The sequence below is a fragment of the Paraburkholderia sp. SIMBA_054 genome, from assembly GCF_046534875.1.
Lineage (GTDB): Bacteria > Pseudomonadota > Gammaproteobacteria > Burkholderiales > Burkholderiaceae > Paraburkholderia > Paraburkholderia hospita.
The window spans coordinates 1-229,614 of sequence record NZ_JAWRXV010000006.1; the positions used below are offsets into that span (position 1 = coordinate 1).

Consider the following 229,614-nt stretch of genomic DNA (forward strand, 5'->3'; position numbering starts at 1 on the left):
CTACCGCATCGCTGGGCACCTGCCGCGACTTGATTGACGGCAATTTACGCCCAGGGATGCCTTTGCCGGGCGCTTACATTGCTCCCACTTTGCCATCCGCAGTTCGCCCGGTCGAACGAACAGTAGAGGCGCCAGACGCAATGCACACTGAACGACGAACGTACCTTGAAAAGCATCGAGCGCGCGCAAAAGACTGGCAACCTCTGCAGGCTCTGTCACCGACGCGAAATGAGTATGCCGAGCAGGTGGGAGGGCGCCGCGCAAATCCGCGCTGACATCGCGCTCCGCACGGCCGGTCGCGATGGCGTATCGAAAGACTTGGCCACAGTTCTGATGAACGCGATGGGCTGTATCAAGCGCACCACGAGCTTCGACGCGTCGGAGCACCGACAATACTTCCGGGGCTCTGATATCAGCGATAGCTCGGCTACCAAGCCACGGGAACACGTCCTTTTCCAAGCGCCCCATGATCTTGTCGGAGTGACTAGTGGCCCAACTCGGCGCTTGTCGAGCAAACCACTCACGCGCTACCGCCTCGAAGCTGTTGGCAGTTCGCTCGAAGGTAGCCGCCTTTTGGACTTTGCGGTCAATGCCGGGATCGACACCGTTCGCAAGAAGCTTTCGGGCCTCGTCTCGACGCCCTCGCGCCGCTTTCGCACCGACCTCAGGGTAGACGCCCAGCGCCAGTCGCTTCTCCTTCCCACCGAATCGGTATTTCAGCCGCCAGTATTTCCCGCCTGTGGTGGACACTTCCAGATACATTCCCAAACCGTCCGATAAGCGATAAACCTTGTCGCGTGGGCGCGCGTTGCGGATTTCGGCATCGGTCAGGGGCATTTTGGTCTCCTTGGGGGCATCAGCATATGCGATGTTCAATAGTGCCCCCTAAAATGCCCCCTCATGCCCCCGGATGTCAATGGATACTTCCGGATCAACCCAGATACAAAAAACCCCGCGGTCCTTTACAGGAGCGGGGCTCTAGCATTTTCTCGGACAACCTTGGATATGTTCTTGGTGGAGCGGAGGAGGATCGAACTCCCGACCTTCGCATTGCGAACGCGACGCTCTCCCAGCTGAGCTACCGCCCCACGACTCACCGATTCTAGCACGACGAAAAATTACTGTGCCAGAGCACAAAACCCCATTACTTCGACGGCGCCCCAGCCAGCACCCAATCGACCACAGTGCGAATATCGGCATCGTTCATCGCGGGATGAGCGGGCATGGGAATCGCGCCCCAGACTCCGGAACCGCCATCCTTAACCTTCTTCGAAAGTAAAGCCCCAGCCCCAGCATTCCCCTTGTACTTCTCAGCCACCTGCTGAAACGAAGGCCCGACCAGCTTCCGATCAACTGCATGGCATCCCATACAAGCATTAGCCCGAGCGATCGCGAGCCCACGCGACGGCGCATCGGCAGCATGGGCGACGTTAACAAACCCAGCCACAACCAAACCACTCATCACCGCCCGAAGACCAAGACCACAAAAACCCAACCTCATTGCCCCGCCTTCGGAGTCCCCGGATGCACCTGCGTCGAGTTACTCACCGGCGCCGGAGCCTGCTGCTCCAACGGCTTCGAAGTAACCGACGAATCCGGCACAGCCCCCGACGTCACCTCAGCATCAGGCTGCGCCGCAGCCGGCGCACCCGAAGCCGCCGACGCAGCCGCCGCCGACGCCGCAACTGCCTCTTGCGGCTGAATATACTGAAACACCTTCACAACCTGCGTAACCCCGGGCACCCGGCTAGCCACATCCGCCCCGCGATTCCCCTCATCAACGGTAACGAGCCCCATCAGATAGATAGAACCACGCTCACAAACCACCTTATAGTTATTCGACGAAATATCCTTCTCGGCGATCAGCGCCGTCTTCACGCGCCCTTCCAGATAGGTATCGTTACTACGCGAAGAGAAAGAACTCGCCGGCGCAACCGTCAACTCATTAATGATCGCATTCACGTTATTGAGGCTACGCAAAACCGATTCAGCCCGAGCCTTCGAAACCTCGCCCGCCACTTCCCCAGTCAGCAACACCCGCCGATTAAACACCGTCACATTAACGTGAGCCGAGTCCGGCAAATTCTGGCTAATCAGCGACATCGCCTTCACCTGAATCTCGCGGTCTTCCGTCTGCGCGCCAAGCGTGCGCCGATCGGTCGCGACCAGCGCGCTGCCGCCCGCCGCCGCGCCGACAGCCAGCACGCAGCCCTGCAACGTCGCAGCCAGCCCGGCGACGAGACCAACCACCAGCGTGGTCCTCACAAACGTACTCTTCACGCGATATGCGCTCATCAACTCGCTCTCCTTCGGAATCATTCTTCGCCGAGCAACATCGCATCGATGCCGTCGCACAGACTATGGATCGTCAACAGATGCACTTCCTGCACGCGCGCCGTGCGATCGGACGGTGCGCAAATATGGATATCGGTATCGTGCAGCACTTCGTTCATCTTGCCGCCGCCCTTGCCCGACAGCGCGATCACGATCATCTCGCGGTCGTGCGCGTCTTCGACGGCAGCGAGGATATTGGCCGGATTGCCCGACGTCGAGATAGCGAGCAGCACGTCGCCAGGCTGGCCGAGCGCGCGAATCTGCGTCGCGAAAATCTGGTCGAGCGATGCATCGTTGGCGATGCCCGTGATGATCGACGAATCCGTCGTCAGTGCGATGGCCGCCAACGCCGGACGCTCGCGCTCGAAGCCGCCGATCAGTTCGGCAGCGAAGTATTGCGCATCGGCAGCGGACCCGCCGTTGCCGCACGCCAGAATCTTGTTACCGTTTGCAAGCGCGGCAAACATCGTGTCGACGGCCGCCGCGATCGGCATCGACAAAGCGTCCAGTGCTGCGAGTGTGACTGCCGCGCTATCGCGGAAGTGTTGTTGAATGCGTTCGACTGACATCGACTCTCTATCGTGTACTGCTTGCGCTGCCCGCTTGGCAGCGCAGGTTCAATTGGACGTGTTGCCCTTCCCCGCGCGATGGTCCGCAGCGCTCCGATCGGCGCGTCATGCGAGGCCGCTTCGCGGTTCCGTTCTGCAGCGCCTGCGTGCAAAGCGTTCGGCGCGTATTCACACACCACGCGCCGCCCTTTTCGCGTCCGCAAGTTTATCGTACTCACGCGGCGAAACCGCCTGCTCAACAGTCGTCCGCACGAAAAGCGTCGCGCAGCCACACCAGACGTCCGCGCTCGAACGCGATCACGTCGAAGCGGCACGCGGGCATCGCGCCATGATGCGCCAACAAAAAGTGCTGCGCGGCGCGCACGATACGCTGCTGCTTCTGCCACACGACACTCGCCGCCGCGCCGCCATATCCGCCGTGCGCTCGCGCGCGCACTTCGACGAACACGAGCGCGCCGTCCGGCTCGCGCATCACGAGATCGATCTCGCCGCCGCGACACACGACGTTACGCGCGACAAGCCGCAAACGCCGCCGCTGAAGAAACGTCAACGCGTGGGCTTCGAACGCTGCCCCGACGCTTTTGGACCGTGCGCCATCGGAAAAGTTGTGCGAGCGCGGCGCGGCATCTGGTGCGTGATCTCGCGCGCGCTCGGCTGCGTGGCACAATGTCGGCCTCGTTTCGTCTGTCTGCGTCTTCCGTGTCATGACTCCTCTTTCCGAACTCGCGCAGGGACAGCAGTACCCCGCTTCCGCGCTTTACGTCGTGGCCACGCCGATCGGCAACATCGCCGACATCACGTTGCGTGCGCTGCATGTGCTCGGCCTCGTGGATCGGATCGCCGCCGAAGACACACGCAACACAGGACAACTGCTGTCGCGCTACGGCATCTCGAAGCCGCTCGTCGCCGTGCATCAGCACAACGAACGCGAATCCGCGAAGCGCATCGTCGAGTATCTGCAGGCGGGCGAGCGCATCGCGTACGTTTCCGACGCGGGCACGCCAGGCATCTCGGACCCAGGCGCGAAACTCGTCGATGCCGTGCGCGAAGCCGGCTTCCCCGTCGTACCGCTGCCGGGCGCAAGCGCGCTCGCCACGGCGCTCAGCGTCGCGGGCGACTGGGTGTCGACGTTTTCTTTCGTCGGCTTCCTGCCGCCCAAAGCGAAGCAGCGCGCCGCCGCACTCGCGCCGCTCACGAAGCATCCGTACGCGATGGTGTTCTACGAGGCGCCGCATCGCATCGTCGAAACCGTGCAGGCGCTCGCCGACGCGTTCGGCGGCGAGCGGCGTCTGTTGATTGGCCGTGAGTTGACGAAATTACACGAGGCGTTGCATAGATGCACCCTGGCCGAAGGGCCTAAGTGGCTCGCCGAAGATGCCAACCGGCAACGCGGCGAATTCGTGCTGGTCGTCGAAGGCGCGCCTGTCGATGCCGAAGGCGAACACGATCACGACGCGCTGCTCGGCATGCTGCTGGAGGAGTTGTCGGTGAGCAGCGCGACGAAGATCGCGGCAGCGCTCACGGGCGCTTCGCGCAACGCCCTGTACACGCGCGCGCTGGCCCTGAAAAAGGACGAGTGAAAACAAAAAGGGCTGCATAACGCAGCCCTTTCTTCCGAGGACATCGCATGTCCGCGGCCAACCTTCAAAGACGATCTTACTTCTCGTTCGAATCGCTCTGATTCGACGCCAGAATTTCCTTCATCTCGGCCTTCGCCTCACGCTGCGACAAACCTTCGATCTTCACGCGTGCCGTACCGATATACGCCAGATGCAAAATTTTCGCAGCCGCGTAAGAAAGATCGATCACACGACCGCGCGCGTACGGACCTCGGTCGTTGATCTTCACGACGACGGTATCGTTCGTCGCCGGATTGGTCACCCGCACGTACGAGCCGAGCGGCAGCGTACGGTGTGCAGCCGTCAGCGCATGCATGTCGAAGCGCTCGCCGTTGGCGGTCTTGCGTCCGTGGAAGCCGCGTCCATACCACGACGCGCGGCCCAGCTGATGGAAATCACCGATATTCGGGCCGTCGGTCAACGGCTCTGCGTCAGCGAGCTTGCCCTTCTGGTCTGCCGCATCAGGCGGATTGTTCAGGCCAGAGCCATACGACTGCGGGGCGACCGCAGTGTGCGCATCCTTGGTCGTTGCGGACACACCGCTGACCTGGGTGCTCGCGCCCGGAGGCACCGCGCAACCGGCGAGTGCCAAAAAGGCAAAAACGCTCCCAACACGTCGGGGTAGCCGAGTTTTCATAAGACAATTTGTTACCAATGCGAGCCGCATCACGCGAAAAACAGCGTTTATGCATGCGACTCAGGCGGCAATGAGCGAGCGCGCACCGCGCAACGCTGGCGCAGGACGACGGAAGCCCGGACGCGGCACACTCAGCCGCTACCGCACGGTTAGTTTTCACGTCTGACTGAACTGTCCCCGCAGTTTTGGCCAGACCCCACAAGCCGCCATCGAACGTGAAACACGCTCATGCACCGGAAACTCACGGCGCTCAGGAAGGCGGCGTAGGCCCCATCCAGCGTTACGGCAGCGAGGCCGTAGCAGGTGCGTGGCACCTGGCTAGACAGGACGTGCGCATCGAAAAAGCGATCGATGCTGGATTTGTCATCGGATTCACCCGACGACACTTGCTTGATGGTGAAGCAGCAGCGCCCGTTCCTGTTTCATAGGACGAATTGCTTTTTCACCCAAAAGACAGTGCGGTTTCCCACACCCATTGCGTGCATTATAGCAAAAACACAATTCTGTGTTGCCCGGCTGTCCATCCGCTCGATGAATTCTCACTATTACTGCAAAAATGCGCATGCGCCAGTCGGCTTTCTGGCCGATGGCACGTGACCCGGCGGCCGGTACAATCGAGCTTTCCAAGCTTTGCGCGCCCGCCATGAAAGTCACACTAATGCCCGTCACGCCGTTCCAGCAGAACAGTTCCCTGCTTGTTTGCGAGAACACGGGGCGCGCGGCCATCGTCGATCCGGGCGGTGATCTCGACATCATCAAGGGCGAGGTGGAGCGCCAGAACGTATCGGTCGAAAAGGTGCTGCTGACGCACGGCCACATCGATCATTGCGCCGGCGCGAAGACGCTCGCGGAGCACTACGGCGTGCCGATCGAAGGTCCGCATGTCGATGAGCGTTTCTGGCTCGACAAGCTGCCCGAACAGAGCGTGCGCTTTGGCTTCCCTGCGGCTGAGGCATTCGAGCCGACCCGCTGGCTCGACGACAACGACACCGTGACGTTCGGCGACGAAACACTCGAGGTCTATCACTGCCCCGGCCACACGCCCGGCCACGTAATCTTCTTCAGCCGCGAGCATCGGCTCGCGCTGGTCGGTGACGTGCTGTTCGCCGGCTCGATCGGTCGCACGGACTTTCCGCGCGGCAACCACGGCGACCTGATCCGCTCGATCCGCGCCAAGCTCTGGCCGCTCGGCGACGACGTCACGTTCGTTCCCGGCCACGGGCCCACCTCGACGTTCGGCGACGAACGCCGCACGAATCCGTATGTCGCGGACGGAGTCGGCGCATGAGCGCAGAAATCTATGTGAGCACCGACGTCGAAGCGGACGGCCCGATTCCCGGCCCGCATTCGATGCTGAGTTTCGCGTCGGCCGCTTATACGGCCGACAAGCAGCTGATCGGCACGTTCTCGGCGAATCTCGAACTGCTCGAAGGCGCGGCGCCGCATCCCGTGCAGGAGGCGTGGTGGAAGACGCAGCCCGAAGCGTGGGCGGCGTGCCGCAAGGACTTGCAGCAACCGGCGGCGGCGCTCGTCGCGTATGTCGAATGGGTCGAAGCGTTGCCGGGCAAGCCCGTGTTTGTCGCGATGCCCGCGGGCTTCGATTTCACGTTCATGTTCTGGTACATGATGCGCTTTACCGGCCGCTGTCCGTTCTCGTGGTCGGCGCTCGACATCAAAACGCTCGCGTTCGCGATGACGGGGCTGCCGTATCGCAAGTGCATCAAGCCGCGTTTCCCCAAGCACTGGTTCGACGATCATCCGCACACGCACGTCGCGCTCGACGACGCCATCGAGCAAGGCGCACTCTTCTGCAACATGCTCGCGGAGCTGCGGGCGAGCCAGAGCGCCGTGGCGGCCGGCGCTGACGGGGACGACTCAGGACAAAAACCCGCCGAGTAAGCGCCAAATTAGGGAATCTCCCTCAGTACAGGCGGTTTGCATTGCGTTTCGTTTCCGCGACCTCTACCATTGACGAAAAGGCGACGCGACAACGGAGGCGCAGTTGACACTCGATACGTTCTCTCAAAAAATCCTGCGTCTTTTGCAGCTGGACGCGCGCCGTTCGGTGCAGGAAATCTCCGATCAGGTCGGACTGTCCAGCACGCCGTGCTGGCGACGCATCAAGGACATGGAGCAATCGGGCATCATCCAGCGCTACACGGCGTTGCTCGATCGCGAAAAGCTCGGCCTGCATGTGTGCGCGCTCGCCCATATTCACCTGACACGGCACACGGAAGGCGGCGTCGAGCAGTTCGAACGGGAAATCGCCACCTGCCCCGAAGTGACCGAGTGTTACAGCACGACGGGTGAATCGGACTACATCCTCAAGATCGTTGCGCCCGATATCAAGGCGTACGACGCCTTCCTCCACGACCGCATTTTCAAGATTCCCGCCGTGGCGCAGGTGCGCACGAGCGTCGTGCTGCGCGAGATCAAGTTCGATACACAGCTGCCGCTTTAACCGGCTCGCTCAGACGCCGGAAATCGCTCAGCCGTCGCCGCGCGGCTCGCGCACCAGCTCCGCGCCAGCCGTCGACACATCCACTGCGTGTGTCACGTTCAAGCGGCGCGCGCCCAGCTTGCGCTTGAGCGCTTCCACATCGACCCGGGCGAGTTGATGCACTTCGCTTTCCAGCGCGTCGAGCCTCGACGGTTGCAACGTCACCTCGACGTCGAGCCCCGTGCTCAGATAATGCAGATTCACGCTGGCCGCCTCGAGTCCTTGCGCGGCAAGCGCCGATTCCACTTCAGCGGCGATCTTTGCGCGCGGCGGCAGGTTGACGGGCGGCCGCGCAATCGCATCGTTTTCCGGATCGACGTGAATCAGCGCGTCGAGCACGCGGTTGTCCGACAGCACGCGCGCACGCGCCGTCTCGGCAATGTAGTGACCTTCGGAAACGGAGATCATCGGATCTACGAGAATGTGTGCGTCGACGAGCGCGAAGTCGCCCATCTTCCGCGTGCGCAGTTCGTGGACATCGCGCACGCCGGGCGTCGATAAAATCCGCGCGCGCAGATCGGCGGTATCGGATTCGTCGAGCGCGCGATCGGACAAATCCTGAAGCGCGTCCCAACCAAACGTCCAGCCCATGCGCGCAACCATGAAGCCGACGACGGCCGCCGCAACCGGATCGAGCAGCCGCACGCCGGCAATGCTCCCGACGATACCCAACGCAACCACCAGCGACGACGCCGCATCCGAGCGCGCATGCCATGCGTTCGCGATCAGCATCGCCGAACGCACACGCTGTGCCTCGCGAAGCATGTAGCGGAACAGCGCTTCCTTCGACAGCAGCACGACGACCGCAACCACGAGCGCGCTCAAATGAACGGCAGGAATGTTGTCCAGATCGGTGAGCCGCTCGCCGGCGCGCCACAACATGCCGCCGCCAACCGCGATCAGCAAGCCGCCCAGAAATAGCGACGCGACGGTTTCGTAACGGCTATGTCCGTAGTTGTGATCGGCGTCCGGTTCGGCTCCGCTATGGCGATTGGCGACCAGCACGACAAAATCGGAAATGAGATCGGCGAGCGAATGCACGCCGTCCGCGACGAGCGCCTGGGAATGCGCAATCACGCCCACGACAATCTGCACCGACATCAACACCGTATTGAGTCCGATGCTGACGTAAGTGGTTTTGCGGGCTACGCGCCGTTTCTCCGCGGATTGGGCGGTCGAGTTGGAAGGCATCTGAAGGCAAAGGGTTTGGTTACTATTTATTCTACCCGCCGCTTTGTGAAATCGCTGTTAAGCGAACAAAAAATACCTTTTAAATCATGTGCTTATCATAACGCGACTCATTTGCATCGAAGCACGCACCGCACCGCCCACCGTTCTTCCTAAGAATTGAAAAGAAGCGGCTCAATAAAAAACCGCACTTCCAAATGGAGCGCGGTTTCTCTTAAATCTATTGCTTGCGGTGCAAGCATTAAGTCATATTATTTCTCGATGAGAAATTTTTCGCGATCTTGACCGGCAATCCAGCGCGGCGGCTTACCGCGGCCCGACCAGGTGCTCCCGCTTGCGGGGTCACGATATTTAGGCGCGACGCCGGCGCGGGGACGGCCCGCTGCCTTTACGGCTTTCGCACGTCCGCCAGCGCCGAGTTCAGCCAGCGTAATACCGTAATCAGACATTTTCTGCTTGATCTCGTTTAACACTTCCGCATACTCGCGCGCTTTCGCCTCTTCGATCTGTTTCTCGAGCTTTTCGCGCTGCGCGAGTAGTTCCCTGTAGGAGGACATAGTTTCCTTGTGGTTCGATAAATGGACGGACGGTCTATGCCGATTAGTCCGGAAAGTGATCATGCCTCGGAATTTGCTGGCGAGATTAACACAAAATAGAAACTTCGGAAAAGACACCGGCGAAAATTAATTAATCTCAATTTCATAAACTTTCAAGAGACTGGCAATCAACCGGGCTCAGAAGCCCAATTATTCTCCCGCTGAATAACGCTCATCTGACGAGTAAATTCATATTTAACTAGCAAAGCATGAAAAGCAATGGTTAATTTATTCCGAAACATTTCATGCCATGCGAGTTTTAACCGGCAAAATGTAAAACGCCGGCCCGATTCCGCGGTAAAAACCGCCGCGTATTACCCGTCACGCATTAGCGTGCCGCGCGATGCAATCTTCAAGGGCAGCGTGAAAGCATTCCGCATCGGGCGCAGGCGTGTCGAACACCACGCGGCTGCGGGCGCCCGAAATATTCAGATCCGCGCCATACCGGTCTATGCCCATCAATTGCACTTGCGCTGGCCGTCGCGGGTGACGTTCGAAGAATTCGACGAGCGCGTTTTCCTCGTCGAATGAAACCGGGTCGAGCGGATCGAGTTCTGCCTGCGTCAACCATCCCATCGCGCCAAACCCGCCTATGTAACGCATCCGCTCAACCGACATCACCCAGAACGAGAAATCCCCCAGCACCAGATAGCGCTCAGCTTCCGGGTGGTAGCGCAGATACCGCTGGGTCACGGGCGGCGTCGGCTCGACATGCTCGAACGTGCCGACCAGCGTGACGCGCTGCCCGTTGAGCACGTCGCCGTCCGGCGCGTGGACGATCAGGAAGCCGGCGCGCGGATCGGAATGCAGGTTGCGCGTGTGCTCGGCGAGCCGGCTCACGAGTATCGTCGGGCGATGATGCGAATCCGGCGCGAACGGCAGCACCGTCGGATACGGAAACCCTTGCGGCTGGCGCGCATGCGTGGCGAGTGTGCCGATGGCGGCCTGATGCAACAGATGCAGCGGAGCGTGAGCGGGAATGTTCAAGTGCGCGTCCTCGTCGGGTGATTGATGCGTCGCGCGATGCCGTTAAACGCGACGCGCCTGGAAAGGAGATATTAGTTCAGGGACTTGCCCGCATGAGCCATCATGCTTCGTTAGAATGTGGAAGCGCTTTCATCGCGCTTTCTTGCCGCGTTTCCTCTTCATCTTCGTTTTCAATCACCGAGCTTTCCGTGTCCGATCGTCCGTCCGAGTCCGCATCCTTGCCCGCCGCGCATCGCAATCTGTCGGCGAGCGCGCGCAACCGCGCCCGTTACGCGACGATGGCGCTCTTCTTCATCGCGGGGATGATGTATGCGTCATGGGGCGTGCACGTGCCGACCGTCCGCGACCGGTTCCAGCTGAATCCGGCCATGCTGTCGCTCGCGCTGTTCGCGGTGGCAGGCGGTTCGATCGGCGCGATGGTGACGAATGCCCCGTGGATCGCGCGCGTCGGCACGCGGCGCGCGTGTCTCGCGGGCGGGCTCGTGATGTCGGCGGCCGGCGCACTGATTCTCGTCGTGCCGTACTACTGGATGCTGCTCGTCTTGCTCGCGCTCTTCGGCGCGGGCATGGCGACGCTCGACGTCGCGATGAACGCGGAATCCAGCACCGTCGAAGAGACGCTCGGCCGGCCGATCATGTCGGCGCTGCACGGCATGTTCAGCGTCGGCGGGATGGCGGGCGCGGCGGTCGGCGGCGCGGCGCTCGCGCACGGCATGGCGCCTGCCGTGCATCTGCTGCTCGCCTCGCTGATCAGCGCGGCCGTGTTGCTGGCCGCGTGCCCATCCGTCCTGCCGCACGTTCCGCATTCCGAGCATCCGGACGCGCACACGCCGCGCGGCAACCGCTGGCGCTCGCCCGCGTTGTGGGCGCTCGGCGCCATCGCGCTGATCGCGTTGATCGCGGAAGGCGCGATGTACGACTGGGCGACTGTCTATATGCGCGATGTCGTCGCGTCGACGCCAGCCGTCGCGAGCGCGGCCTACGCGGCGTTCTCGGGCGGCATGGCGGCCGCGCGTTTTGCCGGTGACGCGGTGCGCGCGCGATTCGGCGCGCCGCAACTGATTGCCGCGAGCGCATCGCTGGCTTGCGCGGGCATGATCGGCGCGCTGCTGCTGCCGCATCCCATCGCGGCGCTGACGGGCTTCACGCTGATGGGCCTCGGTCTCGCCAACATGATGCCCGTGCTGTTCGCGGCAGCGGCGCGCGTGAAAGGCATACACGCGGCCGAGGGCCTCGCGCACGTGGCCGGGCTCGCCTACTTCGGCCTGCTGCTCGGGCCGGTAATCATCGGCGGCGTGGCGCAAGTGACGAATCTTCCCATCGGGCTGTCCGTCGTCGCGCTGTGCGCGGCGCTCGTTGCGTTCATCGGGCCCAAGGTTTTGCGCCGGCTCGGCATCTGAACGCGTGCCTTTAACGCTGTGGTCACGACGCTCGCGTTACGTTACGCGAGCCGCATATGTCCGCATGTTCCGCGACACGTCATCCTCCAGTGAATTTCCGTCCTTTCGACACGCTGCGCCGAAGCGCTTGATTCTGTTTGGGTTTCGCGCGACGCGTCGCCACGCGATCGCAACGGCATAACCCTTGCGATTCACTCCCGTACGGAACTAACCGACACGTTCGACGCGATAGCCCAATACATCGCACAGAAAAACTAACGACGGCAACCGATGCGTCAGGGACGACGGCGGACCAGAGCATCGGTCCGCCGTTTTTTTATCGCGGCAGCGCTCAAAGTTCGCGATACGTGCTGTACGTGCTGCCGAAATCATTACGCTCGATAAAGTTCGTGTAGGTCATCGTGGCGGAAACGTCGAGCGCTTCGACGTAATGCCACCATCCGATCGGCAGAAACAGCAGTTCGCCGGGTTCGAGCGTGCACTCGATCACCTGCGCATGTTCGAAAGACGGAAACCGCCCGACATCGATCGCGCCGCCGTCGAGCCGCGAATAACAATGCTGATGGTTGTACATGTGGGCGGTGTCGGTGAACGGCACGAGCAGAACACGCTTGCGGCCGATCACCTGCGCCATCAGATTGTTGGTCAGGTCGTGATGAAACGGCGTCTTCGTACCGGCCGGACCGAACCAGAAATAGCCCGCGTCGGCGGGCGCCGCATCCAGATACTCGCCGATCGCGGGCGCATCGGCCCAAAGCGTCGCGAGCGCCGCGCGGTTGCGCGACGCGTTGTTCGCCGTCATGTAGAAGTCATTCGTCACGCCCGCGCTTTCGACGAGATCGACGTAATCGCCAAAGCGCATCGTGCGCTTCAACGCCGGCTGATTGATCTCGTAGCTCGCATCCGCATCACGCCCAAACTGCACTTCGACTTCGGCAAGGCCGCAGCGCGCGCGAAAGTAATCGAAATTCCACAGCTTGCGCGCCGGCCACGAGTCGAACATGCCCGTGATGATCACAGGCCGGTTCTGAAAATAGAACTGCTCGTAAAACGCATCGCGCGACAGGCGCACGCGGCGCTCGACACACGCCGCACCCGAACGCATGCGATTCAGCTCACCGTACACGGAAAGCATCCATTCGCGCTTACGCAAACGATTGCGCAAGCGCGAACCCGCTTGAAAATAAGGGCTTTGCAACGTGCTATCGATCTCGCATAGCGCGTGTTCGCGTTCGAACCCATGCTCGACGAGCACGGCATGCACGGCCTCCGGCGAGGCTTCGAGCAACAGGTTCTCGGCAATCCAGCGCCGCCATTCGTCATCGATCATCCGTGTCACGACCGCGTCCCCCGCGTGTTGTAGCCGATACGACAATATCGTCCGCACCGTATCCGGTGCGCAAAAAGAAATGCGCAGACAGGCACGCGCAAAAGAAACAGGCAAAACAAAAGGCACGCGGGTCGAAACCCGCGTGCCTCCTAAGCCCTTTCGGGCTGGCTTGCGCAGGGCGGAACGCGGCGAACCGCGTTTCCGCCAACTACGCCAAGCGCTCTTACATCTTCACGACGTCGAGCAGCGTCTTCTTGCCCGACTTGTAGTTGTACAGCGAGATCACGCCGTGCTTCAGGTCGCCCTTCGCGTCGAACGTGGTTTCGCCGATCACACCCTTGTAGTCGGTGTTCGGCATCACTGCCAGGATCTTCGCCGGATCGGTCGAGCCAGCGCGCTTCATTGCGTCGACGATGATGTACACAGCGTCATACGTGAACGGAGCGTAGATCTGGATCGGCTGGCCGAAACGCTTCTGATACTTTGCCTGGAACGCTGCGCCGCCTTCCATCTTCTCGAGCGCCATACCGGCTTCCGAGCAGACGATGTTGTCGGTTGCGTCGCCAGCCAGGTCAGACAGCTTGTCGGTACACACGCCGTCGCCAGCCAGCACCTTCGCGCGCAGGCCGAGCTGCTTGGCTTGCTTTGCGAACGGGCCGCCCGTGGCGTCCATGCCGCCGTACATGATCGCGTCCGGGTTTTCGCCCTTGATCTTCGTCAGAATCGCGCGGAAGTCGACAGCCTTGTCGTTCGTCGCGTCATGCGACATCACGTTCAGGCCCAGCGACTTCGCCATCTTCTCGAATTCGTTGGCGAGACCCTGGCCGTATGCCGTCGAGTCGTCGACGATCGCGACGCTCTTCACCTTCATGCCCTTCGCTGCGTAGTTCGCCAGTGCCGGACCTTGCTGCGCGTCCGTCGCGACGACGCGGTACGTCGTCTTGAAGCCCTGTTGCGTGTACGCCGGGTTCGTTGCCGACGGCGAGATCTGCACGATGCCTGCATCGCTATAGATCTTCGAAGCCGGGATCGACGTGCCCGAGTTCAAGTGGCCAACCACTGCGACGACCTTGTCGTCGACCAGCTTCTGCGCAACCTGCGTAGCCGTACGCGGGTCAGCTGCGTCGTCCTGTGCATCCAGTTGCAGCGTGATCTTCTGGCCGCCGATCGTCAGACCCTTGGCATTGATCTCTTCAACTGCGAGACGTGCGCCATTTTCGTTGTCCTTGCCCAGGTGAGCGATGCCACCCGTCAAAGGCGCAACGTGGCCAATCTTGACAGTTTCGTCGGCCATAGCCGTCGTCGCCAACGTTGCAAACAGCATCGCCGCAGCGCTGATCGGCAACAGCTTTTGGATTTTGATGTTCATGTAAGTCTCCGATTTCGGTCCCGAAAAACAACGGTATCGCCCTTGTGCCCCGCTTCCTTCACGTGTCGCTCAATTCCCGTGGACGACTCCGCCGGATGCATCGTTCATGCACTTGGCAAGCACGCGTTCCAGCCTGTTTGTGGCAGGTGGCGCCCCGCGCTTGCGCGCAAGTGTAGGCTATCAAATTAATTTGTGGGGGTTTTTTGAGGAAGTGGGATCACTACCAATAGCGTTTATCCCACTTAGTCATGAAAGGCAGGCGGGACGTGGCCGGAAAGCGACGGCTGGCGCGGGTTTCGGGGAAACGAGGGAGGCTTCTATAGTGCGAGTCTAAAGCTTTGCCGGGATCGTCCGTTAATGCGCCGGATATGCGTCGAACGCGTCATCACGGGTAAACACAGTGGTGATAGCGCGCCGTTGAGATCGTGCTCAAACACGCTTAAGCGATGTGCTCTATATAGAGTGCGAGTGCCGTTTTTTTGGCCGCTGCAACCGGGCCGCGCAGCCCGCCGAAACGGGGAGTCGTTTCAATCCGCTTACGAGAAGGCCGCCGCACGGGCCTCTCGCTGCAATTGCCTTCTTTTGATGGCACACTGAGCGCCCGCTGCGGGCGAGACGCCCGCAAACGATTGCCCGCCCGATAGCGGCTTCACCGTTTATGCAAGGAGAAACAACGTGAGCGTGACTTCCCGATGGATCGACATTCAAACCGGCAATGATTCGTTTGGCGCGTACATGTCGACGCCGAAAAGCGGCAAGGGTCCGGCCGTCATCATCATCCAGGAAATCTTCGGCGTGAACGGCCACATTCGCGACGTCGTCGATCAATATGCGCAGGACGGCTATGTCGCGATCGCACCGGATATTTTCTGGCGCACGCAGCCGCGCGTCGAACTCACCTACGCCGGCGCGGATCGCGACAAGGGCATCGAAATCCTGCAGAAGACGAATGTCGATCTCGCCGTCGCGGACATCGGCGCCACGGCTGCCGCGCTGCGCGCGATGCCGGAAGTGACGGGCAAGATCGCAGGCGTCGGCTACTGCTTTGGCGGCCGTCTCGCGTACCTGGCCGCGGCCGAAGGGCTGCTCGATATCGCCGTGTCGTACTACGGCGGCGGCATCCAGAACCAGCTCGACAAGGCAGCGCAAATCAAGGTGCCGATGCAGTTCCACTACGGCGAACTGGACCACGGCATTCCGCTGTCGGCAGTCGGTGAAGTGAAGGAGCGCTTCGCGGGCCGCGACGAAGTCGAGCTGTATATCTACCCGAATGCCGATCACGGCTTCAACTGCACCGAGCGCGCGAGCTATCACCAGCATTCGGCGGCGCTCGCGCATGGCCGCACGCTGACTTTCCTCGGCACCCACGCGTAAGTTACGCTAGAGGCGCGACGTGGCTGCGTCGTGCCCCGCGCTTCCATTCTGGGCACGTCGCCCCGCGCGTGCCGTCATCACCATTCCTGTCCGCGGGGGTCGTCGTCGTGCAATCCGATTATCTCGATCATGACGCGATCGGCCTCGCCGATCTCGTGCGCAAGCGCAAAGTGAGCGCGCGCGAATTGCTGGAAACAGCAATCGCGCGCGCCGAAGCCGCCAATCCCGCGATCAATGCGATCGTTCTGAAGGACTATGACGCCGCCCGTCAGCGCGCGTCGCGAGAGCATGCGAATGGCGAGGATGACGTGATTGGCGACGGAGCGCTCGCCGGCGTCCCGTATCTGGTCAAGGATCTCGGGCTGCCGGTCAAAGGGCTGCGCATGTCGATGGGCAGCCGCCACTACCGCCACTTCGTTCCCGACGAAGACGCGCCGCTCGTCACGGCCACGCGCGCCGCCGGACTCAACATCTTCGGCAAGACGAGTACGTCGGAAATGGGCCAGATGCCTTATACGGAGCCCGAACTGTTTGGGCCGTGCCGCAACCCGTGGAGTCTCGACCACACGCCGGGTGGCTCCAGCGGCGGCTCGGCTGCCGCCGTCGCGGCGGGCATCGTGCCGCTCGCGCATGCGTCGGACGGTGGCGGCTCGATCCGCATTCCCGCGTCGTGCTGCGGCCTGTTCGGGCTCAAGCCGTCGCGCGGACGGCAGCCGTCGAATGCGGTGCCCGCGCCCGGCGACCTCGGCATCGATCACGCCGTCTCGCGCAGCGTGCGCGACAGCGCACTGCTGCTCGATCTCACGTCAGGCAACGCCGACCGTCCGATGGGCGCACCCGGCACCTTCCTCGCCGCCGCCAGCGAGCCGTGCAAGCCGCTCCACATCGCGTTCGTCACGGACCCGATGCTCGCGCCCGCGCTATCCGCCGACGCCCGCGCCGCGCTCGACGACGCCGCACAACTCGCCGCGTCGCTCGGGCATCACATCGAACCCGTATCGCTTGGCATCGACTTCGCGAGCCTGCGCGAAGCGTTTTTGATGATCTGGTCGGTGAGCGCCGAAAATCTCGTGCTGCGGGCCGATCAGATCACGGGGCGCAAGCCCAATCGTGAGGAATTCGAAATCGCCACGTGGACGATGGGACATATCGGCCGAAAATTCGGCGAGCGCGAATTGCCCGCCGCGCTGGAGGCGCAGCGTCAGGTGAGCGCGAAGCTCGCGGATCTGATGACGCGCTACGACGTGATCTTGTGCGCGACGCTCGCTTCTGCGCCGATCAAGATCGGTGAAATGCAGCCCACCGCCGTCGAGAAAATGCAGATGCGCGCCGTCACCACCGTTCCCGTCGAGCCGCTGATGCGCAAGCTGCTGACGGAAGTGTCGAACAAGGCGTTCGCGTGGGCGGGCTGCACGGAGTTGTTCAATCTGACGGGACAACCGGCGATGTCGGTGCCGCTCTACTGGAACGCGCGCGGACTGCCCATCGGCGTGCAGTTCGCCACCCGCGACGGCGGCGAAGCGATGTTGCTGCGGCTCGCCGCGCAACTGGAAACGGCGCGTCCGTGGTTCGGCAGGCGGCCGCCGCTGATGCCTGCGCGAAGCTAGCGCCGCTCCAGCGCATCGACGGGCTTGCGCATCGCGTCGAGATCGGCATGACGTTTTGCCGGCATGCACGCAACGGCGATCATAGAAAGCGTGATCCCGAACATCACGTAGTACGTCGGCGCGAGCGGCGAGCCCGTCGTCTTGATCAGCCATGTGACGATGAACTGACCGAAGCCGCCGAACAACATCACCGCGAAGTTGTACGCGAGCGAAAGGCCGGTCGAGCGCACGTTCGCCGGAAAGAGTTCGGCCATCAGTGCGCCGAACGGTCCGTAATAGCCGGATAGCGTGATCGACAGCACTGCCTGCACGAGAATCAGCTTCGACACGCTCGGCGCCTCTTCTAGCCACGCGAAGAGCGGATAGATCACCACCAGCGTGAGACCCAGCGACCACAGCGACAAACCTTTACGCCCGATGCGATCGGACCACGCGCCCGTCAGCGGCGACAACACCATGATCAGCAGATTGCCGACGATCACGGCCGTGAACGAATCCGAATAAGGCAGCTTCAGTTGCTTGACCGCGAAGGTCGGCAGATAGCTGATCAGCACGTAGATCGTGACCGTCAGCGCGATCACCGAGCCCAGACCGCAGAGCACGTCGCGGGTATGGTGCGCGAAAAGCTCCCCGAGCGTCGCGCGGCGCGCGGTCTGCTTGGCGTGCAGAAATGCTTCGGAATCCGCGAGATTGCGGCGAATGTAGAAACCGATCGGTCCGATCACGAGACCGATGATGAACGGCACGCGCCAGCCCCAGGACTTGAGCGCTTCCGGCGACAGGCCGCGCGTCACCAGCGCGCCGACGATCGCGCCGAGCAGCAGTGCCGCCGCCTGGCTTGCCATCTGCCAGCTGCCGTATAAACCGCGTTTCGAGAACGGCGCCGCTTCGATCAGCAGCGCGGTCGAGCTGCCGAACTCACCGCCCGCGGAAAAGCCCTGCAGCAGACGCCCGACCACGATGATGATCGGTGCGCCGATGCCAATCGCCGAATACGGCGGTGCGATGGCGAGCAGCAGAATGCCCAGCGTCATCAATGCGATGACCAGCGAGAGCGCCGCCTTGCGTCCCGCGCGATCCGCGTACAGGCCGAGCACGATGCCGCCGATGGGCCGCATGAAGAACGCGACGCCGAAGCTCGCCGTGGTGAGAAGAATCGACGCGTAGTCGCTGCTGGAAGGAAAGAAGAGTTCGGCGATGACGACGGTGAGAAAACCAAAGACGGTGAAGTCATACCACTCGAGTGCATTACCGATGACGGCCGCTGTGACCGCACGGGTATTGAGGCTCCTCGCTGCTTGTGACATCGATGTCTCCGCCCTTCGTCGAGGCGTCGGGGTGCGTAGGTTTGAAGTGATTCGAATGGGCCGTCGTGAAGGCCGCGCGCGCAAGCCATGCGAGTGTAAAAGAGCACGACATCGGATTTCAAGCATCTTTCATACGACAAAGAGCGCGACGCCGCGTTGCACGGCGCGCGCTCTATCCGTTACTGCGAGGCGCACGCGCGGCGATGCTGCATTGCATCGTCCGACACGCGCCTATGCCGACTGGATTTCGCTGTATCAGGCCTTCTTGTTATATGCGCTGCACCAACCCTTGCTTGCGACCTGCTTGCCCGCGAACATCGGGCAGCCCGCGTAGGCATCGGTGGCTTTGCCCTGATAGAAACTGCAATTGCCGCAGTCCTGGCCTGCTGCGTACTTCGCGTATTTGGCCTTGTCGACTTTGGACGCGTCTTCCTTGTAGCCGAGCGCCTGCGCGGTCGGATCGGATTCCGCGACCTTCGGGGCATCGGCGAACGCCTGGCGCGACAGCGCGAGCGTCGATGCCACACCGATACTCGTGATCAGAAACGTACGACGTGAACTTTTCATGGGGAGTCACTCCATTGGTACTGTGGGGGTCTACGCCGTTCTAATGACAGCGGTCCCCAAGCATATCAATGAAGCCGACGCGCGTGATGCGTCAAATCCCCGTCATAAGCGAATCGTTAGTGCGTGTGTGCGCCTGCGCATTCAGGCGCGTCCGCTGACTTCGCACACGCGCTGCGCAATTGCCAGCGACGCCGTCAAACCCGGCGACTCGATACCGAACAGATTCACCAGACCACGCACGCCATGCGCGGCGGGACCTTGAATCAGGAAGTCGGCGGCCGGCTCGCCGGGACCCGACAGCTTCGGACGAATGCCCGCGTACGCCGGCTGCAGCGCATGATCGGGCAGCGCCGGCCAATACGCGCGGATCGCCGCATAGAATGATTCGGCCCGTTGCGGATCGACGTCGTAGTTGATCGTATCGACCCATTCGACGTCTGGGCCGAAACGCGCCTGGCCGCCGAGATCGATCGTCAGATGAACGCCAAGTCCTGCTTCGTTCGGCATCGGATAGATCAGGCGGTTGAACGGCGCGCGCCCCGAGATGCTGAAGTAGTTGCCGCGCGCGAGATAGAGCGGCGGCACATGGCGCGCGTCGAGCCCGCGAATCTTGCGCGCGATCGCGTTTGCATGCAGTCCCGCGCTGTTGATGACGCACGCGGTGCCGATCGTCGTCGGCGAGTTGCCGCCTACCTTTACGATGAAGCGTCCGTTGATCGCTTCGATCGCTTCGACGGGCGCATGGAACGCGCAGACGGCGCCATCGCGTTCCGCGTCGCCTTGCAGCGCGAGCATCAGCTGATGGCTGTCGACAATACCCGTCTGCGGCGAGAACACGGCTTCGACACATTGCAGCGCCGGTTCCAGCGCCTGCGCTTCTTCGCCGCTGATACGCATCAGATCGAGCACGCCGTTTTCCTTGCCGCGCGCCATGATGCTTTCGAGCTGGGGAATCTGGTTGCGCGCAGTCGCGACGAGCAATTTGCCGCAGCGCTGGTGCGGCACGCCGCGTTCGGCGCAGTAGTCGTACAGCATCTCGCGGCCACGCACGCACAGCGCCGCCTTGAGCGAGCCGCGCGGATAGTAGATGCCCGCGTGTATCACTTCGCTGTTGCGGGAACTCGTGCCGACGCCGATGGCTTCCGCCGCTTCCAGCACGATCACTTCACGTCCGCGCGCAGCCAGCGCGCGCGCGACGGCAAGACCGACGACACCAGCGCCGATCACCACACATTCGATCTGATCCATGTCCGTTGGACGCGGCTCGATGCGCCGCGTTCTACCTCGTCATCCACCAGGATTTCGATAGCGTGCGGTGTCGTCGAAACCGTGACCGCGTGCTGTCGAACGCTTCACATGCACAATGCGAAATGACGCGACGCGCTACAGACACAAATGCCCGCAGCCTTGTGCGGCTGCGGGCATCAATATGTGGGAACGCGTCGAGCGTTTGAGTCAGTGTACGCCCACGACGCTCATTCCAGGTGAATTTGGCGGACCCGTTCCGCCTGAGCCACAACAGGCTTGATCAATCCTGCGCAGTTGTGCGTTTGAACAGATGGCGCAGGTCGACGTGTGCGATGGGCACCGTGTAACCGCCCGTTGCAAATTGCTGAGGATAAGCAGGTGCGTTCGGATTCAGGCTGAGTTCACCGTTCGCGCGGGCTTGCACCAGATCGGCCTTCACCTCGGCGCGCGTCTTCGGTCCATTGACGCTGGACGGCGATTGCGTCGGAGCCGGGCTGTAGCCGCTTGCGAAAGCGGGCGCGGCGACGACTGCGGAAATCAGCAAAGCGGCAAGCGAAAGCTTTTTCATGATCGGTTCCTGAGGTGAAGTGCAGTTCGAACGAAACGCTGTTTGCATTTCAGTGAGCGGAGTCTAGTCCTCGCCTATCGGATTGCCGACCCTCATTAGCGGAATTGACTGTTGCTTGAATACGTTCAAATCGGGTGCGAATCGCCCTGTTTGCGCTATGGAATAGTCGCAACATTGGAACAATGAACAGGTCGCGCGGGCGCGGCCTGTTCGCATAAATGACATGAATGACGCTAGAAACCGATCGGTTTGCGGCGCGAATTGTAGTCAAGGCGAATGTCGTCGGCGCCGATATGGTCGCGGCTCGCAATGCGCGCCGAGCCGAAACCGTTCAGGATCGCGCGCCGCATTTCACGCGGCGACGCATGCGCCAGCGCGTCGAGCGCCGCGCCGCCGAGTTGCGCCGGAAACCGTTGGCCCCAGCCGTGCGCCGAGCGGATTTCGTTGTAGATCGACTGCGCGATGCGCCGCGAGCCGTCGCGGTCCGGCGGCGGAATCTCGTAGACGTTCATCCGGTTCAGAATCGGCTCGGGAATCGCGCGTTCGTCGTTCGCAGTCGCGATCCAGATCACATGGCCCGCGTTGATCGGAATCTCCGCGAACTCGTCGATAAACGTCTGCGCGGTATCGTGTTCGAGCAGCGCGTAGAGCGCGCCGAGCGGATCGTATTGCGAGTCGCCCGTCGCCTTGTCGATTTCATCGACGGCGATCACGGGGTTTGCATAGCTGCCGTGCACCAGCGCATCGAACACCTTGCCCGGCTTCGCATTCTTCCATTGCGACGACGCGCCCGACAGAATCCAGCCCGCCGTCAACGAACTCATCGCGACATAGTGATACGCGGTGCCGAGCATCCGCGACAGCTGCTTCGCGAAGTGCGTTTTGCCGATGCCGGGATCGCCGAGCAGCAGGATCGGCATCAGTTCGAGGCGGTCGTCCGTTTCGAGGCACAGCGCGACCTGCTTGCGGATGTCGTCGAGCGGCTCGGTGAAGTTGGGCAGCGAGCCGATCAGATCGTCGATGGACGGCATCCGGTTCGGCTTCACGCAAAAGCGCAGATTGCCGACCTTCAGCATCTTTTCGTATGTGGAACGCAGTGCGTCGCTGGCGCCTTCGCTGAGTTCGTTCAGCGCCGTCTCGACCTGATCGAGGTCATAGACCTTGCTGAACGATGCAACTGCGATTTCCTGTTTCACCATGGCCGTTGTCATCGCTTCACCCCGTCGTGCTTGCACGGCAGCGTCCCCGACGCCGCTTCAATTTCAGTGTAACGACGCCGAAATGGCATGCAAGCCAGCAGTCATGCGGGTCTGCTGCTAACCGCACATGTCGGGCGAGGCAATTGCTTGAATCGTCACATCCGCGCCCCTATCTGCAATGCAATGTAACCGCCGCGCGCTGAACCTTGGTTCCAGATCGGGTGTCAGAAAACCGTTATCCCGATAAAGCGTAAGATGGTCGGCGGTCGCAGAAAGAACGCGCGGATGCCGCACGCTTTAGCGAAACGCAGCGATTCCGGAGACTCTTTGTTCATGTGGAAAACCAGCCTCGTTGCCGCCGTGTTCGGCACCACGTTGATGGCGCAGGGCACGATGGCCCAGACGCAGCCGCGCAGCGCGCCGTCCGTCGTCAAGTGGGAACTGCAGGTGATGCGCGACGGCCAGCAGATCGATTCGTTCGACGGCAACACGACCGTCGGCCAGGCACGCACGGATACGCATCATCATGTGGTGCAAAACAGCGTCGGTTGCAAGGACGTGCCGGCGGGCAGCATCGATCTCGCGCGCACGTTGACCATTTCGCCGACCCAGGCGGATGCGAGCGGCGTCACGTTCCTGATCGACACGCAGGAAACGCTCGAAGAACCGTCCACGCGTACCACGAGCACCGGCTGCAAGCTTCCGCCACAGCCGCGTCAGGTGAGCGCGAGCCATCCTGGGCTGAAAGTGCCACCCGGCGACTGGACGTCATGGACGATCGTCGACAAGGACCCGAATCTCGTATATCGATTGCGTGCAAGCGTCGCAAACAACCCGTGAACTTAACGAAAGACGTGGATAACGCGGCATGCGAAACCCCGAAGAACTGATACGCGAAAACCTCGACAGGAAAGATTTCATCGCCGTGAGCTGGAACCTGCACAAGGGCCGCTCGCCCCTCGGCTTCCAGGCATGGCAGGCGATGCAGCGCTGGGTGCAATCCGTTCATGCCGACGCGTATTTCCTGCAGGAAGCGATGGCGCGGCGGATGCCGGGCCCCGTGCTGGCCAGCTCATTTGGCGCGCGCCTGGGCGACATCGACGACGACGTATGGCATTGCCAGGCCACCGAAATCGCCGACGCGCTGCAGTTGCAGATCGCCCTGGGACCGAACGTATTCAAACCGTCGTGGCGGCATGGCAATGCAATTCTGTCGCCGCATCCGCTCGATCTCGGCGGACGCTGGGACATTTCCGCGCACCGCTTCGAGCGCCGCGGCCTGCTCGTTGCACGTGCGACGTTCGGCGGTCACGCGGTGACGCTGCTGTGCGCGCATCTCGCGCTCACGCGCCAGGCGCGGCTACGTCAGATGAACTGGATTGCGCACTGGATTTCGAAGGAAGCACCTGAAGGCCCGCTCGTGCTCGCCGGCGACTTCAATGACTGGCGCAACGATTCCGTGCCGCTCTTTCGTGAGCATGGCCTCGAAGAAGTCGCGACGCTGCTCGGCGAGCCGGGACGCACCTTCCCCGCGTTCTCGCCCGCGCTTGCGCTCGACAAGATGTTCGTGCGCGGAATGAAGCCCGTCGAATGGATCCAGCCGGCGCAAGAGACGGCGTGGTTGTCGGATCACCTGCCGTATATGGCGCGACTGCGCGTCGACTGAACGCGCGTTGACGCGTCAGTCGCGCTGCGGCTTCCAGTTGAGCCCGGCGCTGATCGCTTCGCCGGGCTGGAGCACGCGGTAGCCTGAACGCTCGCGTGCGCCATCGTCTTCGTTAGCGTTGAAGCAGTCGGTCGTATTCGTGACGGGCTCGACGCACAATTGCACATCGTCCGCGGGCGCGAACACCACCAGATGATCGAACGGCGCATCGGCGGTCATCGTCACGCTGCGCGCTTCGTCCGGCCATGCAATCGTCGCGCTGCGCGTCCAGCCGCTGAAGTTGTTGTCGAGATCGAACGCGTCGGCGCTCATGCCGCGCATGAGCGCATCGACAGCGCCATGTGGGCCGAGATGCGTCGGCAACACATGCGTGTCGGCGTGCCACATTTCATCCACATGCGCGGTAATCACCGTGTTCGACGTGCGCGGATAGTACGGATGATGGCCCATGCCGAACGGCATCGTGCCTTCCGACAGGTTCTGCGCAGCGAGCGTCACGTGTAACGCATCGCCCAGCAATTCGATACGCTGGCTCGCGCGATAGTGAAACGGCCAATCGCCGCGCTTTTCGCTATCAGGCACATGCTCGAAATGCAGTTCGACGGATGAAGCCGTGCGCGTGCCGACGCGCCACGGCCTGCGCCACGCGTGACCATGCAGCGCATGCGCATAGCCGTTTCCGTCGCCGCCGAGATCGATCGTGCGGCCGTCGAACTCGAAGCGCGCATCGCGGATGCGGTTGCAATACGGAAAGAGCGGGAAGCTCGCCATCCGCAGCGGATCGCAAGCGGCGAGCGCCGCGCGCGTCGCCGGACGCAACCAGTGCAGCACGCGCTGCGACGTGTGCTCGCGCACCACGTCGAAATAAGCGGCAATCGATCCGCCGACCTCCGGCGCGACCACGAGCGTCGTATCGCCGCTGGACAACACGACGAGCGACGGGTCGTCGATACGTAGATCGGTGGCGGGATCGGCTGCGGACGGATGGATTGAAGCTTTGCGCATAGTCGTTTGAATGGGCGTGGGCGGTTGCGACGTCGTCGGGCGCGCGTGTTCAATGCCATGCACCGAAGCGGCCCGCGCGAGCGAGAATCGCACGGCTGAATTCTCCGGTCAATATTATTAGTAATAATACCGACGAAAAACCGTCACCAGAGGCCATCGTGGCCCAGTAAAAAAGCGGGGTTTGCGTGTGTTGTCCAGCGCATATTATTAGTGGTACCGTCAGTGCAACGATGCCTGCGGCATTCACCGTCAACGAGCCGCCGTTGCGCGGCCAGATCAATGAAAAAATCGACTCAGCGCCGCCCGACGATGACCGATATCGCCAAGCTCACCGGCGTGTCGCAATCGACTGTTTCTCTCGTCCTGAACAACGCGACCGGCGCCAAATTTTCCGAAGCGACCCGCAACAAGGTGCTGAAAACTGCGCAGGATCTCGGCTATCGCCTCACCCCGCGTGAACCGCTGCCGCCGTCGTCCGGCGAGCGCAATCTGATCATCTATCTCGCCGACGAAATCTCGACGAGTCCGCACCCCGTCGTGAACATCGACGGCGCGCGCGACGCCGCCTACGCGAACGGCAAGCTGCTCGCCGTCTACTCGACGCACGGCAACGCCGACATCGAGCAACAGGTGCTCGACGCGGCTCTCGCGAGCCCGACCGTGTTCGGCGTGGTCTATGCGACTGTCTACACCCGCAAGGTCACGCTACCCGCCGCACTCGCGCGCGTGCCAACCGTGCTGCTGAACTGCTACACGAGCGAGGGCGGCCAGTCGTCGATCGTTCCCGCTGAAGTCGCGGGCGGCCACGTCGCAACCGAATACCTGCTGCGCGCCGGACACCGGCGGATCGGCTACATCAACGGCGAACACTGGCAGGACGCGGCGAAAGACCGCCTGAAGGGCTACCGCACCGCGCTCGCCACCGCCGACCTGCCGTTCGCGCCCGAGATGGTCCGCGACGGCGACTGGAGTTCGGGCACGGGCTTCGAGCACACGCTGTCGCTGATGCGCGAGCCTAATCCGCCGACCGCGATCTTCTGCGCGAACGACCTGATGGCGCTCGGCGCGATCGAGGCGCTCAAGCAGCTCGGCTACCGCGTGCCCGACGACGTCTCGGTGCTCGGTTACGACGATCAGGAAATCGCGCGCCACACGCATCCGCCGCTGTCGACCGTCGTGCTGCCGAACTACGAACTGGGGCGCTGGGCCGTCGATACGCTGCTTCAGGAAGTGCACAACCAGGCAGCAGGCGCGCCCGTGCGTCACCGGATGGTGAAACTCGACGGGCCGTTGATCGAACGTGGGTCAGTCAGGGAAATTACCGAGGCAAAACGCGCTGTAATTAATATTATTAGTGATTGACCAATAATAATTCGCGATGGAATAATCGGCACGTCCGGTCACCACCGACGTGCCGGCGGCAGTTGAAGCACAAAAGCAAAACACACCAACTGGTACTGGAGGAAGACATGGCGTCGCACAATCGGGATTCGCGCGGGCAACGGCTTCAGCCGCTTGCCGCAGCATTGCTGGCAATCACTTTGGGATTTAGCATGGCATCGGCGCAGGCTGACGATCTGCCGAAAATCCCCACCAAGAAACCGCTGAAAGTGGGCTTCGCGCAAACGGAGAGCAACAACCCGTGGCGTCTCGCCGAAACTCAGAGCTTCAAGGACATCGCCGCCAAGTGTGGCTGGCAGATGGTGATGACGGATGCCAACGGTTCCAACTCGAAGCAGGTCTCCGACATCCAGAGCATGATCGCGCAGCACGTCGATCTGCTCGTGTTCCCGCCGCGTGAAGAGAAGCCGCTCGCGCCCGTCGTGTTGCAGGCGAAGAAGGCGGGTATTCCCGTGATTCTCGTCGACCGCAACGTCGATCAATCGGTGGCGAAAGCGGGCCGCGACTACATCACGTTCATCGGTTCGGACTTCATCGACCAGGGCCACCGCGCAGCCGACTGGCTCATCAAGGCGACGGGCGGCAAGGCGAAGATCATCGAACTCGAAGGCACGACGGGCGCTTCCGCCGCGAACGACCGCAAGAAGGGCTTTGACGAAGTGATCGCGAAGAATCCGGGCATGTCGATCATCGCGTCGCAAAGCGGCGACTTCGCGCGCGACAAGGGCCGTCAGGTGATGGAAACGCTGCTGCAGGCGCATCCCGACGTCACGGCCGTCTACGCGCACAACGACGAAATGGCGCTCGGCGCGATCGCCGCGATCAAGGCGGCAGGCAAGCAGCCAGGCAAGGATATCCAGATCGTCACGATCGACGGCACGAAGGGCGGCCTCGATGCGATTGCTGCTGGCGAGCTTGGCGCGAGCGTGCAGTCGAGCCCGTTCTTTGGCCCGCTCGCATGCGACGTTGCGCAGAAGTTCGCGAAGGGCGAGAAGGTGCCGACGTGGGTCAAGGTGTCGGACCGCTTCTACGACAAGGGCAACGTGCAGGAAAGCATGCAGTACGGTTATTGAGCGTTCGTTGATGTAACCCGGCCGGCGCGTCTCGGTTTTCGCGCAGCGAGGCGCGCGCAGCACGGCCGACAAGCTGGGCTTCACCGGGCATTCGTGCCCGGCTGACGGGAAGGGTTCGAGGCGACGTGTCTGTGGCGCGCGCGTTCGCGTTCCACGGGACGTCGCTTCGCTTTGTCGGGCGTACCATCGACTTCGCGAATTGATCGACAGTATGTAATTCTCGCGCCGGCCGTTGCGATAGCCACGGGCCGCGCTGCATCGCAAGCGATGCAGCATGGGACCAGCCGTAGGGCGCTAAAGCGCCAAACGCTTTGCATGGGGCCGGACTAAGCGCTAAAGCGCCAACGCTGGTCGACCGCGCTGCATGGGACCATGCGTAAGCGCTAAAACGCTAACGCTGGTCGACCGCGCTGCATGGGACCATGCGTAAGCGCTAAAACGCTAACGCTGGTCGACCGCGCTGCATGGGACCAGCGTAAGCGCTAAAGCGCTAACGCTGGTCGACCGCGTTGCATGGGACCAGCGTAAGCGCTAAAGCGCTAACGCTGGTCGACAAAGGAGACACACGTGACGCAATCCCACGCGCCTTCCGACGCGGCCCCCGGCGCTCATCCGCCGCCGTCGTCCTCGCGCGCGCCCCTGCTCGACATGCAGGGCATCGACATCTCGTTCGGCGGCGTGCCCGCGTTGCGCGGCGCGAATCTCAGCGTCGCCGCGGGCGAAGTGCACGCGTTGATCGGCCAGAACGGCGCGGGCAAATCGACGATGATCAAGATCCTCACGGGCGCCTATCGGCGCTCGGGTGGCAGCGTGCGCTTCGAAGGCCGCGAGATCGATTTCCGCACGCCGAAGGAAGCGCGCGAAGCAGGCATCAGCACGATCTACCAGGAGATCAACCTGGTGCCGTTCCGCTCGGTGGCTGAGAACATTTTCCTTGGCCGCGAGCCGCGCCGCTTCGGTCTGATCGACTGGCGCGAAGTGCAGCGGCGCGCGTCCGCGCTGCTCGAATCGTTCGGTTTGCAGATCGACGTGAAGAAGCCGGCGGGCAGCTATTCGACGGCGATTCAGCAGATGGTTGCGCTCGCGCGCGCCGTGTCGTCGGACGCGAAGATGGTCATCATGGACGAATCGACTTCATCGCTCGACGAACGCGAAGTCGAACTGCTGTTTACCGTCGTGCGCAAGCTGCGCGATGACGGGCGTGCGGTGATCTTCGTGTCGCACCGGCTCGACGAACTGTATGCGCTGTGCGACCGCGTGACGGTGATGCGCGACGGCCAGACCGTCGCACAAAGCGCAATGAAGGATATCGACAAGCGCCAGCTCGTCACGACGATGCTCGGCCGCACGCTCGCCGCCGTCGTGCAGGATGACAGCGCCGCGCGCGAGGCGAATCTCGCGCGACGCGGCAGCGTGGCTATCTCGGCGCGCAATCTGTCCGCGCATCCAAAGGTGAGCGACGTGTCGCTCGATGTGCACGCGGGCGAAGCCGTCGGCCTCGCGGGCCTGCTCGGCTCGGGCCGCACGGAAACGATGCGCCTGCTGTTCGGCGCCGACCCCGCCGAGCGCGGCACGCTGTCGATCAACGGCAAGGACGTCGCGCTGACGTCGCCGCAGGATGCGATCGCGCGCGGCCTCGCGTATCTCACGGAAGACCGCAAGGCCGAAGGCATCGTGCCGGACCTGTCGGTGCGCGACAACCTCACCCTCGTCTGTCTGCGCACGCTGTCGAAGCACGGCATCGTCGATGTGAAGCAGCAGCAGGCGATCGTCGATCGGTTTATCGCGTCGCTCGGCATCAAGCTGCGTTCGCCCGATCAGCCGATCCGCGAACTGTCGGGTGGCAATCAGCAGAAGGTGCTGCTCGCGCGCTGGCTCGCCGCGCAGCCGTCGCTGCTATTACTCGACGAACCGACGCGCGGCATCGACGTCGGCGCCAAAGCCGATGTCGCGAAGATCGTGCGCGAGCTGCGCGACGAAGGCATGGCGGTGCTGTTGTCCGCTTCCGAACTCGAAGAATTGACGGCCGTGGCCGATCGCGCCGTGGTGATCCGCGACGGCCGCACGGTCGCCGAACTGGATGGCGCGCAAATGAGCGAATCCGCGATTATGGACGCGATTGCCTACGGCAGCGCGGGCACCTCGCAACTGGTGGAAGCGGCGCAGTCCGCGCATATCGACGATGCACTGGAGGGCGACCGTCATGGCTCATGAGTCGCTGCGCAACGACGGTGCGCCGCTCGCTTCGGCGAAACCCGCGCCCGATGCGTCGACGGTGAAGAAGAAACGCCGCATCACGATCCAGCGCGAGATCGTCGTACTGCTCGCGATGCTCGTCTTCAACCTGCTTTTCACGCAGCACTTCTGGTCGCTGCAAACCTTCAACGTCAATCTCACGCAGGTCGTGACGATCGTGATCGTCGGGATCGGCATGACGCTGGTCGTCGCGACGGGCGGCATTGATTTGTCGGTGGGCGCGTCGATGGCGACTGCGGGCGCGCTCGCGCCGATGCTGTTCATGCACATTGCCGGGCCGCTCGGCATCGCGCTCGCGTTCGTGCTGCCCGTTCTCGCCGCCGCCGTGTGCGGCGTGTTCAACGGCTTTCTCGTGACGAGGCTCGCCGTCCAGCCGATTGTCGCGACGCTCGTGCTGTTCATCGCCGGGCGCGGCATCGCGCAGGTCGTCACCGACGGCAGCCTGCAGGCGTTCAACAATCCCGCGTTCCAGTGGATCGCGCTCGGCAAGGTGGCGGGCGTTCCGTTCCAGGTGCTGCTGATGTTCGCGCTCGTCGCGTTCTTCGCTTGGGTCGTGAAGAAGACGCTGTTCGGCCAGTATCTGCTCGTGACGGGCGGCAACGAAAAGTCCGCGTATTTGAGCGGCGTGCCGACCGCGCGCGTGAAGATGATCGCGTACACGCTGTGCGCGGCGCTATCTGGCCTCGCGGGGTTGATTTCGATTTCGGTGAATTCATCGTCGGATGCGAACGTCGTCGGGCTCGGCATCGAGCTCGATGCGATTGCCGCCGTCGCCGTCGGCGGCACGGCGTTGACGGGCGGCAAGGCGTATATCGGCGGCACGCTGATCGGCGCGCTGATCATCCAGTTGCTGCGCTACACGCTGCTCGCGCACGGCATTCCCGATGCGGCCGCGCTCGTCGTCAAGGCGGGCATCATCATTGCGGCTGTGTACGTGCAGCGGCGTTCGCGCTAAACGCTTTGCAAAAGACGATCCGATGAAAAAGAACCTGCCCATCCTGATCGCGCTCGGCGCGCTGATCGTGCTCGGACTCGTGCGCTACGAGCATTTCGCGTCCGAGTACAACATCACGTCCTTCTGGCGCTACAACTCGATGTTTGCGCTGATCTCCGTCGGCATGGCGTTCGTCATCATCACGGGCGGCATTGACCTGTCCGTCGGCACGGTCGCGGCGATGTCGAGCGTGGTGGCGGCGCTGGCGAGTCCGTACGGCGGCTGGGTCGCCGTGTTCGCGGGCGCGGGCGCGGGCCTGCTGGTCGGCGTGCTCAACGGCATCATCATCACGCGGCTGAAAATCCTGCCGTTCATCACGACGCTCGCCACGAGCCTCGGCGCGCACGGCCTCGGGCTGCTGCTCGGCAGAAACGACGCCGTGTCGATTTCGTCCGATACGAACTTCGCGAACTTCGGTCAGGGCGATCTGTTCGGCCTGCCGATTCCCGGCCTCGTCGCGCTCGTCGCCGCCGTCGCGGGCTGGCTCGCGCTGCGCAGCACGCGCTTCGGCCGGCATTCGCTGGCGATCGGCGGCAGCGAGGAAGCGGCGCGTCTGATGGGGCTGAACGTCAACCGCACGCTGGTCGCCGTGTATGCCGTGAGCGGATTGCTCGCGGGGCTGGCGGGTGTGATCCTCGCCGCGCAGTTCGGCGCGGGGCAGCCGAACGAAGGCGTCGGCTGGGAGTTGTTCGCTATTTCGGCCGTCGTGCTCGGCGGCACGCTGCTGACGGGCGGCGAAGGATCGATCGCGATGACGATCGCAGGCGTGCTGCTGCTCGGGCTCGTGTTCAATCTGCTGAACTTCGAGAACGGGCTTGGGTTCATCAGTCTGTCGGCGTACTGGCAGTCGGTGATACGTGGCGTGTTCCTGCTGCTCGTGATCGTGCTGCAGGCGCGCGTGCTCAAGCAGCGGGCACATAAGCCCGCGACGCCTGACGCGGCGACAGGTGCCGGACATACGGCGGGATGAGGCTTTTTGCTTTTGCTGACATTCGATTTGCCCCCGTGCTTCACGCGTCGCCCCTGTGCGGGCGGTACCCGCTTTGGGTTGTCTGCGACGCTGGGTGGTTTGCTTGCGTCTGCGCTGGCATCCGCGATGCGTTATCTAGCTTCACGCGTTGCCCCTGTGCGGGGCGGCACCTACTTTTCTTTGCCGCCGCAAAGAAAAGTAGGCAAAAGAAAGCGGCTAACACCGCCAATGCTAATTCTTGCCTGAGGGCCCCCATCGGGTCTTACGCTTCACCCGGCAATCACGTGACCCATGCTCGTTGATAGCGCTTTGAATAAGCGCCTCACCAACTTCACGCACCCGCAATCCGGCATGTCTTGTCAGCAGTCCACCGCCGCCCAGGTGGCAAACTGTGTGTTGGCCTTTGCGCCATACGCGCATCACTCCGGACCAATTGCGCATGCGTCCCACCCTGTAGGAGCGCTACCCTGTACGCCGCGACACCCTACACACAGTTTGCCACCTAGGCGGCACATACCATTCGCTGCCGCTTGCACGAGTACGGGTATTTGAAGTGGGTGAGGCGCACATTCGAAGCGTTGGCAACGAGCACGTACGAGTGGGCTGCCTTGTGAAGTATGGGGACGTTGGGGGCCCGTGGGTAAGCGTCAAGCGTTGGCGGTGTTAGCCGCTTTCTTTTGCCTACTTTTCTTTGCGGCGGCAAAGAAAAGTAGGTGCCGCCGCGCACAGGGGCAACGCCTGAAACACGCTAACGCAAACGCGGATGCCAGCAAAAAACACAAGCAAACCATCCAGCAACGCAGGCCATGTCGCGCAGTTGCCTGACTGGCGCTCGACCCGGCGCGAGCCGGAGTAAGATCGCGATTTCGCCCTGTTCCTATCCAGTGCCCCGCCGCCAAGCGCGGCAAATCGCCGCCACGCAAACCATGCATCATTACCTGCCGATCCTGCTGCAAATCACCCTCGTCTATCTGATCGCGCTGGTCAGCCCCGGTCCCAACTTCTTCATGATCACGCAACTGTCGCTGGCCGGACGGCGCGGGCTGGGCGCGGCGTCGGCGCTGGGCGTCGGCACAGGATCGACAATCTGGGCCTCGCTCGCGATGCTCGGCTTCGCGACCGTGCTGCAACGCATCGACTGGCTGTACAACGGCATTCGTATCGCGGGCGCGATCTATCTGGTGTGGTTCGGCATCAAGCTCGTGCGTTCGAGCACGAAACGCGGCGAGGCCATCGTCGTGAACGTCGAAACGCCGCCCGCCAACGATCGCGGCGCGCATTTCCGCGCATGGCGCACGGGCATGCTCACGTGTCTGACGAACCCGAAATCCTGCGCGTTCTGGACCAGTATCTTCGCGACACTGTTTCCGGCGCACCCGCCGCTATGGTTCTACGGCGTGGCGCTCGCGATGATCGGGATGATGTCGGTGGGCTGGTACGGCAGCGTCGCGCTGATGTTCGCGACGGAGCGCACGCAACGCGGCTATCGACGCCTGCGCCGGCCGATCGACGGCGTGTGCGGCGCGCTGCTCGTCGGCCTGGGCGCCAAACTCGCCGCCGAAAGCTGAGCGCGGGCGCGGTCTCCAGCTGGCATTTTCCAGCTTCGCGAGAAGGGTCAATGCTGCAGCGCGCGATAGGTTTCCGGTATTATCCCGAAATAGCGCTTACCAGCGCCTGTTTTCGTTGAACGGCTGCCATCACCCGATGATTGACGGGCGAAAGCCGGTCAAGCGGCAACGGCCCGACGCCCGTCGCGAACGGGCAAGACCCAACGGGCGACACCCGTACGGGGTCCCCGTTCGGGTCGACCGGGCACAGACCCAGCGCCGCACACCCCAGCAGTACACCCATGCCGCGCCGCAGTTAGCCGTTCCGGCGAAACCGGACGACAGCCGCGCCGGCGCTTGATAACCAGCTTGACAGACCACATTCACCGCCCAACCCGCTGCGGCAATGCCCGGCGCGGAACGCGGTAAAATAGCGGATTGCGCATCATTCCCGGGTCGCTTCCGGCGCGGGACGGTGCATTGCCTTTGCCGTGCCGGCCCCGCTTTTATGTGGCCGACCTTGATTTCGCACCATCGAAGAAGCCATGAGCAACCTGAATCCACAAACCGTCCTGAGCGTCCACCACTGGACCGATACGCTTTTCAGCTTCACCTGCACGCGCGATGCGTCGTTCCGCTTCGAAAATGGCCAGTTCACGATGGTCGGCCTCGAAGTCGACGGCAAGCCGCTGATCCGTGCGTACAGCATGGCTAGCGCCAACTACGAAGAGAACCTCGAATTCCTGAGCATCAAGGTGCAGGACGGCCCGCTGACGTCGCGCCTCCAGCATCTGAAGGTTGGCGACCAGGTCCTGATCGGCAAGAAGCCGACGGGCACGCTGATGGCCGACAACCTGCTGCCCGGCAAGACGCTGTGGCTGCTGTCCACTGGCACGGGCCTCGCGCCCTTCATGTCGATCATCAAGGACCCGGACGTCTATGACCGCTACGAGCGCGTCGTGCTGACGCACACGTGCCGTTTCGTCGACGAACTGGCATACAAGGAATACATCACGGACCACCTGCCGGCGCACGAGCACATCGGCGAGTTGATCCAGGAAAAGCTGGTGTATTACCCGACCGTCACGCGCGAGCAGTTCGCGAACCGCGGCCGTATCACGGACCTGATCGAAACGAAGAAACTCTTCGACGATCTCGACCTGCCGCACTTCTCGCTCGAAAACGACCGCGTGATGCTCTGCGGCAGCCCGCACATGCTGCGCGACACGCGTGAACTGCTCGACAGCCTGGGCTTCCAGGAAGGCAGCAACAACAATCCTGGCCACTACGTCGTCGAAAAGGCGTTCGTCGGCTAAGACTCGCCACACAAACGCTGGTGCCGCGTCCACGACGCGCGCGCGAGCCGCAGCACCCGAAAACCGGAGCCTTCGCGCTCCGGTTTTTCTTTTGGCGCGCCGGGCTGCGTAGAACGGTTGGCGGATCATGGCTAAGCGTGCACATATTCAGTCAGACATCAGGTTACAAAGTCGATGGTTAACGAATAACCTTCCATGTAGGAATTTGTCCGACATAAGCTGTGGCGTTTACTTCGACTATTGCGTGAACTTTGCGCTGCAAGCCAAGATGGACGGGCATTTTTTCTTTTTTTGAGATATGATCGCAGCGCAGCAGCATTTGACAGACTATTAACAATACTGTCTTTTATTTGTTACAGAATGTAAATTTCGTTACGTCCCGACGTAGCGTTTTTCCGTCGAGATAGTTCCTGCGACGGACATATCTGGGGGTCAGGGTTCGCATGCGTTCTTCCGTCTATATGCTGCCGATGCGTCGCTGTGGCGCCGGCCGATCCGTTTCGTGAGCGGGACCATGGATTCGTCGATCGTGGTGTCGATGCATGTGCACGGCGCGGCTGGCCGCGCGAGCGATGCCACGCGCGCATCCAATGCGTCTGCTCGCCGCCGTTCCAGCAAAGCCGCGATGGCAAATGGCGCCACTGCGGATGCCGCAGCGCGACCGGCATCCAGCGACGAACTCGCGCGTCTGCAGGCGCGGGTACGCGAGCTGGCATTCGAGCTGATGCGCACCCAGGAAACCACGCGCCGCCATGTCGCGCAGGAACTGCACGACAGCCTTGGCGCCGAACTGACGGCCGCGCGCTTCGCGCTCGCTGGCGTCGAGACCTGGCTGCCCGCCGACGCCCCGCCCCAATGCACCACCGCCCTCGCCACCGCGCAGCGTTCGCTCGACGCCGTTACTGAAGCGGCGCAACAGGCTGTCGGCGATCTGCACTCACCGACGCTCGACAAGGGCATCGTCTGCGCGCTGTCGCACTGGACCAACAGCTTCGCCGCGCGCACCGGCCTGCGCATGAGCTTCGTGTGCGCCGCCGACGCCCGCCTCACGCGCCTGTCCGCCGATGCATCGCTGGCTGTGTTCCGCGTCGCCCAAGAGGCGCTGAACAACGTCGCCAAGCACGCGCGCGCATCGGGCGCCGACATGCGCATCGAAACCACCGCTCAGCATCTGAGCATCGTCGTCAGCGACGACGGCGTCGGTATTCCTGCGCACGCGGGACAGGACGAGCGCCAGTTCGGGCTGGCGGGCATGCGCGCGCGCTGCAACGCGTTCGACGGCGAATTGCGCGTCGCTGCATCCGCCGGTCAGGCGCGCGGCACGACCGTGCAAGCGCGCTTCGAGTGGAAAGCCTTAATGGGCAATGCGCCGCGCGCGCGACGCACCGCCATCCGCTTGTGAACCGCTCGTGGCCCGCTTGTAACCTGCTGTTTGTGAACACTGACTTCCCGTTATGAGCCTGCGCATTCTGATTGCCGAGGACCACGCCATCGTTCGACAGGGCGTGCGGCAGCTGCTGATCGACCGCGGCGTCGCCGACGACGTCGCCGAGGCGCAGACGGGTACCGAGGTGCTCATGGAAGCGTCGAAGCATGTGTACGACGTGATCCTGCTCGACATCTCGCTGCCGGACATGAACGGCGTCGAGGTGCTCAAGCGTTTGAAGCGCAAGCTGCCGCGCGTTCCCGTGCTGATGTTTTCGATGTATCGCGAGGACCAGTACGCGGTGCGTGCGCTGAAGGCCGGCGCGGCCGGCTATCTGTCGAAGACCGTCGACGCCACGCAGATGATCGCCGCGATCCAGCAGGTCGCAGCGGGCCGCAAGTACGTGAGCCCGGCGATGGCGGAAGCGCTCGCCGACTACGTTTCGTTTGACGGCGAGCAGTTGCCGCACGAGAAGCTCTCCGATCGCGAGTACCAGACGCTGTGCATGCTCGCGTCGGGCAAGCGGCTGACGGATATCGCGAACGCGCTGTCGCTGTCGGTGAAGACGGTGAGCGTCTACCGCACGCGGCTGCTCGAGAAAATGAAGCTACGCAACAACGCCGAGCTGACCTTCTACGTGATGAGCAACCGCCTCGTCGACCTGAATCCGGTGATGGCGGCCTGAGGCTTGAGGCCGCCCGCCGCGCTCGCGGCGCACTCCATTTGTGCACCATGAAGGGTTATCCGGCCCGATTCCGCTAAAATTGCGGGTTTTCCCGACATTGGGCGCGCCCATACGCGTGCTTCACAGGAGACCCCGCCAAATGTCCCTCTTTCGCAAAAAGAACGTCGAGCACATGATCGCCGGCGCGCAGGCTGCCGGCCTGAAGAAAGCGCTCGGCGCGCTCGATCTCACCTTTCTCGGCGTCGGCGCCATCATCGGCACCGGCATCTTCGTGCTGACGGGCACGGGCGCGGTGCAAGCCGGCCCGGCGCTGATGCTGGCGTTCCTGATCGCCGCCGTCGCGTGCGGCTTCGCGGCGCTCGCGTATGCGGAATTCGCCTCGACGATCCCCGTCGCCGGTTCGATCTACACGTATTCGTACGCGACGCTCGGGGAGCTGGCCGCGTGGATCATCGGCTGGGATTTGATGCTCGAATATGGGCTTGCCACTTCGGCGGTGTCGGTCGGCTGGTCGGGGTATCTGCAATCGCTGCTGTCGGGCTTCGGCGTTGCGCTGCCTGTCGCGCTGACGGCTGCGCCCGGCGCGCTGCCCGGCCACGAGACACTGTTCAACTTGCCCGCGTTTCTCGTGATGATGGCGATTACGACGCTGCTGTCTGTGGGCGTGCGCGAATCGACGCGCGTGAACAATCTGATGGTTGCGATCAAGGTGACCGTGGTGTTGCTGGTGATTGCCGTCGGTGTGTTTCATGTGAAGCCGGAGAACTGGCATCCGTTCATGCCGAATGGCATCAGCGGGGTGTTCGGCGCGGCGGCTGTGATGTTCTTTGCCTTTATCGGGTTCGATTCGGTGTCGTCGGCGGCCGAAGAAGTGAAGGACCCGAAGCGCGATCTGCCGATTGGGATTATTGCGTCGCTCGGCGTTTGTGCGGTGCTGTATGTCGCGGTGGCCGCCGTCGTGACGGGGATCGTGCCGTCGGCGCAGTTCGCGAATATTTCGCATCCGGTTTCGTATGCGTTGCAGGTTGCTGGGCAGAACTGGGTTGCCGGTTTTATCGATCTCGGTGCGGTGCTTGGGATGCTGACCGTGATTCTTGTGATGGCCTACGGGCAGACTCGGGTGATCTTTGCGATGTCGCGGGATGGGTTGTTGCCTGCGGCGCTGTCGAAGGTGCATCCGCGGTTTGCTACGCCGTTTGCTACCACCTGGCTCGTTGGGATTGTGTTTGGGCTGATTGGCGCGCTTGTGCCGCTTAATGTGCTCGCTGAGCTGATTAATATCGGGACGCTGGCGGCGTTTTCGATGGTGTCTATCGCTGTGCTCGTGCTGCGGCGCACGCATCCTGATTTGCCAAGGGCTTTCCGCTGCCCGGGCGTGCCGGTTGTGCCTGTGCTTGCTGTCGCTTCCTGTCTGTTTTTGATGCTGAATCTCAGCAAGGTTACGTGGATTGCGTTTGTGATTTGGCTTCTGGTTGGGATGGTTGTTTATTTTGGGTACTCGCGGAGGCATTCCAAACTCGCGCATGGTGGGCGTTAAGTCTTGTCTCGCGGCGCGGCTGGGTTTTGTTTGGTTCGCTGCGCCTTTCGCTGGCATCCGCGATTTGCCTTCGTGCTTCATGCGTTGCCCCTGTGCGGGGCGGCACCTACTTTTCTTTGCCGCCGCAAAGAAAAGTAGGCAAAAGAAAGCGGCTAACACCGCTAATTCTTCTTCCTGCCTGAGGGCCCTCAACGGTTCTTACGCTTCACACGGCAATCACGTGACCCACGTTCGTTGCCAGCGCTCTAAATGAGCGCCTCACCCGCTTCACTTACCCGCGCTGCAGCATGCCGCGCCAGATATTCCACCGCCGCCCAGGTGGCAAACTGTGCGTAGGCCCTAGGTGCTCCCCACGCCTCACTTCGGACCAATAGCGCACGCGTTCCACCCTGCAAGAGCGCTAACCTGTACGCCGCGACAACCTACACACAGTTTGCCACCTGGGCGGCAGTAGCCGTTCGCTGGCGCGAGCCCATGTACGGGTGTTTGAAGTGGGTGAGGCGTTTAAACGATGCGTTGGCAACGAACCTGTGCAAGCGCGCTACCGTGCGAAGCGTGGGGACGTTGGGGCCCGTGGGCAAACGTCAAGCGCTGGCGGTGTGAGCCGCTTTCTTTTGCCTACTTTTCTTTGCGGCGGCAAAGAAAAGTAGGTGCCGCCCCGCACAGGGGCGACGTTTGAAGCACGAAGGCATAACGCGGATGCCAGCGCAAAGACAAACACACCGAACTGGCAGCGCAGCAGAAAACGAAAGCCAAAACCAAACCAAAAACCGCCGGAGGCACAGTTCCCCAATAGCCGCCTCCCGCTTTTTGTGTTTTACTTTTCGTCACAAACAACAAAAACAAAGCAAAAAAGCACCCCAACCGTACCGGACCCTCCAGCAGGCAGGCGGTAGCAAGTGAACAACGGGCCCGTGCCGGTCTCACCCCACCCGGGGCTCAATACAAGAGCGTCCCCTAGGAGACAGTTCATGGCGATCAGCATCAGTCTGACGGTGAACGGTTCACCCGTTACCGCGAACGTCGAGCCGCACACCCTGCTTGTCCAGTTTCTACGAGAACAATTACGGCTGACAGGAACGCACGTCGGCTGCGATACCGCGCAATGCGGCGCGTGCACGGTTCATCTGAACGGCCGCGCGATCAAATCCTGCAACATGCTCGCCGTGCAGGCAGAAGACCAGGAAATCACCACGATCGAAGGGCTGTCGAAAAACGGCGAACTGCATCCGATGCAGGCCGCTTTCCGCGAGTGCCACGGCCTGCAGTGCGGCTTCTGCACGCCAGGCATGGTGATGAGCGCGACCGCGCTGGTTGCTACCAATCCGAACCTCACGGAAGACGAAGTGCGCCTGCAGCTCGACGGCAACCTGTGCCGCTGTACGGGCTACCACAACATCGTCAAGGCCGTCGTTCAGGGCGCAGCCGGCATGCAAGCCGACGCGTCTTCGAAAGCCGCCACGACCGCCTGAGGAGCCCGCCATGAACGCACCCGATTCGCACCGCATGGTGGGCATGCCCGTCAGGCGCAAGGAAGACTATCGCTTCCTCACCGGCAACGGCCAGTACACCGACGACATCGTCCTGCCCGGTCAGACCTACGCCGTATTCCTGCGCTCGCCCCACGCGCACGCACGCATCACACGTATCGACACCACCGCCGCGAAGCAGTCGCCCGGCGTCGTCGCGATTTTTACCGGCGCGGATCTCACCGCTGAAAACGTCGGCGGGCTGCCGTGCGGCTGGCTGATCCACAGCATCGACGGCAAACCGATGCACGAGCCGCCGCATCCCGTGATTGCGCATACGAAAGTGCGCCACGTCGGCGACCAGGTCGCGCTCGTGATCGCCGATTCGGTGAAAGCCGCAAAAGATGCCGCCGAACTGATCGAAGTCGATTACGCCGAACTGCCCGCCGTGATCGACACCACGCACGCGTCCGATGCCGGCCAGCCCGCCGTCCACGACGAAGTGCCCGACAACACCTGCTACACATGGGGCCACGGCGACAAGGCGGCCACGGATGCCGCGTTCGCCAAGGCGCATCACGTGACGACGCTCGATATCGTCAACAACCGCCTCATCCCGAACGCGATCGAGCCGCGCGCCGTCAACGCCAGCTACGCACCGCAGGACGACAGCTACACCGTGTATGTGGCCAATCAGAATCCGCACGTCGAACGGCTGTTGATGGCGGCGTTCGTGCTGTCGCTGCCGGAATCGAAAGTGCGCGTGATCGCGCCGGATGTCGGCGGCGGCTTCGGCTCGAAGATTTTCCTGTACGCGGAAGACGTCGCGCTGACGTGGGCATCGAAGAAAATCCGCCGCCCTGTGAAGTGGACGGCCGAACGTTCCGAGGCGTTTCTATCGGACGCGCATGGCCGCGATCACGTGACGAAAGCCGAACTGGCGATGGACGCCGACGGCAAGTTCCTCGCGATGCGCGTGCACACGATCGCGAACATGGGCGCGTATCTGTCGACCTTCGCCTCCAGCGTGCCGACCATCCTGTACGCGACGCTGCTCGCGGGCCAGTACGCAACGCCCGCGATCTATGCGGAAGTGAAAGCGGTGTTCACGAACACGGTACCTGTCGATGCGTATCGCGGCGCAGGCCGTCCCGAGGCGACGTACGTCGTCGAGCGCCTCGTCGAAACGGCGGCGCGCGACATGAACATAGACCCCGCTGAAATCCGCCGCCGCAACTTCATCCGCTCGTTCCCGTACGCGACGCCCGTCGGCCTCACGTACGACACGGGCGACTACGAACCCTGTCTCGACCGCGCGATGGAACTCGCGGACGTCAAAGGCTTCGCCGCTCGCAGACAGGAATCGGAGAAGAACGGCAAGCGCCGCGGCCTCGGCTACTCGTGCTACATCGAAGCGTGCGGTCTCGCGCCGTCGAACATCGCGGGCGCGCTCGGTGCGCGCGCGGGCCTGTTCGAAGCGGGCGAAGTGCGCGTGCATCCGACCGGCTCGGTCACCGTCTTCACCGGCTCGCACAGTCACGGCCAGGGCCACGAGACGACGTTCGCGCAGGTCGTGTCCGACCGCCTTGGCGTGCCGATCGACAACATCGATATCGTGCATGGCGACACCGGGCGCATTCCGTTCGGCATGGGCACGTATGGCTCGCGTTCAATCGCAGTCGGCGGCTCGGCGATCATGAAGGCGCTCGACAAGATCGAATCGAAAGCGAAGAAAATCGCGGCGCATCTGCTCGAAGCATCGGCGGATGACATCGAGTTCAAGGACGGCACGTTCCGCGTCGCCGGCACCGACCGCACAAAGACCTTCGCCGACGTGTCGCTCGCCGCCTACGTGCCGCACAACTATCCGCTCGACAAGCTCGAGCCGGGTCTCGACGAAAGCGCGTTCTACGATCCGACCAACTTCACCTATCCGGCGGGCGCGTATATCTGCGAAGTCGAAGTGGACGTCGATACGGGCGAGACGCGCATCCAGCGCTTTACCGCCGTCGACGACTTCGGCAACGTGATCAATCCGATGATCGTCGAAGGACAGGTGCACGGCGGTCTTGGTCAGGGTATAGGCCAGGCAATGCTGGAGCGCTGCGTGTACGACAAGGACACCGGCCAGCTGCTGTCCGGTTCGTACATGGACTACGCGATGCCGCACGCGTCCGATCTGCCGTCGTTCACCGTCGAAACCGCGAAAGGCACGCCGTGCACGCACAATCCGCTCGGCGTGAAGGGCTGCGGCGAAGCGGGCGCGATCGGTTCGCCGCCTGCCGTGATCAACGCGATCATCGACGCGCTCGCGCCGCTCGGCGTCACGGACCTGCAGATGCCCGCCACGCCGCATCGCGTGTGGTCCGCGATTCACGCTGCACAAAACTCACGTCCCTGAGCGGAGGCCGACATGTATTCATTCGACTATCAACGTGCAGCCGATCCGAAGAGCGCCGTGTCCGGCCTGAGCGCCGACAGCGAGGCAAAGTATCTGGCGGGCGGACAAAGCCTGTTGCCGACGATGCGCCTGCGTCTCGCGCAGCCATCGAAGCTGATCGACATCACGCGCATTCCGCAGTTGAAGGAGATTCGCGTCGAGCCGACCAAAGTGACGGTCGGCGCGGCCGTCTGCCATGCGGACGTGGCGAGTCACGCGGATGTGCAGCGCGTGTTGCCGGTGCTCGCGTTTCTCGCGGGGCATATCGGCGACCGGCAAGTGCGCTCGCTCGGCACGATCGGCGGATCGATCGCGAACAACGATCCCGCGGCGGATTATCCTGCCGCCGTGCTCGGCCTCGATGGAACCGTCGTCACCGACCGGCGACGCATTTCAGCGACGGATTTCTTCGTCGGCATGTATGAAACCGCGTTGCAGCCCGACGAACTGATCGTCGCCGTCGAGTTTCCGGTGCCGGAGAAAGCAGCGTACGAGAAGTTCAAGAATCCGGCGTCGCACTTTGCGTTGACGGGCGTGTTCGTCGCGAAGACTGCCAACGGTGTGCGCGTCGCGATCACGGGCGCGGCGTCGTCGGTGTTTCGCGCGACGGACATGGAGAACGCGCTCGCCGCGAACTTCACGGAAGCTGCCGCGCGCGGCGTGACGATCGCACCGGACGATCTCAACACCGACATGCACGCCAGCGCCGAATATCGCGCTCACCTGATACCCGTGCTGACGGCGCGCGCGGTGCGAGCCGCAAACGGCTAGCGGACGCGGCGTGCGACGCGGTTGAGCACCCGAGGCCCGGCGCGTCCGGGCCATTTCGTTTATCGGGTTTGTCCAGCTTCTTCAGTGTTCGAGCGATGCAAGCCGAAGTGCCAGGGAGGACCATGCAGCCCGCTTCAATCGACGACACCCTCGCCCAGCTCAGCGCGCAAGGCTACTTCGCGAGCCGCGAGCTGGCGACCGCGCTCTTTCTCGCGCTGCGCATGGAACGGCCGCTGTTCGTCGAAGGCGAGCCGGGTGTCGGCAAGACGGAATTGGCCAAGGCAGCGGCGGGCATGCTCGGCACGTCGATGCTGCGGCTGCAATGCTATGAAGGGCTCGATACGGCGAGCGCGCTGTACGAGTGGGACTATCCGCGGCAGATCATGGCGCTGCGGCTCGCCGAAGCGGCCGGCGAGAAGCCCGACAGCAGCACGCTGTATCGCAGCGAATTCCTGTTGAAGCGCCCGCTGCTGCAGGCACTCATGCCAGATGAGCATCATCCCGGCGCGCGGCGCGTGCTGCTGATCGATGAGATCGACCGCGCCGACGAGCCGTTCGAGGCGTTCCTGCTCGAACTGCTGTCGGATTTTCAGGTGTCCATTCCCGAATACGGCACGGTGCGCGCCGAGCATCCACCACTCGTCGTGATGACGTCGAATCGCACGCGCGAAGTGCACGACGCGTTGAAGCGCCGCTGTTTGTATCAGTGGATCGGTTACCCCGACCGCGAACGCGAGCTGGCGATCGTCGCGGCGCGCGCGCCCGAAACGGGCGAAGCGCTGCAACGCCGCGCCGTCGATTTCGTGCATCGGCTGCGCGGCATGGATCTGTTCAAGGCGCCGGGTATCGCGGAAACGATCGACTGGTGCCGCGCGCTCGCTGCGCTCACCGTCACCGAACTCGATCCGCAATCGGTCCACGACACGCTCGGCGTGCTGCTCAAGTATCAGGACGACCTCGCGCGATTCGACGCCGAACAGATTCGCCAATGTCTTGCGGCGGCGGAGTAGCGTCGATGATGCCCGTCAGCGATCCCAACACCGCGACGCTCGCACGCAACGTCGTGCACTTCGTGCGGTTGTTGCGCGGCGCGGGCTTGCCGATGTCGCCCGCACAGGCCGTCGATGCGCTAGAAGCATTGCGCTGGATCGATCTCGACCGGCGCGACGACGTGCGCGCGGCGCTCGCCGCGTTGCTGTTGTGCGCGCCCGACGAGCGCGACCTCTTCAACGCCGCGTTCGATCTCTTCTGGCGCGATCCCGATTGGGAAGGCAAGCTGCGCGCGCTGCTTCTGCCGAAGGTGACGAGCGGCATCCCGCCGCCCAAGCGCAACAACCGGCTCGCCGACGCGCTCGCCGCGCACCACGCGAAGCAGCGCAAGCAAACCGAGCAAGCCGCCGACAAAGACCGCCACGAACTGCACGCGCACGTGACGTTCAGCGCCGAAGAGCGTCTGCGTCATCGCGATTTCGACACGCTTACCGCAGACGAATGGCGCACGCTGCGTCACCTGATTCGCGCGCAGCGCCTGCCCCTCGCGATGGAGCCGACGCGCCGGCTGAAAGCGGCGTCGCGCGGCACACATGCGGATCTGCGCGCGAGCGCGCGACATGCCGTGCGCGCGGGCGGCGACTGGACCGTGTGGAAGTATCGCGCGGTGGTCGCGCGCAAGCCGCCGCTCGTGCTGCTGCTCGATATTTCCGGGTCGATGAGCAGCTATTCGCGTGCCGTGCTGTACTTCTGCCATGCGCTGCTGCAATCGCGCGAACGCCTGCAGGTGTTTCTGTTCGGCACGCGCCTCACCAATGCGACGCGTGCGCTAAAAGAACGCGATCCCGATGTCGCGATTGCTGCGCTCGCGGATCAGGTGGTCGACTGGTCGGGCGGCACCCGCATCGGCGCGGCGCTCGCCGAATTCAACCGCCGTTGGGCACGCCGAGTGCTGACAGGCAGGGCGACCGTGCTGCTCGTCACCGATGGCCTCGATCACGAAGCCATCGACGTGCTCGAAACCGAAATGGCCCGCCTGCGCCGCTTCGCGCATCGCATCGTGTGGCTCAATCCGTTGTTGCGTTACCGCGAGTTCTCGCCGAAGGCGCGCGGCGTACAGGCGATGCTGCCGTTCGTCGATGCGCACAAGCCAGTTCACAATCTCGACAGCCTGGCTGCGTTCGGCCGCGATCTCGCGCAATTGACGCGCGTGTCCCGCGATGCCGCGCGCGCCGCGATATCTGAAGGAGCGACGTCATGGAGCTGACCGAAACCTACACGCTACTCGTGCCGCAGCAGCGCGCATGGGAAGCGCTCAACGACATGGAGATTCTGCGCGCGTCCATTCCCGGCTGCGACAGCATCGAACCGGATGGCGAGAACGCGTACGCCGTCGCGTTGAGCGCGGCCGTCGGACCGGTGAAGGCGCGCTTCAAGGGCCGCATGGAACTCACCAATATCGACGCGCCTCACACGTATACGATCGTGTTCGAAGGCCAGGGCGGCGCGGCTGGCTTCGGTAAAGGGCAAACGCATGTGACGCTCGAACCCGACGGCGACGAAGCGACGACGCTCACCTACACGGCGACTGCGCAAGTTGGCGGCAAGCTCGCGCAGATCGGCTCGCGGCTCGTCGACGGCGCGGCGCGCAAGCTCGCGGGTGAGTTTTTCAGGCGCTTCGGCGAGCAATTGACGGGCGGCAGTGGCGACGTGCAGGCAGAATCGGGCGATTCAGGCGACACTGCTAGTCCTGTCGATGACGGCGAAGGCGCCGCCGACGGCAGTGGCGAAGAACCGAAGAGGAAGAAATCATGGACAGCGTGGATCTCGAAGTCCTGAAGTCCAGCGCGCGCTGGCTCGAACAGGGACATCGCGCGCTACTCGTGACGGTCGTGAAGACGTGGGGCTCGTCGCCGCGTCCCGAGGGCGCGATGCTCGTCGTGCGCGAAGATGGCGCGGTGGTGGGTTCGGTGTCGGGCGGCTGTATCGAAGACGATCTGATCGATCGCGTGCGTCAGCGCGGAATCGAGCAGACTAAGCCTGAAGCGGTGAAGTACGGCATTTCGGCCGAAGAGGCGCATCGCTTTGGTTTGCCGTGCGGCGGGACCATTCAGCTTGTGCTGGAGCCTTTGACGGAGGCGAGCGGCATCGCTGAACTGTGCGATGCCGTTGAAGACGGACGGCTCGTCGCGCGCACGCTCGATATGGAAACGGGTGTCGCGCGTTTGGGTCCCGCGCAAGCAACGGATGGCGTGGACTTCAACGACACGCGTCTGCTGACGATACATGGCCCGCGTTATCGGATGCTGGTGATCGGGGCTGGGCAACTGTCGCGTTATCTGTGCAATATCGCGGTCGGGCTCGACTATCAAGTGACAGTGTGCGATCCGCGCGAAGAGTACACGGATGAATGGGACGTGCCGGGCACCAAGGTCGTTCGTACGATGCCCGACGATACCGTGCTCGATATGAAGCTCGATGAGCGCTGCGCTGTGATCGCGCTCACACACGATCCGAAGCTCGACGATCTTGCGCTGATGGAAGCGTTGAAAACGCCTGCGTTTTATGTCGGCGCGTTGGGTTCGCGGCGCAATAACGCGGCGCGGCGCGAAAGGCTCAAGGAGTTCGATCTCACCGAGACGGAACTCGCGCGGCTGCATGGGCCGGTTGGGATTTATATCGGCAGCAGAACGCCGCCTGAGATCGCTGTGTCGATTCTTGCGGAAGTGACGGCGGCCAAGAATGGCGTGTCGCTGCCAACGCTGCTGCAGGTCGAAGGCGCCAAGGCGGCGCGTGAAATTGCTGCTAGTGGGGGAGCTGCTTGTAGTATTCCGGATTAAATTCTCTCAGACCGCGAACGGTGTCTGTTCGCGGTCGATTTCTCTCGCCCGGCTTTAGCCATTCGGCTGACTGTCGCCGGGCTCTTCTGATCCCTAGCATCGAATTTTTGCGGACGGCCACGCGACTTTACCCGTCACGTCGTGGCTCGTCCGTAGTCGCCATTATTCCCTTGACGGAATATTCCATGGAGGCTATATTTTCGATGACTTGGGACGTTGAGTACACCGATGCATTTCAAGCTTGGTGGGAAGGGTTGCGGAAGGCGGAGAGAGAGTCGATCGCGTCGACGATCCTCTTGCTCAGGGATCAAGGTCCCCAGTTGCCGTTCCCGTACTCCAGCAAGATCATGGGTTCGACAATAGGAAATCTGCGGGAACTACGGGTTCAGCATCGCGGAAAGCCGTATCGAGTGTTGTATGTGTTCGATCCGCGACGCACTGCTGTACTGCTGCTCGGCGGCGACAAGACTGGCCACGAACGCTGGTATCAACAGAACGTACCGCGAGCTGAAATCATCTATCGTGTGCACTTGCTGCGCACCGCGCACGGAGGAGCCAAAGATGGCGAAAAAATTTGAAGAGCTCTGGCTGAAAATGCCGCCGGAATCACGGGCCCGTTCGGAAGCGATGGCGGAGAAACTTCGCGCCGAAATGCCTCTGCACGGCTTGCGTCAAGCGCGCGGCCTCTCTCAGGAAGCGCTCGCTAAGCGCCTCAACGTCAGGCAACCCAGCATCGCGAAACTCGAACAGCGCACGGACATGTATATCTCGACGTTGCGCGATCACATCCGCGCACTCGGCGGCGAGCTTGAAGTCATCGCGCGCTTTCCGGAAGGCGAGGTGAAGATCACCAACTTTGCGCAAATCGAAGACCCGATCCGCGAAGAAGCGCAAGACGACTGACGGAGCACCAAACGCTCACATCAACCCACAAACCACCGCCGCCACGATCGACCCGCCGATCAGCACGACACCCACGGTCCGCCGCTTATTGAGTTCCGTCCACAGCAGCACACCCGTCAGCGACAGCAGAATCAGACTGCCCGCGATCGTATCGATCAACAGCACCCAGCCGACGCTCAACCCAACGCCCTTATGCAGGTTGTTCATCGTGCCGAGAAACGAGTTTTGCGTGCGCTTCACCGACACGAAGCCGTTGCCCACCCAATACTCGGCCTGCACGTTCTGCCCCGGCGCGGCGATCGCAAGCTGCCAGAACTCCGGCTGCACGGCGCTTTGATCGCCCCACGCGACGGGGTGCGCGAGCTCGCGGCGCGCCCTGCCCGGCTTGCCATCGATATGCAGTTCGTCCTTCAGCCAGTGCGCCATGTCGCCGGGCGACTTGAAGCCCTTCTGCGGCAACGCGATCTGCAACTGCTCGACCTGCGGCTCGCCTGACGACACCTTCAGCGGTCCCGCGCGGTGATTCAGCAGAAAGCCCGTCACGCCGAACAGCAGCCCGAGCACGGCGCCCCATAGCCCCACCCAGCCATGCACCTTGCGCAGCCACTTGATGAAGTTCGCGCGCCGCGAGCGCTGACGCCGCGCGGCCAGCTCGTCCGCGTCCAGCTGCTGGACGGCAGCGGGCATCACGCCCGCGCGGGCAGCAGGCTTCAGTTCGATCGATTCGGGCGCGTTCATCGTGTTCCTGGCAAAACGGGTCGTGCGTCGCCGGCGTGCGGCAACGTTGGAATGGAAACTGGAAATGTCGTTCCGGAGCGGAAAGACGGATGCCCGAAGCGCGCTCGCCACGTGACGGATGGCAGCTATGGCATTCCGGGCAAAAACAGAATGGTCATCGAAGAGCTGGCTGGCTGACTCGTCTCAGCAAGTTCCTTGCATGGGACCAGAGTAAGGCGCTAAAGCGCCACTCTGGTCGACAGAGGAGAAAGATGACGATTAGCTGGCGACGCCCTTCAGATGAGAATAACTATCATTACACAGAATGTAATTTCTTTCAATCCCGAAGGCTTAGGCCGGCTTCCGGAAAATGTTGCCGTTGTGTGCGGTTTGCCCGCTTGACACAAACGTCGTGTGATTTTGAAGTGTGAGGTGCGACAGAACTAGACCAATTCCTTCGGACGCCTGATTCCCCATGCGCCTTTTCACGATCTTCCGTATCGCGATGGCTGCTTGCGCCTTTTGCACAGGCGCGGCCCGCGCTGCCGACCAGGCGGCTAACAACGCAGGCCTGACCACACTGAACGCCGCAACGGCCGCGCCCATCGAGCCATACACGAACGAACGCGAAACACAGACCTTCACGGTGAACGCCGACGGCTCCTATACAAAGATCGACGAAATGACGCTACGCGTGAATAACGAGGCGGGCGTCGCGCGAGTCGCGCAGTACTACATCTGGTTCAACCGCAACATGGCGAGCGTCGACATTCTGGAGGCGTACACGACATCCGCCGACGGCACGCGCCACGACGTGCGCCCCGAGCAGATTCGCGACGTGCAGGAAGCGCGTTCGTTCGACGCACCGATGTTCCAGGACATCCTCGAAAAGGTGATCGTGTTTCCCGCCGTCGAACCGGGTGCGCGCGTGCACCTGACGTATCGGAAGACGCAGATGCAGCCGATCGTGCCGGGTCATTTCAGCGACTTCACACCGCCCGATCTAGCGCCGACCCACAACTTCCGCCTCGTCTACGATCTGCCCGCCGACAAGCCGCTTTACGCCGACGCGCGCGGCTTCACCGCACTGCCGCCGTCGACGAAGAACGGCCGCACGCGTTATGAATTCCGCTACGACAAGGCGCATTTCGCGCGGCTCGAATATGGATCGATTGCGTACGTGAGCTATGGCGACCGGCTGATGGTCTCGACGTTTCCCGACTACGCCGCGTTCGCCGCCAAGTATCGCGAATCGGCCGTCGATGCCAGCGGCAGCGATCCGACAATCGTCGGACTGGCCCGCTCGCTCACCGCCGGCGATCAGACGCCGCGTGCAAAAGCCAGGACGCTCTACGACTGGGTGCGCAAGAACGTGCGCTATGTCGCCGTCAACATCGGACGCGGCGCGGTCGTGCCGCATCGCGCGACGGAAATCCTCGCGCTGCGCTACGGCGACTGCAAGGATCACGTCGCGCTGTATGGCGCGCTGCTCGACGCCGTCGGCATCCGCAACGAGCCCGCGCTGATCAGCAGCGGCACGATCTACACGCTGCCCGACGTGCCCGGCTACGGCGTGCTGAATCACGTGATCACGTGGCTGCCCGAGCTTCAGCTATACGCCGATTCGACCGCGCCGAACGTCGAGTTCGGCTATCTGCCGTCCACCGACATGAACCGCCCCGTCGTGCTCGTCAACGCAGGCGTGCTGTCGCGCACACCTTCGACGGCCACGATGTCGCGCACCACCGATCTGTCGATCAACGTCGCGCACGATGGCTCCGCGACCTTCATCTACCGGCTGGAATCCGCAGGTTGGGCCGCAGAGCAGGGACGCACGCTGCTGCGCATGCAAACGCCTGCGCAGCGCGAAGAGTCGCTGCAGGCGGAACTGCGCTTCGTGAACCTCTCGGGCACAGCAACGCTATCGACCAGCAACCTCAACGCAACAGACGGCCCACTGTCGCTCACGATGAAAGGCAAACTCGAAGACTTCGTCGTGCCTGGCACGGCCGCGTCAATTCCGGCGCTCACGAGCTTCGTCGGCGGATTTCAGTCGGACGCGCGCTACTGGCTCGGCGAACGGCAACGCACGCAGCCTTTCGTGTGTCGCAATGTCGAGTTGCACGAGCGCACGCAGATTGCACTGCCTGCAAATTTTCGCGTGCTCGATGTGCCGGAAGCAATGGCCGCGCGAGACCGCTTCATCGACTATCGCTCGACCTATTCGTACGACGCGAGCGCAAATGTCATCACCGTGACGCGCGACGGGACCACACGTTTTGGCAGCGAGGTCTGCTCGCCTGAAGATTTCACGCAGATGCGCGCGGGCATCGAAACGATCGGCCGCGACGTGCGCGCGCAAGTGATCGTGCGCTCGACAGTTGCGGATGCGGCACGCGGCGCTTCATCGACGCAATCGACACCGTCACGCGTGATCGCCGGATCGCCAGCCCGCGCTCAATCCGCCGACTGACGAGCGCGACACACGCTCGAGCATCACACCGGCCAGAGCGGCCCTTCCTGCATCGCGCCGACCTGCTCGCGCAGCTCGAGAATGCGGTCTTCCCAATAGCGTTGCGAGTTGAACCACGGAAACGCGACGGGAAACGCCGGATCGTCCCAACGACGCGCGAGCCACGCCGAGTAGTGAATCAGCCTCAAGGTCCGCAACGCTTCGATCAGATGCAGTTCGCGCTGATCGAAGTCGCAGAAGTCCTCATAGCCCGCAAGCAGATCCGTCAACGCGCGCGACGCCTCGTTGCGCTCGCCCGGCAGCAGCAGCCACAGATCCTGAATGGTGGGGCCCATGCGGCTGTCGTCGAAATCGACGAAATGCGGGCCTGCGTCGGTCCACAGCACATTGCTCGGATGACAGTCGCCATGCATGCGCAACTGGCGCACGTCGCCTGCGCGTTCGAAAGCCCGCTCGACGCCTTCCAATGCCATGTTCACAACCGCTTCCCACGCAACCCGCACGTCAGCGGGCACGAAGTCTTGAGAAAGCAGATAGTCGCGAGGCTCGTAGCCGAAGGTGTGGATGTCGAGCGTCGGGCGCGCCGCGTATTTCACCGTCTGACCAACGGCATGAATGCGCCCGATAAACCGGCCAAGCCATTCGAGCGTGTCCTTGCGGTCGAGATCAGGCGCGCGGCCGCCGCGCCGCTCGAAGATGGAAAAGCGAAAGCCGTCGAATGTGTGCAGCGTGCGGCCATCGAGCGTGCGCGCAGGCACGGCGGGAATCTCTCGCTCGCACAGTTCCGCGACAAAGGCGTGCTCTTCGAGAATCGCCTCGTCGGTCCAGCGCTCCGGCCGATAGAACTTCACGACGACAGGCGGCCCGTCTTCGACGCCGACCTGATACACGCGATTCTCGTAGCTGTTGAGCGGCAGCATGCGCCCATCCGTGCGCACGCCTACCGTGTCGAGCGCGCTATCTAGCGCGTCCAGCACGACTTCCGGCGTGAGGCGGGCGAAGGGAACGGCGTGGCCGTCCTGCGGGGTGGGAATCTCGGGAGTGTCTTCGTTCATGCCCGCATTGTGCGCCGTGCCGCGCGCAAAAACGAGCGCCAGTGTCACTCGCGATGCGTCGGCCGCTCAGCGGCGCCGCATCTCGTCAATCACGACAGCAGGCAAGAACACCGCGATCAATGTATCTGCGCGCCAGCGGGGCGGACGAATTCGCCCGTGTCGATCAGATCCTCGAGGAAAAAGGGTTCCGTGTTCAGTATCTTCGACGTGCCCGGCTCGCCGGCGTACCACGCCACCATCGCCATGTCGCCAAGAATGCGCATCACGATCCCGCGTGCACCTTGTGGCACGGCGATATGCACGGATCGAACAATAGAACCGACTTGCATGATGTTTCCCCGTTCTCCCAATTGCCGGCTTGTTTGGGACTGCGCCGGTCAACGTGATGATAAAAGCGCCGCAACATCCGGATGGTTGCGTACGCACCTGAATCCTAAAAACCAGGGGCCAGGATCGACTCGCATTCCATCCGGCACACATGCGCCGGGCGAACCCCTGAACCCCATTGTTGCCCTTCCGGGCATTTTGGCAAAGTAAAAAGTAAGGCCTCGTGAGGCATCCGTTCCGTCAATTCGACTTACGAAACCCTAACTGTAACGACCCGTAACAGGCTCATCATAAACCGGACCGCACCGTAGTCTCAAAAATGTCGATGTAAGCTACGATACGCGTTATATTCCTGTCGCGCACGGCCGGCCGGGCCGCCGTCGCGCAATGCTCGCTGCCGCCAGAAGCAGCGGCTCCCGCCCTCACCGGACCGCCCTGTTCATGTGGATCGTTCGTCTCGCGCTGCGGCGCCCCTATACGTTTGTCGTGCTCGCGCTGCTGCTGCTGATCATCGGCCCACTGACGATCCTGCGCACGCCTACCGACATCTTCCCGAACATCGACATTCCCGTGCTGTCGGTGATCTGGACGTACAACGGCCTGCCTGCCGACGAGATGGAAAAGCGCATCGTGCTGAACTACGAGCGCGGGCTGTCCGTCGCGGTGAACGATATCGAGCATGTCGAATCGACTTCGCTCAACGGTATCGCCGTCGTCAAGATCTTCTTTCAGCCGCACGCGAACATCAACGAAGCGCTCGCACAAGTCACGGCACTGTCGCAAACGCAACTGCGCTCGCTGCCGCCCGGCATCACGCCGCCGAACATACTGCGCTACAACGCATCCACCGTGCCTATCCTGCGGCTGTCGCTGTCGTCGCCGTCGCTCACCGAACAGGAGCTGTTCGACTACGGTAATAACTTCCTGAAGACGCAGCTCGCGACCGTGCCGGGCGCGTCGGCGCCGCTGCCGTACGGCGGCAAGCAGCGTCAGATCATGGTCGATATCGATTCGCGCAAGCTGCAGGAGCGCAATCTGTCGCCGATGGATGTGGTGAATTCGATCACCGCGCAGAACCTGATCGTACCGACGGGCACCGCGAAAATCGGCTCGACGGAATATTCGGTGCAGTTGAATGCGAGCCCCGATTCGCTCGCAGGCCTGAACAACATCCCCATCAAATCGGGGCCGAACGGCACCGTCTATATTCGCGACGTCGCGCATGTGCGCGACGGTTATCAGCCGCAGACCAACATCGTGCGCGTGGACGGTCAGCGCGCATCGCTCTTGACCATCAACAAGAGCGGCAACACATCCACTCTGGAAATCGTCGATCGCATCAAGACCATGATGCCGGCGCTGCGCAATCTCGTGCCCGAGTCGCTGAACATCGATCCCGTCGCGGACCAGTCGCTGTTCGTGCGCGCGTCGGTGCAAGGCGTGCTGCGCGAAGCGCTGATCGCAGCATGCCTGACGGGCCTGATGATTCTGCTGTTTCTCGGCAACTGGCGCGCAACGCTGATCATCGCCGTGTCGATCCCGCTGTCGATGATCACGTCGATCATCGCGCTGTCCGCGCTCGGCGAAACGATCAACATCATGACCTTGGGCGGGCTGGCGCTCGCCGTCGGTATTCTCGTCGACGACGCGACGGTCGCGATCGAGAACATCAGTCATCAGCTCGAACAGGGCAAGAATCTTGAACAGGCAATTCTCGACGGCGCGCATCAGATAGCGATTCCAACGCTGGTTTCTACGCTGTCGATCTGTATCGTGTTTGTGCCGATGTTCCTGCTGACGGGCGTCGCGCACTATCTGTTCATCCCGCTCGCGGAAGCCGTCGTGTTCGCGATGCTCGCGTCGTACTTCTTCTCGCGAACGCTGGTGCCGACCCTCGCGAAGTATCTGCTGCGCCATCACCATCGTCCTGCCGACTTCCATCATTCGCATGAGACGCGCAACCCGTTCATGCGCGTGCACCTCGCGTTCGAGCGCGGCTTTGCGAATCTGCGCGGGCGTTATCGTGAGTTTCTCGTGGCACGCGTCGCGCGGCCCGGCCTCTTCGTGTCGGGCTTTCTCGCGTGCTGTCTGCTGTCGCTGCTGCTGATGCCGTTCCTTGGTCGCGACTTCTTTCCTGCCGTCGATGCCGGCACGATCGCGCTGCATCTGCGCGCGAAGACGGGCATGCGTGTCGAGGAAACGGCCGTCGTCACCGATCGCGTCGATGCGCGCATCCGCGAACTGATCCCGCGCGACGAGCTGCATTCGATCATCGACAACATCGGTTTGCCCGTATCGGGTATCAACCTGTCGTACAGCGCGACGGGCACGATCGGCACGTCGGATGCCGACATCCTGATCAGCCTGAACGCGGATCACAAGCCGACGGCCGAGTACGTGCGCCTGTTGCGCCGCACGCTCACCGACGAATTCCCCGGCGTGCAGTTCGCGTTCCTGCCCGCGGATATCGTCAGTCAGACGCTGAACTTCGGCATGCCGTCGCCGATCGACATTCAGATTGTGGGGCGCGACGTTCAGGGCAATCGCGCGTTCGCCGCGATGCTGCTCGACAAGATGCGCGCGATACCGGGCTTTGCCGACGCACGCATCCAGCAGCCGTCCGACCTGCCGCGCATCTTCGTCGACGTCGACCGCACGCGCGCGCAACAGGCGGGCTTCACACAGCGCGACGTCGCTAGCAATCTGTTGATCACGCTGTCGGGCAGCCAGCAGACCACGCCGACGTTCTGGCTCAATCCGCGCAATGGCGTCAGTTACAACGTGATCACGGAAGCGCCGCAATACACGATCGATTCGCTGCAATCGCTCGCGAACATTCCGCTGAACGCGAACGGCCACACGAACATTCTCGGCGCGCTGTCGACGATGCGGCGCGAAGCCGGCAACGCCGTGCTCACGCATTACAACGCGCAAACCACGATCGATATCTACGGCACCGCCGACGGCCGCGATCTCGGCGCCGTCTCCGACGACATCCAGAAGATCATGGCCGACACCAAGGCACAATTGCCGAAAGGCTCGTCGATCGAACTGCGCGGCCAGGTGCAGACAATGAACGACTCGTTTTCGGGCCTGTTCACCGGTCTCGTGTTCGCGATCGTGCTGGTGTATCTGCTGATCGTCGTGAATTTCCAGTCGTGGCTCGATCCGTTCATCATCATCACCGGACTGCCGGGCGCGCTGGCGGGCATCGTGTGGATGCTGTTTCTCACGCATACCACGCTGTCCATTCCAGCGTTGACGGGTGCGATCATGTGTATCGGCATCGCGACGGCGAACTCGATTCTCGTGATCAGCTTTGCGCGCGAGCAGTTGCTCGAACATGGCGACGCGACGCGCGCCGCCATCGAAGCGGGCTTCACGCGCTTTCGTCCCGTGCTGATGACGGCCCTCGCGATGGTGATCGGCATGGTGCCGATGGCGATCGGCCTCGGCGAAGGCGGCGAGCAGAATGCGCCGCTCGGGCGCGCGGTGATCGGCGGCTTGACCATCGGCACGATTGCGACGCTGGTGTTCGTGCCCGTAGTGTTTTCGATGATCTATCGACGGCTGTCGGAGCGACGCGCACGCGCCGCCGCGCATGTCGTCCAGAAGCCGCAATAAGGTGGCCGACGTGGCCACGGTCATAACAACGATGCGCAAGCACAGTATCTGGAGTTCTGATGGAAGGGAATCGTCCTGATGAGTCCGCGCCGCACGGGGAAGGCCCGCGCAGCTCATCGAACCGTTCGCGCTGGATCGTAATCGGCGCGGCGATCGTCGTGCTGGCGCTCGCTGCGCAGGGTATCTGGTCGCGTCACGACGCGCATGCCGCGCTGGAGCGCGACGCGCAGCATTCCGCGCAACTGAGCGTCGAAGTGGTGAAGCCGCAAAAATCCGCGGCCGCGCTCGATCTCGTTCTGCCCGGTAACGTGCAGGCGTTTCTCGATACGCCGATCTACGCGCGCACCAACGGCTATGTGAAGAAGTGGTACGCGGATATCGGCGCGCGCGTGAAGGCGGGGCAACTGCTCGCCGAAATCGACACGCCCGAAGTCGACGACCAGTTGAAGGCGGCGAGCGCCGATCTGGCCAACGCACAAGCGACTTACACGCTCGCCAAAAGTACCGCCGACCGATGGTCGGAAATGCTTCGCAGCAATTCCGTCTCGAAGCAGGAAACCGATGAAAAGGTCGGCGACATGCTCGCGAAGAAAGGCACGCTCGACGCGGCGCGCTTCAATGTCGCGCGGCTCGAAAAGATGCAGTCGTTCCAGAAGGTCTACGCACCGTTCGACGGCATCGTGACCGCGCGCAACGTCGACGTTGGCGCGTTGATCGACGCCGGCAGCTCGGGCGGCCCGGCGAAGGAACTGTTCCATCTCGCGCAGGCCGACCGGCTGCGCGTCTACGTGAACGTGCCGCAGGCTTACGCGCAGGAAGTGAAGGCGCAGCAGAGTGCGTTTCTGACGCTCACCGAAACGCCGGCGAAGCACTACCCCGGCACGGTCGCGCGCACGTCGGGCGCCGTCGATCAACAGCAGCGCACGATGCTCGTCGAAGTCGATGTCGACAATCGCAACGGCGATCTGCTGCCGGGCGCTTATGCGCAGGTGCACTTCGCGCTGAAGTCGCAGGCCGCCGCGCCGTACACGCTGCCGGGTAACGCGTTCCTGTTTCGTCCGGACGGCGTGAAAGTCGCGACCGTCGATGCGCAGCAGCGTGTGAAGCTCGTCAAGGTCGCGCTCGGCACCGACTACGGCACGCGCGTCGCCATCGCCTCGGGGCTGACGGGCGACGAGCAGGTGATTCTGAATCCGCAGGATTCGATCGTCGATGGCGCGGCGGTGCGTATCGTGCATCCGAAAGCGGGCGGCGCAGCAGGTGCGTCCGGTGCTTCGGGCGCCTCTAGCGGCTCGTCTTCGGCGCAAAGCGAGCAGACTGCAAAGGCACAAGAGTGAGCACGTATCGCATGCGTCTTCGTTCGGTGGCTTTCGCGCTGGTGAGCGTGAGTCTCCTTGCCGCGTGCACGGTCGGCCCCGACTACAAGCGGCCCGCGGCAACAACGGCCGCTACCTACAAGGAACTCGAAGGCACAGGCTGGAAAACAGCCGAGCCCGCCGACGCGCGTATCCGCAGCGCCTGGTGGGAGGTCTACAACGACTCCGCGCTGAACGCACTCGAACAACAGGTCGCCAGCGCAAACCAGAACGTGCAGGCCGCGCAGGCGCGTTTCCGCGCGGCGCGCGCGCAGGTCGAGCAGTTCCGCTCGCAGTTCTTCCCCGTCGTCACCGCGAATGGCGGCTACTCGCGCGCGCGGTCGTCGGAGAACGTGAAGTTCAAATCGACGGCGGGCAAGACGCTCAACGACTGGATCGTCGGCGCCGACGCGACGTGGGAGCCCGACTTGTGGGGACGCGTGTCGCGCAGCGTCGAAGGTGCGCGCGCGAACGCGCAGGCAAGCGCCGCCGATGCGCAAAGCGCGCTGCTGTCGATGCAGGCCGAACTCGCGACGGACTATTTCGAACTGCGCGGCATCGACCGCGAACAGCAACTGCTCGACGATACGATCGCTGCCTACAAGGAAGCCGTCGAACTCACGCAGAACCGCTACAAAGGCGGCATCGCTACCGACGCCGACGTCGCCCAAGCGCAGACGCAGTTGCGCACGACGCAGGCGCAGGCGATCGATCTCGGCGTGCAGCGCGCGCAACTCGAACACGCGATCGCGATCCTCATCGGCCAGACGCCGTCGACGTTCTCGCTGCCCGTCGCACCGCTCGTCGCCGTGCCCGCCGTCGCGCCCGTCGGCGTGCCGTCGACGCTGCTCGAGCGGCGGCCCGACATCGCCGCCGCTGAGCGGCAGATGGTCGATCTGAATGCGCAGATCGGCGTCGCAACAGCGGCGTATTTTCCGAATCTGATTCTGTCGGTGACGGGTGGGCTGGAGGCGACCAATTTCAGTGATTGGCTGCTTGCGCCGGCCCGCTTCTGGTCGCTCGGGCCGACGCTCGCCGGCACGCTGCTCGACTTCGGCGGACGGGCCGCGAAAAAAGCCGAAGCGCAGGCGAACTACGACGAAGGCATCGCGCAGTACCGTCAAACGGTGCTGACGGCGTTCGGCCAGGTCGAAGACAACATCGCGGCCTTGCGCGTGCTCGAACAGGAAGCGCAAGCGCAGGACGACGCCGTCTCGGCCGCGCAGCGCTCGCTCGCGATCGTGTCGAACCGTTACAAGAACGGTGCGATCACGTATCTCGACGTGGTGGTCGCGCAAACGACGGCGCTCACCAACGAGCGCGAAGCGGTCTCGATCGCGCGCCGCCGGATGGCCGCGAGCGTCGCGCTGATCAAGGCGCTCGGCGGCGGCTGGGACGCGACGTCGCTGCCCACCGACGAACAGCTCACGCATCCCGATGCCACCGATCAGCCCGCCAGCGCGCCCGGCGCGACGCGCGGCTAACACGGCTCGCGTTCCTTTCCTGCTGCCGGATTCGACGACGTGGTACGCGCAATCGGCGTATTGTTGACCCTTCGCGCTGATTACACACGTTTATCGCGCGAGTCTCTGCGTCGTTTCAATCGTTTCCGGGAGTTTTGTTGTGACCGCATCGTCGGACCCGAGTCGGCCCGCTGATTCATCGTTTTTCGCTTCATCCTCTTCTGCTTCCTCCACCGGCGCGCCGTATCTCGAGCGCGGCACGCGCGCCTACTGGCGCGCCAGTCTCGCGCTGCTGTTTGCCGGCTACGCTACGTTCTCACTGCTCTATTGCGTGCAGCCGCTATTGCCCGCGTTCTCCGCTTCATTCGATGTCAGCCCCGCGCAAAGCAGCCTGTCGTTGTCGCTGACGACGGCGGCGCTCGCGCTCGCCGTTTTCGTCGCGGGCTTCGTGTCGGAGGGATGGAGCCGCCATCGGTTGATGACGGCTTCGCTAACCGCTTCTTCGCTGCTGACGCTCGCGGTCGCGTTCACGCCGCAATGGCACGCACTGTTGTTGCTGCGTGCGCTCGAAGGGCTGGCGCTCGGCGGCGTGCCCGCCGTCGCGATGGCCTATCTCGCAGAGGAAGTGCATCCCGACGGCCTCGGCCTCGCGATGGGCCTGTACGTGGGTGGCACGGCGATCGGCGGGATGGCGGGGCGTGTGATTACGGGCGTCGTCGCGGATCTGTTCTCGTGGCGCGTCGCGATCGGCACGATCGGCGTGCTCGGCATTCTGTCGATGCTCGCGTTCCGCTCGCTGCTGCCGCCGTCGCGCCATTTCGTCCCGCGCCGCGGACTCGGTTTCTCGCATCACCGCACGGCGCTCGTGAAGCATCTACGACGACCCGGTTTGCCGCTGCTGTTTCTGATGGGCTTCGTGCTGATGGGCAGCTTCGTGACGCTCTACAACTACATCGGCTACCGCCTGCTCGCGCCGCCGTTCGGGCTGAGTCAGACGGCTATCGGCGGGATCTTCGTGGTGTATCTGACGGGCGTCGTCGCGTCGCCGTGGTCGGGTCGCATGGCCGACACGTTCGGGCGCGGGCGCGTGCTGATCGGCAGCATCGTCATCATGCTGTGCGGTTTGCTGTTGACCGTCACGCAGTCGCTTGCGCTGATCGCGTGCGGGATCGCCTGCGTGACGTTCGGCTTCTTCGCCGGACACGCGGTCGCAAGCGGCTGGGTCGGCCGGATCGCGAAGGAAGCGAAAGGCCAGGCGGCCGCGCTGTATCTGCTCGCGTATTACCTCGGATCGAGCATCGTCGGCTCGTATGGCGGGCGCGTGTGGGCGGCTTATGCGTGGACGGGGGTTGCCGCGCTCGTCGGCGGATTGCTGGTGGTCGGCATACTCGCTTCGGCACGGCTGCGCGCTCGCGAGCGCGTGGACATGGCGTAGACGTTACATGGCGTTCCGCCAACGAACGCCGCGCCCGCTCGCGTTTCCACCGATAAAGCGCATATTCGGAAAGGTCGGCGTAAGCGGGCGTTTGCACAGCGCGGGATTTCGAGCGTCGCCATGCACATGGCGCAAAGCCTTGTCCCGCCTGGCTGTGCGCCGCGAGGGACAGAAGCCCGCGTGCGCTCCAGCCCACCAAACGCATCGATACCGTCTCCTATACTGGTAGTCAGGCGCGCCGCATGCAGTCGCGTCAGACGAGTACACAAAGGAGACAGGCATGCACTACTTCACGATCGGTGATTTCATTCTGGTCATTCCGATGGCGCTGGCCGGGGCGCTGTTCCTTGGCGCGCTGCCCTGCAAAACCGAGTTCAGGCACAACACGCTGCGCGTTCTTGGCGCGCTGCTGGGTGTGGTGTTTGCGGTCGTGCTGGTGGAGGGGCTGCCTGCGCTGGTGTAGCGGTTTGCTTTTGTTTTTTATTCTTGCATTTGCGCTGGCATCCGGAGGGCGGTGTTTTGCTGCGCAAGCTGTCTGGTTTGCAGGTGTTTTGCGCTGGCATCCGCGAGTTGTTATCTAGCTTCAAGCGTCGCCCCTGTGCGGGGCGGCACCTACTTTTCTTTGCCGCCGCAAAGAAAAGTAGGCAAAAGAAAGCGGCTCACACCGCTAGCCCATCTTCCTATCCATGGGCCCCCAACGTCCCCACGCTTCACACGGCAACGCCCTTGTTCGCGTGCGTTGCCAACGCTTCGAATCAACGCCTCACCCGCTTCGAATAGCCGTGCACGGGCAAGCGGCAGCGAATGGTATATGCCGCCCAGGTGGCAAACTGTGTGTAGGTTATCGCGTCGTATGCGTGAGCGCTCTTACAGGGTGGAGTGCATGCGCCATCCGTCCGAAGTGAGGCGTGTGGAGCACAGGGGGCCGACACACAGTTTGCCACCTAGGCGGCGGTGGACTATCTGGCACGGCATGCTGTAGTGCGGGTGTCTGAAGCGGGTGAGGCGCACCGCAAGAGCGCTGGCAACGAACGTGGGTCACGTTGTTGCCGTGTGGAAGGTGGGGACGCTGGGGGCCCGTGGCTAAGAACATGGGCTGGCGGTGTGAGCCGCTTTCTTTTGCCTACTTTTCTTTGCGGCGGCAAAGAAAAGTAGGTGCCGCCCCGCACAGGGGCGACGGTGAACGGCAGACACCGTAGCGCGGATGCCAGCGCAAAACACATGCAAACCAGACAGCGTGCGCAGCAAACACCGCCTTCCGAATGCCAGCGAAAGCAAAACCCAAAAATCTGAGCCCCGTCTTCAACCCTTCAAATATGCTGATCGGTCGACGGCTTCTCCCACAGGTTCACGCTGCCTTCCGTCGCATAGTGATCGATCTCGGCAAGCTCTTCCGCCGTGAACGACAGGTTCTTCAGCGCCGCAACGTTCTCGCGAACCTGCTCGGGCTTGCTCGCGCCGATCAGCGCCGACGTCACGCGCGGATCGCGCAGCGTCCACGCGAGCGCCATCTGCGCGAGGCTCTGACCGCGACGCTGCGCGATGTCGTTGAGCTTGCGCACGCGCTCGATGTTCTGCTCGCTCAGATGCTCCTGCTTCAGCGAGCCGCCACCCGCCTTGTTGACACGCGCGTCCTGCGGCACGCCGTTCAGGTACTTGCCCGTCAGCACACCTTGCGCGAGCGGCGTGAACGCGATCGCTCCCGAGCCGGTTTCTTCCAGCGCGTCGAGCAGTTCCTCTTCGATCCAGCGGTTCAGCATGTTGTACGCCGGCTGATGGATCAGCAGCGGCACCTTGTATTCAGCGAGCAGCTTCGCCATTTCGCGCGTCTTCTGCGCGGAGTACGACGAAATGCCGATGTACAACGCCTTGCCCTGCTGCACGGCGCTCGCGAGCGCACCCGCCGTTTCTTCGAGCGGCGTGTCGACGTCGAAGCGGTGCGAATAGAAAATGTCGACGTAGTCGAGACCCATGCGCTGCAGGCTCTGGTCGAGGCTCGCGAGGATGTACTTGCGCGAGCCGCCGCCCTGGCCGTACGGGCCGGGCCACATGTCCCAGCCGGCCTTCGACGAAATCAGCAGTTCGTCGCGATACGGCTTGAAATCGTCCTTGAAGATGCGGCCGAAGTTGGTTTCCGCGCTGCCGTACGGAGGGCCGTAGTTGTTCGCGAGGTCGAAGTGCGTGATGCCGAGATCGAACGACGTGCGCAGGATGTCACGTTGCGTCGAGATCGGCGTGGTGTCGCCGAAGTTGTGCCACAGGCCGAGCGACAGCGCCGGCAGTTTGAGACCTGACTTGCCGCTAACGCGGTACTGCATGTCCGAATAGCGTGCTGAAGCTGCTTCGTAAGCCATCGATGGTGTCCTTGTCGAGAACAGGAGTGGAGTCTGCGATGCGGCGCGCGCATCGCGTGAATAATGCGTGTTTGTTGTGATTGGTGATGCTTTGTAGCGAAGCGCCGCCTTGCAGATGCCATACACGGATATCCGCGATCTGATACCGGTATCACACCGGCGCGCAATCATGCATCAGCGGCCCAACACGCTATGTTAGCCAATCGCCGCGCTCGCTGCAGACGCCCACATTGCGGGAAGCGAACATGGACTCGGCGCCGCCCATCACCTAGACTTTCGGCCACTGTAATTCAACGATGAGGAGTGTTCATGACCAAAGCGATCTCGCTCGCATTGATCGCCGGCGGCGTGGTGCTGCTGTACTTCGGCGGCCAGTCGTTTCATTCGTTCAGCAACGACGTGTCGCGCGTGTTCACCGGCTCGCCGACCAACAAGACTATCATCCTGATCGCAGGCGGCATCGTCGCGACGCTCGCCGGATTGATCGGGCTCGCGTCGTCGAAGCGCTAAAACGCTGAATGCTCAGAACGCCACTTCGGGCTTGGACGCGGAGCGTGTGCCTGGCAGCGGCACGTTGCTCGCGCCGTGATAGGTGAAGACCAGCGAGAACTTCACCTGATCGGACAGATTCTTGCCTGCCGAATGCAGCGTATTGCAGTGGAAGAAAACGACGTCGCCCGCCTTCAATGCGGGCGACACCGCTTTCTGGATCAATGCGTCGTTCTCGGGCAGATCGGAGCGGAAAAACTTCGCGTCGTCGAAACGCTCCGACGTGAACGCCGCCGAGTGCGAGCCGGGCACGAACCAGAGCGCGCCGTTATCGACGGTTTCGTCGCCGAGCGCGAGCCACACCGACACCAGATCGTCCCGCTCGAACGACCAGTAACGCACATCGCGATGCCAGCCCGTCAGGCTGCCGTACGCGGGATGCTTGGTCATCATGCAGTTGTGATGCGCGCGCGACAGGCGCGGCTCTTCGCCGAAATACAGTTCCATCCAGCCGCGAAGCTCAGGCGCCGTCGCCCAGGCGGCAAAGTGCGGATGACGCGAGTACGCATCCAGCAGCCGCCGCACCGTATGTCCGCCCGGCGCGTGCTTCGACTCCGGCGCGCCCGGATAGCGCAGGTCCGCTTCGAATTCGACGGGATCGGCGGCTTCCTGCAACTGCTGGCGCGCGATCTGTTTCATCTCAGCGCAGCGCTCGGGCGTGATGAGACCCGGGACGATGACGTAACCCTGATCCCGCAGCACCTGGATCTGCTCTTTCTTCGAATGGACTGACATGGACGTTCCGTTCAGCTAGCGTTCGTTCGACAACGGCTTCTCATTGTAAAACGGGCACGATCGTACCGGCGCCAGTCATGCGTTTCTCTTGCGCCCGACGTGCGATCGGGACGGGCGACGCTGCACGCCGGATGGGCAGCCGTGCACGTTCGTCGAGCGCAAAGGGCGCGATCGCGGGGGCTTCGTCCTCGTAAAAACCCTGATCCCTCCGGACTTTCGACGGTCACGAATCACGTGTAGCCTGTCGTGCATGTCGATTGCAACACACGCTATCCCGCCATCGGCACGGCCATTCGCAGCCGCTGCTGATTCATCCGTCTTTCCTCAGGCTATTGCGTCCCACTCGCTGGCATGGATGGTGCTGCTTTTGCCGCACCTTTCGTCGCGTGTCACGTCGCCTGATTCCTAAAGCCATGCACAGCCCATTGAGCACTCGCCTCACCCACGCGTTCAACGCCGCACGTCCCGCACGCCGCCATGTGGCGCGCGCCCTGCGTCACCATACCGCGCGCACACGCGCGCTCGCCGAGCAATTGCGCGACACGAAGCCCGTCGATAACGTGCGCGTCTGGTTCCGCACCTTCTTCAGCGCACTGAGCATGCAAGGCGCGTCGCGGCGCTTCTCGCTGCGCACGCTGCTGCGCAATCCGGCGCCCGTGCGGATGCTCGGCGTCTCGCCGCGTGCCGCCAAGCCCGCGAGCGTGGCGCATCCGACGAGCCGCCGTCCGCGCCGTCTGTCGGTGACGAGCGAAGGCTGGTTCGCGTTTGCGCGCTAAGCGCGCGCCCGTTCGTTTTCGCGTTCGCATGCGATAGATGCGCCGCTGCGGCCATTAGTGCGTCGTGGCGCGCGTGACCTGCGCACGTGGCTCGCACGAAACCGCCACACCAAAACAAAACGCCCTGTATGCGCTTCTCAGCGCATGCAGGGCGTTTTCGCTTCCTGACATCTGAACCACCAACACCGCGCGACAATCAGCCGTGCGGCGTATTCAAAGCATCACTCAGGCGAGAGCGGCAACCGGCTCCGTGCCGGCGGCTTCTGCCAGCGCGAGTGCCTTGTCGGTCGCTTCCCACGAGAATTCCGGCTCTTCCCGGCCAAAGTGGCCGTAAGCTGCCGTCTTTTCGTAGATCGGGCGCAGCAGGTCGAGCATCTGGACGATGCCCTTCGGACGCAGGTCGAAGTGTTCCTGAACCAGACGCGTGATCGTCGCATCCGACACGCGGCCCGTGCCGAACGTGTTGACCATCACGGACGTGGGCTGTGCCACGCCGATTGCGTACGACACCTGGATCAGCGCGCGCGAGGCGAGGCCCGCCGCGACGATGTTCTTCGCGACATAGCGGCCAGCGTACGCAGCCGAGCGGTCGACCTTCGACGGATCCTTGCCCGAGAACGCGCCGCCGCCGTGCGGAGCCGCGCCGCCGTACGTGTCGACGATGATCTTGCGGCCCGTCAGACCGCAATCGCCTTGCGGGCCGCCGATCACGAACCGGCCGGTCGGGTTCACGAGGAACTTGATGTCACCCTTGATCAGCTCAGCAGGCAGCGTCGGCTTGATGATCTCTTCGATCACGGCTTCGCGCAGTTGCGCGAGTTCCATTTCCGGTGCGTGCTGCGTGGACAGAACGACGGTGTCGATCGAGTGCGGCTTGCCGTCGACGTAGCGAACGGTAACCTGCGACTTCGCGTCCGGGCGCAGCCAGGGCAGACGGCCGTCGCGGCGCAGATTCGCCTGACGCTCGACGAGGCGGTGCGACAGGTAGATCGGCAGCGGCATCAGTTCGGGCGTTTCGTCGCATGCGTAGCCGAACATCAGGCCCTGGTCGCCAGCGCCCTGGTCGAGGTTGTTGTCGTGCGCACGGTCGACGCCTTGCGCGATATCCGGCGATTGCTTGTCGTACGCGACGAGCACCGCGCAGCCGCGGTAGTCGATGCCGTAGTCGGTGTTGTCGTAGCCGATGCGCTTGATCGTATCGCGCGCGACCTGGATGTAATCGACGTTGGCCGTCGTGGTGATTTCACCCGCCAGCACGACGAGACCCGTGTTGCACAGCGTTTCCGCGGCAACGCGCGAGTATTTGTCCTGGGCGAGGATCGCGTCGAGGATGGCGTCCGAGATCTGGTCGGCGACCTTGTCCGGATGGCCTTCGGAGACGGATTCAGAAGTAAAGAGGTAGTCGTTAGCCACGTTACAGGCTCCCTTGTTGGTTACGGTTGAGTTTCACGTAGCCTGCTTCGAGCCTGAAGCGGCGACGCTTTAGCGGATTTCCTAACCGTCGGTCGGCTATCTGAAAGATAAACGCCCGTCGGCTTCGCCCCGCAAGTTGTCTATTAACTCGGCGAAGCCCTTATTATAGCGACTTCTTTCTTTTGTCACAGAGTGTCTGCGCGTGCGGTATATCGACTCTTTTGTTGCTTTTCTTTACCCAGCGTGGTTTCGCGCACAAATCGGAGCTGCCGCATGCTGAGCCGTCTGGGTGTCAACCTGGCCATTGGTCTGCTCAAACTGTTCGCTTTGCTGCCGTATGGCTTCGTCGCGCGTCTGGGCGACGGCCTCGGCTGGCTGCTCTATCAGATTCCGAGTCGCCGCCGCCGCATCGTCCATATCAACCTGAAACTGTGCTTCCCCGAGTGGAGCGACGAACGCCGTGAGGAAGTCGCGCAAAAGCACTTCCGGCACGCGATCCGCAGCTATCTGGAGCGCAGCATGCAATGGTTCGGCTCGGCGAAGAAGCTCGAGAAACTGATCCAGGTCGACAGCGAAATCGATCTCACCGATCCCGATCTGCCGCCCACGCTGCTTCTGGGTTTCCACTTCGTCGGCATCGAGGCCGGTTCGATTTTTCTGAACTATTCGCTCAAGCGCACGTGCGGTTCGTTGTATCAGCCGATGTCGAACCCGCAGCTCGAAGAAGTCGCGAAAGCGCAGCGCGGCCGTTTCGATGCCGAAATGGCAAGCCGCGCCGACAGCGCGCGCATCGTGCTGCGCTGGCTGCGTGAGCGCAAACCGGTGATGCTTGGCGCCGACATGGACTACGGCATGCGCAATTCGACGTTCGTGCCATTTTTCGGTGTGCCGACGTGCACGCTGACGGCAGTCGGGCGCCTCGCGAAAGTCGGACGCGCGCAGGTCGTGCCGTTCATCGGAGAAGTGCTGCCGAACTACAAGGGTTACCGGCTGAAGGTGTTCAAGCCGTGGGACAACTATCCGACGGGCGACGACGACGCCGACGCCCGTCGCATGAACGAGTTTCTCGAAGAGCAGATTCCGCGCATCCCCGAGCAGTATTACTGGGTGCACAAGCGCTTCAAGACGCGCCCGCCCGGCGATCCGAGTTTTTACTGAAGCGCGGCGGCGCACAGTGGGCGAGAGGTCCGGCCAGTCACTTACAATAGCGGCATGAAACTGAAATTCACCAAGATGCACGGCGCGGGCAACGATTTCGTCATGCTCGACGGCTACACGCAACCGCTCAATCTGACGGAAGCGCAGGTGCGCGCGCTCGCGAACCGGCATTTCGGCGTCGGCGCGGACCAGTTGCTGGTGGTCGAGAAGCCGACCGTCGAAGGCGTCGATTTCAGATACCGCATCTTCAATTGCGACGGCGGCGAGGTCGAGCACTGCGGCAACGGCGCGCGCTGCTTCGTCAAGTTCGTGCGCGATACGCGCCTCACCGACAAGCAAAGCGTGCGTGTGCAGGTCCAGAAAGGCGTGATCACGCTGACCATGCAGGCAAACGGCGAAGTCGTCGTCGACATGGGCGCGCCCGTGTTCGAGCCGGCTCAGGTACCGTTCGACGCAAGCGGACTCGATGCACGCGGCGAAGGCAACGACACGCTCTATCCGCTCGACGTCAACGGCGCGACGCGCTGGGTGTCGGTCGTGTCGATGGGCAATCCGCACGCCGTGCAGATCGTGGACGACGTCGAGGCGTTCCCCGTGCTGGTCGACGGTCCCGTGATCGAAAACCATCCGCGCTTCCCCCAGCGGGTCAACGCGGGCTTCATGCAGATCGTCAGCCGCAGCGAGATCAAGCTGCGCGTCTACGAGCGCGGCGCGGGTGAAACGCTCGCCTGCGGCACGGGCGCGTGTGCGGCCGTCGCGGCAGGCATCCGCCGCGGCTTGCTCGATGCGCCCGTCAAGGTGCACACGCACGGCGGCACGCTGACCATCACGTGGGACGGCAAGTCCGAATCGGCGCTGATGATGGCCGGCCCGGCCGCCACCGTGTTCGAAGGCGAAATAGAGCTGGCCGACTGAATGCATCAACGCCGCGCGGAGGCTGGACCGCGTGGCGCGGCAGCAAGACAGCAACGAAGCGCGCAACCATTAAGCTGAAACCATGAACGAACGCGAAGTCGCCGACTACCTGCTAGCCAACCCCGAATTCTTCGCCGAGCACGCGGAACTGCTTGCGTCCGTGCGGCTCGCCAATCCGCACGGCAAGGCTGCCGTGTCGCTGCAGGAACGTCAGATGGACATGCTGCGCGAGAAGAACAAGCATCTCGAGCGGCGTCTCGCCGAACTGCTGCGTTACGGACACGAAAACGACAGCATCGCGTCGAAATTCGGCCGCTGGACGACGCGCGTGATGGCCGAACGCGATCCGGGCGCGCTGCCGCGCACGATCGCCATGGGCCTGCGCGACGTGTTCGACGTGCCGCAAGCGGCGCTGCGCGTGTGGGAAGTGTCCGAGCCGTACTCGCAGGCGGAATTCACGCGCCACGTCGGTGAAGAAGTGCGCATCTTCGCAAACAGCCTCGCCACGCCGTACTGCGGCTCGAATACGGGCTTCGAGGCGGCGCAATGGCTGACGCCCGCCGTGTCGGCCGTGGCCGGCGACGCCGCGGCCCCGGGCGACGGCGTGTCCGTGAACGGCACCGAATCGATCGCCCTGATCGCGCTGCGCGACCCGGAAGCGTCCAATGACGCCGCCGCGTTCGGGCTGCTGGTGATGGGCTCGCCCGATTCGCGCCGCTTTCACGACGGCATGGCCACTGATTTCCTCACGCAGATCGGCGCGCTCGCGAGCGCCGCGCTGAGCCGTTTGCTGCCGCGCTGAGCGTCCGTCACGTGACATCCGCCGACCCGATCGCTTCCTATCTGTCGAGCCTTGAGCACGAGCGGCGGTTGTCGGCGCATACCTTGCGCGCCTACACGCACGAACTCGATGAGCTGAAAAAGCTCGCGAACGGACGGCCGCTCGAAAGCCTCACCGCTACCGATATCCGCGGCGCCGTCGCGCGCGCGCATGCGGGCGGGCTGTCGGCGCGCTCGATCGGGCATCGGCTGTCGGCGTGGCGCGCGTTCTACCGCTGGCTCGCCGGACGCATCGAACTGCCCGCGAACCCGGTCGCGACGGTGCGCGCACCCAAACGCGCGAAGACGCTGCCCAAAGCGCTCTCCGTCGATGACGCACACAGGTTGATGGAAGCCCCCGCGACGGCCACGGCCGAAGGCGCGCGCGATCACGCGATGCTCGAACTGTTCTATTCGTCGGGCTTGCGTCTGTCGGAACTGGTCAACCTCGACGTTCATTTCTTCGACGCCGACGGCTATCGCTCGACGGGCTGGCTGAAGCTCGACGAAGCGGAAGTCGAAGTGCTCGGCAAAGGCAACCGGCGGCGCACGGTGCCCGTCGGCAGCAAGGCACTCGATGCGCTGCGCGCGTGGCTCGCGGTGCGCGGCGAACTGCTGAAGCTCGATCCGCATCCGCTGTTCGTGTCGGCGCGTGGGAACCGGATGTCGCCGAACGTCGTCCGCGATCGCGTGAAGCGCATGGCGCTCACGGCGGGCATTCCTGCCAATGTTCATCCGCACGTGCTGCGCCATTCGTTCGCGACGCACGTGCTGCAATCGAGCGGTGATCTGCGCGCCGTGCAGGAACTGCTCGGCCACGCGAGCATCGCCGCGACCCAGGTCTATACCGGCCTCGATTTCCAGCACCTCGCGCGTATCTACGATCAGGCGCATCCGCGCGCCAAAAAACGCGACTGACGCTGCCCGACCTTAGGTCACGCAGCCAGTCATATCTGCTTTGCCGCTTCCGGCGGCATATTGTTCTGCCGAATCCTCACGAAGTCATGAATACCGTTACGCTCAAACCGTCGAAAGAGAAATCGCTGCTGCGCCGCCATCCGTGGGTCTACGCGAATGCGATCGATCGCGTCGACGGCAAGCCCGCCGCCGGCGCCACTGTGCTGGTGCGCGCACACGACGGCCGTTTTCTCGCGCGCGCCGCGTACAGCCCGCATTCGCAGATCCGCGCGCGCGTCTGGAGCTTCGACGAAAGCGAACCCGTCGATCACGCGTTCTTCAAGCGCCGCGTGCAGAGCGCGCTCGCGCACCGTCAGTCGATGGTGCACAACACGGGCGCGACGCGCTTGATCTTCGGCGAGGCGGACGGCTTGCCGGGGCTGATCGTCGACTACTACATCCAGGATGATGAAACGAAGCGTGGCCAGATCGTCTGTCAGTTCATGGCAGCGGGCGTCGAAGCGTGGAAGGACGCGATCGTGCAGGCGCTGATCGGCGCGACGGGCTGCCCGAACGTCTATGAGCGTTCGGACGTGTCGATCCGCGAAAAGGAAGGGCTCGAACAGACAGTCGGCGTGCTCGCCGGAGACGCGCCGCCCGAAACGCTGATCGCCAGCGAGAACGGCGTGCGCTATCACGTCGATGTGCGCAACGGCCACAAGACGGGTTTCTACGTCGATCAGCGCGACAACCGTGCGCTGGTGCAGGAACTGTCGAACGACCGCGACGTGCTGAACTGCTTCTGCTACACCGGCGGCTTCTCGCTGGCGGCGCTCAAGGGCGGCGCGAAGCGCGTGGTATCGATCGATTCGTCCGGCGAAGCGCTCGCGCTGGCTCAACAGAATGTCACGGCGAACGGCTTCGACGCCGAACGCGCCACCTGGCTCGACGCCGACGCGTTCAAGACGCTGCGCCGCCTGTACGACGACGGCGAGCGCTTCGACCTGATCGTGCTCGATCCGCCGAAATTCGCGCCGTCGCGCGAGCACGTGGACCGCGCCGCGCGCGCGTACAAAGACATCAACCTGACCGGCCTCAAGCTGTTGCGGCCGGGCGGCCTGCTGTTCACCTACTCGTGCTCGGGTGCGATCGATGCTGAACTGTTCCAGAAGATCGTCGCCGGCGCAGCCGCCGACGCGCGCGTCGATGCGCGCATCCTCAAGCGGCTCGGGGCGGGCGTCGATCATCCGCTGCTGACGGCGTTCCCGGAAGGCGAATATCTGAAAGGCCTATTGTTGCAAATCGCCTGATCGCCCATAGTTAAGGCCTTATTTCCCTGGCGTTGACGGGGCTTTGGCCATGCAGCAGCGGCGCCCCGGCACTTATGCTTCAATATTCAGCTGAATTCATGCGGTTCGGGCCCTGCGCGCGGCGCGCGGTTCGCACCCCAGTTTGACGAACACAAGGCGACTTCACATGGCGAACAACATGATTCCCGTCACTATCCTGACCGGCTTCCTCGGCAGCGGCAAAACCACGCTGCTCAAGCGCATCCTGAACGAGAAGCACGGCATGAAGATCGCCGTGATCGAAAACGAGTTCGGCGAAGAAAACATCGACAACGACATCCTCGTGCAGGACACGGGTGAGCAGATCATCCAGATGAGCAACGGCTGCATCTGCTGCACGATTCGCGGCGACCTCGCGCGCGTGCTCGGCGATCTCGCCGCGCAGAAGCAGGAAGGCAAGGTGGACTTCGACCGCGTCGTGATCGAAACGACAGGCCTGGCCAACCCTGGCCCTGTCGCGCAGACGTTCTTCATGGATAACCAGATCGCCGACGAATTCCTGCTCGACGCGATCATCACGCTCGTCGACGCGAAGCATGCCAACGCGCAGCTCGACGAACACGAAGTCGTGCAGCGCCAGGTCGGTTTCGCGGACCGTCTGTTCATCACCAAGTCCGATCTCGTCGACGAAAGCGTGCTCGGCGACCTGCGCCATCGTTTGCTGCACATGAACCCGAGGGCGCAGATCCGCGTCGTGAACTTCGGTGAAGCGGACATCAAGGAAATCTTCGACCTGCGCGGCTTCAACCTGAACTCGAAGCTCGAAATCGACCCTGACTTCCTCGCCGAGGACGACCACGATCACGCGCATCACGACCATGACCACGATCATGATCATGACCACGCGAACTGCGATCACGATCACGGCAAGTGCGATCACGAAGGCCACGATCACGGCCATCATCACCACCACGCGCATCACGACGACAAGATCAAGTCGTTCGTTTTCCGCAGCGATCGCCCGTTCGATCCGAACAAGCTCGAAGACTTCCTCGGCGGCATTCTGCAGATTTATGGCGAGCGCCTGCTGCGCTACAAGGGCGTGCTGTACATGAAGGGCGTCGATCGCAAGGTCGTCTTCCAGGGCGTGCATCAGATGATGGGCAGCGACCTCGCGGCCAAGTGGCAACCCATCGAGAAAAAGACCAACAAGATGGTGTTCATCGGCATCGACCTGCCGCAAGACCTGATCACCGACGGTCTTGAAGCCTGCCTCGTCTGATTCGTTCTTGTCGACCAGAGTTGGCGCTTTAGCGCCTTACTCTGGTCCCACGCAGCTATGCTGCGCGCTGGGATGGACGCCTTTTAGCGTTCGTCCCAGCTGCCATCTGTTCGCTTCCCAACGCGAAAAGGACCTCAAAAGCGCAAGCACGGCAATTTAAAAGCCAGTTTACGGTCAAAGCACGTGAAAACCCTGTTACGAGAATACGTGTACGACCATCGCTTTTTAGTGAACAGCGCGTTATATTTTCACGATAAGTGGAGTTTGCGGCAGGGATTTCCCCTGCTTGCGGTTTCGTATTGTGATTCAGTTACAATACGGCCCCACTGGAGAAAGAGAACGATTTGCCCGGTGTAAAGCGCGTAGTCGCTTCGCAGCCGTGCCGGGCCGAAAAACGGCGCCGGAAAATCTAATCCGGGGACATCGCCGATATGCCGGCCGGCCACACTCCGGCTTATAACGCGCTGCCGGGAAGCATTGCCTCAGGAGCATTGGAAGAATCGGTTTCCAGAGGAGTTCGGCCCCGCATCGGCGCTTCGGCGTCACGACAGCCCACCGTCCGTGTTCGCCGGCGCTCATTTGAGCGTCATCGAGGCGCCTTTGCGGGCAACACGAAAGTGCGGGCAATGATTTGCCTCACATTGACGAAGCAAGCCAGATGACCACGAAACGACTCTTGACCGAAGCCGAAATCCTGAAGATGAGCGACAAGGATTACATGAATGAGGATCAGCTCGCTTTCTTCAAGAACCGGCTCGAGCAGCTGCAGGCGGACATTCTCCGCAATGCCGGCCAGACCACCGAGAACCTCCGCGAAACCGTGATCGTGCCGGACCCGGCCGACCGCGCGACGATCGAGGAAGAGCATGCGCTGGAACTGCGCACGCGCGACCGCGAACGCAAGCTGCTGAAGAAGGTGCAGCAATCGATCGCACGGATCGAATCGGGCGACTACGGCTGGTGCGAAGAAACGGGTGAGCCAATCGGCATTCCCCGCCTGCTCGCGCGTCCGACCGCCACCCTGTCGCTCGAAGCACAGGAACGCCGCGAACTGCGCCAGAAGCTGTTCGGCGACTGATCGACGGGCGGCGCGGTTTTCGGGGTCCGCGCCCCAGACACGCTTCGTCAGAGGCGCACGGTGAACCGTGCGCCTCTTTTTTCTTTTCAGGCCGCGCTTTTATCGGGCCGCTCGCCGGCTTGCACGGGCTAATCGGTAAATGCGCGCGGCATAACCTGAAGCGCGGACGGCCCGTCAGTACCTTTTACCGCTGCCGAAACCTCGACAGCGCATTTCCCAGTCACCACACACTCTCCGTCTTTTCTCGCGCCCGTTCGACTCCGGCTCTTGATATGGCAGCGTCCGCCCTAAAATAAATCCGACATGCGTTGCACGCGCGCGGCACCCAGCATCGCGCGCCGGCCGCTCTCGGATTCCGTGGTGGCGCATTGACGCCTCCGCGTCCTCGCTAGTTTTGCAAAAGGAACGCATATGGAGCAATTTCACGGCACGACGATCGTCTCCGTGCGCCGCGGCGATAAGGTCGCGCTCGGCGGCGACGGCCAGGTCACGCTGGGCAACATCGTCATGAAGGGCGGCGCGAAGAAGGTCCGCCGCATCTATAACGGCAAGGTGCTGGTCGGGTTCGCCGGCGGCACGGCCGACGCGTTCTCGCTGCTCGACCGCTTCGAAGCCAAGCTCGAAAAGCATCAGGGCAATCTCACACGCTCCGCCGTCGAACTGGCGAAAGACTGGCGCACCGACCGCATGCTGCGCCGTCTGGAAGCCATGCTGATCGCGGCCGACGCGACCACCACGCTGGTCATCACCGGCAACGGCGATGTGCTCGACCCGGAAGGCGGGATCTGTGCGATCGGCTCGGGCGGCGCGTACGCGCAGGCCGCCGCGAAGGCGCTTGCCGACAACACGGATCTTTCGCCGCGTGAGATCGTCGAAAAGTCGCTGGAGATCGCCGGCGACATGTGTATCTACACGAACCACAACCGCGTCATCGAGACAATCGAGTAAGGACACACGATGAGCACCATGACTCCCGCCGAGATCGTCTCGGAACTCGACAAGCACATCATCGGCCAGCATCGCGCGAAAAAAGCCGTCGCGGTTGCGTTGCGCAACCGCTGGCGCCGCCAGCAGGTCGCCGACCCGCTGCGCCAGGAAATCACGCCGAAGAACATCCTGATGATCGGGCCGACGGGCGTCGGCAAGACGGAAATTGCGCGGCGCCTCGCCAAGCTCGCCGACGCGCCGTTCATCAAGATCGAAGCGACCAAGTTCACCGAAGTCGGTTATGTCGGCCGTGACGTCGACAGCATCGTGCGCGACCTGATCGAAATCTCGGTCAAGCAGACACGCGAAACCGAAATGCGCAAGGTCCGCACAAAGGCGGAGGATCTCGCCGAAGACCGCATCCTCGATACTCTTCTGCCGGGCGCGCGCACGGTCGGCTTCGGCTCGGGCGTAGAGTCGGGCGGCGACGAATCGAACGCGACGCGTCAGACGTTCCGCAAGCGTCTGCGCGAAGGCCTGCTCGACGACAAGGAAATCGAGCTCGACATCGAGATGCCGCAAACCACGATGGACATCATGGGGCCGCCGGGCATGGAAGACATGACCGAGCAGATCCGCTCGATGTTCGCGAACCTGGGCGGCGGCAAGAAGACGCGCCGCAAGGTGAAGGTGAAGGAAGCGCTGAAGCTCCTCACCGACGAAGAAGCCGCGAAGATGCTCAACGACGAAGAGGTCAAGGCGAAGGCCGTGCAGAACGTCGAGCAGAACGGCATCGTGTTCCTCGATGAAATCGACAAGATCGCGTCGCGCAGCGAAGCCGGCGGCGGCGAGGTCTCGCGTCAGGGCGTGCAGCGCGATCTGCTGCCGCTCGTCGAAGGCACGACGATCAACACGAAGTACGGGATGGTGAAGACCGATCACATCCTGTTCATCGCGAGCGGCGCGTTCCATCTGGCGAAGCCGAGCGATCTGATTCCCGAACTGCAAGGGCGCTTTCCAATTCGCGTCGAACTGGATTCGCTGTCGGTGAAGGACTTCGAAGCGATTCTCGACGCCACCGACGCCAGCCTCGTCAAGCAATACCAAGCGCTGCTCGAAACGGAAGACGTCCACCTCGAATTCGCCGACGACGGCATCCGCCGTCTTGCGGAAATCGCCTACTCGGTGAACGAGAAGACGGAAAACATCGGCGCGCGCCGTCTTTATACGGTGATCGAAAAGCTGCTCGAGGAAGTCTCGTTCTCAGCGGGCAATCATGCCGGCAAGAACGTGATGATCGACGCGACGTATGTCGATCGGGCGCTGAACGAGGTCGCGCAAGACGAGGACCTGTCGCGCTACGTGCTGTAACGCGCGTCGTTACGCTGGCGAACAGCCAAACGAAAGGGCGGCGCTCCGCAAGGAGCGCCGCCCTTTTTTCACCCTCGTCCGCAAGAAACTACGGCAAGGTCACTGCTTGACCGGCCGCTTCGCGAGCTTGCGCTGCAACGTGCGGCGGTGCATGTTCAGCGCGCGCGCCGTCGCCGAAATGTTGCCGCCATTTTCCGCGAGCACGCGCTGGATGTGCTCCCACTCCAGTCGCGCGACCGACAGCGGCGTCGGATTCTCGATCGCCTCTTCGGCCTGCAACGCGCTCGCTTCCGTTTGCAGCGCGGAGAGGATCGTTTCGACGTTCGCGGGCTTCGCGAGATAGTTATCCGCGCCGTCCTTCACCGCCTGAACGGCCGTCGCGATGCTCGCATAGCCCGTCAGCACCAGCATCCGCGCGTTCGGTTGCAGGTCGCGCAGCGGCGCGACGAGATTCAGCCCGGAGTCGTTGCCCAGATGCAGATCGACGGTGATCTGCCCGAACTTCTGCTGATTTGCGAGGCGAATCGCTTCGTCGGCGTTGTGCGCTTCGGACACGGTGAAGCCGCGACGCGTCAACCCGCGCGCCAGGATGCCGGAGAACACTTCGTCGTCGTCGATGACCAGAAAATTCTTATCGCTCATGCTTGCTTCTCCGTATTGGACGACGCGGCGCCCTGCCGGCCCGCGCCCATTTGCTCGCGGGCCAAAGGCAACCGCAATACTGCGCGCGTGCCGCGCGGCTTGATTTCGTTGACGTCGGTGAGCTCGATCGATCCGCCGAGCCGCGCCGCCGCCGAAAACGCCAGATACAGCCCGACGCCATGTCCACCCTGCGTGCTGTCGACGGGCGCCGCGCCCAGCAAGCCGCGCAGCGGCGCGGGCACGCCCGGCCCGGCGTCGCAGACTTCGAAGTCGATCGAATCGTTGTCGGCTAGCGTCGCGGCAAGCGTCACGTGATCGCGGCTCGCGCGCGCGGCGTTGTCGAGCAGGATGGTGAGAATCTGGCTGACGGCGACGGTGTCGTCGACACTGACGTTCGCGGGCGGCTCGCCGAGGCGCTCGAACTTGACGTGCGGATGGCGCAAGCGCCACTGATTAACGAACGAATCGAGCCATTCGTCGACCAGTTGGCGGCTGCCTTGCGTCGATGCACGACTGCGCAGGCGCGCGAGCGCCGACGTGCACAGCGTCATCTGCTGGTCGAGGATGTCGAGGTCGGCGGTGTACGGCTTCAGACCTTCGTCGCTACGCGCGGCGTCGCGCAGTTCTTCCGTGAGCATCGCGATCGTCGACAGCGGCGTGCCCATTTCATGCGCGACTGTCGCAGCCTGCACGCCGAGCGCCACCGCGCGCTCGTCGCGCAGCAGACGCTGTTGCGCATCGCCGAGTGCCGCGTCGCGTTGACGCAGCCCGCGCGACATGCGCGCCACGAACCACGCGATCAGCCCGACGCTGACCATGAAGTTCACCCACATGCCGGCGCGGTAGTAGTCGAACAGATTCGCGGGATTGTCGAGATTGAGCGGCACCGATTCGAAGCCGAGCACGGCATAACACGCCACGGCGAATGCCGCGAGCCACGCCATCAGATGCCAGGGCAGCACGGCGGCCGCAATCGCCAGCGACGGCAGGTACAACGAGACGAAAGGATTGGTCGTGCCGCCCGACAGAAACAGCAGCGCGGACAGCGCGCCGAGATCGACCCACAGTTGCCCGAACAGCTCGAGGTTCGACTCGGGCTTCTGGCTCGCGACGCGCAGCCACGTCAGCGCGTTGAAAATCACTTCGAGCCCAATGATCAGCAGCATCGCCGGCAACGGCAGCTTGACGCCGACAAAGGTCTGGACGAACGCAATCGTCACGAGTTGCCCGATGATGGCAAGACTGCGTAGCCAGAAGAGATGCCCGAGGTTGACCCGGCCGGTGACGGTTATGCGCTGCATCCTGCGAGTTTACCTGTTGGGAGGGGTCTGATTCATCTAGCGAATGATCGGAACTATAGTGGTCTTTATCGTTTCCGGCGCGGCCGACAATCTCCACCCACAAATGCTTAAAACAACAGTTGATCCACATCAAGTTCTTTTGGATTCCTTCCAGACATTCCTGCGTCACGCTGTCGCAGCGCTTCACCAGGGCGACGGCAAGCCCACGACATCTGGCTCCAGGCCGCTTCGCATCTGTTTCCAACCAATCCCGATTCGCTCGATGAAATGACGCCGCAACTGGTCGCCAGGGGACGCGGCGTCGAGGCGGAGACGATTGCCCGTGCTTTCGCCGCGCTCGCGCCGCACGATCCTCGAGCGCTCTTTCGCCTGGGTCTCACACTGCAATTGATGCACCGGCACGGCGATGCCGTCGCGCCCTACCGTGACGCGCTCGCCATCGACCCCGACCTGCATAGCCTGCGCAACAATCTGGCAAGCGCATTGATGTGGATGAATCCGGCTTCGGCGGAAGCGGCCGAACTGCTGACGGCCGCGCTCCACCAGAATTCCGCCGATTCGAACGCGTGGGTCAATCTCGGCAAGTCGCACCTCGCTCGCTTCGACCTCGACAGCGCGCTCGAAGCCGAGCGGCATGCGATCGATCTTCAGCCCGACAACCCGGTCGTGCTCGGCAATCACGGGCAGACACTGCGCGAAGCGCAGCAATGGGAAAACGCCGAGCGCTTCACGTTGGCCACGCACCGTGCTGCGCCGGACACGCCGTCGCACCTGTCCAACCTGAGCATGATCCACCTGCTGCGCGGCAATTACGCCGACGGCTGGCGCGAGCACGAAGCGCGCTGGGACGGATCGAAGGAACTGGCAGGCAAACGACCGGTGCTGCAAGGGCCCGCCTGGCGCGGCGAATCGCTGGCAGGCAAGACGCTGCTGCTTTGGGGCGAACAGGGGATGGGCGATCTGCTGCAATTCTGCCGCTATGTTCCGTTGCTGGCCGAGCGCGTGCATCGCGAAGGTGGACGTCTTGCGTGGAACTCGTTTCCGCAAATGGGCGCGCTGCTCGGACGCTCGCTCGCGCAACATGCCGACGAGTTCACGCTGGGCGGCGGCGTCGAGCAGTTGCCGAAGTTCGACTACGAGGTTTCGCTGCTTACGCTGCCCATGCTGTTCGATACGCGCGAAGAAACGATCCCGTCGACTGTTCCGTATCTGCAAGCCGATCCGCTAGCCGTCGACGCATGGCGTCAACGGCTTGCCGGCGAAAAGCGGCTGAAGGTCGGACTCGTGTGGACGGGCAGCCACGGACACCAACGCAATCCGTACCGCCGCGTCGGCCTGGAACGCTATGTCGACGCCTTCCGCGAGCTCGACGACGTCGCTTTCTATTCGCTGCAGCCCGGCGCCGCAGCCGAAGTAGCGGCAGCCCGCACGGCAGGACTCGATATCGCCGACCACACGGCCGAGTTCAAAACCTTCGACGACACCGCGGCCTATCTCGGCGCGCTCGATCTGGTGATCACCGTGTGCACGTCCGTCGCGCATCTGAGCGGTGCAATCGGGCAGCGCACGTGGGTACTGCTCGATGTCAATCCGCATTGGGTCTGGCTGCTCGATCGCATCGACAGCCCGTGGTATCCGAGCGCGAGCTTGTACCGGCAGCCGCAGTTTGCGCAGTGGGAGCCGGTGTTCGACAAACTGACGCGCGATCTCGCGGCGCTGGCGGATTCGCGCAAATAGTCCCACACCTGGCCCGCTCGCCGGACGCTTCAGTCCGGCGCGGGCGCGGCGCTTCCTTCCATTGTGCGCGTCCGCGCGATTGCGTCGGCGAGGCATTCGGGGCATAGACAGCCGGTGCCGGCGTCGAGCGCGTCGGTGGGCATCGCGGGCATCGATGCGCACCAGCACGCTTCACGGCCGCCGCGCGCGCCGCAGTCGAACACACGGCGGCAGCGCGGGCAGCGAGCGCTCGACGTTGCGGAAGATCCAATCGATTCGGATGGGGACGGGTTCATGGCAGCGAGATGAAAACCGGTCAGCGGATTCAAACATGATGCCACTTCCGGCGAGCCAGCAAAACGCCTGCCCGCTCGCCGCCGATTCGCCCGTTTGCAAAAGTGGCCGCCTTTCCAGTTGCGCGAGAGAACTTACCAGCCGGGCAATGGCCCAAACCTTCCGTCGCACCGCTGCAAATTGCAGCGTGAACCACGCGTCCGTCGCACGCGATATCCGCTTTTCCGCACTGCAGCACAACGGCCACGATCGCCGCGACGGCACACATCAGTTTCACTATTGCACCGCGCCAGTTGTGTACAATCCGGCCTTGTTTTCACCGTTTCCGTGTCCGAGCCGCCGCCATGTCCGAGACTCCCGACCTGTCCCAGATCGCCCCCACGCTGAAGGCTGAAATTCTCGCCGAGGCGCTGCCCTATATCCGCCAGTACCACGGCAAGACCGTCGTCATCAAGTACGGCGGCAACGCGATGACGGAAGAGCGCCTGAAACAAGGCTTCGCGCGCGACGTGATCCTGCTCAAGCTGGTCGGCATCAACCCGGTGATCGTGCACGGCGGCGGTCCGCAGATCGATCAGGCGTTGAAGAAGATCGGCAAACAGGGCACGTTCATCCAGGGCATGCGCGTCACCGACGAAGAGACGATGGAAGTCGTCGAATGGGTGCTGGGCGGCGAAGTGCAGCAGGACATCGTCACGCTGATCAACCACTTCGGCGGTCACGCAGTCGGTCTGACGGGCAAGGATGGCGGCCTGATCCACGCGCGCAAGCTGCTGATGCCGGACCGCGACAACCCCGGTCAGTACATCGACATTGGCCAGGTCGGCGAAGTCGAGGCGATCAACCCGGCCGTCGTGAAGGCGCTGCAGGACGACGCGTTCATCCCTGTCATTTCGCCCATCGGCTTCGGCGAAGACGGCCTGTCGTACAACATCAACGCGGACCTCGTCGCGGGCAAGCTGGCCGTCGTGCTGAACGCCGAGAAGCTCGTCATGATGACGAACATCCCGGGCGTGATGGACAAGGAAGGCACGCTGCTGACCGATCTGTCCGCGCGCGAAATCGACTCGCTGTTCGCCGACGGCACGATCTCGGGCGGCATGCTGCCGAAGATCTCGTCGGCGCTCGACGCCGCCAAGAGCGGCGTGCGTTCGGTGCACATCATCGACGGCCGCATCGAGCATTCTGTGCTGCTCGAAATCCTGACGGAGCAGCCGTTCGGCACGATGATCCGCTCGCACTGAGCGCGGTCGTCACGTCACGTATCACGCAAAATCACGCATCACGCGAGGCACGGCACGCTGGCCGCCGTGCTTCGCAGAAGGCATACTGGCCTTCGGTCTTTCGCGCAATGTCCTGCTCTGTCTCAAGCTGTTCCATTTGCACGCATCGCGCGCCGCCCGTCTTGCACGGCAGCGGACCGCCTCGCGCGCTTGATATCTACCACGCCGCAACATCATGCGCACTTTCCGTCCGAAGCGCCGTCGGCCGCAGATTCACGCCGGCACGCCCGTCTGGCTGTTCGATCTCGACAACACGCTGCATCACGCGTCGCACGCGATCTTCCCGGCGATCAACACCGCGATGACGCAGTACATCATCGACGCGCTGCAAGTCGAGCGCGACGAAGCGAACCGTCTGCGCACCGGCTACACGCAGCGCTACGGCGCGGCGCTGCTCGGGCTCACGCGTCACCATCCCGTCGATCCGCATGACTTCCTGAAAGTCGTCCACACGTTCCCCGATCTGCGCGCGATGCTGCGCAGCGAGCGCGGACTGAAACGTCTCGTGGACGCGCTACCGGGCCGCAAGATCGTGCTGACCAACGCGCCCGAAGCCTATGCGCTCGACGTGCTGAAAGAGCTCGGCATCGAGCGGCTGTTCGAGCGCGTGATTGCCATCGAGCACATGCGCGACCGCCGCTACTGGCGCGCAAAACCGGATCACGCGATGCTGCGCCGTGCGATGCGCGACGCGCACGTGCGTCTCTCGGACGCGGTACTTGTCGAAGACACACGCAGCCATTTGAAGAACTACCGGCGGCTCGGCATCCGCACGGTGTGGATCGTCGGCCACCTGCCGCGGCCGGCCCGCCCCGACGGCTCGCTCGCGCGATTGCCGGGCACGGGTCGCCCACACTATGTCGACAGCCGCATTCGTTCGCTAAAATCGTTGAGACTGGGCACTCGCCCAGGAAGGCCGATCGAACCACTCACGGAGCATCCGGCCTGGCGATAACAGGGACGACAGACATGCAGCCTATCCGCAAGCATGACGAGGACGTAACCGAAGACCAAACAGCCGCACCGCGCTCGACGCGCCTGAAACCGGGCGAGCGGCGCGTGCATATCCTCCAGACGCTGGCCGCGATGCTGGAGGCCCCGAAGAACGAAAAAATCACCACGGCGGCGCTGGCCGCGCGTATCGGCGTGTCGGAAGCGGCGCTGTACCGCCATTTCGCGAGCAAGGCGCAGATGTTCGAAGGGCTGATCGAGTTCATCGAGCAGACGCTCTTCGGGCTCATCAACCAGATCATCGCGAAAGAGCCGAACGGCGTGCTGCAGGCGCGCGCAATCGCACTGATGCTGCTCAATTTTTCAGCGAAGAATCCCGGCATGACACGCGTGCTGACCTGCGAAGCGCTCGTCGGCGAACACGAGCGGCTGACCGAGCGGGTCAACCAGTTGCTCGAGCGCGTCGAGGCGTCGCTCAAGCAATGTCTGCGGCTCGGATTGATGGACGCGTCGAGCCACGCCGAACACAGTGCGATCCCGCTGCCCGCCGACTACGATCCCGTGGCGCGCGCGAGCCTTTTGCTCAGCTACATCATCGGACGCTGGCATCGCTTCGTGCGCAGCGGCTTCTCGCGCGCGCCGATCGAACAGGCCGACGCGCAATTACGCCTCATCCTCCAGTAGGGCGGGCCAGCGCAGACGCAGCGCATTTTCCGCTATACTCTGCGCTTGACCGTTCTTGACGGTCCAGAATTGCACAACGCGCCGATTTGCTGACTCGATTGCGGGCGCGCGAACCAGCGGATGGAGTTCATCCATCCCGGTTCACTATAAATGCGGCTAAAGAGGTCGTCAGCCGCGCACACGCTCCTTCCGCGCCATCGCCGACACCATTTAGCCGCCCCATGTCAGAAGGCGGAATGAATGGAATCGATCGGGATCGTCGCTCCACAAACAATGCATTTCTCCGAGCCGCTGCGCCTGCAGAACGGCAGCTCGCTCGCGAACTACGACCTCGTCGTCGAAACGTACGGCACGCTCAACGCCGCGCGCAGCAACGCCGTGCTCGTGTGCCACGCGCTCAACGCGTCGCATCACGTGGCGGGCGTCTATGCGGATGATCCGAAGAACGTCGGCTGGTGGGACAACATGGTCGGCCCCGGCAAGCCGCTCGACACCGACCGCTTCTTCGTGATCGGCGTGAACAACCTCGGTTCGTGCTTCGGCTCGACCGGCCCGATGAGCATCGATCCGTCGACGGGCCGTCCGTACGGCGCGAGCTTCCCCGTCGTGACGGTCGAAGACTGGGTGAACGCGCAGGCGCTCGTCGCCGACACGTTCGGCATCGAGAAATTCGCAGCCGTGATGGGCGGCAGTCTCGGCGGCATGCAGGCGCTCGCGTGGAGCATGATGTATCCCGAGCGGCTCGCGCATTGCATCGTCGTTGCATCGACGCCGAAGCTCTCGGCGCAGAACATCGCGTTCAACGAAGTGGCGCGCTCGTCGATCCTGTCGGACCCGGACTTTCACGGCGGCAACTACTACGCGCACGGCGTGAAGCCGAAGCGCGGCTTGCGTGTCGCGCGGATGATCGGCCACATCACGTATCTGTCCGACGACGACATGGCCGCGAAGTTCGGCCGCGCGCTGCGTCGCGCGGAAGGCGCGGAAGACGTCTACAACTTCAACTTCGACGTCGAGTTCGAAGTGGAATCGTATCTGCGCTACCAGGGCGACAAGTTCGCCGACTACTTCGACGCGAACACGTATCTGCTGATTACCCGCGCGCTCGATTACTTCGATCCCGCCAAGGCGTATGACGGCGATCTCACGGCGGCACTCGCGCATACGAAGGCGAAGTATCTGATCGCGAGCTTCACGACCGACTGGCGTTTCGCGCCCGCGCGCTCGCGCGAGCTGGTAAAGGCGCTACTCGATCACAAGCGCCAGGTCACGTACGGCGAAATCGATGCACCGCATGGTCACGACGCCTTTCTCCTCGACGACGCGCGCTATCACAACCTGATGCGCGCCTACTACGAACGCATTGCTGCAGAGGTCAACGCATGAACCAGCGCGCTCTCGATTATCTTGCGACGCGGCCGGATTTCCGCGCGATCGCCCGCTGGGTCGAGCCACGCGGAACGGTGCTCGATCTCGGCTGCGGCGACGGCTCGCTGCTGTCGCTGCTGATGGAAGAACTCGAAGTGACGGGCTACGGCATCGAGATCAACGACGCCGGCGTCCTCGCTTCGACGAAGAACGGCATCAACGTGATCCAGCAAAATCTGGAAGACGGCTTGCGCCTGTTCGAAGACGGCAGCTTCGATTTTGCGATCCTTTCTCAAACGCTGCAGACCATCCACCAGACGGCCGCGATCCTGCGCGAGACGGTGCGCGTCGGCAAGGAATGCATCGTTTCGTTCCCAAATTTCGGATTCTGGACGCACCGGCTGTCCGTTTTGCAGGGACGCATGCCGGTGTCGAAGTCGCTGCCTTATCAGTGGCACAACACGCCGAACGTGCGCGTGCTGACCATCAAGGATTTCGAGGCGCTCGCGCCGGAAGTCGGCATCGAAATTCTCGATCGAGTCGTGCTGCATGGCGGCCAGCAGGTGCGATGGGGCGTGAACTGGCGTGGTAGTCTTGCGGTCTATCGCGTCAAGAAAAGCTAACGTCACTCATCTCATGTCGAACCCGCCACACGAGGCGCCTGCACTAACCGCTCACGAAGAACATCCCGGCTGGCGCGCGTTTCTCAACGCGCGCATGCTGATCTGCGTCTTCCTCGGCTTCACGTCGGGGTTGCCGCTGTTCACCCTCGTCTATCTCGTCCAGGCCTGGCTACGCTCAGAAGGCGTGAACCTGAAGGAAATCGGCCTGTTTGCGCTGATCCAGTTTCCCTATACGTGGAAATTCCTCTGGGCTCCGCTGATGGACCGTTACGTGCCGCGTCTGCCGGGCTGGCGGCCGGGGCGCCGGCGCGGATGGATGCTCTTCACGCAGATTCTGGTTGCCGGCGCGATCGCGTCGCTTGGCATCGTCTCGCCGCGTGATTCGATCTGGACGGTTGCAGCATTGACCGCGCTCGTCGCGTTCTTCGGCGCAAGCTCGGATATCGTGATCGACGCGTATCGGCGAGAACTGCTGCATGACACCGAGCAGGGCCTCGGCAATGCCGTGCACGTGAACGCGTACAAGATCGCGGCGCTCGTGCCCGGTTCGCTCGCGCTGATTCTCTCGGACCATCTGCCATGGGCGACCGTGTTCATCGTGACGGCCGCGTTCATGCTGCCGGGCATGGTGATGACGCTCGTCGTGCGCGAGCCCGAAGTACACGGCACGCCGCCGAAGAACCTGCGCGAAGCGATCGTCGAGCCCTTCCGTGAATTCATTCTGCGCGACGGCTGGCGCGGCGCGCTGTTCGTGCTCGGCTTCATCTTCCTGTACAAGCTCGGCGATACGATGGCGACCACGCTGTCCACGTCGTTCTTTCTCGACATCGGCTTTTCGCGCACGCAGATCGGCGTGATCGCGAAGACGACGGCGTTCGGCGCGAGTCTGGCGGGCGGCATCATCGGCGGCATTGCGCTGATGCGCATCGGCATCGGTCGCGGCTTGTGGATCTTCGGCATCCTGCAGATGGTGTCGACGCTCGGCTTCGCATGGCTCGCGCATGTCGGGCCGACGTCGCCGGGACTCACCGTCGTGTACGACATCGCCGTCGCGCTCAGCACGGGCACGACGAAACTGCTGTCGTTGCTCGGCATCGGCTGGACGGTGCAGCTCGATCCGATGTCCGTGGCGCTCGCGCTCGTGTATGGCTTCGAGACATTCACAACAGGTCTCACGCTCGCCGCCTTCACCGCGTATATCGCGAGCACGACCGACCCGCGCTATACGGCGACGCAGTTCGCGCTCTTCACGTCGCTGGCTTCCGTGCCGCGCACGCTGGCGTCGGCGGCAAGCGGCTTCGCGGTCGCGCAGATCGGCTGGTTCAACTACTTCTTGGTCTGCACGGCGCTTGCTATACCGGGCATGCTACTGTTGTTCCGGATCGCCCCTTGGAGAAAGCAGTCGTGATGGTGTTTGCGTCGCGGCGCGCCGTCATGGGTCCGACTTCGCGCGCCGCTTTCCGTCGATCGCCTGCATATCGCATGCGCGGGGGTACCCGTGCGCTGCATCTGGCCGTTCTCGCTGCCTGCGCGGTGTTCGGCGTGACGTCGCCGTGGCGGGCGTACGCGACCGAATCGACGTCGAACGTCAGCGCGCCGCCCGCTGCGAACGCGCCTGCTGCACCATCGGCACCTTCCGTACCATCGGCGCCAAAGTCAGAAGCGCCGTCCGCCACGTCCGGCGCATCCGCGCCGTCGAACGCAGGCTCAGCGACACCGCCAACGCCCGTGACTGCTCGCACGCCGGCACCCACGCCCCCGCCGCCATCGCCTTTCATGCCTAACCAGCAATTGCGCTATGGCGGCTACGCGGTATTCCGCAATCTGATTCCGTCGCCGATGCTCGAAGCGCAATCGGCGGAGGAATTCGATCAGATCGCGCGCGGCGCCGAGCATATGAGCCGGCTCTATCCGTCATCGGACGCGCACGTGAAGCGCGTGCAGGCGATCGTCGACAAGCTGGTTCCGTATTCGCTGAAATGGAACGACCGCGCGAAGAACTGGAAGTGGGATATCGCGGTACTGCGTTCGCCGGACATTCGTGTGTACTGTCTGCCAGGCGGCAAGATCGTCGTGTATGGCGGCATGCTCGACAAGGTCAAGCCCAACGACAACGAACTTGGCATGCTGCTCGGCCATGAAATCGCTCACGCCCTGCGTGAGCACGCGCGCGAGCGTCTCGGCGAACAGCAGGCCGCGCAACTCGGATCGGGGACGATTCCGCAACTCTTCGGTCTCGCCGATCTCGGCGAAGCGCCGCTGGGCATCGGCACGCAGTTGCTGGAAATGAAGTACGAACGCGCGGATGAGACGGAAGCCGATGTGATCGGCAGCGACATTGCATCGCGCGCCGGTTACGATCCGCGCGCGGCGATCACGCTATGGGACAAGCTCGCCGTCGCGACGCGCAACAACCGCGATCAGGGCTTCATCTACGTGCACCCGTATAACGCGGCACGTCGCGCGGACATCATGAAGCGGCTGGCCGACATGCTGCCGCTGTACGCGAAAGCTGTCGGCAAAAGCGTCGATGCGTTGCCCGACTATGCGGGCATCGGCCGCCCGCGTCGTACGACCGCGAACGACTGACGCCGCTTTCGTTTATTTCTTCGCGATCTTGTGCGCGTAGTCGACGGTCACGGGCGCGTGATCGCTGAACTTGATATCGCGGAACACATCGACGCGTTTCGCCGTCGCCGCAATGCCCGGCGTCGCGATCTGATAATCGATACGCCACCCCACGTTCTTCGCATACGCCTGGCCGCGATTGCTCCACCACGTGTATTGCTCGGGCCGCTGATCGAGCGTGCGGAACACGTCCACGTAGCCGACATCGTCGAACAGCGTCGTCAGCCACGCGCGTTCTTCCGGCAGGCAGCCCGAGTTCTTCTGGTTGCCCTTCCAGTTCTTGATGTCGATTTCCTTGTGCACGATGTTCACGTCGCCGCACACGATCACTTCGCGCTCTTTCGACAACTCAGTGAGATGCGGCATGAACTCGTCCATGAAGCGGTACTTCGCCTGCTGACGCTCGTCGCCGCTCGAACCCGACGGCACATACACCGAAATCACCGACAGATTGCCGAAGCGCGCTTCCACGTAGCGGCCTTCGGGATCGAACTCTTCGCTGCCGAAGCCGATCACGACTTCATCCGGCTCGTGACGCGTATAGAGACCGGCGCCGCTGTAACCCTTCTTCACCGCATGCTGGAAATAGCCGGTGAAACCGTGAGGCGCGAGGAATTCAGGCGTCATGTCGTCCTGCGAGCACTTGATTTCCTGCACGCACACGACGTCGGCCTTCTGCTCGCCGAACCACTCGAAAAAACCTTTCTTGGCCGCCGAACGGATGCCGTTCAGGTTGGCGGTGATCACACGCAACATGTTTTTTATATGGACGCCTCCCGTTTGCCAAGAGATTGTGTGTGCTGGTGGACAGGAAGGCTGCGGTTTTATATCCGGCCTTGTTGCAGGTCGAACCCGCTGGCCTCGATGGAATCCGCTGACCCACGCCTCATTTCCTTAACGGGCTTTTTAGCCCAGAAAAACATTCAGGTTTCGGGAGTCACGGTCTGACCTGTTTGCCATCACACTCAATTACCTTGCGCAACCTTTTGACGTGCCCATCCTTTGCAAAACTGGTTTATCGGAATCGCCTCACCGATTACATCGGCTTGACGCTCACATAATTTCCCTCATACGTTCGATCGTGCGCAAGTAGCGCCCAGATCGTTCGTGCCATCTTGTTCGCCAGCGCGACCGTCACAACGTTCTGCGGCCGGCGCTTGCTGATCTGCTCAACCCACGGACCCGGCTCTTTCACGTGTGCCAGCACCGCCCGGGCACCGTGTATCAGCAGCGTGCGCAGATACGTATCCCCTCTCTTGCTGATCCCGAGTAGCCGTACCTTGCCACCGGTGCCGACCTGGCCTGGCACCAGCCCGAGCCAGGCCGCAAATTCCCGCCCGGATTTGAACACCTTCGGATCCCCCATCGTCGCCACAGCCGCTGTCGCGGTCAGCAGACCGACGCCTGGAATCTCGGCAATCTTCCTGCAGGCCTTGTCTTCCTTCATCCACTCCGACAGCCGGCGCTCGATTTCCTTGATCTGCCCATCCAGCTCACCGATCCGACTCCACTGCTCGCGAAGCGTATTCACTAGCGCCGCAGGCAATCGCTCGCTCAACCGCGCCAGCACATCTGTCATCGCCCTGTTCAGTGCTGCCCGGCCCACTGCCATCACCTCGCCGTACTCCACCAGTAGTCCGCGCAGACCATTGCTCTGCATCGTTCGAAACTTGATCAGTTGCTGCCGCATCCGGTGCAGTGCCAGCACGGCCTGCTGTGCTTCGCTCTTCACCGCTACCGACTTCACACTCGACTGCTGTACTGCGGTCCAGATCGCCCGCGCATCTGCGACGTCGTTCTTGTTGCCGCTAACGAACGCCTTCACCGCCTTGCCCGGCATCAGCCGCACCTGATGCCCCATCTCGATCAACCGACGTGCCCAATGCTGCGCACCACCACAAGCCTCCATTCCTATGAGGCAGGGCGAGCGATTCGCGAAATGCTCGAGGAACCCAGCTCGCTTGACCTGCTTGCTGATGATCTCGCCGGTTTCCGGCTCGACCCAGTGCAGCTGAAACACTCGCTTTGCAACATCAACACCGACTGCGGTAAGCTTCATTCGGGGTTCTCCTTCCTCAAGTGGTTTGTTTCGCAACTTCCACTTTGGCACATCTGATGCCGTCGGCTGTGAGAACCCCCTTCATCCCTGGTTACTCCCCCAATCTGCACCTACTGTCAGCCCTTGCGGGGGGAGGCGTCCATTCCATTTCCTTCGTTATGTTTTCGTCTATTCGACAAGGTGAAGATCATTCGACTATCACGCCCTTCAGCGATTCTTTCGCTGGCGGGAATTCGAGCTTCAGCGACTCGAACGCGCGCAGCAGCAATTCACCGACCATCACGTTGCGATGCGTCTTCGAGTCCGCGGGAATCACGTACCACGGCGCGTAATCCGTCGACGTCGCTGCGAGCGCTTCTTCGTATGCGTCCTGATACTTGTCCCACAGCTTGCGCGCGTCGAGATCGGAGACGTCGAATTTCCAGTGCTTGGTCGGATCGTCGATGCGTGCCTGCAAACGCTCGCGCTGCTCGTCCTTCGAAATGTGCAGCATGCATTTGATGATCGTCGTGCCGTTTTCCGCAAGCATCAGCTCGAAATCGCGAATGTGCCGGTAGCGGCGCAGGCGCGCATCTTTGTCCATCGAACCGAGCACGACAGGCACGAGCACGTCTTCGTAATGGCTGCGGTTGAAGATCGTCAGTTCGCCGGCGGCGGGCGCCTGCGAATGGACGCGCCACAGGAAGTCGTGCGCAAGCTCGGTGAGCGTGGGCGCCTTGAACGGCACGATGCGCAGACCGAGCGGATCGACTTCATGAAACACCGCGCGGATCGTGCCGTCCTTGCCGCTCGTGTCCATGCCTTGCAGCACGAGCAGAACACGCTGCACACGCTGCGCGTGCAGGCGCTCCTGCTGCGCATCCAGCGCCGCGCCGATCTCGGCAAGCCGTTCGCGGTCGGTATCTTTCGATCCCGTCGAAAACGGCTTCGAGGACGGATCGATGCTGGGGAGTGAAAACTTCGACTTTTCGTTCCCGTCGAAAAAGGGCACACGATATTCGTCGAGATCGTTCTTCTTAGCCATCGTTGTTCCTCCTGTGCGCCGGGCAGTCACGTCGAATGAAAAAGCAAACGGGCCGTTGCGCGACTTTCGATGCGACAACAGCCCGTCATGGTCTCGCATGCGACATGCCACACGCGAAAGCCCGTACCACTACGACACTCAGCCCAGCTTCTTCTTCAACAGCTCGTTGACCTGCTGCGGATTCGCCTTGCCCTTGGTCGCCTTCATCGCCTGGCCGATCAGCGCGTTGAACGCCTTTTCCTTGCCCGCACGGAATTCCTCGACCGACTTCTGGTTCGCGGCGAGCACTTCGTCGATGATCGCTTCGAGCGCGCCCGTATCCGAAATCTGCTTGAGACCCTTCGCTTCGATGATGCGGTCGGCCGCGGTGTCATCCGTGGCTTTCTCTTCCCAAATCGCGAGGAAGATTTCCTTCGCGATCTTGTTCGAGATCGTGCCGTCGGCGATGCGCTGCAGAACGAGCGCGAGTTGCGCAGCCGACACCGGGCTGTTAGCGATGTCGAGGTCTTCGCGGTTGAGTTGCGACGACACTTCGCCCATCAGCCAGTTCGCCGCGACCTTCGCCTGCGCTGCGCCGACCTTCACGACAACCGCTTCATAGTACGCGGCCATCGCCTTGCTCGACGTGACGACGCCTGCATCGTACGGCGTGAGACCGTATTGCTCGACAAAACGCGTCTGCATCGCTGCCGGCAGTTCCGGCAGTTCACTCCTCACGCGCTCGACCCACGACGACTCGATCACGAGCGGCATCAGATCGGGATCGGGGAAATAGCGGTAATCGTGCGCGTCTTCCTTGCTGCGCATCGAACGCGTTTCGCGCTTGTCCGGATCGTACAGGCGCGTTTCCTGCACCACCGTGCCGCCGTCTTCGATCAGTTCGATCTGACGGCGCACTTCGTACTGGATCGCTTCTTCGAGGAAGCGGAACGAGTTCAGGTTCTTGATCTCGGCGCGCGTGCCGAATTCCTTCTGGCCGACCGGCCGCACCGACACGTTCGCGTCGCAGCGGAACGAGCCTTCCTGCATGTTGCCGTCGCAAATGCCCAGCCACACGACGAGACCATGCAACGCCTTCGCATACGCGACTGCTTCGGCGGCGCTGCGCATTTCCGGCTCGGTGACGATTTCGAGCAGCGGCGTGCCCGCGCGATTCAGGTCGATGCCCGTCATGCCCGCGAAGTCTTCGTGCAGCGACTTGCCCGCATCTTCTTCGAGGTGGGCGCGCGTCAGGTTCACCGTCTTTTCGTACGCTTCCTTGCCGGCCTTTTCGTTGGCCGGCACCTGAATGGTGATCTGGCCGCCCTGCACGACGGGGATTTCGTACTGGCTGATCTGATAGCCCTTCGGCAGATCAGGGTAGAAATAATTCTTGCGCGCGAAGATGCTGCGCGGCGCGATCGTCGCGTCGATGGCGAGACCGAACTTTATCGCGCGCTCGACAGCGCCCCGGTTCATCACGGGCAGCACGCCCGGCAATGCCAGATCGACGGCGCAGGCCTGCGTGTTCGGCGCGGCGCCGAACTGCGTGGCCGCGCCCGAGAAAATCTTCGAGACCGTCGACAGTTGCGCGTGGGTCTCGAGACCGATAACGACTTCCCATTGTGTTGCCATGCTTAAACTCCCGCCGGCGCCTTGCGATGCCAGTCCGTGACGCGCTGGAACGCGTCCGCCACTTGCAGCATGCGTGCTTCGTTGAAATAGTTGCCGATGATCTGCAAGCCGACCGGGCGCTGCGCATTCGCGCCCGCGCCGAAGCCGCACGGCACGCTCATGCCCGGCAAACCGGCGAGGCTCACCGACAGCGTGTAGATATCCGCGAGATACATCTGCACGGGATCGTCGCCCTTCGCGCCAAGATCCCAGGCGACGGACGGCGCTACCGGTCCCATGATCACGTCGCACTGCTTGAACGCTTCCTGGAAATCCTGCGCGATGATGCGGCGGATCTTCTGCGCCTGCAGGTAGTACGCGTCGTAGTAACCGTGCGACAGCACGTACGCGCCGACCAGAATGCGGCGCTTCACCTCGGGGCCAAAGCCTTCGGCGCGCGACTTCTTGTACATGTCGAGCAGATCGCGATACTCGGCCGCGCGATGGCCGTAACGCACGCCATCGAAACGCGACAGGTTCGACGACGCTTCCGCCGGGGCGATCACGTAGTACACGGGAATCGACAGTTCCGTCTTCGGCAGCGACACTTCGACGAGCGTCGCGCCGAGCGCTTCGTATTGCTTCAACGCGGCATCGATCGATGCACGCACGTCGTCGGCGAGGCCCGCGCCGAAGTATTCCTTCGGCAAGCCGATGCGCAGGCCCGCGAGCGGCTTGTCCGCGGCGTTGCCTGTGCCCGACCATGTCTGGCCGAGATAGCGCGTGTAGTTTTCGTGATCGTGCGTGAGGCTCGTCGAGTCGCGCTCGTCGAAGCCGCCCATTGCGTTGAGCAGCAGCGCGCAGTCGGCGGCCGTCTGCGCCAGCGGACCGCCCTGATCGAGCGACGACGCAAACGCGATCATCCCGTAACGCGACACGCGGCCATACGTCGGCTTGATGCCCGTGATGCCCGTGAACGACGCCGGCTGGCGGATCGAGCCGCCCGTGTCCGTGCCCGTCGCGGCGGGCGCGAGGCGTGCGGCGACAGCCGCCGCCGAACCACCCGACGAGCCGCCCGGCACGGCCTTGCGATCCCACGGGTTCTGCACCGGGCCGAAGTACGAGTTCTCGTTCGACGAACCCATCGCGAACTCGTCCATATTGGTCTTGCCAACGCACACCATGCCCGCGCGCGCGATACGCTCGACGACCGTTGCATCGAACGGGCTCGTATAGTTTTCGAGCATCTTCGAGCCGGCCGTGGAGCGCCAGTTGCGCGTGACGAACACGTCCTTGTGCGCGATGGGCAGGCCCGTCAGCGGACCGGCGTTGCCGGCGGCGATCAGCGCGTCGGCGGCTTGCGCCTGCGCGAGCGTCAGTTGCGCGTCGACGTGAACGAAGGCGTTCAGCGCCTTGTGATCGTCGATGCGTTTCAGATACGTCTGCGCCAGTTCGACCGCGGAGCATTGCTTCGCGTCGAGCGCGGCGCGCAGTTCGGTCAAGCTTTTTTCATGCATTGCGTTTTTCCTGGAAAGCGCGACGGCGCGCTGCGCCGCCGTGAAGGCTTCCGGCCGCCCGCCGGCGGGCCGGGCCGAACAGTGCGGGTTGTGCTGCGGGCCGACATTCGCACGCGTGACACACAACCCTGTGCTAAATCAGTGAAGCGGCGCTTACTCGATGACCTTCGGCACCAGATACAAGCCGTCCTGCACAGCGGGCGCCGGACGCTGGTAATCATCGCGATTCACGTTTTCGGTCACGGCGTCGTTGCGCAGACGCAGCGCCACGTCTTCGATCTGCTCGATGGGATGCGCGAGCGGCGCGATGCCCGTTGTATCCACCGCCTGCATCTGTTCGACGAGGCCAAAGAAATCGTTGAGCTGGGTCAGCGTGTGCTCGGCGTCGGCATCGGGCAATTCGAGCCGTGCGAGGTGGGCGATGCGTTTCACATCGGTCAGAGTCAGGGCCATGCAGTCACCGGAAAAGTGGCAGTCTGCCGCAACGATGAAAAAACGATGCTGCGACAGCGGGTTAGGTCATTGGAGCAGGCCCTCGAAATTGGGGCCGGCGACGGCAAAAAGTGCCATTCGTTTCCTTTAAATCAAGCAAAATTATAAGGTATCATTACGCGTTCGACCCAAACCCGGACCGTCTTACCAAGGCCTTTCTGACATTTTCGGAGATCGCTGAACGACAGTTCGGCTACCTTGCGATAGCCTCCGGTACGTTCCCTCGCAGTTTCATGCTTCTTACGGCGCACTTGGCCGGACATGAGGCTGCTAATTTTTTTCCGCTGCCGCCCTACGCTTTCAATGCGAGGGCCGGCCCCCAGCGAGACAGGATTTTGCATGTTCGGTTTTTTGCGCAGCTATTTCTCCAACGATCTGGCCATTGACCTCGGCACGGCCAACACGCTTATCTACATGCGTGGCAAAGGTATCGTTCTCGACGAGCCGTCCGTCGTTTCGATTCGCCAGGAAGGCGGCCCGAATGGCAAGAAGACCATTCAGGCAGTCGGCAAGGAAGCAAAGCAGATGCTCGGCAAGGTGCCGGGCAACATCGAGGCGATCCGCCCGATGAAGGACGGCGTGATCGCCGACTTCACCGTGACCGAACAGATGATCAAGCAGTTCATCAAGACGGCTCACGAATCGCGCATGTTCTCGCCGTCGCCGCGCATCATCATCTGCGTGCCGTGCGGTTCGACCCAGGTCGAGCGCCGTGCCATCAAGGAAGCGGCACACGGCGCGGGCGCATCGCAGGTCTATCTGATCGAAGAGCCGATGGCAGCAGCAATCGGCGCGGGTCTGCCGGTTTCGGAAGCAACGGGCTCGATGGTCGTCGATATCGGCGGCGGCACGACGGAAGTCGGCGTGATCTCGCTGGGCGGCATCGTGTACAAGGGTTCGGTGCGTGTCGGCGGCGACAAGTTTGACGAAGCGATCGTCAACTACATCCGCCGCAACTACGGCATGCTGATCGGCGAACAGACGGCCGAAGCCATCAAGAAGGAAATCGGCTCTGCGTTCCCGGGCTCGGAAGTCAAGGAAATGGAAGTGAAGGGCCGTAACCTGTCGGAAGGCATTCCACGCAGCTTCACCATTTCGAGCAATGAAATTCTCGAAGCATTGACCGATCCGCTGAACCAGATCGTGTCGTCGGTGAAGATCGCGCTGGAACAGACGCCGCCGGAACTCGGCGCCGACATCGCCGAGCGCGGCATGATGCTGACGGGCGGTGGCGCACTGCTGCGCGACCTCGACCGCCTGCTGGCGGAAGAAACGGGCCTGCCCGTGCTGGTCGCCGAAGATCCGCTGACGTGCGTCGTGCGTGGCTCGGGCATGGCGCTCGAACGCATGGACAAGCTCGGCAGCATCTTCTCGTACGAGTAAGGTTGCCAGTCTCCATGTCTGCAGCGCGCACTGAAAGGCTGGCTCCGCCAGCCTTTGTGCGTTGGGCGCGCGCCTAGCGCGCCGCCGTTTCACCCAACCGCTCACGCTCCCGGCGACCATGGAATACAGTCCGCCGCCCCTATTCAAGCAAGGCCCCTCGGCTCTCGCACGACTTATCTTCTTCGTGCTGGTAGCGCTCGCCCTGCTCATTTCCGACGCGCGTTTCCGCACGCTCGAGATCGTTCGCGGCGTGCTCGGCGCGGGCTTGTATCCGTTGCAGCGCGCGGCGCTGGTGCCGCGCGACATCTTCATGGGTGCCGCCGATCTCGCCGTCACCAGCGCGTCGCTGCGCGGCGAGAACGACAAGTTGCGCACACGCAATCTGCAGTTGTCGCAGCAGGCCAACCAGGCGGCCCAGCTCGACGCGGAAAACGCGCATCTGCGTAATCTGCTGCAACTGTCGCAACGGATGACAACGCAGTCGATCCCCGCCGAAATCCAGTACGACACGCGCGATCCGTTCACGCAAAAGGTCGTGATCGGCCGCGGATCGCAGCAAGGCATCAGGGACGGTTCGCCCGTCGTCAACGAAGACGGCGTGATCGGCCAGGTGACCCGCGTGTTCCCGATGCAGTCTGAAGTGACGCTCCTCACCGACAAAGACCAGGCCGTCCCCGTGCAGATCGTCCGCACGGGTCTGCGCAGCGTGATCTATGGCACGCCGAAGGGCGACGCGCTCGACCTGCGTTTCGTGCCGATCAGCGCCGATGTGCTGGCCGGCGACGAACTCGTGACGAGCGGTCTCGACGGCATCTATCCGCCGGGGCTGCCTGTCGCGAAGGTGGTGCGCGTCGATAAACAGGCGGACACGGCGTTCGCGCGCGTGATCTGCCAGCCCATCGCGCCTGTGCGCGGTGCTCGCGATCTGCTTGTTCTACACTACGAGAACAACGTGCCGCCGCGCCCCGCCGACGAACCCGATCCCGCCGCAGCCGCGAAGGAAGCGAAAAAGAAGAACGCGAAAACGCAGGACAAGGGCAAGCCAGGCGAAAAGGACGTGAAGTCTGCTCCGACAGCCGCCGCGTCGGCGCCTGCAGCAGCCGCGGCTGCTGCAAAACCGGCTGCGCCGGCTGCCGCATCGTCGGCCAAGCCTGCCGGCAAGGCATCGACCGAAAAGAAGCCGGCCACTGAAAAGGGCGCGAAGCCTCAAGCCGCTCAAGGGGCAAATCAGGGGGCCAAGCAATGAATCGCCCGCAGTACATCCTGCAGCCCGTCAATCCTTATTTCATCGCGTTCAGCCTGGCCGCCGCTTTCCTGCTGAACATGATGCCGTGGGGCCGTCTGGTCGGCGTGCCCGATTTCGTCGCGCTCGTGCTGCTGTTCTGGAACGTGCATCAACCGCGGAAGGTCGGTATGGGCATCGCGTTCATGCTCGGTCTGTTGATGGACGTGCACAACGCCAGCCTGCTCGGTGAACACGCGCTCGCCTACACGCTGCTGTCGTACGGCGCGATCACGATCCACCGCCGCGTGCTTTGGATGTCGATCGGCGTGCAGGTTTTCGCTGTGATGCCGCTGCTCGTCGTCGCGCAACTCGTGCCGTTCGTGATCCGCCTGCTGACGGGCGCGTCGTTTCCGGGCTGGGGTTATCTGATCGACGGGTTCGTCGAAGCGGCGCTCTGGCCCATTGCGAGCATTCTGCTTTTGATGCCGCAGCGCCGTCCGGCCGATCCGGACGATACGCGGCCAATCTAATCGCCCGCGCCGCCCGTCCGCTCATGAACGCGCCAAGCTTTCGCCGCCTTCACGAGCGTTCGACGACGCAATGCGCTGCGCAACCGGACGACGCAGCGCAGAACCCGGCAGCGCACCGGCGCCTCGCCGCCGAATTGAATCAAACCGCATAACCGGCAGTTCCTGCCCAACCGCATGACCGAATTCAAGGACACCCAGCAGCAGCTCACGAAATTCCGCCTGCGCGTCGCGGCGGCGGGGCTGTTCGTGTTCGTCTGCTTCGGGCTGATCGTGTTCCGCTTCCTGTTCCTGCAGGTCTGGCACTACAGCAAATACTCGCTGCAAGCCGACGAAAACCGCATCTCGGTCGCGCCGATCGTGCCGAACCGCGGCATCATCACCGACCGCAACGGCGTCGTGCTCGCCAAGAACTACTCGGCCTACACGCTCGAACTCACGCCGTCGAAGCTGAACGACACGCTCGACAACGTGATCGACAATCTCGCGACCGTCATCAGTATCGACGCACGTGACCGCCGGCGCTTCCGCAAGCTGCAGGAAGACTCGAAGAACTTCGAGAGCCTGCCGATCCGCACTCGCCTGACCGACGACGAAGTCGCGCGCTTCACCGCGCAGCGTTTCCGCTTCCCTGGCGTCGAAGTGCGCGCCCGCCTGTTCCGCCAATATCCGCTCGGACCGACGGCGGCGCATGTGATCGGCTATATCGGGCGCATTTCGCAGCGCGACCAGGACAAGATCGACGACGCCAGCGATCAGAACGACAGCGATCCCGAGCACTACGATGCGCGCCTCGATGCGAACAACTACAAGGGCACCGACTACATCGGCAAGATCGGAGTCGAGCAGAGCTACGAGACGGAGCTGCACGGGCTGACAGGCTTCGAAGAAGTCGAAGTGACGGCGGGCGGCCGGCCCGTGCGCACGCTGTCGCGTACGCAGGCGACGCCGGGCAATAACCTCGTGCTGTCGCTCGATATCGGCTTGCAGCAGGTCGCCGAGCAGGCGTTCGCTGGCCGCCGCGGCGCGCTCGTCGCGATCGAACCATCGACAGGCGACGTGCTCGCGTTCGTGTCCGCACCGAGCTTCGATCCGAATTCGTTTGTCGACGGCATCGATCAGCAGACCTGGGACGAACTGAACAACTCGCCCGATCACCCGCTGCTGAACCGTCCGCTGCATGGCACGTATCCGCCCGGCTCGACGTACAAGCCGTTCATGGCGCTCGCAGCACTGACGCTGCATAAGCGCACGCCGCAGTGGGGCTTCCAGGATCCGGGCTCGTACACGTTCGGCGGCCACACGTTCCGCAACGACGTGCCGCAGGGTCAGGGCTGGATCGACATGAACCGCGCGATCATGGTGTCGAACGACACCTACTTCTACATGCTCGCGCACGATCTCGGCGTCAATGCGATCGCCGGCTTTATGAAGCCGTGGGGCTTCGGCCAGATAACGGGCATCGACATCGTCGGCGAAGCGCGCGGCATCCTGCCTTCGACGGACTGGAAGCGCAAGGCGTATCGCAAGCCGGAACAGCAGCGCTGGTACGAAGGCGAGACGATCAGCCTCGGCATCGGCCAGGGCTACAACTCGTACACGATTCTTCAACTCGCGCATGCGACGGCGACGCTCGCGAACAACGGCACGGTGATGAAGCCGCACCTTGTGAAGGAGATCGAGAATCCGATCACCCGGGCACTGCGCGCTACCGTGCCGAAGGACGACGGACGCATCGACGTGAAGCAGTCCGATATCGACGTGGTGAAGCGTGGCATGGAAAACGTGACGATGAACCCGTCGGGCACTGCGTATCAGGTGTTCCGCAATGCCGCGTATGTCTCGGCGGGCAAGACGGGGACGGCGCAGGTGTTCTCGCTGCAAGGCGCGAAGTACCACGGCCACGCGCTCGCTGAACATCTGCGCGACCACGCGCTGTTCATCGCGTTCGCCCCTGCCGACAATCCGAAAATCGCGGTCGCGCTGATCGTCGAAAACGGCGGCTGGGGTGCGCAAGCGGCGGGCCCGATCGCGCGGCGGGTGCTCGACTATTACCTCGTCGACCGCATGAAACCGGGCGTCGAGCAGGCAGCCGTCGTGGCGGCTGCGTCGGCGACGGAGGAAACGTCGGCGCCCGTCATCGGTAGCGCGCCGGTAGCGCCCACCGGCGACATTCAGCCTGTCGCCGTCGCGGCTGGCTTCAAGCCATTGCCGTTGCCCGCGGGCGCACCGACGCCGCATGCGGCGCCTGCGTCGGATGCTTCTGGCGCCGTCGCGGCGTCGGGCGCAGCCTCGGCTTCGGCGCCTGTCGCTGCGTCAGCCGCAGCGCCGCGAACCGCTTCGGCATCGAAGCCGGCCAAGGCGCCGCGCGTCGCGTCGGCCACAGTCGCGCCGTCGCCCGCTGCATCTGACACGGCAGCAACCACGGCTGCGGCACCCGTCAAGGCGTCCGACGCCCGCAAGTCCCCACGCAAACCCCGTCCGGCCAGCGAATCGCGGCCGGTCGCCGCCGCGCCGTCGCGTAACGAGGAATCGCAGGCCGTGCCGCGCGGTCCCGTTTCCGGCGGCATCGACGAGTAAGGAGAAAGGCATGCAAATCGACAAGCGCGCCTGGCTCGAACGCTTCAAGAAGATGTTCGCGGGCTTCGATCGCCCGCTCGCACTGATCGTGTTTCTGCTGCTGTGCGTCGGCATCGTGACGCTGTACAGCGCGAGCCTCGACGTGCCCGGCCGCGTCGAAGATCAGCTGCGCAACATCATCCTGACATTCGCGCTGATGTGGGTGCTGGCTAATATCCCGCCTACGACGCTGATGCGCTTCGCCGTCCCGCTCTATACATTCGGGGTCGCGTTACTGATTGCCGTGGCGCTATTCGGCCTCACGCGCAAGGGCGCCAAGCGCTGGATCAACGTCGGCGTGGTGATCCAGCCATCGGAGATTCTCAAGATCGCGACGCCGCTGATGCTCGCGTGGTACTACCAGCGCCGCGAAGGCAACATCCGCTGGTGGGATTACATCGTGGGCGTTCTGATTCTTGCGGTGCCCGTCGGGCTGATCGCGAAGCAGCCCGACCTCGGCACGGCCGTGCTCGTGTTCGCAGCGGGCTTCTTCGTCATCTATTTCGCGGGGCTGAGCTTCAAGCTGATCGTCCCAGTGCTGATTGCAGGCGTGATTGCCGTCGGCGCAATCGCGACGTTCCAGGACAAGATCTGTCAGCCCGAAGTGCAATGGCCGCTGATGCATGACTACCAGAAGCACCGCATCTGCACGCTGCTCGATCCGACATCCGACCCGTTGGGCAAAGGCTTCCACACCATTCAGGCCGTCATCGCGATCGGCTCGGGCGGCCCGCTCGGCAAGGGCTGGTTGAAGGGCACGCAGGCGCACCTCGAGTTCATTCCCGAGAAGCACACCGACTTCATCTTCGCGGTGTTCTCCGAGGAGTTCGGACTGGCAGGCGGCATCGTGTTGCTGACGCTCTATATGGCGCTGATCGCGCGCGGGTTGTACATCGCGGCGAACGGCGCGACGCTATTCGGCCGATTACTGGCCGGCTCGCTGACGATGGCGTTCTTCACCTACGCGTTCGTGAACATCGGCATGGTGAGCGGGATTCTTCCCGTGGTCGGCGTGCCGTTGCCGTTCATGAGCTACGGCGGCACCGCGCTGACGACGCTCGGTTTCGCGATCGGGCTCATCATGAGCGTCGCGCGACAGAAGCGTTTGATGCAAAGCTGACCCGACAGCACCAACGACACGGACATGCAAAACAAAACGGCGCCTGAAGTTTTCAGGCGCCGTTTTTCATTGCGGCTTCGCTTCGTGCGATTCGCGTAACTGGGTGCTGAGCTGCTGATACTTGAGCCGCGCCGCCGGGTCGCCCTGCGCGGCCGCTGCGGCGTAATAGGCTCGCGCGACGTTCAGGTTCTGCGTCACGCCATCGCCGCCGCGCTCGTAGAACGAGCCCGTCACGTACTGCGCGGTCATGTCGCCGCCCTCGGCCGCCTTCTTGTACCAGAAGAACGCCTGCTGGTTGTCACGTGCGGTGCCGCGCCCATCGAGAAACTGGTTCGCCAGCGCCAGCTCGGCCTGGATATGCCCTTGCTGCGCAGCCTTCAGAAACCATTGATGCGCTTCCGCAGGATCGCGCCCGACGAATTCGCCATCGTCGTACATCTTGCCGTACACGTATTGCGCGTGCGACATGTTCGCGTCGGCGGCTTTGCGCAGCCACTTCTTGCCTTCTTCGACATTCGCAGGGGCGCCCTCGCCGTTGAGCAGCATCATCGCGTAGTTGAACTCGGCGAGGCGGCTGCCGCGCTGCGCGGCCTTGCGAAACTCGGCGAGCGCGGAGGTGAAATTGCCCGCGTTGTAATCGGCAACGGCCGTTTGCGTTTCCATATCCGACGCGGGTGGCGTCTTGCTCTGCGCCTGTGCCGCCGCGCCCGCCGTCAGAGCGGTCAGCACGATGGCACGGCTTGCAATGCGCATCGCGCGTAACGACAACAGCTTCATGACCGAGCCTCCTGCAGTGCCTGTCGCGTGGTACGCAACAGCCACATCACATCGGCGGCCAGCGCGATGAAGCGAAAGCCTTCCGACCGGTATTGCCGCGCGCTCGCGACGTCCATCGCGAAGATGCCCGTCGCGACACGCGCACGATGCGCGACGTCCAGAATATGCTTCATCGCGTCCTGCACTTCAGGGTGTTTCGAATCGCCGAGATGACCGAGGCTCGCCGCGAGATCCGCCGGTCCGACGAACAGGCAATCGATGCCCTGCGTCGCCGCGATCTGCTCAAGATTTGCGAGCGCGCGTTGCGATTCGATCTGCACGATGTTCGCGATCTGCGCGTTCGCGTTCTGCAGATAATCGCGCCGCATGCCATAAGCCGCAGCGCGCACAGCGCCGGCGACGCCGCGTAGACCATCGGGTGCATCGGCTGTCGCGTATTGCGTCAGGCGCACGGCATGAGCCGCTTCGTCGGCCGTCTCGATGTTCGGAAACATCAGCGTACGCGCGCCCGCATCGAGCACGCGCTTGACGAGCCACGGCTCGACGGCGGGCAGACGCACGACGGGCTCGGTCGGCAGATGCGCCGCAGCAATCGCGCGCAATTGCCCGGTGACGTCGCTGCTGTCGTTGGGCGCGTGCTCCATGTCGATCAGCAGCCAGTCGAAACCGGCGTGCGCGAGCGCTTCCGCAGCGCTATCGCTGCCCAGCGACAGCCATAGGCCGAACAGCGGGTCCGGGTCCTTGAGACGCAGCTTGAGTGGATTCGTGAACGTGCTCATCGCGCGTCTCCGTCGATGTGAGGCGTGGCCGCAATCAGGCTGGAGCAAAAGACGACGCGGCCCGAAAGGCCGACGTCAACAACTAGAAGATGGTGGCGGGCGTCGAGCCCGCAGCGTAGCGCGGTGACCGGCATGTCTCGCTCCGTGTGGTTATCGAAACGATCATACCGTGACAATAACCGGTTTAGTCGCGGACGACGTCGGCCCAGCAATTCGGCGTCTCATACAGACGCACTTTGTGCAGCCGCAGATTGACGCCATAGTGCGCGTCGTAGACGTTCGCGAGAATGTCGAACGCGACGGCGGCGAGGTTTTCGACGGTGGGGATGCGGTCGAGCACGATCGTCTTGTGGCCCGCCATCGATTCGAGAAAGCCGCGCACCTGCGTATCGCCTTCATAGACGAGAAACGCGTGATCCCACTTGTCGACGAGATGTTCGTTCGCGAGCGCTTTCACGTCGGCGAAATCCATCACCATGCCGCGATCCGGCGCGCCTTCCGTTTCGACGAGGTCGCCTAGCAGCGTGATTTCGAGCACGTAGCGATGGCCGTGCAGGTTGCGGCACTGGCTGCGGTGATCGGGAATGCGGTGACCCGCGTCGAATTCGAGTTTTCGTGTAATCGTCAGCACGGCAAATCAGGGAATGTTCAGGTACTTGTGAGTCTGCATCGACAGCCGCCATTGCGGATGACGCTTACACCAGTCGATGGCGAGCTTCGTGTTGATATCGCGCGACGGGCCGTCCATCGGCTGGACGAGAAAATAGTCGAAGTCGAGCTTCGCATAGTCGGCGAGATGCTGGTTTTCTTGCGGCACGACTACTTTCAGTTCGTTGCCCTTGGTCTGCACGAGCGGCGCGTTGGCCTTCGGGCTCACGCAGATCCAGTCGATCGTGTCGAGCACCGGCAGCGAACCGTTCGTTTCGATCGCGATTTCAAAGCCTTGTGCGTGCAATGCATCGACGAGCGGCTGGTCGATCTGCAGCATCGGCTCGCCGCCCGTGCACACCACAAAACGCTGGCCTTCGCCTTCGGGCCACAACGAAGCGATCTTCGCCGCGAGCTCTTCAGGCGTGCGGAATTTGCCGCCGTTCTCGCCGTCGGTGCCGACGAAGTCGGTATCGCAGAACTGGCACACCGCGTCGGCGCGATCTTCTTCGCGGCCCGACCACAGGTTGCATCCGGCGAACCGGCAAAACACGGCCGGACGTCCGGCGTTCGCGCCCTCGCCCTGCAACGTGTAGAAGATTTCCTTGACCGCGTACGTCATGCTGCTTTCTGCCCGATGCTCCGTGAAGCTCTGTTGATGTGCGCTTGTGCCGCGTGCTGTTGCTTGCGACCGCCGTTCAAGCGGGTTCCGTGACCTGTTCGCCGTTCAGATATGCCTCGTAACCGCGCTTGCGCAAACGGCATGCAGGGCACTCGCCACAACCGAAGCCCCACGCATGCAGTTCCGCTCGCTCGCCGAGATAACACGTGTGCGTCTCGACGCGAATCAGCTCGACCAGTTCTTCGCCGCCCAGCTCATGCGCGAGGCGCCACGTGTCGGCCTTGTCGATCCACATCAGCGGCGTCTCCAGCACGAAGCGGCTGTCCATGCCGAGGTTCAGCGCGACTTGCAGCGCTTTCATCGTGTCGTCGCGGCAATCCGGGTAGCCGGAGAAATCCGTCTCGCACATGCCGCCGACCAGCACACGCAATCCGCGCCGATACCCAATGGCCGCCGCGATCGTCATGAACATCAGGTTGCGGCCTGGTACGAATGTATTCGGCAGACCGTTCGACGCTGCGTGGATTTCGATCTCGCGCGTCATCGCGGTATCGCTGATCGAGCCGAGCACTGACAGATCGATCATGTGATCGTCGCCGAGCCGCTCGCCCCACTCGGGGAACGTACGCGCAACTGCGCTGCGAAATCCCTCGCGGCATTCGAGTTCGACGCGATGTCGCTGGCCGTAGTCGAAACCCAGCGTTTCGACCGTTTCATATCGATCCAGCGCCCAGGCGAGACACGTGGCCGAATCCTGGCCACCGGAAAACAGCACGAGCGCGCTACTCTTGGCGTCTTTGCGGGTCACCGTGAAACTCCGTGTAGGTTGATTGCGTGCGCCAGCGGCCGCGCGCGAGCGGCGACTCGCGGCCGGCCTCGCGACCTGTTTGAGACCCTTCGGCGCTGGCCGGCACGGACGTTGGCTCAAGCAGTATAGGCGGCGGCTTTCGCGCGCCAATCTGCTGTGGCTTATACCGCTGATCGTCCGCCAGAGCGTTTCACGCTACACGATGCCTTGGACCTGAAACGAAAAAGGACTTGCGAAGAACACGTGGCAAGTCCTTGATACTGCGGGATTTTATCATGCGCAGCCGAGGCTCGCTCGCGGCCGCTGCACCGCTCATCCCACGCAGCGAACGACATCTTGCCCGCAAATAGGAAAAGCCCCAGGAATCTTGCGATTTCCTGGGGCTGAATCCTGGTGGCCTGGGGCGGAATCGAACCACCGACACGCGGATTTTCAATCCGCTGCTCTACCAACTGAGCTACCGGGCCAACGAAGAAGCGAGAGTATAGCAAGCACTTTTGGCTTTCTCAAGCCCCTCCCGAAAAAAACTTGAACCGCGTTTATTCGCCCTTGTTCTTGCCGAGATCGACGCCCAGCTGCTTGAGCTTGCGATACAGATGCGTCCGCTCGAGCCCCGTCTTTTCAGCAACGCGCGTCATGCTGCCGTTCTCGCGCGCGAGGTGATACTCGAAGTACGCACGCTCGAATGCATCGCGGGCGTCGCGCAGCGGAATGTCGAATGAGATCGACGCCGTCTGCGCGGACAGCATGCCGCCGCTCAGACTGTCCGCCGACATCATCGGCAGCGCAGCCGCCGATGCCACCGCCGAAGCATTCGTCGCTATCGCCGGCTTCGCTGCCATGCCGCCCGCCGCGGGCGCCGCGCTGCCGCGCGCGAGTCCCTGCTCGACGGCCTTCAGCAGCTTCTGCAGCGCGATCGGCTTTTCAAGGAAGTTGAGCGCTCCGATCTTGGTCGCTTCGACCGCCGTATCGATGGTCGCGTGACCCGACATCATGATGACGGGCATCGTGAGTAGCGCTTGCGCGGCCCATTCCTTGAGCAACGTGACGCCATCGGTATCGGGCATCCAGATGTCGAGCAGCACCAGATCGGGTGCCAGGCGTTGCCGGTAGTCGCGCGCCTCCTGCGCGTTCTCCGCGACCTCCACGACATGCCCTTCGTCGCTCAGGATCTCCGAGAGCAATTCCCGGATGCCCATTTCATCATCTACCACCAGGATGGTTGCCATTTAAGCTGCCCTTGTCTGCACTGTTGCTTTTGTCTTTCCCTGCGATGCACCGCCACTGCCGTGCACCGCCTGCGGCCCGCTTCCAGGCGCCGCAGCCTTGTTGTCTGCGAGTTGTAGGAAGAGGATCGAAATTTGCGCGCCTTCGATCACATCGCCCGCCTTCAGGCGGTTGCGAATATCGATTCGTGCACCGTGTTCATCGACGATCTTCTTGACCATGGCGAGCCCAAGACCTGTTCCTTTGGCCTTGGTCGTCACGTAAGGTTCGAACGCGCGCGTGAGGATGCGCGCGGGGAAGCCCGGACCGTTGTCCGACACGGTCAATCGCACCGCGACGCTCACTTTGCCCTCTGCGTCGGGATCGCCATATTCTACTGTCCTCGTCTCGAGCAACACACGCGGTTGCCCGATATCGGCGACAGCGTCCTGTGCGTTCTGCAGCAGGTTATGAATCACCTGACGCAATTGCGTCGCGTCACCTCGTATAACGGGCAAGTCCGCCAATTCGACGACAATCGGCGTCTTGCCTTCTTCGATTCCATACAGCGTCAGCACTTCGCTGACCAGTTCGTTCAATTGCAGATTCGAAAGCACGGCAGGCGGCGTGCGCGCATAGTCGCGGAAATCGTCGACCATCTGCTTCATCGCGGCGACCTGATTCACGATTGTAGTGGCACCGCGTTTCAATACGTCTGCATCCGATGGCGAGAGCTTGTCAGTAAGCTTCATCTGCAAGCGCTCCGCCGAAAGCTGGATCGGCGTAAGAGGATTCTTGATCTCGTGCGCGAGACGCCGCGCGACTTCGCCCCATGCGATCGAACGCTGCGCGGAGATCACGTCGGAGATATCGTCAAACACGACGACGTAACCGGACGTCTCTTCGTCGTCGCTGTCGCTGCCCGCCGCCGACACCAGCCGCGCGCCGCGCACCAACAACGTCAGCGGATCGGCTTCGCCCGGAACCTGCAGCGACATCTGCTGCTGCCAGTGTCCGGTGTCGTCCTGATCGCCGCCACCTGCCGCTTCGAGATCCGCGAACGCCTTGCGCACCATCGCGCCGAATTCGCTCAACACGCTGATGCGATCCAGCGACGAACCGAACAGCGACGCGAACGGTTGACCGAAGATACGCTCCGCGCCGCGATTGGCCGTCGTCAGGCGAAACTGCCGGTCGAACACGAACACGCCCGCTGTCAGGTTCGCAAGAATGCTTTCGAGGTAGGCCTTCGAATGTTCGAGCGCGATGCGGTTCGCTTCGACGGCTGCGCGAGCTTCCGACAGCTGCCGTGTCATCGCGTTGAACGACTGCGTGAGGAAGCCGAGCTCATCGCGCGACTTTATCTCGCGCTTTGGCGTGTAGTCGCCTTCCGTCACTTCCTTCGTGCCCTGCGCGAGCAGGAACAGCGGCCGCGCGAGCTGATTGCCGAGCGCGAGCGCCAGCATCATCGCGATGAAGGTCGCGAGGAACAGCGCGAGCGTCAGCGTGCCGATATACATCTTGCGCAAGCCCGTGCGCCCGATCGCTTTCTCCTGATACTCGCGATACGCGCGCTGCACGGCATCCGCGTTGCGCGCCAATGATTGCGACACGGGCTGCGTGAGTTGCAGGAAGCGCTCGGTCGGCTGCAACTGCGAGGCGTTGGCGTCCGGAATGCGCTGCACGATGCGCAGACGTAATGCGCCCTTCGCGCCGCGCGCCGTCGGATCGCCGTCCACTTCACCTTCGATCGACGCAAAGCCGCGACCACGCGCCTGCTCGATCATGATCGGCGTGGGTAGATCGCTAGGCACCAGCGACGCGTAGTTGCTGGTCGCCTGCGCGACCACGTGCATATCCGGCGTCGGGCCCGACATACTGCGCGACGGCTCGACGATCGTCGCATCCTGCACGCCGAACTGATCGCGCAAACGCAAGAGCGTGAGTGTCGTGCCAGCGGAATCCGCGCTCGCGAGCTGCTCGGCCATCAGGCGGCCTTTGGTTTGCAGATCAGACAGCGACGCGTCGAGCATGCCGCGTCCGAGATTCAGCCCGGAGGTCAACGCCGTTTCGACATTCACGTCGAACCACGACTCGATACTGCGCGACACGAACTGATACGACACGATGTAGATGATGCCACCCGGCACCACGCCGACCAGCGCGAAGAAGAACGCGAGCTTCGCCAGCAGCCGCGTGCCGAACTTGCCCTTGCGTAATCGCGTGACGATGATGACGACGAGCACCGCGACGATCAGCATGAAGATCAGCGCGACGACGACGTTGGCCGCATAGAGCCAGCCGTAGTAGCGATCGAAGAACTCGGTATTCGCGCTCGCGGCTGCGAGCAGCACGAGCAGCAGGACGGCCGTGACGGCCACCGTCGACACCAGCACCCGCAGGACGAGGCTGCCGACACTGGTGGCGCGGCGTACTTTATTTAGCACGTTCGGTCACCGTGAAGGTAAAGCGCTTCCAGTCGGAAGCGAGATTCCAGTCGCGGTTGTTGACCGCGTCGATCTGGAACGGCTTGGGCATCAGTGCGATATCGAGCTGCATGCGCACCGATGCAGTGTACGTTTCTCCCGGATGAACCTGATTGCGATCGATCACATGCCATGACGTGACATGCTTGATAACGGACAGCGCCTCGTTCAGCGAAGCGAAGCCGAGCTGCAAACCGCCTGTCGACACGCGGTACTCGCGCGTGAGCGGCTGGAAAGAAAGCCGAATGCTTTGCGAGACGCTCACCGGCTGTTCGTCGAACCAGTACCAGCGGGGCCGGCTCAGTTCGAAGTCCGTTGTGAAGTAAACCGGTATGCCCTTGTTGACGGCGTCTTCGAGATTGCTGTTTAGCTCGAACTCGAAACGCGCATCGAGGCTCCAGCCGCTGCCGTCGGATTGCAGCGACGCGCGCTGCACGGCGATCGATTCGGCTCGCGCCGGCCCGGCTGCCGTGAGGCAAAGGGCCAGCGCAATCCAGAGCGCGGCCACGAGCCGAAGCGGAAGAAAGCGTTTGATGATCACCGTTTCTGAAAGCGCGCGTAGAAGAATCCGTCGTGGTCTAAGCTCGAACCAGTGCTTTGTCCGGCGCGGGAACCAGCCGATACGTCGGCGGGCGCGCGGGCGACTGCTGGGAGCAGTTGCCCCGGCGCGTCCAATCGTACCGCATCCGCGTGCTGGTTTCCAAACCACTGAGCCTGCAACTCGCCTTCTTCGGGAAAGATCGAGCACGTAACGTACAGCAACTCGCCGCCCGTTTTGACGAGCGGCCACAGCGCTTCGAGAATGCGGCGCTGTTCTTCGACGAGCGCGGGAATGTCCGACGCGCGACGCAGCCAGCGGATATCCGGATGACGGCGCACGATGCCCGAAGCCGAGCACGGCACGTCGGCGAGAATGCGATCGAAGGGCAGATCGGCGGCGTCGTGCCATTGCGCCGGATTGCCCGCATCGCCGACTCGCACATGCGCGTGCAAACCCAAACGCTGCAGGTTTTCGCCGATGCGTCGCGCGCGCGTCGCGTCGCTTTCGAGCGCGATCAGATCGACGTCGGCGAGTTCGAGCAGATGTCCCGTCTTGCCGCCGGGCGCCGCGCATGCATCCAGCACGCGCATGCCGTCGCGCACGCCCAGCCACTGCGCGGCAAGTTGCGCGCCTGCGTCCTGCACCGAGACAACGCCTTCGCTGAAACCGGGAATGCGGTCGACGGGCATCGGCGTGTCGAGACGCACAGCATGGTCGCCTGCCTGAATCGCGGCAATCTGATGCTCGCGCAACGTTTGCAGATAGGCCTCGACAGTGGAGCGGCGCGCGTTCACGCGCAGCGTCAGCGGACCCTGGCTGTTGCCCACGGCAAGCATGTCCTGCCATGTATCGGGCCATGCGTTGCGTACGGCGTCGATCCACCAGACGGGGTAGTTCCAGTGAGCGACGGCGTCGTTCTGTGCATCGGCTAGCAACGCCTCGCGCTCGCGCAAGAAGTTGCGCAGCACTGCGTTGACCAGCCCTTTCGCAAACGCGAACTCGCGCCGCGCGCCAATCGCGTCCACAGCCTGATCGACGACTGTGAACGGCGCATAGGCTGCGTTGCTCTCTTCATCGGTCAGCAATGCGAGCGCGCACGCGAGCACATGCGCGATATGCGGGGGCGGTGCCTTGCGCACGAGTTTCGCGACCAGCCACTCGGCTGTGCCGAGCCGGCGCATGGTCCGGTATGCGATGTCCTGCACGGCGCCGCGCGATGTCGTCGCGGCGCCCTCCGGCAACGACATGAAGATGGACTGCAACGCGGCCGGCAACGCCGCGCCCTGGCGAACGGCGCCAATGGCTTGCGCCGCGCAGTCGAGCGCGAAGCCGAGGGATTCGGGCGCTAGATGCAGCGCCGGCAGACGGGAGTCGCGCGAACGCTGCGGCGAAGCAGGCTTGGAAGGCTTTCGGATCATGAAGAGGCGGAAAACGGGCGCGCATGGAAAGTGTCGCGCAAACGCCACATTGTAGCGTGACGCGGGTCACGGGCCGGTGGCATAAGGCCGTGCAATGCGAATTTGAAAGGAAAAAGGGGCGAGTTGAACTCGCCCCTTTGCACTGCTGCCGCGAAAGTCCGGCCGAGCCCGGCCAGTCCGCTTAGTCGAAACGTCCCGTACGCGCCATTTCCATCAGACGCGCAATGCGCTCCTCGGTGGCCGGGTGCGTCGAGAAAAGCTTCGCGATGCCGCCGCCCGACAGCGGATTCATGATCATCATCTGTGCGGTGGCCGGGTGCGCCTCGGCCGTCGGGAACGGGATGCCGTTCGCGTACCGATGAATCTTGTCCAGCGCCGACGCGAGTGCTTGCGGATCGCCCGAAATCTGCGCGCCGCCACGATCCGCTTCGAATTCACGTGCGCGGGAAATCGCCATCTGGATCAGCGCGCCCGCGATAGGCGCAAGCAGCGCGACGGCGATGCTCGCGATCGGATTCGACGGACGGCCATTCTCGTCGCGTCCGCCGAAGAACATCGCGAAGTTCGCGAGCGCCGAGATCGCGCCCGCCATCGTCGCCGAAATGGTCGAGATCAGAATGTCGCGGTGCTTTACATGCGCCAGTTCGTGCGCCATCACGCCGCGCATTTCGCGCTCGGACAGCACGCGCAGAATGCCTGTCGTCGCGGCGACGGCCGCGTGTTCCGGATTGCGGCCCGTTGCGAAGGCATTCGGCTGGTCTTCGTCGATCAGGTAGACGCGCGGCATCGGCAGATTGGCACGCGTCGAGAGTTCGCGCACCATCCGGTAGAACTGCGGCGCACTCGTTTCGTCGACTTCCTGCGCGTTGTACATGCGCAGAACCATCTTGTCGGAAAACCAGTACGAGAAGAAATTCATCCCGAGCGCGATCAGCAACGCGAGCATCATGCCGCGCTGGCCGCCAATCATGCCGCCAATTACGACGAAGAGTGCCGTGATCGCGGCCATCAGCATCGCGGTTTTCACCCAGTTGAACATTTCAAACACTCCTTGCCCGCCACGCGGTTCTATATCCGTGCCGCCTGTTCGCGGCGAATGATTGTAAGCAATTTGTTAGATATGGGCGAGCGCGAAAAATTCAATCACCGCGTTGCCGTGGCGAGCCTGATTCCCAGTCCGACGAATGCGCTGCCGACGGTGCGGTCCAGCCATTTCTTGACGCCGGGCTTGCCGGAGAACCGGCGCGTGACGCTGCCAGCAATCCACGCGACAAAGCTGTTCCACGCCATGCTCATCACGACGAACACGACGCCGAGGGTGAGAAACGCCAGGATCTTGTTGGTGCTGTCCGCGGTCACGAACTGCGGAAAAAACGACACGAAGAACAGCACGACCTTCGGATTCAGCACATTGGTCCAGAAACCTTGCATGAAGAGCTGGCGCAACGATTTCGGCGCGCCGGGCGCGCGCGTTTCGCCCGTGGCCTGGCCGGCTTCCGGCTTCACCAGAATGAGGCGCACGCCGAGATACACGAGATAGATCGCGCCGACGAACTTGATCACCGTGAACGCCGTGGCCGATGCAGCCAGCAGCGCGGTCAGTCCGAACGCGCACGCGAGCGAGTGCACGCAGCACCCGGCCGAGATGCCGAGCGCCGACATCAGCCCAGCGCCGCGCCCCTGCGCGACGCTTCGGCCGACGATATAAGCGGTGTCGGGACCGGGCGTGACGTTGAGCAGAAAGACAGCGACGACGAAGAACTCAAAATGGGTGATGCCGAACATGGAATCCTCTTCAGGCGGAGTTGCACCGAAGATTTTAACGCGCCGCACGAACGCGGCGCGCCCTGGCCGAACGGCAGATGGTGCGACGGAACGCGCGCCGTTATTGTGATTGCGCGAGGTCGAACCGCTGGCCCGTGGCAAGCGTCGAGCCGGCAAGGAAATCGCGCACCGGCAGGCGTTTGCCGCCGGGTTTCTGCAGTTGCGTGATGCGCAACGCGCCGTCGCCGCATGCCACGACGACCCCGTCGGGCGATACATCGACGATCGTGCCGGGTTCGGCCCGGCTCGGGGCGTCGATCGGCGCAGCGGACCAGATTTTCAGCACCGTGCCGTCGAGCGTCGCCGCGCCGCCGGGGAACGGGTCGAACGCGCGAACCTGGCGGGCGAGTTCGACCGCCGGGCGCCGCCAGTCGAGCGCCGCTTCGTGTTTGCCGATCTTCTCGGCGTACGTTGCACCGTCGGCAGGCTGAGGCGTCGCGGCGAGCTTGCCGCTGCGCTCCAGTTCGATCAGCGCGTCGACGATCAGCTTCGCGCCCGCTTCGGCGAGACGGTCATGCAGCGTCGCCGTCGTGTCGCTGTCGTGGATCGGCGTACGCACTTCGGAAATCATCGCGCCCGTGTCGAGGCCCGCGTCCATCTGCATCAGCGTGATGCCCGTTTCGGCGTCGCCCGCTTCGATTGCGCGGTGAATCGGCGCCGCGCCGCGCCAGCGCGGCAGCAACGAAGCGTGAATGTTGATGCACCCATGCGGCGCGATGTCGAGCACTTCCTGCGGCAACAGCAGGCCGTAGGCGGCCACCACCATGACATCGTGCGGGGTGGCGCGCAGCTGGTCGATGGCGGCCGTGGCTTCGGCCGGGAATTTGCCGTTACGGCGCAGCGAAGGCGGCTGCGCGACCTCGATGCCGTGCTCCTGCGCGTAACGCTTGACCGGGCTTGCCTGCAATTTCATGCCGCGGCCCGCCGGGCGGTCCGGCTGGGTCAGGACGAGCGGCACCGGGAAGCCGGCCGCGTGGATCGCGGCGAGCGCCGCAGCGGCGAATTCCGGCGTGCCGGCGAAGATGACGCGCAACGAATGACTCATGTGCTGATAGCGGAAGCGGTCGGAAAACGCGTCACATCGCGTGCGCGAGCTTTTTCATCTTGCTCTTGATGCGCGTCTGCTTGAGCGGCGACAGGTACTCGACGAACACCTTGCCCATCAGGTGATCCATTTCATGCTGGATGCAGACCGCGAGCAGCCCTTCGCAATCCAGCTCGAACGTTTCGCCCTTCTCGTTCAGCGCGCGCACGCGCACCTGCTCGGCGCGCTCGACGTTGTCGTAGATGCCCGGCACGGAGAGACAGCCTTCTTCGTGAATCTTCCTCTCGTCGCTCGACCAGATGATTTCCGGGTTGATGAACGCGCGCAGTTCGTCGTGCGCATCGGATATGTCGATCACGATCACGCGCTCGTGCACGTCCACCTGCGTCGCGGCGAGCCCTACGCCGGGCGCGGCGTACATCGTCTCGGCCATGTCGGCGACGAGCTTGCGGATACGGTCATTGACCTTTTCGACCGGCTTCGCGACCTTGTGCAGACGCTTGTCCGGGTAGTTGAGGATGTTGAGTAAAGCCATGGTCCTGAAATTGATTGGGCGCCGCCGCGGTTGAACAGGTCGCGCGATTGGCCATTCGGCCAGGTTGTTCGCCAGGCGCGACACGCACAGGATAGATAGTGGCCGAACCGTGTTGATTCAACGCCAGTTCGACGTTCGAGCGCATGTCCGCAGGCTCGCGCGGGCGCGGCGCAGCAGTGGTTTCGGAATATTTCGGATGATGAAAATTTTAGCATGGCGACTGAAAGGCCGGTTGCCGTGCACGAGGACGCCCGCCATGCAGACGCTTCCCTTGACAGACCAGGAACTCGCCGCCTGGTTGCGGCTTTCGACGGCGCCGGGTCTGAACCCGGCCGCCCTGCGCCGCTTGCTCGCGGCCTTCGGGCTACCCGAAGCCGTGTTATCGCAGACATTCGCGGCACTCGCAGAGGTCACCGATGAAGCCACCGCCCGGGCCGCGCTGGCGCCGCCGCCCGCGGACTTTCCCGCGCAGCTCGACGCGGTGCGGGCGTGGCGCGAATCGCCCGGCAACGTGCTCGTCACGCTCGACGACCCCGCTTATCCGCCTCTTTTGCTGACCATGCCCGATCCGCCGCCGCTGCTATATGTAAAGGGACGGGTCGAACTGATGCACGCGCGCAGCATCGCCGTAGTCGGCAGCCGCAGCGCGACGCCGCAGGGTATCGAAGACGCGACCCGCTTCGCCCGCGCCTTTTCGGACTCGGGATTGACCGTGGTGTCAGGGCTTGCGTCGGGCGTCGATGGCGCGGCGCATCGCGGCGCGCTTCAAGGGCGTGGCAGCACGGTCGCGGTCATCGGCACGGGCGCGGATCTCGTCTACCCCGGCTCGCATCACGCGCTGGCGCACCAGATTGCCGCACACGGCGCGATCGTGTCGGAATGGCCGCTCGGCACGCCCGCCCGGTCCGCAAATTTTCCGCAGCGTAACCGGCTGATCGCGGGGCTCGTCGGCGGCGTGCTGGTCGTCGAGGCGGCGATGCGCTCCGGCTCGCTGATTACGGCACGGTTCGCGAACGAGATGGGGCGCGACGTCTTCGCGATTCCGGGTTCCATCCACGCGCCGCTCGCGCGCGGCTGCCACCGGATGATCAAACAGGGCGCGAAACTCGTCGAAACGCCGGAAGAGGTGCTCGAAGAGCTTGGGTTTGCCGCTCCGCCGCCGCATGCGCCCGCGCAAGCGCCGCGGCTCCGGGCAGTCGCGAAGCCGTCTCACGCCGAGGACGGCACCCTGCCAGAAAGCGGGACGCCAGTGCCGGCGGAGGCCAGACGCCTGCTCGATGCGCTCGGCCACGCGCCCGCCACGCTTGAAATCCTGGCCGAACGCACCGACATGGACGACACGCTGCTGCAAAGCACGCTGCTGCGGCTCGAACTGGCGGGCGAACTCTGTGCGCTGCCCGGCGGCCGGTACGTCCGCGCAGCGCGCAGCGGGTGACGCCTCGTGCTACATTCGCGCCAAATAACCCATGCAATACCGAAGGAAACCGCCATGCCCGCGCTGAACCTGGACACCGACGCGAAACGGATCGCCGAGCTCGTGAATGACAGCGAGACGCTTTTCGTTGCGTGTTTGTGTGCGGAATGGTGCGGGACCTGCCGCGAATACCGCACCGCGTTCGACACGCTCGCGGACAGGCATCCGGATATTTGCTTCGCATGGATCGATATCGAGACTCACGCCGACCGTTTCGACGACCTTGACGTTGAGAATTTCCCCACAATTCTTATAGAAGACAGCGTGACTACCCGTTTTTTTGGAACGGTCTTGCCGCAGGCGGCGATTGTCGAGCGGATGCTGGTCGATCTGACCGCGCTGCCCGGCGTTAAGGGCGCACCGAAAATGCGCCCCGCTCTGCTCGAAGCCTGAAACGTCCGCGAAACGCCGGGATTGTCCCGGCCCCGTTTTCAAACTTGCGGGCGAGTACGGTACGGCATTTGCAAAAATCGTTGCGCGATACGGGAAAACGGCTCGGGACGGACGCGAAACCGCCTTCTGTAGCGCCTGTCACGCGCTTGCCCAATTGATCTGGGCGCAATTAAGATGACCCGCTTTTTTGGGCCCACCGGTTGCCGTTGCGGCGGCGTGTGCTATAAAGCGGTCGTTAATGGGTGCCAAACCCGGGTTGGAAAACCCGAGGTCCCAGCCCGAACCCACCAATTTATTTTCAGTCATGTCCAAAGCACTGATCATCGCCGAAAAGCCATCCGTCGCGAACGACATCGCACGGGCTTTGGGCGGTTTTACCAAGCATGACGAGTACTTCGAAAACGACGATTTCGTCCTTTCGTCGGCGGTTGGCCATCTCGTGGAGATCGCTGCGCCGGAAGAATATGAAGTCAAACGGGGAAAATGGAGTTTCGCCAATCTCCCCGTTATTCCGCCGCATTTCGATCTGCATCCAATCGCGAAAAGCGAGTCGCGGCTGAAGGTCCTGAACAGGCTGATCAAGCGCAAAGACGTCGATCGCCTGATCAACGCATGTGACGCGGGGCGCGAGGGTGAACTCATTTTCCGCCTGATCGCGCAGCACGCAAAAGCGAAGCAGCCGGTGCAGCGCCTGTGGCTGCAGTCGATGACGCCCGCCGCGATCCGCGACGGCTTCGCGCAACTGCGCAGCGACAACGACATGCAGCCACTCGCGGACGCTGCGCGCTGCCGTTCGGAAGCGGACTGGCTGGTCGGCATCAACGGCACGCGCGCGATGACCGCGTTCAACAGCAAGGGCGGCGGCTTTTTCCTGACCACCGTCGGCCGCGTGCAGACACCGACGCTGTCGATCGTCGTCGAGCGCGAAGAAAAGATTCGCCGCTTCGTGCCGCGCGACTATTGGGAAGTGAAGGCGGAATTCGTCTGCGCGGCGGGCTTCTATGAAGGCCGCTGGTACGACCCGAAGTTCAAGAAGGACGAGTTCGATCCGGAAAAGCGCGATTCGCGTCTCTGGAGCCTGCCCGCTGCCGAAACGATCGTCGCCGCCTGCCGCGGCCAGACGGGCATCGTGACGGAAGAGTCGAAGCCGTCGACGCAACTGTCGCCGGCGCTCTTCGACCTCACCAGTCTGCAGCGCGAAGCCAACGGACGTTTCGGCTTTTCGGCCAAGAACACGCTCGGGCTCGCCCAGGCGCTGTACGAAAAGCACAAGGTGCTGACCTATCCCCGTACCGACGCGCGCGCGCTGCCGGAAGACTACCTGGAGACGGTCGCGCACACCTTGGAGATGCTCAAGGAGAGCAACAACTATCTGCCGTATGCGAAGCAGGTGCTCGACAAGGGCTGGGTGAAGCCGAACAAGCGCATCTTCGACAATTCGAAGATCACTGATCACTTCGCCATCATCCCGACGCTGCAGGCGCCAAAGGCGCTCTCCGAGCCCGAGCAGAAGCTGTACGACCTCGTCGTCAAGCGCTTCCTCGCGGTGTTCTTCCCGGCTGCCGAGTTCCGCGTGACCACGCGTATTACGGAAGTCGTCGGCCATCATTTCAAGACCGAAGGCAAGGTGCTCGTCGAGCCGGGCTGGCTGCAGATCTATGGCCGCGAGACGGCCGGCGAGGACGCGAATCTCGTCCCCGTTCAGAAGGGCGAGAAGGTCAAGACGGACAAGATCGCCGCGCAGCAACTCGTGACGAAACCGCCCGCACGCTACAACGAAGCAACGCTGCTGTCGGCGATGGAAGGCGCGGGCAAGCTCGTCGAAGACGACGAACTGCGCGAGGCAATGGCCGCAAAGGGTCTGGGCACGCCGGCAACGCGCGCGGCCATCATCGAAGGTCTGCTGGGTGAAAAGTATCTGGTCCGCGAAGGCCGCGAACTGATTCCGACCGCGAAGGCTTTCCAGCTGATGACGCTGCTGCGCGGCCTCGACGTGAAGGAACTGACCGCGCCGGAACTGACGGGCGAATGGGAATACAAGCTGTCGCAGATGGAGCGCGGCAAGCTGCAGCGCGACGCGTTCATGCAGGAAATCGCCCGCATGACGCAGACCATCGTGAAGCGCGCGAAGGAGTACGACTCCGACACGATTCCCGGTGACTACGCGACGCTGCAAACGCCCTGCCCCAATTGCGGCGGCCAGGTGAAGGAAAACTACCGGCGCTTCGCCTGCACGAAGTGCGAGTTCTCGATCTCGAAGATTCCGGGCGGCCGGCAGTTCGAAATCGAGGAAGTCGAAGAGCTTATGCAGAAGAAGCAAATCGGTCCGCTTTCCGGTTTCCGCAGCAAGATGGGCCGTCCGTTTTCGGCGATCCTCAAGCTTTCGTTCGACGACGAGACGAAGAACTATAAGCTCGAGTTCGACTTCGGCCAGGATCAGGGCGGCGAAGACGGCGAGGCGCCGGACTTCTCCGAGCAAACGCCGGTCGGCGCATGTCCGAAGTGCGGCGGCAAGGTGTTCGAGCACGGCATGAGCTATGTCTGCGAGAACTCGGTCGCGAATCCGAAGACGTGCGACTTCCGTTCGGGCAAGGTGATCCTGCAGCAGGAAATCGCGCGCGAGCAGATGGCGAAGCTGCTGGAGAATGGGCGCACCGACCTGCTGACGAACTTCAAGTCGTCGCGCACGGGCCGCAACTTCAAGGCATTCCTCGTCAAGCAGAGCGACGGCAAGATCGGCTTCGAGTTCGAAAAGAAGGAACCGAAGGAAGGCGCAGCGAAGAAGACGGCCGCGAAGTCTGCGGCCAAGGCGGCGCCCGAATCGGCAAACGACGAGGCAGCGAACGAAGCACCGGCGAAGAAGGTTGCAGCGAAGACGGCTGCTGCCAAGAAAGCGCCTGCAAAGAAGGCCGCTACCAAGACGACGGCGGCGAAAACCGCGGCGCGCAAGACGGGCTCTTAAAGCCTGTTGTCCGACGGCGCGTCGCCGCCTGACGCGCCTACCCACAGCGCACGCGAGCGAGAGCAAGCGCGCAGCAAAAAGCGCAGTCACCTTTGACGGTGACTGCGCTTTTTTTATCGTCTATCCGGAACGACGCCGAGTGCGCCTCAATGCGTCGGCGAAACGATGCCGCGTGACCGGTTCAGCGTGCGCGTCGCCGGCTTGGCCGGGATCTCGCCATCCAGCAGGCTCGACAGAGGCTCGGCGCCGTCGAACGCTTCCGGCGGCATCGACACGGCCGTCGATTCGAGCATCGACGGCGCGCGCTCCACGCCGTCCTTCACCCATTGTTCGCCAAGCTTGCTGTTCGGCGTCTGGTTGAAATGCTCGACGAGGTGATCGATAAACGTGCGGACCTTTGCGGGCAAATGCCGCCGGCTCGGGTACGCGATGTTGATCTCGACCTGCGGCAGACGGTAGTCGCTCAGGAGCCGCACCAGCTTGCCGCGCGTCGTGTCGCGCCCGATCAGATAGCTCGGCAGGATCGCGATGCCCATGCCGAGCAACGCGAACTGACGCAGCATTTCCGTATTGTTCGCGACGATCACGTTCGTCGGACGCACGCGCACTTCGCCGTCCGGGCCGGTGAACACGCGCTCGTCGCCCCAGTATTCGGACGGCAGCGACAGGCAAGGATGCTCCAGAAGCTGCTCAGGCCGCGTCGGCGTGCCGTGCTTCTCCAGATACGCAGGAGTCGCGCAGACGGTCATACAGCCCGTCGTGAGCCGCCGCGTGACGATGCTCGCGCTGCGCATATGCCGCGCGATCACGACACCGACGTCAAATCCTTCTTCGACGAGATCGACCTGCCGGTCGACCAGCGTCACATCGGGAATCACCTTCGGATAGCGCTCAGCGTAAGTCTGAAGCACGGGCGCAAGGTTATGCAGACCGAACACGACGGGCGCGACGATGCGTAGCGTGCCAACGGGCTCGTGATTGCGCGCGACGACCATCTGCTCGACGTCTTCGAGCTCGTCGAGAATCTGGCGGGCGCGTTCCAGATAAACCTGACCGGATTCAGTCAGCGAGAGACTACGTGTGGTGCGGTTGAGCAGTCGGGTACCGAGGCGACCTTCCAGATCGGCAACATGACGGGTGGCGACTGCGTTTGAAATATCCATCGCGCTAGCCGCGCGGGCGAAACTTCCGAGATCCGCCACTTTGACGAAAACTCGCATCGACTGCAAATGATCCATGGACAACTCCTGCCGTATTACCGCTCCCCCGCGAACAGGAAGCACATTTGGGATTTTCCTACGACTAGGGAAATCCTGCAGAAGTTGCCTAAGAAAGCAGAAATTTTATGAAAATTTGAGTCAATATCTTAAGGGACGGAATAGCACATGGCCTATTGTTCCCATTGTTGAAACAATTTGCTGCATCGCGTCGGAATCGCGTCGGTAGCTCGAACAGCGAAAGCGACGCGTCGGTGGTAGAAATGGGGTCGAAAGGTGACGCCAAAATGGCCGAAATGACGAAAAAGCCGCCCGGAGGCGGCTTCGTCGTTCGTTAGTGAACGCTCACGACATCACGTGGCCAGCTTCTTCTCCAGCGCGTTCCGCGTATCTTGCAGTGCGGCAGGCAGGCCCTGTTTCAGCGTGTCGAACAATTCGCTGTGCAATGCGAGTTCCTTGCGCCACGCGGCATCATCGACGGAAATCACCTGCTCGAACTGCTCGCGGGTGAAGTCGAGCCCGCTCCAGTCGATATCTTCATAGCGCGGCGAGACGCCAAATGCGTGTTCCTGGCCCTGCGCCTTGCCTTCGACCCGGCCGATCATCCAGCGCAACACGCGCATGTTTTCACCGAAACCCGGCCACACGAACTTGCCGTCGTCGCCCTTGCGGAACCAGTTGACGCAGAAAATGTTCGGCGTGCGCGCGCTCATCTGCTCCAGTTTCGCGCCCGTCTTTAGCCAGTGGCCGAAGTAGTCGCTCATGTTGTAGCCGCAGAACGGCAGCATCGCGAATGGATCGCGCCGCACGACGCCCTGCTGGCCGGCTGCGGCGGCCGTCGTTTCCGAGCCCATTGTTGCGGCCATGTAGACGCCCTCGACCCAGTCGCGCGCTTCCGTTACCAGCGGCACGGTCGTCGAGCGGCGACCGCCAAAGACGAACGCGTCGATCGGCACGCCAGCCGGATTCTCCCAATCGGCGTCGATCGACGGACATTGCGAAGCGGGCGCCGTGAAGCGCGCGTTCGGGTGCGCGGCCTTGCGCCCCGTTTCCTTCGCGATTGCGGGCGTCCAGTCCTTGCCCTGCCAGTCGATCAGATGCGCGGGCGGCTCGTCCGTCATGCCTTCCCACCAGACATCGCCGTCGTCAGTTAACGCGACGTTCGTGAAGATCACGTTTTCCTTCAGCGTCGCCATCGCGTTGAAGTTGGTCTTTTCGCTCGTGCCCGGTGCCACGCCGAAATAGCCAGCCTCCGGGTTGATCGCGTAGAGACGCCCGTCCTTGCCTGGCTTGATCCACGCGATGTCGTCGCCGATCGTCGTGATCTTCCAGCCGTTCATGCCTTGCGGCGGGATCAGCATCGCGAAGTTGGTCTTGCCGCACGCCGACGGGAACGCGGCCGCGACGTGATGCTTCTTGCCTTCCGGCGACGTAACGCCGAGCACCAGCATGTGCTCGGCGAGCCAGCCTTCGTCGCGGCCCATCGTCGATGCGATGCGCAACGCGAAACACTTCTTGCCGAGCAGCGCGTTGCCGCCGTAGCCCGAGCCGTAGCTCCAGATTTCGCGCGATTCGGGGAAATGGACGATGTACTTCGTGTCATTGCACGGCCACGCGACGTCTTTCTGGCCCGCCGCGAGCGGCGCGCCAACGGAATGCACGCACGGCACGAATTCGCCGTCCTCGCCGAGCACGTCGTACACCTTGCGGCCCATGCGCGTCATGATCCGCATGTTCGTGACGACGTACGGGCTATCGCTCAGCTCGACGCCGATATGCGCGATCGGCGAACCGAGCGGGCCCATCGAGAACGGCACGACGTACATCGTGCGGCCGCGCATTGCGCCATCGAAGAGACCGTCGAGCGTCGCGCGCATCTCAGCGGGCGCGATCCAGTTGTTGGTCGGGCCGGCGTCCTCGCGATGTTGGGAGCAGATGAACGTGCGATCCTCGACACGCGCGACATCGGACGGATCGGACCACGCGAGATACGAATTGGGCCGTTTGGCCACGTTGAGCTTCTTGAGGGTGCCCGCTGCGACCATCTGCGCACTCAGACGGTCGTATTCCTCCTGCGAACCATCGCACCAGACGATCCGCTCTGGTTTTGCCAGCGCGGCCACGCGCTGCACCCACTCGATCAGTTTTTGATGTTTGACCCAGGCAGGCGCTTCGAGGGTCGAATGGCCTGCAAATGCGGGATGATTCATCGAGCTGTCTCCGTTTTGGTAGAAAAAGAAAAACGGTCCTAGCCCAGCGACGCTGCATGCGAGAGGCGATAATCGGCGCGAAGTGTTTTAAGGTGCGCGCGATCCAGCAGTCGTAAGGGCCTTCCAGCCTGTCGCCGACACGTTGAAACCGTCTGTAAAGCGGCTTGCGCGGACATGCAACAAACTGTTAAAAACGAGGGAACTTGCCTCGCCGTCGTGGCTCCGTCATAGCGGCTCCTTGCACGGTAAGGCATTCACAATAAGCATCATGTGGTCCAGGTCACATGATGGGACACCCGAATAAGACTTTCCGTTCCGCACCCGCATGGTGCGTCGCAAAACATATACGCCATGAAGATTGCCATCCTTGACGATTATCAAGACGCCGTCCGCAAGCTCGACTGTTTCCAAATGCTCGCCGACCACGAGGTCAAGGTCTTTAACAACACCGTTCGCGGTCTGGGCCAGCTCGCCAGCCGCCTGTCGGAAGTCGACGCGCTGGTCCTGATTCGCGAACGCACCCGCATCAGCTCGCAACTGCTCGACAAGCTGCCGCATCTGCGCATGATCAGCCAGACAGGCCGTGCAGGAAGCCATATCGACATCGCCGCCTGTACCGAGCGCGGCATTGCCGTGCTCGAAGGCGTCGGCTCGCCGATCGCACCCGCCGAACTGACGTGGGCCCTAATCATGGCCGCGCAACGGCGCATTCCGCAATACGTGGCAAACCTTAAGCAAGGTGCCTGGCAACAGTCCGGTCTGAAAACCTCGGCGCTGCCACCGAACTTCGGTCTCGGCCAGGTGCTGCGCGGACAGACGCTCGGCATCTGGGGCTATGGCAAGATCGGCCGGCTGGTGGCGGGTTACGGCAAGGCGTTCGGGATGAACGTGTTGATCTGGGGCCGCGATCACACCCGCGAAGCGGCGCTCGCCGACGGCTATCAGGTCGCGGAAAGCCGCGAGGCGCTGTTCGAGCAGAGCGACGTGTTGTCGCTGCATCTGCGCATGCACGACGACACGCGCGGCATCGTCAAGCAGGACGATCTGATGCGCATGAAGCCGACCGCGCTCTTCGTCAACACGAGCCGCGCCGAGCTGCTCGAAGAGAATGCGTTGATTGGCGCGCTGTCGCACAACCGTCCGGGCATGGTCGCGATCGACGTCTACGAAAGCGAGCCGATCCTGCAGGGCTACAGCCTGCTGCGAATGGAAAACGTGATTTGCTCGCCGCACATCGGCTACGTCGAGAAGGAAAGCTACGAGCTTTATTTCAGCGCGGCGTTCAAGAACATTCTCGCGTTCGATCAGGGCGATACGTCGAGCGTCGCGAATCCGGAAGCGCTGCAGGGCGGACGCCGTCGGTAAGTGAATGCATGCGGCCCCGCGCGGGCCGCAGCGCCTTTAAGTACGCGTTTCAGTCGTGCGCGGCGGCGTCGACCAGTTCAGGCACGCGTTGTAGAAACTGCTCGCCGTCCACGCGTCCGAGATTGTATGCGTGCTGCATCTGCGACGGACTCGTGTAGTCCCAGCTCGAAATCGGCACTTTGCGCGACGGCTGCACGTACAGCCTCTGTTGCGTGCCATGCGGCACGACGAACATCTGCGGACGCGGATAGATCCGCGTCACCATCACCAGCACATTGCCGGGCGACGGATCGAGCGCGCCGACGGGCACATTGTCGACCATCCCCCCATCCAGCACGGGACGCCCATTGCGCCGCAGAACAGGCGTGAACGGCGGCGTACACGACGACTGGAGAATCAGGTCCGCGAGTTCTTCTACGCTCGTGCAATCCTGCGCGCGAACGAATTCCGGATGAAAACCGAGCGACTGGCCGAGCGTCGGATGCAGCGTCTTGCGGATGTATTTTTCGATGTTATAGGCGATCAATCCCGCGGCGACGGCGCTGCGCGCGCCCAGCCAGCGCGGCACGTGCGACACGCCGATGCGGATTTCCGGCGCCTTCGCCAGTTGCGCAAACTTTTCGCCGTAGATATCGAGCAGCGCCTGCCGGTAGATCCGGTAGTGCGGAAACACCGATTCGCCGCGCAGCAGATTGCCCCAGTACGCGTTCTTCGTGTTGTTGCGCAGCGCGCTCTCGTAATAGCGCATCACCCAATCGGCGTCGCGCGTGTAGAGCATGCAGGCCGTGGCCGCGCCCGCGGAAATGCCCGTGATCACGCGCGGCTTGATAGCCAGTTCCGGCTGAACCACGTCCCAGAATCCTGCTTGCCACCAACAGCGATTGCCGCCGCCAGCGAATACGACCTGATCGAACATCCGTTGCTTCCTTCGATTGCCGCGGCGCCGGTTCGCGCTGTCGACAGGCGCGCTCAGTTGAGCAGCGCGTAAGTGGTGGTGGCGTGGACGGCCATCTTGCCGTCGTCGTCGGTCAGCTCGACTTCGCCGAACACGAGATTGCGGCCCATGCGCAGCACGCGCGCCGTGATAACCACGTCGCCTTTGCGAACGGCGCGCATGAAGCTGATGTTCAGCGAAACGGTGGTCATCGGTTTGAACCCGCCGAGCGCCGCTGAAATCGCGACAACCATCGCCGTATCGGCGGCTGCCATGAAGACCTGGCCGCAGATCACGCCGCCGCTGTGCCTCAGTTCGCCGGAAAACGGCAAGCGCAGCGTCGCGCTTTCATCGTCGACCTTGATGGGCGTGAGCGACAGCGCGCGCACCCACGGCGCGAGCACACGGTCGAGCAATTCCCGGACTTCGGTTTCGTCCATCATGATTTCCCGTTGGGGCCGCGCGGAAGGCTGCACGGCATGGTGTCGCGACATGATACCGGGACGAACGCCCGTGCGCTTCGATAGTGCTTTCGGTGGATGCTGGCGGTCCCGTCCTTCTTGGCAGGGCCTGCCGCGAGATCTTTTTTTAAGAAATTTGCGAGATGCACTTGCCAAGCAAGAAAAACTCCTGCATAATTTCGCTTCTGTTGGGGGCGTTAGCTCAGTTGGTAGAGCAGCGGACTCTTAATCCGTAGGTCGAGTGTTCGAGTCACTCACGCCCCACCAAGAATTAGGAAGGCCGGTCAAGCGAAAGCTGACCGGCCTTTTTGTTTTCCCCGCCGCGCGCCCAACAACTTCAATTCCCCGGCACGGCCGCATCCGAAGCCGCCTTGGCCATCTTGTTCGCCCTTTCCGCTTTAGCAAGGGCCTGCTTCTTCAGATATTCGACCGTGCCTTGAAACGCCGGGCTGACGTCGGGATACGAAGCATCCGTGACGAAGTTCAATCCATTCTGCTGCGCCTCGATCAATTCCTGATACACCTCTGCGCGCGTCTTGCCTTGCGCGAAGACATTCGTCGAACCAAGTGCAGCGACGGCGACAGCCAGCAATGCGAGCATCTTCATTTCCAACTCCTTTGAAAACGTGCGGTACGCACAATGACGAACCACGCGACGCTGCAATCTATTCCCACTCGCCACACTAAAAAATAAATATGGATATCTAACTATCTAGGAAAAAAACAAAAGCGGCCACACCCGAAGATGCAGCCGCTCAACGTCAAAAGCATCACCAACATCAACCCGGCGTCGCCCCAGTCAACTGCGCATACACATCGTGCGCAATCTGCAACATCACCTTGCGATCGATACCACCCGACACCGCATAGCCAAAATCGCCATCGACCCAATAAAAAACATTCACCGGCCCTTCCTGATAAAGCTTGAACGCCGTCGTATTCGCATTCACCTTTCGATGAGAAATACAAAGCGTCACGCGCTCGCCGTTCGCGTTGTGATACATGAACTGCGCAACGGGCCCGTCGTCGCCGGGCAATATTCGGCCGCCCGCGAGCTCGAATCCGCTTTTCGTGAGCATCGGCGGATGCACTTCGGTACCAAGCTTGTTCGCGAGGTACTGCACGAAATCCTGCTCATGATCCTCGCCGATCTGCGCGGGACGACTAACGGTAGGCATGTACACGACGTGCGCCAACGCCGCCTTCTGCGCGAACACTTCCGAAGCATCCGCACTCACGGGCCGCGTATTCGACGTTGCCGACGGCGCACTCGCCCACGGCGCAGCCACATCCTTGCCCATGTTCGTGCCGACACCAATGCCGATGCCCAGCACCAGCGCCGCCGCCATGCCCGCAAACTGCGGCCAGTTCGCCGCGCTGAGCCAGCGACGCTTCTCCGGCATACGCAGACGCGCAGGCACAGGCTCGTTCAGCACGCGGTCATAGCGCTCATGGAACATGTTGTTCAGCGAAAAGTAATCGCTCACGCGCGCCGCCAGCGCGGGATTCAGTTCGATCGCGCGCTCTACCTCTTCACGGCGCTCGTCGGACAGCGTGCCGTCCACGTACGCATGAATCTCTTCTTCGCTGATGGGAGTCTGTTGATCGCTCATCGCACCACCTTCAGTTTCGCGCCGGGCTGTGCGCCCGCCATCAATGCGCGCAAGCGCTCGCGTCCACGCGAGAGCCTCGACATCACGGTACCGACGGGGATGTCGAGTGCAATCGCAACTTCGGCGTAACTCATTTCCTCTAGCCCAACCAGCAAGACGACTTCGCGCTGATCCGCGGGCAGACGCTGCAACGCGTAGTCGAGATCGCGCACTTCGAGCGAACGCGTCTGCTCGCCCGAGACCGCAAATTCGCTTTCGACAATGCTCTCGTCGTCTACCGAAACGTGAACAGCACGCGACGACGACTTGCGCACCTGATTGACGAACACGTTGTGCATGATCGTGAAAAGCCATGCGCGCAGATCGGTTCCCGCCTCGAACATCTTCGTGCGCGTGAGCGCGCGTTCGAGCGTGTCCTGCACGAGATCGTCCGCGAGATCGCGATTGCTGATCAGCGCGCGTGCATAGCGGCGCAATCGCGGCACGTGGTCCATCAACTCGTTACGGATGTCCATTTGCTCTACCCATCAAATATCGCTTGGCGCGCATTCCGCCGCGCGCGTCGCCTCTTGAAGCAGAGAACACAACCTGCTGCATTTTATTCCGCTTGTTTCGCGGAAACTGCAAAAGCACGTTCGAATCGACAAGCCGTGCATTTGTTAGCGGGTCGTCAGCGCGTCAGCGGCGCGCATCAGACCGTGTGTCGTTGCCTTTCCGGCGAGCACGTAGCGGCGGCCTTTCACCGTCCACGACAGTAGCCGCACCTCGCCGATGCGCTGCGCCGCCCAGTGCGGCTGGTCGGTCGCGAATGGCGCTGCGCTCGAAAGCAGCACGACAGCTTCACCGTCGGCATTGCGGTAATCGAGTATATCGACGCTCGCAACCGCGTTCGGATGACGCGTCTTTGTCGCAACCAGCTTTAGCCCTAAAGGCGCCAGATCGACCGAGTGCGGATCGAAAAGTGCAGCCTCGGGCGCAGCGCCGGTTCGCTGCCCCGAATCGCGCATCAGCGCCATGACGGCCGCGGCGTCGAGCATCTCCGGCGACACACGCGACGCAAAAAACCAGCCGCTCGCGGACAGAACCACCAGCACCATGCCGAGCAGCGCGACGCCGATGCGCCGCACAAAGAACCTGCGCATCGCCGACGGGATCTGGACCGTCCGCTTTCGATCACCACCTGGCGCCTGAACGGGTTGCGGAAACGCGCCTTCAAATGCGCTGCGCATCTGCATGTTCAACTGCCGATAGAACGCGATCCGTTCGGCCTCGCCGGGTCGCGCGCCGAGATATTTCCGCACGCGCGCCGCCCGATCCGGCGGCAGATTGCCGTCGGCGAATGCCTGCATGTCCGCTTCGGTAAGCGGCTTGTCGGACGGTGGATGGGTGGGGGACATGGTCGTCGATCGTGCAAATATCGGGCTCTTGTTGCGCTAACAGGATCGTTGCAGCCTTTATTCCATCCGCTTTCGACGATTCATTCGTCAGACGTTAGGCAAAAAGAAACGCGCCGCATGACGTGAGTCATGCGGCGCGTTGCGCGATGCAGCGAAGGTGCTTACTTGGCCGAAACGTCGATATTGCCGAAGTATTTCTCCGCGAGCGTCTTGACCGTGCCGTCCGCCTGCACCTTGGAGATGGCCGCGTTCAACTGATTGCGCAGCGCCGTGTCACCCTTGCGAATGCCGAACGCCACGCCGCTGCCGAGAATCTTGTCGTCGCGCACCGCCTGACCGACGAACGCGAAGTCCTTGCCGTCAGGACGCGACAGGAAGCCCGTCTGACCCGCCGGCGCGAGCACTAGCGTCGCATCGAGTCGACCAGCGACGAGATCCGCATAGACCTGATTCTGATCCTGATACGGCACGACGGTGACGCCAGCGCTTTCCCAATGCGCCTTCGCATACGTTTCCTGGATCGACGCCTGCAACACGCCGACGCGTTTGCCTTTGAGAGACTCGGGCGTCGGTTGCAGCCCGCTGTCCTTGCGCGCGATCAGTTGCGTCGGCACGCGGTAGATCACGTTGGTGAAGTCGATTGCCTGACGGCGCTTTTCCGTCGCGTTCATCGCCGAGTTGATCGCGTCGAACTTGCGGCCCTGCAGCGCGGGGATCAAACCGTCGAACGACGTTTCGACCCAGCTGCATTTCAGGTTCGCCGTCTTGCAGACCGCATTGCCGACATCGATATCGAAGCCCTGCAACTCGCCATTCGAGCCCTTCGACTCAAACGGCGGATATTGCGCCTCGAGGCCATAGCGCAGCGACGTCGCATCGGCAGCCATCGCCGACGCCGTCGCCACCGATGCGAACGCGCACGCCAGCATCAGCAGATTCTTCACTAGCTTCATATCGATCTCCTTCCCCTTATGTTCAATGCGGTTCAACGCACGTCAGACGGCGTGGCGATGCGCCGGTGCGTGAGCACCGGCAGGCGGTTGCGCGCTTCATCGAGCGCGCTTTGTGTCAGCGTCGCGAGCGCGATGCCGGGTTCGTCGTCATGCCGCGCGAGCACTTCGCCCCACGGCCCGATGATCATACTGTGGCCAAAAGTCCGCCAGCCGTTCGAATGCGTGCCGCACTGGCCGGACGCGAGCACGAAAGCCTGGTTCTCGACGGCTCGCGCGCGCAATAGCAGTTCCCAATGCGCGAGGCCTGTGGTGTACGTGAAAGCGGCGGGCACGGCAATCACATCAGCGCTGGGTCCCGCGCGATACAGTTCGGGAAAGCGCAAGTCGTAGCACACCGAAAGACGCAGCGTGCCGAACGGACCCTGCACCGTGCCGATGCTGTCGCCGCCGACCATCGTGTCGCCTTCCGCGTGCTGCTCCGTGCCCTGATTGAAGCTGAACAGATGGATCTTGTCGTAGCGCGCCGCGCTTTGTCCCGACGGATCGAACACAAGCGACGTGTTGTACGCATGCGTGCCGGCCTGCGGCCCATGCGACGGCCGGATCGGCACCGTGCCGCCGATCAGCCACGCGCCCGTCTCGCGCGCGAGTTCGGAAAGCGCCTGTTGGATCGGACCGTCGCCGAATGCTTCGGCAAGGGCCACGCGCTGCATTTCGTCGTCGCCGATCCAGCAAAAGTATTCGGGCAGGCAGATGAGCGTGGCGCCGTCGCGCGCGGCCTGATGCACCCAGCGACGCGCTTCGCCGAGATTCTGCTGGACGTCCGCGCTGCTGCTCATCTGCACCACGGCTGCCTTGATCGATTCCTGCATCATTGCGTGTCCCTCAGATTGAACGCAAACGGCGCGCGCCTTCGATCAGCGTCTCGTCGTCCTTCGAAAAGCTCAGGCGAATCAGGCCGGAATCCGTGCCGTCCGTATAGAACGCGGACAGCGGAATGGTCGCAACCTTCGCATCGCGGATCAGGCGCAGCACGAAGTCGCTGTCGCTTTCATCCGAGAAGCCGCGAAAACGCGCGAGCATGAAGAAGCTGCCCTCGCTCGGCAACAGCTCGAAGCGCGACTCGCTCAGCTCGCGCGCCAGCAGATCGCGCTTGTGCTGATAGAACGCGGACAGGCCCAGGTAGCTTTGCGGATTCGACAGCGCTTCGACGAACGCGTACTGCATCGGCGTATCGGCGGAAAACACCATGAACTGATGGACCTTGCGGATCTCGTCCATCAGCGCGGCGGGCGCGAGGCAATAACCGACGCGCCAGCCCGTCACGTGATACGACTTGCCGAACGACGACACGATCACGCTGCGTTCCGCCAGCTCGCGATGACACGCCATGCTGTGGTGCTTCGCGCCGTCGAACACGACGTGCTCATACACTTCGTCGGAAAGAATCACGATATCCGTGTTGCGCGTGACGGCCTTCAGGCGCTCGATATCGGCATCGCTGAAAATCGTCGCGGTCGGATTGTGCGGCGTGTTGACGATGATCATCCGCGTTTTCGGCGTGATCGCCGCGGACACTTCGTCCCAGTTCACGCGGAAATCCGTGGAAGACAGCTTGATCGGAATGGGCGTCGCGCCTTGCAGGCGCACGATGGGCGCATAGCTGTCGAACGACGGCTCGAAGTAGATCACTTCGTCGCCGGGATGTACGAGCGCGCTGATCGTCGAATACAGGCCTTCGCTGGCACTGGCGATCACGGTCACTTCCGTCGACGGATCGTAGTGCACGCCATACAGCGTTTCGACCTTCGCGGCGAGCGCCGCGCGCAATGCGCCGATGCCCGCCATCGGCGCGTACTGGTTGTGACCGGCGCGCATGGCTTTGGTCACGCCATCGACGAGCGCTTCGTCGGGCGAAAAATTCGGCGCGCCCTGTGACAGGTTCAGCGCATTGTGTTCGGCGGCCAGTTGACCGATCACCGTGAAAATCGTCGTGCCGACGTCCGGCAACTTCGAGCGGGCTTGCAAAGCGCTCTGCATGAGATTCCTCCTCCTCGCTGCAAATCGGCGGGCCACGCATCACGCGTCGGTCCCGTTCAGTTTGAACGATTAGGCAACAACGCGTGCACGAGAACAATCGAAACTTTGTCATGCGCGGTATGCGTTTCGCTCATGCACGCGGCGATCGGAGGCGACTTGAAGATTGGCACAAACGTGCGTGCCCTTCTGCGGCAATGCGGCATGCAAATGACGGCGAGGCAATCCCGCCGCCATGAAAAGGAGTGATGCCTTCGTCTTCCGCTTATTCGTCTGACGTTTTACTCGCAAAAGGCGAAGGCAAGGCTCACTCGTCCATCAAACGCACTTTCACCTTCTTGCCTTTAACCTTGCCCGCACTGAGTTTGCGCAACGCATCACGGGCGATGCCGCGCTCGACGGCGACATAAGTCGAAAACTCCGTCACATTGATCTTGCCGATCTGCGTACCGTTGAAACCGGCTTCGCCCGTCAGCGCGCCCAGCACATCGCCGGGACGGATCTTTTCCTTGCGGCCGCCGAGAATCTGCAGCGTCTCCATGGGCGGCAGCAGCGGCTCGTTGCTCGCCGCCTTCAGCTCGGCCAGCGGATGCCATTCGACATCGCGCCCTTGCGCCTCTTCGACACCGCCCACGCGTCCCATCTCGTTCATGCTCGCGAGGCTCAGCGCCCAGCCCTCCTGATCCGCGCGACCCGTGCGGCCGATCCGGTGCACGTGTACTTCCGGGTCCGGCGTCACGTCGACGTTGATCACAGCTTCGAGCTGCGCGATGTCGAGGCCGCGCGCGGCGACATCGGTTGCGACGAGCACGGAGCAGCTGCGATTCGCAAACTGGATCAGCACCTGATCGCGCTCACGCTGATCGAGCTCGCCATGCAGTGCGAGCGCGTGGAAACCTTGTGCGCGCAAGACGTCGAGCAGATCGCGGCACTGGTTCTTCGTGTTGCAGAACGCGATCGTGCTCACGGGACGGTAGTGATTCAGCAACAGACCGACGGCATGCAGACGCTCGTCTTCCGTCACTTCGTAGAAGCGCTGGCGGATCTTGCTGTCGTCGTGCCGTTCTTCGAGCTTGACGTCCTTCGGGTTGCGCAAGAATTGCTGGCTCAGCTTCGCGATGCCCTCGGGATACGTCGCCGAGAACAGCAGCGTCTGCCGCTCTTTCGGACATTGACGCGCGACCTTCGCGATATCGTCGAAGAAGCCCATGTCGAGCATGCGGTCCGCTTCGTCGAGCACTAGCGTGTTGAGCGCGTCGAGCGACAGGCTGCCGCGCTCCAGATGGTCCATGATGCGCCCCGGCGTGCCGACGACGATATGCGCGCCATGCTCGAGACTGGCGGTTTGCGGACGCATCGGCGTGCCGCCGCACAGCGTTAGCACCTTGATGTTCTCTTCGGCGCGCGCGAGGCGCCGGATTTCCTGCGTCACCTGATCGGCGAGTTCGCGCGTCGGGCACAGCACCATCGCTTGCACCGCGTAGCTGCGCGCGTCGAGCCGCGCCAGCAATGCGAGCGAAAACGCGGCGGTCTTGCCGCTGCCCGTTTTCGCCTGCGCGATCAGATCCTGGCCGGCAAGCGCGATCGGCAAGCTGGCGGCCTGAATGGGCGTCATCTCGACGTAGCCGAGTTGCGTGAGATTCGCGAGCACCGCTTCGGAAAGCGGCAGTTCGCTAAAAGGACGAGCCTTGTTTGTCATGTCGATGTCGATGTGGGCTTAGTTGTACGGGCGACCTTCGATCTGCTCGTAGACGATCGTGCCGTCGTCGGCATCGAATCGTTCGACATAGTTGCGCGCGCCGCACATCGGGCAGCGAAACAGCAAACCTTGCCCTTCGTTCTTGATGACGACGTCGGACAGTTCCCACTGCGCGCCGCAGCTCTGGTTGATGCAAGTAAACACGGTGATCTCCAGCTTGAGTCATCCGCGCGACGTCTGCGTGCGCGCGAAGGCCTCTTGATAATAGGTTTACCTGTATGTATACGTAGTAACAGTTAACAAGCGAACTGCTTTTCTGTGGATAACACAGGTTTACCGAAACGAATCAGCGTTTTGCCGGACGCATAACCACATGTGGTTGGTGTGCGTACCGGATGACGTTCGACGAACAACTTTTTCCGCTCGTGCGCGAGCGTCGAGTTACCCCGTTTACGTCCACATCGATTCCACACGAGTTCCGCCCCGCTGTCCTTCCGGTTATCCACAGGTCGCTGTGGACACCTTCAGACAGGCCGGTGCGCGTGTCGTTTCGTCGATGAGGATGGTGGGTCGGGCGGCGAGACGGGGCCGCGCATGCCGCAATTCTAGCGGATGCGCAACAGCGGCCAGCCAATGAGGCGTTAGTGAGCCAGCAGCGCGCTGGCCGGAGAGTGGACGGTTTTCAGCGTTTCAGAGGGACGCACGCCGAAAAGCTTGCGATAGTCGGTGGCGAACTGGCTCAAATGCCAGAAGCCCCACGCAGCCGCGACGTCCTGCACTGTGCGCTCGCCGGGCGCCGCGCCGCACAGGTCACGGCGCGCGCCGTTCAGGCGGATCGCGCGCAGATAGCTCGCGGGCGCAAGGCCCAGCACGTCCTGAAAGCAGTATTGCAGGGTGCGGCGGCTGACGTGCAGATGCTCGCACAGTTCCGGCACGCCGATGGGACGGTCGCGATTCGCGAGCACGTAATCGCGCGCCTCGGACACGATCCACTGCCTGCGCGGACGCGCGGGGATCGCGACGGGTTCAAGCGACGCCGTCGCGCACAGATCGAACAGCGAAGAAAGCACCGACGCTTGCAGATTGTGCCGCGCGCGATCCGACAGCGCGGCGTTGGCCGCGTCGTCGAGCATGCCGGCGAGGAGCGCGCAGAAGCGCGCCTTGCTTCGCGTATCGATGGGAATGATGCCTGCGTGCGCAGCCTGGCCGATCGCGGCCCGGCCGATCAGATCGGCGTGCTCGACGAATTCCGCATGCCGATGCAGCACCTCGCCGCGCACGACCACGCCGAAGATCGCGTAGCCGCCGGGCGTCAGCAGTTCGAACTCGACGCCGCCGCGCTGAAAGGCGAGCGAGTCGCCGCCGATCGGTTGCGGGCCGATGCGGCCGACAGGCTGATCGTCGGCGGGAATGCCGAACCAGCAGGCGTCAGGCGGCACTTCGCACGTCTGCCGCAGCGTCTGGCTGGTCGTCTCGCAGAACACGTGCATGTCGTCGAGGTGCAGGCCCGTCAGCCTCCCGACGAAGCTGCCCGCCGTGAGCTGGTCGTAGGTCTGCGTCCAGCCGTGAAGATTGCGCGCCTGCTCATCGGCGTCGTGTGCGACGCTCGTTTCGAATCGACAGGCAGTCGCTCGCGGCAGCGGAGAAGAAAGATCGGTCGTCATATGGGGCGTCGATGATGAACATGCACCTGCATGTGACATTGAACTAACGAGCGCAAAGCGACGCAAGTCCCATGCCGATCGGATCACCACACAGTGCGCCGGTGTAGCACGCCGCCCTGTTCATTCGGTGAACACTCGCGTTTCGAACTGCTCATGGATGCAACGTCATCCAGATGCTCACCCCCGCTCAAAAAACGACGTGCCTCGCGACAGTGCTGCGTGCACCGGCATTGTCCAAGCTCGCACGCACGTTGGCACGCTTCTGGCGATAAGCACACGCGGCAGCGGAATAGCGCCAAGCCGGGTGATATATCCAATCGAATACATCGACGTCCGATCATGTGAGGAGCACACAGATGAATCACGCAGAGATGAAGTTTCTGACAACCGAGTTCCCGTTCAAGAAGGAGTACGCGAATTTCATCGGCGGAGAATGGGTCAAGCCGGTTGGCGGCGAGTACTTCGACAACATCTCGCCGATTACGGGCGAACCGTTCACGTCGATTCCGCGTTCGCGCGAAGCCGACATCGAACTCGCGCTGGACGCCGCGCATCGCGCGAAGGCGGCCTGGGGCAAGACATCGACCACCGAGCGCGCCAACATCCTCAACAAGATCGCCGACCGCATGGAGGCAAACCTGCAGCGCCTCGCCGTCGCGGAGACGATCGACAACGGCAAGCCGCTGCGCGAAACGATGGCAGCCGACATTCCCCTCGCAATCGATCACTTCCGCTATTTCGCGGGCACCGTGCGCGCGCAGGAAGGCGGCATTTCGGAGATCGATCACGACACGGTCGCGTATCACTTTCATGAGCCGCTCGGCGTGGTCGGTCAGATCATTCCGTGGAACTTCCCGATCCTGATGGCGACATGGAAGCTCGCGCCCGCGCTCGCGGCAGGCAATTGCGTCGTGCTGAAGCCCGCTGAACAGACGCCCGCTTCCATCCTCGTGCTGCTCGAACTGATTCAGGATCTGCTGCCGGCTGGCGTGCTGAACGTCGTCAATGGTTTCGGTCTCGAAGCGGGCAAGCCGCTCGCGTCGAACAAGCGCATCGCGAAGATTGCCTTCACAGGCGAAACGACGACAGGCCGCCTGATCATGCAGTACGCGAGCCAGAACATCATTCCCGTGACGCTGGAGCTCGGCGGCAAGAGCCCGAACATCTTCTTCGCCGACGTGCTCGACAAGGACGACAGCTTCTTCGACAAGGCGCTCGAAGGCTTCGCGATGTTCGCGCTGAATCAGGGCGAAGTCTGCACCTGCCCGTCGCGCGTGCTGGTCGAAGAATCGATTTACGACCGCTTCATGGAGCGCGCGGTGAAGCGCGTCGCCGCCATCCAGCAGGGACACCCGCTCGACTCGAAGACGATGATCGGCGCACAGGCTTCGCGGGAGCAACTGGAAAAGATCCTGTCGTACATCGATCTCGGCAAGCAGGAAGGCGCGCAATGCCTGATCGGCGGCGAGCAGAACAAGCTCGACGGCGAACTCTCGAAGGGCTATTACGTGAAGCCGACCGTGTTCCGCGGTCACAACAAGATGCGCATCTTCCAGGAAGAAATCTTCGGACCGGTCGTTTCCGTCACGACGTTCAAGAACGAAGAAGAAGCGCTGGAGATCGCCAATGACACGCTGTATGGCCTCGGCGCCGGCGTCTGGACGCGCGACGGCACGCGCGCCTATCGCTTCGGCCGCGAGATCCAGGCGGGCCGCGTGTGGACGAATTGCTACCACGCGTACCCGGCGCATGCGGCGTTCGGCGGCTACAAGCAGTCGGGTATCGGACGCGAGAATCACAAGATGATGCTCGATCACTACCAGCAAACGAAGAATCTGCTGGTCAGCTATAGCGACAAACCGTTGGGCTTCTTCTGAGCGTAGTGCTCCTGTTGGGCGGATCGCGCGATGCGGTTCGCCCTTTTTTCCCCGCGGATCAAGCCAAAAGAGGAAGCGCGATGAGCGAAGAAGGCGTTGCGCGTGTCGTGGCAACGGATGCGGCGGTCAAGCTGATTCAGCAGTTGAGCGCCGAGCACGGCCCGATTATTTTTCATCAGTCGGGCGGATGTTGCGACGGCAGCGCGCCGATGTGCTTTCCGTCGAATGAATTCATGGTCGGCGGATCGGATGTGAGGCTCGGCGAGATTGCAGGCGTGCCGTTCTATATGAGCGAATCGCAATTCGAGTACTGGCAGCACACGCAGTTGATCATCGATGCCGTGCCGGGCAACGGCGGCATGTTTTCACTGGAGCGGCCTACGGGTCTGCGGTTCCTGACGCGCTCGCGCCTGTTCGACGATGTAGAGAATGCGTGGCTCGAAAAGCATCCGGTGAGCAAAGCCGACGCTGTTTGATGTCGATGTTTCGAGTGCCCAAACGCTGCGTGCGTCTGGGCACTTTTCTATTTCTTCGAGGCGTCAGGAATAGCGGACGCAGCTTCTTCAGCGTGAAGCAGCGCGTCGCTGTCGTCCTTCAAGCCGACGCCCGTCAACCCCAGACGACGCGCATGCGTCAGCAGATAGTGCAGCTTGTGCGCCGCGGCTTCGTAATCGAGTCCTTCCGGCCGCACATTTGAAATGCAATTGCGCTGCGCGTCGCTGCACCCCACTTTCGGCGCGTACGTCAGATAGATGCCGAGGCTATCCGGCGAACTCAGCCCCGGCCTTTCGCCGATCAACATCACGACGAGCTTCGTCTTCAACAACTCGCCGATCTCATCGCCCAACGCGACACGCGATTGACGCGCGACCACGACAGGTCCGATCTTCCAGTCGGTGAGACGCTTCGTGATCGCTTGCAGGAACGGAATCGATTGTTTCGACGCGGCGAATGCAGATAGTCCATCGGCGATGACGAATACAACATCGGGCGTATCATTGGTCGCCGCCTGGCTTAGCGCGTCGCGGCTCTCATCGGACAGGCGTCGCCCCATATCAGGTCGACGCAAATAATGCGCGCGATCCGGCGCGGCGCTATGCACGTCGAGCGACACAAAGCCGTGCGCGCGCAATTGTTCATGCAAGACATCAGCATCGAGCGGATGATGCACGGCATCGCGCGCCTGCGCATGCGAGAGATTGAACGCGAGCAACGGCGCGGTCGGCAGACTGTTGCCCGCGCGGCCCAATGCGATGCGCGCATTCGTGAACGCACGCAGCGCCTGCCACGCATTCTTTTCGATCGAATCGCTCATGCGATGCCCATCCATTCGCTCGCGCCTTCGAGCAACGGCTGACGCGTCGGCGCATTGAGCAGCGCACCGCGCGGATCGGTGATCTGCATCGACTCCAGCCATTCTTCGAACTCGGGCGCGCGACGCAAGCCGAGCACGTCGCGCACATACAGCGCGTCATGGAACGACGTGCTCTGGTAGTTCAGCATCACGTCATCCGCGCCGGGAATGCCCATGATGAAGTTGATGCCCGCCACGCCAAGCAGCGTCAGCAGATTGTCCATGTCGTCCTGATCGGCTTCCGCGTGATTCGTGTAGCAGATGTCGCAGCCCATCGGCACGCCGAGCAGCTTGCCGCAGAAGTGATCTTCGAGGCCCGCGCGCGTGATCTGCTTGCCGTCGTACAGATATTCGGGGCCGATAAATCCGACTACGGTATTCACCAGAAACGGATTGAACTGACGCGCGACGGCGTACGCGCGCACCTCGCAGGTCTGCTGATCGACGCCATGATGCGCGTCCGCCGAGAGCGCACTGCCCTGCCCGGTCTCGAAGTACATCACGTTGTTGCCGACCGTGCCGCGCTCGAGCGACAACGCCGCTTCATACGCTTCCTGCAACAGCGCAAGCGAGATACCGAAACCCGCATTCGCTTTCTCGGTGCCTGCGATCGACTGGAACACGAGATCGACGGGTGCACCCTTTTCTATCGCCGCAATCGTGTTGGTGACGTGCGTGAGCACGCATGATTGCGTCGGCACCTGATAGCGCGTGCGGAAGTCGTCGATCATCATGAGCAACTTCGTGATCGCCGAAAGACTGTCGGACGCGGGGTTGATGCCGACCATCGCATCGCCGCAACCGTACATCAAGCCGTCGATCATCGATGCAGCGATGCCCTTCACGTCATCCGTCGGATGATTCGGCTGCAGACGCACCGACATGTGACCCGGCAAGCCGACCGTGTTGCGAAAGCGCGTGACGACGGGCCGCTTGCGCGCCGCGAGGATCAGATCCTGATTGCGCATCAGCTTCGACACGGCCGCAACCATCTCGGGCGTGAGCCCTTTCGTGATGCGCGTGAGCGCGGCCGTATCCGTCGAACTCGAGAGCAGCCAGTTGCGAAACTCGCCCACCGTCAGATGCGAAATCTCGGCGAACGCTTCGGGCGAATGCGTATCGACGACGAGGCGCGTGACTTCGTCGCTCTCGTAAGGAACCAGCGCTTCGTTGAGGAACGTGCGCAGCGGCACGTCCGCGAGCGCCATCTTCGCGGCGACGCGCTCCTCCTCGCTGGCCGCCGCGATACCGGCGAGCTGGTCGCCGGAACGCAGCGGGCTCGCCTTCGCCATTAGCGTCTTCAGATCGGCAAAACGGTACGTGCGGCTGCCGATTGTCTCCGTGTAGCTCATGTCGTGTACTCCATCGCCGCAGCTACTGCGCGGCTTGTTGCAGGTACGCCAGTGCTTCTACAGCGTGGTCATTCTTCGAGCAACGCATCGGCGGGCGCGACTTCGCGTTGATGACGCGTCATCAGGAAGTAGCCGTAGCCGAGCGCGATGAACGCGGCGAACACCAGCGCGACGAGCAGATTGAAGTAGATCATCGTCGCCAGCGAAATCACCGCGGCCACCAGCGCGAACGCCGGGAAGTACGGAAACAGCGGCGCGCGGAACGGGCGCTCCATGTCCGGGTCGCTGCGGCGCAGCTTGAAGAGCGAAAGCATGCTGATGATGTACATCACGATAGCGCCAAATACCGACATCGTCACGATGTTCGCCGTCAGCGTCTGGCCGCCGAACTGAATCAGCTCGTCGCTATAGATCGCGGCAATGCCGACCACGCCGCCCGCGAGAATCGCGCGATGCGGGGTCTTGAAGCGCGGATGCACTTTCGACAGCCATTCGGGCAGGTAGCCCGCGCGCGCCAGCGCGAAGATTTGCCGCGAGTAGCCAAGGATGATGCCGTGGAACGACGCGACGAGGCCGAACAGTCCCAGCCAGACCAGCATGTGCATCCAGCCGCTGTTTTCACCGACGATGTATTTCATCGCTTGCGGCAGCGGGTCGTTGATGTTGGAGAGCTTGGTCCAGTCGCCCGCCGCGCCCGCGAACACCATCACGCCGATGGCCAGCACGACGAGGGTCAGGATGCCCGCCACGTAGGCGATCGGGATGGAGCGCTTCGGGTTTTTCGCTTCTTCGGCGGCCATCGCGACGCCTTCGATCGCGAGGAAGAACCAGATCGCGAACGGAATCGCAGCGAACATGCCGTGGAACGAGCCCATGCTGAACGTATTGGCGCCGGCCCAGCCGCCCTTTGTGAAGTTCGACCACTGGAAGCCCGGCGACACGACGCCCATGAACACGAGCAGTTCAAAGATCGCGAGCAGCGTCACGCACAACTCGAACGCCGCCGCGATCTGCACGCCGACGATATTCAGCGCCATGAACACCAGATACGCGCCCATTGCCGCGTGCTTGGGTTCGAGGCCGGGAAACTGCACATGCAGATACGCGCCGATCGCGAGCGCGATCGCGGGTGGCGCAAACACGAACTCGACGAGCGTCGCAGCGCCCGCGATGTAGCCGCCCGTCGGACCGAACGCGTGGCGCGCATAGGCGAACGGGCCGCCCGCGTGCGGAATCGACGTGGTGAGCTCGGTGAAGCTGAAAATGAATGTCGTGTACATCGCGGCAATGAACAGCGCAGTGATCACGAAACCGAGCGTGCCGGCGCTCGCCCAGCCGTAGCTCCAGCCGAAATACTCGCCGGAGATCACAAGGCCGACGGCGATGCCCCAAAGCTGCCAGGTGCCGAGCGTCTGCTTCAGTTCGTGATGCGTAACGGCGCCTTTGTGCTGGGTTGTCGACTCTGATTTCATCTGAGGCTCCCTTTTGTTGAAGTTGCCGGCTGATCGGCCCGCGTGGTGGGCCCACGGAGCGGTCCTTTTGGCGGTGGCATCTGGCGATGGTAGGAAGCCATTAATCGAGGTGTTATCGAAAATCGGCAAAAGTTAGCTTGGGTTGTTTTATCTTGTTTCGTTAGGTCGCGATTAAGAAAATGCTGAATATGCGCGACGACTGACGGGCCGCAGCAGCGAAAAATCCGCAGGATTTGGTAAATCGCCGCGTGCTATCGTGTTTTCATCGATCCTTTTCCAATGCTTGCCATGAACGATATCGGCCATCGCGCGCGCTACGCCGCACGGCTCGCCCGCGTGCTCGACAATATCTACGATCACCTCGACGAGCCGCTCGATATCGAACGGCTTGCCGGGATTGCGTGTCTGTCGACGTATCACTGGCACCGGATCTATCAGGCAATGTACGGCGAAACGGTCGCGACGACGGTACGCCGGCTGCGTTTGCATCGCGCGGCCGGCTATCTCGCGAATGGGTCGATGCCGATTGCCGAGATCGCCGAGCGGTCCGGCTATAGCAGTTTGCAGTCGTTCACGCGGACGTTCAGCGCCGTCTTCGGCATGCCGCCCGCGCTGTATCGGAAGGCCGGGACGCACAGCCGGTTCCGGCCGTCTCTAGCGGATTCAGGAGGGTGCGAAATGACGATGAGAGACGTGGTGATACGCGATATCGAGGGCTTCGACGTGCTGAGCGTCGATCACGTCGGGCCGTATATGCAGATCGGCAAGGCGTTCGATACGCTGATGGGATGGCTGGCTTCCCGTGGCCTGCTGTCGAACGAGATGCGGATGATCGGCATTTACTACGATGATCCGACGGCGGTGGCCGAGGGTGAGTTGCGGTCGAAGGCGGGCGTATGGCTGCCGCGTACCGTCGATGTGTCGGGTGATGGTCTGGTAAGCGTCACGTCGATCACGGGCGGCAGGTACGCGGTGTTGCGGCATAAGGGGCCTTACGCGGATATGGCGTCGGCTTATCAGTGGCTTTACGGCGAGTGGCTGGTCAATTCGGAACATGAGGCCGCCGACGCGCCGGTGTTCGAGGAGTATTTGAATAATCCTAAGGAAACCGCGCCGGCGAACTTGCTGACGGATATCTGCTTGCCAGTGGTTTAGGAATGGTTCGTGCTCGCTGCCGATGTTCTGTTGCTGTCGGAAGTGGGTGAAAGCATGAAGCGGTATCGGGATTTGAGCGGCCAGTCGGGTGTCGTTGCTTACGAGATATCGGATGACGCGATCACCGTGAAGTTTCGTGACGGTGACGTGTATCTGTACGACTATGCGACGGCGGGACGGCGGGACGGCGGGAAGTCGAGGAGATGAAGCGGCTGGCCGTCGCAGGGCAAGGTTTGTCGACTTTTATCTCGCGGGTCGTGAAGGATCGGTATGCGCGCAAATGGTCTTGAGATTTCTTAGGCGATAAAAAAACTCCAACCAGTGACGGTTGGAGTTTTTGTTGGTGCTTAGCTGATTTGGCTCGGGACGCTTACTCAAACGTCGATATTCCCCGCCCGCAACGCATTGCTCTCGATGAACGCGCGACGCGGCTCGACTTCATCGCCCATCAGCGTCGTAAAGATCCCATCCGCCGCGATCGCATCTTCGATCTGCACGCGCAGCAAGCGACGTACGCTCGGATCCATCGTCGTTTCCCAGAGCTGTCCAGGATTCATCTCACCGAGACCCTTATAGCGCTGCTTCGAAACGTTCCGCTCGGCATCGGCGATCAGCCATTTCATCGCACTCTTGAAGTCGCCGACAGCCACGCTCCGCTCACCGCGCTTTATGACAGCGCCCTCGCCGATCAGCCCCTTGAACGTGTTCGCCGTGTTCACGAGTTGCTGATAGTCCGCCGTAAGCTGGAACTCTTCGTCGATGACCGAGACCTTCACGTTGCCGTGATGACGACGCTCGACGCGCAGCGAACGCAGTTCGCGCACCGGGTCGTACATCGGGATCACATTGACCTCGGGCTTGAGCGGATCGTCGCGCAGCTTGGCCTGAAGTGAAGCGGCCGATACTTGCGTCGACTGCTCGCTCGACAGATCGATCGTCACGCCGTCCATCACCGCGCCGAGCGCCGCTTCGTCGTACAACCGGCTCAGACGATCGACGACTCCCTGCGCCAGCAAATAAGAACGAGCCAGCTCGCCCAGCGCATCGCCCGCAATCGGCGTCCCGCCTTCCGACGGCATCAGTTCAGACCCGTTCAGAGCCAGACGCAGCATATGCGCGTTCAACTCCGCGGTGTCCTTAAGATAACGCTCGTCCTTGCCCGCCTTCACCTTGTACAGCGGCGGTTGCGCGATATAGATATAGCCGCGCTCGATCATCTCCGGCATCTGACGATAGAAGAACGTCAGCAGCAGCGTACGGATGTGCGCACCGTCGACGTCCGCGTCGGTCATGATGATGATGCGGTGATAGCGCAGCTTGTCGAGGTTGTAGTCTTCCTTGCCAATGCCGCAGCCCAGCGCCGTAATCAGCGTGACGATCTGTTCCGACGACAGCAGCTTGTCGTAACGCGCCTTCTCGACGTTCAGCACCTTGCCGCGCAGCGGCAGAATGGCCTGGAATTTTCTGTCGCGGCCCTGCTTTGCCGAACCGCCTGCCGAATCGCCCTCGACGATGTAAATCTCAGACTTCGCAGGATCTTTCTCCTGGCAGTCCGCCAGCTTGCCCGGCAGTCCGACGCCGTCCAGCACGCCTTTGCGTCGCGTCATTTCACGCGCCTTGCGCGCTGCGTCGCGAGCACGCGCGGCATCGACGATCTTGCCGCAAATGATCTTCGCGTCGTTCGGTGTTTCGAGCAGGAACTCTTCGAGCGCCTTCGCGACCACTTCTTCGACCGGCGCGCGCACTTCCGACGACACCAGCTTGTCCTTCGTCTGCGAACTGAACTTCGGCTCGGGCACCTTCACCGACAGCACACACGACAGCCCTTCGCGCATGTCGTCGCCCGACGTTTCGACCTTCGCCTTCTTCGCGATTTCGTGGTCGACGATGTACTTGTTGATCACGCGCGTCATGGCCGCGCGCAGACCCGTCAAATGGCTACCGCCGTCGCGCTGCGGAATGTTGTTCGTGAAGGTCAGTACGTTCTCGTTGTAGCTGTCGTTCCATTGCATCGCCACTTCGACGCCCACACCGTCCTTCTCGCCGACGATATGAAAAATGGTCGGATGCAGCACGGTCTTCGTCTTGTTGATGTACTCGACGAAGCCCTTCACGCCGCCGACAAACGCGAAATCGTCTTCCTTGCCCGAACGCTGATCGGTGAGACGAATCCGCACGCCGTTGTTCAGGAACGAGAGTTCGCGAATACGCTTCGCGAGAATGTCGTAGTGATATTCGACATTGCCGAAGATTTCCAGATCGGCCATGAAGTGCACTTCGGTGCCACGGTTTTCCGTATCGCCGACAACAGCGATCGGCGACAGGCGTTCACCGTCCACTTCTTCGATGACGCGGTTTTGCGGCACGCCACGGTGGAACTCCATGAAGTGCTTCTTGCCGTCACGACGCACGGTCAGGCGCAGCCACGACGACAGCGCATTCACGCACGACACGCCCACGCCGTGCAGGCCGCCCGACACCTTGTAGCTGTTCTGGTCGAACTTGCCGCCCGCGTGCAACTCGGTCATGACGATTTCAGCGGCGCTGCGCTTCGGATCGTGCTTGTCGTCGCGCTTGATGCCCGTCGGGATGCCGCGGCCGTTGTCGGTCACGGAAATCGAGTTGTCGGCGTGGATGATGACCTGAATGTCGTCGCAATGACCGGCGAGTGCCTCGTCGATCGAATTGTCGAGCACCTCGAACACGAGGTGATGCAGACCGGTCCCGTCCGACGTATCGCCGATGTACATACCCGGTCGCTTGCGCACGGCCTCCAGACCTTCGAGGATCTGAATGGACGAGGCGCCGTAGCTGTTATCGGGTTGCGAATTGTTCGTTTCAGTCATGGATTTCTTCCGGATCTGCGTTACTGCTTCGTTACTGCTCGGAGCTTTTCAAAACACCATAAAAACACCAAAGGGGCGCTGCGCCCCTTGGTGTGTTCTTCGTGTTGGACGCGTCAGATGCGCATCGGCATCACCACGTATTTGAACTCGTCGTTCTCGGGAATGGTGATCAGCGCGCTCGAACTCGCGTCGCCGAGGCTGATTTCCAGCAGGTCAACCTTCAGGTTCGCGAGCACGTCGAGCAGGTACGTGACGTTGAAACCGATGTCGATGCTGTCGCCCTGGTACGGGATTTCGAGTTCTTCCTGGGCTTCTTCCTGGTCCGCGTTGGTGGACATGATCTTCAACTGGCCCGGCTCGACGATGCAGCGCACGCCCTTGAACTTGTCCGAGGTCAGAATGGCCGCGCGTTGCAGCGAACGTTGCAACTCTTCGCGGCCGATCACGAAGGTGTTCTTGTGCGACTTCGGAATCACGCGCTGGAAGTCGGGGAACTTGCCTTCGACCAGCTTCGATACCAGCTCGACGCCGCCGAACGTGAACTTGACCTGCGTGGGCGCGATGTCGATCTTGAGGACATCGTCGATGTCTTCGAGCAGACGTTGCAGTTCGAGAATCGTCTTACGCGGGATGATGACTTCCTGGCGCGCGAACGAGCCTTCGATCTTCATCGACGAAAACGCGAGGCGGTGACCGTCCGTCGCGACAGCCATCAATTGATCGCCATCGACCACCAGCAGCATGCCATTCAGGTAGTAACGGATGTCCTGCTGCGCCATCGCGAAGTGGACCATGCCGAGCAACTGGCGGAATGTCTTTTGGGGAACCGCGAGGTTTGCGCCAAAGTCTTTAGCTTGAGCGACGGTCGGGAACTCATCGGCCGCCAGCGTCTGCAAGGCGAAACGGCTTTTGCCGGACTGGACCGTCAAGCGTTTGTCGTTCAGGGTCAGCGTGACTTGCCCGTCGGGCATCGCGCGCAGAATGTCGAGCAGCTTGCGTGCCGCTACCGTCGTGGCCACCGAGTCACCGCCGACGCCGAAGTCGGCACGCGTGGTGATTTGTAGTTCGAGGTCGGTGGACAGGAACGAGACGTCCGGGCCGTTCTTGGTAATCAGCAAATTGGCGAGGATCGGCAACGTATGACGGCGTTCGACAATGCCGCTCACGGTTTGCAGCGGCCTGAGGAGGTTATCGCGTTCGGTCTTGACCAGTTGCATAGAGTTCCTTCGTTGATGTGACGGCCTGCGCGCCTTGCCCGGCAGTATTGAAGCGCGCGGCCCCGGCCCCCCGCCGGCGCGGTACTGCGCCAGTCACGGCATGTGAATCCCGTCCGCTTTTGCCGGACGGTTAAACCTGTATTGTGCCTGAAAATGGAAGCACTTCCCTAAATTGGGGGTGGCTTGCGCAATAAACAGATCGAATTTTCCGACCAGTTCGAGGAAACCTTCGATCTGATCCGGCCCCCTAACCCAGTGTCAACCCTTCAGCGTCTGCTCCAGCACGTGAAGCTCGTGATTGAGCTGCGCGTCCTTGCCGCGCTCGTCGGCAATCTTGCGCACCGCGTGCAGCACTGTGGTGTGGTCGCGCCCGCCGAACAGCTCGCCGATTTCGGGCAGGCTCTTCTGCGTCAGCTCCTTGGCCAGGTACATCGCAATCTGGCGCGGACGCGCGATATTGGCCGGGCGCTTCTTCGAATACATGTCGGCGACCTTGATGCTGTAGAAGTCGGCGACCGTTTTCTGGATGTTTTCCACCGAAATCTGCCGGTTCTGCACCGTCAACAGGTCTTTCAGCGCTTCCTTGGTCAGCTCGATCGTGATTTCGCGGCCGTGGAACTTCGAGTACGCGAGAATCTTGCGCAGCGCGCCTTCCAGTTCGCGAACGTTCGACCGCAGATGCTTCGCAACGAAAAACGCGACATCCTCGTTCAAATTCACGCCTTCCGATTGCGCCTTGCGCATCAGAATCGCGACGCGCATCTCAAGCTCGGGCGGTTCGATTGCGACAGTAAGGCCGGAATCGAAGCGCGAAATCAGACGGTCGTCGATACCTGAGATTTCTTTCGGATAGGTATCGCTGGTGATGATCACCTGTGCCTTGTTCGCAACCAGCGCTTCGAACGCGTAGAAGAATTCTTCCTGCGTACGGGATTTGCCCGAGAAGAACTGAATATCGTCGATCAGCAGCAGGTCGAGCGAATGGTAGTAGCGCTTGAAGTCGTCGAATGCCTTGCGTTGATACGCCTTCACGACATCGGACACGTACTGTTCCGCATGGATGTAGCGGATGCGCGCGCCCGCCTTATCCATCAGCAGCTGGTTGCCGATCGCGTGAATCAGGTGGGTCTTGCCAAGGCCCACGCCGCCGTACAGGAACAACGGGTTGTACGAGATGCCGGGATTGTCGGCGACCTGAATCGCGGCCGCGCGCGCCAGCTGATTCGCCTTGCCGGTCACGAAATTGTCGAAGGTGAGCACGGGGTTCAGCTTCGAACGCTCGTACATCGAGTCGCTTTCGCCGTTCGCGGCCGCGCCTGGACGCCACGTGCGGCGCGCGGCCGCGGCTTCGTTCGCGTCGAGGCTGGGGAGATCGAGGTCGGCGGCATCGTCGGTCAGTTGCGCGGCGTGCGTGTGCGCGCCGAGGCCCGCGCGCGTCGCGTGAGCCGCCTGTACGGCGCCGACTGCCGCGTCGACGGCTGCGGCGGCACTGCGCGCGCCCACCGACGATGGCCGCGACGGCGCGGCAGGCGCCGAACGCACGCCGGCTTTGGGATCGAGGACGAACTGGACGTCGACGGGCGAATGCCAGAAGTCACGCGCGAGATCGGTGATGCGGCCGGAAAACTGGCTCTTGACCCAATCCAGCTTGAAACGGTTCGGCGCTGCGATGCTCAGGGTATTCGCATCGGCGTCGAAGGCGACCGGGGCCAACGGTTTGATCCACGTCACGTACTGCTGGGGCGTCAATTCACGCTCCAGCAATGCGGAACAGTGTTGCCAGAATTCGTTCATCAAGTTGCTATCGTTATGTTTGCGACGCGTCCCGCCGGCGCTCTGATCGCGGAATACGCGACGAGGCCCGAAGCAGCCAGGCGGAAAAGCCCCAGACGCTTGTGCCACAAGGGTTTGCGGGGTCAAGCGGGCCGGGGCGGCGTGCGTGATTTTTGGGAAGTAAGGCGAGATTCTACCGCCAAAACGGTGCGTAAAGTGAGTTATCCACAGGGCCCGATCAAACACCGCCGACAATCGCCGCCTGTGGATCATCGCCCTAAACTATTGACGACTCAGAGAAAACCGGTTTAAATAGCGGGTTCCGCGAAAACCAATTTTCGAACCTCCGGCCATTGCACTTTCAGCGATGCTCGCGCGGTTATTTCTCAACAAGTGAGAGCAACATGAAACGTACCTACCAACCTTCCGTGACGCGCCGTAAGCGCACCCATGGCTTCCGCGTTCGCATGAAGACCGCTGGTGGCCGCAAAGTCATCAACGCACGCCGCGCGAAGGGCCGCAAACGCCTCGCCATCTAAGGCAGGCTGATACGCGGTCAAGCCGAGTGCGCGCTGTGTCCGACACCCGTGACGCTGCGGGAACGGCAGACGCGCCGCATCAGAACGTCGTTCCGGTGCAGGCGTCCGCAGCCTTTCCCAAAGCCGCAAGGCTGCTAAAAACGGATGAATTTTCATCCGTTTTTCGTTTGCGCCCGTGGCGCCGAACGGCTCACTTCGTCGTGTACGCGCGGCCCACGGGCAATGAAGCGCGGCTCGGCCTCGTGATCGGCAAGAAGTTTGCGCCGCGCGCGGTCACGCGCAATCTGGTGAAGCGCCTCGCGCGCGAAGCGTTTCGCTTGCGTCGCGCGGAGTTCGGCGGCTGGGACGTGTTGCTGCGCCTGCACGCCAAATTCGACAGGAAGGCGATGCCCAGCGGATCGTCGCCGCCGTTGAAAGCGCTGTGCCGTGGCGAAATCGACGTGCTGCTCGACAAGGCGGCGCGCGAAATCGCCCGTCGCGAAGCGCCGGCAGCATCGGCAGGACAGGCGGCCGACACGCCGCCAGCCGCACCATGAGGCCCGCGCAGTCCACATGCGCGGCTGTTTTGCGGCGCTTCTTATCGGGCGGCGCGGTTGGGCCGCACTAGTCATGCAAACGGTATTATTCGCCTTGCTGCGTTTCTACAAGATTGCCGTGAGTCCCATGCTCGGCAATCGGTGCCGTTTTTATCCCTCCTGTTCGGATTACGCGCGCGAAGCAATCCAGTATCATGGCGCCGCGCGTGGTACTTACCTCGCCGCCAGGCGCCTGTGCCGCTGTCACCCGTTTTCGGCGGGCGGCATCGATCTTGTCCCGCCTCCAACTCCTAAGAAGCGCTGACGCGCTGTGCCATCGACACTGAGACAACGCATGGATATCAAACGCACCGTCCTATGGGTCATCTTCTTCATGTCAGCTGTCATGCTGTTCGACAACTGGCAGCGCGACCATGGACGCCCGTCGATGTTCTTCCCGAGCGCGACGCAGACCAAGACGGCAGCTCCAGCTGCGCCGGGTTCGGCGGCGGCGGGAAGCCAACCGGCCGATTTGCCGCAGACGAGCGCCGCGGCGCCCGGCTCGACGGCACCCGCTACGCAGCAGGCGCAGCTGGTTTCGTTCAGCACTGACGTCTACCGCGGCCAGATCGACACGCGTGGCGGCACGCTGTCCAAGCTCACGCTGATCAAGCCGGGCGAGGGCAAGCAGCCCGATCAGGTGATCACGCTGTTCGACCACACGGCCGATCACACGTATCTCGCGCGCACGGGCCTGCTCGGCGGCGACTTCCCGAACCACACTGACGTGTTCACGCCCGTTCCCGGTCAGGCGACCGACATGACGGGCAACACGCTGAAGCTGTCGTTCGAGTCGCCGGAAAAGGGCGGACTGAAGGTCGTGAAGACCTACACGTTCACGCGCGGCAGCTACGTGATCGACGTCGACACGAAGATCCAGAACGTCGGCACGACGCCCGTCAAGCCGACCGCGTACATGGAACTCGTGCGCGACAGCCAGCCTGTCGAGACGCCGCGCTTCTCGCATACGTTCATCGGGCCGGCTGTGTACACGGAGCAGCATCACTTCCAGAAGTTGACGTTCGGCGACATCGACAAGAACAAGGAAGACTACGCAACCTCCGCCGACAATGGCTGGGTCGCGATGGTGCAGCACTATTTCGCGTCGGCGTGGATTCCGCAGCAGGGCGTCAAGCGCGATATCTACGTCGAGAAGATCGACCCGTCGCTGTATCGCGTGGGCGTCAAGCAGCCGCTGCAGACGATCGAACCGGGTAAGACGGTCGACGTGAATGCGCGTCTGTTCGCCGGTCCGGAAGAAGAGCGCATGCTCGAAGGCATCGCGCCGGGTCTGGAACTGGTGAAGGACTACGGCTGGGTGACGATCATCGCGAAGCCGCTGTTCTGGCTGCTCGAGAAGATCCACAGCTATGTCGGCAACTGGGGCTGGGCGATCGTGCTGCTGACGCTGCTGATCAAGGCGGTGTTCTTCCCGCTGTCGGCCGCGAGCTACAAGTCGATGGCCCGCATGAAGGAAATCACGCCGCGTATGCAGGCGCTGCGCGAGCGTTTCAAGGGCGATCCGCAGAAGATGAACGCGGCTCTGATGGAGCTGTACAAGACTGAGAAAGTGAATCCGTTCGGCGGCTGTCTGCCCGTCGTGATTCAGATTCCGGTGTTTATCTCGCTGTACTGGGTGCTGCTGTCGTCAGTGGAAATGCGCGGCGCGCCGTGGATTCTCTGGATTCACGATCTGTCGCAACAAGATCCGTACTTCATCCTGCCGGTGCTGATGGCCGTCTCGATGTTCATTCAGACGAAGCTCAACCCGACGCCGCCGGATCCCGTCCAGGCCAAGATGATGATGTTCATGCCGATCGCGTTCTCGGTCATGTTCTTCTTCTTCCCGGCGGGTCTCGTGCTGTACTACGTCGTGAACAACGTGCTGTCGATCGCGCAGCAGTACTACATCACGCGCATGATGGGGCAGAGGAAGAAGGCCGCCTGATCGAGCGCTCGGATCGGAGAGGAATCGTCCGATCCGATACGAAGCAACATAAAAAACCGCCCGGTTTCTGCCGGGCGGTTTTTTTTACGTCTGCGATTTTCTAAGCGTTATAAGCGTCGCCGTAAAACTGCGAGATCAGTTCCTGAACCAGATAGCGATGATGCGGCGTCAATGATTCGATTTTCGACGCGAGCTCGAGCGTCTCGGGCGAAAGCGGATATTTCTCGCCACGCGCCAACGGCTTCGGAACATTCCGCGTCGATCCTCCCGGCGAAGGCCCGTAATGCAGCCAATGGACATCCACTTCGAGCCAAGCCGCGAGCGTGAGCAACTTGTCGTCAGTGGGGATCGTGCGGCCGCTCAGCCACTTGTGCACCGTTTGCGGTGACACGGGCTGATCGCCGCGATGGCGTAGATTGAAATGCAATGCGAGATCGGTCCCGCCCTTGAGTTTTTCCGGGGCGCGTCTCATCGCGAACTTGAGTCGCTCGGCAAAAGCCGCTTTTTCTTCGACGGTTGGCATCGGCAGATTGTGCAGTCCGTCGCATCGCAGGTAGACAACTGTACACGCTACATTTCGCGTGTCTGAGATTTGCCTATCTCGTTACAGCAACCCATCGGAAGCGCTCTCCCAAAGATTCCAGAGTCCGCTTTACGTTGATCTGTAGGGCTTAGACTACACGAAGGGTCCGAATTCCTCTATCTGTGGACCCAGGAATCTCTTAGCCCGATTGAGATAAATCTGAAACATCTCGTTCGCCCGCGGCGACGAGGTCCACGCGCTAACACCCGAAAGGCCCGCGTTACAATGCCAGGCGTTCAGCGCACGGCTAGTGCGCTGCTTTCTTACTCCTCTCTGCCGCTTCCGACATGCTCGCAACCGATTTCGATCCGATCGTCGCCATTGCCACCGCGCCCGGCCGCGGCGGGATAGGTGTGGTGCGGATTTCGTTCGGGCGCGCCGGCGAAGCGGCGGCGCAGCCGATGATGCAGGCGCTCACCGGGCAACCGCTGACGCCGCGCCACGCGAGCTACGTCCCGTTTCTTGACGGCGGCGGAAACGCGCTCGATCGCGGCATCGCGCTGTATTTTCCGGCTCCGCATTCCTACACCGGCGAACATGTGCTCGAGTTGCAGGGGCACGGCGGCCCGATCGTGCTCCAGCTGGTTCTGCAGCGCTGCATCGATGCCGGACGTGCGTTCGGTCTGCGGCTTGCGGAACCGGGCGAGTTCACGCGTCGCGCGTTTCTCAACGACAAGCTCGATCTCGCGCAGGCCGAGGCCGTCGCCGATCTGATCGAAGCCAGTACGGAAGCGGCCGCGCGCTCGGCCGGCCGCTCGCTGGAAGGCGCGTTTTCGCGTGATATCCATTCTTTGGTTGAAGAGGTGATCACGTTGCGGATGCTCGTCGAGGCGACGCTCGATTTCCCCGAAGAAGAAATCGATTTTCTCGAAGCCGCCGACGCACGCGGCAAGCTTGCGCGCATCCGCGAGCGTCTCGCGCTGGTGCTGAGCGAAGCCCGGCAGGGCGCGCTGCTGCGCGAGGGCTTGTCCGTCGTGCTGGCCGGGCAGCCAAACGTCGGCAAATCGTCGCTGCTGAACGCGCTCGCGGGCGCGGAACTCGCAATCGTCACGCCGATTGCGGGCACGACCCGCGACAAGGTCGCGCAGACGATACAGATCGAAGGCATCCCGCTGCATGTGATCGACACGGCGGGGCTGCGTGAGACGGAAGACGAGGTCGAGAAGATCGGTATCGAGCGAACCTGGGGTGAGATCCAGCGCGCCGATGTCGTGCTACATCTGCTCGACGCCCGTTCGGGCATGACCGCCGACGACGATGCGATCGCCGCGCGGTTTCCGATGGGCGTGCCCGTTGTTCGCGTGCTGAACAAGACAGATCTGACGGGAATCGCACCGAGCGTTACCGGCTTGAACGGGACGGACGAGGGCGATTCGTGCGAGGTTCGCCTGTCCGCAAAAAGGGGCGACGGGATCGACTTGCTCCGGGGCGAACTACTGCGCATCGCGGGTTGGCAAGCCGGCGCGGAAACCGTCTATCTGGCGCGCGAGCGGCATCTGATTGCACTTCGAGCCGCGCAAGAACATTTGGGACTCGCCGCAGCACACGCTGATCAGAATGCGCAAGCTCTGGATCTGTTCGCTGAAGAGTTGCGACTGGCTCAGGATCAACTCAATTCGATCACCGGCGAATTCACTTCTGACGACCTTCTTGGTGTAATTTTCAGCAGGTTTTGTATCGGCAAGTAAGTACTTGCGGACAGCCCATATACATGGCTTTTTAGCGCCTCTATCGAAGCTGTTTTTCGGTACACAACTCTGTACACTCTGTATTTGACGCCCCCTGTGTACCGAACCCGCCAGCATGCCAAAACTCGCGACGCCGCTCAGCGAATCTCAAATCCGCACCTTGCAGCCGCGCGCCACGCGCTACAGCGTCGCCGACGGCAACGGTCTCATCCTCGAAGTCATGCCGACCGGAAAGAAGGTCTGGCGCTTCCGCTATACGCTCAACGGGCGTCGGCAACCGATGGTCACGATCGGCGACTATCAGCTGATGTCATTGCGCGTCGCTCGAGCCAGGGCGCAGAAGTATGCGGAAATCGTCGGGCAGGGCTTGTCGCCCGTGTCCATAGCTAGACAGGACCGGGGCGCCGAAAAGCGCGTCGATGTGCTGCGCGACGGCGCCGAGCTCTACGTGATGTCGGCAATGGCCCGTAAATCCGACGAGTATCGACGCACGACGCAGCGCGCGCTCGACAAGGACATCCTCCCCGCGATCGGGCACAAACCCATCGCGCAGGTCACGACGGAAGATATCCAGTCGATCTGCGACGCAATCAAGAGTCGGGGCGCGCCGCAGATGGCGCTCCACACGCGCAATGTCGCAAGGCGGCTGTTCGCGTTTCTGATCGCGCGGCAGCTCGCGAGCATCAATCCCGCCGATGCCATCGTCGCGCGCACGATCGCGACGCAGGACAGCCGCACGCGCGTGCTGACGGGAAGCGAAATCGGCACGTTGCTGCGTACGATCCATACGTCGAGCATTCGACGGCCTCTGAAGCTCGCTCTCCATCTACTCGTGCTCACGATGGTCAATAAATCCGAGTTGATCGAAGCGGCGTGGCGCGAATTCGATCTCGAAGCAGGTGTCTGGACGATTCCCGCCGCGCGTGCGAGCAACGGCCGCGATCGTCGTGTCTTTCTGTCGAGTCAGGCGCTGGCGATGTTGCGTGAGTTACGCGACATCAGAAGCAGTCGCAACTATGTCTTCCCGTCGACGCGAGGCAGCGAAGATCGCACGATTGCAAAGGGCACGCTGAATCAGGCGGCCAAAACGCTTGGGCTGGAGGGCGAACATTTCGTACTCCACGATTTCCGCCGCACGGGGTTGAGTCATCTGCGCGATGTGTTGCAATCAGTAGACGGCAAGGATGCGTTTGCAGAAGCCAAGGACACGGTCGCTGTGCGCGAGATGCAGCTCTGGGCCGATTACGTCGACGCGCAGGTTGGAGAGCAAGCAAGTTCGCCGATGGGGATGCGCTGACCTTGGCTGCCAACTTATTGGTACACAGTGTCGGATCGCCAGCGCGTATAGGCCCGTTTGACACGAGAGTCGCCCTATTAAACGAGGTTTCCGGCGATTCACTATGCGGGCCGCCCGGGATGTACTTTTAAGGTACACAGGATTCGTTTCATGTTCCTGCAACTCCCGTTCTACAAATCTTTGTGCGATAGAACCGAGGTTACGGTCCGGAATCCGGCCCGCCAAACCATCACCCGTGCAAAGCTACCTGCTCAACGTCATGCTCGCCGGATTCCGCGGCGACAGGCGCCGAGTAGACATCTGAGCCGTGCCGGTCATAGTGATCGAGCCGGAGCAGCAGACTGTCGAGGGCGCACAGTTGAATTTTGGTGAGAGAAGGAGCATCAAGGAGCGCGTGCAACCTCATGCGCCAGTACTCCGAAGTAAGGATCGTGCCGCCCATATCCCCAAGCAGCGATGGCCACATGACGCGCGAAATGTGCGCGATTTCCTGATCGATCAATCGGTTCATGTCGTCCCCCGTGACGTCTCGACAAGGCCAAAGTTTTTTACATCTGATGATTAACTTTAGCCGGATTTTAGCCAGTCACTACCTATGCAAACAAATAGGTATCCCGGCGATGTCGGGCCACAAACTAACGACATCGCATGGCCTCAAGCGTACGCATGCACGTCGCATGACAATCGGGGGAACAGAATGATGTTTGGACGTCAGTTTGACGACGTGACGCATAAGGGCGAGTGAGATGCAGCACATCCGCAAGGCGACGCGCTGCGCAACACCGGAAATTCAAGTGAGGGATACAAAAAACAGAGGGCGCAAAGAGCTAAGCGTCATCCGCCGGCGGCTCGGGCGCGCGGCACCGAACCGCAAAGCGAGGTCAATGCCACGCTGACCACGATCAGCGCCAACATGAATAGCCAGTATTCCGTCCCACGAGAAAGAGAAGGCCAGCACGTTAGCCTCCGTTCGCTCCGGATACTGTCAACCCGCCTAATGATGCAGCAGGCTGCGAATCGGATGCCGCCAGTCCATCCGCCTGTGATGGTCGTCATCGTGCAAGGCCTGGCGATGTTCCTGCCAGAGTTCGTCGGAAAACAGAAACGCGACGATGATTAGTGGCACGATCAGAAACGCGCCCAGAATCAGATGCTCGATCACAGTAACCTCCTGATCGATGGAACAGCGACAATTTCATTGTAGGCGTGTTGCAAGTCACTGCGTGTGATCCACCGCGCACACCATGTGCGCTATTCGAGTGAAGCAAGTAGCGCGCCCGGTGCGTCGCGTTCCGCCGATCAGAATGCGCTTATGCCGTCGACTTCCTCCATGCCGCGGCCAGAAGTCCCGCGCCGATCAGCAGCGTGCCTCCTGTGCAGTTGACCCCACGCTGCACGCGCGGGCTGCGGATCGCGCGCCGCGCGGCCGAAGCAAGCACGGCATATCCCAACGCATTCAAAGTCCCGAGCGCGACGAAGGTGGCTTCGAAAATCGCAATCTGCGACCACGTGGCGACTTGCGTATCGATGAACTGCGGCACGAACGCCACGAAGAACACGATGCTTTTCGGATTGAGTGCTGTCACCGCATATGCGTGCGCGAATATCCGGCTCGGGCGGGTCTCGCCTGTGGCCGGCGCGTCGGCCGTCGACACGGGAGCACGCCACAGCTTGATGCCGAGATAGATCAGATACGCTGCGCCGAGCCACTTGAGCGCGGTAAACAGCGTCGCGGACGCGGCGAGGATCACGCCAAGCCCGAGCATTGACGCCGTCATCGACGTGAGGTCGCCGAGTGCGACCCCCGCGGTCGTCACCATGGCAAATCGACGGCCGTGTCCGAGCGCATAAGAAATTACAAGCAGCACGGTAGGTCCGGGAATCGCGACGAGGATCGCGGAGGCGATGGCAAAAGGAAGCCAGTGTGCAAGTGTCATGAAAGTCTCCTGGGACCGGGCCCGGCGCTTCGGCGCGTCGCTCCCGTTCGTGTTTTTTGGGCCGATCGATTTATCCACGAACACGGCGTTCGTGCAAGCGCCCGTTTAAGTTTGTTCAGAAACACAGAGCGCACCGCCCTCAGGCATCTTTTTTATTCTGCGTTCGCTTCAGCTCGTGACGGTTTTTCATGAGTCGCACGAATGACTTTGTGTGCAACGCATCAATGGCTTAGCCATTGATCGCAAACGGTTTAAAAACCGTTTAAGCGTAAACGCTGATCTCGTCCTCAAACGATCATCCACTATGCCTTCACGCCTTCAATCGCAATTCGCAATCCGCCTAATAATCGCGGTATTACGTCATTAGGGCGGCATCAATTCGTACTGTAACGCGGTGCGACATTTAGCCGCTGTTGCAAGCGCACACAAGATGTGCTTGCCGTTCAAAACGTTTCATCTAGATTTAAAGATGTGCTTGTTTTCCGGCAGTTAAACACATAGCTAACCTGAGACGTACCCCGCAAGGAGGTAACCATGAACAAGCGAGTCGCCATTCTTTTTGCGCTGACGGGTCTATTCGCAGCAGCAGGCGCGCAGGCGCAGGACGTCGTGATCAAGCCCCAGCAAACGGTGCAGTTCAAGGCGAATTCATATGGCTGCCTGTCGAAGGACAAACTCGACGCCGTCACGCAACACGCGCAGGCCGGCGAGCAACAACAAATGCAGGAGTTCTTCTCCGGTTATCAGTGCATTTCCACGCCGGAGCATTCGGATTTCCGCGTAGTCCGCGTGGTTGGGCATGACGTCGAATTCGTCAATGCCGGCAATAGCGATACACAAGGCCTTTGGACCACCGACCGATTCATCAAGCAATAAGCATTTAAAGTTGGATTGCACCCGACAGCAAATGTCGGGTGAATACAAACATCCCAACGAAAGCATTCCTTTCGCGTCTCGGCATGGCCAGGTTCTAACCTGGCCATCATCGTTTTTCAGCTGACCTTTGGTCCGACGTCAGCGCGCCGATCGGTCGCGCGAAACCTGTCCACTGATTCCATCTGCTCATCACCCGCGCCCGGCGGCCTCATCAGGCTGTCATGCCGCACCCGCATATTCGGTATCATCACGGTCCCACCTTGCAGCCAGACGCGAAACGCGCGTGATGGCTCGATAGCGAGGACTCGGCACATATGTTGCTGCTTTCAAGACAATCGAAAGCAGGAAGGTTGATGCGACAGGGCTTTACGGCCCGACGTCGCGGCAATCCGGCAAATGTGTTTCATCGGCGAGACGCGCGACCGAGGCGCCACCGCTTCAAGGCAGGGGATGACCATGGCAAGGTACGCCGACTCTCTATTCACTCTCCGGTCCGCATTTGCGGGACCAGGTTGTAGCATGGCTCTGAAATCGACAATCTATAAGGCTGACCTCCAGATCGCCGACATGGACCGGCACTACTACGCGGACCATTCGCTGACGATCGCGCTGCACCCGTCGGAAACCAACGAGCGGATGATGGTCCGCGTCGCCGCGTTCGCGATGTTCGCGCAAGAGCGCCTCGAATTCTGCAAGGGTCTGTCGGACATCGACGAACCCGATCTGTGGGCCAAGGATCTGACAGGCGCCATCGACACGTGGATCGACGTCGGTCAACCGGACGAACGCCGCATCGCAAAGGCGAGCGGGCGCGCAAATCAAGTGATCGTGATCGCGTATGGCGGCCGGACTTCCGACATCTGGTGGCAAGGCGTGCGCAGCAAGGTCGAACGTCTGCGCAACGTGACCGTCTGGTCGCTCGGTGAAAACGTCGCGCCGGCGCTAGCCGCGCTGGCCGAACGGACGATGCGCCTGCAATGCACGGTTCAGGATCACGCGGCGTGGCTAGGCAGCGAAACCGCCGACGCCGTTCCCGTCGAATGGACGGTGCTCAAAGCTCCAGCGAACGCGCGTCCCGCGGCGCACGGTGGCCGCTGACCGGTGGTGATTGCACGCTCTGTGTACCAAAAAATGAGCCTGGCAATTATGGCTTACCAGCCGGTGGGCCTTTGAGTTCGACCATATTGCCCTCCGGATCGAACAGATACAGCGACGGTCCATAACCATCCGCACCGTAACGTTGCGCCTCTTCACCGATGCGCACGTCATGCGCGGCGAACCATGTCTTCAGCGCGTCGGCGTCGAAGGGTTCGACGCGCAGGCAAACGTGATCCATGTTTCGCCCCGCGCCGGGCGCACCACTTTCCGGCCGGTCGATCTTTCCGCCAACCTGCAACAGATCGATCAACGAGCGTCCCGCGCGCAACTGGATCAGGCCGATTTCGAGTTGTTCCCTGTCTACCGTGCAGCCGAGCACGTCCTGATAAAAGCGCGTCATCGCGTCGAGGTTAGCAGCGCGGATGACAACGTGATCGATATCGAGAATCTGGAATTTCATGGCGCGGCGTCCCGTCTCTGAGGTTCCGGTGAAGAGCCCAGTGTAGAAGGAATTGCGCGCGAAGATGGCGGCCAGTCAGCCTGGAGACCAAAGCGATGAGGCAAAAAAAAAGCCCGCTCGATTGGAGCGGGCTGAATCCATATCAGGAGGAGACATGGAGGAGACAAGAATCACTATACACGCCGACTTGATGCGACGCAATAACTTTTTAAGGGAAAACCCCAACTTTTTAAAGGGGCAGATTCTCCCGATATTTGGGAAAATCTACCTCGCCGCGCGGCCCAAATGACACCGCAAGAAGCGGAGCGTACTGTGAGAACCTGCCCGCTAAAGTGGTAAGCATCAAAACCGTCCCCGGGGCAAACGATGAACACAGCCATCTCCCAAGCAACGCCCGCCACGTTCGTCAACGACGACGAGCGCTGGACAGCCGTCCTGAAACGCGACATGTCCGCCGACGGTGCCTTCTTCTACGGCGTCCGGACGACGGGTGTGTTCTGCCGTCCGTCGTGCGCCTCACGCCTGCCGCGCCGCGAGAATGTCGACTTCTTCGCTTCAACCGACGAAGCGCGCGCTGCCGGCTATCGAGAATGCAAGCGCTGCCAGCCGGGCGGCCTGCCGCGCGAACTCGAGATCGTGAACCGCGCATGCGCCGCGCTCGACGCAGACCCGCAGCAACGCCTCACGCTCGCGCAACTGAGCGACGCGGTGCATGTCAGCCCGTTTCACCTGCAGCGGCTTTTCAAGCGCGTAGTCGGCGTGTCGCCGCGGCAATATCAGGCGGCCCAGCGCGGCGCGGCATTGCGCGACGCGCTGCAACGGGGCGCGGACGTGACCCGCGCCACCGTCGACGCGGGCTTCGGCTCGCCGTCCCGGATGTACGATACGGCCGCCGCAGAGCTGGGCATGGCGCCGTCCGAATATCGGCGCAAAGGCGCGGGGCTGCGCGTCCGCTACGCGAGCGCGCAGACTTCGCTCGGCCTCGTGCTGGTCGCGACGACCGACAAGGGCATCTGCAAGATCGCCTTCGGCGACGATGAAGCGTTGCTCGTCGATGATCTGCGCAACGAATTCGCGAGCGCGGAACTGATCGACGATCCGAAACGGCTCGCGCCTTTCATCGAGCAGATCGACGGTTATTTGCGCGGCACGCGTCAGCGTTTCGATCTGCCGCTCGATATCGCCGCCACGGCGTTCCAGCAGCGCGTGTGGGAAGCGCTGCGCCGCATCCCGTACGGCGAGACGCGCAGCTATTCGCAGATTGCCGAAGCCGTCGGTTCGCCGCGCGCAGTGCGGGCCGTCGCCAATGCATGCGGATCGAACCCTGTCGCGCTCGCGATACCTTGCCACCGCGTTGTGCACAAGGACGGCGCGCTGGCGGGCTATCGCTGGGGTGTCGCGCGCAAGGCCGTGCTGCTCGATACCGAGACACACCGTGAATCGCGCGACGCCGCCGAGGCCACTCATCCCACCGCCGACATGGATCACGCCGCTTGAGCCCCACGCCGACCGCAACACTCGAACTCCCGTTCAAAGCTCCCTATGACTGGCCGCGCGTCCTCCGCTTCTTCGGAGGACGCGCGACGCCGGGCGTCGAAGCCGTCGAAGACGGCCTATGGCGTCGCGCGATCGGCTGGAACGGCGACAGCGGCACGCTCAACGTCCGCAAGCATCCGCGCAGACATTGCATCGTCGCGACCATCGACGGCGCAGCGAGCCGTCACGCGGACGCCCTCGCTGCGCCGATCGCGCGCATGTTCGATTTGCAAGCGGATCCAAAGGCGATCGGCGCAAGCCTCGCCGGCGATCCCTGGCTCGCGCCGCTGGTGGCCGCGGCGCCAGGCCTGCGCGTGCCCGGTGCGTGGTCCGGGTTCGAGCTCGTCGTGCGGGCCATCGTTGGCCAGCAGGTCAGCGTGAAGGCCGCGACGACGATCATCGGACGGATCGTGCAACGCGCTGGCGAGCGTATCGACGGTCATCCGCACGAGAGCACAGCGTGGCGTTTCCCGACGCCCGCCGCGCTCGCCGCCGTCGATCTCGCGCAGATCGGCATGCCCGGCAAGCGTATCGACGCTTTGCAAGGCTTCGCGCGAGCCGTGGCGGACGGAGACGTGCCGATCGACAGCATCGGCAGCGCGTCCTTCGATCTTGCGCAGTTGCGCGCGTCGTTGCTCGCGCTGCCCGGAATCGGTCCCTGGACCGTCGAATACGTCGCGATGCGCGCCTGGCGGGACGCCGACGCGTGGCCCGCGTGGGACCTCGTGCTGATGCAGGCCATCGCAGCGCGCGATCCGGCGCTCGTGCGTCCCAACCAGCAGCGCGCGCGCACTGACGCGTGGCGGCCGTGGCGTGCCTATGCGGCGATGCATCTGTGGAATGAAGTCGCCGATCGGGCGGGCGCCGCACGCGGCGGCTAGCGGCCTTCCGCACATATCGGCGAACGTCGTCGATCGACTTCGCGGCCCTGCGCGGCGTAGAGTGAGAAGACGCGCAGCAGGCGCCCGAAGCCCGCTTGCAAGCGGCGCGGGAGCGGCCTGAGGCAACGCCAAGCAGCCGTTCTGGCGAGATGTTAAAGTGCCCGCTACTGAAAATTCCGCCGAACACGGTCGACCGCGCCGAGCAGCACCGTGCGGCGCACGGCGGCCGACCCTGTTCGACCCGCATCAATGCCAAACACGACACCCTCCCGCACGACCGACGCGCTGCTGCACCGCCTGTCCGTGCTGACATCCGGCCCGCAGCGCGACGCGCTGACGACCGGTTTGCGCGGCATCGAAAAGGAAAGCCTGCGCGTCATGCCCGACGGCCATCTCGCGATGGCGCCGCATCCGCGCGCGCTCGGCTCGGCGCTCACCCATCCTTCGCTGACCACGGACTATTCGGAAGCACTTCTCGAACTGATCACGTCCGCCGAGCACGACGCGGCGACCACGCTCGAGCGTCTCGACACGCTGCATCGCTTCGTTTATTCGGCCATCGGCGATGAGGTGCTGTGGAACAACTCGATGCCCGGCGTTCTGCCCGAAGACGATCAGATTCCGATCGCGGACTATGGCACGTCGAATATCGGCAAGCTGAAGTACGTGTACCGCGTCGGACTCGCGCTGCGCTACGGACGCACGATGCAATGTATCGCGGGCATCCACTACAACTATTCGTTGAACGAAGAAGTGTGGCGGCTGCTGCATGCCGACCAGCAATCCACGGCCAATGCCGTCGATTTCCAGTCGGACCGCTATCTCGCGCTGATCCGTAATTTCCGCCGCACGAGCTGGCTGCTGATGTATCTGTTCGGCGCGTCGCCGGCGCTCGACAGGCGCTTTCTGCGCGGCCGTGCGCACACGCTCGACACGTTCGACGCCGACACGCTGTATCGGCCGTACGCGACGAGCCTGCGCATGAGCGATCTTGGCTATTCAAATACGACGGCGCAAGCCGCGCTGCACGCCGACTACGACACGCTGCCCGGCTACCTCGACGCGCTCGCTAAAGCCGTCAGCCAGCCGTATCCGCAGTACGAGGCGATCGGCACGCAGCGCGACGGCGAATGGGTGCAGATCAACACCAACGTGCTGCAGATCGAAAACGAGTTCTACTCGACGATCCGCCCGAAGCGCGTCACGTATCCGGGCGAGCGTCCGTTGCATGCGCTTGCGGCGCGCGGCGTCCAGTATGTCGAAGTGCGCTGCATGGATATCGATCCGTTCGAACCGACGGGTATTTCGCTCGAAGCCGCGCGTTTTCTCGACGCCTATCTGCTCGTGTGCGCGCTCGACGAAAGCGCGCCGCTGCCGCCGCCGGCCTATACGGAAGCAAACCAGAACTTCGGCCGCGTGACGATGGAAGGGCGCAAGCCCGGCCTCGAACTGGTGCGCGACGGACAACCCGTCAAGATGCTCGACTGGGCCAATGAATTGCTCGCGAAAATCGATCACGCAGCCGCCGTGCTCGATTCGATTCGCGGCGACGACAGCCACGCGCGCTCGGTCGCGACACAACGCGCGAAGCTCGCGGACGCGTCGTTGACGCCGTCGGCCCGCGTGCTGCAGATCATGCGCGACAAGCAGCAGAGCTTCCTCGACTTCGGTCTCGCGCAGAGCGTCGCGCACGCGGAGCATTTCCGCGCGCGTCCGCTGGATGCAGCGCAAACGCAGGAGTTCGCTGCGCTCGCAACGCAATCGCTCGCCGAACAGGCCAAGCTGGAGCGCGAAGAAGTGGGTTCATTCGACGCGTTCGTTGCCGCGTATCGCGCTTATACGTTGAACCGCTTCAGCGTTTAGTCTGGTACGCCATCGCGTCCGCGACTCGCATCTGATGAGGGCAGCTTCGTGCTGCCCTTTTTCATGGTGCGCAAGCCGGGGACGGAAATTGCTGCAATAGATCTCGCGGTGCCCGAACGTCGCTCTGACTTCATGCGCGCGGTATGAAACGCGTCGGCAACGTCGCGGTCCAAGCCTGTATAACGCAACGCTTCGCCGCTCCGACATGGGTGAGGGAGGAATCCGGGTTATGAACAAAGGTCTGATAGCCGCGCTTTGGGTCGCGGTTTGCGTGTCAGCCGCCGGTTGCTCGACGCGAGGGCAGGTCAATCCCGATGTGATGCAGATCGCGACCGCGCCGCTGACCTGCGACAGCAAGAGTCAATGCGACGCGTGGTGGCAGCGCGCGCGCACGTGGGTCACGACGCATTCCCGTTATGAGGTCGCCACCGCGACCGATACGCTGATCCAGACAGCGGGGCCGGATGGCGGCAAGCGCGATCTCTCATTCGAAATCACGAAGACACCGAACAACGACGGCACATCGACGATCGGTTTTGCCGCGCATTGCGATAGCTCACTCGGATGCAAGCCGAACCCGTGGGAAGCGGGCGCCGACTTCAAGCAGTTCGTGCGCGGCGGCGCGGCGAATGTGGCGACGCCATTGCAATCCGGACAGTCGGGCGGATCGAGTGGTCAATCGGTCTCGTCGCCGACGGGCGAACCCGTTTCACAGTAGGACGAATCAAATCGAAGCAAATTTTTGATTAAGACTTCTCCGATTGGAGTAGAGACCCGCAGCCCCTATCGTCTCGTAACTCTAATTTCTTCTGCGAGAAGTCTCATGTTCTTTCGTATCTCGACGGCGATCGCTTGCGTCGCCGGCATCGCGGGATGCACATCCTATTCCGGGCCTGCCCACAACACCGATGTCGTGACTTTGGCCAACGGTACTCAAGCGTATCGCGTCCAATGTCTCGGTTTGCTTGAAAGCTCCAAGACCTGCATGGCCGAAGTAAAGCGCATCTGCGGCGACAAGCCGGCTGTGCGTGTTTCGTCGGTCGATCACATCACGTCGGATCTCAAGTCGGAAAACGATCCGAATGAAATCACGTTCCAGTGCGCGACGCCCGTTGTCGAGCAACCTGTCCAGCCGGCGCCGGTCGTCGTAGCGCCCGTTGTTGCGCCCGCTCCCGCCCCTGTCCGGCACGCACCGCAGCGCAAGATCACGTTGCAAGGCGACGCGACGTTCGCCGTCGGCAGCGCGACGCTGACGCCTATCGCGACAGCGAAGCTCGATGATTTCGTCGCGGCCAACCAGGGTGTTGATATCGAACGTATGACGATCGCCGGCTATACCGATTCGACGGGTTCGGCCGAACTGAACAACCGTCTTTCGGCAGCACGTGCGCGTTCGGTGCAGAGCTATCTGGCAACGGCTGGCCTGCGTGCTTCGAAGTGGGATGTGGAAGGCTACGGCAGCGCATCGCCCGTCGCGCCGAACACGACGGCTATCGGCCGCGCGAAGAACCGCCGCGTCGAGATCCAGGTCGACGGCAAGTAATCTCTCTCGTTGAAGCATCGGGAGCCGCCGCGCCCTTTTTGGGCTTCGTAACCCACACGAGACACGCAAGCACCACGAAGCCCGCACACGAGATGCGGAAGAAATCGTTGGTCGCCATCATGTAGCCCTGTTGCGTGACGATCTCGTTCAGTTGCGCCGTCACCGCCTGTCCCTTGAAACCCAGCGTCGTCAGCAGATCGCTATAAGACGTCGTATTCGCCGAATAGGTGCTCACCGATTCCGACAACACCGCGTGGTGATAGATCGCGTCGTTTTCCCAATACGTCGTGCTGGCCGCCGTGCCGATTGCGCCTGACAGTGTGCGCAGAAAATTCGATAACCCAGATGCGCTTGCCAGCCGTTCATCCGAAATGCTGGACAGCGTGATAGTCGCCATCGGCACGAAGAAGCAGGCCACGCCGATGCCCTGCACGAGACGCGGCAGAATCACCTGATTGAACGGTGCATCGAGCGTGAACGTCGAGTTCCACAACGACACGATCGCAAACACGACGAACGCGAAGCTCGCGACGATCCGCAAATTGAGCCGATGCATGTTGCGCCCGATCATCGGCGACAGCACGAGCGCGAGCAGTCCGACGGGCGCGGTCGCGAGCCCCGCTTTTCCCGCCGTGTAGCCCATCACCGTCTGCAGCCAGAGCGGAAAAATCACGACGGAGCCGAAGAATGCCATAAAGCCGAACGAGATGATCAGCGCGCCCAGTGCGAAGTTGCGGTCTTTGAAGAGCGACAGGTCGACGACGGTTTCTTTCTCCGTCATCTCCCACACGATCATGAACGCGAGCGACGTCACCGCAATGATCGCGAGCGCGACGATGAACGTCGAGCTGAACCAGTCGCGGTCCTTGCCGAGGTCGAGCATCATCTGCAGGCATGACACGCCGATCACCAGCAGTCCGAGACCGATGCCGTCGATGCGCTGTTTCGTCGTCTGCGTTTCGCGTCCGCGCAGCAGAAAGTACGAGCACGCCGCCGAGAAGAGGCCAATCGGCAGATTGATGTAGAAGATCCATGGCCAGGTGTAGTTGTCGGTGATCCAGCCGCCCATCACGGGACCGAAAATCGGCGCGACGATCACGGTCATTGCCCATAAGCCGAGCGCGAGGCCGCGTTTCTCGAGCGGGTAGGAGCGCATCAGAATCGTCTGCGAAAGCGGCACCATCGGACCGGAAACCAGCCCCTGAAGCAGACGGAACGCGATCAGCGACTCGAAATTGTGCGCGAAGCCGCAAGCCGCGGACGCGATGGTAAAGAGCAGCACCGACAGCGTGAACAGCCGGACTTCGCCGACCCTCCGCGCGAGCGGCAAACCACCGCCGATCCGCGCGTCTAAGCGACTCGCACATCGCTTCGGGATAAAGGCCGTCGTAGGGCGGCCTTTGCTTTTCCACCCTGCAGCATGGCACTCGCACAAATAGCGCCGTAACAGCGCGTAACCGTCGCCTCACCGTCGGTAACACACATGGGGCGCGGGCGGCATTACTCTTTCGATTTCATTGCCGGGCAATGCGTGCGCTACCATTCGAGCCATCGCGAGCACGCGCCGTCCATCGCGCGAGCAGCCGCTCCGCATTTCGCCTCGGCGCATGACGCTTTCCGAATCGACAGGAATTCATTTGCATGCAGTTTGATCGAACTTCGCGCGCACGCGCCTCGGTCGCGAACGTCGTGGGGCAACGCGTCCTGAACATCGGCATTTGCGCCGCGCTGGCGTTCGCGCTGGCCGGCTGTGCGGTCGGTCCCGATTACAAGCGGCCGTCGGTAGACATTCCGGCCTCGTACAAGGAAGCCGCCGACGGCTGGAAAGTCGCGCAGCCCGCCGACCAGCAAGACCGCGGCGCGTGGTGGGTCATCTACAACGATCCACAGCTTAGCGCGCTCGAAGACAAGCTCAACGCGTCGAACCAGACCGTCGCGCAGTTCGCCGCCGCCTACCGGCAGGCGCGCGCGCTGGTTGGCGAGGCGCGCGCGGCGTACTTCCCGGTGATCAGCGCAGGGGCGAGCGCGTCGCGCTCGCGCACGCCGAGCCGCAGCTTCAGCGGCTCGGTAACGGGCGGGGGCGGCGGCACGACGTCGTCGCTGAGCAGTTCCGGCACGATCAGCAACAGCTACAGCCTGTCGCTCGACGCCACCTGGGAACCCGACCTCTGGGGCAAGGTGAGCCGCACCGTCGCGAGCCAGCAGGCGGGCCAGCAGGCCGCCGCCGCCGATCTGGCGAACGCGCGCCTCTCGGCGCAGGCGACGCTCGCGCAAACCTACTTCAACATCCGTTTGCTCGACGCGCAGCAAAAGCTGCTCGACGATACCGTCGCCGCCTACCAGCGCTCGCTCACGCTCACGCAGAACCGCTACGCGCAGGGCGTCGCCGCCCGCTCGGATGTGATTCAGGCGCAAACGCAGCTGCAAACGGCGCAGGCTGCCGCCATCGACAACGGCGTCGCGCGCGCGCAAAACGAGCACGCGATCGCCGTGCTGGTCGGCGAACCGGCTTCCGCGTTCTCGCTGCCGCCCGCGCCGCTCGATGCCGTGCCGCCCGCCACGCCCGCGCAACTGCCGTCGGCGTTGCTCGAACGGCGCCCGGATATCGCATCGGCCGAGCGCAAAGCGGCGGCGGCGAACGAGCAAATCGGGGTCGCGATTTCTGCGTTCTTCCCGACGCTGACGCTGTCGGCCAGCGGCGGCTTCGAAAGCTCGGTGTTCTCGCAGTTGCTGCAAATGCCGTCGCGCTTCTGGACGCTTGGACCCTCGCTCGCCCAGACCATCTTCGACGCGGGTCTCCGCAAGGCGCAGACGGACGCCGCACGCGCCACCTATGACCAGGACGTCGCCACCTACCGGCTAGCCGTGCTGACGGCGTTCCAGGACGTCGAGGACAACCTTGCTTCGCTGCGCATCCTCGAGCAGGAAGTCACGGTGCAGCAGCAGGCCGTCCAGTCCGCGCAGCAGGCGCTCGAAATCGTCACGAACCAGTACAAATCGGGCACCGTCGACTATCTGAACGTGCTGACCGCGCAGACCACCGCGTTCACCGCCGAGCAGAAGCTGGCGAGCATCGCGGGGCAGCGGATGGTGTCGTCGGTCGGGCTCGTCAAGGCGCTCGGCGGCGGCTGGGAAGTCGAGCAGATGAATCGCGAGACGGGCGATGTCGCAGCGCCTGTGCCCGCGTCCGCGCCTGTCGCGCCCGTTGCGAAATCGTCCACCTCAGCGGGCTAAACGGCAAATCCACCAACGCAAACGGCCGCCATGCGCAGACATGGCGGCCGTTGTGTTTTCTGCAGGCAAGAAGCGAAAAGATCAGTGGACGAAGGTCAGCGCGACCTGTCCAGGCCCAGTCGGGCGTCCGAGCAGATTCAGAAGACCGGCGAGATTGTCGACGGAGTCGGGCGTCGTGCTCGCCGTGCCCATGAACGACGTTGAGGCCTCGCTGAGCGTGCCGTGACCGTTCAGCAGCAGCGGCCCCTTCGTCGTCGACAGATCGAGCGTGCCCGATCCACCCTGCGCCTGAAACACCACGCGATACGACCCGAGCGGCTTCACGCGCGACACGCGCGAGCTCATGTCGTTCAGCGTCACGATCAACTGACCGAATGCCTGGCGATTGAAGCTACGCCAGTCGGTCCACGTCAGCCGCACGTCGCCTTGCAGATCGAGCGTGTTGAACGGCGCACCGAGGCCCGCGAGCAACGACGCAGGCACGGCGATCGTGCCGCCCGACAGCGTCGCGCTGCGCATCGTTGCATCGACCGTGACGGGGTCGTGCATCGCCTGGCTTTGCAGCATCTGCATCCGCACGCGGCCCGTTAACAGCGGCCAGAACGACGTGCGCCATTCGATGCGCCCCGGTAGCAGCGTCGCGCTTTCTGCGCCCGGCCCGGCGGCGAGCATCAGCGACGCCGATCCGTGCCACAGCGAACCTGACGGCTCGACGAGATTGACATGCCCTTGCGTGGCCTTCGCGAACTGCGGCGTGACCCAGGCGGCGGGCGCCATCACGAGCAGCACCACGACGTTCGCGATCAGCGCGACGGCGATCCAGGGCAGCGCGGCGCGTAATCGCCGCATCCAGAAACTCATGCGTGATCCCGTGGCTGTGCCGTCATTTGATCGTTGCCGGTTGCAGCGATGCCGTCAGATCGACCTGCCCGTCCTGCTTCAACCCCGTGACATGCGCCTCGGACACCTGCACCTTGAACTGCTTGCGCGCGTCGTCGAGCCATTCGGTCCACGCGGGAAACGACGCGTTCTTCAACTGGATCTGCACTGCGTTGCCGAGCACCTGTACCTGCGTCGGTGCGAGGCCGTGGTCGTTCAGCGACGCCGTCAGCGCATCCTTCAGCGCGCCGCCCGTCGGCGCCACACCCTGCGCCGCCGCCGACAGCGCGCGCGCCTCGTTCGCCTGCGCGGTCATCTGCGAAAGCTGCCGTTGCAGGCCCGGGATCGATTCATGCAACCGTGCGCGCCCTTCCTGCGCTGGCGCCCACAGCACCGACCAGATGATGACGACGGCCAGCACCGCGCCACCCCACGTCAAAAGCGCCTTTTCGCGCGGCGTGCGGGCATCCCAGAATCCGGCCCACGTGTTCAACAGTTCTGCTTTCATTGTCCGTTCCTGATCGTCCACTTGCCGGTGTTGCTGTCGATCGCGCCCGTCAGGCCATTGCGCGTCAGACGCTGCTGGAAGTCGGGATCGACCTTGATCTCGGGTTTGAACGTCACGTCGACCCGCCGGTCGTGGTAGTCCAGCGCGGCCAGGCCGTTGACGGGAATCGGACCCAGCGAGCGCGCGAGCCCATCCGCCAAGGACAGGAAATCGTCCGGCGACAGTTCGCCCGCGGCGACGCGCAATTGCTGCAACTGACGCGCCATCTGATCGGGCGCGTCGAGCACGACCGTCGTCTTCGGAAAGGTGTTGAGCAGCAGCTCGGTCATCTGCGCGCTGATCGCATCGCGCTGGCGCGACAGCATCAGCCACTGCACGTTCGCGCCGATGATTGCGACGAGCACCGTGCCCAGCAGCAGCCACAGTGGCAAGCGCAGGCGGCGTAGCGTAGCGCGATCGAGACGCCACGGCTGCACGGCAAATTCGAACTGCGCGAGATCGAAGCGGCACTGGATCGCGTTGCGCGCGAGCGTTTCGAACGACAGCGGCAGCGCGCCCGCAATCGACGTGTGACGTCCCGATTGCGCCACCGACGCAATGCGCGGCTCGCTGCCAGGCAAATCGACGAGCGTGTACAACGTGACGGGCGCATTGCCCGCGAGCGCCGCCACCGTCGTGCCGACGGCCGATTCCGGGACGGCCAGCCCTTCGCCGAGCGGACCGCGCACGAGCGCAAGCTCGACGCGCGGCGGTGCGGCATCGACGGCGCCTTCGCCGAGCATGGCGGCCGTCGACGGCACGACATGGCCCAGCACGGCCGCAACGACGGGCGTGAGGCCCGAGACGGCCGGTTCGACGTGCGGCGGCGCAGAATCGGCACCAGCGGCCACGACTTCTTCCGCATGCACTTCAGCCGCCATCACCGCGGCGACGGGTTGCGGCAAACAACGCGTAACAGGCACCGCCTTCAGATTGCGATGACCCGCCGCTGCAAACGTCTCGACGATATAGCGGAACCAGCCACGATCGACGATCGCGAGCACGTGGCGATTGCCGGCGAGCGGCTGTGGATCGAGCGCGATGTGCGTGGTCTGCGCGTCCTGGATCAGCTGATCTTCGACGACGTTCGGCAGCGCCTGACGCAAGCGTGGCCCCTTCAGCGGCGGCACGGCCGTAGCGAGCATCAGGCAGTCGCGCGCGGCGAGCATCAGCACGGTCGAGCTTGCGCGCGGCAGCAAACCGGGCGCCGAGCGGCCGGCGCGCTGGGTGCGCCCCGATTTGTCGAGCAGCAGAAACGGCAGCTCCGGCAGTTGCCATTCCTGCGACGGCACCGCCGGATCACGCGGCGGCAGAAGAACGATCAGCGTGCTCAAAGGCCACTCTCTCGAGAAATTGCGTTGTTCATAGTTGGTCTCGTCCCCATACGATACGCGTCGTATGCGTCAGCGCGTCGCGATAGACGAGGGTGGTGCGATCGACTTCGGCGCGCTCGTGCTCGACGCGTCCATGAATCAGGAAATAGCTGGTGTTCACGTCGAGCTGGTTCGGATCGAACACGAGCTGCTGGACGCCCGCGCCGCGCAACGCGAGCTGCACATCGCCGACGTTGTGGAAGAACACGGTCTCGCGCCGCGCGACGAACGCCTGCGCATTCGACAGATTCATACCCGGCACGACAGCCGCGACCACTTCGGCGGGCGCGGTGTTCATGTTGACGGGCGTGGTCGTCGGCAGCACGGTCACGAACGGGCGCAGCCGCGCGATCATCTCCGGCGTGAAGCCGGGCACGTCGAGCAGCGAGTCGACGCCCGTCATCTGAAGCGGCGCGACGGGCGCGTTTTCATCGGCGTCTTCCAGACCGGGTTGATCGGTGTAGTTGCCGCCGCCCGCCGCGCCGCCTTGCATCTGCGTGGGATCGAGGGTAGTGGGATTGGCCGCCGTCTGGAAACGGGTCGCCGATTGCCGCAGTCCCGCGCGCAATTGCAGCGCCGTGTTCTTGGCCAGTTGCCCGTTGATGCCGAGCAGCTGCAACAAGCGCTGGAACGACTGAACCTGCTGGATGTTCAGCGTCAGTGCGCCCGGCACCGCCGTCGAAACGAGGTTGCGCAGATTGAATTTGGCCTGCGCATCTTCGATCGAACCGGAGATATAGGTCGCCCCGCCTTCCTGTGCGCGCACCTCGCCGATCTGCCCGAGAAAATCGGACAGGCGCGTGCGCGCGATCGGCACGCCCCAGACGCCGCCGAGATACGTGATTCCCGCCGACGTATCGCCTTCGGAACGAAGAATGAGCCGCGTCCAGTCGAGCGCGCCGCGCGACACCCACTGCGCCTGCGCCAGCAGCCGTTGATTCTCGATGCGCCGGATCTGCACCTGTTCCCGCCAGAGCATGCCGGAAACAAGAATCGCAGACAGCGCGACCACCAGCAGCGCGCTGATGATGGCAGCGCCGCGTTGAGCCGCAGATTTCGAACGGGCAGGGCGAAAGCGCTTGATCAAAACTCACTCCCCAACGAGAAAAACCCGGGTAACCGGCCGCGCGAGCGAACTCGCGCCGATGCTCACTTCGAGCCCCGTCACCGACCTCGGCAGCGGCGCATTGCCGAGCTGAGGCACCTTCAGATTATTGTCGTTCTCCGTAATCGCAGACTGCACATCTTTCATCTGCGTCGTCCAGCCGACTTTCGGCACATACAGCCGCGCGGTAATCGCGCCGATACCGCCGATCAACGGCACGGCGTTCCAGTTCTCATTCTCCGAACCGCCGAGCGCGCGGCGCACCTCGCCGATGTTCGCCAACGGCGGCGACGCATAGCGCAGAATCCGTCCTTCCGTGATCCGATACCGAACGACCACCAACCGGGGCGGCGCACCCGGCGCGCGCATGTGCCGCACGATCTGCAGCGCATTGCCGTTCACCGCGACGGCTGGTTCGCCCGCTTCGTCGTCGGATGCGGCGTTGCGCACGTCGATGCGCATCTGATCGAAAAACTGCGCGAACACGCGCTCGTCTTCCATCGCGTTGGTAATCGTCTGCCGTCCGCGGATGATCTGATCGAGTCCGCGCCACGACAGCACCGCGATCACCGCCAGAATCGCGATCGCGACGAGCAGCTCGATCAACGTGAATCCGCACGCTGTCTTCCTGAGCAGCGGCGAGCGTCGAACGCGCGACGCGTCGTGCTCAGAGCGAGCGATTCGTTTCATTCGCGATCACCGTCACCATCTGCGCGAGGTTGCCCGATCGACCGGGCGACGTCACTGAAACCTCGACGCGTCGAAACACCGGGTTCGGCGTCGCGCTCACGTTTTCCGTGCAAATCAGTTGCAGGTTGCCCTGCGAGCAGTCGAAACTCTGCGAGCCGACTTCGGGCCACGCGTGCGCCAGGTGCAGCTGGGCGAGCGCGTTGTCCGCGCTCCAGCCTGCCAGCAACCGGCGATGCAGATCGGCCTCGCCCGTCGCGAGACTGCCGACCGCGCGCAGCGAAGCGGCCAGCGCGACCGCGATGATCGCCAGCGCAACCAGCACTTCGATCATCGTGAAGCCTCCCGCCCGCTTGCGATTCTGGTTATCAACAGCGCCGCGCACGCGGCGAAGACGAAGCGCGAACTGCATCAGCGCACCTCGTACCGGCCGTTGCCCGTGCCGATGATCGTGACGCGCCCCACGGCGGAAAAGAGTGTCACCTGCACGGGCGTATCGATGCTCTCGGTGCCGAACACGATGCGATCCGAATGCGTGTCGGAGCCGGGATACTCGATCGTCACGCCCGTCACGCCGCCTTCCCAGCGGCGCGGCCCGAGCAGATCGTCGCGCAACGGACGCCAGCCATCGTTGGTGCGGACATCGAAACGAAAGCCACCATCCAGTGGCAGCCACGAAATAGGGCGCGCGCGCACTTGCGCTTCGTCGCCCGCCGATTCGAACAGCAGCGCGAGGCGCTGCGCTTCCTCGTTCAGATCCGTGCGCGGATTGCGCGTCAGCGATAGCGACGCAAGCGACACCAGCAGGCCTGCGATCACCAGCACGACCAGCATTTCGAGCAGCGTGAAGCCGCGCTGGCGCTCGCGTGCCGCCGTGCGCATTGCATGCCGCTTCATGCAGCCGCGCGCGTCGTCGACGAGGGCGGCCTCACGAAGGGCGTGCGGCATGCAGTGGTGCAATCGCATGGTGCCGGTAACGATCGATATCGATTGAATCAGCGTATCGAGCTTATTGCCACGAGCCGACGTCGGCATCGTTGCCTTCGCCGCCCGCCTTGCCGTCCGCGCCGTAGCTGAACACGTCGATCTCGCCGTGCACACCCGGGTTCAGGTACTGGTACGTGTTGCCCCACGGGTCGTTAGGCAGACGCTCGAGATATCCGCCGTCCTTCCAGTTGTTCGGCACCGGGTCCGTCGACGGCTTTTCAATCAGCGCACGTAGCCCTTGCTCCTGCGTCGGATAGCGGCCGTTGTCGAGACGATAGAGCTTCAGCGACTGCATGATGGTGCCGATGTCCTGTCTGGCGGCGACGCGGCGCGCTTCGTCCGGGCGGCTCATGATCTTCGGCACGATCAGCGCAGCCAGAATGCCGAGGATCGCGATCACGACCATGATTTCGATCAGCGTGAACCCGCGTTGACGGCGGGCGCGCTCGCCCGCGCGCATGGCCGCGATCCCGTTGCGGCGACTGGTCCACATTTGCATAGCTTGCTACCTCGTTTGATTGAAGGGTCGATCGATCAGACGTCACGTAATGCGTTGAGAATTCAGCACTCTGCACGTCCGGTCGGTCATTTTAATGTCATGCAGTTGAAGGCTTCCGATCTGCCGATCCGTATGCCGCAAAATTCACAATAGTCCGTACAATTACACGCATGAACGCTCTCCAGATCCGCCTGATTTCGCTCGCTGTCTTCGCCGTGTTCTGCGCGACGCTCACTTACTGGGTTGTCACGCTCACGTCGCATTCCGGCGCGCCCGTGCCCGCTGCCGCCGTGCGCGCGCCCGTTTCGACAGATCAGGCCGCGGCGCTGTTCGGCGGCCAGCTCACGCGCACCGCGAATCAGGACATCCATCTGTTCGGCATCCTCGCGTTGAGCCACGGCGCCGCCGCGATCATCAGCACGGGCGGCGAACCGCCGCATGCCGTATCGCTGGGCAGCACCATCATGCAAGGCGCCAGGCTCGCCGAAGTGCGCGCCCGCTCGATCATCATCGACCGCAACGGCTCCCACTTCGAAGTCTTCCTTCCCGCGAACGCGCCCGGCCCGACCATCTACGTGCGCTGATGTCATTCACTGCCGGGCCGACGCAACCTGAAAGCGTCGGTCCAGCTTGCAAGTCTTTCGGACGGTAACGCGCCATCACTGCAGCGCTGTCACTGCACTAGGTTGTTCAACTCGATGATCGGCAGCATCACTGCGAGCACGATCACCAGCACCACGCCGCCCATCGCGAGAATCAGCAGCGGTTCGAGCAGGCTCGTCAGGAACATCGTGCGCCGTTCGAGTTCGCGCGCTTCGCCTTCGGCCGCGCGGTCAAGCATCGTCGTCACGTCGCCCGTTGCTTCGCCCGAACGGATCAGGTGCACGAGCACGGGCGGAAACGTCTTCGTGTTGCCGAGCGCTCGCGACAGCGATGTCCCTTCGCGCACGCGCACAATTGCATCGTCGATGTTGTTGCGCATCGCCTTGTTGCTGAGCGTTTCGCTCGCGGCCTGCAACGCGCGCAGAATCGGCACGCCCGCCGCCGTCAGAATGCCGAGCGTGCTCGCGAAACGCACCGTGTTGTAGCCGCGCACGAGCTTGCCGAAGAGGGGCGCCGTCAGCGTCCAGCGATCGAACGCGAGGCGCGGTCCCGGCTGCGCGAGTATCGCGCGCACCACGTACACGACGATCACCAGCGCGATCAGCACCACCCACCACCAGTTACGCACGAAGCCGGAGAGCGCCATCATCATCACGGTGAGGATCGGCAACTGCTGCTTCGTGCTCGCGAACACATTGACGACCTGCGGCACGACATAGCTCAACAGGAACGTGACGATGCCGAACGCGATGATCGTCACGATGGTCGGATACGTGAATGCGAGCACGATCTTCTGCTTGAGCGCGTTGCGCTGCTCGATGTAATCAGCGAGGCGCGACAGCACGAGTCCGAGCTTGCCCGTATGTTCGCCCGCTGCGACGAGCGCGCGATAAATCTCGGGAAAATCTTTCGGATGCTGCGACAGCGCGTTTGCCAGCGAATGGCCGCCCAGCACTTCCGCGCGGATCGCGGCCATCAGTTCGCGGATGTAATCGCGCTCCGATTGCTCGGTGAGCACTGAGAGCGCTTCGTCGAGCGGCAGACCGGCGATCAGAAGACTCGCGAGTTGCCGCGTGAGAATCGCCTGCTCGCGCTGCGACAGCTTGCGCCCCAACGACAGCCGCTGGGTGCGCTCGCCGCGCGTGCGCGTCGCCGCTGGTTCGACGACGAGCGGCGTGAGACCTTGCGTGCGCAACTGCGTGCGTGCGCCGCGCGCGCTGTCGGCATCGAGCACGCCTTTTTGCGCCTTGCCGGCGGCGTCGATCGCTTCGAAACGGAATGCGGGCATGCGCTTTAGACCCCGCCCGTCACGCGTATCACTTCTTCGAGCGACGTCAAGCCCGATGCGAGCCAGCGGTCGCCGTCCTCGCGCAATGTGCGCATGCCTTGCTTGCGGCCGGTGTCGAGAATCTCGGCGTCGGAGGCATTGCGGTGAATCAGCGAGCGGATCGATTCTTCGACGTTCAGCAGTTCGTACACGCCGCGCCGTCCCGCATAGCCCGAATGTCCGCACTTGTCGCAGCCGACGGGATGCCAGAACTTGCGACCGTCCTCTTCTTCGCGCTCTACCTTGCACACGGGACACAGCCGCCGCACGAGCCGTTGCGCCAGCACGCCAAGCAGCGACGACGCGAGCAGATACGGCTCGACGCCCATATCCGTCAGACGCGTGACGGCGGACGCAGCGTCGTTGGTGTGCAGCGTCGCGAGCACGAGGTGGCCCGTCAGCGACGCCTGCACAGCGATCTGCGCCGTTTCGAGATCGCGGATTTCACCAATCATGATGATGTCCGGGTCCTGACGCAGAATGGAACGCAGCGCGCGGGCGAACGTCATACCGATCCGCTCATTGACCTGCGTCTGGCCGATGCCGGACAGATCGTATTCGATTGGGTCTTCGACGGTCATGATGTTCGTCGTCGCCGTTTCGAGCCGCGACATCGACGCGTACAGCGTGGTCGTCTTGCCCGAGCCCGTCGGGCCCGTGACGAGCACGATGCCGTGCGGACGCGAAATCAGCTTGTCGAACTGGCCGAGTGTATCGGACGCCATGCCGAGCGCTTCGAGATTCAAACGCTGCGCGTCTTTTTCCAGCAGACGCAGCACGGCGCGTTCGCCGTGGCCCGTTGGCAAGGTCGATACGCGCACGTCGACAGGCCTTCCACCGACGCGCAACGTAATGCGGCCATCCTGCGGCAGACGCTTCTCGGCGATATCGAGCTGCGCCATGATCTTGATCCGCGAAATCAGCGCGCCGTGCAGTGCTTTCTTTGGACGCACCACGTCGCGCAGCGTGCCGTCGACGCGAAAGCGCACCACCGACGCATTCTCGAACGGTTCGATATGAATATCCGATGCCTGTTCGCGCGCGGCCTGCGTGAGCAGCGCGTTGATCATGCGGATGATCGGTGCGTCGTCTTCGGATTCCAGCAGGTCTTCCACTTCGGGAATGTCCTGCATCAGACGCGACAGATCGACTTCGCCTTCCACTTCGCCGACCACCTGCGCAGCGCTGCCGTCCTGGCGCGAATACGCCTGATTGATCGCCTGCGAGAGTTCATCCGCTTCGAGCCTCACAACCGACACCGCGCCGAAATTGCGCGCAACTTCCGCGAGCGCGGCCTGGGTCGTGCGTTCGCTGATCCATACTTCCATCGAATCGGCGTGTTGATGCGCGACGAGAATCTGGCCGCTTTTCGCGAAACCATACGGCACGAGTCGCGCGGCTAGCGCAGAGGGCGGCTCGCGGTGCGCTCCGCCAGCGGCCGGTGAATCGAGCGGCGCGCTGCCGGGCGCGTGCGGCGTGCTCACGGCTGCACCCCCGGCGTACTCGTGGCCGGTTGCGCTGGAACCATTTGTGCGGGCGGCTGCGGCTGAGGTTGAGGCTGCGTCTGCGGGACGTATGCGGGAGCCGGGACCGGCACCCCTAGCGCCTGTTGACGCCGCATACTGTCGAGATCGAACAGGTTCAACGGCGATCCGCCCTGGCTCGGGCCAACCGGCATCGGCGGCACCACGGGATCGTCCTTGTCCTTGATCAGGTTGTTGTCGGACTTGTATGCACCCGTCACGCCCTGAATGTAGTCATAGCGGTTCGCCGTCACCGCTTGCGCCGTGTCGCGGTCGTTGATGATCACCGGACGCAGGAATACCAGCAGGTTGGTCTTCGCGCGAACCTTGTTTTCCGAGCGGAACAACTGGCCGATCCACGGGATGTCCCCGAGCAGGGGCACCTTGCTGTTATTGACCTGGTAATTGTCCTGCATCAGGCCGCCAAGGACGATGATCTCGCCGTTGTCGGCGAGCACGGTCGACTGGATCGAGCGCTTCGTGAACTCGGGGCCGGCCGGATTGGTCGCCACATTGGTCGTTCCCGCCACGATCGCCGAATCTTCCGTATACAGCTGCAGTTTCAGGATGCCGCCCTCGGTGATCTGCGGCTTGATATGCAACGTCAGACCCACGTCGATGCGATCGAAGGTGTTGAACGCCGAGGTCGCCGTGCTGCTCGTGAGGTTCGAATACGAGCCCGTCTGGATCGGCACGTTCGTACCGACGACGATCTTCGCTTCCTGGTTGTCGAGCGTGATGAGGTTAGGCGTGGACAGCACGTTGGCATCGCTCGTCTGCGACAGCGCCTGCAGCAACGCGCCGAGCCCCTGCACACCGAAGAGGTTGTGCAGCCAGCCTACATTCAGGCCCTGCTGGAGATTCTGCGTCGCCAGCGCCGTAGCCAGGCCACCCGTGGCGGCGCTGGCTGCCGCTGCCGCCGTCAGGTTGACGATACTGTTGCCGCCGCCCGTGGCTAGGTTAGTGCCCGCGAACACGTTGCCGCTCCCGATCTGCCACTGGATCCCAAGGTTGGCGTTCGTGTTCGAGTTCAGCTCGACGATCAGCGCTTCGATGTAGACCTGCGCGCGGCGCACGTCGAGCTGGTCGATCACGGCGCGCAGGTTGCGGTAAACGGGGTCGGACGCGGTGATGATCAGCGAGTTGGTTGACGCGTCGGCCTGGATCATGCCGCCAGGCTGATTGTCATCACCGCCGCCTCCTTCCTTTTCGCCGAGAAAATCCGAGCTGCTGCCGCCCTGGCCGCCATAGCCACCGCCACCGCCACCGCCACCGCCCAGCGGATTACTGCCCATCGACGACGAACCGCCCAACGAGCCCGATGGCAGCGGCGGCGAGCCCGCGCCACCCGTCGACGTGGGCGAGTTGTTCTGGTTGAACGAGTTCGCGGCATTGCCGCCGCCCGACGACGACGATTCAGTACCGCCGCCGCCCTTGCCGAGCATGCCGCGCAGCGTCTTCGCGAGACGCACGGCGTCGGCATTGCGCAACGACACGACGTGCATGTTGCCGGGCTGGCCGGTTGCGGCATCCAGCTGCTTGGCGAGCGACTTCGCCGCCGCGAGACGCCCCGCGTTCGACGCGCGCAGCAGCAGCGAATTGGTACGCGGGTCGGCCTGCACGGAAACCTTCAGCGTTGCATCCGTGTTGCCGATCGTGCCGGGGTCGAGCATCTTCGCCATTTGCGTCGCGACGTCGATCGCATTCGCGTTCTTCAGCGGCACGACCTGCACCTGCTGGCCTGCCGCCGTGTCGACGCCCTGAATGATCTGCGCGATGCGGCGCACGTTATCCGCATAGTCGGTCACGACGATCGTGTTGTTCCCCGGATACGCCGCGACCGTGTTGTTCGGCGAGATCAGCGGACGCAATACGGGCAACAGGTTATTCGCCGATTCGTTCTTCAGCTGGAATACCTGCGTGACCACCTGATCGCCGCGCGCCGCGGGCGCATTGCCGATATAGGTCGGCACGCCTTGCAGCTTCGCATCGGCCTCGGGCACGACCTTCAGGACACCATGGTCCTGCACCAGCGAAAAGCCCTGCATTCTCAACGCGGACTGCAAGGTCTTCAGCGCCTGGTCTTCCGGAACGGGATTCTCGGAAACCAGATTCAATTGCCCTTTCACGCGCGGGTCGACGATGATCGTTTTACCCGTCGCCGCGCCAATCGCCCTCGCCACCTGATCGATGTCGGCGTTGACGAAGTTGAGCGTCACCTGAGCGTGGGCGATCTGCGTGGTGATCATGCCAGCGACCAGCAACGCTGTCGCGACGCGACGCAATGCCATACGATTTCTTCTCATGGATGTGGTTTCGAAGCCGACGTTGTGATCCGGCGACGGTCATGCGCAGTGGACGACCGGCCGACACCTGTTCGTCCCCAGTCTCGCAAAGCGCTCCGTGGCAGCCACTGCCAAGGATGCCCTTGCCTCCCTGTAATCAAAAACAACGAACAGTAACAGCTTTTCATGTCGGAAATGTCACAGAACCAAGGAGTTCCGTGCGATTCCTCTAACGTTCTCAATCCGACGCTTCTCGGATTGCGTAATCTGTTAAGTTCTTGAAAGTTTTGCGTTCCGAACCGGTGCGCGTTTTCGGCCGACTTTGGCCGCAAGTTACTCGCTTATGTCGGCTGGCCAACTTTAACACGTCATGTCCAGCCGGTATGATACGGGCGGAATGATGGTTCGAGTATCCTTAAGGTAACGGGTTTTCCCGAGTTCAAGCCCGCCGGATATAGGTTTCGAGTCGTCTTTACCGTCCCATTGCTTAGGAATCGAACATAGTTTGTCATCTTGACCGATGAAGCCAATCCCCGTCACTGTCGCCGTTGCCTTGGCCGCGCTAATCAGCGCCGGGTCCGCGCGCGCCGACTGCTTCGACGAGGCCGCCGGCTATCAGAAGGTCAACCCGTTGATTCTGCGGGCCATTGCCTGGCAGGAATCGCATAACCGTCCCGCGGCAGTGCACAAGAACGCCAACGGTTCGACCGACTATGGCGTCATGCAGATCAACTCCGTGCATCTGCCCGTGCTTGCGCAATACGGCATCTCGCAGGGCACGCTGATGGAGCCGTGCAAGAACGTGTACATCGCCGCGTGGCATTTGCGGCAGAAGATGAACAAGTACGGCAACACGTGGGCGGCTGTTGGCGCCTATCACTCGGAGACGCCGTCGCTGCGCGACGAGTACGCGCGGCAAATCGTTGCCATTCTCCGTAAGTGGAATCTGATGCCTGCCAAATAGTTGGGCAGCGCCGCTCAACCAGTTCCCCCATTCGCCGCACTTCAGTGAAGGCATCACGTCGCTCCAGTTGATGCACAATGCGGCTTCGTGCTGCTGCCAGTCCGGGTCCGTTTGAACGTCCGGCCGGCGCATGCGTCATTCACCTTCAAGTTTCCGTACCGCGATGAACCAGCCGCTTTTGCCCGTCACCGTGATCTCCGGTTTCGTGGGCGCGGGCAAGACCGCGCTCGTCGATCAGATTCTGTCGAACCCCACTGGCCCACGTGTCGCCGCGATCGTCACCGACCTCGCCGCCGTGCGCCTCGATATCGACAACGCGGCGCCCGCGTCTTCGACCGCCTCGCAGGTTGAATTGCCGAACGGATGTCTCTGCGCACAAGCCGGTGAAGATTTGCTCGAACAGTTGGACCAACTGGCGTCGGCGAATCGTTTCAACGCGATCATCATCGAAGCGGCCGCTACCGACGAGCCGATGAACCTCGTCGAGTCGATCATCGAAGACGAAACGCTCGCGGCGCTCGTGCGCGTCGATACTGCCGTAACCGTGGTCGATGCAGCGGGCTTTCTGCGCGACTACGCGTCGGCCGATGCGCTGTCCGAGCGCGGCATCGCCGCTCATGAAGAGGACGATCGAACGATCGTCGAAGTGCTGATCGAACAGGTCGAGTTCTGCGATGTGTTCGTCATCAACAAGGCGGACCTCGTTTCCGCCGACGATCTCGCGCATCTGCAAGCGATACTCGCCGCGCTCAATCCGCGCGCCGCGCAGATCGTGAGCACCTATGGCAATGCGCCTTTCGAGGAAGTGATCGGCACGGCGCGCTTCGATTACGACGCGACGTCGAACGCGGCCGGCTGGCTCGCCTTGCTGCACGATCCTTCGAGCCATGAAAACGAAAGCGGGGGCCGGGGTGTCGGGCATGTCGTCTATCGCGCGCGGCGGCCGTTTCATCCCGAACGGATGTGGGCGCTGCTGCATGAAGAGTGGAAGGGCGTGTTGCGCGGCAAAGGCTTCTTCTGGCTCGCGACGCGCAACGAGATCGGCGGTTCGCTATCGCAAGCGGGCGGCGCTTGCCGGCCGGCGCCGGCAGGAACGTGGTGGGCCGCGCAGGATCGCAGTGAATGGCCCGAAGGCGATGACGAGCTGCTGGAAGAAATCGCCGCGGACTGGTACGGCGACGCCGATGACTTCACGATCGGCGACCGTCGCCAGGAACTGGTGCTGATCGGCGTCGACATCGATCCGGCGCACTGGCGTGCGAAGTTCGATGCATGTCTGCTGACCGACGACGAGTACGCGTTGGGCGCCGAGGGATGGCGCACGCTGAGTGATCCGTTCCCCGCGTGGGATCTCGAAGACGACGATCACGACCACGATCATGGCCACGACCATCATCACCATCATTGAACGTAATGGATTGACGTCACGTCCGTCATCGAAAACGCAGACGAAAAAAAACCCGCCGATGGCGGGTGTCAACAACTCAGCGCTGATGCTTAGCGCTTGTTGACTGCGTCCTTGAACGCCTTGCCAGCCGTGAACTTAACGGTCTTTGCGGCCGGAATCTTGATGGTTTCGCCCGTCTTCGGGTTGCGGCCCGTACGTGCTGCCCGCTTGCCCGAACCGAAGCTGCCGAAGCCGATCAACTGGACTGCATCACCCTTCGCCACTGCCTTCTTGATGACTTCAAGCAGCGTGTCCAGCGTCTCGCCGGTTTGAGCCTTGCTGGCGCCCGTCTGACCTGCGACGGCGTCGATCAGTTCCTGTTTGTTCATTAAGGTTCCTTTCTGGTTTAGGTTGACACGAACAGCGCGAACGCGCCGATTATACGTGCGCGCGCCGCGCCGTCGAGCAGCGACGGCTCGGGAATACCCCCGACTCCCGCGGCACGCCTGGCGCCGCACGGAGCACCGTGCTGCCGCTTCCCTCGCGGCGCTTGCTATGATAGCGCAGCGCAAACCCAATCTGGATAAGGGTTTCGAAGAATTACACGCTGCAACGCCTGATACAGCATGGAAAACAGCATTTTTGGCATGCAGAGCATCGAATAGATGCTATCCGAGTCGTCCAAAGCCCCGTCAGCGTTGGTTTTTGCCAACGTTCGACACCGCTCCGACAGGCTGCAGACGCCGTCTGGACGGGCTGTGACGGGTGTCGGCATCGCGTGACCGCTGCAAATTCGTGCTTCCAGTCAGTGCTTTGCCGTCGCCCGGTTCTCTTCCTTGCACCGCATTTCATCGCGCATGACCGACCCGCTCGTTCCCGCCATCCTCGCGTTTCGCGACAACGGCACCCCGTATTCGCCACGCCACGACGACATCTATCACAGCGCCGTCGGTGCCCTTGCGCAGGCCGAATACGTCTTCCTGAAAGGCAATGAATTGCCGTCGCGCTGGCAAAAGCGGCGCGTATTCACGGTGCTGGAAACGGGCTTCGGCATGGGCATCAACTTTCTCGTGACGTGGGCCGCATGGAGCTCGGACCCGGATCGTTGCGAGCGCCTGCACTTCGTATCGACGGAAAAGCATCCGTTCTCGCGCGACGATCTGCTCGCAGCGAGCGCTGCGGCCGTTGCGGACGCATCGATCGCACCGCTTGCACAACAGCTCGTCGATGCATGGCCGACCCTCGTGCCCGGCACTCATCGGCTCGAGTTCGAGGAAGGGCGCGTCACGCTCACGCTCGTGTTCGGCGACGCGGCGCAAACGCTGCATTCGCTCTGGCTGCGTGCCGACGCCTTCTATCTGGATGGCTTCTCGCCCGCGAAGAACCCGGAGCTGTGGACGCCCGCAATCTTCAAGGCGCTCGCGCGCCTCGCTGGCGACGACGCGACCTTCGCCACTTATACAAGCGCGGGCGATGTGAAACGCGGATTGCAGCAAGCGGGCTTCGAATACCGGAAGATCGATGGCTTCGGATGGAAACGCGCAATGCTGGTCGGACGCTTTGCGCCGCGCTATCGCGTGCGGCGTCACGAACCGCCATTGCCGCTTGCCGTCGACGAACGGCATGTCATCGTGATCGGCACTGGGCTCGCGGGATGCGCGGCGATCGAACGACTTACGGCGCGGGGCTGGCGCGTCACGTCGCTCGAACGGCATGCGGGCATCGCGCGCGATGCGTCGGGCAATCCCGCCGGTGTGTTTCATCCGATGATGTCGCGCGACGACAGCGTCGGTTCGCGCATCACGCGCGCGGGTTTCCTTTATGCGTTGCGACAATGGTCCGCGCTCGAGCGGCGCGGATATCGTCCGTTGCGTGGCCCGGACGGTCTGCTGCAAATCGCCGCGGATGAAGACGAAGCCTCGGCCATGGCGCAGACGTTCGCTTCGTTCGCTTATCCGCGGGATTACGTGACGGCCGTTTCCCCCGACGAGGCGCAACGCATCGCCGACATGCGTGTTGCGCGAGGCGGCTGGTTCTTTCCCCACGGCGGCTGGATCGATCCCGCGTCGCTCTGCGCGGCGCAATGTGAGGCGGCGGGTGGATTGCTGGAGCGCCGCTTCAACGTCGTGGCTTCGCGCGTCGAACGCGTTGCAAATCAATGGATTGTGTTCGATGCGAACGACGCAGCGATTGCCAGCGCGCCCGTCGTCATCTTTGCGAATGCGCATGAAGCGGCGCGCATCGCCGGCTTGCGCCACGCGCCGACGCGCAGCGTGCGCGGTCAATTGACGCTGCTGCCCAGCGATGCGGCGCACGCGTTGCGCGTTCCCGTGATCGGCGAAGGGTACGCGGTGCCGCTGCCGGATGGCTCCACGCTGACGGGCGCAACCTATGACATCGACGATCCCGACACACAAATACGCGATGGCGCTCACACCGAGAACATCGAGCGTGTGGCCCAGATGCTGCCCGACATGCATGAGGCGATGGGTACGGGTGCGCCTTCGTCGCTGGCAGGGCGCGTCGCGTTTCGTTGCGTGACGAGCGACCGTCTGCCGATGATCGGCGCATTCGCCGACGAAACAGCCGCAACCCGCGACGCCGGCAAGCTGCGCGGCGCCTGGCCGCTGGATCTGCCGCGCGCGCAAGGGCTGTATGGCGCATTCGCGTTTGGATCGCGCGGACTCGTGTGGGCGTCGCTGGGTGCCGAGCTGATTGCTTCGCAGATCGAAGGCGAGCCGTGGCCCATCGAGCGGGATCTCGCCGAAGCGCTCGATCCCGCTCGCTTTCTCTTGCGCGCGCTACGGCTGGGTACCGCGAACTGACTTTTTTCCTGTGGAAAAGTTATCCACGGCGCGTTGTGGATAACCGGGAAAAATGCGGGCGAAACTCGTGTGGAACGGATGTGGACGTAAACGGGGTAACTCGACAGACGTAAACATCGGCCAAAAGTTATTCATCGAACCCAGTCGGGCGCGCACATCAAGTGCATCCGGTTATGCGTTCGGCAAGACGCTGATTTGCTTCGGTAAACTCGAGTTATCCACAGAAATGCGGGGCCCTTGTTAACTTCTACTACGTATACATACAGTAAACCTATTGATGAAAAGCCCGTTGTCGGTCGACGCACGCCAGCATCATCTTTCCTCTCAAGAAACAAATGCTTTAGCGCAGGTTTTCAAGGTGCAGGCGTCTCGGGCTCAAGGCGAAAGCCGAGTGCCTTGGCGCGGCGCTTGAGTGCGGCAAGGCTGCGCTGCTGTTGCTGCTCTTCGTAGCGCTGCTGCCCCTGGTAGAACGCGCCGAGCGCCGAATCATTGCGCGACAGGCTCATCGCCGCGAGCTTCAGGGCCTGGCGCACCCGGTTGGCCGAGCGGCGGGTGCGGGCGCTAAGCACCTTGCCGCCGCTGATCTTGGTCCCGGGACACAGCCCGAGCCATGAGCAGAAGTGCTTGACGTTCGCAAAGCGGCTCAGGTCCGGACCGATCTCCGAGAGGATCGTCATCACGGTGGCGACCGACAGGCCGTTGATGCGCGTCAGGTCAACGCCGGCCCAGCGTGCGAGAGCCGCACGGGCATCAAATTGCGGAGCGTTCTTGCTGCGCTGCTTGCCCGGCCCGCCCAGTTCGATCTCGTGACGGCCCAGGGGCGCCAGCAGCGCCTCGATCTTCGCGTCGCACTCGAGGATGCGCTGGGCCAGGCTGTCGAACATCGTCACCGCCTGCCCGAGCACGAACAGGTGCTCATCGCGCCAGTTACCGGTCAGCGCCCGTTCAATCTCGGCCGCACTGGCCTTCACGCGGCCGTGGCGATGCTGCGCGAGCACTTTCGGATCGCGCTCGCCGGCCATGATCGCGCGGATGATCGCCTGTCCGGTCACACCCATCACGTCCGTGAGCACTTCGGTGAGCTGCAGGTTCATCTGCACCAGTGCCTTCTGCATGCGCAGCACCCAGCTGGCCTGCTCAGTGAGCAGCACCTCGCGCTGCCGCACTACCGCGCGCACCACGCAGACCTCGCCGTCGGGGCGCCAGGCCGCCCGCAGCAGCCCGAGACTCATGAGTTTCTGCAGCCACTGGCAATCCATGACATCGCTCTTGCGACCCGGTACGTACTTCATCTGCCGCGCGTCGACCAGCCACACCGTCAGTCCGCGTTGTTCCAGTACCTCGTACACAGGGATCCAGTAGACCCCTGTCGATTCCAGCGCCACTGTATCGACGCCGCACGCGAGCAGCCAGTCGGCCATCGCGTTCAGATCATCGGTCATGGTCCCGAACTCCCGGACCGGCTCATCAGAGGTTGCCCTGGGCACGGCTACCCAGTGACTTGAGCCTCCGATATCGATGCCCGCTGCGTTTGGAAAAACCTCGGGGCTGTCTTCGCGCTTGCGCATCGCCATGGCTTGTCTCACTATCGTGGATGGGCGGCAGCGCCATGGGAAGCGTCGTATTCGACTCGATCTCTCAAACGGGATGCGGCTCACGCCGCTCGCCACTGTCACCGACGATTCCCGGACCATGCTATTAAACGGGCTCGCTACACGACGCGCCAACGCCGTGAGCTCGCACCAATGCGTGTTCGGTCATTTCGGCAGCTGCTGCTCACTTTTATAGCCCATCCCGCCCGATCTCCTTCCGCTCATCGTTTCTTCGCGAACACCGTACCCGGGCAGGGTTTGAGAAGCTATTAAGAAACTCGCAAAACGGGGCGTCGCTTCGTCAGCCGTCTTCTTTGCTGTTCATCGCTCCGAAACTGGAACGCCTGAGCGCAAGAACACTCAAACGCAAGCATCCCGAAGACGCAGTGCGTGAGGCCTGCCGGACGCGCAAAAACATCGCTGACAAGACCATTCTTCTCCAACACACCCACGTTTTCCGGTCGCTTTTTCCTGTTGTTTCGAAGTTAGCGTACGTTTTACCGCTTTGAGCGCTTGTTCGACGCTTTTCCGTCAAGTGTAAAAAAGCTATGGCACAATCGCCGTTCTTCCGCGTCGCGTATTGCCCCCGCAATCGACGCGCCAATGGAACGGTTGCCGGACCCACAGAATCTGATTCAAAAGTCGACGGCGCTCTTTTCACTCACGTCGGGCTGCCCGTAGTCATGCGGCATCGGCGTGGTCGTTTCAGTTTTTCACCCGATCGTTGACAACCCGCAACGCCGGCAGACGCGAACCGATCGCGGCAACGGACGCGGCGCGCGCTTTGCGTGCCGACGTCGTCTGCCCGTTTGCGTTGCCGAGCGTTGCTGCAAAGGAGAAGGCACCACGATGAAGTCGGCGTTTTCATTCTTTCCAGGCTGGCCGCTCACGCCCGATGCGATTTTCTGGGCAGGCCTTGCTTTGCTTGCCGCAGGTCTCGTCGGCGAGCTGTGCTATCGCGCGTGGCATCTGCCGCGCATTTCCGGCTATGCGGTGATCGGGCTGATCGCGGGATCGGCGGGATCGGGCGTGATCGACGCGGATTCGGCAAGCACCGCGCGCCCATTGCTCGATGTCGCGCTCGGCCTGCTGCTATTCGAACTCGGCAGCCGGCTGGATCTGCGGTGGATTCGCCGCAATACGTGGCTCATCGTGTCGAGCATCGCCGAATCGACGCTCACGTTCGTACTCGTGCTGCTGGTGCTGCTGTTCCTGAACGTGTCGTCGGTGACGGCGCTCGTGCTTGCGTCGATCGCAATGGCGACTTCGCCCGCGATGGTGATCCAGCTGAAAACCGAGGTGCGCGCCGAAGGCCAGGTCACGCAGCGCCTCTTGACGCTGACGGCGCTCAACAGCATGTATGCGGTGATCGTCGAGAAGCTCGCGTCCGGCTGGCTGCATCAGGAAGCCTATGGCAACGTGCTCGCGACGATCCTCCAGCCGCTGTATCTGCTGATCGGCTCGCTGATCCTCGCGTATCTGCTCGCGCGCACCATCACGTTCTTTTACAAGCGTGTGAATCTGCAGGACGAGCACTCGTTCGTCGCGCTGTTCGGCCTCGTGCTGCTCGCCATTGCCATCGCGCATATCTTCAAGCTGTCGACGATTCTCAGCCTGCTCGCCGCGGGCATCATCGTGAAGAATCTGGAAGCGCGCCCGCAACTTTGGCCGGAGCACTTCGGTACGGCGGGCTGGCTGCTGACGGTGATTCTGTTCGTGCTCACGCTGACCACGTTCGAATGGCGCGACGTCGCGATGGGCGGCCTCGCAGCCGTCGGACTGATCGTCGCGCGGCTGGTGGCCAAGCTGGTCGGCGTGCTCGCGTTCGCCAAGCCGAGCGGACTCGACATGAAACAGGGCATGGCGCTGGGGCTGTCGCTGTCGCCAATGTCGGCGCTCGCGTATCTGCTCGTCGACGACACCTACCAGCTCTATCCGAATTTCGACCCGACGCTGCGCGCGGTCACGATGTGCTCGATCGTCGTGTTGCAGCTGGTCGGGCCGTGGCTCGTCTACCGCTCGCTCGCGCTCGTGGGCGAACGCCGCGAGTAAAGCGGCGCGCCCGCACCCCGTATTTTTCACGCAGCTCGAGCGTTCGGCTGCAGCATCGACAGTCAATCCGGCCGGCGCCGCCCGCATCGGGCGCTGATGCCGACATGAATCAGGAAACGCTATGTCACTCGAAGCCTTCATCGATTCGAAACCGTTCACCTTCGGTGTCGAACTCGAGATGCAGATCGTCAATACCCATGACTATGATCTGACCAAAGCAGGAACCGACCTGCTCCGGCTCATCAAGGACGAAAAGATCCCGGGCAACATCACGCCGGAAATCACCGAGAGCATGATCGAGCTGTCGACGGGCATCTGCACGACGCACGAGCAGGCCGTCGCCGATCTGCGCACGATTCGCGACACGCTCGTCGCCGCGGCGGACCGGCTGAACGTCGGCCTGTGCGGCGGCGGCACGCACGCTTTCCAGCAATGGAGCGAGCGCAAGATCGTCGACACGCCGCGCTTTCAGTACCTTTCGGAACTCTATGGCTATCTTGCCAAGCAGTTCACCGTGTTCGGCCAGCACGTGCACATCGGCTGCCCGGATGCCGATAGCGCGTTGTTCCTGCTGCATTCGATGTCGCGCTACATCCCGCACTTCATCGCGCTGTCGGCGTCGTCGCCGTTCGTGCAGGGCGTCGATACGGGCTTTCACTCGGCACGCCTGAATTCCGTGTTCGCGTTTCCGCTGTCGGGCCGCGCGCCGTTCGTCCTCACGTGGGACAGCTTCGAAGAGTACTTTTCGAAGATGGTGCACACGGGGGTCGTCAACAGCATGAAGGACTTCTATTGGGACATCCGGCCGAAGCCCGGCTTCGGCACCATCGAAGTGCGCGTGATGGACACGCCGCTTTCCGTCGACCGCGCGGCCGCGATTGCGTGCTACATCCAGACGCTCGCGCGCCATCTGCTGCTCGACAAGCCTTTGATGCCAAAGGAAGACGACTATCTCGTCTACACGTTCAACCGTTTCGAGGCGTGCCGCTTCGGTCTGGCGGGCACGTGCATCGATCCGCAGACGGGTGAGCGCCGTACGATTTCCGAAGACATCATTCACACGCTCGAGCGCATCAAGCCGCATGCGGATGCTTTAGGCTCGGGCAAGGCGCTCGAAGAAATCGGCGCGATCGCGCGCGGGCAGGTGAACGACGCGACCTGGCTGCGCAATGTGGCCGAACAGGAACAATCGCTGCATGAAGTGGTGCGGCAGCAGTGCCTGCAGTGGCGCGCATAAACGGCGCGTAAAAGTCGGAGTGTATGAGCCGCGCGATCCAGTCCGGCGCGGCAGGCGCGTCGGATGCTCTTGCTTCGCCGCCACGCAGACTTCAACGAAACCCGCTTTTTGCGGGTTTTTTTATTTTTTTCGAATGCCGATAAGGCGTCCTCTAGTTTTTCTCAAGGTTTACGTATACATACGTAGTAATAGTTAACAAGCATTGCGTTTGCCTGTGGACAACCGAATAATTCCCTGCAAACTCAAGCGGCTGCGTAAACCATAACCACGCGGATCGGGCGTGCATCCCGACCGTAAACCTGGGAGAACGATTCTCATGGGTGCTGGGGTCAGCGGGTTATCAAGAATCGACGCACATGTCGTCCCCCGTCTTATCCCGTGGTTATCCACAGATTGCATTGGATAACTTAGCTGTACGATTTGCCGCTCTCGCATAGAATGTCGTTTTTCGTCGTTGCGGCCTGCCGGGGTCCCGGATGCGTGGCCCAAGCGCACGGATCGCAGCACGGCATGAAGCGTTTGCAAAGCCTGAGAAAGCGGCCGGGACAAGGCCCGCATCACAGGAAGTTTTTGAGATAGTAGGAATCGGCGAGCCGGCTTGACCGGCGAAGCTTCCCCCCCACAGACTGTCGGCGCGCCGGCATCGGAAAAACGGATGTCGACGGGCGACGGCACGCTGTCAACAACGAACGAAAGACTATGAGCGAAGGCGTATACGGAGAGCAGGCAACCGGGCGGGTGACCCACAGCCTGCTGCGACTCAGCACGGCCATGCGGAGCCAGGCATGGGAATGGGCGGAAGGCGCGGGTCTGACGCCTACCCAGGGTGAAATCCTCGTGCTGCTGATGCAGCGCAAGGGGCCGATGCGGCTCGGCGAAATCGCACGCGAAACCGCGCTGACAGCCGCGACCACGAGCGACGCAGTGAGCACGCTGGAAAGCAAGGGTCTCGTCGAAAAGCGCCGTGCGCTCGACGACGGGCGCGCGCTGGCTGTGCGTCTGACGGCTCGCGGCCGCACCGCGGCCAAGCGCGCCGCGCAATGGCCTGACTTCCTCGCGAAGGCGGTCGGCACGCTGCGCGACGAAGAGCAATCGATCTTCTATCGCACGCTGCTGAAAACCGTGCGTCAGCTCGAAGTGCAAGGCCACATTCCGCCGCACCGGATGTGCGTGACCTGCACGCATTTGGAGCCGAGCAAGAACCCGAAGAAGACGCCGCATCGCTGCATGCTGCTCGATCTGTCGATGTCGGATACCGATCTGCGTCTGGACTGCTCGGTGCACGAAACGGCCGACGCCGCCACGCAGAAAAAGACCTGGAAGATCTTCGCGCAGCAAGCCTGAGTCGGCTAAACTGCGGAGCCGGCCGCCGCTCGCGGGTTTGCGCGAGCGGGGCGGGCGAGCTTGCGCCGTTTTGCGCATCGGCAGACGGCGTGTCTTCCGGCGCGCTTTTTGGGCGCGTCCAGTCAACCCTGACGGTGGGATTTGCCGATGCATCACGAAGTTCTCGCCATCCGCCATGTGCACTTCGAGGATCTGGGCAGTCTCGAACGGGTGCTCGGCGAGCGGGGGCGTCCTGTCCGCTATCTGGATGTCGGCTTTGCGCGCATCGAGGCGCCCGACCCCGTGATGCCGTCGCTGATGGTGATTCTCGGCGGGCCCATCAGCGCGTTCGACGACGATCGCTATCCGACCATCGCGCCGCTCGTCTCCATGATCGAAAAGCGCATTGCAGCTGGCTTGCCGACGCTCGGCATCTGCCTCGGCGCGCAGCTGATTGCGCGGGTGCTCGGCGCGCGGGTCTATCCGGCAGGGCAGACGGAAATTGGCTGGACACCGTTGACACTCACCGATGCCGGCAAGCAGTCGCCGCTGCGGCATCTGGACGGGGCGCACACGTCGATGCTTCATTGGCACGGCGATACGTTCGATCTTCCGCAAGGCGCGGTGCATCTCGCCTCCACGCCCGCCTGTCAGAACCAGGCGTTCTCATGGGGCAAGTATGTGCTTGGCCTGCAATGTCACCCTGAAATCCGCACCGACCGTTTCGAGCCGTGGCTGATCGGCAATGCCGGCGAAATCGCGGGCCACGGCATCGACGTGCGCGCGCTGCGCGCCGATACCGCGAAGCATGGCCCGAAGCTCGAAGCCGCCGCGACCAGCATGTTCGGCGAATGGCTCGATCAACTGGCCGCGCGACCCTGAACAAATCCCAATGACCGCCGTGGATCACCGCGCTTTTACCGTCGATGCCGTGCTGACCGGCAAGATTGCGCCGTTGGGCGGTGACCTGTCGGGCAAGACGAGTGCGATCGGCAAGACGCCTGTCGATGGCCGTGTGTGGCTCGGCGAAACAGGACTCGAAGGTGATCAGCAGGCCGAACTCAAGCATCATGGCGGCCCGGAAAAAGCGCTGCATCACTATCCGTTCGATCACTACGCCACCTGGCGGAACGAATGGCAGGCGGGCGAATCCGGTCTGTCGAGCCTCGACGGACGCGGCGCGTTCGGCGAAAACTTGAGCACGTGCGGCCTGACGGAAGCGGATGTTTGCGTCGGCGACGTGTACCGGATCGGCGGGGCGATCGTCCAGGTATCGCAGCCGCGTCAGCCGTGCTGGAAACTGAACCTGCGCTTCGCGCGCGCCGACATGTCGCGCGCCGTGCAGAACACGCGCCGCACGGGCTGGTATTACCGCGTACTCGAAGCGGGCGAAATCGGCGCGGGCGACGCGATCGAGCGGCTCGCGCGTCCTCACGCGCAGTGGAGCGTCGAGCGCCTGTTGCGCGCGTTCTATGTCGATCGCGACGACCGGCAGGCACTGGAGGCGATGGCGCAACTCGACACGCTGTCGCCGTCATGGCGCAAGACCGCCACGAAGCGTCTCGAAAGCGGTGAAGTCGAATCGTGGTCGAAGCGTCTCGATACGCCTCACAGTCAAAGCTGATTCGCGCTGTTGAAAGCGACGCGCCTGGCCGTCTGCAGCAAATCAGACCCGGTGCTATCCTCGATCGCTCTTGAGTTTCGATGGGTATTCCCACCACCATGAGCGCTCTTTTCACTCCGCTCACGCTGCGTAGCGTGACGCTGCCGAACCGCATCGTCGTGTCACCGATGTGTCAATACTCTGCCGAACGCGGCGAGGCGACGGCGTGGCACATGATCCATCTCGGCCATCTGGCGCTGTCGGGCGCGGGCATGCTGTGCATCGAGGCGACGGCCATCGAGCCTGATGGCCGCATCACGCCTGCCGACCTCGGTCTGTGGGACGACGTGACGGAAGAAGCGCTGAAGCCCGTGCTCGCCACGATCCGCAAGCACTCGAAAGTGCACGTCGCGATGCAACTCTCGCACGCGGGGCGCAAGGCTTCGAGCAACGTGCCGTGGGAAGGCGGGCAACTGATTCCCGTGGCCGACGGCGGCTGGCTGCCGCATGCGCCGTCCGCGCTGCCGCACAAAGCCGGCGACGAGCCGCCGCTCGCGCTGGACAACGCGGGCCTCAACCGCATCCGCGAAGCGTTCGCGGCGACGGCGCGCCGTGCTGCGCGTCTGGGCATCGATGCACTCGAAGTGCACGCCGCGCACGGTTATCTGCTGCATCAGTTCCTGTCGCCGCTCGCGAACCAGCGCAGCGACGAATACGGTGGGTCGCGCGAGAATCGCATGCGTTTCCCGCTCGAAATATTCGATATCGTGCGCGCTGCATTCCCCGCCGACAAACCCGTCGGCGTGCGAGTCTCGGCGATCGACTGGGTTGATGGCGGCACCACGATCGAAGACACGATAGCGTTCGCGCAAGAGTTGAAGAAGCGCGGCTGCGACTGGGTCGATGTGTCGTCGGGTGGCGTGTCGCCGTTGCAGAAGATCCCGCTCGAACCCGGCTATCAGGTGCCGTTCGCGAAGGCGGTGAAGGAAGCGACAGGCATGACGACGATGGCCGTCGGTCTGATCACGGACCCGGCGCACGCGAACCGGCTGATTGAAGAGGGCGACGCGGATCTCATCGCGATGGCGCGCGCGATGCTCTACGATCCGCGCTGGCCGTGGCATGCGGCCGCTCAACTCGGCGCGACCGTGGACGCTCCGCCGCAATACTGGCGTTCGCAACCGCGCGAACAGAAGGCGCTGTTCGGCGATATTTCGTTCGGTCAGCGCTGAAGGCTGCCTTCAACCGACAACGCAAAATACGCATCGCGCGCACATGTGATGTGGATCTGTACGTAAGACGGTTGAACGAAGTCACATCATCCGTGTACGATTTCGGTTGTGACGCTGTATGCGTCGCATGTCGACGCGGCGCCAGCAAGGCGCCGCGTTTGCTATCCGCGTCAGAAAAGCCGCGCATCTGCAAAGGCGCGTCGAACGCGGAGGCATCGGCGAACAAGCGAGTTTGTTCATCCACCGTTCTACAAGGATTGATTCAATGAGTTCACGCAGGATCGCTGTGCGTCAATCGGGCGTGCACGGCAAAGGCGTGTTTGCACTCGAACCGATCGCAGCCGGCGAGCGGTTGATCGAATACAAGGGCCAACGGATTTCCTGGAAGGAAGCGCTGCGACGGCATCCTCACAATCCGGACGAACCGAATCACACGTTCTACTTCGCGCTCGATAGCGGCGATGTGATCGACGGCAAGGTGAAGGGCAACAGCGCGCGCTGGATCAATCACTCGTGCGCGCCGAACTGCGAAGCGGAAGAGATCGACGGCCACGTATTTATCGACGCGCTGCGTGATATCGACGCGGGCGAGGAGCTGTTCTACGACTACGGGCTCGTGATCGACGCGCGTCAGACGAAGAAGCTGAAGAAGGAATACGAGTGCCGTTGCGGCGCGCGCAAGTGCCGCGGCACGATGCTCGCGGCGCCGGACAAGAAGGACGAGAAGAAAGCGAAGAAGAAAAAGTGACCCGTGTGCGCTGCCGTTCTTATCGAACGCAGCGCACGTTTTGGGACACGCTTCAAGGATCGACCGGCGCACGATGCGCCGGTTTTTTTGTTTCGCGCGGCGGTTCCGGTGAGCGCAGCACGGCGCCCGTCGCGACGGGAAGCCGCACGATAAAGCGCGCACCGCCGTCAGCGGCATCTTCGTAATGCACGCTGCCATGATGCAGCGCCATGATGTCGTGAACGATCGCAAGGCCGAGACCGGCGCCACCGTCGACGGTGCCGTCGCTCAAGCCCTGGCCGTCGCCGCGGAAGAAGCGCTTGAACAGATCGGGTTGCTGTTTATGAGGCACGCCCGGACCGTTGTCCTCGACAGCGACTTCCGCCGTTGGGACGCCATCCACCACCGTTTGCGCAACCGTCATCGTGATCCGCGCGCCGTTCATGCGCGACGGCGGCACGTATTTCAGCGCGTTGTCGAGCAGATTCGCGATCACTTCACGCAGCAGCACAGGGTTGCCGCGCGCGATCAGCGGGTGATCGTTCGACGGATCGTCGAGCCGCTGGAAACCGAGGTCCACATGCACGGCGAGCGCGCGCGGCACCCATTCGGCGCCTGTATCGAAAGCGAGCGACGCGATGTCGAGGTTCACGAAACGCGCGGCCTGTTCGCCCGGTTCGGCACGCGCTAGCGACAGCAACTGGTTCGAAAGACGCACGGCGCGATCGGCGGCCGCACGCAGTTCCTTGACGGCGGCGAGCGTCTGCTGCGGATCGCGCCCAATGGCCGCCTGTTCCGCGTGCAGCTTGATCGCGGTGAGCGGCGTGCGCAGTTGATGCGCGGCGTCGGCGATGAATTTGCGTTGAGCGTCGAGCGCGGCTTTCAGGCGGTCGAGCAGGCCGTTCAGCGCGCCCGTCAGCGGACGGATTTCGACGGGGACGAAGGTTTCGTCGACGGGTTCCAGCGACGTGTGGGTCTGTCGGTTCAACGAATCGGCGAGATCGGTCAGCGGGTTCAGTTGCTGATTCACGACGCGCCACACGATCACCCAGCCCGCGAGCAGCAACAGCAGCAGCGGCATCATGATCGCGACCAGAAATTCGGCGGCGATCCGAAAGCGGTGATGCACCGGCTGGCCGACTTCGATGACGACGGGGTTGCCCGTCGGCTGATCGACGCGCACCTGCGCAACGCGCACGGCCGTCCCTTCATGCTGCGTCTCGAACACGTAAGCGTAGTGCATGCGCCGCACGTTGGTGCCTTGCAGCGGCAGCTTCGGATCGCCGGCGATTTCGGTTTCGCCATTGCTGATCCGGTACACGAGTTGTTCGACGGGATCGGAGAACATCGCCTGCGCGAGCGGAGGGACGGTGATCGGCGCATCGGGCCCGGCAATCTGGATCTGCTTCGAAATGGCCGTGGCGAGATCGGCGAGCGAACGGTCGACCACATGCTGCGTGTATTGCCACGCGAGCCAGTACGCGATGAGGCCGCTCATCAGCGCGAGCAGCGAAAGGGGAGCGGCGAGCCGGCGCAGTAACTGGCGGCGCAGGCTATTCGCGGCGGGATAGGGCATGATCGAACCCGCGGTAAAGGACCGACGCCGAGGGATTATCGACTGCGTCAGTCATGCGTTCCAAGTGCAGTTCCAAACGGCAGTTCACATCCAGGCTGAATGACACAGGCGGCCGCCGCGCATCTGTGAGGATGCGCTTGCGGCCGCCCGTCGGACAACCCGGACGCCGTCAGACCACAACGGTCTTGACGACCATTATGACGCCTGGCGGATTTCCTGGAGCAGATAGCCGAAGCCGCGCACCGTGACGATTTCGACACGGCAGTTTTCGAGCTTTTTGCGCACCCGGTGCACATAGACTTCGATCGCGGTGTCGCCGAGATCGCCGCCGAAGTGCGTCAGGTGATCCTGCAGTTGCGCCTTGCTGACCACGCGGCCATGGCGCAGCAACAGCATTTCGAGCACCGCGAATTCGCGCGGCGACAGTTCGAGCGGCTTGTCGTCGTTGAAGATGCGGCGATCCACACCCGACAGACGCACGCCACCGAGCGACACTTCCGGACGTGGCATGTCGCCATGCGGTCCGCTGCGGCGCATCACGGCGCGAATACGCGCTTCGAGTTCGGCGGGTTCGAACGGCTTCAGCATGTAGTCGTCGGCGCCGGAATTGAGGCCTTGCACGCGGTCATTCAGCTCGTCGCGCGCCGTCAGCACGATCACGGGCGTATGACGGTTGCTCTGACGGAAACGCGACAGCAGCGTCATGCCATCGATGCCGGGCAGTCCCAGATCGAGGATCACGAGCTCGTGGCGGTTTTGCGTGAGGGCCTGTTCGGCGAAGATGCCGTCGTGGACCATGTCGACCGTGAAGCCGGCTTGTTCGAGACTGCTTTGGATGCCGCGCGCGATAGGGCGGTCGTCTTCGATCAGAAGGAGTCGCATGGGTTTCGCTCAAGTACAATGGGTTGGGCAAGGGGCACGCGGTTCGCCGGGGCGCCTGCTGCACAGAATGCCGTGCGGCGTGCCGTCGATGCGGCCTTCAACAGATCTGCCAGCCATGTCCGATATTACGATCTACGAACTGGAAGCCGCGATCAATTTCTGGCGTTCCCGCTCGCCTTCGAGCGGTGACGAACTCGTTCTGTGCAAGGAGGCAAGCGCGCTCTCCAAGCCGTATGCGCTGATGATTGTACAGCGACAGACCGTGCTGCCGCAGGAAGGAATGGACGAGATTGCCCGCGCCGCGTGGGATTCTTACGTGTCCCTTAAGAATGACCTAACGAAGTGAAGGTTTGGTGGCCTGATTACCTGCAAAACGCTTTCATAACGGGTTTTCGTCAGGGTTTTGGAGCGTCACCGGCTTTCGTCCGATCAACGGCTCAAGTCACTTTCCAGCCGCAATTTCATCGATAAAACGAGCGAGGCGAATGTCGCGCTCGGTGATTCCGTTTGCATCGTGCGTCGATAGCGTGATCTCGACGTTGCTGTAGACGTTGAACCATTCCGGATGATGGTCCATTTCCTGGGCTTTGATCGCGACGCGCGTCATGAAGCCGAACGCTTCGTTGAAGTCGGCGAACTTGAACTGCCGTTTGATCGCGTCGCGGGCTTCGACGTTTTGCCAGCCGTCGAGTTGAGCGATCTGCGTTGCGCGTTGTTCGGAAGAGAGTTTCTCGATCATCGTGTCACCTTTTTTAGCCGCGCGTGGCCGCGCCGATGCCGCGTGCATTGGCGCATACGCGGTCGTCCTATTTTTTCACGGTTGAAGGGTTGCTGCAGCGCGCTACGTCAGATGTCGCCGTCCGTCGCCCAGCCTTCGCCCGTGCCGCGCGTGATGACGGTGTCGGTGGCGCGCACTTCGCCTGCCGGGAAAGGTGCCCCATGCGCGAGCTTCGCCAGTAGCGGCGCGAAGTCGGTACGCGCGACGTCGAACAGTTGCGAGAAATCGTCGATCACGAAGTAGGTCTTCTGGAACGTGTCGATCCGATATTGCGTCTGCATCACGCGTTCGAGATCGAACGCGATGCGATTGGGCGCGTCGCTTTGCTGGCTATAGAGCGTCTCGCCTTTGCTCGACACGATGCCCGCACCGTAGATCTTTACGCCGTTCGGACTCGCGTCGTCGCGGATCAGGCCGAACTCGACTGTGTACCAATAGAGGCGCGCTAGCAGCGGCAGCGCATTCGCATCGTTCGCAGCGAGGGCCGCGCGGCCATATGCGTGCATGTAATCGGCGAACACGGCGTTGATCAGCAGCGGCACATGCCCGTACAGATCATGGAAGCAGTCGGGCTCCTGAAGATAGTCGAGCTGATCCGGGCGGCGCATCCACCACGTCACGGGAAAGCGGCGGTTCGCCAGATGCTCGAAAAACACCTGATCCGGCACGAGGCCCGGCACGGCGACGATCCGCCAGCCGGTCGCAGGCATCAGCTGTTCGTTGATCGCTTCGAACGAAGGCACGCTTTCCGGCGACAGATTCAGCCGCTCGACGCCTTCCAGAAAATCGTCGCACACGCGCCCTTTGAGCAGCGCCGTCTGCCGCGTATAGAGCTGCTTCCACACCGCGTGATCGACCGCGCCATAGCGATGCATCGGCTGGTCGATGGTGAAGTCGGCTCGGGTCTCGAGGCCGGCGTCAAATTGCTCCTTGAGCTTCGCGGTGTTCGGGACTGACATGACGGATGACTGGCCGGGCGCGGCTCGCCCGATAGATGGAAACCGTGCAAGTCTAGAGCGGGTAACACGCGGAAAGGGCGCACGTTTTCCGAATCGCACGGTGAGAATGCGATAATCGTGCATTAGATCGCCAATTCATGCGGAGAATTTACATGCTAGAGCTCGATCACTTCGATCTGGCACTGCTCGACGTCCTGCAGCGCTTCGGGCGCGCGACGCACCAGCAACTGGGCGAGCAGGTGCCGCTGTCGCCATCGCAAATCGGGCGGCGCCTGCAGCGGCTGGAGTCGATCGGCGTGGTCGACGGCTATCGCGTGGTGCTGCGGCCGGAAAAGCTCGGGCTCGGCGTGACGGCCTTTACCAGCCTGAAGCTGAAGCACCACGGCGATTCGATCATCGAGCAGTTCCAGCAGCAGATCGATGTGCTGCCCGAGGTGCTGGAGTGCCACGCGGTGGTTGGCGACGCGGATTATCTGCTGCGTATCGTGGCGCCGGATCTGAACGCGCTGTCGTCGTTCGTGATGAAGAAGCTGATGCGAGTGCCGGGTGTCGACAGCGTGCGCTCGTACATCGTGCTGACGACGTTCAAGCGCAACGGCCCATTGCCGCTCGGTCATCTGGCGCCGGGCGCGGCCGCCGTCTGACCTCGCGGCATATCGGAAATCAGGCGGCTTTCAACGGCTCCTGATTCAGCATATCCACATAGGCGACGGCAACCAGGTCCGAATCCGGTACGCCGAGCTTCGAGAACACGGCGTGCGCTTCCTTTTCGCCGCCTTCTTCGTCGTCATCCTGCGCGAGCACGACTTCGAGCTCGACGAAATCGCCGAGACCGTCGACGCGATCCAGGTGAATCCGCGTGCGCCCGACGATATAGACGTGGCGCTCCTTCGTGACGATGCCGCGCGTCGTGAGCGCGGTGGCGAGCAGCGAGTGCATCGCTTCGGGGTTCGTCACCGGGCTGCGCGTGTAGTACGACGCCTTCGGGCCGTCGCGGTCGTCGCGCTGATAGAAGATCAGTTCGGCGGGCGTGCCGTCGTCGAACTGGCGCAACTTCAGACGGCCACGCGGCACGTCGTAGAAAAAGTCCTGCTGGCGAAAAATCAAAGGAGCGTCAGGCGAAAGCGCAGCGGCGCGCTCGCGAAGCTGTTCGAAGTGCTGCGCGCGAGCTTTGATTTCGATGTTGCGTGCCATGTGAAGCTCCTGTCGAAAGGTGAACGTGGACGGCTTCTGACGACAACGGGTTCGCCCCGATTGCCTGAGTGCGCAAACCGGTCGGCAGAGACCAAAGGGATACGGAAAACAGCGGGGGAAAAGCGGGCAAAGCGTCAATCTAGCAAAAAGCCCATGACGATGTGGTTAAAGGCCACGGCATCCGAAGGGTGCAAAAACCTCGCTGTGTCATGAGGTCGGCTCATATCGCGCGACGCTGCTTTTCGCGCGATGCGATGCGCGTTCCGCGTGTACCGCTTATGCCGACCACTGCTGTTCGATCAGCTTGAGCGCCACGGCGATCGCCGGCTCGTCCTTGTGCGCAGCAAGCGTGATGAACGTCAGCTCTGTCGGCACCGTGATGCCTTCGACGATCGTCAGCGCATGCGCGTGCGCTTCGGCAAGCGCGGTCGAATCGCGCGCGAGCGTGAGCCCGACGCCTGATTTGACGAGATCGAGCATCGACGGTTCCTGATCGACTTCCGCGACCTTGATGGGCTTGACGCCGGCATCGGCGAAGCGGCGCGTCAGCAGCCGGTTGTGCGCGGACGCGGGCGGTGTCCAGATCCACGGAAACGAAGCGAGCGCACGCCAGTCGCGCGCGCCTTTCATGCGGTCCTTCCAGCCGGGCGGCGCCAGCACGCGGTATTGGAAGTGTGTCAGCGTGACGGCGTGAAAGATCGCGCTGTCGCGTGGTTCGTCTTCGTCCGGCTGGCCGATGTAATAGCCGACGTCGAGTTCGCCCGCGCGCACCTGATCGCGCACCCAGCCGGACATGCCGTGCCGCAATTGCGTTTCGATGTGCGGCCACGTCTCGACGAGCTGCTTCAGAAACCCGCCGAGCCGCAGAAACGCCGGATCGAGAATCGTGCCGATGCGCAGACGCCCGCGCACTTCCTGGCGCAGTGTGGCGGCGGCCCGTTCGACATCGTTGGCGGCCGCGAGCGCGCGCTCCGCGTGTGGCAACAGCGCCTGACCGTCGCGCGTGAGCGAGAGCCCGTGCGACGTGCGCGTGAAAAGCGTCACGCCGAGCGCGGTTTGCAGGTTCTTGATCTGCAGGCTGACGGCGGGCTGGGTCAAATGCAATTGCGCGGCAGCGCGCGTCAGATTGCCTTCGCGCGCGACCGTCGCAAAGGCGCGGAGCAGGGTGAGATCCATCCGCTGATATTAACGCGCCTTATATCGCATTTGAGCATTTCTGATTGGATTTGCGACGCACTTGCCGATTACGCTGGAAAGATCATGCGAAAGCGTGCTCCATTGCGCTGCAGCATCGACCATCAGAAAGTCCTACACAGGAGACACCATGAGCGAGACAGATCAAGGCAAAGTGCGCGCGCTGACACACGTGATCAACGGCCATCTTATCGATGGCACGAGCCAGCGCTTCGGCGACGTGTTCAATCCGGCGACAGGCGAAGTGTCGTCACGCGTGCCGCTCGCGAGCGTCGCCGAAGTCGATGCAGCCGTTGCCGCCGCTAACGCCGCGTTTCCCGCATGGAGCGAAACGGCACCGATCAAGCGCGCTCGTGTGCTGTTTAAGTTCAAGGAACTGCTCGACCGTCACCACGACGAACTCGCCGAACTGATCACGCGCGAGCACGGCAAAGTGTTCTCGGACGCGAAGGGCGAAGTGATGCGCGGCATCGAGATCGTCGAATTCGCGTGCGGCATTCCGAATCTGTTGAAGACGGACTTCACCGATCAGATCGGCGGCGGCATCGACAACTGGAACCTGCGTCAGTCGTTGGGTGTGGTCGCGGGTATCACGCCGTTCAACTTCCCGATGATGGTCCCGTGCTGGATGTTCCCGGTCGCGATCGCATGCGGCAACACGTTCGTGTTGAAGCCGTCGGAACGCGATCCGTCGGCGTCGATCCGTCTTGCCGAGTTGCTGAAGGAAGCGGGCTTGCCTGACGGCGTGTTCAACGTCGTGCACGGCGACAAGGTGGCCGTCGATGCATTGCTCGTGCATCCCGATGTCAGCGCGCTGTCGTTCGTCGGTTCCACGCCGATTGCCGAATACATCTACACGGAAGGTACGAAGCACGGTAAGCGTGTGCAGGCGCTGGGCGGCGCGAAGAACCACCTCGTCGTGATGCCGGATGCGGATCTCGATCAGGCCGTCGATGCATTGATCGGCGCAGCGTATGGTTCGGCGGGTGAGCGTTGTATGGCGATTTCCGTTGCAGTCGCAGTCGGTCATATCGCCGACGAACTGATCGACAGGCTCACGCCGCGCGTGAAGACGCTGAAGATCATGAACGGCATGGAAGGCGAAGCGGAAATGGGTCCGCTCGTGACGGCGGCGCATCGCGAGAAGGTGTCGGGTTATATCGACGCAGGGATCGAGGCGGGCGCGAAACTGGTGGTCGATGGACGCGGGCACAAGGTGCCGGGTCACGAGAAAGGCTTCTTCCTCGGCGGCACATTGTTCGACGATGTGAAGACCGACATGAAGATCTATCGCGAAGAAATCTTCGGCCCCGTGTTGTGCGTGGTGCGCGTGCCCGATTTTGCTTCGGCAGTCGAACTCATCAACAAGAACGAGTTTGCGAACGGCGTGTCGCTGTTCACGTCGGATGGCGGTGTTGCACGCGCGTTCTCGCGTCAGATCCAGATTGGCATGGTCGGCATCAACGTGCCGATTCCCGTGCCGATGGCATGGCACTCGTTCGGCGGCTGGAAGCGGTCGCTGTTCGGCGATCACCACGCGTACGGCGAAGAAGGCGTGCGCTTCTATACGCGCTACAAGAGCATCATGCAGCGCTGGCCGGACAGTATCGCGAAGGGCGCCGAGTTCACGATGCCTGTTGCGAAGTAACGCGAATCAGTAGATCGGAATGGCCACGGCATTGCGTTTTCAATAACGCAGTGCCGTGCGCATCACACGTGTGGTGTCGATAAACAAAAAGCAGTAGCGAGACAAACGCCCAAAGCGCAATCAGATGCCATGCAACGTGGCCATGCGAAGGAGACAAGGGTGAGCACGACAGCAAGAAAACTCGAAGGCGAATTCGACTACATCGTCATTGGTGCGGGCACGGCGGGTTGCGTGCTTGCGAACCGCCTGACCGAAGATCCCGACGTCACCGTGCTGCTGCTCGAAGCGGGAGGCAAGGACGATTACCACTGGATTCATGTGCCCGTCGGTTACCTCTATTGCATTGGCAATCCGCGCACTGATTGGCTCTATAAAACGCAGGCAGAACCCGGACTCAACGGACGTGCATTGTCGTATCCGCGGGGGCGTGTACTGGGCGGATGCTCGTCGATCAACGGCATGATCTACATGCGCGGACAGCGTGAAGATTACGACGAATGGGCGCGTGTGACGGGCGATTCGTCGTGGTCGTGGGATGTTGTGCTGCCCATCTTCAAACGTAGCGAAGACCATCATGGTGGCGCGAATGAATTTCACGGCGCGGGCGGTCAATGGCGCGTTGAAAAGCAGCGTCTCAAATGGAAGATTCTGGAGAAGTTCGCCGAAGCCGCCCAGGAAGCCGGTATTCCCGCCACCGACGATTTCAATCGCGGCGACAACACCGGCGTCGGCTATTTCGATGTGAACCAGAAGCGCGGGATTCGCTGGAATGCATCGAAGGCTTTTTTGCGGCCTGCGTTGCAGCGGTCGAATCTCACCGTCATCACGGGCGCGCACACGCAGCGCGTCGTATTTGAAGGCAAGCGGTGCGTCGGTGTCGAATATCGTGGCGACAATGTCGAGTACATCGCAAAGGCGCGCATCGAAGTCGTCATGAGCTCGGGCGCAGTGAACTCGCCGCAATTACTCGAATTGTCTGGCATCGGTAATGGCGCGCGTCTGCAGAATCTCGGCATCGAGGTCGTGAACGATTTGCGGGGCGTCGGCGAAAATCTTCAGGACCATTTGCAGTTACGCATGGCGTATAAGGTGCACGGCGTGCGCACATTGAATACGGCCTCCGCACACTGGTGGGGCAAGATGATGATCGGGCTGCAGTATCTGCTGACGCAAAGCGGGCCGATGTCGATGTCGCCGTCGCAACTCGGCGCGTTCGCGAAGTCCGATGTGAACGACGGCTCGTTGACGCGTTCCGATCTCGAGTATCACGTACAGCCGCTTTCACTCGACAAGTTCGGCGAACCCTTGCATCGCTTCAATGCCTTTACGGCATCTGTCTGCCATTTGCGTCCGACTTCGCGCGGCAGCGTGCATATCGAATCACGCGATCCGCACACCGCGCCGCTGATCGCGCCGAACTATCTGTCGACGGATTACGACCGTCACGTCGCTGCGAATGCATTGCGTCTCACTCGTCGCATTGCGGCCTCGCCTGCATTGAAACTCTATCGGCCCGAAGAGATCTTGCCCGGCATCCAGTTTCAGACCGAGGAAGAATTGCAGATCGCGGCGGGTCAAGTCGGTACAACCATCTTCCATCCCGTCGGCACGTGCCGGATGGGCACATCGAATGATCCCGGCGCTGTCGTCGATGGCCGCTTGCGGGTGATCGGTGTCGAAGGGCTGCGCGTGGTCGATGCATCCGTGATGCCCACCATCACCTCAGGCAACACGAACTCGCCGACACTGATGATCGCAGAACGCGCGAGCGACATGATTCGCGCCGAGCGTCGTGCGCGAAGAGACAGTCACACCATCGAAACCAACGCCGCGTCACCGATGTCCGTTGCATGACACGCAACGTTTAACGTTTTGCGGCACGAAGGTCGCATTAAACACTAAGTGCAAATCCCAATGATTGCGCTGCATCATTGGCGCGACAATGGCACCCATGCTGCGTGGTGCGGCATGGATTACCGTCCGCATTGGTGCACCACGCCACGATTGGCACGGGGGTGTCATCGCCAATAACAGTCGCGACGATTCAGCGCGGCATAAAACGCGGTAATGCTTCGCCTTACTTCGCATGGAAGGGAACATGATTCTCGGCGATACGATACTCGAAACGCGCGGGCTCACTCGTGAGTTCAAGGGTTTTACCGCAGTCAACGGTGTGAACCTGCGCGTGAAGCGCGGTTCGATCCACGCGCTCATCGGGCCAAACGGCGCAGGCAAGACCACCTGCTTCAATCTGCTCACCAAATTTCTTGTGCCCACTGCGGGTCAGATCGTCTTTGACGGCATCGACATCACGGGCGAACGTCCTGCGCAGGTCGCGCGTCGCGGCATCATCCGCTCCTTTCAGATTTCTGCTGTATTTCCGCATCTGACGGCATTGCAGAACGTCCGCGTCGGTCTGCAACGTCAGCTCGGCTCGGCGTTTCATTTCTGGAGAAGCGAGCGCACGTTGCGTCAACTCGATGACCGCGCGATCGATCTGCTCACGCAGGTAGGCTTGACCGATTTCGCCGATGTGCCCGCCGTCGAGCTGTCGTATGGGCGCAAACGCGCGCTCGAAATCGCCACGACGCTCGGCATGGAGCCCGAACTGATGCTGCTCGACGAACCGACGCAAGGCATGGGACATGAAGACGTTGACCGCGTGACTGCGCTGATCAAAAAAGTATCGGCGGGTCGCACGATCCTGATGGTCGAACACAACATGAATGTGATAGCCGGCATCTCCGACACGATTACCGTCCTGCAACGCGGCGAGGTGCTCGCCGAAGGCACGTACGCGGAAGTCTCGAAGAACCCGCTCGTCATGCAGGCCTATATGGGCAGTGCGGACGCGGCGCTTGCCGGAGCGCATGCATGAGCACTGTGAGCGAACAGGAAGACGCATCGGTCAGTGTGATGAGCGGCGAGCCCGCGCTGGAGATCGCGGGGCTGCAGGCGTGGTACGGCGAATCGCACATCCTGCATGGCGTCGATCTGACCGTCAGCCGCGGTGAAGTCGTCACGCTGCTCGGCCGCAATGGCGCGGGCCGCACCACGACGCTGCGCGCGATCATGGGCCTGACGGGCCGGCGTACGGGCTCGATCCGCGTCGGTGGGCGCGAGACGATTTCGATGGCGACGCATCGCATTGCGCATTGCGCCGTCGGCTATTGCCCGGAAGAGCGCGGTATCTTTTCGAGCCTGTCGTGTGAAGAAAATCTGATGCTGCCGCCGCCTGTCGGCGACAAGTCGTTGATGATGTCGATCGACGAGATCTACCAGATGTTTCCCAATCTCCAGGAACGACGCATGAGCCAGGGGACGCGTCTGTCGGGCGGCGAGCAACAGATGCTGGCCGTCGCGCGCATCCTGCGCACGGGCGCGAACCTGCTGTTGCTCGATGAAATCTCCGAAGGCCTGGCGCCCGTGATCGTACAGGCGCTCGCGCGCATGATCGTGACGCTGAAGGCGCGCGGCTACACGATCGTGATGGTCGAACAGAATTTCCGCTTTGCCGCGCCGCTCGCCGATCGCTTCTATGTGATGGAGCATGGACGCATCGTCGAGCATTTCGGTGCAAAGGAACTCGAAAGCAAAATGCCGGTGCTGCACGATTTGCTCGGCGTCTAAGTGGGGTGGACGCATCCCGATGAGAAATCGGGGTCGTCATGGGAACTGCGACGCACGACATACCCAGATGCCTCTGATAACCACAAGCATGGAAACAGGAGACACGCATGAAACTGAAGAACTTCGCCAGGCTGTCAGCAGTCTGCTTTGCGGCCGCCGCGGGCACGATGTTCGCTGCGGGTAACGCGCAGGCCGCGGACGGCCAGACCGTCAAGATCGGCTATATCACTGATCTGTCCGGTCTTTATGCGGATCTCGATGGCCAGGGCGGCCTCGAAGCGATCCGCATGGCGATTGCCGATTTCGGCGGCAAGGTGAATGGCAAGCCGGTCGAACTGGTCTATGCCGATCACCAGAACAAGGCGGATATTGCCGCGTCGCGCGCGCGTGAATGGATCGACCGCGACGGGGTCAACGTGATCATCGGCGGCACGAACTCGGCCACTGCGCTGTCGACCAACCAGGTTGCGGGTGAGAAGAAGATTCCGTACATCAACATCGGTGCGGGCGCGGATAACCTCACCAACGAGCAATGCACGCCGTACACGGTCCACTACGCGTACGACACGATGGCGCTTTCAAAAGGCACGGGTTCGGCCGTGACGAAGCAGGGCGGCAAGACCTGGTACTTTCTGACGGCGGACTACGCGTTCGGCAAGGCGCTCGAAAAGAACACGTCGGAGGTGGTCAAGGCGAATGGCGGACAGGTTCTCGGCACGGTGCGCCATCCGTTGTCGGCATCGGATTTCTCGTCGTTCCTGTTGCAGGCTCAAGGATCGAAGGCGCAGGTGCTCGGTCTCGCGAATGCGGGCGGCGACACGATCAACGCGATCAAGGCCGCCAAAGAATTCGGCGTCACAAAGTCGATGAAGATCGCCGCGCTGCTGATCTTCCTGACCGATATCCACAGCCTCGGACTTGAAACGACGCAAGGTCTGGTCGCGACCGATAGCTGGTATTGGAACAAGGACGCAAACACTCGCAAGTGGGCGCAGCGCTACTTCGACAAAATGAAGAAGATGCCGACCAGTCTGCAGGCAGCGGACTATTCAGCCGTCACCACTTATCTGAAGGCCGTGCAGGCAGCTGGCACGACCGACAGCGACAAGGTGATGGATCAACTGCACAAGACGAAGATCGACGATTTCTACGCGAAGGGCTACATCCGTCAGGACGGCAGCATGATCCACGACATGTACCTGATGGAAGTGAAGAAGCCGTCGGAATCGAAAGAGCCGTGGGATTACTACAAGATCACCGCAACGATTCCCGGCGATCAGGCATTCGGAACGAAAGCGGAATCGCGCTGCGCGCTCTGGAAGTAAGCGGTTCGCAGTCGATACGTGAAGGGCGGCGCAGGTGCCGCCCGCTGCGTCTCGCGAGTGAACTGCGTCGATATTATTCTGACGGCGGATTCAATGGATATCTTTGGCATTCCGCTACCGGCGATGCTCAGCCAGTTGCTGCTCGGTCTCGTGAACGGCTCGTTCTACGCGATCCTGAGTCTGGGGCTGGCTGTGATCTTCGGTCTGCTCAACGTGATCAACTTCGCGCACGGCGCGTTGTTCATGCTGGGTGCGATGCTCACGTGGATGGGCATGTCGTATTTCAGTCTGCCGTACTGGGTGATGCTCGTGCTCGCGCCCGTGCTCGTGGGGCTGTTCGGCATCGTGATCGAACGCTCGATGCTGCGCTGGCTGTACAAGCTCGACCACCTCTACGGCCTGTTGCTCACGTTCGGGCTCACGCTCGTCGTCGAAGGCGTGTTCCATTCGATCTACGGTTCGTCAGGGCAACCGTACGACGTGCCGTCGGCGCTTGCGGGCGCAACCAATCTCGGCTTCATGTTCCTGCCGAACTATCGCGCGTGGGTGGTGGTCGCGTCGCTGATCGTGTGCTTCGCGACGTGGTTCGTGATCGAGAAGACGCGTCTTGGCGCGTATCTGCGCGCGGGCACGGAGAACCCGAAGCTGGTCGAGGCATTCGGCGTGAACGTACCGATGATGGTCACGCTCACGTATGGCTTCGGCGTCGCGCTGGCCGCGTTTGCCGGCGTGCTTGCGGCGCCTGTGATCCAGGTCTCGCCGCTGATGGGCCAGTCGATGATCATCACAGTGTTTGCGGTCGTGGTGATCGGCGGCATGGGCTCGATCATGGGTTCGATTCTCACGGGCCTTTTGCTGGGTGTGATCGAAGGATTCACGCGCGTGTTCTATCCGGAAGCGTCGGCGACGGTGGTCTTCGTGATCATGGCGCTCGTGTTGCTCGTGCGTCCGGCAGGTCTCTTCGGCAAGGAAAAATGATGCAGAGAAAAGCGCTCTACGTTCTGCTGCTGATCGCGCTCATCGTTGCGCCTTTTGTCGGCGCGTATCCCGTGTTCGTGATGAAGGTGTTGTGCTTTGCGCTGTTCGCGGCCGCGTTCAATCTGCTGATCGGTTATACGGGTCTGCTGTCGTTCGGACACGCGATGTTTCTCGCATCGGCCGGCTATGTCACCGGTTACGCGATCCAGACGCTCGGCGTGTCGCCCGAACTCGGCGTGCTAGGGGGCGTGGTGGTGGCGACGCTGCTGGGCTTTGTCGTCGGTATGTTCGCGATTCGCCGGCAGGGCATCTATTTCGCGATGGTGACGCTCGCGCTCGCGCAGATGGTCTACTTCGTGTTCCTGCAGGCGCCGTTCACGCATGGCGAAGATGGCCTGCAAGGCGTGCCGCGCGGCAAGCTGTTTGGCGCGTTGAGCCTGTCTTCAGACCTGACGCTGTACTTTGTCGTGCTGGCCGTGATGGTGCTCGCGTTCCTGCTGATCGTGCGGATCGTGCATTCGCCGTTCGGGCAGGTGCTGATCGCGATCAAGGAGAACGAGCCCCGCGCGATCTCGCTCGGCTATGATACGAACCGCTTCAAGCTGCTGGCGTTTATTCTGTCGGCGGGACTTGCGGGTCTCGCCGGCTCGCTCAAGGTAGTCGTGCTCGGCTTCGAAACGCTCGGCGATGCCTACTGGACGATGTCGGGCCTCGTCGTGCTGATGACACTGGTCGGCGGCATGGGCACGCTGTTCGGGCCGTTGCTCGGTGCCGCGTTGATCGTCGCGCTGGAAGACCGGCTTGGCGATATCGGCAGCGGGCTGGCGTCGGTGACAGGTGTTGAGTGGTTCCGATCACTTGGCGAGTCGGCGACGATCGTCACGGGCCTTATTTTCATCGCGTGCGTGCTGGCGTTCAGGCGCGGCATCGTCGGCGAGATCGTGCAGCGGGTCAAACCGTTGCGCGCCTGAGTGGGCCGGGAAATTAGTTTGCGATCCGAAATAACGACTAGCCGCCGCGAAATGACGCGAACATGGAGCGAAACTACAAGAATGCGCCCCATTTTTGTGCGGCGCTGCACCACTAGGGTAAATGCTAGTTGCTCGTGAAGCGTCCCCCGTTTAATCTTCACACAGTTCTGATGCACCGAATTTTGCAGGTGGAGAACGAGGAGACATGAGGCGCATAAGTGCCCATACAAAAGCGCTGTTGGACGAAATCCAACAGCGCTTTTTACTTTTTCCGCTCGAAACTCATCTTCTTCAGCGCGCCTTCCTGCGTCGCGCTGCATTGTAAATCTGGCGTTTTCTCTCTCGCTGCACCCGGCGTTTTTCCCCAAAGATTCAAAGCCTTCAAAGCGCTTGCCGCCTGCGGTATGCGTCCGCTACACTCGCCATTCGCCGACCATCGGGTCGGCCTTTGGGACATTCGAATCCATTCGAACATCGGGGCGTAGAGGAGCGGAATGAAGTCGGCATTGCGGTGGATCAGCGCGGCACTCGTCGCGACAGGCGTGTGCGCAACGTATAGCGGCGCGGCATTCGCGGACGTGAAAATCGGCATGACGGTATCGGCGACGGGGCCCGCGGCCTCGCTCGGCATTCCGGAGAAGAACACTAGCGCGCTTCTGCCGAAGGAAATCGCGGGCCAGAAAATCGACTACATCGTCCTCGACGATGCAACCGACTCGACGCAAGCCGTCAAGAACGCCCGCAAGCTCACCAGCGAAGATCACGTCGACGCGTTGATCGGCTCGACTGTCGTGCCGAACTCGCTGGCTATGATCGACATCGCCAACGAAACGCAAACGCCGATGATCTCGATGGCTGCGGCGGCGTCGATCGTCGAGCCGATGGACGCGAAGCGCTCGTGGGTCTTCAAGACGCCGCAGAACGACATTCTGATGGCGACGGCGATTGCGCAACACATGTCGAACCACGGCGTGAAGACGGTGGCGTTCATCGGCTTCTCGGATGCGTACGGCGAGAGCTGGTTCAAGGAGTTCACCAAGGCCGCTGATCTGAAGAAGATCAAGGTCGTCGCGAATGAACGTTTCGCACGCAACGATGCGTCCGTGACGGGCCAGGTGCTCAAGATGATGTCGCAGAACCCGGATGCCGTGCTGATCGCCGGCGCGGGCACGCCGGCCGCGTTGCCGGAAAAGACGCTGCGCGAGCGTGGCTTCAAGGGCAAGTACTATCAGACGCACGGCGTCGCGAATAACGACTTCCTGCGTGTGTGCGGCAAGGATTGCGAAGGCACGTATCTGCCCGCTGGTCCGCTGCTCGTCGCCGATCAACTGCCCGATTCCAATCCTGTGAAGAAGGCTTCGCTCGCGTACAAGCGCGCGTATGAAGGCGCTAACGGTGCGGGCTCGATCTCGACGTTTGGCGGTCACGCGTGGGACGCGGGCCTGCTTTTGCAACACGCCATTCCCATCGCGTTGAAGAAGGGCCAGCCGGGTACGCCGCAATTCCGTGAAGCATTGCGCGTCGCGCTCGAAGACACGAAAGATCTGCCCGGCTCGCACGGCATCTTCAACATGAGCGCGAACGATCACGCGGGTCTCGATCAGCGTGCACGTGTGATGGTGCAAATCGTCGATGGCAAATGGAAGCTTGCTTCCGATTAAACGAGGCGAACTAACGAATTCGAATTCACAAAAAAGACGCGAGCAGTTGACGCGTCTTTTTTATTGCACGCGAGATGTCTGAATAAAAAAGCCGTGCAACGGCGAGGGGAGGCGACTAAAGCGGTAGAGCCTGCGTTCGAGGTTTGACGCAATTGCAACGAGCAGGGAAAACCATGCTTGGCAGGCTTATACCCGATAACTAGATTCAGTTACCCGGTTCTTGAACTGGATTACGACACGCATTTAAAGCGTTTGGAGACAAGCAATGAAAACGACAAAACAATGGGTCCGTACCGCGATCGCGATGGCGCTCGTGTGCGGAGCAAGTGCGGCGATGGCGCAGGTGAAGATTGGGGTCACGCTGTCCACGACGGGACCGGCCGCATCGCTCGGCATCCCTGAGAAAAACACGATCGCGCTGCTGCCTAAGGAAATCGCGGGCAAGAGTGTGCAGTACATCGTGCTCGACGATGCATCGGATACGAGCCGCGCCGTGCAGAACACGCGCAAGCTGATCGACGAAGATCACGTCGATGCGATCATCGGCTCGACGGTCACGCCGAATTCCCTCGCGATGCTCGATCCCGTTTCCGAAGGCAAGACGCCGATGATCTCGCTCGCGGCATCGGCGGCCATCATCTCGCCGATGGATGCGAAACGTTCGTGGGTATTCAAGACGCCGCAGAACGACGGTCTGATGGCCGATGCAATCGCCGAGTACATGGAGAAGCACGGCGTGAAGACGGTCGCGTTCATCGGCTTCGCGGATGCCTATGGCGAGAACTGGTACAACGTGTTCAGCAAGGCGGCGGAAGGGCATCATCTGAAGCTCGTTGCGAACGAGCGCTATAACCGCACCGATGCATCGGTGACGGGGCAGGTGCTGAAGCTCGCTGCATCGAATGCGGATGCGGTGCTGATCGCCGGCGCGGGCACGCCGTCCGCACTGCCTGCGAAGGCGCTCAAGGAGCGCGGCTACAAGGGCAAGATCTATCAGACGCACGGCGTCGCGAACAACGACTTCCTGCGCGTGTGCGGCAAGGACTGCGAAGGCGAATTGCTGCCCGCAGGCCCGATTCTCGTCGCCGATCAGTTGCCCGATTCGAACCCGGTGAAGAAGTCGTCGCTCGCGTACAAGAACGCGTACGAGAAGGCCTATGGCGTGGGCACGGTGGCGACCTTCGGCGGTCACGCGTGGGATGCCGGCCAGATGCTCCAGCGCGCGATTCCCGAGGCGCTGAAGAAGGGCCAGCCGGGCACGGAAGCGTTCCGCGTCGCGTTGCGTGAAGCGCTTGAGAACATCAAGGACTTGCCACTCTCGCACGGCATCATGAACACGACGCCCACCGACCACAACGGTCTCGACAAGCGCGCACGCGTGATCATCGAGATCTCTGATGGCAAGTGGAAACTCCAGAACGACTAAGACGGTACGCGCCTCTCGCGCAAGGGCGTGGCGGCCAGCGTATGCGAAAGCGCTTAAGCCACGCAGCAATTTCTGATCGATAACAATGGCAAGCTCTGCCGCGCTGTATCTTAGGCGCGGCAGTTGTTTTATGTGTTTGAGCTTCGCTCCGTGGCGGGTGGTCGTTCAGCCGGCTCTCATTGTTTCTTAGTTTCGATTTCGACGTTCCAGGACGAGGAAGTATGGATCTATCAATTGCGGTGATCCTCGCGCAGGACGGCATCACGACCGGCGCGATCTACGCATTGCTCGCGCTCGCGTTGGTGCTGGTGTTCTCCGTGACGCGTGCCATTTTCATCCCGCAAGGGGAGTTCGTGTCGTACGGCGCGCTGACGCTCGCCGCACTGCAGACACAGAAGTTTCCGGCGACGTGCTGGCTGCTGATGGCGATGGGGCTCGCGTGCTTCGTCGTCGAGGTGACCGGCATGGCGCGGCATGCGGAGCGGCGGCGTCATGCGGCGCGTACGCTCGTGATGCTGGTCGGCAAGTATCTGTTGTTTCCCGTCGCCGTCTACGCGGTCACGCGCGGCGTATTCATGCAGCCGCTGCCGATGCTCGCGCAGATCGCGCTGACGCTGCTGATCGTGGTGCCGATGGGGCCGTTCGTCTATCGCCTCGCCTACGAGCCGGTTGCCGAAGGGACGACGCTGTTGCTGCTGATCGTATCCGTCGCCGTGCACTTCGCGATGGTCGGCCTCGGGCTCGTGATGTTCGGCGCGGAAGGCTCGCGGACCAACGCCTTCACCGACTCCACCTTCAACATCGGCAGCATGTCGATCTCGGGGCAGAGCGTGTGGGTGATCGGTGTCGCGGTGGTGCTGATCGGCGTGTTGTACGTGTATTTCGATCGCTCGATTTCGGGCAAGGCGTTGCGGGCGACGTCGGTGAACCGGCTCGGCGCGCAGCTGGTCGGCATCGGCACGACGCAGGCGGGACGGCTCGCGTTCACGCTCGCGGCCGGTCTCGGCGTGTTGTGCGGGATTCTCGTTGCGCCGCTGACGACCATCTATTACGACTCGGGTTTCCTGATCGGTCTGAAGGGCTTCGTCGGGGCGATTATCGGCGGGCTGGTGAGTTATCCGCTGGCTTTTGCGGGTTCGATACTCGTCGGCTTGCTGGAGTCGTATTCATCGTTCTGGGCCAGCTCCTACAAGGAAGTGATCGTGTTCACGCTGATCATTCCCGTGCTGCTCTGGCGGAGTCTCGCCAGCCCGCACGCGGAAGAAGAGGAGGAGTGACGCGATGAAACACATCATGCAAAACAGGTTCTTCTGGTTGTTCCTCGTCGTGATGTTCGCGCTGCCCGTGCTGCCGCAGCCGATCCGCGTGCCCGAGTACTGGGTGACGCTGCTCAACTACATCGGGCTGTATTCGATCGTGGCGATCGGCTTAGTGCTGCTGACAGGCATCGGCGGAATGACGAGCTTTGGACAGGCGGCGTTCGTCGGCGTCGGCGCCTATTCGACGGCGTATCTGACGACGCAGTTCGGCGTATCGCCGTGGCTCGCGCTGATCGTAGGTGTCGTTCTGACGGCGCTGATCGCGCTGCTGCTCGGCGCCGTCACGATGCGGCTGTCGGGCCACTTCCTGCCGCTCGGAACGATCGCATGGGGTCTCGCGCTGTTCTTCCTGTTCGGCAATATGGAGATGCTCGGCAAGTACGACGGGATCAACGGGATTCCGGTGCTGAACGTGCTCGGCATCAACCTGGAATCGGGCCGACATATCTACTACCTGATCTGGATCGTCGTGCTCGGCGCCGTGGTGTCTGTTCAGAATCTGCTTAATAGCCGGCCGGGGCGTGCGATCCGCGCGCTGCGCGGCGGCGGCTTGATGGCGGAGGCAATGGGCGTGAATACGGCGTGGATGCGCGTCGTGATCTTCGTCTACGCAGCGGTGCTGGCGGCGATTTCGGGCTTTCTGTACGCGCATTTGCAGCGCGCGGTGAATCCGACGCCGTTCGGCCTCAATCACGGCATCGAGTTTCTGTTCATGGCTGTGGTCGGCGGTGTCGCGCATGTGTGGGGCGCAGTGCTGGGCGCGGCGATCCTGACGATTCTGCAGGACTATCTGCAGACGCTGCTGCCGAAACTGCTCGGCGAAAACGGCAACTTCGAGATCATCGTCTTTGGCGTCCTGATGGTCCTGCTTTTGCAGTACGCGCGCCAAGGCGTGTGGCCGTTCGTCGCGCGCATGTTCCCCCGCGGCCCGCGCGCGCACGTGCCGGATCATGCGGATGCTTTGCCGCAGCGCAGCAAGCCGACAGCGGGCGAATCGCTGCTGGTGGTGGACAAGGCGCGCAAGCAGTTCGGCGGTCTGGTGGCGGTCAACGATGTCAGCTTCGAAGTGAAGGCGGGGCAGATCATCGGCTTGATCGGGCCGAACGGCGCGGGCAAGTCGACGACCTTCAATCTGGTCACGGGCGTTCTGCAGCCGACGAGTGGCTCGATTTCGTTTCAAGGCGAGCGTATCGATGCGCTCAATTCACGTGAAATCGTCAAACGCGGCATTGGGCGCACGTTCCAGCACGTCAAGCTGCTGCCGGGCATGACCGTGCTGGAGAACGTCGCCATCGGCGCGCATCTGCGCGGGCACGCGGGCGTGTGGCGCAGCGTGGCGCGCCTGAATGCGGCCGAGGAGGCGCGTCTGATGGCGGAAGCGGCTCGCCAGATCCGGCGCGTGGGTCTCGAAGAGCATATGTACGACGAAGCGGGTAGCCTCGCGCTGGGCAAACAGCGGATTCTGGAGATTGCGCGGGCGCTGTGCTGCGATCCGACGCTTCTGCTGCTCGATGAGCCGGCAGCCGGCCTGCGTTATCAGGAAAAGCAGCAACTGGCGACGCTCCTGCGCAAGCTTCGCGAGGAAGGTATGAGCGTGCTGCTAGTCGAACACGATATGGATTTCGTGATGAACCTGACGGATCGACTGGTGGTCATGGAGTTTGGGACGCGTATCGCGGAAGGCTTGCCGCAGGACGTGCAGAACGATCCGGCCGTGCTGGAAGCTTATCTGGGCGGGGTGGAGTGATGGTGAATCAGACGACGGCTGCACCGATTCTCGAAGTGAGCAGCCTTTCCGTGCGCTATGGAAAGGTGGAAGCGCTGCATGGCGCGAAGATCGCCGTCGGCCCCGGCCAGATCGTCTCGGTGATCGGTCCGAACGGCGCCGGCAAGTCGACACTGCTGAACGCGATCATGGGCGCGTTGCCCGTGACGGGACATGCAAAGGGCGCGATTATGTACCGGGACGAGGACGTGAGCCACGTTCCCATCGAAAAGCGGGTCGCGCGCGGTATGTGTCTTGTGCCGGAAAAGCGCGAGCTGTTTTCCGCGATGACGGTCGAGGACAATCTGGTTCTGGGCGCATATCGCCGCAAGCGCGCTGGCGAGCGAAATTACCTCGATCAACTTGAGCCTGTGTTCCAGCTTTTTCCGCGATTGAAGGAGCGTCGCAAGCAGGCTGCTGGTACGTTATCGGGCGGCGAGCGGCAAATGCTGGCGGTGGGACGCGCGCTGATGGGCAAGCCGGATCTGCTGATGCTCGATGAGCCGAGCTTGGGCCTGGCGCCGCTGATCGTGAAGGAGATTTTTCATATCATCAGTGCATTGCGTCAGACGGGTGTTGCCACGCTGCTGATTGAGCAGAATGCACGCGCTGCGCTGCAGATCTCCGACTACGGCTATGTTCTCGAAACAGGAGAACTGGCGCTAGAAGGAGCGGCGAATGAGTTGGCGCAAAATCCGCGTGTTATCGAAACATATTTGGGTCTGACGAAGAAAGTCGCCTAGCCAAAGGATTTTTCGGCGGATTGGCTGTCAAACGAGCGGCGTGTTTCACGTGAAACACGCCGTTTTTTCGTCCTATACCGTCTGGACGGAATTCGGGCCAAAAGCGAACCCGCTATAATTTCGCCCATACTTTCATTTAGGCTCACGCTGGATCCCGCGTGAGATCCGCGATGCTTTATCCCACAGAGTTTGACGTAATCGTCGTTGGCGGCGGTCATGCCGGCACGGAAGCCGCTTTGGCGTCTGCGCGCATGGGCAACAAGACGCTTTTGCTGACGCACAACATCGAAACCCTCGGTCAGATGAGCTGCAATCCTTCGATTGGCGGCATTGGCAAAGGCCATCTGGTCAAGGAAGTCGACGCGCTCGGCGGCGCAATGGCGGCTGCTACCGACGAAGGCGGGATTCAATTCCGCATTCTCAACTCGTCGAAGGGGCCCGCCGTTCGGGCGACGCGCGCACAGGCTGATCGCATTCTGTACAAGGCGGCGATCCGCCATCGCCTCGAAAATCAGCCTAATCTTTGGCTGTTTCAGCAGTCTGTCGACGATTTGATGGTCGAAGGCGACCGTGTTGTCGGCGCGGTGACGCAGGTTGGGGTTCGTTTCCGATCGCGTGCGGTAGTTTTGACGGCTGGCACGTTCCTCGATGGGAAGATCCACGTCGGTCTCAACAACTACACGGGCGGGCGGGCAGGGGACCCGGCTGCGGTGTCGCTGTCGGCACGGCTGAAGGAGTTGAAGCTGCCGCAGGGCCGGTTGAAGACGGGCACACCGCCGCGTATCGACGGCCGTACGATCGATTTCTCGAAGCTGGAAGAGCAGCCGGGTGACCTCGATCCAATCCCCGTGTTCTCGTTTCTCGGACGCGTCGAGCAGCATCCGCGACAGGTCCCGTGCTGGGTTACGCATACCAATTCCCAGACTCACGACATCATCCGCAGCGGTCTGGACCGTTCACCGATGTACACGGGTGTCATCGAAGGCGTTGGTCCGCGTTATTGCCCTTCCATCGAAGACAAGATTCACCGTTTCGCTTCGAAAGAGTCGCATCAGATCTTTCTCGAGCCGGAAGGCTTGACCACAAACGAGTTCTATCCGAACGGAATCTCTACGAGCCTGCCGTTTGATGTCCAGCTCGAGTTGGTCCGGTCGATGGTCGGGCTCGAGCACGCGCACATCCTGCGTCCGGGCTATGCGATCGAGTACGACTACTTCGATCCGCGCGGGCTGAAGGCGTCGTTGGAGACGAAGGTGATCAACGGCCTGTTCTTCGCCGGTCAGATCAACGGGACTACCGGCTACGAAGAGGCGGCGGCGCAAGGGCTGCTGGCGGGGATCAATGCTGGCTTGTATGTGCAGGGCAAGGAAGCGTGGTGTCCGCGCCGCGATCAGGCTTATCTGGGCGTGCTGGTGGACGATCTCGTGACACGGGGCGTCTCCGAGCCTTATCGGATGTTCACGAGCCGCGCAGAGTATCGCTTGAGCCTGCGTGAAGACAACGCCGACATGCGCCTGACGGAGATCGGACGTGAACTCGGCGTGGTGGATGACGAGCGTTGGGATGCTTTCAGCCGAAAACGCGACGCTGTTTCACGTGAAACAGAGCGACTGCGCACCACGTGGGTCAATCCGAAGACGCTTTCGTCTGAGGAAGCGACCGCCTTGCTCGGCAAGTCGATCGATCATGAGTACAGTCTCGCCGATCTGCTGCGGCGTCCCGGAGTCTCGTACGACGGCGTCTGCGCTCTGCGCGAAGGCGCCTGCGGCCCGGCCGAAGTGCTGGCCGATGACGAAGTGCTGCTCGCGCAGATCAAGGAACAGATCGAGATTGGCGTCAAATATCAGGGCTATATCGAGCGGCAAGCAGGTGAGATTGAGCGAAACGAGGCGCACGAGAACACGAGGTTGCCGGAAAACCTCGATTACTCGGAGGTCCGCGGGCTGTCGTTCGAGGCACGTCAGAAGTTGACGCAGTTCCGCCCGGAAACGATCGGCCAGGCGTCGCGCATTTCCGGCATCACGCCGGCCGCGATCTCGCTGCTGATGGTTCACCTGAAGCGCGGCCTCGGTCGGCGCGCGGAGAAACCCACTAACGCTGGCACCGACAACTCGCCGGTGGCTCAATGACGGCGCGTATCGACACGACAGCGGGGCGCGAGGCGCTCGCCGCTCTGCTGGAAGAGGGCCTACGCGAACTGGACATCGAGCTGAGCGCGGAACAAAAGGGCAAGCTGCTCGACTACGTTGCGTTGCTGGCCAAGTGGAACACCGTCTACAACCTGACGGCGATTCGCGATCCGCGGCAAATGCTGATTCAGCACATCCTCGATTCACTTTCGATCGTTCCGCATCTGGCTACGCTTGGGCCCGCGACGGCGCTGGACGTCGGCTCAGGAGGCGGACTGCCGGGCATCGTTCTGGCGATCGTGTTTCCCGAATGGTCGATCACCGTCAACGACATCGTTCAGAAAAAGTCCGCGTTCCAGTCACAAGCTAAGGCGGAACTGGGCTTGGGAAATCTGTCGGTTGTGACGGGGCGCGTCGAAAATCTGCGGCCAAGGGCCGAGGTTCCAGGAAAGTTCGATGTAATTGTCTCGCGCGCATTCGCAGAGCTGGCGGATTTCGTTACACTGGCCCGTCACCTCGTTGCGGACGATGGCGCGATCTGGGCAATGAAGGGCGTTCGACCGGATGGGGAAATCGAGCGCCTGCCTGAAGGCGCCCACGTGAAGCAAGTCATTCGTCTCAAAGTGCCTGCGCTGGATGCCGAGCGGCATCTGATCGAAGTCACGGTAGGCTGAATTCCAGATCGAAATTTCATTAAACAGGCTGCAAAGGGACACCTAACAGATGGCAAAAATCTTCTGCGTTGCGAACCAGAAGGGTGGAGTCGGCAAAACGACGACCGCGGTCAATCTCGCCGCGAGCCTCGCATCGCAGGGACAGCGGGTCCTGCTCATCGATCTCGATCCGCAAGGTAACGCCACCATGGGCAGCGGCGTCGACAAAGCCGCTTGCGAGAACACGGTTTACGAAGTGCTGGTCGACGGCGTGTCGTTGGCCGACGCGCGAGTGAAGTCCGAAGCCGTTTCGTATGATGTCGTGCCGGCGAACCGCGAACTGGCAGGGGCCGAAGTCGAACTCGTGGGGATGGAGAATCGCGAGCGTCAGCTCAAGGAGGCGATTGCGCACGTCGTGCCGGACTACGACTTCGTGCTGATCGACTGTCCTCCCGCGCTGTCGCTGCTGACGCTGAACGGACTCTGCGCCGCGCATGGCGTCGTTATCCCGATGCAATGCGAATATTTCGCGCTCGAGGGCCTGTCGGACCTCATCAATACGATCAAGCAGGTGCATGCGAACCTGAACCGCGACCTGAAGGTGATCGGCTTGTTGCGCGTGATGTTCGATCCACGCATCACATTGCAACAGCAGGTATCGGAACAACTGAAAGAGCACTTTGGAGACAAGGTGTTCGACGTCGTCATCCCGCGGAACGTCCGACTCGCCGAGGCGCCGAGTTACGGCCTGCCGGGTGTCGTGTTCGACCGCGCATCGCGCGGCGCGCAGGCTTATGTGCAGTTCGGCGCGGAAATGATCGAGCGGGTGCGCCTGCTATGACGCAGCGTCAATCATCCAAAGCGGATCGAGGAACCACGATGAACGCAGTAGCACGGAAGAAGGGGTTGGGCAGGGGGCTGGAGGCACTGCTCGGCGGAAGCGCGGATATCACGGAAGCGGTGAAGATCAACGGCGCACCTCACACGTTGCCGCTCGACAAGATGCAGGCGGGCAAGTATCAGCCGCGCACGCGCATGGACGAGGGTGCGCTGCAGGAACTGGCGGCCAGCATTCGCGCTCAGGGCCTGATGCAGCCGATTCTGGTGCGACCCGTCTCTCCGGAGAAGTTCGAAATCATCGCGGGTGAGCGGCGTTTTCGCGCTGCGCGCCTTGCTGGCCTCGAAGAAGTGCCTGTCCTGGTGCGCGACGTGCCCGATCAGGCTGCCGCCGCGATGGCGCTCATCGAAAATATCCAGCGCGAGGACCTGAACCCGCTAGAAGAGGCGCAGGGTATCCAGCGGCTGCTCGATGAGTTCAGTTTCACCCATGAACAGGCGGCCGAGTCGGTGGGGCGCTCGCGTAGCGCGGTGTCGAATCTGCTGCGTCTGCTGAATCTGGCGTCTCCCGTACAAACGATGCTGCTCGCCGGCGATCTCGACATGGGCCACGCGCGCGCACTGCTTGCCGTGGACGGGGCCACGCAGATTACGCTCGCGAACCAGGTCGTCAACAAGCGCATGTCGGTGCGTGAAACCGAAAAGCTGGTCACGGCGACGACGAAGGCTGTACCTACTGTGAAGGCGAAAGCGAACAACGACGGCGGCCGCGACACGCGACGGCTCGAAGAGGAACTGTCGGATCTGCTAGCTGCCACGGTGAAGATCAAGCTCGGACGCCGTGGGCGAGGGCAGGTGCTCGTCGATTTCGGCGACCTGGATGCACTGGAAGGCATTCTCGTTCGGCTGCGGGGCAACGCAGCCGCCGCATAAGAACCTTCCCCGATGCCCGCTGCCGAGCAAGCGCTAAGATCACATCGCAACCTGCCACGCACGATCATCCACTATGCAACGAAGGAGCCGGTCCTTACGGTGCTCGTCGTTGCATTGATCGTGTTGCAGGTTTTTCATCCGCATCCGTGGGGATCGTTGCCCGCGCTGGTCGACTGGCAGACGGTGATGACGCTCGCCGGGCTCCTGATCTTGACGAAGGCCGTCGAATATTCAGGATTCCTGATGTGGCTCGCCCATCGCGTCGTCCATCACATCCGGTCGCAGCGAGCGCTGGCGTATCTGTTGATCGCGCTCGCGGCAGCGCTGTCGACGTTGCTCACCAACGATGTCGCGTTGTTCGTCGTCGTGCCGCTTGCGTTATCGCTGAACGAGTTGGCGCCGCTGCCGCTCAAGCGTCTCGTCATTTTCATCGCGATAGCGGTCAACGCTGGCTCGATCCTCACGCCCTTGGGCAATCCGCAAAATCTGTTTCTCTGGCAATCGAGCGGCGTCTCATTCGGTGGATTCGTGCTGGCGCTCGCGCCCTTGTGCTTCGCGCTGATGGTGATGCTGTACGCGTTGGCAACGGTGTCGTTCAAGCGGACTGCGCTGGATCTGTCGAAAGACACGGAACCGCACCCCGTTGACCGTCCGTTGCTTGGCGTTGCCGTCGTCTTGTTTGCGGCATTCGTGCTGCTCGCCGATTCTCATCGAGCGGGCATCGGACTGATTGGCGTGGGAGTCGGATTTATCTTCTGGCGCCCCCGAATCGTTCTGAAGATCGACTGGCTTTTGTTGCTGATCTTCGTATTCATGTTCATTGTGTTGAGAAGCGTCGCAGCGCTGCCGTGGGTACACAACGCTGTCGGGCAACTGCATCTCGCGACGCCGCTGCGCGCCTACGCGGCGGGCGCCGTGCTGTCCCAGTTCATCAGCAACGTCCCCGCGGCGATCATGCTGGCCGAGTTTTCGAAGGATTGGCGCGCGCTTGCGTTCGGCGTCAGCGTCGGCGGCTTCGGATTCGCGATCGGTTCGCTGGCGAATCTGATTGCAATGAGGCTTTCAGGAGAGCGCGGAATGTGGGCGCAATTTCACCTCTTTTCGATTCCGTTCTGGGTCGTCGGCGGCGCAATCGGCGGCTGGCTTCTGTTGCATTTTTGACACTCCTGCGTGTGGCAAAAACACGCATTGGAACGTGATGCCCTAGCACAGTCCGGCCCGGACTTCCCGGTCTCCCGCGACGTCCTTACATTTGCAGTCCGACAGCATGAAAATCGGAGTTTTCCCGTATCGTGAAGCACCGTTTCATGCGGGTTATTGGTCGGGCTAAAGTCTTGAATTGCCTGCAACTATCGCTTACAATCGCCCGGATTTATTTGCTAGGCAATCCCGTAAGCGGTGCGAAAGCTCGCGGACTGAACAGGACTCTGCGGAACACTGCGATGGCGGTCAAAGCGTCGAACCAAACGCCGCAACAACGGCACGACGAACACCGCGACGGGCGCAGTGGCCCGCAAGCGACTGATGGTCAGCGCGCCGTGCATGACGAGGCGTGGGATGCCGAGCAGCAAGATAACAATATCGTTCCGCTCACGCGGGCCGAGGCCGAAAAGCTGTTTGGCCCGAACGTGAGTCGTCCATCGCGCGTTACACCGTTCAAGGTCGTGATCGCGCAAATGGTTTTGTCCCTGGGTGCGACGCTGTTGTGGTGGCTGTTCTACAAGCCGCCGGGCGCTGCTGCGCTGTCAGCCTTCCTGGGGGGAGCGATTTGCTGGGTGCCGAGCGCATTATTCGCGGCACGTCTTAAGAAGTTGAGCGGCGCCCAGACAGCGATGAGCTGGATGATCGGTGAAGCGCTCAAGATGGGGACAACGATCGCGATGTTTATTGCCATCGCCTTCTGGTATCACGACGTACGGTGGATTCCGCTGCTCGTGACCTATCTCATCGCTCTCAAGACGTACTGGATCGCGCTCGCCTGGCGATGAAGCAAACGAGACATTAGGCTGATGCGAGGCGTGAACAACGCGGCGTCAGCAACGAGGCGCGCGGGTTCGACAAAGTCCCGCGCTGGCGTGTTCCCGCAATAAAGTATTGCGGCGGGAGCGGCCCGGAAAAATTTTCGACAATTTGGGTGGCACTAACGATATGGCAGCTAGCGAAGGAACGCGCGCTCTGGATCCGTCCGAGTACATTGCGCACCACTTGCAGAATTTTTCCACCGCTCATCAGACGTCGATCTTCGACATCCACGTCTGGAATCTCGATACGCTTTTCTGGTCGATCGTATGCGGTCTCGTCACCATCCTCATCTTGCGTCTCGCTGCGCGTAAGGCGACGTCCGGCGTGCCGGGCCGCTTCCAGTGCGCAGTCGAAATGCTGGTCGAGATGGTCGAGGATCAATCGAAGTCGATGATCCACGGCAATCGCACGTTCATCGCACCGCTGGCGCTGACCGTGTTCGTCTGGGTCGCGCTGATGAACTCGCTCGACTTTCTCCCCGTCGACCTGCCGGGCCGCGTGATCGGCTGGCTGGGTCTGTCGGAAGTCATCCCGCACCACCGCATCGTTCCGACTGCCGACCTGAACGGCACGCTCGGCATCGCGCTTGGCGTGTTCGCGTTGATGATTTACTACAACTTCAAGATCAAGGGCGCAGGCGGCTTCGTGCACGAGTTGCTGTCCGCTCCGTTCGGCGCGCATCCGCTGCTGTGGATCCCGAACCTTGCACTGAACATCATCGAGTTCGTCGCGAAGACGGTTTCCCTCGGCATGCGGCTGTTCGGCAACATGTACGCGGGCGAGCTGTTGTTCCTGCTGATTGCCCTGCTCGGCAGCATCTGGAGCTTCGGCGCGGACACGACGGTGCTTGGCTTCATCGGCCACGTGATCGCGGGCAGCGTGTGGGCGGTCTTCCACATCCTGATCGTTCTGCTGCAGGCGTTCATTTTCATGATGCTGACGCTGGTGTACATCGGCCAGGCACACGACTCCCACTAACGTGGCGTCGTAAGAAAGAATCAGAGTTTCAAGAATCGTAGTTTTTTAAATCCCAGTTCCAAAAAGACTTTTCACAAGGAGTGATCATGCAAGCTTTCATCGCCAACATCCAGGGTCTGACCGCCATCGGTATCGGCATCATCATCGGCCTGGGTGCTATCGGCGCCTGTATCGGTATCGGTCTGATGGGCGGCAAGTACATCGAAGCATGCGCTCGCCAGCCGGAACTGATGAACCCGCTGCAAACCAAGATGTTCCTGCTGGCTGGTCTGATCGATGCGGCGTTCCTGATTGGCGTTGGTGTGGCAATGCTGTTTGCGTTCGCGAACCCGCTGCTGTCGAAGCTGGCAGGCTGAGGTTCCTCGGAAGTGTGCGCCTGATCTATAACTGATAAGGCGCGAAGCGGAACGGGCACTAAGGCGCTGATCGAGCAATGAATCGATGAGCGCCTTGCCGTTTCCTCCTCCGACCAAGCAACGTTTAAGGAAACACCGTGAATCTCAACGCAACCCTGTTTGCGCAAATGGTCGTGTTCCTGATCCTCGCGTGGTTCACGATGAAGTTCGTGTGGCCGCCGCTGATCAACGCCCTCGACGAGCGCTCGAAAAAGATCGCCGACGGCCTCTCGGCCGCTGAAAAGGGCAAGTTGGAACTCGAAGCGGCGCATAAGCGCGTCGACCAGGAGCTCGCTCAGGCACGCAACGACGGTCAGCAACGTATTGCTGACGCCGAAAAGCGTGCAGTCGCAGTCGCTGACGAAATCAAGGCACAGGCGCAAGCCGAAGCTGCGCGCATCATCGCTCAGGCGAAAGCCGACGCCGATCAGCAGGTCGTGAAGGCGCGTGAAACGCTGCGTGGCGAAGTCGCCGCGCTCGCCGTGAAGGGTGCCGAACAGATCCTGAAGCGCGAAGTCGACCAGGCGGCTCACGCCGACCTGCTGAATCAACTCAAAGCCGAGCTCTGATCATGGCCGAACTTGCAACCATCGCCCGTCCGTACGCAGAAGCGCTGTTTGGCGTGGCCGAAGCTGGTGACACCGCCGCCTGGTCCACGCTCGTGCAGGAGCTGGCACAGGTTGCGCGTCTGCCCGAAGTGCTGTCGATTGCCTCGAGCCCGAAAGTCAGCCGTGCCCAGATCAGCGACCTGCTGCTGGCCGCGGTGAAATCGCCGCTCAAGGACAACCCGCAGGCGAAGAATCTGGTTCAGATGCTGGTCGACAATCATCGTCTGCCGCTCTTGCCGGAAATCGCCACGCAGTTCGAAGAGTTGAAGAACGCCCGCGAAGGTGCGGCCGATGCGCTGATCGTCAGCGCATTCCCCCTTGAAGGTGCGCAGCTGAACGACCTCGTCGCAAGCCTCGAACGCAAATTCAAGCGCAAGCTGAAGCCGACGGTCCAGGTGGACGCGTCGTTGATCGGCGGCGTTCGCGTGACGGTTGGTGACGAAGTGCTCGATACCTCGGTCCGCGCGCGGCTCGCCAGCATGCAGACGGCTCTGACGGCCTGAAGCCCTCACGTGGTTGTGACGGCTGGCACGCAACAGAATTGACTATCAGGAGCGAATAATGCAACTCAATCCCTCTGAGATCAGCGAGCTGATCAAGAGCCGGATCCAGGGCCTTGAAGCGAGCGCAGACGTTCGCAACCAGGGCACCGTGATCTCCGTGACCGACGGTATCGTGCGTATCCACGGCCTGTCGGAAGTGATGCAGGGCGAAATGCTCGAATTCCCGGGCAACGTGTACGGCCTCGCGCTGAACCTCGAGCGTGACTCGGTCGGCGCGGTGATTCTGGGCGAATACGAAAGCATCTCGGAAGGCGACGTCGTCAAGACGACGGGCCGCATTCTCGAAGTGCCGGTGGGCCCGGAAATGATCGGCCGCGTGGTCGACGCACTGGGCAATCCGATCGACGGCAAGGGCCCGATCAATGCGAAGAAAACCGACGCAATCGAAAAGATTGCTCCGGGCGTGATCTGGCGTAAGTCGGTGTCGCAACCGGTGCAAACCGGTCTGAAGTCGATCGACTCGATGGTGCCGATCGGCCGTGGCCAGCGCGAGCTGATCATCGGCGACCGCCAGTGCGGCAAGACGGCCGTCGCAGTCGACACGATCATCAACCAGAAGGGTAAAGACCTGTTCTGTATCTACGTCGCGATCGGGCAGAAGGCTTCGTCAATCGTGAACGTGGTTCGCAAGCTCGAAGAAACGGGCGCGATGGAATACACGATCGTCGTCGCCGCTTCGGCTTCGGAATCGGCAGCGATGCAGTACCTCGCACCGTACGCCGGCTGCACGATGGGCGAATACTTCCGCGATCGCGGCCAGGACGCGCTGATCGTTTATGACGACTTGACCAAGCAGGCTTGGGCATACCGTCAGATCTCGCTGCTGCTGCGCCGTCCGCCGGGCCGTGAAGCTTACCCGGGCGATGTGTTCTATCTGCACTCGCGTCTGCTGGAACGTGCTGCTCGCGTCTCGGAAGAGTACGTCGAGAAGTTCACGAACGGCGAAGTGAAGGGCAAGAGCGGCTCGCTGACGGCACTGCCCGTCATCGAAACGCAAGCTGGCGACGTGACCGCATTCGTTCCGACGAACGTGATCTCGATTACCGACGGCCAGATCTTCCTCGAAACCGACCTCTTCAACGCAGGTATCCGCCCGGCAATTAACGCCGGCGTGTCCGTGTCGCGCGTTGGTGGTGCGGCGCAGACGAAGGTCGTGAAGAAGCTGTCGGGCGGTATCCGTACCGACCTCGCACAGTACCGTGAACTGGCAGCGTTCGCACAGTTCGCATCGGACCTCGACGAAGCCACCCGCAAGCAGCTGGAGCGCGGCCGCCGCGTGACGGAACTGCTGAAGCAGCCGCAGTATCAGCCGCTGCAAGTGTGGGAGCTGTCGGTGTCGCTGTTCGCAGCGAACAACGGCTACCTCGACGATCTGGAAGTGTCGCAAGTGCTGCCTTTCGAAAAGGGCCTGCGCGATTTCCTGAAGTCGAAGCACGCTGACCTGATCAAGCGCATCGAAGACAACAAGGACCTCTCGAAGGACGACGAGGGCGCGCTGCATGCCGCACTCAAGGACTTCAAGAAGTCGGGCGCTTATTGATCCGCGAGTGATCCGCAAGGCATAAACGGACCTTGAAGCAGCGTGGGCGCGTGAAAGCGCGTTCGTGCTGCTTCGATCAAGGAGCAAGCAATGGCTGGAATGAAGGAAATTCGCGGCAAGATCAAGAGCGTGCAAAACACGCGCAAGATCACGAAAGCGATGGAGATGGTGGCCGCATCGAAGATGCGCCGCGCTCAGGAGCGCATGCGCGCTGCTCGCCCGTATGCCGACAAGGTCCGCGATATCGCTGCGCACATGAGCAGTGCTACTCCGGAATACCGTCACCCGTTCATGGTCACGAACGAAGGGGCGAAGTCGACAGGCTTCATCCTTGTCACGACTGACAAGGGGCTGTGCGGGGGTATGAACACGAACGTGCTGCGCGCTTCGCTCCAGAAGTTCAAGGAGCTGGAAGGTCAGGGCAAGACGGTCGAAGCGACGGCAATCGGCAGCAAGGGTCTTGGTTTCCTGAACCGTCTGCGCGCGAAGGTCGTGTCGAACGTCGTGCAACTGGGCGACACGCCGCACCTCGAGAAACTGATCGGCGCTGTGAAGGTTCAGCTCGACATGTACTCGGAAGGCAAGGTTTCCGCCGTGTACATCGCGTACACCCGCTTCGTCAACACGATGAAGCAGGAGCCGGTGATCGAGCAGTTGCTGCCGCTGTCGGCGGAACAGTTCGAGCGCAAGGACGACAAGGATGGTCCGACGCCGAAAACGTCGTGGGACTACATCTACGAGCCGGACGCGCAAACCGTCGTTGACGAACTGCTGGTGCGTTATGTCGAAGCGTTGGTCTATCAGGCCGTCGCGGAAAACATGGCATCGGAACAGTCGGCACGGATGGTCGCGATGAAGGCCGCTTCGGACAATGCGAAGACGGTCATCAACGAACTGCAGCTCGTGTACAACAAGAGCCGTCAGGCAGCGATCACGAAGGAACTGTCGGAAATCGTCGGTGGCGCCGCGGCAGTCTGACGCTAACGTCGACACGCGGAAGCGCCTTCTGGCGAGTCCACCGAAACTGCGCCGTTGCGCGAGTGAAGAATTGAGTATCTAAAGGAAAAGCGATGAGTACTACTGCTTTGGTAGAAGGCAAGATCGTACAGTGCATCGGCGCGGTGATCGACGTGGAATTCCCGCGTGAGAACATGCCGAAGGTTTACGACGCGCTCATTCTCGAAGGTTCGGAACTGACGCTCGAAGTCCAGCAGCAGCTGGGCGACGGCATTGTCCGTACCATCTGTCTGGGTTCGTCGGACGGTCTGCGCCGTGGCGTCGTGGTGAAGAACACCGCGAAGCCGATCAGCGTGCCCGTCGGCAAGCCGACCCTCGGCCGCATCATGGACGTGCTGGGCCGTCCGATCGACGAAGCCGGCCCGATCTCGAGCGAAACGACGCGCTCGATCCACCAGAAGGCGCCGAGGTTCGACGAACTGTCGCCGTCGACGGAACTGCTCGAAACGGGTATCAAGGTTATCGACCTGATCTGCCCGTTCGCAAAGGGCGGCAAGGTGGGTCTGTTCGGTGGTGCTGGCGTGGGCAAGACCGTCAACATGATGGAGCTCATCAACAACATCGCGAAAGAGCACGGCGGTTACTCCGTGTTCGCGGGCGTGGGCGAGCGTACCCGTGAAGGGAACGACTTCTACCACGAAATGAAGGACTCGAACGTTCTGGACAAGGTCGCGCTGGTCTACGGCCAGATGAACGAGCCGCCGGGCAACCGTCTGCGCGTCGCGCTGACGGGCCTGACGATGGCCGAGCACTTCCGTGACGAAGGCCTCGACGTGCTGTTCTTTGTCGACAACATCTACCGTTTCACGCTGGCCGGTACGGAAGTGTCGGCACTGCTGGGCCGTATGCCTTCCGCAGTGGGCTATCAGCCGACGCTGGCTGAAGAAATGGGCAAGCTGCAAGAGCGTATTACGTCGACGAAGACGGGCTCGATTACGTCGGTTCAGGCCGTGTACGTCCCTGCGGATGACTTGACCGACCCGTCGCCGGCTACGACCTTCGGCCACCTGGACGCAACCGTCGTTCTGTCGCGTGACATCGCTTCGCTGGGCATCTACCCGGCAGTGGACCCGCTCGATTCGACCTCGCGTCAGATCGACCCGCACGTGATCGGCGAAGAGCACTACTCGATCACGCGCCGCGTTCAGCAGACGCTGCAGCGCTACAAGGAACTGCGCGACATTATCGCGATTCTGGGCATGGACGAACTGTCGCCGGAAGACAAGCTGTCGGTCGCGCGCGCTCGTAAGATCCAGCGTTTCCTGTCGCAGCCGTTCCACGTTGCTGAAGTGTTCACGGGCTCGCCGGGCAAGTACGTGCCGCTGAAGGAAACGATCCGTGGCTTCAAGATGATCGTCGACGGCGAGTGCGATCACCTGCCGGAGCAGGCGTTCTACATGGTCGGCACGATCGACGAAGCCTTCGAAAAGGCCAAGAAGATCCAGTAACGGCTGGGTGTAATGAAGCGGGCGCCGGCTCGCGCGCGGCCGCCGTCGCAAGACGGCCGTCGGGCAACGCGGGCGCCTCGTCCTACACTCAACCATGGGACCGGAGTTTGGCGCTGACGCGCCGTCTCTGGTCGACAGGAGTCGACATAAATGGCAACCATCAAGGTAGACGTCGTCAGCGCGGAAGAGCAGATCTTCTCGGGCCAGGCGAAGTTCGTTGCGCTGCCGGGCGAAGCGGGTGAACTCGGCATTCTGCCGGGCCACACGCCGCTCATCACGCGGATTCGTCCGGGTGCCGTGCGCATCGAATCTGAAAACGGCGAAGAGGAGTTCGTGTTCGTTGCTGGCGGCATTCTCGAAGTTCAGCCGGGCGCGGTGACGGTTCTGGCCGACACGGCGATCCGCGGCAAGGATCTCGACGAAGCGAAAGCCGAGCAGGCTCGCAAGCGCGCAGAAGAAGCGCTCCAGAACACTGGCTCGAACCTCGAATACGCGACTGCGCAAGCGGAACTCGCGTATGCGACGGCTCAGCTGGCGGCGATCCAGCGTCTGCGTAAGCTGCGCGGACAGCAATAAGCAGCACAATTGAAAAGCAGCCTTCGTGGCTGCTTTTTTTTGTCGCCTACTTGACGTTTACGGAAAGGTAAGCAAAATCATACCGACGAGCCCGAAACAGCTGGAAAGCTGCGGGTAAGACTTGATGCCGGACGGATCATCCGCGGGGCACAATCGGTCGCAAACTCATTCCAATACTGGGATTCATC

208 protein-coding genes, 3 tRNA genes and 2 pseudogenes are annotated in these 229,614 nt (G+C 62.4%); 120 read left to right on the plus strand and 93 right to left on the minus strand.

The annotated features are described in order from the left end of the window. Positions 1-84: 84 nt before the first annotated feature. The 6 genes and pseudogenes from SB822_RS08800 to SB822_RS08825 all read right to left on the minus strand — a co-directional run. A pseudogene (locus tag SB822_RS08800) lies at positions 85-837 on the minus strand (tyrosine-type recombinase/integrase); the annotation flags it as partial. 175 nt (positions 838-1,012) lie between these two features. Next, positions 1,013-1,088, minus strand: a tRNA-Ala gene (locus SB822_RS08805). A 56-nt stretch (positions 1,089-1,144) separates the two neighbouring features. Further along, a complete protein-coding gene (locus SB822_RS08810) occupies positions 1,145-1,501 on the minus strand; it encodes a c-type cytochrome (RefSeq protein WP_410854488.1) in 357 nt (118 codons plus the stop codon). Beyond that, on the minus strand, positions 1,498-2,295 hold the full coding sequence (locus SB822_RS08815; RefSeq protein ID WP_079500082.1) for a BON domain-containing protein: 798 nt from the start codon (positions 2,293-2,295) through the stop codon (positions 1,498-1,500). Before SB822_RS08815 ends, SB822_RS08810 begins: the two co-directional genes overlap by 4 nt. Positions 2,296-2,315: 20 nt before the next feature. Further along, complete coding sequence (locus SB822_RS08820) at positions 2,316-2,903, minus strand: phosphoheptose isomerase (RefSeq protein WP_007582184.1); 588 nt, start codon at positions 2,901-2,903, stop codon at positions 2,316-2,318. Positions 2,904-3,138: 235 nt separating this feature from the next. Beyond that, positions 3,139-3,609 carry a YraN family protein gene (locus SB822_RS08825; protein ID WP_007582182.1) on the minus strand — a complete coding sequence of 157 codons (471 nt, stop codon included), beginning with the start codon at positions 3,607-3,609 and terminating at the stop codon, positions 3,139-3,141. Here SB822_RS08825 and rsmI point away from each other — a divergent pair. Next, positions 3,608-4,483 carry a 16S rRNA (cytidine(1402)-2'-O)-methyltransferase gene (gene rsmI / locus SB822_RS08830; RefSeq protein ID WP_079498368.1) on the plus strand — a complete coding sequence of 292 codons (876 nt, stop codon included), beginning with the start codon at positions 3,608-3,610 and terminating at the stop codon, positions 4,481-4,483. The genes SB822_RS08825 and rsmI overlap by 2 nt on opposite strands. 76 nt (positions 4,484-4,559) lie before the next feature. Here the strand turns inward: rsmI and SB822_RS08835 are convergent, their stop codons facing one another. Beyond that, the gene (locus SB822_RS08835; RefSeq protein ID WP_410854489.1) at positions 4,560-5,159 is read right to left on the minus strand and encodes a septal ring lytic transglycosylase RlpA family protein; all 600 of its coding nucleotides are present in this window, start codon (positions 5,157-5,159) and stop codon (positions 4,560-4,562) included. Between the two features lie 643 nt (positions 5,160-5,802). Here SB822_RS08835 and SB822_RS08840 point away from each other — a divergent pair. The 3 genes from SB822_RS08840 to SB822_RS08850 all read left to right on the plus strand — a co-directional run bounded on the left by SB822_RS08840 (position 5,803) and on the right by SB822_RS08850 (position 7,620). Further along, positions 5,803-6,447: an MBL fold metallo-hydrolase gene (locus tag SB822_RS08840; protein WP_086909160.1), complete on the plus strand. Its 645-nt coding sequence runs from the start codon at positions 5,803-5,805 to the stop codon at positions 6,445-6,447. Further along, entirely contained in the window at positions 6,444-7,058 is a 615-nt protein-coding gene (locus SB822_RS08845; protein WP_042313001.1) for an exonuclease, read from the plus strand. Before SB822_RS08840 ends, SB822_RS08845 begins: the two co-directional genes overlap by 4 nt. 103 nt (positions 7,059-7,161) lie before the next feature. Further along, on the plus strand, positions 7,162-7,620 hold the full coding sequence (locus tag SB822_RS08850; protein ID WP_007582169.1) for an Lrp/AsnC family transcriptional regulator: 459 nt from the start codon (positions 7,162-7,164) through the stop codon (positions 7,618-7,620). A 27-nt stretch (positions 7,621-7,647) separates the two neighbouring features. On the opposite strand, the gene SB822_RS08855 is transcribed toward SB822_RS08850, so the two are convergent. The 3 genes from SB822_RS08855 to SB822_RS08865 all read right to left on the minus strand — a co-directional run bounded on the left by SB822_RS08855 (position 7,648) and on the right by SB822_RS08865 (position 10,430). Further along, entirely contained in the window at positions 7,648-8,850 is a 1,203-nt protein-coding gene (locus SB822_RS08855) for a cation diffusion facilitator family transporter (protein WP_410854490.1), read from the minus strand. A gap of 248 nt (positions 8,851-9,098) precedes the next feature. After that, positions 9,099-9,404, minus strand: coding sequence for an H-NS family nucleoid-associated regulatory protein (locus SB822_RS08860; RefSeq protein ID WP_007582165.1), 306 nt, complete (start codon positions 9,402-9,404; stop codon positions 9,099-9,101). A 360-nt stretch (positions 9,405-9,764) separates the two neighbouring features. Beyond that, positions 9,765-10,430: a HugZ family protein gene (locus tag SB822_RS08865; protein WP_410854491.1), complete on the minus strand. Its 666-nt coding sequence runs from the start codon at positions 10,428-10,430 to the stop codon at positions 9,765-9,767. A 188-nt stretch (positions 10,431-10,618) separates the two neighbouring features. Between SB822_RS08865 and SB822_RS08870 the strand changes: the two genes are divergently transcribed. Beyond that, on the plus strand, positions 10,619-11,830 hold the full coding sequence (locus SB822_RS08870; RefSeq protein ID WP_410854492.1) for an MFS transporter: 1,212 nt from the start codon (positions 10,619-10,621) through the stop codon (positions 11,828-11,830). Positions 11,831-12,161: 331 nt separating this feature from the next. Here the strand turns inward: SB822_RS08870 and SB822_RS08875 are convergent, their stop codons facing one another. Beyond that, complete coding sequence (locus SB822_RS08875) at positions 12,162-13,160, minus strand: cupin-like domain-containing protein (protein WP_079498371.1); 999 nt, start codon at positions 13,158-13,160, stop codon at positions 12,162-12,164. 223 nt (positions 13,161-13,383) lie between these two features. Beyond that, positions 13,384-14,529 (minus strand): branched-chain amino acid ABC transporter substrate-binding protein, encoded by a 1,146-nt coding sequence (locus SB822_RS08880; protein WP_007582158.1) that lies wholly within the window; start codon positions 14,527-14,529, stop codon positions 13,384-13,386. A gap of 675 nt (positions 14,530-15,204) precedes the next feature. Between SB822_RS08880 and SB822_RS08885 the strand changes: the two genes are divergently transcribed. Both SB822_RS08885 and SB822_RS08890 read left to right on the plus strand, forming a co-directional pair. Further along, positions 15,205-15,903, plus strand: coding sequence for a dienelactone hydrolase family protein (locus SB822_RS08885; RefSeq protein ID WP_007746742.1), 699 nt, complete (start codon positions 15,205-15,207; stop codon positions 15,901-15,903). A 107-nt stretch (positions 15,904-16,010) separates the two neighbouring features. After that, positions 16,011-17,510 (plus strand): amidase, encoded by a 1,500-nt coding sequence (locus SB822_RS08890; RefSeq protein WP_410854493.1) that lies wholly within the window; start codon positions 16,011-16,013, stop codon positions 17,508-17,510. Here the strand turns inward: SB822_RS08890 and SB822_RS08895 are convergent. From SB822_RS08895 to SB822_RS08915, 5 genes are all read right to left on the minus strand, one after another. Next, on the minus strand, positions 17,507-18,817 hold the full coding sequence (locus tag SB822_RS08895) for an MFS transporter (protein ID WP_007582153.1): 1,311 nt from the start codon (positions 18,815-18,817) through the stop codon (positions 17,507-17,509). The genes SB822_RS08890 and SB822_RS08895 overlap by 4 nt on opposite strands. A gap of 255 nt (positions 18,818-19,072) precedes the next feature. Next, positions 19,073-19,384, minus strand: coding sequence for a high-potential iron-sulfur protein (locus SB822_RS08900; RefSeq protein WP_007582152.1), 312 nt, complete (start codon positions 19,382-19,384; stop codon positions 19,073-19,075). A 141-nt stretch (positions 19,385-19,525) separates the two neighbouring features. Beyond that, positions 19,526-20,632, minus strand: coding sequence for an NAD(P)/FAD-dependent oxidoreductase (locus SB822_RS08905; protein ID WP_086909133.1), 1,107 nt, complete (start codon positions 20,630-20,632; stop codon positions 19,526-19,528). Positions 20,633-20,912: 280 nt separating this feature from the next. Then, positions 20,913-21,200 (minus strand): DUF4148 domain-containing protein, encoded by a 288-nt coding sequence (locus SB822_RS08910; RefSeq protein ID WP_042312981.1) that lies wholly within the window; start codon positions 21,198-21,200, stop codon positions 20,913-20,915. A 233-nt stretch (positions 21,201-21,433) separates the two neighbouring features. Continuing rightward, positions 21,434-22,411, minus strand: coding sequence for an AAA family ATPase (locus SB822_RS08915; RefSeq protein WP_007582147.1), 978 nt, complete (start codon positions 22,409-22,411; stop codon positions 21,434-21,436). Positions 22,412-22,732: 321 nt separating this feature from the next. Here SB822_RS08915 and SB822_RS08920 point away from each other — a divergent pair, with 321 nt between their 5' ends. Together SB822_RS08920 and SB822_RS08925 are read left to right on the plus strand one after the other, a co-directional pair. Further along, positions 22,733-23,239, plus strand: a complete 507-nt coding sequence (locus tag SB822_RS08920) for a hypothetical protein (protein ID WP_007582146.1) — start codon at positions 22,733-22,735, stop codon at positions 23,237-23,239. Between the two features lie 28 nt (positions 23,240-23,267). Further along, a complete protein-coding gene (locus tag SB822_RS08925; protein WP_410854494.1) occupies positions 23,268-24,065 on the plus strand; it encodes an endonuclease/exonuclease/phosphatase family protein in 798 nt (265 codons plus the stop codon). Between the two features lie 15 nt (positions 24,066-24,080). Here the strand turns inward: SB822_RS08925 and SB822_RS08930 are convergent, their stop codons facing one another. Then, complete coding sequence (locus SB822_RS08930; protein WP_410854495.1) at positions 24,081-25,070, minus strand: aldose 1-epimerase; 990 nt, start codon at positions 25,068-25,070, stop codon at positions 24,081-24,083. A 309-nt stretch (positions 25,071-25,379) separates the two neighbouring features. On the opposite strand from SB822_RS08930, the gene SB822_RS08935 reads away from it, so the two are divergent. From SB822_RS08935 to SB822_RS08960, 6 genes are all read left to right on the plus strand, one after another. Next, a complete protein-coding gene (locus SB822_RS08935; RefSeq protein ID WP_042313029.1) occupies positions 25,380-26,432 on the plus strand; it encodes a LacI family DNA-binding transcriptional regulator in 1,053 nt (350 codons plus the stop codon). 107 nt (positions 26,433-26,539) lie between these two features. Further along, on the plus strand, positions 26,540-27,544 hold the full coding sequence (locus SB822_RS08940) for an ABC transporter substrate-binding protein (protein WP_410854496.1): 1,005 nt from the start codon (positions 26,540-26,542) through the stop codon (positions 27,542-27,544). Between the two features lie 648 nt (positions 27,545-28,192). Continuing rightward, positions 28,193-29,758, plus strand: a complete 1,566-nt coding sequence (locus SB822_RS08945) for a sugar ABC transporter ATP-binding protein (RefSeq protein ID WP_410854570.1) — start codon at positions 28,193-28,195, stop codon at positions 29,756-29,758. Next, positions 29,748-30,755 (plus strand): ABC transporter permease, encoded by a 1,008-nt coding sequence (locus tag SB822_RS08950; protein ID WP_410854497.1) that lies wholly within the window; start codon positions 29,748-29,750, stop codon positions 30,753-30,755. Before SB822_RS08945 ends, SB822_RS08950 begins: the two co-directional genes overlap by 11 nt. 22 nt (positions 30,756-30,777) lie before the next feature. After that, positions 30,778-31,764 (plus strand): ABC transporter permease, encoded by a 987-nt coding sequence (locus SB822_RS08955; RefSeq protein ID WP_086909128.1) that lies wholly within the window; start codon positions 30,778-30,780, stop codon positions 31,762-31,764. A 926-nt stretch (positions 31,765-32,690) separates the two neighbouring features. Further along, the gene (locus tag SB822_RS08960; protein WP_410854498.1) at positions 32,691-33,332 is read left to right on the plus strand and encodes a LysE family translocator; all 642 of its coding nucleotides are present in this window, start codon (positions 32,691-32,693) and stop codon (positions 33,330-33,332) included. A gap of 79 nt (positions 33,333-33,411) precedes the next feature. On the opposite strand, the gene SB822_RS08965 is transcribed toward SB822_RS08960, so the two are convergent. Next, positions 33,412-33,615, minus strand: a complete 204-nt coding sequence (locus tag SB822_RS08965; RefSeq protein ID WP_131542605.1) for a hypothetical protein — start codon at positions 33,613-33,615, stop codon at positions 33,412-33,414. 241 nt (positions 33,616-33,856) lie between these two features. Here SB822_RS08965 and SB822_RS08970 point away from each other — a divergent pair, with 241 nt between their 5' ends. The 13 genes from SB822_RS08970 (at position 33,857) to SB822_RS09030 (ending at position 47,688) form a co-directional block, all read left to right on the plus strand. After that, on the plus strand, positions 33,857-34,627 hold the full coding sequence (locus SB822_RS08970; RefSeq protein WP_007582137.1) for a ferredoxin--NADP reductase: 771 nt from the start codon (positions 33,857-33,859) through the stop codon (positions 34,625-34,627). 625 nt (positions 34,628-35,252) lie between these two features. Beyond that, positions 35,253-36,029, plus strand: a complete 777-nt coding sequence (locus SB822_RS08975; protein ID WP_410854571.1) for a sensor histidine kinase — start codon at positions 35,253-35,255, stop codon at positions 36,027-36,029. A gap of 52 nt (positions 36,030-36,081) precedes the next feature. Further along, entirely contained in the window at positions 36,082-36,738 is a 657-nt protein-coding gene (gene rqpR, locus SB822_RS08980; RefSeq protein ID WP_007582134.1) for a response regulator transcription factor RqpR, read from the plus strand. A 139-nt stretch (positions 36,739-36,877) separates the two neighbouring features. Continuing rightward, positions 36,878-38,275, plus strand: coding sequence for an amino acid permease (locus SB822_RS08985; RefSeq protein WP_410854499.1), 1,398 nt, complete (start codon positions 36,878-36,880; stop codon positions 38,273-38,275). A 971-nt stretch (positions 38,276-39,246) separates the two neighbouring features. Next, positions 39,247-39,747, plus strand: coding sequence for a (2Fe-2S)-binding protein (locus SB822_RS08990; RefSeq protein ID WP_007582130.1), 501 nt, complete (start codon positions 39,247-39,249; stop codon positions 39,745-39,747). Between the two features lie 10 nt (positions 39,748-39,757). Further along, on the plus strand, positions 39,758-42,145 hold the full coding sequence (locus SB822_RS08995; protein WP_024162612.1) for a xanthine dehydrogenase family protein molybdopterin-binding subunit: 2,388 nt from the start codon (positions 39,758-39,760) through the stop codon (positions 42,143-42,145). A 12-nt stretch (positions 42,146-42,157) separates the two neighbouring features. Then, positions 42,158-42,955, plus strand: coding sequence for an FAD binding domain-containing protein (locus tag SB822_RS09000; RefSeq protein ID WP_007582124.1), 798 nt, complete (start codon positions 42,158-42,160; stop codon positions 42,953-42,955). Positions 42,956-43,077: 122 nt separating this feature from the next. Beyond that, positions 43,078-43,965 carry an AAA family ATPase gene (locus tag SB822_RS09005; protein ID WP_079498401.1) on the plus strand — a complete coding sequence of 296 codons (888 nt, stop codon included), beginning with the start codon at positions 43,078-43,080 and terminating at the stop codon, positions 43,963-43,965. 5 nt (positions 43,966-43,970) lie between these two features. Then, positions 43,971-45,212 (plus strand): vWA domain-containing protein, encoded by a 1,242-nt coding sequence (locus tag SB822_RS09010; RefSeq protein WP_410854500.1) that lies wholly within the window; start codon positions 43,971-43,973, stop codon positions 45,210-45,212. Next, positions 45,203-45,784 carry a CoxG family protein gene (locus SB822_RS09015; RefSeq protein WP_079498407.1) on the plus strand — a complete coding sequence of 194 codons (582 nt, stop codon included), beginning with the start codon at positions 45,203-45,205 and terminating at the stop codon, positions 45,782-45,784. Before SB822_RS09010 ends, SB822_RS09015 begins: the two co-directional genes overlap by 10 nt. After that, positions 45,757-46,785, plus strand: coding sequence for an XdhC family protein (locus SB822_RS09020; protein WP_007582117.1), 1,029 nt, complete (start codon positions 45,757-45,759; stop codon positions 46,783-46,785). The genes SB822_RS09015 and SB822_RS09020 overlap by 28 nt, the downstream gene beginning before the upstream one ends. Before the next feature lie 185 nt (positions 46,786-46,970). After that, positions 46,971-47,363 carry a type II toxin-antitoxin system RelE/ParE family toxin gene (locus tag SB822_RS09025; protein ID WP_007582115.1) on the plus strand — a complete coding sequence of 131 codons (393 nt, stop codon included), beginning with the start codon at positions 46,971-46,973 and terminating at the stop codon, positions 47,361-47,363. Further along, positions 47,347-47,688, plus strand: a complete 342-nt coding sequence (locus SB822_RS09030; RefSeq protein WP_007582113.1) for a helix-turn-helix domain-containing protein — start codon at positions 47,347-47,349, stop codon at positions 47,686-47,688. The genes SB822_RS09025 and SB822_RS09030 overlap by 17 nt, the downstream gene beginning before the upstream one ends. Positions 47,689-47,703: 15 nt before the next feature. On the opposite strand, the gene SB822_RS09035 is transcribed toward SB822_RS09030, so the two are convergent. Beyond that, positions 47,704-48,426 carry a PepSY-associated TM helix domain-containing protein gene (locus SB822_RS09035; RefSeq protein WP_410854501.1) on the minus strand — a complete coding sequence of 241 codons (723 nt, stop codon included), beginning with the start codon at positions 48,424-48,426 and terminating at the stop codon, positions 47,704-47,706. Between the two features lie 454 nt (positions 48,427-48,880). On the opposite strand from SB822_RS09035, the gene SB822_RS09040 reads away from it, so the two are divergent. After that, entirely contained in the window at positions 48,881-50,878 is a 1,998-nt protein-coding gene (locus SB822_RS09040) for a DUF3857 domain-containing transglutaminase family protein (protein ID WP_410854502.1), read from the plus strand. Positions 50,879-50,901: 23 nt separating this feature from the next. On the opposite strand, the gene SB822_RS09045 is transcribed toward SB822_RS09040, so the two are convergent. Both SB822_RS09045 and SB822_RS09050 read right to left on the minus strand, forming a co-directional pair. Next, complete coding sequence (locus SB822_RS09045; RefSeq protein WP_410854503.1) at positions 50,902-51,933, minus strand: serine/threonine protein kinase; 1,032 nt, start codon at positions 51,931-51,933, stop codon at positions 50,902-50,904. A 116-nt stretch (positions 51,934-52,049) separates the two neighbouring features. Then, on the minus strand, positions 52,050-52,262 hold the full coding sequence (locus SB822_RS09050; protein ID WP_007582104.1) for a hypothetical protein: 213 nt from the start codon (positions 52,260-52,262) through the stop codon (positions 52,050-52,052). Between the two features lie 439 nt (positions 52,263-52,701). On the opposite strand from SB822_RS09050, the gene SB822_RS09055 reads away from it, so the two are divergent. From SB822_RS09055 to SB822_RS09075, 5 genes are all read left to right on the plus strand, one after another. Beyond that, complete coding sequence (locus SB822_RS09055) at positions 52,702-55,884, plus strand: efflux RND transporter permease subunit (protein WP_410854504.1); 3,183 nt, start codon at positions 52,702-52,704, stop codon at positions 55,882-55,884. A gap of 59 nt (positions 55,885-55,943) precedes the next feature. Next, complete coding sequence (locus tag SB822_RS09060) at positions 55,944-57,221, plus strand: efflux RND transporter periplasmic adaptor subunit (protein ID WP_410854505.1); 1,278 nt, start codon at positions 55,944-55,946, stop codon at positions 57,219-57,221. Positions 57,222-57,232: 11 nt separating this feature from the next. Next, complete coding sequence (locus tag SB822_RS09065) at positions 57,233-58,723, plus strand: efflux transporter outer membrane subunit (RefSeq protein ID WP_086916776.1); 1,491 nt, start codon at positions 57,233-57,235, stop codon at positions 58,721-58,723. A 139-nt stretch (positions 58,724-58,862) separates the two neighbouring features. Further along, the gene (locus SB822_RS09070) at positions 58,863-60,137 is read left to right on the plus strand and encodes an MFS transporter (protein ID WP_410854506.1); all 1,275 of its coding nucleotides are present in this window, start codon (positions 58,863-58,865) and stop codon (positions 60,135-60,137) included. Positions 60,138-60,417: 280 nt separating this feature from the next. Beyond that, positions 60,418-60,600, plus strand: coding sequence for a hypothetical protein (locus tag SB822_RS09075; protein WP_007582094.1), 183 nt, complete (start codon positions 60,418-60,420; stop codon positions 60,598-60,600). An 847-nt stretch (positions 60,601-61,447) separates the two neighbouring features. Here the strand turns inward: SB822_RS09075 and mgrA are convergent. Then, a complete protein-coding gene (mgrA, locus tag SB822_RS09080) occupies positions 61,448-62,491 on the minus strand; it encodes an L-glyceraldehyde 3-phosphate reductase (protein ID WP_007744729.1) in 1,044 nt (347 codons plus the stop codon). A gap of 309 nt (positions 62,492-62,800) precedes the next feature. On the opposite strand from mgrA, the gene SB822_RS09085 reads away from it, so the two are divergent. After that, positions 62,801-63,001, plus strand: coding sequence for a DUF3185 family protein (locus SB822_RS09085; RefSeq protein ID WP_410854507.1), 201 nt, complete (start codon positions 62,801-62,803; stop codon positions 62,999-63,001). Between the two features lie 12 nt (positions 63,002-63,013). Here SB822_RS09085 and SB822_RS09090 read toward each other — a convergent pair whose 3' ends face one another. Further along, positions 63,014-63,775 carry a phytanoyl-CoA dioxygenase family protein gene (locus tag SB822_RS09090; protein WP_410854508.1) on the minus strand — a complete coding sequence of 254 codons (762 nt, stop codon included), beginning with the start codon at positions 63,773-63,775 and terminating at the stop codon, positions 63,014-63,016. 413 nt (positions 63,776-64,188) lie between these two features. On the opposite strand from SB822_RS09090, the gene SB822_RS09095 reads away from it, so the two are divergent. Next, on the plus strand, positions 64,189-64,551 hold the full coding sequence (locus SB822_RS09095) for a hypothetical protein (RefSeq protein WP_007744724.1): 363 nt from the start codon (positions 64,189-64,191) through the stop codon (positions 64,549-64,551). Between the two features lie 225 nt (positions 64,552-64,776). Here the strand turns inward: SB822_RS09095 and metK are convergent, their stop codons facing one another. Continuing rightward, positions 64,777-65,964, minus strand: coding sequence for a methionine adenosyltransferase (metK, locus tag SB822_RS09100; RefSeq protein WP_035987151.1), 1,188 nt, complete (start codon positions 65,962-65,964; stop codon positions 64,777-64,779). Between the two features lie 273 nt (positions 65,965-66,237). Here metK and SB822_RS09105 point away from each other — a divergent pair, with 273 nt between their 5' ends. From SB822_RS09105 to hslU, 9 genes are all read left to right on the plus strand, one after another. Next, complete coding sequence (locus SB822_RS09105) at positions 66,238-67,122, plus strand: lipid A biosynthesis lauroyl acyltransferase (protein WP_007744722.1); 885 nt, start codon at positions 66,238-66,240, stop codon at positions 67,120-67,122. A gap of 54 nt (positions 67,123-67,176) precedes the next feature. Next, positions 67,177-68,037 (plus strand): diaminopimelate epimerase, encoded by an 861-nt coding sequence (gene dapF / locus SB822_RS09110; RefSeq protein ID WP_410854509.1) that lies wholly within the window; start codon positions 67,177-67,179, stop codon positions 68,035-68,037. Between the two features lie 82 nt (positions 68,038-68,119). Further along, the gene (locus SB822_RS09115) at positions 68,120-68,839 is read left to right on the plus strand and encodes a DUF484 family protein (RefSeq protein ID WP_007582081.1); all 720 of its coding nucleotides are present in this window, start codon (positions 68,120-68,122) and stop codon (positions 68,837-68,839) included. Between the two features lie 11 nt (positions 68,840-68,850). Continuing rightward, entirely contained in the window at positions 68,851-69,774 is a 924-nt protein-coding gene (xerC, locus tag SB822_RS09120) for a tyrosine recombinase XerC (RefSeq protein ID WP_410854510.1), read from the plus strand. A gap of 86 nt (positions 69,775-69,860) precedes the next feature. Continuing rightward, entirely contained in the window at positions 69,861-71,063 is a 1,203-nt protein-coding gene (locus SB822_RS09125) for a class I SAM-dependent rRNA methyltransferase (RefSeq protein ID WP_007582078.1), read from the plus strand. A 178-nt stretch (positions 71,064-71,241) separates the two neighbouring features. Continuing rightward, positions 71,242-72,324 carry a CobW family GTP-binding protein gene (locus SB822_RS09130; protein WP_410854572.1) on the plus strand — a complete coding sequence of 361 codons (1,083 nt, stop codon included), beginning with the start codon at positions 71,242-71,244 and terminating at the stop codon, positions 72,322-72,324. 658 nt (positions 72,325-72,982) lie between these two features. Continuing rightward, positions 72,983-73,402, plus strand: coding sequence for an RNA polymerase-binding protein DksA (gene dksA / locus SB822_RS09135; RefSeq protein WP_007582076.1), 420 nt, complete (start codon positions 72,983-72,985; stop codon positions 73,400-73,402). A gap of 411 nt (positions 73,403-73,813) precedes the next feature. Continuing rightward, on the plus strand, positions 73,814-74,350 hold the full coding sequence (gene hslV / locus SB822_RS09140; RefSeq protein ID WP_007582075.1) for an ATP-dependent protease subunit HslV: 537 nt from the start codon (positions 73,814-73,816) through the stop codon (positions 74,348-74,350). Positions 74,351-74,359: 9 nt separating this feature from the next. Next, positions 74,360-75,700 (plus strand): ATP-dependent protease ATPase subunit HslU, encoded by a 1,341-nt coding sequence (hslU, locus tag SB822_RS09145; protein ID WP_007582073.1) that lies wholly within the window; start codon positions 74,360-74,362, stop codon positions 75,698-75,700. A 99-nt stretch (positions 75,701-75,799) separates the two neighbouring features. On the opposite strand, the gene SB822_RS09150 is transcribed toward hslU, so the two are convergent. Both SB822_RS09150 and SB822_RS09155 read right to left on the minus strand, forming a co-directional pair. Next, positions 75,800-76,342, minus strand: a complete 543-nt coding sequence (locus SB822_RS09150; RefSeq protein WP_007743952.1) for a response regulator transcription factor — start codon at positions 76,340-76,342, stop codon at positions 75,800-75,802. After that, positions 76,339-77,643, minus strand: a complete 1,305-nt coding sequence (locus tag SB822_RS09155; RefSeq protein ID WP_007582070.1) for an ATP-binding protein — start codon at positions 77,641-77,643, stop codon at positions 76,339-76,341. Before SB822_RS09155 ends, SB822_RS09150 begins: the two co-directional genes overlap by 4 nt. Positions 77,644-77,910: 267 nt before the next feature. Here SB822_RS09155 and SB822_RS09160 point away from each other — a divergent pair, with 267 nt between their 5' ends. Continuing rightward, the gene (locus SB822_RS09160; RefSeq protein WP_410854511.1) at positions 77,911-79,380 is read left to right on the plus strand and encodes a tetratricopeptide repeat protein; all 1,470 of its coding nucleotides are present in this window, start codon (positions 77,911-77,913) and stop codon (positions 79,378-79,380) included. 29 nt (positions 79,381-79,409) lie between these two features. On the opposite strand, the gene SB822_RS09165 is transcribed toward SB822_RS09160, so the two are convergent. Then, on the minus strand, positions 79,410-79,655 hold the full coding sequence (locus tag SB822_RS09165; RefSeq protein WP_410854573.1) for a cysteine-rich CWC family protein: 246 nt from the start codon (positions 79,653-79,655) through the stop codon (positions 79,410-79,412). A gap of 342 nt (positions 79,656-79,997) precedes the next feature. Here SB822_RS09165 and argB point away from each other — a divergent pair, with 342 nt between their 5' ends. From argB to SB822_RS09200, 7 genes are all read left to right on the plus strand, one after another. Further along, positions 79,998-80,897, plus strand: coding sequence for an acetylglutamate kinase (gene argB / locus SB822_RS09170; RefSeq protein ID WP_007582059.1), 900 nt, complete (start codon positions 79,998-80,000; stop codon positions 80,895-80,897). Positions 80,898-81,111: 214 nt separating this feature from the next. Next, positions 81,112-81,891, plus strand: a complete 780-nt coding sequence (locus SB822_RS09175; protein ID WP_007743950.1) for a pyrimidine 5'-nucleotidase — start codon at positions 81,112-81,114, stop codon at positions 81,889-81,891. A gap of 14 nt (positions 81,892-81,905) precedes the next feature. Continuing rightward, the gene (gene slmA / locus SB822_RS09180; protein WP_007582055.1) at positions 81,906-82,571 is read left to right on the plus strand and encodes a nucleoid occlusion factor SlmA; all 666 of its coding nucleotides are present in this window, start codon (positions 81,906-81,908) and stop codon (positions 82,569-82,571) included. A 240-nt stretch (positions 82,572-82,811) separates the two neighbouring features. Further along, positions 82,812-83,957: a homoserine O-acetyltransferase gene (locus SB822_RS09185; protein WP_410854512.1), complete on the plus strand. Its 1,146-nt coding sequence runs from the start codon at positions 82,812-82,814 to the stop codon at positions 83,955-83,957. Next, positions 83,954-84,562: a methionine biosynthesis protein MetW gene (gene metW / locus SB822_RS09190; protein WP_007582053.1), complete on the plus strand. Its 609-nt coding sequence runs from the start codon at positions 83,954-83,956 to the stop codon at positions 84,560-84,562. Before SB822_RS09185 ends, metW begins: the two co-directional genes overlap by 4 nt. Positions 84,563-84,575: 13 nt before the next feature. Continuing rightward, on the plus strand, positions 84,576-85,970 hold the full coding sequence (locus SB822_RS09195; protein ID WP_007743948.1) for an AmpG family muropeptide MFS transporter: 1,395 nt from the start codon (positions 84,576-84,578) through the stop codon (positions 85,968-85,970). After that, positions 85,970-87,151, plus strand: coding sequence for a M48 family metallopeptidase (locus SB822_RS09200; protein WP_410854574.1), 1,182 nt, complete (start codon positions 85,970-85,972; stop codon positions 87,149-87,151). The genes SB822_RS09195 and SB822_RS09200 overlap by 1 nt, the downstream gene beginning before the upstream one ends. Before the next feature lie 12 nt (positions 87,152-87,163). Here SB822_RS09200 and SB822_RS09205 read toward each other — a convergent pair whose 3' ends face one another. The 6 genes from SB822_RS09205 to gatC form a co-directional block, all read right to left on the minus strand. Then, on the minus strand, positions 87,164-87,946 hold the full coding sequence (locus SB822_RS09205) for an exodeoxyribonuclease III (protein ID WP_007743944.1): 783 nt from the start codon (positions 87,944-87,946) through the stop codon (positions 87,164-87,166). Between the two features lie 280 nt (positions 87,947-88,226). Then, positions 88,227-89,249, minus strand: a complete 1,023-nt coding sequence (locus SB822_RS09210; RefSeq protein ID WP_410854513.1) for an IS110 family transposase — start codon at positions 89,247-89,249, stop codon at positions 88,227-88,229. A gap of 187 nt (positions 89,250-89,436) precedes the next feature. Further along, positions 89,437-90,273: a PPK2 family polyphosphate kinase gene (locus tag SB822_RS09215; RefSeq protein ID WP_410854514.1), complete on the minus strand. Its 837-nt coding sequence runs from the start codon at positions 90,271-90,273 to the stop codon at positions 89,437-89,439. A gap of 138 nt (positions 90,274-90,411) precedes the next feature. Beyond that, positions 90,412-91,887: an Asp-tRNA(Asn)/Glu-tRNA(Gln) amidotransferase subunit GatB gene (gene gatB / locus SB822_RS09220; RefSeq protein ID WP_410854515.1), complete on the minus strand. Its 1,476-nt coding sequence runs from the start codon at positions 91,885-91,887 to the stop codon at positions 90,412-90,414. Positions 91,888-91,889: 2 nt separating this feature from the next. After that, entirely contained in the window at positions 91,890-93,383 is a 1,494-nt protein-coding gene (gatA, locus tag SB822_RS09225) for an Asp-tRNA(Asn)/Glu-tRNA(Gln) amidotransferase subunit GatA (RefSeq protein WP_410854516.1), read from the minus strand. Between the two features lie 153 nt (positions 93,384-93,536). Continuing rightward, positions 93,537-93,836, minus strand: coding sequence for an Asp-tRNA(Asn)/Glu-tRNA(Gln) amidotransferase subunit GatC (gene gatC, locus SB822_RS09230; RefSeq protein WP_007582035.1), 300 nt, complete (start codon positions 93,834-93,836; stop codon positions 93,537-93,539). A gap of 378 nt (positions 93,837-94,214) precedes the next feature. On the opposite strand from gatC, the gene SB822_RS09235 reads away from it, so the two are divergent. The 5 genes from SB822_RS09235 to rodA all read left to right on the plus strand — a co-directional run bounded on the left by SB822_RS09235 (position 94,215) and on the right by rodA (position 100,749). Next, entirely contained in the window at positions 94,215-95,258 is a 1,044-nt protein-coding gene (locus SB822_RS09235) for a rod shape-determining protein (RefSeq protein WP_004189550.1), read from the plus strand. 118 nt (positions 95,259-95,376) lie between these two features. After that, entirely contained in the window at positions 95,377-96,504 is a 1,128-nt protein-coding gene (gene mreC / locus SB822_RS09240) for a rod shape-determining protein MreC (RefSeq protein WP_410854517.1), read from the plus strand. Next, positions 96,501-97,013 carry a rod shape-determining protein MreD gene (gene mreD / locus SB822_RS09245; RefSeq protein ID WP_007581986.1) on the plus strand — a complete coding sequence of 171 codons (513 nt, stop codon included), beginning with the start codon at positions 96,501-96,503 and terminating at the stop codon, positions 97,011-97,013. Before mreC ends, mreD begins: the two co-directional genes overlap by 4 nt. A 174-nt stretch (positions 97,014-97,187) precedes the next feature. Next, complete coding sequence (gene mrdA / locus SB822_RS09250) at positions 97,188-99,590, plus strand: penicillin-binding protein 2 (RefSeq protein WP_410854518.1); 2,403 nt, start codon at positions 97,188-97,190, stop codon at positions 99,588-99,590. Between the two features lie 10 nt (positions 99,591-99,600). Continuing rightward, positions 99,601-100,749: a rod shape-determining protein RodA gene (rodA, locus tag SB822_RS09255; protein WP_007581982.1), complete on the plus strand. Its 1,149-nt coding sequence runs from the start codon at positions 99,601-99,603 to the stop codon at positions 100,747-100,749. 66 nt (positions 100,750-100,815) lie between these two features. On the opposite strand, the gene SB822_RS09260 is transcribed toward rodA, so the two are convergent. From SB822_RS09260 to def, 14 genes are all read right to left on the minus strand, one after another. Continuing rightward, positions 100,816-101,526: a tetratricopeptide repeat protein gene (locus SB822_RS09260; RefSeq protein WP_007733352.1), complete on the minus strand. Its 711-nt coding sequence runs from the start codon at positions 101,524-101,526 to the stop codon at positions 100,816-100,818. Beyond that, positions 101,523-102,305: an HpcH/HpaI aldolase family protein gene (locus SB822_RS09265; RefSeq protein ID WP_007581978.1), complete on the minus strand. Its 783-nt coding sequence runs from the start codon at positions 102,303-102,305 to the stop codon at positions 101,523-101,525. The genes SB822_RS09260 and SB822_RS09265 overlap by 4 nt, the downstream gene beginning before the upstream one ends. Before the next feature lie 184 nt (positions 102,306-102,489). Continuing rightward, a complete protein-coding gene (gene queD, locus SB822_RS09270) occupies positions 102,490-102,933 on the minus strand; it encodes a 6-carboxytetrahydropterin synthase QueD (protein ID WP_410854575.1) in 444 nt (147 codons plus the stop codon). A 9-nt stretch (positions 102,934-102,942) separates the two neighbouring features. After that, positions 102,943-103,575 (minus strand): 7-carboxy-7-deazaguanine synthase, encoded by a 633-nt coding sequence (queE, locus tag SB822_RS09275; RefSeq protein WP_410854519.1) that lies wholly within the window; start codon positions 103,573-103,575, stop codon positions 102,943-102,945. Positions 103,576-103,651: 76 nt separating this feature from the next. After that, complete coding sequence (queC, locus tag SB822_RS09280) at positions 103,652-104,383, minus strand: 7-cyano-7-deazaguanine synthase QueC (protein WP_007581972.1); 732 nt, start codon at positions 104,381-104,383, stop codon at positions 103,652-103,654. Between the two features lie 391 nt (positions 104,384-104,774). Further along, positions 104,775-104,850, minus strand: a tRNA-Phe gene (locus SB822_RS09285). Between the two features lie 72 nt (positions 104,851-104,922). After that, positions 104,923-105,612 carry a response regulator transcription factor EsaR gene (gene esaR, locus SB822_RS09290; protein WP_007581970.1) on the minus strand — a complete coding sequence of 230 codons (690 nt, stop codon included), beginning with the start codon at positions 105,610-105,612 and terminating at the stop codon, positions 104,923-104,925. Further along, positions 105,613-108,036 (minus strand): sensor histidine kinase, encoded by a 2,424-nt coding sequence (locus SB822_RS09295; RefSeq protein WP_079498466.1) that lies wholly within the window; start codon positions 108,034-108,036, stop codon positions 105,613-105,615. Further along, entirely contained in the window at positions 108,026-108,616 is a 591-nt protein-coding gene (locus SB822_RS09300; RefSeq protein WP_007581966.1) for a DUF4390 domain-containing protein, read from the minus strand. The genes SB822_RS09295 and SB822_RS09300 overlap by 11 nt, the downstream gene beginning before the upstream one ends. Next, positions 108,613-110,034: a 16S rRNA (cytosine(967)-C(5))-methyltransferase RsmB gene (gene rsmB / locus SB822_RS09305; RefSeq protein WP_007581964.1), complete on the minus strand. Its 1,422-nt coding sequence runs from the start codon at positions 110,032-110,034 to the stop codon at positions 108,613-108,615. Before rsmB ends, SB822_RS09300 begins: the two co-directional genes overlap by 4 nt. Before the next feature lie 181 nt (positions 110,035-110,215). After that, on the minus strand, positions 110,216-111,073 hold the full coding sequence (gene htpX, locus SB822_RS09310; RefSeq protein WP_410854520.1) for a zinc metalloprotease HtpX: 858 nt from the start codon (positions 111,071-111,073) through the stop codon (positions 110,216-110,218). Positions 111,074-111,177: 104 nt separating this feature from the next. Continuing rightward, complete coding sequence (locus tag SB822_RS09315) at positions 111,178-111,819, minus strand: LysE family translocator (RefSeq protein WP_079498472.1); 642 nt, start codon at positions 111,817-111,819, stop codon at positions 111,178-111,180. 100 nt (positions 111,820-111,919) lie between these two features. Then, positions 111,920-112,903 carry a methionyl-tRNA formyltransferase gene (gene fmt, locus SB822_RS09320; RefSeq protein WP_079483932.1) on the minus strand — a complete coding sequence of 328 codons (984 nt, stop codon included), beginning with the start codon at positions 112,901-112,903 and terminating at the stop codon, positions 111,920-111,922. Positions 112,904-112,934: 31 nt separating this feature from the next. Then, positions 112,935-113,438, minus strand: a complete 504-nt coding sequence (gene def, locus SB822_RS09325; protein WP_007581957.1) for a peptide deformylase — start codon at positions 113,436-113,438, stop codon at positions 112,935-112,937. 256 nt (positions 113,439-113,694) lie between these two features. Between def and dprA the strand changes: the two genes are divergently transcribed. From dprA to SB822_RS09340, 3 genes are all read left to right on the plus strand, one after another. Further along, complete coding sequence (dprA, locus tag SB822_RS09330; protein WP_410854521.1) at positions 113,695-114,873, plus strand: DNA-processing protein DprA; 1,179 nt, start codon at positions 113,695-113,697, stop codon at positions 114,871-114,873. A gap of 54 nt (positions 114,874-114,927) precedes the next feature. Then, on the plus strand, positions 114,928-115,305 hold the full coding sequence (locus SB822_RS09335; RefSeq protein WP_007733542.1) for a thioredoxin family protein: 378 nt from the start codon (positions 114,928-114,930) through the stop codon (positions 115,303-115,305). 304 nt (positions 115,306-115,609) lie between these two features. After that, the gene (locus SB822_RS09340) at positions 115,610-118,267 is read left to right on the plus strand and encodes a DNA topoisomerase III (protein ID WP_410854522.1); all 2,658 of its coding nucleotides are present in this window, start codon (positions 115,610-115,612) and stop codon (positions 118,265-118,267) included. A gap of 146 nt (positions 118,268-118,413) precedes the next feature. Here SB822_RS09340 and SB822_RS09345 read toward each other — a convergent pair whose 3' ends face one another. Continuing rightward, complete coding sequence (locus SB822_RS09345) at positions 118,414-119,505, minus strand: LysR family transcriptional regulator (RefSeq protein WP_007581949.1); 1,092 nt, start codon at positions 119,503-119,505, stop codon at positions 118,414-118,416. Positions 119,506-119,837: 332 nt separating this feature from the next. Then, positions 119,838-121,694, minus strand: coding sequence for a phosphoenolpyruvate carboxykinase (GTP) (locus SB822_RS09350; protein ID WP_410854523.1), 1,857 nt, complete (start codon positions 121,692-121,694; stop codon positions 119,838-119,840). A gap of 351 nt (positions 121,695-122,045) precedes the next feature. On the opposite strand from SB822_RS09350, the gene SB822_RS09355 reads away from it, so the two are divergent. Then, a complete protein-coding gene (locus SB822_RS09355; RefSeq protein ID WP_180729307.1) occupies positions 122,046-123,059 on the plus strand; it encodes a D-2-hydroxyacid dehydrogenase family protein in 1,014 nt (337 codons plus the stop codon). Between the two features lie 49 nt (positions 123,060-123,108). Here SB822_RS09355 and SB822_RS09360 read toward each other — a convergent pair whose 3' ends face one another. Both SB822_RS09360 and SB822_RS09365 read right to left on the minus strand, forming a co-directional pair. Next, positions 123,109-123,975: a patatin-like phospholipase family protein gene (locus SB822_RS09360; RefSeq protein WP_410854524.1), complete on the minus strand. Its 867-nt coding sequence runs from the start codon at positions 123,973-123,975 to the stop codon at positions 123,109-123,111. A gap of 53 nt (positions 123,976-124,028) precedes the next feature. After that, a complete protein-coding gene (locus SB822_RS09365; RefSeq protein WP_007581942.1) occupies positions 124,029-124,433 on the minus strand; it encodes a PaaI family thioesterase in 405 nt (134 codons plus the stop codon). A 212-nt stretch (positions 124,434-124,645) separates the two neighbouring features. Here SB822_RS09365 and SB822_RS09370 point away from each other — a divergent pair. After that, positions 124,646-124,721, plus strand: a tRNA-Lys gene (locus SB822_RS09370). 70 nt (positions 124,722-124,791) lie between these two features. Here SB822_RS09370 and SB822_RS09375 read toward each other — a convergent pair. The 10 genes from SB822_RS09375 to SB822_RS09420 all read right to left on the minus strand — a co-directional run bounded on the left by SB822_RS09375 (position 124,792) and on the right by SB822_RS09420 (position 133,817). Beyond that, positions 124,792-125,061 carry a DUF4148 domain-containing protein gene (locus SB822_RS09375; RefSeq protein WP_007581939.1) on the minus strand — a complete coding sequence of 90 codons (270 nt, stop codon included), beginning with the start codon at positions 125,059-125,061 and terminating at the stop codon, positions 124,792-124,794. A 172-nt stretch (positions 125,062-125,233) separates the two neighbouring features. After that, complete coding sequence (locus tag SB822_RS09380) at positions 125,234-126,067, minus strand: anti-sigma factor family protein (RefSeq protein ID WP_410854525.1); 834 nt, start codon at positions 126,065-126,067, stop codon at positions 125,234-125,236. After that, positions 126,064-126,582, minus strand: a complete 519-nt coding sequence (locus SB822_RS09385) for an RNA polymerase sigma factor (RefSeq protein ID WP_007581935.1) — start codon at positions 126,580-126,582, stop codon at positions 126,064-126,066. The genes SB822_RS09380 and SB822_RS09385 overlap by 4 nt, the downstream gene beginning before the upstream one ends. 144 nt (positions 126,583-126,726) lie before the next feature. Then, entirely contained in the window at positions 126,727-127,464 is a 738-nt protein-coding gene (locus SB822_RS09390) for an anti-sigma factor family protein (protein WP_410854526.1), read from the minus strand. Between the two features lie 161 nt (positions 127,465-127,625). Beyond that, positions 127,626-128,417, minus strand: a complete 792-nt coding sequence (locus SB822_RS09395) for an ABC transporter substrate-binding protein (protein WP_007581931.1) — start codon at positions 128,415-128,417, stop codon at positions 127,626-127,628. A 32-nt stretch (positions 128,418-128,449) separates the two neighbouring features. Next, entirely contained in the window at positions 128,450-129,292 is an 843-nt protein-coding gene (locus SB822_RS09400) for a carbon-nitrogen hydrolase family protein (RefSeq protein WP_410854527.1), read from the minus strand. Positions 129,293-129,302: 10 nt separating this feature from the next. Then, entirely contained in the window at positions 129,303-130,457 is a 1,155-nt protein-coding gene (locus tag SB822_RS09405; RefSeq protein WP_007581927.1) for a pyridoxal phosphate-dependent aminotransferase, read from the minus strand. 304 nt (positions 130,458-130,761) lie between these two features. Continuing rightward, entirely contained in the window at positions 130,762-132,153 is a 1,392-nt protein-coding gene (dbpA, locus tag SB822_RS09410; protein ID WP_007743252.1) for an ATP-dependent RNA helicase DbpA, read from the minus strand. Between the two features lie 18 nt (positions 132,154-132,171). Next, positions 132,172-132,357 (minus strand): hypothetical protein, encoded by a 186-nt coding sequence (locus tag SB822_RS09415; RefSeq protein ID WP_007581925.1) that lies wholly within the window; start codon positions 132,355-132,357, stop codon positions 132,172-132,174. Between the two features lie 437 nt (positions 132,358-132,794). Then, positions 132,795-133,817 (minus strand): helix-turn-helix domain-containing protein, encoded by a 1,023-nt coding sequence (locus SB822_RS09420; RefSeq protein WP_410854528.1) that lies wholly within the window; start codon positions 133,815-133,817, stop codon positions 132,795-132,797. 356 nt (positions 133,818-134,173) lie between these two features. Here SB822_RS09420 and adh point away from each other — a divergent pair, with 356 nt between their 5' ends. Next, positions 134,174-135,694, plus strand: a complete 1,521-nt coding sequence (adh, locus tag SB822_RS09425; RefSeq protein WP_410854529.1) for an aldehyde dehydrogenase — start codon at positions 134,174-134,176, stop codon at positions 135,692-135,694. Between the two features lie 80 nt (positions 135,695-135,774). Beyond that, positions 135,775-136,170, plus strand: coding sequence for a DUF779 domain-containing protein (locus tag SB822_RS09430; protein ID WP_410854530.1), 396 nt, complete (start codon positions 135,775-135,777; stop codon positions 136,168-136,170). 47 nt (positions 136,171-136,217) lie between these two features. Here SB822_RS09430 and eutC read toward each other — a convergent pair whose 3' ends face one another. The 3 genes from eutC to eat all read right to left on the minus strand — a co-directional run bounded on the left by eutC (position 136,218) and on the right by eat (position 139,872). Further along, positions 136,218-137,009 carry an ethanolamine ammonia-lyase subunit EutC gene (gene eutC, locus SB822_RS09435; protein WP_410854531.1) on the minus strand — a complete coding sequence of 264 codons (792 nt, stop codon included), beginning with the start codon at positions 137,007-137,009 and terminating at the stop codon, positions 136,218-136,220. After that, positions 137,006-138,400 carry an ethanolamine ammonia-lyase subunit EutB gene (locus tag SB822_RS09440; RefSeq protein ID WP_318224688.1) on the minus strand — a complete coding sequence of 465 codons (1,395 nt, stop codon included), beginning with the start codon at positions 138,398-138,400 and terminating at the stop codon, positions 137,006-137,008. Before SB822_RS09440 ends, eutC begins: the two co-directional genes overlap by 4 nt. A gap of 68 nt (positions 138,401-138,468) precedes the next feature. Continuing rightward, positions 138,469-139,872 (minus strand): ethanolamine permease, encoded by a 1,404-nt coding sequence (gene eat / locus SB822_RS09445; RefSeq protein ID WP_410854532.1) that lies wholly within the window; start codon positions 139,870-139,872, stop codon positions 138,469-138,471. 279 nt (positions 139,873-140,151) lie between these two features. Between eat and SB822_RS09450 the strand changes: the two genes are divergently transcribed. Beyond that, a complete protein-coding gene (locus tag SB822_RS09450; protein ID WP_410854533.1) occupies positions 140,152-141,027 on the plus strand; it encodes a GyrI-like domain-containing protein in 876 nt (291 codons plus the stop codon). A 9-nt stretch (positions 141,028-141,036) separates the two neighbouring features. After that, positions 141,037-141,234, plus strand: a complete 198-nt coding sequence (locus SB822_RS09455; RefSeq protein WP_410854534.1) for a hypothetical protein — start codon at positions 141,037-141,039, stop codon at positions 141,232-141,234. Positions 141,235-141,401: 167 nt separating this feature from the next. Here SB822_RS09455 and gyrB read toward each other — a convergent pair whose 3' ends face one another. The 3 genes from gyrB to dnaA all read right to left on the minus strand — a co-directional run bounded on the left by gyrB (position 141,402) and on the right by dnaA (position 146,884). After that, positions 141,402-143,873, minus strand: coding sequence for a DNA topoisomerase (ATP-hydrolyzing) subunit B (gene gyrB, locus SB822_RS09460; RefSeq protein WP_410854535.1), 2,472 nt, complete (start codon positions 143,871-143,873; stop codon positions 141,402-141,404). A 113-nt stretch (positions 143,874-143,986) separates the two neighbouring features. Continuing rightward, positions 143,987-145,090, minus strand: a complete 1,104-nt coding sequence (gene dnaN / locus SB822_RS09465; RefSeq protein WP_007581912.1) for a DNA polymerase III subunit beta — start codon at positions 145,088-145,090, stop codon at positions 143,987-143,989. A 258-nt stretch (positions 145,091-145,348) separates the two neighbouring features. Then, complete coding sequence (gene dnaA, locus SB822_RS09470) at positions 145,349-146,884, minus strand: chromosomal replication initiator protein DnaA (RefSeq protein WP_007581910.1); 1,536 nt, start codon at positions 146,882-146,884, stop codon at positions 145,349-145,351. A gap of 383 nt (positions 146,885-147,267) precedes the next feature. Between dnaA and rpmH the strand changes: the two genes are divergently transcribed. From rpmH to yidC, 4 genes are all read left to right on the plus strand, one after another. Then, the gene (rpmH, locus tag SB822_RS09475) at positions 147,268-147,402 is read left to right on the plus strand and encodes a 50S ribosomal protein L34 (protein WP_004198824.1); all 135 of its coding nucleotides are present in this window, start codon (positions 147,268-147,270) and stop codon (positions 147,400-147,402) included. A gap of 26 nt (positions 147,403-147,428) precedes the next feature. Then, the gene (gene rnpA, locus SB822_RS09480) at positions 147,429-147,938 is read left to right on the plus strand and encodes a ribonuclease P protein component (protein WP_397326813.1); all 510 of its coding nucleotides are present in this window, start codon (positions 147,429-147,431) and stop codon (positions 147,936-147,938) included. Between the two features lie 73 nt (positions 147,939-148,011). After that, positions 148,012-148,242 carry a membrane protein insertion efficiency factor YidD gene (gene yidD / locus SB822_RS09485; protein WP_007581797.1) on the plus strand — a complete coding sequence of 77 codons (231 nt, stop codon included), beginning with the start codon at positions 148,012-148,014 and terminating at the stop codon, positions 148,240-148,242. Between the two features lie 30 nt (positions 148,243-148,272). Beyond that, complete coding sequence (gene yidC, locus SB822_RS09490; protein ID WP_090834791.1) at positions 148,273-149,925, plus strand: membrane protein insertase YidC; 1,653 nt, start codon at positions 148,273-148,275, stop codon at positions 149,923-149,925. Between the two features lie 100 nt (positions 149,926-150,025). Here the strand turns inward: yidC and SB822_RS09495 are convergent, their stop codons facing one another. Then, positions 150,026-150,448, minus strand: coding sequence for a transcriptional regulator (locus SB822_RS09495; RefSeq protein WP_410854536.1), 423 nt, complete (start codon positions 150,446-150,448; stop codon positions 150,026-150,028). Between the two features lie 347 nt (positions 150,449-150,795). Between SB822_RS09495 and mnmE the strand changes: the two genes are divergently transcribed. After that, positions 150,796-152,196, plus strand: a complete 1,401-nt coding sequence (gene mnmE, locus SB822_RS09500; RefSeq protein ID WP_090834786.1) for a tRNA uridine-5-carboxymethylaminomethyl(34) synthesis GTPase MnmE — start codon at positions 150,796-150,798, stop codon at positions 152,194-152,196. A 115-nt stretch (positions 152,197-152,311) separates the two neighbouring features. Next, entirely contained in the window at positions 152,312-153,493 is a 1,182-nt protein-coding gene (locus SB822_RS09505) for a tyrosine-type recombinase/integrase (protein WP_090834784.1), read from the plus strand. A gap of 229 nt (positions 153,494-153,722) precedes the next feature. Here the strand turns inward: SB822_RS09505 and SB822_RS09510 are convergent, their stop codons facing one another. The 3 genes from SB822_RS09510 to SB822_RS09520 form a co-directional block, all read right to left on the minus strand. Then, on the minus strand, positions 153,723-154,004 hold the full coding sequence (locus SB822_RS09510) for a hypothetical protein (protein WP_007581786.1): 282 nt from the start codon (positions 154,002-154,004) through the stop codon (positions 153,723-153,725). A gap of 483 nt (positions 154,005-154,487) precedes the next feature. Next, positions 154,488-154,655, minus strand: coding sequence for a hypothetical protein (locus SB822_RS09515; protein WP_410854537.1), 168 nt, complete (start codon positions 154,653-154,655; stop codon positions 154,488-154,490). 148 nt (positions 154,656-154,803) lie between these two features. Further along, complete coding sequence (locus SB822_RS09520; protein ID WP_007581782.1) at positions 154,804-155,430, minus strand: LysE family translocator; 627 nt, start codon at positions 155,428-155,430, stop codon at positions 154,804-154,806. A gap of 534 nt (positions 155,431-155,964) precedes the next feature. Between SB822_RS09520 and sap1 the strand changes: the two genes are divergently transcribed. Together sap1 and SB822_RS09530 are read left to right on the plus strand one after the other, a co-directional pair. Continuing rightward, positions 155,965-156,306: a surface attachment protein Sap1 gene (sap1, locus tag SB822_RS09525; RefSeq protein WP_090834782.1), complete on the plus strand. Its 342-nt coding sequence runs from the start codon at positions 155,965-155,967 to the stop codon at positions 156,304-156,306. A 519-nt stretch (positions 156,307-156,825) separates the two neighbouring features. Further along, the gene (locus tag SB822_RS09530; protein WP_090834780.1) at positions 156,826-157,404 is read left to right on the plus strand and encodes a YaeQ family protein; all 579 of its coding nucleotides are present in this window, start codon (positions 156,826-156,828) and stop codon (positions 157,402-157,404) included. A gap of 46 nt (positions 157,405-157,450) precedes the next feature. Here the strand turns inward: SB822_RS09530 and SB822_RS09535 are convergent, their stop codons facing one another. Continuing rightward, positions 157,451-157,864 carry a VOC family protein gene (locus tag SB822_RS09535; RefSeq protein ID WP_042305057.1) on the minus strand — a complete coding sequence of 138 codons (414 nt, stop codon included), beginning with the start codon at positions 157,862-157,864 and terminating at the stop codon, positions 157,451-157,453. 366 nt (positions 157,865-158,230) lie between these two features. Here SB822_RS09535 and ada point away from each other — a divergent pair, with 366 nt between their 5' ends. From ada to SB822_RS09560, 5 genes are all read left to right on the plus strand, one after another. Continuing rightward, the gene (gene ada / locus SB822_RS09540) at positions 158,231-159,361 is read left to right on the plus strand and encodes a bifunctional DNA-binding transcriptional regulator/O6-methylguanine-DNA methyltransferase Ada (protein WP_410854538.1); all 1,131 of its coding nucleotides are present in this window, start codon (positions 158,231-158,233) and stop codon (positions 159,359-159,361) included. Beyond that, entirely contained in the window at positions 159,358-160,281 is a 924-nt protein-coding gene (locus SB822_RS09545; RefSeq protein ID WP_410854539.1) for a DNA-3-methyladenine glycosylase family protein, read from the plus strand. Before ada ends, SB822_RS09545 begins: the two co-directional genes overlap by 4 nt. Positions 160,282-160,530: 249 nt before the next feature. Next, on the plus strand, positions 160,531-162,144 hold the full coding sequence (gene gshA / locus SB822_RS09550; RefSeq protein ID WP_410854540.1) for a glutamate--cysteine ligase: 1,614 nt from the start codon (positions 160,531-160,533) through the stop codon (positions 162,142-162,144). A gap of 229 nt (positions 162,145-162,373) precedes the next feature. Continuing rightward, the gene (locus SB822_RS09555) at positions 162,374-162,862 is read left to right on the plus strand and encodes a hypothetical protein (protein WP_090834775.1); all 489 of its coding nucleotides are present in this window, start codon (positions 162,374-162,376) and stop codon (positions 162,860-162,862) included. Between the two features lie 267 nt (positions 162,863-163,129). Next, the gene (locus SB822_RS09560; RefSeq protein WP_244212210.1) at positions 163,130-163,687 is read left to right on the plus strand and encodes an OmpA family protein; all 558 of its coding nucleotides are present in this window, start codon (positions 163,130-163,132) and stop codon (positions 163,685-163,687) included. 28 nt (positions 163,688-163,715) lie between these two features. On the opposite strand, the pseudogene SB822_RS09565 reads toward SB822_RS09560, so the two are convergent. Further along, positions 163,716-165,011 (minus strand): annotated as a pseudogene (locus SB822_RS09565) (DHA2 family efflux MFS transporter permease subunit); the annotation flags it as partial. Positions 165,012-165,328: 317 nt separating this feature from the next. Between SB822_RS09565 and SB822_RS09570 the strand changes: the two are divergent. Then, positions 165,329-166,921, plus strand: coding sequence for an efflux transporter outer membrane subunit (locus tag SB822_RS09570; RefSeq protein WP_090834771.1), 1,593 nt, complete (start codon positions 165,329-165,331; stop codon positions 166,919-166,921). An 81-nt stretch (positions 166,922-167,002) separates the two neighbouring features. Here SB822_RS09570 and SB822_RS09575 read toward each other — a convergent pair whose 3' ends face one another. From SB822_RS09575 to gspG, 8 genes are all read right to left on the minus strand, one after another. Further along, complete coding sequence (locus SB822_RS09575; protein ID WP_090834766.1) at positions 167,003-167,782, minus strand: type II secretion system protein N; 780 nt, start codon at positions 167,780-167,782, stop codon at positions 167,003-167,005. A 22-nt stretch (positions 167,783-167,804) separates the two neighbouring features. Continuing rightward, the gene (gspM, locus tag SB822_RS09580; protein ID WP_090835022.1) at positions 167,805-168,308 is read right to left on the minus strand and encodes a type II secretion system protein GspM; all 504 of its coding nucleotides are present in this window, start codon (positions 168,306-168,308) and stop codon (positions 167,805-167,807) included. Next, positions 168,305-169,681 carry a type II secretion system protein GspL gene (gene gspL / locus SB822_RS09585; RefSeq protein WP_090834762.1) on the minus strand — a complete coding sequence of 459 codons (1,377 nt, stop codon included), beginning with the start codon at positions 169,679-169,681 and terminating at the stop codon, positions 168,305-168,307. The genes gspM and gspL overlap by 4 nt, the downstream gene beginning before the upstream one ends. A gap of 28 nt (positions 169,682-169,709) precedes the next feature. Then, the gene (gene gspK / locus SB822_RS09590; RefSeq protein ID WP_090834760.1) at positions 169,710-170,807 is read right to left on the minus strand and encodes a type II secretion system minor pseudopilin GspK; all 1,098 of its coding nucleotides are present in this window, start codon (positions 170,805-170,807) and stop codon (positions 169,710-169,712) included. Positions 170,808-170,810: 3 nt separating this feature from the next. Continuing rightward, positions 170,811-171,515 carry a type II secretion system protein J gene (locus SB822_RS09595; protein WP_090834758.1) on the minus strand — a complete coding sequence of 235 codons (705 nt, stop codon included), beginning with the start codon at positions 171,513-171,515 and terminating at the stop codon, positions 170,811-170,813. Next, positions 171,493-171,924, minus strand: coding sequence for a type II secretion system minor pseudopilin GspI (gene gspI / locus SB822_RS09600; protein WP_176133759.1), 432 nt, complete (start codon positions 171,922-171,924; stop codon positions 171,493-171,495). The genes SB822_RS09595 and gspI overlap by 23 nt, the downstream gene beginning before the upstream one ends. Next, a complete protein-coding gene (locus tag SB822_RS09605) occupies positions 171,924-172,409 on the minus strand; it encodes a GspH/FimT family pseudopilin (protein WP_244144488.1) in 486 nt (161 codons plus the stop codon). Before SB822_RS09605 ends, gspI begins: the two co-directional genes overlap by 1 nt. A 112-nt stretch (positions 172,410-172,521) precedes the next feature. Next, entirely contained in the window at positions 172,522-172,998 is a 477-nt protein-coding gene (gspG, locus tag SB822_RS09610; protein WP_090834755.1) for a type II secretion system major pseudopilin GspG, read from the minus strand. Positions 172,999-173,168: 170 nt separating this feature from the next. Here gspG and SB822_RS09615 point away from each other — a divergent pair, with 170 nt between their 5' ends. Further along, complete coding sequence (locus SB822_RS09615; protein WP_090834751.1) at positions 173,169-173,582, plus strand: type II secretion system protein N; 414 nt, start codon at positions 173,169-173,171, stop codon at positions 173,580-173,582. 89 nt (positions 173,583-173,671) lie between these two features. On the opposite strand, the gene gspF is transcribed toward SB822_RS09615, so the two are convergent. Genes gspF through gspD form a run of 3 tightly spaced genes read right to left on the minus strand, consistent with a single transcriptional unit; the run spans position 173,672 to position 178,742 of the window. Further along, complete coding sequence (gene gspF / locus SB822_RS09620; RefSeq protein WP_090834748.1) at positions 173,672-174,889, minus strand: type II secretion system inner membrane protein GspF; 1,218 nt, start codon at positions 174,887-174,889, stop codon at positions 173,672-173,674. Positions 174,890-174,894: 5 nt separating this feature from the next. Next, positions 174,895-176,412 (minus strand): type II secretion system ATPase GspE, encoded by a 1,518-nt coding sequence (gene gspE / locus SB822_RS09625; RefSeq protein ID WP_090834746.1) that lies wholly within the window; start codon positions 176,410-176,412, stop codon positions 174,895-174,897. Continuing rightward, a complete protein-coding gene (gspD, locus tag SB822_RS09630) occupies positions 176,409-178,742 on the minus strand; it encodes a type II secretion system secretin GspD (protein WP_090834745.1) in 2,334 nt (777 codons plus the stop codon). Before gspD ends, gspE begins: the two co-directional genes overlap by 4 nt. A 514-nt stretch (positions 178,743-179,256) precedes the next feature. Between gspD and SB822_RS09635 the strand changes: the two genes are divergently transcribed. Together SB822_RS09635 and SB822_RS09640 are read left to right on the plus strand one after the other, a co-directional pair. Next, positions 179,257-179,700 carry a lytic transglycosylase domain-containing protein gene (locus tag SB822_RS09635; RefSeq protein WP_090834743.1) on the plus strand — a complete coding sequence of 148 codons (444 nt, stop codon included), beginning with the start codon at positions 179,257-179,259 and terminating at the stop codon, positions 179,698-179,700. 163 nt (positions 179,701-179,863) lie between these two features. Further along, the gene (locus tag SB822_RS09640; RefSeq protein WP_090834741.1) at positions 179,864-181,108 is read left to right on the plus strand and encodes a GTP-binding protein; all 1,245 of its coding nucleotides are present in this window, start codon (positions 179,864-179,866) and stop codon (positions 181,106-181,108) included. An 89-nt stretch (positions 181,109-181,197) separates the two neighbouring features. Here the strand turns inward: SB822_RS09640 and SB822_RS09645 are convergent, their stop codons facing one another. Further along, positions 181,198-181,476 (minus strand): HU family DNA-binding protein, encoded by a 279-nt coding sequence (locus SB822_RS09645; protein ID WP_007581741.1) that lies wholly within the window; start codon positions 181,474-181,476, stop codon positions 181,198-181,200. Between the two features lie 468 nt (positions 181,477-181,944). On the opposite strand from SB822_RS09645, the gene mnmC reads away from it, so the two are divergent. After that, positions 181,945-183,912 (plus strand): bifunctional tRNA (5-methylaminomethyl-2-thiouridine)(34)-methyltransferase MnmD/FAD-dependent 5-carboxymethylaminomethyl-2-thiouridine(34) oxidoreductase MnmC, encoded by a 1,968-nt coding sequence (mnmC, locus tag SB822_RS09650; RefSeq protein WP_090834739.1) that lies wholly within the window; start codon positions 181,945-181,947, stop codon positions 183,910-183,912. Positions 183,913-184,265: 353 nt separating this feature from the next. On the opposite strand, the gene SB822_RS09655 is transcribed toward mnmC, so the two are convergent. After that, complete coding sequence (locus SB822_RS09655; RefSeq protein ID WP_090834737.1) at positions 184,266-185,486, minus strand: IS110 family transposase; 1,221 nt, start codon at positions 185,484-185,486, stop codon at positions 184,266-184,268. Between the two features lie 867 nt (positions 185,487-186,353). Between SB822_RS09655 and SB822_RS09660 the strand changes: the two genes are divergently transcribed. The 7 genes from SB822_RS09660 to SB822_RS09690 all read left to right on the plus strand — a co-directional run bounded on the left by SB822_RS09660 (position 186,354) and on the right by SB822_RS09690 (position 193,699). After that, positions 186,354-187,556 carry a cation:proton antiporter gene (locus SB822_RS09660; protein WP_090835020.1) on the plus strand — a complete coding sequence of 401 codons (1,203 nt, stop codon included), beginning with the start codon at positions 186,354-186,356 and terminating at the stop codon, positions 187,554-187,556. A 121-nt stretch (positions 187,557-187,677) separates the two neighbouring features. Then, on the plus strand, positions 187,678-188,793 hold the full coding sequence (locus SB822_RS09665) for a YbdK family carboxylate-amine ligase (RefSeq protein ID WP_090834735.1): 1,116 nt from the start codon (positions 187,678-187,680) through the stop codon (positions 188,791-188,793). 699 nt (positions 188,794-189,492) lie between these two features. Continuing rightward, positions 189,493-190,137, plus strand: coding sequence for a MarR family winged helix-turn-helix transcriptional regulator (locus SB822_RS09670; RefSeq protein ID WP_007581737.1), 645 nt, complete (start codon positions 189,493-189,495; stop codon positions 190,135-190,137). Between the two features lie 147 nt (positions 190,138-190,284). After that, positions 190,285-190,998 (plus strand): glutamine amidotransferase, encoded by a 714-nt coding sequence (locus SB822_RS09675; RefSeq protein WP_090834733.1) that lies wholly within the window; start codon positions 190,285-190,287, stop codon positions 190,996-190,998. Positions 190,999-191,008: 10 nt separating this feature from the next. Further along, on the plus strand, positions 191,009-191,740 hold the full coding sequence (locus tag SB822_RS09680) for an MOSC domain-containing protein (RefSeq protein WP_090834731.1): 732 nt from the start codon (positions 191,009-191,011) through the stop codon (positions 191,738-191,740). 98 nt (positions 191,741-191,838) lie between these two features. Continuing rightward, positions 191,839-192,951: an NADH:flavin oxidoreductase/NADH oxidase gene (locus SB822_RS09685; RefSeq protein ID WP_410854576.1), complete on the plus strand. Its 1,113-nt coding sequence runs from the start codon at positions 191,839-191,841 to the stop codon at positions 192,949-192,951. A 265-nt stretch (positions 192,952-193,216) separates the two neighbouring features. Next, complete coding sequence (locus SB822_RS09690; protein WP_090835018.1) at positions 193,217-193,699, plus strand: SET domain-containing protein; 483 nt, start codon at positions 193,217-193,219, stop codon at positions 193,697-193,699. 52 nt (positions 193,700-193,751) lie between these two features. On the opposite strand, the gene SB822_RS09695 is transcribed toward SB822_RS09690, so the two are convergent. Next, entirely contained in the window at positions 193,752-195,254 is a 1,503-nt protein-coding gene (locus SB822_RS09695; protein WP_090834725.1) for a sensor histidine kinase, read from the minus strand. A gap of 195 nt (positions 195,255-195,449) precedes the next feature. Next, positions 195,450-196,136, minus strand: coding sequence for a response regulator transcription factor (locus tag SB822_RS09700; protein ID WP_007581727.1), 687 nt, complete (start codon positions 196,134-196,136; stop codon positions 195,450-195,452). A 115-nt stretch (positions 196,137-196,251) separates the two neighbouring features. Here SB822_RS09700 and SB822_RS09705 point away from each other — a divergent pair, with 115 nt between their 5' ends. Beyond that, a complete protein-coding gene (locus SB822_RS09705; protein ID WP_090835015.1) occupies positions 196,252-196,482 on the plus strand; it encodes a DUF3717 domain-containing protein in 231 nt (76 codons plus the stop codon). 96 nt (positions 196,483-196,578) lie between these two features. On the opposite strand, the gene SB822_RS09710 is transcribed toward SB822_RS09705, so the two are convergent. Together SB822_RS09710 and phhA are read right to left on the minus strand one after the other, a co-directional pair. After that, a complete protein-coding gene (locus SB822_RS09710; RefSeq protein ID WP_086910626.1) occupies positions 196,579-196,923 on the minus strand; it encodes a 4a-hydroxytetrahydrobiopterin dehydratase in 345 nt (114 codons plus the stop codon). Positions 196,924-196,982: 59 nt separating this feature from the next. Then, complete coding sequence (gene phhA / locus SB822_RS09715; protein WP_090834721.1) at positions 196,983-197,873, minus strand: phenylalanine 4-monooxygenase; 891 nt, start codon at positions 197,871-197,873, stop codon at positions 196,983-196,985. 152 nt (positions 197,874-198,025) lie between these two features. Between phhA and SB822_RS09720 the strand changes: the two genes are divergently transcribed. Then, entirely contained in the window at positions 198,026-198,517 is a 492-nt protein-coding gene (locus SB822_RS09720; RefSeq protein WP_007581720.1) for an Lrp/AsnC family transcriptional regulator, read from the plus strand. 19 nt (positions 198,518-198,536) lie between these two features. Here SB822_RS09720 and SB822_RS09725 read toward each other — a convergent pair whose 3' ends face one another. Then, positions 198,537-199,067 carry a class IV adenylate cyclase gene (locus SB822_RS09725; RefSeq protein WP_090834719.1) on the minus strand — a complete coding sequence of 177 codons (531 nt, stop codon included), beginning with the start codon at positions 199,065-199,067 and terminating at the stop codon, positions 198,537-198,539. Positions 199,068-199,343: 276 nt separating this feature from the next. Then, positions 199,344-200,243, minus strand: a complete 900-nt coding sequence (locus SB822_RS09730) for a LysR family transcriptional regulator (RefSeq protein ID WP_090834717.1) — start codon at positions 200,241-200,243, stop codon at positions 199,344-199,346. A gap of 148 nt (positions 200,244-200,391) precedes the next feature. On the opposite strand from SB822_RS09730, the gene SB822_RS09735 reads away from it, so the two are divergent. From SB822_RS09735 to SB822_RS09860, 26 genes are all read left to right on the plus strand, one after another. Further along, the gene (locus tag SB822_RS09735; protein WP_090834715.1) at positions 200,392-201,909 is read left to right on the plus strand and encodes a CoA-acylating methylmalonate-semialdehyde dehydrogenase; all 1,518 of its coding nucleotides are present in this window, start codon (positions 200,392-200,394) and stop codon (positions 201,907-201,909) included. A gap of 129 nt (positions 201,910-202,038) precedes the next feature. Beyond that, a complete protein-coding gene (locus SB822_RS09740) occupies positions 202,039-203,763 on the plus strand; it encodes a choline dehydrogenase (protein WP_176133758.1) in 1,725 nt (574 codons plus the stop codon). Between the two features lie 244 nt (positions 203,764-204,007). Beyond that, complete coding sequence (locus SB822_RS09745; protein WP_035987717.1) at positions 204,008-204,787, plus strand: ABC transporter ATP-binding protein; 780 nt, start codon at positions 204,008-204,010, stop codon at positions 204,785-204,787. After that, entirely contained in the window at positions 204,784-205,539 is a 756-nt protein-coding gene (locus SB822_RS09750) for an ABC transporter ATP-binding protein (protein WP_090834713.1), read from the plus strand. The genes SB822_RS09745 and SB822_RS09750 overlap by 4 nt, the downstream gene beginning before the upstream one ends. A 107-nt stretch (positions 205,540-205,646) precedes the next feature. Beyond that, on the plus strand, positions 205,647-206,864 hold the full coding sequence (locus SB822_RS09755; protein WP_090834711.1) for an ABC transporter substrate-binding protein: 1,218 nt from the start codon (positions 205,647-205,649) through the stop codon (positions 206,862-206,864). 93 nt (positions 206,865-206,957) lie between these two features. Continuing rightward, positions 206,958-207,842 (plus strand): branched-chain amino acid ABC transporter permease, encoded by an 885-nt coding sequence (locus SB822_RS09760; protein ID WP_090835011.1) that lies wholly within the window; start codon positions 206,958-206,960, stop codon positions 207,840-207,842. Further along, positions 207,842-208,813: a branched-chain amino acid ABC transporter permease gene (locus SB822_RS09765; RefSeq protein ID WP_167449600.1), complete on the plus strand. Its 972-nt coding sequence runs from the start codon at positions 207,842-207,844 to the stop codon at positions 208,811-208,813. Before SB822_RS09760 ends, SB822_RS09765 begins: the two co-directional genes overlap by 1 nt. Before the next feature lie 494 nt (positions 208,814-209,307). Next, positions 209,308-210,474, plus strand: coding sequence for an ABC transporter substrate-binding protein (locus tag SB822_RS09770; RefSeq protein ID WP_007742814.1), 1,167 nt, complete (start codon positions 209,308-209,310; stop codon positions 210,472-210,474). A gap of 265 nt (positions 210,475-210,739) precedes the next feature. Continuing rightward, positions 210,740-211,900, plus strand: a complete 1,161-nt coding sequence (locus SB822_RS09775; RefSeq protein ID WP_090834707.1) for an ABC transporter substrate-binding protein — start codon at positions 210,740-210,742, stop codon at positions 211,898-211,900. Between the two features lie 221 nt (positions 211,901-212,121). Next, positions 212,122-213,177 (plus strand): branched-chain amino acid ABC transporter permease, encoded by a 1,056-nt coding sequence (locus SB822_RS09780; RefSeq protein WP_090834705.1) that lies wholly within the window; start codon positions 212,122-212,124, stop codon positions 213,175-213,177. A gap of 4 nt (positions 213,178-213,181) precedes the next feature. Then, positions 213,182-214,966 carry an ABC transporter permease subunit gene (locus SB822_RS09785; RefSeq protein ID WP_007742805.1) on the plus strand — a complete coding sequence of 595 codons (1,785 nt, stop codon included), beginning with the start codon at positions 213,182-213,184 and terminating at the stop codon, positions 214,964-214,966. Next, positions 214,966-215,727, plus strand: coding sequence for an ABC transporter ATP-binding protein (locus SB822_RS09790; RefSeq protein ID WP_079498599.1), 762 nt, complete (start codon positions 214,966-214,968; stop codon positions 215,725-215,727). Before SB822_RS09785 ends, SB822_RS09790 begins: the two co-directional genes overlap by 1 nt. A gap of 170 nt (positions 215,728-215,897) precedes the next feature. Then, positions 215,898-217,856, plus strand: coding sequence for a tRNA uridine-5-carboxymethylaminomethyl(34) synthesis enzyme MnmG (gene mnmG, locus SB822_RS09795; protein WP_090834702.1), 1,959 nt, complete (start codon positions 215,898-215,900; stop codon positions 217,854-217,856). Continuing rightward, entirely contained in the window at positions 217,853-218,530 is a 678-nt protein-coding gene (rsmG, locus tag SB822_RS09800; protein WP_090834699.1) for a 16S rRNA (guanine(527)-N(7))-methyltransferase RsmG, read from the plus strand. The genes mnmG and rsmG overlap by 4 nt, the downstream gene beginning before the upstream one ends. 49 nt (positions 218,531-218,579) lie before the next feature. After that, positions 218,580-219,350, plus strand: coding sequence for a ParA family protein (locus SB822_RS09805; protein ID WP_007581690.1), 771 nt, complete (start codon positions 218,580-218,582; stop codon positions 219,348-219,350). A 38-nt stretch (positions 219,351-219,388) separates the two neighbouring features. Continuing rightward, on the plus strand, positions 219,389-220,279 hold the full coding sequence (locus SB822_RS09810) for a ParB/RepB/Spo0J family partition protein (RefSeq protein ID WP_007581688.1): 891 nt from the start codon (positions 219,389-219,391) through the stop codon (positions 220,277-220,279). A gap of 12 nt (positions 220,280-220,291) precedes the next feature. After that, a complete protein-coding gene (locus tag SB822_RS09815; RefSeq protein WP_090834697.1) occupies positions 220,292-221,440 on the plus strand; it encodes a sodium:proton antiporter in 1,149 nt (382 codons plus the stop codon). Positions 221,441-221,721: 281 nt separating this feature from the next. Next, positions 221,722-222,267: an ATP synthase subunit I gene (locus SB822_RS09820; protein WP_079498610.1), complete on the plus strand. Its 546-nt coding sequence runs from the start codon at positions 221,722-221,724 to the stop codon at positions 222,265-222,267. A gap of 160 nt (positions 222,268-222,427) precedes the next feature. Further along, entirely contained in the window at positions 222,428-223,279 is an 852-nt protein-coding gene (atpB, locus tag SB822_RS09825) for a F0F1 ATP synthase subunit A (RefSeq protein ID WP_007581682.1), read from the plus strand. An 86-nt stretch (positions 223,280-223,365) separates the two neighbouring features. Then, positions 223,366-223,635, plus strand: coding sequence for a F0F1 ATP synthase subunit C (gene atpE, locus SB822_RS09830; RefSeq protein ID WP_007180033.1), 270 nt, complete (start codon positions 223,366-223,368; stop codon positions 223,633-223,635). Positions 223,636-223,772: 137 nt separating this feature from the next. Next, a complete protein-coding gene (locus tag SB822_RS09835; RefSeq protein ID WP_007742789.1) occupies positions 223,773-224,243 on the plus strand; it encodes a F0F1 ATP synthase subunit B in 471 nt (156 codons plus the stop codon). A 2-nt stretch (positions 224,244-224,245) separates the two neighbouring features. Next, positions 224,246-224,785 carry a F0F1 ATP synthase subunit delta gene (locus SB822_RS09840; protein ID WP_007581648.1) on the plus strand — a complete coding sequence of 180 codons (540 nt, stop codon included), beginning with the start codon at positions 224,246-224,248 and terminating at the stop codon, positions 224,783-224,785. Between the two features lie 58 nt (positions 224,786-224,843). Continuing rightward, entirely contained in the window at positions 224,844-226,385 is a 1,542-nt protein-coding gene (gene atpA, locus SB822_RS09845) for a F0F1 ATP synthase subunit alpha (protein WP_007581646.1), read from the plus strand. A gap of 90 nt (positions 226,386-226,475) precedes the next feature. Beyond that, positions 226,476-227,363 (plus strand): F0F1 ATP synthase subunit gamma, encoded by an 888-nt coding sequence (atpG, locus tag SB822_RS09850; RefSeq protein ID WP_007581644.1) that lies wholly within the window; start codon positions 226,476-226,478, stop codon positions 227,361-227,363. Positions 227,364-227,455: 92 nt separating this feature from the next. After that, positions 227,456-228,850, plus strand: coding sequence for a F0F1 ATP synthase subunit beta (gene atpD, locus SB822_RS09855; RefSeq protein ID WP_039900422.1), 1,395 nt, complete (start codon positions 227,456-227,458; stop codon positions 228,848-228,850). A gap of 150 nt (positions 228,851-229,000) precedes the next feature. Beyond that, positions 229,001-229,426, plus strand: a complete 426-nt coding sequence (locus SB822_RS09860; protein WP_007581641.1) for a F0F1 ATP synthase subunit epsilon — start codon at positions 229,001-229,003, stop codon at positions 229,424-229,426. Positions 229,427-229,614: the final 188 nt, after the last annotated feature.

Bases quoted from the DNA above. Each gene is read 5' to 3' on its own strand.
- SB822_RS08810 (WP_410854488.1), bottom strand. From the start codon at position 1,501: ATGAGGTTGGGTTTTTGTGGTCTTGGTCTTCGGGCGGTGATGAGTGGT.
- SB822_RS08815 (WP_079500082.1), bottom strand. From the start codon at position 2,295: ATGAGCGCATATCGCGTGAAGAGTACGTTTGTGAGGACCACGCTGGTG.
- SB822_RS08820 (WP_007582184.1), bottom strand. From the start codon at position 2,903: ATGTCAGTCGAACGCATTCAACAACACTTCCGCGATAGCGCGGCAGTC.
- rsmI (WP_079498368.1), top strand. From the start codon at position 3,608: ATGACTCCTCTTTCCGAACTCGCGCAGGGACAGCAGTACCCCGCTTCC.
- SB822_RS08825 (WP_007582182.1), bottom strand. From the start codon at position 3,609: ATGACACGGAAGACGCAGACAGACGAAACGAGGCCGACATTGTGCCAC.
- SB822_RS08835 (WP_410854489.1), bottom strand. From the start codon at position 5,159: ATGAAAACTCGGCTACCCCGACGTGTTGGGAGCGTTTTTGCCTTTTTG.
- SB822_RS08840 (WP_086909160.1), top strand. From the start codon at position 5,803: ATGAAAGTCACACTAATGCCCGTCACGCCGTTCCAGCAGAACAGTTCC.
- SB822_RS08845 (WP_042313001.1), top strand. From the start codon at position 6,444: ATGAGCGCAGAAATCTATGTGAGCACCGACGTCGAAGCGGACGGCCCG.
- SB822_RS08855 (WP_410854490.1), bottom strand. From the start codon at position 8,850: ATGCCTTCCAACTCGACCGCCCAATCCGCGGAGAAACGGCGCGTAGCC.
- SB822_RS08860 (WP_007582165.1), bottom strand. From the start codon at position 9,404: ATGTCCTCCTACAGGGAACTACTCGCGCAGCGCGAAAAGCTCGAGAAA.
- SB822_RS08875 (WP_079498371.1), bottom strand. From the start codon at position 13,160: ATGATCGATGACGAATGGCGGCGCTGGATTGCCGAGAACCTGTTGCTC.
- SB822_RS08880 (WP_007582158.1), bottom strand. From the start codon at position 14,529: ATGAACATCAAAATCCAAAAGCTGTTGCCGATCAGCGCTGCGGCGATG.
- SB822_RS08895 (WP_007582153.1), bottom strand. From the start codon at position 18,817: ATGTCACAAGCAGCGAGGAGCCTCAATACCCGTGCGGTCACAGCGGCC.
- SB822_RS08900 (WP_007582152.1), bottom strand. From the start codon at position 19,384: ATGAAAAGTTCACGTCGTACGTTTCTGATCACGAGTATCGGTGTGGCA.
- SB822_RS08905 (WP_086909133.1), bottom strand. From the start codon at position 20,632: ATGGATCAGATCGAATGTGTGGTGATCGGCGCTGGTGTCGTCGGTCTT.
- SB822_RS08910 (WP_042312981.1), bottom strand. From the start codon at position 21,200: ATGAAAAAGCTTTCGCTTGCCGCTTTGCTGATTTCCGCAGTCGTCGCC.
- SB822_RS08915 (WP_007582147.1), bottom strand. From the start codon at position 22,411: ATGACAACGGCCATGGTGAAACAGGAAATCGCAGTTGCATCGTTCAGC.
- SB822_RS08920 (WP_007582146.1), top strand. From the start codon at position 22,733: ATGTGGAAAACCAGCCTCGTTGCCGCCGTGTTCGGCACCACGTTGATG.
- SB822_RS08925 (WP_410854494.1), top strand. From the start codon at position 23,268: ATGCGAAACCCCGAAGAACTGATACGCGAAAACCTCGACAGGAAAGAT.
- SB822_RS08930 (WP_410854495.1), bottom strand. From the start codon at position 25,070: ATGCGCAAAGCTTCAATCCATCCGTCCGCAGCCGATCCCGCCACCGAT.
- SB822_RS08935 (WP_042313029.1), top strand. From the start codon at position 25,380: ATGACCGATATCGCCAAGCTCACCGGCGTGTCGCAATCGACTGTTTCT.
- SB822_RS08940 (WP_410854496.1), top strand. From the start codon at position 26,540: ATGGCGTCGCACAATCGGGATTCGCGCGGGCAACGGCTTCAGCCGCTT.
- SB822_RS08945 (WP_410854570.1), top strand. From the start codon at position 28,193: ATGCAGGGCATCGACATCTCGTTCGGCGGCGTGCCCGCGTTGCGCGGC.
- SB822_RS08950 (WP_410854497.1), top strand. From the start codon at position 29,748: ATGGCTCATGAGTCGCTGCGCAACGACGGTGCGCCGCTCGCTTCGGCG.
- SB822_RS08955 (WP_086909128.1), top strand. From the start codon at position 30,778: ATGAAAAAGAACCTGCCCATCCTGATCGCGCTCGGCGCGCTGATCGTG.
- SB822_RS08960 (WP_410854498.1), top strand. From the start codon at position 32,691: ATGCATCATTACCTGCCGATCCTGCTGCAAATCACCCTCGTCTATCTG.
- SB822_RS08965 (WP_131542605.1), bottom strand. From the start codon at position 33,615: ATGGGTGTACTGCTGGGGTGTGCGGCGCTGGGTCTGTGCCCGGTCGAC.
- SB822_RS08970 (WP_007582137.1), top strand. From the start codon at position 33,857: ATGAGCAACCTGAATCCACAAACCGTCCTGAGCGTCCACCACTGGACC.
- SB822_RS08975 (WP_410854571.1), top strand. From the start codon at position 35,253: ATGGCAAATGGCGCCACTGCGGATGCCGCAGCGCGACCGGCATCCAGC.
- rqpR (WP_007582134.1), top strand. From the start codon at position 36,082: ATGAGCCTGCGCATTCTGATTGCCGAGGACCACGCCATCGTTCGACAG.
- SB822_RS08985 (WP_410854499.1), top strand. From the start codon at position 36,878: ATGTCCCTCTTTCGCAAAAAGAACGTCGAGCACATGATCGCCGGCGCG.
- SB822_RS08990 (WP_007582130.1), top strand. From the start codon at position 39,247: ATGGCGATCAGCATCAGTCTGACGGTGAACGGTTCACCCGTTACCGCG.
- SB822_RS08995 (WP_024162612.1), top strand. From the start codon at position 39,758: ATGAACGCACCCGATTCGCACCGCATGGTGGGCATGCCCGTCAGGCGC.
- SB822_RS09000 (WP_007582124.1), top strand. From the start codon at position 42,158: ATGTATTCATTCGACTATCAACGTGCAGCCGATCCGAAGAGCGCCGTG.
- SB822_RS09005 (WP_079498401.1), top strand. From the start codon at position 43,078: ATGCAGCCCGCTTCAATCGACGACACCCTCGCCCAGCTCAGCGCGCAA.
- SB822_RS09010 (WP_410854500.1), top strand. From the start codon at position 43,971: ATGATGCCCGTCAGCGATCCCAACACCGCGACGCTCGCACGCAACGTC.
- SB822_RS09015 (WP_079498407.1), top strand. From the start codon at position 45,203: ATGGAGCTGACCGAAACCTACACGCTACTCGTGCCGCAGCAGCGCGCA.
- SB822_RS09020 (WP_007582117.1), top strand. From the start codon at position 45,757: ATGGACAGCGTGGATCTCGAAGTCCTGAAGTCCAGCGCGCGCTGGCTC.
- SB822_RS09025 (WP_007582115.1), top strand. From the start codon at position 46,971: ATGGAGGCTATATTTTCGATGACTTGGGACGTTGAGTACACCGATGCA.
- SB822_RS09030 (WP_007582113.1), top strand. From the start codon at position 47,347: ATGGCGAAAAAATTTGAAGAGCTCTGGCTGAAAATGCCGCCGGAATCA.
- SB822_RS09035 (WP_410854501.1), bottom strand. From the start codon at position 48,426: ATGAACGCGCCCGAATCGATCGAACTGAAGCCTGCTGCCCGCGCGGGC.
- SB822_RS09040 (WP_410854502.1), top strand. From the start codon at position 48,881: ATGCGCCTTTTCACGATCTTCCGTATCGCGATGGCTGCTTGCGCCTTT.
- SB822_RS09045 (WP_410854503.1), bottom strand. From the start codon at position 51,933: ATGAACGAAGACACTCCCGAGATTCCCACCCCGCAGGACGGCCACGCC.
- SB822_RS09050 (WP_007582104.1), bottom strand. From the start codon at position 52,262: ATGCAAGTCGGTTCTATTGTTCGATCCGTGCATATCGCCGTGCCACAA.
- SB822_RS09055 (WP_410854504.1), top strand. From the start codon at position 52,702: ATGTGGATCGTTCGTCTCGCGCTGCGGCGCCCCTATACGTTTGTCGTG.
- SB822_RS09060 (WP_410854505.1), top strand. From the start codon at position 55,944: ATGGAAGGGAATCGTCCTGATGAGTCCGCGCCGCACGGGGAAGGCCCG.
- SB822_RS09065 (WP_086916776.1), top strand. From the start codon at position 57,233: ATGCGTCTTCGTTCGGTGGCTTTCGCGCTGGTGAGCGTGAGTCTCCTT.
- SB822_RS09075 (WP_007582094.1), top strand. From the start codon at position 60,418: ATGCACTACTTCACGATCGGTGATTTCATTCTGGTCATTCCGATGGCG.
- mgrA (WP_007744729.1), bottom strand. From the start codon at position 62,491: ATGGCTTACGAAGCAGCTTCAGCACGCTATTCGGACATGCAGTACCGC.
- SB822_RS09085 (WP_410854507.1), top strand. From the start codon at position 62,801: ATGACCAAAGCGATCTCGCTCGCATTGATCGCCGGCGGCGTGGTGCTG.
- SB822_RS09090 (WP_410854508.1), bottom strand. From the start codon at position 63,775: ATGTCAGTCCATTCGAAGAAAGAGCAGATCCAGGTGCTGCGGGATCAG.
- SB822_RS09095 (WP_007744724.1), top strand. From the start codon at position 64,189: ATGCACAGCCCATTGAGCACTCGCCTCACCCACGCGTTCAACGCCGCA.
- SB822_RS09105 (WP_007744722.1), top strand. From the start codon at position 66,238: ATGCTGAGCCGTCTGGGTGTCAACCTGGCCATTGGTCTGCTCAAACTG.
- dapF (WP_410854509.1), top strand. From the start codon at position 67,177: ATGAAACTGAAATTCACCAAGATGCACGGCGCGGGCAACGATTTCGTC.
- SB822_RS09115 (WP_007582081.1), top strand. From the start codon at position 68,120: ATGAACGAACGCGAAGTCGCCGACTACCTGCTAGCCAACCCCGAATTC.
- SB822_RS09125 (WP_007582078.1), top strand. From the start codon at position 69,861: ATGAATACCGTTACGCTCAAACCGTCGAAAGAGAAATCGCTGCTGCGC.
- SB822_RS09130 (WP_410854572.1), top strand. From the start codon at position 71,242: ATGATTCCCGTCACTATCCTGACCGGCTTCCTCGGCAGCGGCAAAACC.
- dksA (WP_007582076.1), top strand. From the start codon at position 72,983: ATGACCACGAAACGACTCTTGACCGAAGCCGAAATCCTGAAGATGAGC.
- hslV (WP_007582075.1), top strand. From the start codon at position 73,814: ATGGAGCAATTTCACGGCACGACGATCGTCTCCGTGCGCCGCGGCGAT.
- hslU (WP_007582073.1), top strand. From the start codon at position 74,360: ATGAGCACCATGACTCCCGCCGAGATCGTCTCGGAACTCGACAAGCAC.
- SB822_RS09150 (WP_007743952.1), bottom strand. From the start codon at position 76,342: ATGAGCGATAAGAATTTTCTGGTCATCGACGACGACGAAGTGTTCTCC.
- SB822_RS09155 (WP_007582070.1), bottom strand. From the start codon at position 77,643: ATGCAGCGCATAACCGTCACCGGCCGGGTCAACCTCGGGCATCTCTTC.
- SB822_RS09160 (WP_410854511.1), top strand. From the start codon at position 77,911: ATGACGCCGCAACTGGTCGCCAGGGGACGCGGCGTCGAGGCGGAGACG.
- SB822_RS09165 (WP_410854573.1), bottom strand. From the start codon at position 79,655: ATGAACCCGTCCCCATCCGAATCGATTGGATCTTCCGCAACGTCGAGC.
- argB (WP_007582059.1), top strand. From the start codon at position 79,998: ATGTCCGAGACTCCCGACCTGTCCCAGATCGCCCCCACGCTGAAGGCT.
- SB822_RS09175 (WP_007743950.1), top strand. From the start codon at position 81,112: ATGCGCACTTTCCGTCCGAAGCGCCGTCGGCCGCAGATTCACGCCGGC.
- slmA (WP_007582055.1), top strand. From the start codon at position 81,906: ATGCAGCCTATCCGCAAGCATGACGAGGACGTAACCGAAGACCAAACA.
- SB822_RS09185 (WP_410854512.1), top strand. From the start codon at position 82,812: ATGGAATCGATCGGGATCGTCGCTCCACAAACAATGCATTTCTCCGAG.
- metW (WP_007582053.1), top strand. From the start codon at position 83,954: ATGAACCAGCGCGCTCTCGATTATCTTGCGACGCGGCCGGATTTCCGC.
- SB822_RS09195 (WP_007743948.1), top strand. From the start codon at position 84,576: ATGTCGAACCCGCCACACGAGGCGCCTGCACTAACCGCTCACGAAGAA.
- SB822_RS09200 (WP_410854574.1), top strand. From the start codon at position 85,970: ATGGTGTTTGCGTCGCGGCGCGCCGTCATGGGTCCGACTTCGCGCGCC.
- SB822_RS09205 (WP_007743944.1), bottom strand. From the start codon at position 87,946: ATGTTGCGTGTGATCACCGCCAACCTGAACGGCATCCGTTCGGCGGCC.
- SB822_RS09210 (WP_410854513.1), bottom strand. From the start codon at position 89,249: ATGAAGCTTACCGCAGTCGGTGTTGATGTTGCAAAGCGAGTGTTTCAG.
- SB822_RS09215 (WP_410854514.1), bottom strand. From the start codon at position 90,273: ATGGCTAAGAAGAACGATCTCGACGAATATCGTGTGCCCTTTTTCGAC.
- gatB (WP_410854515.1), bottom strand. From the start codon at position 91,887: ATGGCAACACAATGGGAAGTCGTTATCGGTCTCGAGACCCACGCGCAA.
- gatA (WP_410854516.1), bottom strand. From the start codon at position 93,383: ATGCATGAAAAAAGCTTGACCGAACTGCGCGCCGCGCTCGACGCGAAG.
- gatC (WP_007582035.1), bottom strand. From the start codon at position 93,836: ATGGCCCTGACTCTGACCGATGTGAAACGCATCGCCCACCTCGCACGG.
- SB822_RS09235 (WP_004189550.1), top strand. From the start codon at position 94,215: ATGTTCGGTTTTTTGCGCAGCTATTTCTCCAACGATCTGGCCATTGAC.
- mreC (WP_410854517.1), top strand. From the start codon at position 95,377: ATGGAATACAGTCCGCCGCCCCTATTCAAGCAAGGCCCCTCGGCTCTC.
- mreD (WP_007581986.1), top strand. From the start codon at position 96,501: ATGAATCGCCCGCAGTACATCCTGCAGCCCGTCAATCCTTATTTCATC.
- mrdA (WP_410854518.1), top strand. From the start codon at position 97,188: ATGACCGAATTCAAGGACACCCAGCAGCAGCTCACGAAATTCCGCCTG.
- rodA (WP_007581982.1), top strand. From the start codon at position 99,601: ATGCAAATCGACAAGCGCGCCTGGCTCGAACGCTTCAAGAAGATGTTC.
- SB822_RS09260 (WP_007733352.1), bottom strand. From the start codon at position 101,526: ATGAAGCTGTTGTCGTTACGCGCGATGCGCATTGCAAGCCGTGCCATC.
- SB822_RS09265 (WP_007581978.1), bottom strand. From the start codon at position 102,305: ATGAGCACGTTCACGAATCCACTCAAGCTGCGTCTCAAGGACCCGGAC.
- queE (WP_410854519.1), bottom strand. From the start codon at position 103,575: ATGACGTACGCGGTCAAGGAAATCTTCTACACGTTGCAGGGCGAGGGC.
- esaR (WP_007581970.1), bottom strand. From the start codon at position 105,612: ATGGCAACCATCCTGGTGGTAGATGATGAAATGGGCATCCGGGAATTG.
- rsmB (WP_007581964.1), bottom strand. From the start codon at position 110,034: ATGATCCGAAAGCCTTCCAAGCCTGCTTCGCCGCAGCGTTCGCGCGAC.
- htpX (WP_410854520.1), bottom strand. From the start codon at position 111,073: ATGTTCAACTGGGTGAAAACCGCGATGCTGATGGCCGCGATCACGGCA.
- SB822_RS09315 (WP_079498472.1), bottom strand. From the start codon at position 111,819: ATGTTCGGCATCACCCATTTTGAGTTCTTCGTCGTCGCTGTCTTTCTG.
- fmt (WP_079483932.1), bottom strand. From the start codon at position 112,903: ATGAGTCATTCGTTGCGCGTCATCTTCGCCGGCACGCCGGAATTCGCC.
- def (WP_007581957.1), bottom strand. From the start codon at position 113,438: ATGGCTTTACTCAACATCCTCAACTACCCGGACAAGCGTCTGCACAAG.
- dprA (WP_410854521.1), top strand. From the start codon at position 113,695: ATGCAGACGCTTCCCTTGACAGACCAGGAACTCGCCGCCTGGTTGCGG.
- SB822_RS09335 (WP_007733542.1), top strand. From the start codon at position 114,928: ATGCCCGCGCTGAACCTGGACACCGACGCGAAACGGATCGCCGAGCTC.
- SB822_RS09340 (WP_410854522.1), top strand. From the start codon at position 115,610: ATGTCCAAAGCACTGATCATCGCCGAAAAGCCATCCGTCGCGAACGAC.
- SB822_RS09345 (WP_007581949.1), bottom strand. From the start codon at position 119,505: ATGGATCATTTGCAGTCGATGCGAGTTTTCGTCAAAGTGGCGGATCTC.
- SB822_RS09350 (WP_410854523.1), bottom strand. From the start codon at position 121,694: ATGAATCATCCCGCATTTGCAGGCCATTCGACCCTCGAAGCGCCTGCC.
- SB822_RS09355 (WP_180729307.1), top strand. From the start codon at position 122,046: ATGAAGATTGCCATCCTTGACGATTATCAAGACGCCGTCCGCAAGCTC.
- SB822_RS09360 (WP_410854524.1), bottom strand. From the start codon at position 123,975: ATGTTCGATCAGGTCGTATTCGCTGGCGGCGGCAATCGCTGTTGGTGG.
- SB822_RS09365 (WP_007581942.1), bottom strand. From the start codon at position 124,433: ATGGACGAAACCGAAGTCCGGGAATTGCTCGACCGTGTGCTCGCGCCG.
- SB822_RS09375 (WP_007581939.1), bottom strand. From the start codon at position 125,061: ATGAAGATGCTCGCATTGCTGGCTGTCGCCGTCGCTGCACTTGGTTCG.
- SB822_RS09380 (WP_410854525.1), bottom strand. From the start codon at position 126,067: ATGAGCGATCAACAGACTCCCATCAGCGAAGAAGAGATTCATGCGTAC.
- SB822_RS09385 (WP_007581935.1), bottom strand. From the start codon at position 126,582: ATGGACATCCGTAACGAGTTGATGGACCACGTGCCGCGATTGCGCCGC.
- SB822_RS09390 (WP_410854526.1), bottom strand. From the start codon at position 127,464: ATGTCCCCCACCCATCCACCGTCCGACAAGCCGCTTACCGAAGCGGAC.
- SB822_RS09395 (WP_007581931.1), bottom strand. From the start codon at position 128,417: ATGAAGCTAGTGAAGAATCTGCTGATGCTGGCGTGCGCGTTCGCATCG.
- SB822_RS09400 (WP_410854527.1), bottom strand. From the start codon at position 129,292: ATGATGCAGGAATCGATCAAGGCAGCCGTGGTGCAGATGAGCAGCAGC.
- SB822_RS09405 (WP_007581927.1), bottom strand. From the start codon at position 130,457: ATGCAGAGCGCTTTGCAAGCCCGCTCGAAGTTGCCGGACGTCGGCACG.
- dbpA (WP_007743252.1), bottom strand. From the start codon at position 132,153: ATGACAAACAAGGCTCGTCCTTTTAGCGAACTGCCGCTTTCCGAAGCG.
- SB822_RS09420 (WP_410854528.1), bottom strand. From the start codon at position 133,817: ATGACGACCGATCTTTCTTCTCCGCTGCCGCGAGCGACTGCCTGTCGA.
- adh (WP_410854529.1), top strand. From the start codon at position 134,174: ATGAATCACGCAGAGATGAAGTTTCTGACAACCGAGTTCCCGTTCAAG.
- SB822_RS09430 (WP_410854530.1), top strand. From the start codon at position 135,775: ATGAGCGAAGAAGGCGTTGCGCGTGTCGTGGCAACGGATGCGGCGGTC.
- eutC (WP_410854531.1), bottom strand. From the start codon at position 137,009: ATGAGCGATTCGATCGAAAAGAATGCGTGGCAGGCGCTGCGTGCGTTC.
- SB822_RS09440 (WP_318224688.1), bottom strand. From the start codon at position 138,400: ATGAGCTACACGGAGACAATCGGCAGCCGCACGTACCGTTTTGCCGAT.
- eat (WP_410854532.1), bottom strand. From the start codon at position 139,872: ATGAAATCAGAGTCGACAACCCAGCACAAAGGCGCCGTTACGCATCAC.
- SB822_RS09450 (WP_410854533.1), top strand. From the start codon at position 140,152: ATGCTTGCCATGAACGATATCGGCCATCGCGCGCGCTACGCCGCACGG.
- gyrB (WP_410854535.1), bottom strand. From the start codon at position 143,873: ATGACTGAAACGAACAATTCGCAACCCGATAACAGCTACGGCGCCTCG.
- dnaN (WP_007581912.1), bottom strand. From the start codon at position 145,090: ATGCAACTGGTCAAGACCGAACGCGATAACCTCCTCAGGCCGCTGCAA.
- dnaA (WP_007581910.1), bottom strand. From the start codon at position 146,884: ATGAACGAATTCTGGCAACACTGTTCCGCATTGCTGGAGCGTGAATTG.
- rpmH (WP_004198824.1), top strand. From the start codon at position 147,268: ATGAAACGTACCTACCAACCTTCCGTGACGCGCCGTAAGCGCACCCAT.
- yidD (WP_007581797.1), top strand. From the start codon at position 148,012: ATGCAAACGGTATTATTCGCCTTGCTGCGTTTCTACAAGATTGCCGTG.
- yidC (WP_090834791.1), top strand. From the start codon at position 148,273: ATGGATATCAAACGCACCGTCCTATGGGTCATCTTCTTCATGTCAGCT.
- SB822_RS09495 (WP_410854536.1), bottom strand. From the start codon at position 150,448: ATGCCAACCGTCGAAGAAAAAGCGGCTTTTGCCGAGCGACTCAAGTTC.
- mnmE (WP_090834786.1), top strand. From the start codon at position 150,796: ATGCTCGCAACCGATTTCGATCCGATCGTCGCCATTGCCACCGCGCCC.
- SB822_RS09505 (WP_090834784.1), top strand. From the start codon at position 152,312: ATGCCAAAACTCGCGACGCCGCTCAGCGAATCTCAAATCCGCACCTTG.
- SB822_RS09510 (WP_007581786.1), bottom strand. From the start codon at position 154,004: ATGAACCGATTGATCGATCAGGAAATCGCGCACATTTCGCGCGTCATG.
- SB822_RS09520 (WP_007581782.1), bottom strand. From the start codon at position 155,430: ATGACACTTGCACACTGGCTTCCTTTTGCCATCGCCTCCGCGATCCTC.
- sap1 (WP_090834782.1), top strand. From the start codon at position 155,965: ATGAACAAGCGAGTCGCCATTCTTTTTGCGCTGACGGGTCTATTCGCA.
- SB822_RS09530 (WP_090834780.1), top strand. From the start codon at position 156,826: ATGGCTCTGAAATCGACAATCTATAAGGCTGACCTCCAGATCGCCGAC.
- SB822_RS09535 (WP_042305057.1), bottom strand. From the start codon at position 157,864: ATGAAATTCCAGATTCTCGATATCGATCACGTTGTCATCCGCGCTGCT.
- ada (WP_410854538.1), top strand. From the start codon at position 158,231: ATGAACACAGCCATCTCCCAAGCAACGCCCGCCACGTTCGTCAACGAC.
- gshA (WP_410854540.1), top strand. From the start codon at position 160,531: ATGCCAAACACGACACCCTCCCGCACGACCGACGCGCTGCTGCACCGC.
- SB822_RS09555 (WP_090834775.1), top strand. From the start codon at position 162,374: ATGAACAAAGGTCTGATAGCCGCGCTTTGGGTCGCGGTTTGCGTGTCA.
- SB822_RS09560 (WP_244212210.1), top strand. From the start codon at position 163,130: ATGGCCGAAGTAAAGCGCATCTGCGGCGACAAGCCGGCTGTGCGTGTT.
- SB822_RS09570 (WP_090834771.1), top strand. From the start codon at position 165,329: ATGCAGTTTGATCGAACTTCGCGCGCACGCGCCTCGGTCGCGAACGTC.
- SB822_RS09575 (WP_090834766.1), bottom strand. From the start codon at position 167,782: ATGAGTTTCTGGATGCGGCGATTACGCGCCGCGCTGCCCTGGATCGCC.
- gspM (WP_090835022.1), bottom strand. From the start codon at position 168,308: ATGAAAGCAGAACTGTTGAACACGTGGGCCGGATTCTGGGATGCCCGC.
- SB822_RS09595 (WP_090834758.1), bottom strand. From the start codon at position 171,515: ATGAAACGAATCGCTCGCTCTGAGCACGACGCGTCGCGCGTTCGACGC.
- gspI (WP_176133759.1), bottom strand. From the start codon at position 171,924: ATGCAGTTCGCGCTTCGTCTTCGCCGCGTGCGCGGCGCTGTTGATAAC.
- SB822_RS09605 (WP_244144488.1), bottom strand. From the start codon at position 172,409: ATGAAGCGGCATGCAATGCGCACGGCGGCACGCGAGCGCCAGCGCGGC.
- gspG (WP_090834755.1), bottom strand. From the start codon at position 172,998: ATGCAAATGTGGACCAGTCGCCGCAACGGGATCGCGGCCATGCGCGCG.
- SB822_RS09615 (WP_090834751.1), top strand. From the start codon at position 173,169: ATGAACGCTCTCCAGATCCGCCTGATTTCGCTCGCTGTCTTCGCCGTG.
- gspF (WP_090834748.1), bottom strand. From the start codon at position 174,889: ATGCCCGCATTCCGTTTCGAAGCGATCGACGCCGCCGGCAAGGCGCAA.
- gspD (WP_090834745.1), bottom strand. From the start codon at position 178,742: ATGGCATTGCGTCGCGTCGCGACAGCGTTGCTGGTCGCTGGCATGATC.
- SB822_RS09635 (WP_090834743.1), top strand. From the start codon at position 179,257: ATGAAGCCAATCCCCGTCACTGTCGCCGTTGCCTTGGCCGCGCTAATC.
- SB822_RS09640 (WP_090834741.1), top strand. From the start codon at position 179,864: ATGAACCAGCCGCTTTTGCCCGTCACCGTGATCTCCGGTTTCGTGGGC.
- SB822_RS09645 (WP_007581741.1), bottom strand. From the start codon at position 181,476: ATGAACAAACAGGAACTGATCGACGCCGTCGCAGGTCAGACGGGCGCC.
- mnmC (WP_090834739.1), top strand. From the start codon at position 181,945: ATGACCGACCCGCTCGTTCCCGCCATCCTCGCGTTTCGCGACAACGGC.
- SB822_RS09655 (WP_090834737.1), bottom strand. From the start codon at position 185,486: ATGGCGATGCGCAAGCGCGAAGACAGCCCCGAGGTTTTTCCAAACGCA.
- SB822_RS09660 (WP_090835020.1), top strand. From the start codon at position 186,354: ATGAAGTCGGCGTTTTCATTCTTTCCAGGCTGGCCGCTCACGCCCGAT.
- SB822_RS09665 (WP_090834735.1), top strand. From the start codon at position 187,678: ATGTCACTCGAAGCCTTCATCGATTCGAAACCGTTCACCTTCGGTGTC.
- SB822_RS09670 (WP_007581737.1), top strand. From the start codon at position 189,493: ATGAGCGAAGGCGTATACGGAGAGCAGGCAACCGGGCGGGTGACCCAC.
- SB822_RS09675 (WP_090834733.1), top strand. From the start codon at position 190,285: ATGCATCACGAAGTTCTCGCCATCCGCCATGTGCACTTCGAGGATCTG.
- SB822_RS09680 (WP_090834731.1), top strand. From the start codon at position 191,009: ATGACCGCCGTGGATCACCGCGCTTTTACCGTCGATGCCGTGCTGACC.
- SB822_RS09685 (WP_410854576.1), top strand. From the start codon at position 191,839: ATGAGCGCTCTTTTCACTCCGCTCACGCTGCGTAGCGTGACGCTGCCG.
- SB822_RS09690 (WP_090835018.1), top strand. From the start codon at position 193,217: ATGAGTTCACGCAGGATCGCTGTGCGTCAATCGGGCGTGCACGGCAAA.
- SB822_RS09695 (WP_090834725.1), bottom strand. From the start codon at position 195,254: ATGCCCTATCCCGCCGCGAATAGCCTGCGCCGCCAGTTACTGCGCCGG.
- SB822_RS09700 (WP_007581727.1), bottom strand. From the start codon at position 196,136: ATGCGACTCCTTCTGATCGAAGACGACCGCCCTATCGCGCGCGGCATC.
- SB822_RS09705 (WP_090835015.1), top strand. From the start codon at position 196,252: ATGTCCGATATTACGATCTACGAACTGGAAGCCGCGATCAATTTCTGG.
- SB822_RS09710 (WP_086910626.1), bottom strand. From the start codon at position 196,923: ATGCACGCGGCATCGGCGCGGCCACGCGCGGCTAAAAAAGGTGACACG.
- phhA (WP_090834721.1), bottom strand. From the start codon at position 197,873: ATGTCAGTCCCGAACACCGCGAAGCTCAAGGAGCAATTTGACGCCGGC.
- SB822_RS09720 (WP_007581720.1), top strand. From the start codon at position 198,026: ATGCTAGAGCTCGATCACTTCGATCTGGCACTGCTCGACGTCCTGCAG.
- SB822_RS09725 (WP_090834719.1), bottom strand. From the start codon at position 199,067: ATGGCACGCAACATCGAAATCAAAGCTCGCGCGCAGCACTTCGAACAG.
- SB822_RS09730 (WP_090834717.1), bottom strand. From the start codon at position 200,243: ATGGATCTCACCCTGCTCCGCGCCTTTGCGACGGTCGCGCGCGAAGGC.
- SB822_RS09735 (WP_090834715.1), top strand. From the start codon at position 200,392: ATGAGCGAGACAGATCAAGGCAAAGTGCGCGCGCTGACACACGTGATC.
- SB822_RS09740 (WP_176133758.1), top strand. From the start codon at position 202,039: ATGCAACGTGGCCATGCGAAGGAGACAAGGGTGAGCACGACAGCAAGA.
- SB822_RS09745 (WP_035987717.1), top strand. From the start codon at position 204,008: ATGATTCTCGGCGATACGATACTCGAAACGCGCGGGCTCACTCGTGAG.
- SB822_RS09750 (WP_090834713.1), top strand. From the start codon at position 204,784: ATGAGCACTGTGAGCGAACAGGAAGACGCATCGGTCAGTGTGATGAGC.
- SB822_RS09755 (WP_090834711.1), top strand. From the start codon at position 205,647: ATGAAACTGAAGAACTTCGCCAGGCTGTCAGCAGTCTGCTTTGCGGCC.
- SB822_RS09760 (WP_090835011.1), top strand. From the start codon at position 206,958: ATGGATATCTTTGGCATTCCGCTACCGGCGATGCTCAGCCAGTTGCTG.
- SB822_RS09765 (WP_167449600.1), top strand. From the start codon at position 207,842: ATGCAGAGAAAAGCGCTCTACGTTCTGCTGCTGATCGCGCTCATCGTT.
- SB822_RS09770 (WP_007742814.1), top strand. From the start codon at position 209,308: ATGAAGTCGGCATTGCGGTGGATCAGCGCGGCACTCGTCGCGACAGGC.
- SB822_RS09775 (WP_090834707.1), top strand. From the start codon at position 210,740: ATGAAAACGACAAAACAATGGGTCCGTACCGCGATCGCGATGGCGCTC.
- SB822_RS09780 (WP_090834705.1), top strand. From the start codon at position 212,122: ATGGATCTATCAATTGCGGTGATCCTCGCGCAGGACGGCATCACGACC.
- SB822_RS09785 (WP_007742805.1), top strand. From the start codon at position 213,182: ATGAAACACATCATGCAAAACAGGTTCTTCTGGTTGTTCCTCGTCGTG.
- SB822_RS09790 (WP_079498599.1), top strand. From the start codon at position 214,966: ATGGTGAATCAGACGACGGCTGCACCGATTCTCGAAGTGAGCAGCCTT.
- mnmG (WP_090834702.1), top strand. From the start codon at position 215,898: ATGCTTTATCCCACAGAGTTTGACGTAATCGTCGTTGGCGGCGGTCAT.
- rsmG (WP_090834699.1), top strand. From the start codon at position 217,853: ATGACGGCGCGTATCGACACGACAGCGGGGCGCGAGGCGCTCGCCGCT.
- SB822_RS09805 (WP_007581690.1), top strand. From the start codon at position 218,580: ATGGCAAAAATCTTCTGCGTTGCGAACCAGAAGGGTGGAGTCGGCAAA.
- SB822_RS09810 (WP_007581688.1), top strand. From the start codon at position 219,389: ATGAACGCAGTAGCACGGAAGAAGGGGTTGGGCAGGGGGCTGGAGGCA.
- SB822_RS09815 (WP_090834697.1), top strand. From the start codon at position 220,292: ATGCCCGCTGCCGAGCAAGCGCTAAGATCACATCGCAACCTGCCACGC.
- SB822_RS09820 (WP_079498610.1), top strand. From the start codon at position 221,722: ATGGCGGTCAAAGCGTCGAACCAAACGCCGCAACAACGGCACGACGAA.
- atpB (WP_007581682.1), top strand. From the start codon at position 222,428: ATGGCAGCTAGCGAAGGAACGCGCGCTCTGGATCCGTCCGAGTACATT.
- atpE (WP_007180033.1), top strand. From the start codon at position 223,366: ATGCAAGCTTTCATCGCCAACATCCAGGGTCTGACCGCCATCGGTATC.
- SB822_RS09840 (WP_007581648.1), top strand. From the start codon at position 224,246: ATGGCCGAACTTGCAACCATCGCCCGTCCGTACGCAGAAGCGCTGTTT.
- atpA (WP_007581646.1), top strand. From the start codon at position 224,844: ATGCAACTCAATCCCTCTGAGATCAGCGAGCTGATCAAGAGCCGGATC.
- atpG (WP_007581644.1), top strand. From the start codon at position 226,476: ATGGCTGGAATGAAGGAAATTCGCGGCAAGATCAAGAGCGTGCAAAAC.
- atpD (WP_039900422.1), top strand. From the start codon at position 227,456: ATGAGTACTACTGCTTTGGTAGAAGGCAAGATCGTACAGTGCATCGGC.
- SB822_RS09860 (WP_007581641.1), top strand. From the start codon at position 229,001: ATGGCAACCATCAAGGTAGACGTCGTCAGCGCGGAAGAGCAGATCTTC.